Raw genomic sequence first — 230,686 nt, forward strand, 5'->3', positions numbered from 1 at the left:
CCGTTTGTAATATGAGTATCGAAATGGGGGCACGCGCAGGATTGATTGCTCCTGATGAAACCACATTTGCTTATTTAAATGGGAAAGAATGTGCACCGAAAGGCTCTGAATGGGAAGCCGCATTAACCGAGTGGAAAACACTTTCCAGCGATGAAGATGCTAGTTTCGATTTAGAGATTGATTTTGATGCAGAGCAAGTAACTCCCCAAGTCACATGGGGGACGAATCCTGGACAAGTCGTTGGGATCAATGAAAAGGTTCCAAACCCAGCAGAACTTCCTGAAGAACAAAAACGTTCAACTGAAAAAGCGCTCCGCTATATGGGACTTGCGCCGGAAACTCCGATCACTGAAGTTCAAGTGGATAAAGTGTTTATTGGTTCTTGTACGAACAGCCGCATTGAGGATTTGAGAAAAGCGGCTGCAATTGTGAGCGGGAATCAAGTGGCTGAAAGGGTAGAGGCACTTGTGGTCCCAGGATCTCAGCTTGTGAAACAGCAAGCGGAATCCGAAGGCCTTGATCAGATTTTTTTACAGGCAGGGTTCGAGTGGCGTGAAGCAGGCTGCAGCATGTGTCTAGGAATGAATGACGATCTTGTCGGTCCAGAGGAGCGATGTGCGTCGACTTCCAACCGAAACTTTGAAGGCCGTCAAGGAAGAAAGGCAAGAACACATTTAGTGAGTCCCGAAATGGCAGCAGCCGCTGCGATTGCTGGGCATTTTGTTGATGTTCGTAAATGGCCAACAAAGGAACTGAAAGGAGTGAATGTTTAATGCAATCCTTTACGACAGTGACAGGAGTGGTGGCTCCCTTAGATGCCGTGAATGTAGATACGGACGCGATTATTCCAAAGCAATTTCTAAAACGAATCGAAAGAACAGGGTTTGGTCAGTTTCTTTTCTACGATTGGCGTTATGAAAATGGTCAGGAAAAGCCTGACTTTGTATTAAACAAAGAGCCTTATCGGAATGCGCCGATTCTCCTAACGAGAAAGAACTTTGGCTGCGGTTCCTCAAGGGAGCACGCACCGTGGGCACTTTCAGAGTTTGGCATCCGTGTCATTCTTGCACCATCTTTTGCGGATATATTTCATAACAATTGCTTTAAAAATGGAATTTTACCAATTGTTCTTCCAGAGGAGGTTATTCAGTCTTTATTTCAACAAGCGGAAACCCAACCTGGATTCGAATTGACGGTGGATTTAGAGACTCAATCTGTAAAAGGCGCGAATGGGTTTGAAGCATCTTTCGATATTGCCCCTTATCGGAAGCAATTATTGCTTGAGGGACTAGATGAAGTTGGAGCTACTTTAAGAACAGAGAATCGTATCACGGAATTCGAAGAGCAACACAAAGTGTTTTATCAATTGACGTTTTAAGAATTGAATGGACACTATGGGTATAATTTACTGAATTTTTAAACATGGAGGTTGTCGCATGAACAAGGATGTGAAAGAACCGATTCGCAAAAAGTGGATTTGGATAGGACTTGTGCTCATTACGATAGGGAATGTACCTTGGTACTTTTCTGATTCAATGGTTGAGCCGTATATTTTCGGTTTCCCGTTATGGGGGTTCATCATTTTACTATTTTCAATCATTTTAAGTGCCTATTTAAGTTGGATTTGTTTGACACAGTGGAAAATTGTTGAAGACGAAGAAGAAGCGAACAAGTAGAGGGGGGATACCATGGGTGAATTAGCGTTTGCTGGGGTAGATGGAATTATTATTTTGTCCGCGTTTGCGATCATCATGCTTTTAATCGGTTATTTCTCAGGCCGGGGTGAAAAAAATATTCATGGAAGCTTATCAGGGTATTATTTAGCCGGGAAAAACTTAGGAATCATTGCTTTGTTTTTTACACTATTTGCGACGCAATATAGTGGGAATACGATTGTGGGCTATGCTCCGACAGCTTACCGGACAGGATTTTCCTGGTTGCAGTCAATCTCGTTTATGACAATTATTATTGGTGTTTATTTACTATTCGCACCTAGGTTATATGTGATTGCGAAAAAACGAAACTTTGTCACGCCTACAGACTGGCTTCAACACCGTTTCAACTCAAAAGGGGTCACCCTTCTAGCCATTTTCCTCATGCTTTGGGGATTAGGAAACTATTTGCTTGAACAATTGGTCGCCATCGGTCAGGCTGTATCAGGAATGACCGGAGGGACGATTCCATACCAAGTGGCTGTTTTAGTGTTTGTCTTCGTCATGTTAGCCTATGAGTGGATGGGTGGCATGAAGGCGGTTGCCTTCACGGATGTCATGCAGGGGATTATCCTATTGATTGGGATCATTGCCTTCGTGGCAGGCGGTATTTATTTAGCAGGTGGTAGTTTCGGATCCATTACTCAATTTATCGCAGAGAATGAGCCAGCTAAATTAGCGGTACCAGCAGCCGAAGTAAATATTAATTGGTTCAGTATGCTTATTCTTGTTGGACTAGGCGCAAGTATCTATCCACATGCCGTACAAAGGATCTATGCGGCAAAAAGTGAAAAAACATTGAAAAAGTCATTTGCACGGATGGCATGGATGCCGCTATTAACGACCGGACTTGTATTTCTAGTTGGGATTATTGGACTTAAACTATTCCCAGGTTTAGAAGGGGGTCAATCTGAACAGCTTGTTGGGTTAATGGCAAATGAAATCGCTTCAATTAATTCATTTTTATACTGGATTATGATCATCTTCTTTGGGGGGATTGTTGCAGCGATTGTTTCCACAGCCGACTCGGTTTTATTAAGTTTTTCATCCTTAATTTCGAATGATGTGTATGGGAAATTTATTAAGCCGAACGCTAGCGAACACCGAAAAGTAATGGTTGGGAAAATCGTTGGGATTATTGCCATCTTTGGCTTGCTATGGATTGCCTGGAATCCACCAGGAACTTTGTACGAAATCTTCGTATTGAAATTTGAATTACTCGTACAAGTATTCCCAGCATTTGTTCTAGGTTTGTATTGGAAACGTTTAGATGGGAAGGCAGTATTCTGGGGAATGGTCATTGGCGCAATTGTTGCAGGTATGCTTACATTTACCGGTAACAAAACCGTTTATGGAATTCACGGTGGAGTCATTGGATTGGCACTAAACTTTGTTATTTGTGTGGCCGGTTCATACCAGTCTTCTGCTTCTGCTAAGAAAGATCCTGTTCTGGAAGAAGATATGAATGCGGTGAATCTATAAGGTTAATAGATAAAGTGATACTTCCCTCAGTGGGGCGCCCCACTGAGGGTTTGTTGCTCAAGTGCAAAACAAAAAGAGGCGAACGAAATGTCAAATTTAATGGTGAAAAATAAGCCGGTATTTATCTCTGAGCCATGGCGGATGCTATTGTTTTTGTTATTGGCTCAGCTCTTGGTGGCCTTTGTTGGACGGAGCATTGGGCCGCTCGGAGTGCTGATTGGCGAGGATCTATCGTTAAATAAATCGCAAATTGGAATGTTGCCGGCGGCTCTCTTTTTAGGTCAGGCGTTTGCTTCCGTTCCGGCCGGGTTTTTAACAGACCGATTTGGTTCCCGGAAACTATTGGTCATCGCTGCTTTTTTCCTTGGTCTTGGTTTTTTGGTGATGACGTTCCTAGGACAATTTTGGGCTGTGCTTCTCCTTGTCATGCTAGGCGGCATCGGCTATGGTTCCATGCATCCGATTACCAACCGGGGGATTATCGTTTGGTTTCCTTTAAATCAGCGAGGAACCGCCATGGGAATTAAGCAAACGGGAGTAACAGCTGGCTCAGCTCTTGCTGGCTTAATTTTACTTCCACTTGGGGCTGTTTATGGCTGGCGCACAGTAGTATTAGGTGCCTGTATTCTTTTGCTCATAAGTGGCATTGTTTCATACATGTTATATCGCGATCCTCCTGGTCAAGCAAAATCTGACAATCGGGGCGGTCTCGTTTCCTTTTATAAATCCATGTTTAATATGGTAAAAAATAAATCGCTGATGCTCGTCAGTATTAGTGCCATGGGTTTAAACGGTTCACAAATGTGCTTAAATACCTACCTTGTTCTGTTTGTCTATGAAAAGTTTGGCATTTCATTGGTTCTTTCCGGGATTCTTTTTGTCATTTCGGAAGTGAGCGGGACATTTGGCCGAATTGCTTGGGGCATGATCAGTGATTTCTTATTTAAGGGAAACCGCATTGTGATTTTACTGATCATTACTGTACTAACAGCGATATCAAGCTTAACGATTGCTTTGATTCCAAGCGCCACCTTCTGGATGCTGGTTCCAATCGTCATTGTCTTTGGTTTTTCTGTGTCTGGTTTTAATGGCATTTGGATGAATCTTGCTAGTGAAATTGTTCCTCCGGAGCAGGCGGGGATATCGAGTGGTGTAAGTATTACTTTTGGTTCGATAGGGGTTATGCTTGTTCCACCGATTTTTGGTTTGATGGTCGATCAGACGGGCAGCTTTACATATGGTTGGCTGTTCATTACGATGCTGATGGTTGTGGTGTTTTTCATGCTTTCTTATTTAGCGATCATTAGTAAAAGGGAAAGTAAAATGGGATAGAAGATCAATTATAGAAGGGAGATTTCAGAAAATGGACTTTAATCCCGCAGAGTTAAGCGAAAAAGAGGTATATAAATTGTTAAGTGGCTCCGTTGTTCCCAGGCCGATTGCTTGGGTGTCAACCATTTCAGAATCCGGTGCCCTGAATTTGGCGCCTTTTAGTTTTTTTACGGTTGCATCGCGTAACCCGCCCATGCTTTGTATTTCGGTCGGGCCAGGGGTTGGCGAAAGAGAAGGGACGGAAAAGGATACATTGGTCAATATCCGTTCGCAAAAAGAGTTCGTCATCAATGTTGTAACCGTTGAGCTTGGAGATCCAATGCAAAAAAGCTCAGAAAATCTACCCGCGGAAATAAATGAGTTCCAAGCGGCAGGCTTGACACCCATTGACAGCCACATCGTTTCCGCTAAGCGGGTAAAAGAGGCCCCGATCCAAATGGAGTGCAAACTTGAACAAATCATCCAACTTGGAACCGATCACTTAATTATTGGCCGGATGGTCCATTATCATATTCAAAACGAGTATTATCTTGGGAATTATAAAATAAATCTGGAGAAACTGGACCCATTAGGGAGACTAGCCGGAAGTTTTAGCGAAATGAAGGGATTATTTCAGTTGCCTAGGTAGGTGTCACTGTGACGGCCGACCACCGGTATCTTTAAGTAAAAACGAGTTTAATTACGAAAAGATAAACACTCACAAATGTTGATGCTTCAATGTTTGTGGGTGTTTTTTGTTTTGTCGGAAAGAGGACGGTAAAGGAATGAGAAAGAGGGACAGGTACCTTGTCCCAGCTTGTCTTAGCAGATTCCGTCACTAGGAACGAATCATGGATTACGCTCTAAGTTACTCTATTAATGAGAGAAGAGCTGCCCACTAATTAGTAGGTGGCTTTATTATGGTGGTCATTTTTTAAATGTTACGGAGTGAGAACAGTTAGGGATTTATATGAGGGTACTGGGACAGTAAACCTGTCCCTATGTCCCACAACTGAAGAAAGCGCCATCTTTGAAAAAAAGGTGACAATTTGTGGTTTTCTTTATTTATTCACAGGATTGAAACATCAATTACGAGCAATCACACCTACAATTAAAAAAAGCGGATAATAGGGTAAATCTTTTATTAAATAAAATAAAGGAAGATTGCTAATGTTACGATCGAAAAGAAATCTCAAGCTACAGACAAAAGTCATAATTCTTGTATGCGGAGTATGTATTCTATGTCTATTGGTGACAAACTATTTTATACAAAAGAATGTGGAGGAAACCATTGTTGGAAACATTGAAGAAAAGGCACGGAATATGTCTAGAACGGCCGCTCTATCCCCAATTTTTAATTCTGGACTGAGTGGGGAAATATCAGAAGATAAAATCCAGCAATATGCAGAAGAGTTACGTAAAGCAACGAATGTTGCTTTCATCGTGGTCCTTGATATGGAGGGAATAAGAAAATCTCATCCACTACCAGAGAAGATTGGTCAAAAATACGCTGGTGGAGATGCAGGGAAGGTTTTCGAAGGGGAAGAGCATACGTCTATAGCTAAAGGGACATTGGGGATGTCACTACGGTATTTCACTCCTGTTTATAATGAAGAAGGGGAGCAAATTGGTGCTATTTTAGTAGGTTTTTTGCTAGATGAGGTACAGAAAAAAGTAAACGAAAGCCGTGCTGTCATTTTAGGAAGTATGCTCCTAGGAATGGTTGTTGGTCTAATAGGTGCCATTCTGATGGCGAAAAAAGTAAAGAAAATCTTATTTGGTATGGAACCAGACGAGATTTCTAAATTACTTGAACAGAGGAGCGCAATCCTTGATTACGCACGAGAAGGGGTGTTAGCTGTAGATCGTTCCTCACGAATTACCCTCTTAAATCAGGAAGGCTCAAGGTTAGTAAAAAACATTGGTATCACTAATCCAATGGAAAAAAAAGCAGAAGATATCCTCCCACAAATCCCTTTCATGTCAGTTATGAAGACAGGGGATAAGGAGCTTGACCAAGAATATTCATTAAATGGGTTGGATGTAGTCGCAAACATTTTGCCGATTTACGTAAATCAAGAAATCGTTGGTGCAGTGGCCACATTCAGAGATAAAACGGAAATCCGGCAGATGACTGAGCAACTAACTGGAGTAAAAGCCTATGCGGAAGCCCTTCGTTCTCAAACCCATGAGTTTATGAATAAACTCCATGTGATTCTAGGTATGGTGCAGTTAGAGTTTTATGATCAAATACCGGATTATGTAAAAGGGATAACGGATAGGTTTCAGTCTGAGGTCGGATATATTACCTCTAGAATTAAAGACCCAGTACTTGCGGGGTTTATTTTGGGGAAGGTGAGTTTTTCAAGAGAAAAGGGAGCGAAACTGAACTTTTCCGAAGACTCCTACCTGCCTAAGTCCCAAAACAAGGCTATGGTCCAGGATCTAGTTACCATCTTGGGGAACTTGATCGATAATTCGGTTGACGCCGTTCAAGGGAGCCAAGAGAAGAGAATCGAATTGGAGATTAAGCAAACAGAAGATGGCCTTTTGGCCATTAGGATATCCGATACCGGGAAAGGCATAGAACAGGATTATATAGAAAAAGTTTTTGTAAAAGGTTTTTCAACGAAAGGGGAAAACCGCGGGATTGGACTTCATCTCGTTCAAAATGTTATTAAAAAGTTAGGTGGACGATTATCCATTCATTCTGACGTAGATAATGGAACGGAAATATGTATTGATATTCCATATGAGGTACAGGGGGAATAAATCTTGATACGCACACTTATTGTGGAAGACGATCCAATGGTAGCAGAATTAAACCGACGATATCTTGAAAAAGTTCAGGGATTTGAATTAACAGGAGTCTTTTCGAATGTTGAATCAGCCCTACCGGTTATTGAAAGGGAACAAATCGATTTGATTCTTCTTGATGTATATATGCCCGGAGACAATGGCTGGAGTCTCTTGTCTAAAATTCGTTGGCTCGGGAAGGAAATCGATATCATTCTCATTACGGCAGCATGTGATAAAGAAAGTATCAAGAAAGGTCTTCGATTTGGGGCCGTCGACTATTTAATTAAGCCATTTGAGTTTAAGAGATTTGAAGAAGCGCTGGTTTCGTACCGGGAAGACCAGTTAAGAATGGATTATCAGGAGCGTTTAGACCAAAGTGTAGTCGACCAATTGCTACTTCATAAGGAACAGAAGCCAGTAGCAGTCACCGAACTTCCTAAGGGCGTTTCAAAGGATACGATGAAAAAAGTGTGGGATCATTTAACCGAAATAAAGAAAGGTAATTTTTCCACCGAAGAATTAGCCTGTAAAGTAGGGATTTCTAGGGTCTCGATGCGCAAATACGTAAACTTTTTAGTGGATATAAATATATTAGAAACTGAAGTAGCATATGGAACGGTAGGCAGACCGGTTTTAATGCACCGAATTGTTCATTTAAATCAAGAAATCATTCATAATTATATAGATGTATAACGGTAGGGCAGAGATTTTTTCTCTGTCTTTTTTTTGCTTTTTTGGAGGATTCACTCTAAAAGATGTACCTGTAATTACATAAATTACAAAACTCTTTAAGAATTTTCGAATACTATTTTTGATTGAAGTCATCTAGTATTCTACAAATGTAAAGAACGAAAGCTCAACTTTTAAACAAGAAACCTGATAGGGGGAGAGAAAGGAATATAGCTTAAAGGGAAATGAATACATTTGTTTCGAAGCTTCTAATTTAAAAATTAGCGGCAATTTTATTGATTATATTTGTGAATACATTCACAATGTGAACGTTTTGTGAACGAATGTGATTAAAATTATAACCTTAAAGGAGTGATAGAAATGGGAGCTGCACGAAAGCTTGAAAACTACAAAAGTGGAGCTGGGAAACAGGATCAAAAACCTCCACAAGTGAGAGAGAGCAAAGAAGTAAATTTTGTTGCCTTATTCATTACATTAGCGGTTGGTGTAATCATTTGGTTTATTGGTGCACCGGCAGGATTAGATGAAAAGGCTTGGCACTTATTCGCAATCTTTGTTGCAACGATTGTTGGATTAATTATTAAACCGATGCCAATGGGAGGGGTTGCAGTCCTTTCAATAACGGCGGTTGTGTTAACTGGAACCTTGGAATTGCAGGATGCACTAAGCGGTTTTCAAAATACAACCATTTGGTTGATCGTCATTGCATTCTTTATCTCTCGCGGATTTATTAAGACGGGTTTAGGAAACCGAGTAGCTTATATGTTTGTAAAAAAATTCGGGAAGAAAACGTTAGGACTTTCTTATTCCTTACTGGTAAGTGACTTACTTCTTTCACCAGCAATGCCAAGTAACACGGCACGTGGTGGTGGGATAATTTTCCCGATTATTCGATCGCTATCACAAACTTTTGGTTCAGATCCAGAAAATGGAACAGAAAAGAAGATTGGGTCATTTTTAACGAAGACTGCTTTCCAAGGGAATATGATTACTTCTGCCATGTTTATGACAGCAATGGCAGCAAATCCTCTAGCTGCATCAATAGCTGGTGATGCGGGTGTAAATATAACGTGGACTGGATGGGCAGTTGCTGCGCTCGTACCTGGACTAGTAAGTTTATTGGTTATTCCCTATTTCATCTATAAAGTCTATCCACCAGAAATTAAAGAAACACCTGCAGCCGCAGAAATTGCCACTCAAAAATTAAAGGAAATGGGACCGTTAAAGAAATCAGAGTGGAGCATGATTAGTGTATTCCTATTAATTTTAGGTCTCTGGATATTTGGAGAAAAGATTTCGATTAGTGCAACCACGACAGCATTAATTGGTTTATCCGTTTTATTATTAACATCCGTTTTATCTTGGAATGATATTAAAAAAGAAGAAGGCGCGTGGGATACATTAGTATGGTTTGCTGCTTTAGTAATGATGGCTTCTTTCTTAAACACACTTGGAATGATTCCTTGGTTTAGTGATTTAATGGGTGGAGCTGTAAGCGGAATGTCATGGGTTTGGGCTCTTGGAGCATTAGCTCTTATCTATTTCTATTCTCATTACTTCTTTGCAAGTAGTACAGCACATGTTAGTGCCATGTATGCAGCATTTTTAGCAGTAGCGATTGCAGCAGGAGCACCGCCAATGTTAACTGCTTTAATCCTTGGATTCTTCGGTAACTTATTTGGATGTATTACACATTATGGTAGTGGACCTGCCCCTGTATTTTTTGGATCAGGTTATGTTTCACAAAATAAATGGTGGGGAATAGGCTTTGCCATTTCAGTTCTTCACATCTTAATCTGGGGCATTGTTGGTGGACTTTGGTGGAAAGTACTTGGTTTATGGTAAACAAAAGTCACACTAAAACCTTTTCTGTAAGCCATTGGGTATGGTTGGCAGATTACTAGAATAATAGGAGGAATGAAGTTGAAATCTATTTGCTGTAATTCCGAACTAGTAAAAAGTACGGTTATTGATTATTTCCATGGTGCGGATGATGAATTTGAATTGAAAATCCCAGTTATGAAATGTAGTGGTTGTGGAGGCTATGATTTACCTACATTTAGTGGTGTAAAACAACATAAAGAGAGTTCTAAAGCTAGCTAGAGACTATTAGGAGGGTTATAGATGAGAGAGATATCAGTAGAACAAATTACCCAAGCTGTGAAAGGCTTAAGCATAGAAGCTGCATGTGATTTACCAAAGGATGTAGAAAAACTTATTAGACAAGCTGTTGATAAAGAAGAATCACAATTCGGTCGCTATAGCTTAGAGAAAATTGTGAAGAACGTTGAGTTGGCTCGTGCTGAACACGCGCCAATGTGTCAGGATACAGGAATCGTTGTCGTGTTTGCTGAAGTAGGTCAGGATGTTCACATTGTTGGTGGAAATCTGAATGATGCAATTAATGAAGGAATTCGCCAAGGCTATCAAGAGGGCTATCTTCGTAAATCAGTTGTTGAAGATCCAGTCCTGAATCGTAAAAATACCGGAGATAATACACCGGCTGTTATTTATACAGAGCTTGTTCCGGGGGATCAAATAAAAATTCAAGTTCTTCCTAAAGGGGCTGGAAGTGAAAACATGGGGGCATTAAAAATGCTCAAGCCAGCAGAAGGCTTAGAAGGCGTGAAAGACTTTATTATACAAGCCGTTACACAAGCGGGTGGAAACCCTTGCCCACCAGTTATCGTTGGTGTTGGAATTGGCGGTACGATGGATAAAAGTACTCTTCTTGCTAAAAAGGCACTTGCTCGTGAAGCGGGGTCACCACATCCTAATCCAGCCTATCAAGCACTTGAGGAAGAGCTTTTAGTTGAAATCAATAAATTAGGGATTGGACCTCAAGGGTTTGGCGGAAAAGTGACGGCGTTAGCGGTTCATATCGAAACTTACCCTACACATATTGCAACGTTGCCAGTGGCGGTTTGTCTGAACTGTCATGCGGCAAGACATAAGGAAGCAGTACTTTAAAAAGGAGTGGAGACCAATGTCAACGATTAAAAAACTAACAACCCCTTTAACGGACCAACAAGTAAAAGATTTAAAGGCAGGCGATCAAGTATCCATTTCTGGTGTTATTTATACAGCACGTGATGCCGCCCATAAACTTTTGACAGAATCGATTAAAAAAGGTGAAGAGTTACCGGTTGATTTTAAAAATCAAATTATTTACTATGCAGGACCAACACCTGCAAAACCAGGGAAAGTAATTGGTTCTTGTGGACCTACAACGAGTGGTCGTATGGATGCTTATTCGCCAACGATGATGGAACAAGGCTTAAAAGGAATGATTGGCAAGGGACCTCGTAGTAAAGAAGTTGTTGAATCCATGATTGCTAATAATGTTGTTTACTTTGCAGCGATTGGTGGTGCAGCGGCCTTGATTGCAGACTCAGTAAAAGAAGCAGAGGTTGTTGCATTTGATGAGCTAGGACCAGAAGCGATTCGCCGACTAGTAGTAGAGGATTATCCTTGTATCGTGGCGATAGATTCCGAAGGTAATAATTTATATGAGTTGGGTGTTCAACAATATAAAGTGGTCGATTGATACAGCATAGATTAGGAGGGAAATTCCCGATGTTGAAATTTGATGTAGTTGTAGTAGGGGCTGGTGGTGCAGGAATGATGGCTGCACTAAATGCCAGTGAAGGCAAGGATTTAAATGTTGCTGTGCTAAGTAAAATATTTCCGACTCGCTCACACACAGGGGCAGCGCAGGGTGGAATTAACGCAGCAATGGCTTACAGAGATGCTAACGATTCAACCGAAAGCCATTTTAGAGATACAGTAAAAGGCAGTGACTTTTTGGCAGACCAAGATGCAGTGGAGTTTTTTACATCGAATATGCCGTCGATTATTTCTGAACTAGATTATTATGGGGTGCCATTTTCAAGAGACGAAAATGGCCACGTTGCTCAACGTCCCTTTGGTGGAGCATCAAGCCCAAGAACATGTTACTCCGCTGATAAAACAGGGCACGTAATTTTACACGCATTATATGAACAATGCCTTAAAAATAAGGTTCAATTTTTAAATGAGTGGTTTTTACTTTCTGTTGTGGTGGACAACGGGAATTTTGAAGGCCTCGTCGCCATGGATATTCGTAGTGGGGAAATTCAATCGATTCAGGCAAAATCAGTTGTTATCGCATCGGGTGGTTTTGGAAGAATTTATTGGAGCAGAACGACGAATGCCATCAATATGACCGGTGATGGAACAGCAGCTTGTTTCGAAGCGGGCATTCCACTTAAGGACCCAGAATTTATTCAATTTCACCCAACCGGTTTAGCTCAAACGGGTGTACTGCTTTCGGAGGCATGCCGTGGTGAAGGTGGTTACTTGTTAAATAAAGATGGTGAGCGTTTTATGGCACGGTATGCTCCTGAAAAAATGGAGCTAGGCCCACGTGACTTAGTTTCTAGATCGATAGAAACCGAGATTAAAGAAGGCCGGGGATTTGGAGAAGGAATGACTTCTTATGTTCTGATGGATTTACGCCATCTGGGTGAAAAGAAGATCATAGAACGTCTTCCACAGGTACGTGAGTTAGCGATGGAATTTGAGGGAGTTGACCTTATCAAAGAACCTGTTCCCATTCGTCCAAGCTGCCACTATACAATGGGAGGCATCCATGTTTCAGACTTTAAGACATGTAGTACCCCGATTGATGGAATTCATGCTGCTGGAGAATGCTGTTCCGTTTCCATTCATGGTGCGAATCGCTTAGGTGGAAACTCAGTAGCAGATGTTGTGTTGTTTGGTAAATATGCTGGATTAGGAGCTAAGGAATCAGCAAAGCGACGCACATTTGGCAGTACTAAAAAGCTTGAACAAGTAGCGACAGATTGGATGGCCAAATTTAAAACCATTCGTGAGAAGAAGACAGGTATCAGTATGTTTGAGATTCGGAATCGATTGGCTGAAACGATGTGGTATAACGTCGGGATATTCCGTACAGAGTCAGAAATGGAAAAGGCTCTTGAAACGGTGGATGAACTACTTGAGCAATATAAAGATGCTTATGCAGGAGACCCTTCCGAAACATACAATATGGCATTCATCAATTATATCGAGATTGGCAATATTTTAAAGCTTGCTAGGGCAGTAACGATGGGCGCGCTGAACAGGCAGGAAAGCAGAGGCTCACATTCAAGGGCTGATTATCCGACTCGTAATGATGAAAAATTCCTTAAACACACGTTAATCTATAAAAATGGAGACAAGTATCGTTTAGAGTATGCACCGGTCACGATTACAAAATATCAACCGGAGGAGAGAAAGTACTAATGGAAAGATTACAATGTAAGATAAAAAGATTTGATGGCAAACATGAATATTACCAAAATTATGAAGTCCCCTATGAAGAGGGCAAAACGATTCTATGGCTTTTGACAAAGATTCGCGAGGAACAAGATCCAACGTTAAACTTTACCTCAGCATGCCGCCATGCTATTTGTGGAAGCTGTGCGGTCCAAATTAATGGAAGTGCATTTCTCGCATGTAATTCGTCTCTCGATGAGGTACTTGAGACGTTTAATACGATGAAGTTAACGTTTGAACCATTAAAGAACTTTGATGTTGTGAAGGATTTGGTTATCGTTTGGGAACCAAAAATGGAAAAAATGGAACAGGTCAAGCCATGGCTCATTCCTTCCGAAGAAGGAACGAAGGAAACTGGTTTTATCCAAAGCGAGGACGACTACCACCAAATTGCGGCGCCAACAGATTGTATTTTATGTGGTGTTTGTGCTTCAGAGTGTAATCAGCTAGCGGTTAATGATGGAACGTATCTCGATCCGTTTATTTTAAACAGGGCTTATCGTTTTACGGTTGATTCCCGCGATGGCTCACCTGAAGAGCATATTCGCCCCGTGTATGAAAATGAACTTTGGAAATGCCTACATTGTATGCAATGTGTAACGAAGTGTCCAAAAGGGATTCCACTAACCGACCAAATTGCCTACTTAAGGCAAGAATCGATTCGAATGGGAGAAGTGAAAAACCAAGGTGCGAAACACGCCTTTGCCTTCCATGACGATGTAAAAAACAAGGGGCGCCTAAACGAAGTGATGCTACCAATTAAAACAGACGGGTTAGTGAACACGGCGATGCGAAAGGTTCCTTTTGCTTTAAGAATGATTAAAAAAGGAAAAATTAATCCATTCCATATGCCAAAAGAAGTTGAAGGCATTAGAGGGGTAAGGGAGCTCTATAAATACGCACAGGAGGTTGGCAAGTAATGAGATATGCATTTTTCCCAGGGTGTACACTTGAATCGGCAGCTGAAGAATTGATGATTTCAACAAAGAAGGTGGCAGCGGCATTAGGGATTGAGTTAATTGAACTTGATGGTTGGACTTGTTGCGGCGCAAGCCATATTCAAGATGTCAGTGACTTGCTGGCCACTTCCATCAATGCTCGAAATATCTCCTTAGCTGAAGACCTTAAGGTGGATAAATTATTAACCGTGTGCAACACATGTACGTTAATGCTTCGAACAGCAAAGCTTAAGATGGATAAAAATGAAAAAATGAGAAACCAAGTAAACGAAGGACTGAATCGTGCTGGCCTTGAATACAAAGGCACCGTCGAAGTGACTCATTTGCTATGGGCTTTAATAGAAGACTATGGTCTTGAAAATCTTCGTAAATTGGTTCGTCGTCCGCTTACAGGGTTAAAAGTAGCCAATTTCTATGGGTGCCACATTTTAATGCCTCCTAATGTGATGGGGTTTGAAAATCATATGAATCCTCAGTCAATGGAAATGGTCGCGGAAGTATTAGGAGCAGAAAGTGTTGATTTCGATCAGCGCCTTGCTTGCTGTGGTTTCCATGCTGTTTTTCCAGCTGAAAAGGAAGTGCTAGATTTAACAGGGAAAAACTGCCTATCACCGAAAAACTCCGGTGCCGATTGTATCGTCACACCTTGTCCATTGTGTCAAATGCAATTGGATGCATATCAGCCGGATGCTCAGAAAGGGTTTAAGGAAGATATTACGATGCCTATTCTGCACTTGCCGCAGTTGATAGGGCTAGCCCTTGGCTTCTCCCCTGAGGAATTAGCCATTCAACGACATGTAGTAGACGCGATACCGGTCCTTAAGGAGAGTCTTGTAACGGTTTAAGAGGAGGCATACCATGCAGTATCTTTATGAGAAAAGAGCAAAAATGGTAGGGAATATTGACAAAGGTCTGCTGTGGCTTCTGAATGTACATGATGATTGGATTCACGACCAATATGGTGAAAGTCATATCTATTACGGAACCATCTATTCAAGTAAAGGGCCGTTTCACCCATTATCAACCACCATTACTGGCTATTTTCAGGATAGCGATTCATCAAGATGGCTGAAAGTAAAAAACGGAGTTGCAAGAATCCATGACGAAAACAACCAGACTGCTTGGAAAGGCCAAATCGACGACTTTCTAAAGGTGACCTTTAAAACAGGAGTTTATAAATCAATCACCAATCGCTCATTATTATTGAACACTCATCACTATTCATCAAAGACAGTTTCTAAGTGAACTGTCTTTTTTATTATCAGAAAATGGGGGGTATTTCCATTTTTTGGTTTGTGCTTTATCTTCACCTCATAAAAAAGTAGAAAAATATTTAATTGCAATATATACAGAGAGAGGCGAGGGCGCAATCCAGATTCTGGATGGTCCCTGTCGCCTTTGTTTGTTACTTTACGAGAAATACTGACAGATGGAAAGATTGAGCGCATTTTTCAGCTCTTTCACTCGGGGGATCTTGTTTCTGATTCCAGCGGCTTTATCGCGGTGGTCACTTTAAAAATGTTACGGAGTGAGAATGGATAGGAGTTATATGAGGGTACTGGGACAGTAAACCTGTCCCTATGTCCCCTTGAAGTATGTTAAATTAGAAATAGAAATGTAGTAGGAGGTGCTATTTTGACAGAAAAAAGTTTATTGGTTTGTGAAAAAGGACATACGTATTATAAAAGTAGTGATTGTCGTAGTTGCCCCACTTGTAATAAAGAGAATAAACCTGAAAGTGGCTTTCTATCGAAACTGAGTTCGCCTGCTCGAAATGCCTTAATTCATGAAGGCATTGATACTCTGGATAAACTCTCAAAGTACACCGAAAAAGAAATACTAAACCTTCATGGCATTGGACCTGCTTCCTTACCAACAATGAGGACTTCATTAGAAGAAGAAGGTTTATCATTTAAGGAATAATATTGTAGATTGTAAATAATGGACGAATAGTAAACCTGCTAATGTTTGTCAATCTTGTTCATTCAATAATCACCGGGCGTGCCAGGCACTAGAAAGTAAGGAGGATCAAATGATGAATACATATGGAACACTACATAAGACAAATGGTCGTTATGCTTTAAGGTTTGAACGCTTTTTCTCTTTTACCCCCGAAGATGTTTTCCAAGACATTACGAATCCTAGTTCCTTCTCGCAATGGTATCCTTTCGCAACAGGGGAGATGGAACTTAGAACGGGAGGAAAGATTTACTTTGATGACGGTGAAGGTTCAACCTATGAAGGGATTATAACTGAATTCATCAAACCCCATACCTTTGAATTCCGTGAGGTCAATGACCTGCTACAAATTTCATTACAAGAAGAGAATGAAGGATGCAGAATGGTGTTTACTCACACATTTGACGAAGTGGAAATGGCGATGTATGTGGCGGCAGGATGGCATAGATGTTTGGATGCACTTCAACAGTTAGTGAACGGACAACCAGTTAAATGGGAAGATAATGCAGCTGAGTTAAGGGCGTTTTATAAAGAAGCATTTGATTTGAAATAAAAAGAAAAATAAGGAAGGATGTAACATGACCAAACATAAGATTTATTCAATGAGTGTCGGAAAAGTCTATCCCCTTTATGTAACCAAGGCGGAGAAAAAAGGACGGACGAAGAAAGAAGTCGATGAAATCATCCGTTGGTTAACAGGTTATAGCCAGGAAGAGTTAGAAGCTCAACTGGAAAAACAGGCAGATTTTGAGACCTTCTTTGCAGAAGCTCCCCAACTAAATCCTTCGCGGGCATTAATCAAAGGTGTGATCTGCGGTGTCCGAGTGGAAGACATCGAAGAACCAACTATGCAGGAAATACGCTATTTGGATAAACTAATCGATGAGTTAGCTAAAGGAAAGGCGATGGAGAAGATTTTACGGACATCATCATAATAAAACAACGAAACACTGATTCATGCTGATTCCCGCATCTGGGATCGTGAGAGTCCGCTCTGATTGGTTGGGGGGCAGGTCAAGTTAAGCACCGTTCTGAAAAATAGAGGGAAAAATTTCTCTTAATTTGTAAATAGAACTGAAAATAGTTTAAATAGAGGGAGAAATTCCGCCTATTGACTTAAAAAAAGGTGAAAATAGCTAAATTGTTCTGTATAACCGGAAAAACTACCCTTATTTACCCCAGAACGAGCTTTATTCTGCAAATAACGGAAAAATCTCCGCTTATTTTACTATCACAGAACCACGTATGGTATCAAGGACGGCATTGAGGCTGAATATACACCGTGTATAGAAAGTGCCTGGAACCGTCCAGGTTTTCACGAAGAAAAAATGCCCGACCGATTTGGAAGGGCATCTTTGTTATTTTTGTTTTGCAATTTCTGCTCGATTAGGCGCAAGTGGAGGTTGTTCCAACCATTTATTTTTGACCATAATGTCAAACCAGTTTTTTGTTACCATAAGATTTTGTAAAATAATCGACTCATAAGTGGTCACAAGGTCTGTTCTCATGGATGAAGCAAGACCTGTCCCATGATAATTTTGTGCTGCTTGAAACAAAAATCCAATGTGATACATTAATAATCTGTCTGAAAATGGTGAGTCCGTTGATATTGAAACTTCTGTTTCTAAGGATTTAGGAACTGGTAAGTTATCAGCTTGCATTATTTTTGCTAAAGCTTTTATTTGTCCATCAGCCGTTTTCTCAGAATCCATTAAAAACTTTCTAACTTCTTTCGATTCTGCTATCTGGCTGAATGCAATGCAAAGGGTTTTAGTTAGAATATTTTTTTTGAGGTTAAAAGAAATACTAATGATTTCTGTCGCTGCAAGGGTTCTGACCTTACCAAAATAACCGTCTTTAAAATCTTTGCTTGAAATAAATTGAGGATGCTCATCTGCATAATATAATGGGTCTCTTTGAAAAAGTCCATTCTCTAGCAATAACTCAATCGTTTGATGATACATCTTTTTCGCATCATGATCGCATGAATCGTAAAAATCCCTTAAGTCTTTTCTTACCGAAATGCTGAAGGCGGTGATATGCCCTAATAGCCCATGTAAGGTGATGACGTGTAAATAATTCAAGCAGAAAGCATCTGTAAACAATCTCTGTTTTCCTAAATACAGGTCTGTTTCGTTAAATCCAATTGGAACAGGAAATCCCTCATTCTCCATAAAAGTCTTAATTTGTTGCTTTTGTTTTTCGAATGTCTGGATCGCATCATTAAAAGTAGCTTTTATTGCTTCATCCTCAATAATAGAGTACATATATTTAATGACTACGTCTGTTGCTGTTCCATTAACATATTCACCCCATAATGATCCTATTTCAGAAGATGTAAGTTTTAATTTTTCCATATCCTTCTCTTCACCTCCTCAGTATTATTTCCCGATTTCAATAGAGATATTAGTTTAAAGTAGAAGTGTCAGGCTACCTCCCAACCTGGATAGCGCCTGACACTTTTATTGTTCTATAATAAAAATGAATACAAAACGTGGAGGAATGACCCTTGATTATTGACAAACTCTCAAATGCTGCACTTTACAGCAACTTACATCCTAGATTGAAAAAAGGCTTTGATTTTTTACAAGAAAACGACTTAGCTGCATTAGAACAGGTACATACCAAATTGAAGACGACAACGTTTTTGTGATGATTCAGGAATATGATACGAAACGTCCTGAGCAATGTTTTTATGAAGCTCATTACCAATATACGGATATCCAATATATGATTCGTGGAGAAGAAAAGATGGGCTATACGAATGTAGCCAATAAGAAGGTCAAAAAAGCGGATAAGGAAAAAGACTTTATTGAGTTAACAGAAGTAAATGGAGACCTATTTCTTGTAACAGAAGGTTCGTTCGCTGTCTTTACACCGCAAGATGCCCATATGCCTGGGCATTGTGTTGATCAACCACGCGCGATTAAAAAGGCCGTTGTAAAGGTGTTAATGGATTAATGACCAAGGTTTACGATCAGACAATCGGACTGAGGTAAATCCCAATCTTCAGAAGTAAAAAAATAATAAAAAGTCTGTAGTTGTGACCAACTGCTGCAGCGATTGATTGGGCCAGAACAGGGTGTTCTGGCTTTTTTTTTTACAAAGGATGAGGAGTGGGGCATTAGTATCAAAAAATACTCAGCTATATTTGTTTGATTTAATTAACGATGAAAAACTATTCAAGAAGCGGAAAAAGTAAAAATGGAGATCACGGAGAATATTGCGAGCAAGCTCTTTTAACCCTATCTCCATTTGGGCTGAAAGGGTGGATCCTGATTGAATTCAATTTTAATGTTTTTATGCACCGTTTCCTATAAAGATCCGTCACTAGAAATTAGTTCATAGATTTACTCTCTAAATTATTATAATACGAGAGCAAAGCCGCTACTTATGAGTAAGCGGCTTTATTTTGGTGGTTATTTTTTAAAATTGGGATTTATATAAAAAACTATTCAAGAAGCGGAAAAAGTAAAAATGGAGATCACGGAGAATATTGCGAGCAAGCTCTTTTAACCCTATCTCCATTTGGGCTGATAGGCATACATAGGGTTCATGCTCTTTCCTCCAAAGTATGGTGCTGTTTTACCTTATCAATTTATGACAGTATAACTTGACACGTTCCGAGAGCCATAATCTGGATGGTACCTGACCTCTTTTTATTTCCAACAATTGCTGCCATTTGTGCTTGCGTTTAAAAGACATGATGAGAAAGAATGGCCAAAGGAAAACAACCTATGTTTCTTAGTGGAATATATCGTGGAACAAGATTCTTCGCGGCGTTCCTATGATAACTGGGATGGTAAAACCGTCCCCATGTATTCAATAGGACGTTGCAATAAATATCACATATAAAAGTATTAGTCCAAATCCAATTATATAAGCTAAAAAAACAGGGTTTAAAAGGACATGATGTCTTTGAATTTTTTCGTTAATTTCTTCGTCAAATTCACTTTGTCTAACATCAACCATTTTTCCTACTCTTAGAGTATAAATTAAACCGCCAACAATGATAAACAATATAAGGAATACAGACGTCATAATACTAAAACTAATCATAATAAACCACCTTTTTACTTTATTTTTTGGGAATATATCAATAAAAATTCATCAATTTTAATAAGCCCATTGCGAACAGTGCCTGGCACTGTTCGTAAAGAAATGTGAGGATGGTATAGATCCATTCCCATTTCTTTTTTTATGCTCTTTTTAAATAAATTCATAAATAATAAATGCGATTAAGATGTAAGAATAGTTCTGTTTACTTAATCAAAAACTTTACATAACTCTCTTTATTTAAAAAACCCCTATGCATACTGTTTATTTTACGCTGGTCCCACTGCTAGTTTCAGGAAAGGGTTTGTTATCATGGATTTTTTTAAGAGCCAGGAAACTCTTACCGCTATTGAATGGGCTCTCAGAGCTGTCGTAGCTTATTTCTTTTTGGTAGTTGTCGCAAGAGTGTTAGGACAGCGCGCCATCTCCCAGTTAAGGTTGCTTGATTTCGTCATGGCTTTAGTTATTGGAAATATCATTGCCCATCCTTTGTCAGACGAACAACTTGCACTGAAAGGTTCAGTCGTGACGACAACAGTATTGGTTTCCTTATATCTTTGCAGTCTATTTATGATTCTAAAATGGCCATTGGTTAGAAAACTCGTTAATTCTCAACCAATTCCTATTATTCAAGATGGAGAAATCATTTATAAAGGATTAAAAAAAGCCAGGATATCCATTGATGTTTTATTAGAAGAATTGCGAAAAGAAAAAGTTACAGGAATAGATAAAGTTGCATTGGCTTATTGGGAACCAGAAGGAAAAGTTTCATTTTTTCTGGACCCCAAGTACGAACCCATTACACCTGCAACCTATAAGATTGAAACCGAGCGCTTTGAATTGCCAAGGACAATCATTAAGGAAGGGAAAATTATTTTAAAAGAGTTGAATCAAACTCAAAAGAATGAAGGGTGGATTGTAAACATTTTAGAAAATGCTTATCAAACGGAGGTTAAAAACGTTCTGCTTGCCACTCTTGATAAGAAAGACAACTTAAAGGTTTTTATTTATAAGTAAAATCTCTAGGAAATCCTATTTAATAATCCTTTCTTGCACTCGTTTTATAAAACTTGAAAAAAGATTATAAAAAACACTATAAATGACACCTTTTATTGATAAAAAATCCCCTTAAAAAAGGGGATAACCAAATTTAAAATAAGCCTGCTTCCTTAGCAGCTTCAAAACTATCTCTAGCAAAATCAAAAGGGTCGCTCACTTTTTCCCAATGAATATACATTAACCGTGGTTCATCGAATAGCCAATGATTGTGAAGGGCAGTTACTATTATTCCTCGCTTTCTGAGTGCGGAGATAAAAGGATTTATTTCCTTTTGTAGGATAACAGTTTCACCTAAATTTAACGTTTTACCTCCTTGTGGATTTTCAAATGATAATGCAAATGGTAACGCCAATGGGGATACGGTTCTTCTATTTAAGATTTTTGCATCTATGTCTCTAAGGCGTGAAACTACGCATACTCCATTTGATACCTGAGCATTCCCACCTATTATTCTAGCTAATTTTTCACATCTTGATGCCATGTTTTTCACCTCCTTCCATCTAATTAATACATTATGTAAGAAGGTACAAGCTTGTTTAGATTTACACACACTTCGAACAAATTGTGCGTAATACCTGATGAGAGATTTGCTAGGGGTCTTATCCCTGGTTTGATCCTCTCTAACCACCGTTAATTTCAAATCATCACTCTATTTTTTAACTAAAATAAACACCCCAAAAGTTTAGAGTTTGACACTACTTAACAAACTTAAGAGCTGATAATTTGAAGGAATGTATTGTATTAATTTTTATGAAACGGAAATGAGAGACATCAAGATGATGAGACATAGTGAAGAACAACAAGAAAGAGCCTTGGATGCAATGCTCGATATTGAAGAGTTGAATCAACGGCGACATGATGAAGGCATGTATGAAAGAGCTTAAACCAACCAAATATTAAGGTATATTGAGAATAGAAAAAAAGTAAATGGATGATGGGACACAGCTCCACCATCCCATCTCCTTGTGTAAAGCCATTACCGAAATAAAGGTAATGGCTTCTTCTTTTGATATGTATCAATAATGTTCATAGTACACTGTTATTTTAGCTCCTTCTAGGACTAGAGGACATGCCTGTTGAACTGCACCCATCATTTGCTCATCCTGTTTTCCCCTATTTATTCCTACCGTCATTCTGGCGTCACTGTGAACGAACTCCGGAACCTGTCACTCCATCCCTTCGGAAGCACAAGAACCGTTCCCATGTTTCAAAAATAAATAACAGTTTGTTCATAGTTTGTTCATAGTTACCGACTAATCTTATACCTACCGACAACGCGTTGAAAATGGAAAAGGAGAAGAACTATGAATTTTATTAAACGTTCGTTTTTAAGTGTGAAAGCAAGGAAAGGGAAAAGCCTGCTGCAAGTTTTTGTTTTTTCCGTCATCTGTGTCCTAGTTCTGGCCGGACTATCCATCCAGACAGCGGCGGTAAAATCCGGTGACCTTGCTAGACAGAAGCTTGGAGCAGATGTCACCCTTCAGGTAGATATGGCAAAATTACGCGAGCAAATGCAGGCTGAGCAGGCATCTGGCGAGCGCCAGCGCTTCAAATCGGTCCCTATTCTTGAAGAGACAGCAAAGGAATTGACCACCTACGATCAAATTAAAGGGTATAATTTCTACTCATCCACCACTGGACTAGCCTCGGGTTTTGACCCAATCGAGAACGAGGAGACAGAAACAACGGAAGAGGGTACAAGTACTCAAGGTGAGGTACCAGGAGGCAGAATGGGTGGCGGAATGACCCAAGGCGATATCACCCTTCAAGGGGTAGCCTTTACAGATTCCACGACAGAATTTATGGACAGTACATCGACAATCGTAGATGGAGAGCATCTCACCGATGAGGATATCGGGAACAATGTTGCTCTTATTGAAAAGACTCTTGCCGAAGAAAATGACTTAAAGGTTGGTGACACCCTTACCGTCACGAACCCACAGGATGATTCTTTAACACTTGATCTTAAAATCAAGGGAATTTACGAAACAACCGCTACCGGCTCTGACCAAGCAATGAACTTTACAGCCATGATTCCTTATAACAAAATTTATGTCCCATATACATCTTCCTCTGTGTTAAAAGGCACTGATTATGAACGAACCATCGACAGTGCGACTTATTATATTGATGATCCTGCCGAAATGGAAAGCTTTGTCGCACAAGCGGAAAAAGAAAGCTCCATTGATTTTGACATCTTTACGCTTGATGCCAACGATCAGCTTTACCAGCAGATGGTCGGGCCCATCGAAAATGTAGCAAGCTTTTCGAATAATATCGTCTATCTCGTCTCGATTGCTGGTGCCATTATCCTTGGCCTGATTGTCATGATGTCAATCCGCGAACGAAAATATGAAATGGGCGTTTTATTAGCGCTCGGTGAACAGCGTTGGAAGCTAGCTGGACAATTTATCGTAGAAATCTTGCTAGTTGCAGTCCTCTCGCTCGGGATTGCAACCGTCAGTGGCAATGCCGTTGCTGATCAGGTCAGCAGCCAGCTCTTAAACCAGGAACTCGAGTCAGCTGAAACAACCGATACACCGGAATCATTTAGAGGCGGCCGATTTGGCGGCGGAATACAAGCGGCACAAACCCAGTCAGTTGAGGTAATCGAAGAGCTTGATGTTAGTGTAACTCCGGACGACCTGGGGCTGTTAGCGATGATTGGTCTGCTAATTGCCATCCTTTCCGCCCTTCTGCCGTCCTTGACTGTCCTTCGCCTTCAGCCTAAGACGATTCTTAGCAAGCAGGATTAATAGTAGAATAACAGGAGATGAGAAGATGAGCGCTTTACTTGAATTGCAAAATATCAGCTACTGGTACAAACACGAAAACAAGAAACACGACATTCTAAAAAAAATTAATGTAGGCTTTGAGCGAGGAACTTTTTATACAATTGTTGGCCCATCGGGATCAGGGAAGACCACCTTCCTTGCCCTTGCCAGCGCGTTGGATGTGCCAAAGGAAGGAGCGGTTTTATATGAAGGGAAGGATATCAAAAAAATCGGGCTGACAAAGTTCCGTAACAAGTATGTATCGATTGTGTTCCAGGCGTACAACCTGCTTCCCTACATGACCGCTTTGCAGAATGTGACAACGGCAATGGAAATTACAGGCGCAAGCTATAAAAACAAGAAGGAATTTGCCTTGCAGATGCTCGAGCGGGTAGGCATTTCAGCCGAACAGGCGCACCAGAAGGTCCTTACGCTGAGCGGCGGCCAGCAGCAGCGGGTCTCGATTGCACGTGCACTCTCCTGTGATGCCGAGCTCATCGTAGCAGATGAGCCTACCGGAAATCTGGACGAAAACACAGCCCAGGAGATCGTGAATCTCCTGCAGGCTCTGGCTCACAAGGAAGGAAAATGCGTAATTGTCGTTACCCATGACCAAAATATCGCCAGTATGTCCGATGTAACCGTCAAGCTGTCAAAAGGCAGCCTCACCGTCTCTTCACAAGGAGTGCCGGTAAAGATTTAATTAAGCACTTTTAAAGACTGAACTAACTCTTGAGCGGGGGTCTGCCCCCGCGATATAGCGACATAGTCCCTTCTTGCAAGGAGGGTTTTGCTATATAATGGATATATCCTAAAAAGAGAAGTGCGTTAACACTTCTCCCTACAAGCTCTATCGTCATGATGACGGTTGTCAAAACTTATTTAGGCTGAAGGGGTAGTGTGTGTGAAATAACAGCACATCTATTTCGGAGAAACATTCTAATCAAGAACACCACCCCATGCTGTAGGAAGCAAAAAGGGTGGTTCTCGTACTCATTCGATAATAGGTTCTTGAAAAAGCTTATTGCGCAAATCGTGAGCTCCCTTGGTATTGTTAACATATGGGCCCACCCATTTTTATCACTTGGATATTCACTTTTAGAATTGCCTAGCCATCCGATAAGAATCCTACGACCTTTCCCATCCTCATACGTTTGCGGAGCAGGAGGTGATAACCATGGAAACATTTATTGAATGATTCGTGAAGTTTGAAAGACCTAAGAACTTCCTCTCAAGCATTAGAAAAAGAGATTCAGCTTATTTCGGGTTCATTTGAGATAGAATGTAAGATTCAAAATAAATTTACAATCAAGTTACAAAATGATGAAGGAGCAAACATTACCTTCTCGTCGAATGGAGAGGAGTATTGTTTAGACCGTTCAAACATGTCTGAGCTATATGCAGAGAGATTTGGAACAAAGAGATATGCAATTAGAAGAATGAAACCGAGCCAGCATTAGGATTTTTGTTGACCAATCTAGTATTGAAATATTTTGTGACAATGGTGAAACTATTTTCACTAGTCGATTTTTTATAAAAGATTTATCTTGTATAACAGTAAATGGAGTGAATGGAAAGCTTCACTATTTAGCTGGCCTACAATTAATGAATCAAACTGATTTCGAGAAAACTTTGGAGGGATAACCGGTGAAAAAAGGTGTTACAGCTCTTGGAGAGGCACTAATTATCGGGTTGTGCCTGTGCACCACAAGTTGAATGAGAAAATAGGTGTAGAGCACTTCTTTACTGGGAGTGTTTGTACATGTCATGTTATTCGTTATTCATGATTTAGCAAAGGTATATTCCAAAGTTATAACCCAATAAGAAAAAAGGTGAGGCCATTCAGAACCTACCGCATCAGATGAAGGAGAGCGATTACTCGGAAAGGAAAATAATGTAGGGAATCCCGATTGGTGTTCAAGAAATGCGATGCGATGATTCAACATATGTCAGATTGATTCGAGAAAGACGTCTTATACAAAGTTCCCCAAACTTGTATAAAACGTCTTTTTCTTTTTGCATTTATTAATATAAATAGGGGTGGTCAAAGATGACGCCCCCTACTCGATTAGTGAGATCAGAGTAACGTATAATTATAATCAATGTTTTATTGATTCATAGTTATCTTTGACTTTTCTTCTGATTTTGACATTAAAATGAAAACATAGCTTTCCGAAACAAACGATTTAAAAATTCGGTATATGGACTTTATTCAATTCACGTACTTTATCATACGAACCTAGTAGTTCTTCGGGTACCAAAGATCTCCCATAATCCCATGCGTTCGTTTCTATTTGAGTTTTAAGCTGTTCAATTTCTTCCTCTTCGCCGTACATAAGAGTTCGTAAGTCATACTTGTTTTTCTTATAATCTAGATAATAACCAATCTCATGATAAAGAAGCACTTTAATTAGATTTTCAGGGGTTTCTTTAATTTTAATACGACTTAAAAATCCATTCACATGAAGATAATTGAATTTTATGGTATTGGTGGAAACGTTAAAACTCATTGGTGCTACGATGTCATGATTAAACTCATAACTTAAGTTTAAATTAAGCTCAAGTAATGTGTTTTTTATAATTTTTTCGATATCTCTAATATAAAGCATTTGAATATTCACACCCTATTATCTTATTCAGTATTATATAAGTTTTAATAACTTTTACTATTTTATGTAGAAAAACAACATTAACAAGTATAGTATACGGGAAAAGCTAGAGGCAAAAAAGGGTATTACCTCTTATTAATAGCGTATCCTTTTACCTAACTAAACGCATCACGGATCGTTTTTTATGATATTGAATAAATGAGGCAATATATTGTATAGTAGTCTATGCTTTACTACTATAAATACCAATACTCCGTCTAAAAATGGCCCGGCCATTATCAATGAATTAGGGAAGATAAAGTAAGATTCCAAACAAAAAGCTGGCCTTTATTACATTAAATTTAATGTAGGAGAATCGTCTCCATGTCTCCCAGGATGTGCTAGGCACCGTTTCTATCGGTCTAAGTACGCAAAGTGGATTGTCCTAATAACTAGACAATCCACTTTTGTTGTTAATTATTAAATTCTAACGTTTCATTAATGTCTGTCGATTCAGAACTTTGCCCTGTCATTCGCTTATAGTAAAAGCCCATTTTCTTTGTGAAATTTCCTTGTTCCCAATATTCGGCTGCTTCCACTTTTACTTTTATCAAAATAACGTTAGGGTCATCATAAGATGTTTGCATGATTTGTTCGTATATTTTGCTCCACAATTCCTTTTTCTTGCCTAAATCTTCCACAATTTCCGCTCTTCCACGGACGGAAACATAGGATTTACCTACATATGCTACATTAACATCTTGATTATGTAATATTTCATCATATTTATTCGTCTCTTTTTTAGTGAAAAACCATAAGTCACCATCAAACTCTACTTCTTGTGTTTTCATGGGACGCGAAACAAGCCCTTCTTCAGTAGCCGTAGTCAACATGGCCGTGTCTATCTCTTTAATTAACTCTCTCAAGGTTTCAATATCATCTTGTTTCATCATGTTAGACAATTCAACAACCTCCTTCAAGGTTATATCCTACCCTCTATATCAACTTTTATTCAGGAATAGGACATGGGGACAGGTACATTGTCCCGGTTCGTTTCTGGTTTGGGACAAGGTACCTGTCCCCGTGTCCCACTATTTGTTACTTTCCACTTATTTACATTAATAGAAGAGATTGATATATTCCTATTATTAAGTCCTAATAGGAGGTACTAAATGGGAAAATGGTTTAACAAATGGATGTTGTTTGCTACTGCACTTTTATTGACCGGTGGTTTGTATGTTGTTCCAACTGAGGCGACGGCTAATACAACGAACCCTGTCGTCGAACGAGTTTTATCTATTGACATTGAAGAGGCGACGATTTTTGAATTGCAGCACGAGTTGCAAAGGGGAAGTTTAACTTCTGAGGAATTGGTTCAATTTTACCTTGATAGAATGGAAGAGTACGATGATACCATTAACTCGATTATTACGGTGGATGATGATGTGTTAGAAGAAGCTAGACAACTCGATCAGGAACGAAAAGATGGGAAAGTACGCGGTGCCTTACACGGAATTCCCGTTATTTTAAAAGACAACTATGATACATACGATATGCCTACCACAGCAGGATCCCTCTCCCTTGAAGATTCTATCCCTCTAGACGATGCTTATCAAACGGAAAGATTAAGAGAAGAAGGAGCCATCATCTTAGGAAAAGCCAACCTTCATGAATTTGCCTTCGGTTTTCAAACGATTAGTTCCCTTGGTGGACAAACCTACAATCCATATGATGTAACAAGATACCCGGGTGGTTCAAGTGGCGGTACAGCTGCTGCTGTGGCTGCCAACTTCGTAACGGTCGGTTTAGGAACGGATACGGGTGGATCGATTCGCATTCCATCTTCTTTCAATAATTTAGTAGGAATTCGTCCGACAATCGGACTTGCCAGCCGTGACGGAATCATTCCATTAGCATTAACACAGGATGTCGGTGGCCCGATTGCACGCACAGTGGAAGATGCAGCGGTTGTCCTTGATGCGATTGCAGGCTATGACCCGGCAGATCCATCTACCGAAAACAGCATCGGGAAGGTTCCAAAAACATACACTCATTACCTAAAGAAAAATGGCTTAAAAAAAGCGCGTATCGGTGTGGTTCGTGATTTGTTTGGAAACGACCCCCAGATTAATGCGACGATGGATCAAGCCATTGCGGATATGGAAAGTCTCGGCGCGGAGGTATTTGAAGTAAACATAGCGAATCTAAATCAAATCCTATCTTACCCGAGCTTAAGTGGATATGAATTCAAATTTCAGTTAAATGATTACTTAGCTAGCCTAGGGCCAGATGCACCTGTACGAACTTTGACAGACATCATTGAAAGCGGCAAGTTTCATCCAAGTTTAGAATCGGGCTTGAAATCTCGTAATGAAAGAGAGTCATTAGAAGAGGATGAGCGGTACCAAGACATCATCACAAACCGTCCTAAACTTGCCAAGGAAAGTTTAATGTCAACTTTTAATGAACATAACCTTGATGCGATTCTTTATCCAACCTCGAACGCTTTGCCAGCTAAGGTAGGAGGCGGTCAAGGTGCAGGAAGCGCCAATCGCCTTAGCCCGTATTCAGGCTTCCCGGCCGTCTCAGTACCGGCTGGATTCAGTGAAGAAGGCCTTCCAATCGGGATGGAACTGTTAGGAAAAGAATTCGATGAGCCAACCTTAATCAAGCTCGCTTACGCTTATCAGGAAGGGACCAAGCATCGGAAGGCACCAGAATTAGAATAGAAAATTTTCCAAAAAGAAAGCCAGTCATTGCACATAAAATGATTGGCTTTCTTTTGTTTGGGATGCAGGGATAGGGTGAACCTTGAATGGCCTATTAAGTTTAGTTTGTATCCAAGCCCGAATCGGTGCCGGGATGATAATTCTATCGAAGTGGATATGCGAAGGAACATCGTTTTTGTATCCTTTCGCTTGGGCTACGAATCGATAAGACTGCTCAGTGTCTTGGAGGCCAAGGTCCCTGAAAAAGTAAGGTTGACACACTTCCGACATGATGATTTTAACAGGGACCTTTTCCCTGGGATTCCGTCACTAGTAAAAAGAGTCATAGATTGACTCCCTAAGTTGCTAAATAATGAGAATAAAGCCGCCTACTAATGAGTAGGCGGCTTTATTACGGTTGTCTTTTCAAACTGTTACCCAGGGAGAAAATGGCAAGGGCTACTTATGCAGGAGCTGGGACAGTGAACCTGTCCCTATGTCCCAAATTTGACAATCAAATGAACATGCCTAAAACAGTGAGAAATATCACATATACTTTTGGTGTTAGTTGTTAAAGTTTAGTCAGTGAATGATTGAACAAAATGATTAGAGGATAGGTGAAAGATAAATGAGTATGTTTTGTTATCAATGTCAAGAAACAGCAAATGGAACAGGTTGTACGATCGCTGGTATTTGTGGAAAAAAAGATGACTTAGCGAATATGCAGGATTTACTGATTTATGTAGCAAAGGGAATTGCTATTGTGAATACAGAAGCTAGAGAACTAGGTTTGAAGCATAGTAAAGCAGATGAGTTTATTGTAAATAGCCTCTTTATGACAATCACAAATGCAAACTGGGATAAAAATGACTTTTTTAATAAAGTGAGAACGGGTCTAACCATTCGTGAAGAAATCAAGTCATCGATTCAAGAAGCTGGCTCTGAAATTTTTAACAGCAGTGATTTCGTTACTTGGTATGGGGAGTCCGAGTTTGAGTTTGAAACGAAAGCAGCTTCCCAAGAGGTAAGCATTCTTGCAACTAGAGATGAAGATATTCGCTCATTAAGAGAGTTAATTACGTATGGGTTAAAAGGATTAGCTGCATACATGAAACATGCGGAACATTTAGGTTATACAGAGGACAGTCTTTATGCGTTTATGCAAAAAACCTTGGCGCAGATCACAGATGATAGTGTTACAATGGAAGACTTAATCGCCCTTTCGATGGAAGTTGGAAAATATGGTGTTCATGGAATGGAATTATTAGATACCGCAAATACTTCTACTTATGGACATCCGGAGGTAACAAAAGTAAACATCGGTGTTGGGAAAAACCCAGGAATTTTAATAAGCGGACATGACCTTAAAGATATTGAACAATTATTAAAGCAAACCGAGGGCACGGGTGTGGATGTTTATACACATAGTGAAATGCTCGTTGCCAATTATTATCCAGCATTTAAAAAATATGATCATTTCGTTGGTAACTATGGAAATGCTTGGTGGGAACAAAAACGTGAGTTTGAAAGCTTTAACGGCCCTATTTTAATGACAACAAACTGTATTGTGCCACCAAAAGCTTCTTACAAAGATCGCATGTACACAACTGGAGCAACAGGAGTAGAAGGGGTTACGTATATCGCGGAGAACGAGGATGGAACAAAAGACTTCTCAGTGATCATTGAGCATGCAAAACAATGTGAACCTCCTACTGAAATTGAGAACGGTGAAATCATTGGAGGATTTGCACATAATCAAGTTGCGCAAGTTGCCGACCAGGTAGTCGACGCTGTGAAGAATGGAGATATCAAACGATTCTTTGTTATGGCAGGGTGTGATGGTCGCCATAAAAGCAGAACGTATTATAAAGAGTTTGCAGAGGAGCTTTCTAATGATACCATCATTTTAACAGCTGGTTGTGCGAAATATAGATACAATAAGCTTGATTTAGGTGATATCAACGGTATTCCAAGAGTGCTTGATGCCGGTCAATGTAATGATTCTTATTCACTAGTGATGACCGCATTAAAACTAAAGGATGCCCTCGGCTTAGAAAGTATCAATGATCTGCCATTGTCTTATAATATCGCATGGTATGAGCAAAAGGCAGTCATTGTCTTCTTATCCCTACTCTATCTAGGTGTGAAAGACATTCATGTTGGTCCAACATTACCAGCATTCCTTTCACCAAATGTAACAAACTTCCTAGTAGAAAACTTTGGTGTAGGAAGCATTACCAATACAACAGATGATATTGATATGTTTATGGGTGCAGTAACAATCTAATTCTAATGGACTTATCGAAAAATTCACTTCGTTCTTCTTAGAAAAAAGAAGAGCGGGGTGTTTTTTTTGAGGGACAAGGGGACAGGCACCTTGTCCCAGGATTCCGTCACTAGAAACGAGTCATAGATTGACTCTCTAAGTTGCTATAATAATGAGAGAAAAGCCGCCAACTAATTAGGAAGGCATTTTTTGTTATTTTTGTTTTGCAATTTCTGCTCGATTAGGTGCAAGTGGAGGTTGTTCTAACCAGTTATTTTTGACCATAATGTCAAACCAGTTTTTTGTGACCTTAAGATTTTGTAAAATGATGTACTCATAACTGGTCACAAGGTCTGATCTCATGGATGAAGCAAGACCTGCCCCATTGTGCCCCTTTCAATTTTTATATCTTACTAGTATCAATATTCTGAACAATTTAGATATTTTTATTTCTTCATAAAAATACACTAAGTGAAATTAAAAAACACACGGTGCTATTATTTCTTTGGAATTATAAATTTATCATTTGATTACGGATCCAATTTACTAATATTACATCTACGAAGCTCCTGTTTTTATTAAAGGAGGTTCCAGGAAATTACGAATTTTATCAGACGTTTTCCGTCTTCAACATTAACCAGTTTTTCTTTGAACAAGGAGAAGACACTTTACAATGGTGGTTTTTGAGAGAAATGAAGTAATCGAATAATATCTATCATTATTATCTTAGATATAAAATAAGCTTAATCTTAATTTCCTTATCTGTAAGACTAACCTCAATGACTAAGCGCCATGTACCATCCACTATTTGAAGGTACAAGGTGCTTTTTAGGCTAAAAATAATCACGTAATGTTGTAGGAAATTGTGATAAACTAAACTGTCTAATGATACATTTCTCGGAGGTTAAAATGATCTATTTAGAAACATCTAGATTGCGATTACGCGATTGGATTGAATCAGATTTAAAACCGTTTAGTCGATTAAATGCGGATGAAGTGGTGATGAGATATTTTCCTAAAACCTTATCAAACGAAGAAACACTTGCGTTCTATCATTCCATTATTGCCGAGTTTAAGGAATGTGGATTTGGGTTATATGCCGTGGAAGAAAAGGAAAATAAAGAGTTCATTGGGTATATTGGGTTTCATCGTGCTTTATTTGAAGCTGAATTTACACCGTGTACTGAAATTGGTTGGCGTTTGAAAAAAGAGGCTTGGGGAAAAGGATATGCAACCGAGGGGGCGGCAGCCTGTTTACACTATGGATTCAAAGAATTGGGGTTTAGCGATATTTATAGTTTCACAGCCGAAATCAATCATTCTTCCAAAAACGTAATGAGAAAAATCGGGATGAATTTTATGAAAACGTTCAATCATCCGAAAGTGGAGAAAGATAGTCCTTTAAATAAACATGTTCTATATCACATTCATCGGAAATAAATGCATGATCAGGTGCGTTTCAACAATAGGAAAAAGATGCGATACTTTCATGAATCGCATCTTTTTCGGGGCGTTCCTAGCACTTGTTCGATGGGGAGCTATGAAAAAACAAAAGGTGCGCTCTAACTGAGTGCACATTTTTATTTTTATGAATTGTATATTTCTCTGTTTTTATTAACGATATCCTTATGTGAAAATTCGCCTTCCTTTTTTTCTGCAAAGAGCTCTGTAAACCGTTCCATCACCTTGTCACGTAGGAATGGTGCCTTTTCTTTATTTGCCTTTTCCAACGCTCTCGTAAGATCATCTTTTGTTAGCTCTGTGCAGTAGGCGGGAGTTCCTGGCTGTTGTCCCCAAGAGTCACTTAAAGAACCACTATCTACAACGTCGAAGCCTAGCTCGTTTACTACGTCCATGACTACTTGTTTTTGTGATGGAACATTACCAGCAACTGTCATCGCAATTCGTCCACTAGAATCTTCGGAATTTCCTTCATTTTCTAAAGTGTAGGCTAATAAATTGTTGAAAGCTTTAATGATAGGTCTGCCTAATTGAGTTGAAACCCAAACACTTTCAACCATCCCGTTCTCGATTTCCTCAATTTTACCTTGAAAGAAGGAATGGATGCCTTTGCCGAGGAGCTTCAAGCATACGATAGGTACTATATCTATGAAATAGAGGACATAATTTGGACAATATTTTTTTAAAAAAACTATTGAGTTGTCGGACCTCTTACCTTTATACTAGGTTAGTAGTAATTAGCTGAATGAAAGGGGTTGCATTAAACCGTATAGGATTCAAATCAATTTAAACACGATTTGATAGATACCGTCAAATGTTGTCAGACGTCTGATAACAAACGTCTAATATTGAGAAGTTTCATTAATTTTTTTAAAAGGTTAGTAAGCGTTGTCAATAATACACTATTCTTTAGATTTATATTCCATCTATGAGGTGAAAATCATGAATTTATTATGGGGAATTTTTGGAATCTCTGTTGTTTTAGGAATCGCATTTCTTTTATCTAGTAAAAAGAAAGCGATTAATTATAGAACCATTGTTGGTGGTTTAGCGATTCAGATTACGTTTGCGTTTATTGTATTAAAGTGGGAAGCTGGCCGTGCTGCGTTAGAATGGCTGACAATGAGAATTCAAGATGTAATCAATTATGCGAACGAAGGACTGTCATTTCTTTTTGGTCCTTTAGTCGGTGGTGAATTTGGATTTATCTTTGCATTCCAGGTGTTAACGATCATTATTTTCTTTTCATCCTTAATTTCCGTTTTATATTATCTTGGTATTATGCAGTGGTTTATTCGGATTATTGGTGGAGGTTTATCCAAAATATTAGGTACAAGTAAGGCAGAGTCAATGTCTGCAGCTGCAAACATTTTTGTCGGACAAACAGAAGCTCCACTAGTTGTTCGACCGTTTTTAGCAAAGATGACGAAGTCCGAGTTATTTGCTGTTATGACAGGGGGACTCGCTTCTGTTGCCGGTTCTGTCCTTGTAGGATACTCTTTATTAGGGGTTCCGATGGAATATTTATTAGCAGCTAGTTTCATGGCTGCCCCAGCAGGTTTAGTTATGGCAAAGTTGATGATGCCTGAAACAGAAGAATCAGAAACTGCTCATGAGCTAAAAATGGAAAAAGATACGGGATCCGTTAATGTCATTGATGCTGCTGCTCGTGGGGCTGGAGATGGTTTAACACTAGCTTTAAATGTAGGTGCGATGTTATTAGCGTTTATTGCATTAATTGCTTTAATCAACGGAATTTTAGGAGGCATTGGTGGATTATTTGGCTATGATGCTCTATCACTTGAGGTTATTCTTGGATTCCTATTCTCACCAATTGCATTTGCTGTTGGTGTACCATGGTCAGAAGCAGTAGCTGCAGGTAGTTTCATTGGTCAGAAGTTGGTTTTAAATGAATTTGTTGCTTATTCTTCATTTGCACCGATGATTGACCAACTTATGCCTAAAACAGTTATGGTTGTTAGCTTTGCACTATGTGGTTTTGCTAATTTAAGTTCCATGGCGATTCTATTAGGTGGTTTAGGAGGAATAGCTCCAAGCCGTCGACCGGATATTGCTAAGCTTGGTTTGCGTGCAGTTATAGCCGGAATGTTAGCTTCTTTGTTGAGTGCAGCAATTGCAGGAATGTTTATTTAAGTTAGAGGATTCTTCCACTTTTTATAAAAATAATACCCTGAAGTGACTAACCGAATGTATGATGCTGATAAATGTTGTTGAACATCATACAACTTAGTTTCGATGCCTAGTCACCACCCGAATTTTGTGGAGTTTTGTAGAATAATAAATGAATAAAACTCTGGGATATGTAAATAATCTCAGGGTTTTTACTTTTGGTGTGTGTTAATGACAGTGTCTGTCGTTTGAAATTTATCGAAGATTGATAGGGTTATAGATGATTGAAAATAAGCCTAATCTATAAAAAAAGCGTACCTTCCCGTTACGCATCACGAATAACCGTATATTAGGTTTTTTTCATCAAATATACTGCTTATTCTTTATCTACTACATTCTACCTGGATCAGTTTTGACCAGGGCGTGTCCTATAAGAATAATTTCAAAGTGTTATTGTGAAATAGTGATAAATTTATTTACATTCCTTTTTATTGGATTAAAATTACCTTGTGAGCGCTATAAATATGAAGATATAAAATGATAGGAGAATTTGTGTTGATTTTTATTCTTAGTATTTTACAATATTAATTGTTCATCAGAAGGAGGGAAAAATGGCTAGTATATTAGCAACGGGTTTGTTGTGTGGATTGTGGACCTTAATTTCTACGCCCCTTGGGTTATTGGGCTGGGCAGGGTTTGCTGGCTGTACCACGTATTTTACTCTCGGAGCAGGCGGCAGTAAAGATATGAGAAAAGCGATGCTTTGTAATATCGCGGGAGTAAGTTGTGGTATGTTAATCATAATTTTAACGAATATGACGGGAATACCTAATGGGGCTGCTATTTTCAGCGGGCTTGTTACCTGCCTCATGTGTATATTGGGTGCAAAAGTATTGCCGATTAATTACACGCCGGGAATCTTTATGGGTTGTTTTGCGACGTTTGCTGCGAATGGGGACTGGTTCACTCTTTTGCTATCTCTATTATGTGGGTCCGTACTCGGATTCTCATGTACTAAACTTGGAGAAATCTTTTCAATATGGGCTCAGAGGTTTTTACCAAAACATGACCAAATGGTAACGAATAAGATGAAGTAGAAGATGCCAGGCACCATCCAGAAATGTGGACGGTCCCTGGCATCTTTTTATCGGGTACTCTTCACTTCTAGTGTTTTTGTTTGTGAAACATTAATCTGAAACAAGAAATATCGGGTTTGTGACAGGAAATCTGACAAGAGGCTACTAAAATATAATTATATATTTTATAATAAATTTACAAGTCATTTTGAAAATTGTTGCGAACGATAAAAACAATAACACTTTTTAGAAAATTGTTGAAATTCAAAAATAACAACTGTATAATTCTAAATAACAGGAAACGTTTTTATACAGAAACCCCTTATGAAAAGGCTTACAAATGAATAAGTTCTAATGTGAATCAATTTGAATATCTTGAAAACAACCATATTTTTTTAAGTATATGTGGAAACGTTTCCTGAACAGATAAGATAAAACAATATATGAACATCCTCTGGGTGAAGCACATAGACTTTACTGGGTATCGGGAAGGTAATCATTATTGTTTTTAATAATATTAAAAGTGAATTTCGTTACACCATTCTCCGATTGGAGAATTAAGAGCCACATATAAATCATTCTGAGATTGAAAAATTTTGTTCAATTAGGGAGGGGAAAAGAAGTTATGATGAGAAAGGCTTCGAGTTTTGTAGTTGCAATGATTCCAGCTGGAATTGCCTTAAACTGGGTCGCGAACTCTATTGTTGAGATGTTGAAACTGCCATTGTTTTTAAACAACATCGGAACAGTATTGAACTCCATTGTACTTGGTCCAATTTGGGGTGGAATCACAGCATTAATGACGAATGTAATCTTAGCGCTGATTGTTCGTTGGACTTACCTACCATTTGCTTTAGTTGGAATCCTTGTCGCCTCTTTGGCTTATTTCTTCTTTAAGAAGGGATGGTTCAAGAAGATTTGGATGGTTGTTGTAGCAGGGGCAATTACAGGGTTAGTTTCTTCAGTTTTAGCAACGGTCATTTCGGTATATGTTTTTGGGGGTTTTTCAGGTCATACCGTCGATGTATTGACTGCCGGATTAATTGCTTCTGGCCAACAAATTTTTAATGCTACATTTATCGCGAATATCCCTGGAACAGTGGCTGATAAAGTATTAACCTTCTATATTGTTTGGATGATATTGAAGATCTTCCCAGTTCGCTTCCTGCCAAATGCTAAAGATATAAGAGAAAAAATTGGCGTTAGTAAAAAGGCAAGCAAGAATATTTCAGCGTAAGGAATCATTTAGTCTAGTAAAGTGATGTTGTTCATTAAAAAACTAACACTATAAGCTTGAGTGGCTGGAGTAAACTAAGCTCTAGCCTCCTTTCTAAAGATTTATATTGTAAAGGTGGGGGAAGAGAAATAATACTTCAGTCTTGATTATTGGTATAGGTATAGGAAAACAGTTAATAACAGCTTTCTCCATTTTATTTTGATATTCAGGGAAACGTTTCCACGATATTTCCATAGAATGATTTCTGTTCTTAGGGGCTCACTGTTGTAATTTTCAGAAATTTATTGCCTCTACTAATATTAGTAAGATATAATAATAGTTGTAAAGAAACCAATTACAAATTTTATTAATAATAATGGAAATTAATTTTTTTAAAAAACTAGGGAAACGTTTCCATGTTAAATAGGAGTGGGGAAAGTGACAACGATTAAAGATGTAGCGAAATTGGCGAGTGTTTCCATTTCAACCGTCTCAAGAGTACTAAACAATAGTGGATATACAAGCGAGGAAACGAAGAAAAAAGTATTTGAGGCAGTAGAAAATTTGAACTTCAGAAAAAACATAGTTGCAGCAGCAATGATCAACAAACAAACTTCTACTTTTGGATTGATTATTCCAGATATTAAAAACGTTTTTTATGCTGACTTGACTCGTGCTGTTGAAGATGCAGCCAATCAACATGGATTTAATGTCATTCTTTGTAACACAGATAATGATTTAAAAAAGGAAGCGGAGTATATTTCTTTTTTACTTCAAAAGGGAATTGATGGCATTATTTTTTCTACTCCAGAAATTAAGAATAGGAATATCAAGGAAGTCATTAAATCTAGGCCAGACCTTCCGATCGTTATTCTCGGAAGTAAAGTTGTTGGCGTTCAGGTGGATGAAGTATTAGTGGATAACTTTGAAGGAGCGTATAACGCTACGATTCATCTATTGGAACTAGGACATAAGAAGATTGGTTTTATTGCTGGTCAGCCTGATTCCTATGCAACAATCGAGCGTCAAAAGGGATATGAGGCCGCATTGGAAGAATATCAGCTATCTTTAGATTTAGAAAATATCATGTTAGATGAATTTAAAGTTGGTAGTGGTTACAACAAAGGGAAAGAAATGTTGTTAAGGAAGAACCGCCCAACGGCTATCTTTGCTGGAAACGATGCAATTGCTGTCGGGGTATATAAAGCAGCTAGAGAACTGGATATACAGATTCCAGAAGAATTATCGATTGTTGGTTTTGATGATTCTCAGTATGCTGAAATTGTTTATCCATCTCTGACCACGGTAAGAACTCCTGTTTTAGAGATGGGAGAAAAAGCAATTGAGATGGGAATTCTACTTTCGAAAAAGAATAAGAAATTTAAAGAAACAATTACTTTCCAGCCTGAATTAATTGTCCGATCATCAACCAGTGAACTTAAAGTGACGAAAAAAGATTAGTCATAGCCATTACTAGATCTAGTAGATTATACGAAAGGCAGAGGAGGATAACAGTGTGAACAGTCTGTATATGCAAAAGGATAGCTTGATTCATAGTTTAGACCCAAGAACAAAAATGCTCTTTGTCATATTTGTTGTGATCAGTTCATTCGTCCTAAATGATCCAGCGTTGCAATTTGTTTTGTTAGTAGCCATGTTTCCGTTAGTAGTCATTGCTAAGCTAGTAAAGCCTTATCTCATTTCCATTCAGTTTCTATTACTGTTTGCGGTTCTTATTATGACTGTCCATGGTATTTATAATCCAATTGGTGTTACTCCCGTTTTCGAGCTATTCGGACTTACCTTTAAATATGAATCAATGGTTTACGCATCGGTTATGTCTTTTAGAATTCTAGTGATTGGAACCGGAGCTGTGCTATTTGTCATGACAACTCACCCATCAGATATGGCATCTGCACTAGTAAAATGGAAGGTTCCACATGCCATTGCATTTATTTTATTATCAACATTTCAAATCATTCCAATTATTGCCCGCGAAGCAAAGATTGTAATGGAAGCACAGCAAGCGAGATGTTTGGATGTAAAGGGGAATCTGCTACAAAGGGTGAAAAACCTCGTTCCGATGTTTGCACCACTTTTTATCATTACATTTATGAAAGTTCATCAATTATCGTATGTTCTGGAATGTCGTGCCTTTAGTAGAAAGGGAAATAAAACAAGTTTGCACGAAACAAAAATTACATCCGTAGATTACGCGTTTTTACTAGGAATGGTAGTGGTTCTCCTGTTTGAAGTGTATCTCAAACTGTATATGATGGGATCGATTCAATTAACAACGGATTCATTCCTTATCATCTCTCTTGTGGCTACTTGGGCAATATGTGGCCTTCTATTAGTGAAATTTCTTCTTAAGAAAGTCCAAACTGCTCTAGGAGGGGTCAATTAATGTCAGTAGAGAAACCAGCCATCGCAGTCAAGGGGTTAGCATTTCAATATCCCGATACGGAAGAAAAGGTATTGAAAAACATCAACTTTACTTTAAACAATGGTGAAATTTTGGGGATTATTGGACCAACTGGAGCCGGAAAGTCAACACTTGCTATGTGCCTGAATGGGCTAATTCCTCAAATCATACCTGGGGAAATAGAAGGAGAAATAATTGTAAAAGGAATAGATGTCTCGCAAAGTACCGTATCTGATATGTCAGAGCACGTAGGATTTGTGTTCCAGGAACCTGAAAACCAATTAAGTCAAATGACGATTGAAGAAGAGATTGCATTTGGAATGGGAAATTTAGGTGTCCCAAGAGAGGAAATGGAAGACAGAATTATTGATGCACTTCGACAAGTAGGACTATCTGGATTTGAAAAACGAAGCCCACTCGCATTATCAGGCGGTCAGCAACAGCGTTTAGCGATAGCAGCGGTGATGGCGATGAGACCAACGATTATGATAATGGATGAACCGACCTCCATGCTGGATCCTAAAGGAAAAAATGAAGTGTATGGAGTTTTAAGAAACTTGAAGGAATACGGCATGACAGGAATCATTATTGACCATGAGGTGGAGCGAATTGCCACTTATTGTGATAAAATCCTCGTTTTAAATGAAGGAGAAATCCAATTATTTGGTACCCCAGAGGAAGTATTTACGAACATTGAATTTCTTCATCGATTGAAGCTAAATGGTCCACAGGTAACAGAATTTATTTACAAATATAATCAGTTATTCGATCGACAACTCAAACTACCAACCTCTTTAGAGGAAGCGGTAACTGTTTTCGAAAAAGAAAGTATTTAATTTTTATCTAATGAGGGAGGTGAAACGAATGGAGCCATATATCTCAGTGAAAAATGTATCACATGTCTATCCAAATGGGGTGACGGCCATTAAAGAGATAAATCTGGATATTTATGAGGGGGAAGTCGTAGCGATATTAGGTAGTAATGGTTCAGGAAAAACAACACTAGTAAAACACTTTAACGGATTATTAAAGCCGACAAAAGGGGAAATCATCGTTGGCGGACTTAAAACAAAAAAAGAACGAATCGCGAAATTATCCAGTCTAGTAGGGTATGTTTTCCAAAATCCTAACCATCAAACATTCTTACCAACCGTTAGCCAGGAGCTCGCTTATGGGTGTAAAAACTTAAAGATGGCGGAAGAGGAAATAGAGGAGCGTGTAGCAAAGGCAGTAGAATTGTTTGAGTTTCAAGATATTTTAGATGAGAATCCATTTGATTTAAATTCTAGCCAACGAAAAGAAGTGGCAATGGCCTCGATTATGGCGATATCACCGAAAGTAATTGTTCTTGACGAGCCTACTACTGGGCAAGATCACCAAGGATGTAAACGTATACTCGATCTAGTCAGAATGTTCAAAGAACAAGGGCGTATTGTAGTGCTTATTACACATGATATGAATTTAATCGGTGAATTAAATTGCCGCACGGTCGTAATGAACCAAAGCCAAAAAATTGCCGATGATCGAGCAGATCGAGTATTTGCAAATAAAGGCATAATGGATGAAGCGGGGCTTCAACCACCTCAGATCACTAGTTTTGCAAATGAGATTTCTAGTTTAGCTCATGATAGAACCTATTTAACAGTGGATCAAATTATCGATTGGATCCAAACAAAGGAGGATATTAAAATTGGCACAGGATCTTAAGTGGGAAGCAAAAGCAAGTAGACCGGAATCAGGGGATCAATCCCAATATCATATTCGTTGTCGTCCTGGGGATGTCGCAAAATATGTGTTGCTACCAGGAGACCCAGAACGAGTAGGACAAATGGCAAACTTATGGGATGAACAAAGACATATTGCCACCTATCGTGAGCATGTGACCTATACAGGGAAAGTAGGCGGTGTCGAGATCTCCGCTTGCTCCACAGGTGCGGGTGGTCCCTCTACTGCAAGTGCACTTGAAGAATTAGCGGAAATTGGTGCAGAAACATTTATCCGGGTTGGCACATGTGGGGCCATGCAAGAACATATTGAGCCTGGAGATTTGATTATCTGTACCGGAGCTGTTCGTTATGATGGCACAAGTGACCAGTATGTAGATGCAAAATATCCGGCGGTTGCCAATCAAGAAGTGGTCATGGCGTTGATTGAAGCAGCAGAAAATCTGGGCGTGAAGTATCATGTGGGCATCGGTTATACGGCTGCATCCTTCTTCTGTGGTCAAGGAAGACCTGGATTCAATAACTATAAGCAAAGCTTTATGGAAACGATTATGAGTGACATGCAAAAGGCAGGAGTCATGAATTTCGAAATGGAAGCAGCAACCGTTTTTACATTAAGTAGTTTGTTTGATTTACGTGCGGGTGCAATCTTTACGGCTGTAGCGAATCGTGTAAAAGATCAATTTGCTTATAAAGGTCGAGGGGTTGAACAATCGATTGAGGTGGCAACTGAAGCAACGAAAATCTTACATCGCTGGGACGAATTAAAGAAGCAGTCTGGGAAGCCTTATTTTTACCCTGGACTACTAAACTCATAGTCTATTAATACATTCAAAGAGGATATAAAACCGAGGAGGAAATGTTAATGAAAATAGGGATTGTTGGTGGAACTGGTTTTTACGATTTAGTTGAAGGCATGAAAGAAATCACGGTGTCAACGGAATATGGTGATGCGGTTGTATTTGAAGGTAAACATGCTGGGAAGGAAATCTATTTTCTTCCAAGACATGGGAGGAATCATGATAGCCTTGCTCATGAAATTAATTATCGCGCAAATATGAAAGCCCTTAAGAAGCTAGGAATTAATCATGTGATTGCCATGTGTGCGGTGGGGTCACTAAATCCAGATATTCCAGTGGGAGCGCTTGCGTTATTGGATCAGTTCATGGATGTCACAACCACTCGTATCAAAACATACGGCCAATACTCTGTTGAAATCACTCAACCCTATTGTCCAGATTTAAATCAAAGCTTTCTAGATGCGGCAAAAGAACTAGGTTTAGAGATTACACCAAAAGCGAACTATATATGTGTCGATGGTCCACGTTATGAAACGTCTTTAGAAATTAATGTATATAAGCAATGGGGAATGGATGTTGTTGGGATGACGAATGCGACAGAAGCCATTCTAGCAAGAGAGCAAGGGCTTGCCTATGCAGTTGTCACAATCTCAACGGACCTAGCTGCGGGAACAACAGATGTTCCACCAGATTTAGACACACATAAAAACGTTGTAAAAGATAATCATCAAAAGATTAGAGACTTGTTCTTAAAAACGATTGAACTTGTTTCTGATGAAAAGCCGTCGATTGCTCATGAAGCATATGAAAGAGCACTCGCGGCACGAAAAGAAAAGCTAGAAAAAATGGCCGCAGCAAAAGCTTAATAAGCGATGTCAACTCTCATTAAAAATGCTGAAATCATGACGATGTCACCTGAGTTTGGAACGGTGAAGGGAAGCATTTTCATTGAAAATGGCAAAATAGCAAAAATCATTCAGAATGAAGAGCCAAGTTTTCACTCAGATGAAGTGATTGATGCACAATCGCAATTGGTGATTCCAGGAATGACTAATGCACATTATCATTCCTATTCGAACCTCCTAAAAGGGACGGAAAATGAGTACCCCCTTGAAATTTGGTCCTTATACACAGTTGCTTACGGTCACTCCTTAACGGATGAAGATATTTATCTTTCGGTATTATTGGGTGCGGCCGAAATGATTCGAAGTGGGGTTACAGGATGTATCGATCATTTTCCACATTTGCCTAGAATAGAGGCGGCCTTAAAAGCTTATGATGAATCGGGAATGCATGTATCTTTTGGACCGATGATGCATGATGTACCTGATCATCAGTTTCTAGGTGTATCCTTGCCTGATTTTTTAATCAAAAAGCTTGAAGCAAAGGCACCCATTTCAGTAGTGAAGATGAGAGATTTATATGAAGAAATCATTCTGAGATGGCATGGGAAAGATGGGAGAATACACATTATCCTTGGCCCGAATGCTCCACAGCGTTGTAGCAGGGAAATGCTGGGCTTATGTAAAGATTTAAGTGATCAATATGATCTTAAAGTTCATACGCATCTTCTCGAAACGAAAATCCAGGAAGTAATCGGAAGGAAAACCTTTGAAAATGGAATCATCGGTCTAATAGAAGAAGTTGGGCTTTTAAACGACAAACTATCTGTTGCCCATGCGGTTTGGTTGGATGATCGAGAAATTGAGTTTTTGAAGGAAAGAAACGTTGCCTTTGTCCATAACCCTGCTAGTAATTTTATACTTGGCAGTGGGAGAGCGCCAGTTTCCACTTATGTAAAGAATCATATGCCTGTTGGGCTTGGGACAGATTCTTCTAATTGTGGAACATCTCATAATCAGTTTGAAACGATGCGTCTGGCGTCGATGATGCAGCGTATGAGTAATCCCGACTATACGGAGTGGATTACTGATGAATTAATTTTTAAAAGCGCTACCGTCACAGGAGCAAAAATAATGGAGTATTCCAATAAACGTGGCAAGATTGAAGTAGGCTATGATGCTGACCTTGTTTTTCTTAATAAGAATACATCCACCTGGGCAGCAACAAATGACGCGATTTCCCAGCTTGTTTTCCATGAAAATGGTCAATCAATTGACTCAGTTATGATCAAAGGTAACTGGGTGTTCCGAAAAGGGAAGATTCTTAGTTTTGATGAACATAGCGTTATTGCACGAGTTCAACAGCGTATGAAACAGGTGATGGAAAATACTTCTGATGCGTTGGAATTTGCCGAAGAGCTTAAACCGTATTTCGAGAAGTTTTACCACGATTTCTATAAATAGGAGGCAGAAAAATGTCAATTGATCTATTAAAAAAGGAATTACAATACGTTTCCCATAAAGTTTACCAAAAAGGATATACACAGGCGACTGGTGGAAATATCAGCGTTCGAATTCCAGGTACAGATCATGTATTGATTAAGCAAAGCGGAGTAAGCCTTGGAGAAGTTAGTCGCGAAGATGCACTAATTGTAAACATGGATGGGGAAGTGATTGAAGGACAGGGAAAACCATCAAAAGAAATTGGTTTTCATTTAGGCGTCTTTAAAGTTCGCCCCGATGTGAATGCAATCGTTCACTGCCACCCAAATTATGCAATCGGATATGCTTGTTTAGGAATGGAACTTCCACTCCCAACCGTTACTGCTAGAAAACTATTAGGTCATGTTCCAGTGGCGGATGTCGCTCCTTCCGGTTCAAAGGAATTAGCACAGTATGTAACCGAAGTATTCGAAAAGTATCCCGATATCAAAATCGCTTTAATGAAAGATCATGGCGTTTGTGCTGTTGGAGCAACTTTAGAAGCGGCCTATAATGTCGTTGACCTGGCAGAAGCGACAGCGAAACAAGCATTTATTGTTTCACAGCTTCAAGCTAACTTGAACATCCCTGTCACTAATTAATATTCTACTGATTCGTTGATGAAAAAAGTAAGCAAAAGCCTTCCATTTTGGAAGGCTTCATCAAAATGATTCTGAAACAGGGAGTGATTTTATGAGATTGATGGAAGAGGTAGTTCAAAGTTTTAAAGAAAAGAATCTAGCATTACCAATTTGGTACGAGAATGCTTCTCTGAAAGTATTGGACCAATTGAAACTTCCATTTAGTGAAGAAGTTTATACGGTGTCCGATGTCGAACAATTAGGTGAAATGATTCGCTCCATGATGATCCGTGGTTCAGGGGCAATCGGTATTTGTGGGGCATATGGGGTCTTCTTAGCAGCGTTAAATTCGAAGGGAAATGTAGACGCCATTAAAGAAGCGGGAGCCTTATTAAAAAGTACACGTCCAACAGCAGTTAATCTAATGAAAACCGTGGATGAAATGCTGTCAGCAATAGAAGGTTCTGGTGAGGAGCTTATTGAAAAGATCGAAACAAAAGCCGTGGAAATTCTTAAGCGACAATTAGAGTTTGAATATCAATTAGGTGAATACGGTGCCGCGTTAATCGAAGATGGAGAAACGATTATGACCCATTGTCATTCTGGTGCGTTAGGCGGATCAGGCTATGGTGGCAGGGCTTTATCTGTAATAAGGAGAGCTCATGAACAAGGGAAAAACATTCATGTTTATACGTGTGAAACACGTCCTTATTTACAGGGAGCTAGAATTACAGCGTATGAGTTAAAAAAATTCGGCATTCCCCATACATTGATTACGGATAATATGTCCGGCTTTTGTATGAGCACTGGTCGAATCCAAAAAATTGTCGTTGGATCTGACCGTGTATCTGCGAACGGAGATTTGGCAAACAAGGTTGGAACCTACATGCATGCTTTAGCGGCAAAAGAACACAATATTCCTTTTTATACAGCGACTTCAAGTCATACGATTGATTTTAACACTAAAAGTGGGGACTTAATCGAAGTGGAAATGCGTGATTCAAGCGAAGTGACCCAAATAAAAGGAGTCCAAATTGCTCCGGAAGGGACACATGCTCTCTATCCATCCTTTGATATTACGCCCAATCGATTAATCACTGGGATCATCACGGAAAAGGGAGTGATTTCAGCCCCTTATGAAACGAATTTGAAAAAAGTAGTAGAGAACATAAGCGTCCTTTCCAATTAATTTTAAAAATAAGTAAGGAGGCATTCCAAATGGTAAGAGAGGCTATCCTTGCATTAATTGCAGGAATGGTAATCGGAATTGTCTTTAAATTAATCAAACTTCCTTTACCCGCCCCGCCTGTTCTTGCTGGTGTACTTGGTGTTGCAGGAGTTTATCTTGGTGGGAAGTTCATCGAATTAGTCCTTTTAAAATTTTCATAAAGGAGAGCTTCTATATCAAGTTATCAAGGGTTACTTGGTAGGTGCGTTTATTGGTAAGCCTGTTTCCCTAGTCTTGAATAATCAAAAACAAACTTTACGTACACGGAAATCATAATCAATCTTAAAAAGGCATTTGATATCGCATTGAGATATTAAATGCCTTTTTCAACTTTTGTATGGTGTATTTGTGTTCTGCTCGATTGCCGCTCAAAAACTTTTTCTACGTCTGATATCCAGTACCTGTAGCCAAGGGGAAAACCAGCATTCTAGCTTATGTTCACATATGACGTTCAGTTGTAGCCGAAAAAAGAATATACTTAAATTATTGTAAGTTTCTTGTCCAATCCCAAATCATTTGGTGTCAAGTTCAGATATGACGTATTAAAAAACGATATAGATTGTGAACTAAAGGATATATTGTATTCTACTGCGACCAGATATGAATATGAAATAAAAGAAATGGAAATTATGCCAGACCGCATTCACTTGTTTAAATCTACAAAACCAGCAGTTTCCCTAGAGATGTTGCTCGTACTCATAAAAGCATTTCAGCTATCATGCTTAAAAGATTTCCGAACTTAAAGAGATTTTGCGAACAGTGCCTGGCACTGCTCGCGTGCAAGAAAAGCTGCTAAGGTAAGCTGAATGATGGAAGGAATCGGTTTTGCCTATCGGTATAGTGCCTGACCCCAATTCTAAAGTGTCTACTTGCAAGGGGGATGCTTACTAAACCCATTTTCTAGCCTTCTTACTGTGACAAACCTGCTTTGATTTGAGCAATGTTCCATTCCATCATTTTGATATACGTATCGCCATCTTCACGAGGTGCTCCTAAGGAGTCTGTAAATACTTTGCCCATAATCGGAACATCTGTTTCTGCTGATACTGTTTCCATACTTCGTGGGTCGATGCTTGTTTCTAAAAATAAGCCTTTAATTTCTTTTACGTTAATGATATCTACAATTCTTGTAATTTGATCGGGCGTTCCTTGATTTTCTTGGTTGATTTCCCAGATATATTCAGCTTGAAAACCATAGGCAGAACTAAAGTATTTAAAGGCACCTTCACTTGTTACAAGCACACGTTCTTCCTCAGCGATTTCATTAAATTGCTCGATGGCATTTTGATGAAGTTCTTTTAATTTCGCGATATATTCGTCAGTATTTTTTCTGTAAACATCTTCATTGTCTGGATCGACTTTAATGAGTCCATCACGAGCATTTTCGGCATATTTAATACCGTTCTGTATATCTAACCATGCATGAGGATCTTCTTCCCCCTCATTTCCTTCGGTTGTTAAATACATCGGTTCAACTCCATTACTCATAAGGAACACAGGCGCATCTTGACCGTCTTTTCCTGCCGTTTCCATCAGCCGGTCAAACCATGAATTTCCTGCCTCCAAATTTAACCCATTGTAAAAAACAGCGTCTGCATCTGTTGTCTTTTGGACATCCTTTGGCAGCGGATCATATTCATGCGGATTTGAACCAATGGGTGCTAGACTATGAATGTCAACTAAGTCACCACCAACATTTTTCACGATGTCATACACGATTGAGTAGGTCGTAACGACTTGAACTTTTTCTTCGCCTCCATCTGTAGGGGATGTACTCGTTTCTTCTTGGTTGGTGCATGCCGCCATCATGAAAAATATCAAAAGGGTTGAACACAACAAAACTAATTTTCTCTTAATCATTCTTCTTTCCTCCCAATCGAAAAATTATTAAGTTAACGAAGCTCTTTTTCTCTTTATTTTTAACGTTTTCCACACTAAACCATGTTTAGGAGATAGGAAGAAAACGAGAATAAAAATTGCTGTTGCTGCCAGAACAATGGTTGCCCCTGAAGCTAAGTTAAAGGTGAAACTAAAGTAAAGTCCGACAATGGATGAGATGACGCCGATTCCTGCGGCTAGAAAAATCATCACTGATAATCGATCCGTTAATAAATAAGCGGCGGCAGCGGGAGTAATTAACATCGCGACAACCAATACAATGCCAACCGTCTGCAAGGAGGCAACGGTGACCATCGTCAATAAGGTCATGAGAAAATAGTGAATCAGGCGTACTGGTAACCCGTAGGCCGCAGCCATTGTTTCATCAAAAGAGGTAACCAATAATTCTTTGTAAAAGAGATAGACGGCCCCAATTACAAACAAGCCGATTCCTAGAGTAATCCACATATCGGACAACCTTACTGCTAGCACGTTCCCAAATAAAATATGGTATAAATCGGTACTACTTTTTAGCATCGTGATAATAAGAATTCCTGAAGCAAATGCGGCTGTGAACATAATACCAATCGACGTATCGTGTTTAATTCGACTGTTTTGGCTAACAAAGCCAATCGCAATAGCCGTAATCACTCCACTTATAATGGCACCGAAAAAGAAATTGATCCCCAGCATATAGGAGATGGCAACCCCAGGAAGGACCGCATGTGAAATCGCGTCGCCCATTAAAGCCATTCCACGAAGAATGATGAAACAGCCGATGACCCCACAAATAATTCCGACCATAACCGATGTCAATAACGCTTTTTGTAAAAAACCATACTGCATAACCGCTTCGATAAAAGCCATTACGTCGACACTCCCGTCTCATTCAGAACTGCTAATTGTCCCTTATAGGCTTTTTCAATGATCTCAGGCTTAAATACCTGGCTAACACTTCCAAACCCAATTAACTCTTTATTGAGCAAAATAAGCTGATCGAAATAATCATTTGCTTTGCTTAAGTCATGGTGCACAACGATGACTGTTTTCCCCTGTCGGCAAAGCTCTTTTAAGATTTGGACAATGGTTTCTTCACTTGTTACATCAACACCAACAAAGGGCTCATCGAGGAAAAATATATCTGCATTTTGGGCGAGTGCTCTTGCAAGAAAGACGCGTTGCTGCTGTCCGCCAGAAAGCTCACCAATTTGCCTTTTCATGTAATCTTGCATTCCAACTCGCCCGAGACATTCAAGCGCCCACGCTTTTTCTTGTTTCTTTGGTCGTCGGAACAGTCTTAAATGCGGATACGTTCCAATTAACACGACATCAAGGACCGTGATTGGGAAATCCCAATCAATCGTATTTCGCTGCGGAACATAAGCAATCTTCTTTCTTGCCTCTTTAATGCTCCTTCCTAACACTTTCACTTCTCCTTTGTCCGATGGAATCAAATTCAACATTGCCTTGAGAATAGTCGATTTCCCCGCACCGTTTGGACCAATAATCCCCACTAAATTTCCTGGCTCAACGGCGAGGCTCACTCCTTTAATTGCTTCCGTTCCATAATAGGAAACATGAAGATCTTTTATCGAAATAGCGCTTACCATACACATTTTCCTTTCCATTTAAAAGTAAACAATCGCCTTTTTTCGTTCCAATAAAAACATGGATGTAGCCAATAAATGTTACTGTGTGCAATAAACATAGATATAACAAAGAGTTTTGCCTTAATGCAAATTATATGTCAATGATAACCAATGTCAACTGTTTATTTTAAAATACTTGCAATTTTTTAAATAACTGAGGTAATCAAAACGGAGGTGGACGGGTCTATGATCAGTGAAAGATATTCAAAAAAGGGGTCAGATTCCTTGGAGTAAAGCGTTACTTCAGTGGAGCTGGTCCCATTTTTGAATATACTAATGACACAATATTAGAAAAATAAAGGTTATACAGGGATAGCAATCCAGAGCGAAAGGGAGTAATCCTATGTATACAAGTATTAAAACCCAAATAGGAATCTCTTTACAAAGTTTTCAGATGAATATGAATAGTTCTTCAATTTGAGGGATGAGAACTAAATGGATACGATAGATAAGTAGACTTTTGATAAACAGCGGAAGAGGTGAACATTTCTTACTTTTATAAGGAAACGGAAAATAAGGGGAATATCTAATAAACAACTCTCTACATGCATAAGAACGAGACAAGAAAAATTTTATTAGAAACTTCTTCTACAGTAGGAGTAAATCAAGCTATGGTTGATAAGTGCTCCAAAATTAGTCGCAATCATGGGTCTATCGTGGAGTGGAAAGTCTACATGTGTTCAAATGTTAAATCGTTTGATTGAACCTACTGTAGTAGAATCTTTTATTTTTTGGGTAGAAGATAGTAGAGATACTTATTCAAAATAGGACTAAGGAGAATCAACATGATTAAAAAAATGATCGGTTTGACATCAACATTGGTTTTATCACTCGGCTTAACTGCATGTGGAGGTAGTAATACGGAAACCAGTAGTACACCCGAATCAGTAGGTGAACAGGTAGAATACGAGATTGTCGGAATTGACCCAGGATAAGGACTGATGGATTTAACCATTAACAAGGTTTTACCAGAGTATGGTCTCGAAGGAAAATGGGATGTGTTAGAAGGATCTGGTGCCGCTATGACAGCAGCATAAGCGGAATTGAAAATAGCGTATGTAGCTTGGTCAGATGTAATCGCTAGTTCTAACGTTATAAAATATGTGTTGGAAAACAAATTAGATTATAAAGTTAAATTAATTCAAGTTGACCCCGGAGCCATGTGGGCCGGCGTTGCAGACGGCAGTGTAGATGTTACGATAGGTGCGGCACTCCCAACTACACATGCTACTTACTACTCAAAATTTGAAGAAGAACTTGTTGATTTAGGTCCAAACATGTTGTTCCTGCCTATATGGACATTAATTCTATTGAAGATTTAAAAGAGGCAGAATAACATTTGATTATAAAGACACGAACTTTAATTGTATAGTGTACCTTTTTAAAGGATTTCAAAAAAGGGCTAGGCAGTCTTAAGAAGATGGTTTCTGTATTGAATAGAGGTCATCTTTTTTTCAAAATGGTAGAAAGCGCCAGGTGTGCCATCCATAATCTGGATGGTGCCTGGCACTTTTACTCATTACACTCTGGTACATCCTTATGAATAAAATGTCCTGCGTTTCTGAGTTTGCTAGGATGTGATTGGATGGCTATGACCTTGAAAATCTCAAGAAGTAGAAAGGTGCGAGAAACAATCAAGAATCTGGATGGTTCTGGCACCTTTTTATCGGGTACTCTGTGCTTCTACTTAGATCTACAGAAGCAATCGCTCGAGGAAATGTAGGTATATAAGGATACTGTTGAAAAATTACGAAGACGATTACACTTATTAAGTGGTTGTCTATTCACATTTGACTTTATACTGTGAAATAATAGCGTTTTTACAAAAAACCAGAAGTAAAGGGATATTACTTTACCAAAGTTTAAAGTAAGTTAGATGGGGAATAATGGATTACTATTAGCTTTATGGAGGCTTTCTAAATGGAATCGAACAGAGAATTGTTTGCTAAAAGTTGTTTCGTTTTTACTATGGTAAGAGGGCTAAATTTAACTATTGAAGAAGATATAAGGCTACGGTTAAAGGACTATGAAGTAGGATTTTCTAGTTTTCGTATTCTTTGGATACTATTTTTTGCTGAACAAATGACAATGAGTGATCTTTCAGAGATATCCCAAACGAATATTTCGAACGTATATAGACAACTTCTAAAACTAAAGGATAATGATTTAGTTGATATTAAAAGTGGGGAAGATGCACGTATCAAAGAAGTTTCCTTAACCAACAAAGGCCAAACACTTGTACATCATTTCATTGATGAAAAATCTACTTTTCCAGACTTTCAATTGTCCTCAATATTAGCAACGGTTCCGAGAGAAGATATAGATAAATTTATTCAAGTGGGCTCGATTTTAAGCTCTAAATTGATAGGGGGGAATTTCATAAATTTTGCGAAAAATATATCGCAAACAATTGTAAAAAATGATAACAGCATTTGATAAGGAATTTGTTCTCCCTATCAAATTTTTTTAATGAATTAGTTGTCATCGCAAATAATTTTTAAAGCTAGTAGGTAAGCTAATCAGTAATCTATAAAATTTAATTATTATCCGAATAAATATTGATTATATGGTTTTTATGGGTTGTTATATAGGAGGTTTTATTAATGAAGCATATGAAGTATTCCAAAACATTGTTATTAATAATGATGATACTTCCTTGGTTTACGTTTCCTTTGTTGGGAAAAGATGCATTTAAGCGATTTTTACCAGCTGCTTTATTTATTTCTTTAGTAGTACGGATTGTTAATTTTATTGCCAAAAAGCGAAGATGGTGGTGGTGGTATGAAAAACTCCATCCTAAGATTTCAGGCATTATTCCTTTTATATGGGGACCGTTTTTGGTAGGCTCACTCTGGATATTAAAATGGACTTATGGAAAATTTTTTAGGTATTTAATTTTGAATTTAATGGTAGATGGTGTGTTTACATATGGTGTAGTGTATTACTTACAAAAATTCGGAATCGCTTCTATGGTTCGAATGAAAAAAATCCAAATAATGTACATTTTTACTATTGAAGCATTACTATTATATGGATTTCAATTTGTAAAAGAAAAATTATTAATGAGGAGTGTATAAAGTCGTCACTTACTTTAAAATAGAGGCTGTAATTATGAGGTTATAGAAGGGCCGGATTCCATTAGGATCCGGCTTTTCCTATTATAAAACGGTGAAAATTAAATAGAGGGGAGGAATATGCAAGAGCTATCCACTAATAAGTGAAGTAAAGTTTCCAACGTTGTCACCTTATACTTGCTTCATAAAATTGAAGCCAAGCTCGACAATGTCGTCTAACCGATTCAGAACCGACCGCATCCGATGAAGGAATGCGATTACTTGGAAAGGAAAATTATGTAGAGAGAGCCTGAGCCTGATAGTGTTCAAGAAATGCTAGAAAGTGATTCCGAAAAGGGAGAGGTATTCTGACACCTAAAGTGACAAGTCACAGTGACTTGTCATAAATGATTCAATAACGAAACTGGATGTAGCATTATAGATTGATTCGAACATATAATTTGTGCGATGAATTCATTAAATAAATTTTCATTTAATTATTTTTTCTACGTACTTCTAGGGAATAGATGAGTTTATAGAACTATTCTCATCATCGTTTTATCTTTTTGGCACAATAAATGCATATTTAAAGTTAAAAGTAAAAAAAACATAGGGTATGGATGTTTTTCACAATAATGTTTAAAGAAATACGCAAAGAGCTTGATAGTACACTAAAAAAATGACAAAAATAGAAGAGAAACTTAACTAAATACTGTGCAACTACAGTCTACATTTGTAGGGGGAAATAGTTCCACAAATAACTTCAAACTTTACATAGGAAAATAGATATACAAAAAGGTGCACTAAAACTGAGTGCACCTTTTATTTTTATGAGTTGTATATTTCTCTGTTTATATTCACAATATCCTTATGTGATAATTCCCCTTCCTTTTTTTCTGCAAAGAGCTCTGTAAACCGTTCCATCACCTTATCTCGTAGTAATGGTGCTTTTTCTTTATTTGCCTTTTTCAACGCTTCCGTAAGATCATTTTTTGTTAACTCTGTGCAGTAAGCAGGAGTTCCTGGCTGTTGTCTCCAAGAGTCACTTAAAGAACCACTATCTACAGTGTCGAAGCCTAGCTCGTTTACTACTTCCATGACTATTTGTTTTTGTGATGGATTATTACCAGCAACTGCCATCGAAATTCGTCCACCAGAATCTTCGGATTTTCCTTTATGTTCTAAAGTATAGGCTAATAAGTTGTTGAAAGCTTTTATGATAGGTCTGCCTAATTGAGTTGAAACCCAAACACTTTCAACCATCCCGTTTTCAATTTCTTCAATTTTACCGTCTCTAAAAGGATAATAATTTGAAGTATCTACAATAATTACTTCCTCCCCGACTTGATCGATCATGTTCCGAATGCTTGGAAGTGCTTTTATTGGGAGAGATAGTATAAGAACTTCAATATTTTTAATTGCATCCTCTACAAGTACAGCTGTTCCAGCAAGCTCTTTTCCTTCTAGACGTTCAATTCCTCGTGCATCTGCAATTTTGACATCATGTCCATTCTTAACTAATTTTTTCGAAATAATGGACCCAATTGGTCCAGCACCGATAATTCCAAATCTCATGATTGTTCCTCCTATAGTATTTGTATATAAAAGAATTATTCAGCTTAAAGTTACATACTCAAATGTCTATCAAACGGTAAACATCTATCCAATAGATAGTAAAAACGTATTGAGTATTTCTATTACATATACTAGAATATAATCATTTCTCATCTTTTTGAAGTAGGCAATAAAAATGGATGTAGTACATTTTTTTGTACTTAACAGTAGAAAGCAGGTGAATAGGTGTCTAGGATATGTAAGGATGGATTTGACAAAGAGTGTATAAAGGAACAAAGAGAATTTTATGGCATTGCTTATACCCAAAACATCCTTTCTGGACGTTGGAAATATATCATTCTTTGGTATTTAAAGACCAAAGAGCGTCGTTATAGTGAAATTAAAGCCTTTTTATGGGATATTTCACAAGGTTCTCTTACAAAGCAACTTCGAGAACTGGAAACAGATGGTTTAATTAATCGCAAAGTTTATCCAGAGGTTCCTCCTCGTGTAGAGTATTCATTAACCTCAAAAGGAAAAGAATTCATTCCTATCATTGATTTAATGGAAGAGTTCGGGAAGAAGTTTGGAGAGCAGGTAGACTAACCAAAGCGCTCACATTCATCGTTTACCGTTTACCCAAGGTACAAAAACTAAATGGTGTATATAGGAAAAGTTGTGGGGAGAGAGATCGTTCTCGTGGTAGCTTTTTCTTTTATGATAAAAGTTTGTGAAGAAATGTTACGGGGGCAAGAGTTGAAGATCCGAAGCTGTCATTGTGGCAGCTTTTTTTACACTAACTAAGCTATTAGTACAAAAAAATGTACTACAGCAATTTTTATTGCCCTCTTTTAAAAAATGAGAATTGGTTTTATTCTAGTGTCTGTAACAAAATTACTCCATGCAACAAGTTGATAGGCAAACGGTATAATATGCAGATTCTGAACATTTCAGTATGAAATAGCTGATGTGGATGAACGGTTCAATCTTATTGTTGGATCCATACTTTTGACCTGCGTTCTAGATAAATTCAGCCCGATAAACTGAGTGGAGGTTCCTTAAGATAAATGGACACCTAAATTTTAACTGTGATATAGTTAGCTTGCTAAGTACATTTTTGTAGTGGAGGCATATCTATGAACGATAATAAGGTTGGATGCGATATTCGTGAGTCGTTAGATAAAATCTCATCTAAAATGCGTCGAGATTATAGCGAAAGTCTTAGAGAACTTAATCTTCATGTAGGCCAGGATAAACTACTCGCTCGTTTGTGGTTAGGCGATGGGGTAACACAAATGCAACTATGTGAACATTTAAAATGCGAACCGCCTACGGTAACAAATATGGTGAAATCGCTGGAGCTAAATGGGTTTATATACCGTAAACGTGATGAACAAGATGCAAGGGTTATGCGCATTTATCTAACCGAAATAGGCAAAGAATTAGAGAAACCGGTTGATTTCAAATGGAAACAGCAGCAAGAAAAATTACTCGATTCAATCTCACCGGAAGAACGGTTAATCTTAAGGGAACTTATGAAGCGAATGGAGAGAAACTTGTTCTAAGTTTTCTCTGTGTTGATATTTAGTAGGTTAAATAAATGTTTAGCAGCCTAAATATTAAATCGTTCTATATCGTTTTTTTACTAAGTAAAAGGGTAGGGGAATCCCCTGAAGAGGTGCCTCTAGCCGAAATAATGATATCTGTACTAGCTAAAATGTTTTAAATTAGTTAGCAAGCTAAATATTTTTTGTGTTTTTCAGATCTATGGAATTTAGTGCGGCTCTTTTGCTTACTTGGAGCCTATTTTAAATAAAGGAGAAAAAATACATGAAAGAAAGAAAAGAGATGCAATTAGCACTACAAATGGTTTCGGGATACGGAGCTGAATTTAGCGCTTGGAGAATGCCTGGTACCGACCCGGCAGCCTACACAAATACGGATGGTTATGTGGAGCGAGCTAAATTAGCTGAAAAAGGAAAATTTCAAATGATTTTTATCGCTGATACTCCAGCATTAACCGTCGACTTAGGCCCTCAGACTCCTAGTTTCCCTATGGACCCTATGTTAGCACTAATGGCTGTAGCCAGAGAAACGAAACATATTGGGCTTGTTGCTACACTATCCACGACATTCAATTATCCATATAACATAGCACGTCAGTTCAAAGCACTCGATGTGATAAGTAAAGGGCGTGTAGGTTGGAATGCGGTCACCACATCCGAGCCATTAGCCGCAGCAAATTTTGGTGCTCGGGTTGCCAACCGCAAAGAACGATATAGCATGGCTCATGAATCCATCCAAATTGTCCAGGCATTGTGGGGAAGTTGGGAACCAGACGCTTGGACGCTAGATGTAGACGGAGGAAAATTTGCCGACATGGACAAAATTAAGCCTATCAATCTTCAAGGGGGGTATTATGCATCTCGTGGTCCTTTGCCAATCCCCCCTTCTGAGCAAGGTCAGCCAGTAATTTTCCAGGCAGGCGGAGGGGATGAAGGATTGGAATTGGCGGGGAGGTACGCTTCTGGTGTCTATGCAAATCCTTATGATATAGAATCTGCTCGTGAACATAGGCAAGCGGTTCGACAAAGTGCTGCCCGTTTTGGCCGAAATCCCGATGACATTAAGATGTATGCAGGTTTTATGTTTTCCATCGGTTCAACGGAAGAAGAAGGTTTAGAACGACGAAGACAGCTTATGAGCTTTAATCCTGAGGAGATTCCTAGTAGGGTAAGTTACCTTGGTTCCATGGTTGGTTTACCACTATCGGTGAATTCAGTAGATATTGATCAACCATTATCAGCTGACTTGTTAAAAAAGGCATACGCCAACCCAATGGATCCACGTTCCGACAGAGCTTTAGAGCTTCTGAAACAAGGATTATCCATTCGAGATGTTCTTGCTCATGGAGTCATTAACTATCATCCAGTAGTTGCAGGCACCCCCGTACAAGTTGCCGACTTCTTGGAAGAATGGTTTTTGGCTGGTGCATGTGATGGCTTCTCGGTTGTTCCGGATATAGCCTATGATGGAGTTGCTGATTTTGTGGAACTGGTTGTTCCAATTTTGCAGGACCGCGGTTTGTTCCACAGAGAATATGAAGGAAAAACACTGCGCGAGAATATGGGAGTTCCTTATCAATACGGAAGGCTGAAAGATAATTAAAGCTTAAGTATCTAAACAACAAACAATGATTTGCTAAAAAATAAGCGATTATTAATTAAATGGGTTTAAAGGAGATATAAAATGAAGAATCAATACAATACGCGTGCCATTATGGCATCGCTGCTTATCTGCGGTTTCGTCGGCATGTTCAGCGAAACTGCCCTCAATATTGCTATGACTAATTTAATGGAAGTATTCCAAATTTCAGCAGCAACGGCACAGTGGTTAACAACTGGGTTCTTGTTGACACTAGGCATTTTAATGCCAATGAGCGGGTTATTGCTGCAGATGTTTACGACGAGGCAGCTGTTCACAGGTTCGCTTATCAGCCTAATCGTTGGTACATTGATTGCGGCGATCGCGTTCAATTTTGAAATGTTAATGTTCGCCCGTGTTTTACAAGCAGTAGGCATGGGCTTGTTGCTTCCACTTTTGTTCAATACCATTCTTGTCGTTTATCCGCCTGAAAAGCGGGGTGCGGCAATGGGGTTCGTCGGACTTGTGATCATGTTTGCTCCAGCGACAGGACCGACCATTGGTGGTCTATTAATCGAATATTTAACATGGCATTACATCTTCTGGCTATCACTTCCATTTTTAGTTATAGGGTTGTTGATAGGGCTAAAGTATTTGGAAAACGTTACGGATGTCACAAAGCCTAGGATCGATATTCTATCTGTCTTATTATCAACGGTTGGTTTTGGAGGTATTGTCTTTGGCTTCAGTAAGGCGGGCGAAGGAGCTGAGGGTTGGAGCAGCATGGTCGTAGTCACATCGATCGTCGTTGGGCTTGTTGCACTGGTCTTGTTCATAGTACGACAGAACTTAATGAATGATCCGATGTTGAATCTGAGCGTTTTCAAGTATCCGATGTACGTCGTTGGGCTACTTCTAGTCCTGTCATGTATGATGATTATTATGTCGAGCATGATTATTCTGCCGATGTTTCTCCAGACTGGTGCAGGACTGTCTGTTTTCATCGCCGGACTCATGCTTTTGCCAGGCAGCGCGTTGAACGGGATTCTATCACCACTAGTGGGGCGTTTATTTGATCGATTTGGACCGAAATGGCTCGTGACTCCCGGCCTCGTTCTCGTTGCAGTTATGTTATGGTTCTTTACCACCCTATCTCCTGCTTCTTCAGTGGCCTTTATCGTGGCGTTGCATATCGGGCTCATGGTAGGGGTATCCATGATTTGGATGCCTGCACAAACGAACGGACTAAATCAATTGCCGCCGGAATTATATCCGCACGGCACGGCGGTCTTAAACACACTGCAGCAGGTTGCAGGCGCAATTGGAATAGCGGTAGCAATCAGTATCCTTACGGGTGGTATGGAGAAATACTTGCACGGGTCCTCAGAGCCGACCAAGCTGACCGAAATAGCAAACGCGATGACGGCAGGGTCACAAAACGTGTTCTGGTTCACGATGATTATAGCATTGATTAGCTTGATCCTAGCATTCTTCATTCGGCGCGTAGTCAACCACGAGGAAAGGTATTCGGGGCATTGATGTTTTTATAAAAAACAACAGGGTCACTGAAAAAAATAATATATAAGTTGACCCTGTGTATTTAATTACGAAATCTTAGTGACATAGATGAAATTCTATGTCATTTTTTCATAATACTAATCCTTTTATTTGAAAAAGTGTTGTTAATGGAAAGCAGCGGTATTGCATAGTACAAATATACTGATTAGTAAAATGTTTATCGGCCTTATTCAACTATATGGTAGCGTATCTTTAATATAGATTGTTATAACAAATGCTTGGAGTTATGTGCTCCAAGCATTTTCTTTGTACGATTAATGGAACAATGGGGTCAGTCCCCGTTTGAGTAAAGCGTTACTTCGTAGGTATAGTAACCGCATTGAAGATGGCCTTAAAGAAAAGGATTGTGAAATTTTAATGTGAAACAAGAAATATCGGTTTGGGACAGGCACTCTAACTAATGGGGAGAGAAAGAAGGAACGATAGGAAAAGCCTATGGAAGATTGAGCCAAGCTGAAGAAGAAGCACTTGTGAAGGAACAATTTGGCGTTCAGCAATAATTTATAGGAAGTATGCCTTCATAGGTTCATATTTTCGCCTAGTTTTAAAAAAACAGAGGCTGACTTAGAAGGTTTAAACAAAACGTCCTTTTTTGTCAACCTCTGTTTTTATTGATGTTTTTAAAATTTCTTTAATGAAAATAACTTTAAAATTGGATGCTTATTTTTATCAGTTATTTGCAGTTCTTCCATAACGAGTTCATTTTTGCGTGCATCCAGCCACTGATTTAATTCCAATTTATCTTTACACTGGGTTAAGTAAATCTGTCCACTCTTCCCAACAGCATTAACGATAAATCGATGCGCGGATTTACCCATACGTATCACCTGTTTCTAATAGGATTATTATGAAGATACACTGAAATTTAACCCGACACTATCAGTCTAAAATGAACAGTATTGGTTTGGAAAAACGTAACGTGCCACAACAGTTCATTTACATCTCTGGTGTATATGAGAGCTATTCTAAACGCTCAACTTACTTTCCGTCAATAGGTTAAATAAACATTTTACAAAGAGTTTAATAAACTTAACAAATGAAAGAATAAAAGAGGGGCAGTCAACCATGGAGGATGAGTAGTCTGTCGAGAAATTATCGACAGCCTGAGTTATTCCGAAAAAAAGACAAACACATAGTTAGCATGTGTTTGTCATAATAAATATTACCAAGGTTGACTTGTTGGGCCGATTGTAAATTCGTTAATATTCGTATCTTCTGGTGGATCAATCGCAAACGCCACAATATTGGCCACCCTATCAGGTGTAATTCTTAAATTGCTCGTACAGCGCAGTCATACCTTCTGCCATATTCATATCGGTTATCGTATTTAACAATTCGGTGTTGATTGCCAGTAGAAGGTGTCAGGCACCATCCAGAATCTGGAGGGTGCCTGACACCTTTTTCGTTTTCTTTAGCCTTTCTATAGAACTACTTTTGAAACAAGATTCTTCGGGACGTGCCAGTGGAACACATATAATATTAAAATAAAAGAAAGCTTTTTCAACTAATGAACTAGTAAGGTGGAATAAGTATTGTCGTTCCTTCCTGCGTAGTAGACAATTACTGCGCAGCAAAAATCTTCATTTTTTGAATTTGAAAAAATGTACTTAAGTTAACGGAGCCATTTAGAGGGCAACGAATTACATCTATGAAAATTTGGTGAGGTGTTATAAATGACTAGAATCCCTGCTGTGGAAACTAAAAGGCTAATTCTTAGAGAACTTAGTGAAGATGATTTTGAAGATATTTATGAATTTAAGTTAGATCAAAAAGTTGTTGAATACTTAACTTGGGGGCCAACTAATAGAGAGCAAACATTACGTAGTCTTAGAAAGCAAATTGCTTTTCAAAACGAAGAAAACAGACAAATATTTGTTTTAGCGGTCGTATTAAAATACACAAATAAAGTTATAGGAAATGCATTGTTAATGATAAGAGATCAGGATTTTAAAACAGTAGAAATCGGATATTTTATTAACTCAAACTACTGGAAACAAGGTTATGGGATAGAAATTGTTAACGGATTATTATATTTAGGGTTTAATACTATGGATATCCATAGGATATATGCGGTCTGTGATGTAGAAAATGCTGGCTCAGTCAACCTCTTAAGCAAAATAGGTTTCCGACAAGAAGGCCATTTTATAAAAAACTTAAAGGTAAAAGGACAATGGAGAGATAACTACTTATTCGCTATGTTAAAAGAGGAATTTAAAGGTTTGTGAAATATCGGTACCGATTACAATCAAACTGCCCAATGAAGAACCACTGTTCATCTATCAAATGCTTTTTGAGACTTTCCTTGCTATGAAACCTCCATAAAAGGATTAAAAAATTTCTTACCCTGTCCTTTTCTCCTCCTGCTCACTATATAAACAGTGAAGGGAGGTGAGGAACAATGGCACAAGCTATGTTAAAAGATTCTCGTATGACGTTAGTTTTTGAAACGGGCTTAAATGAGAAAGGCGAGCCGATTTTCAAAGGGAAATCTTACGCGAACCTCAGAAAAGAGGCGACTCCGGATCAGCTGCATCAAGCAGCAACGGCACTAGGCGGACTAAGTGCGTATCCGCTTAGCTCGGTCGAACGTACTGATAATCACGACATTATTTAATCCCTCTTAATAGGGAAGGAAGGAGGTGAATAGGATGGCAAAGACATTGGAATTACAATTTGGAACGGATCTTGGCAAAGTCGCTCGATTGACGGTGGACAACCCCGTTGAGCCGGTGGATGTAGCTGCCTTAAAGCTGGCAATGGAATCGATTATTGCATCAAATGCATTTTTCTCAGCTTACGGGAATCTTGTTTCCGTTGGCGGTGCTCGCGTGGTCGAACGAAATGTTACAGAATACGAGATTATCTAATCATAAAAGGGCCGGATTCCATTAGGAACCGGCTTTTCCTATCATGAAACGGTGGAAAATCAATAGAAAGGAGGAAGGAACATGCAAGAGCTCATCCCGCTAATAAGTGAAGTAGGGTTTCCAATCATTGTCACCTGATACTTGCTTCATCGAATCGAAGCCAAGCTCGACAATGTTGTCCAATCGATTCAGAACCTACCGTACCAGATGAAGGAAAGCGATTACTCGGAAAGGAAAATTATGTAGAGAGATCTCAAATGGTGTCCAAGAAATGCAAGACAGTGATTCCCCATTTTGCAGACACCTCAAGTGACAAATCACAGTGATTTGTCACCTGGCACTGGTTTTTCTTGGGTCACTGACCCCTTTTGCCAGATATCTAAACTGGTTTTTTCGACAAAATCTATCAATCTTCGAGGCGTGCCAGGCACCACATAATTGAGGCTTATGCAAGTGTCAAGACATTTTATTTTGAATATAGCAATGAAATGAATATCATTTGGCGATGAATTATTTTACTAAGTTTTTATTGTTTTTACTGATATATGCAAAGTTAGCAGTACACTAATAAAGTAATAAGGTTTACTTCAGTAAAATAAGGTATATTATATTTGTTGAATAGATTCTCTTTAAAGACAAGAAAAGTAGGTGAACAAAGTGGGAAAATATCAATTGGATACCAAAGGTAAGGTAGCTGTGACAAAGTTTCATGAAAAACAGACGCCTGCCAAATTTGATAAAAAGCAGCATCTTGAAAAAATACGTGCGGAGTATTTGAAAAAGAAGCAAAAACAAACAGATAAATAATATGAATGAAAACATAGGAAGACGAAATCTCCCTATGTTTTTCTTATTCGAAGTTCTTTTTTTAATTGATGATAGATAGAGTTTATTATTCCCATAAATTTCAGATTCGATGACAAAAAACTCGTCATCAGATATCCATTCCTCACTAAAAATTTCAGTAGCAGAATCAATAGATTATCAAGAAATAAAATGTTGGAAGTTGCAAGGTCATTGAAATAATTTATAGAACTGACGGGAGCGATTGTTCAATAAGAGCAGTCGCTTTACCAGAAAAAGGAGTTGTCGACATGCCAGCCCATGATGATGGTGTGTCGGAAGAGTTTAAGAAGAAACTTTATAATAGACTTGGGACGAAAAATCAGAAAACAACGCTTTATGGCAGCTAGTTAGGGAAATATGCAGGTAAGATGTAAAGGATTAACCCCCTATCTCTTTTGAACTGTAGGCCGCTTATCTTTAAGAAGAACAACTAAATACAAAGTCATTTCATGCTGCGTAGTACAAGGGTACTGTGAATAGAATAGCTACCTAAGAGGACGATTGCATTCAAAGCGATCGTCTTTCTTATTTTACAATGATTGCGCAACAATAATGGTCTTTATGAAAGGCTGTTTTTTAAGGATTGTTGTTAAAATTGTAAAAATCTTAAAGCCGATTTTTACTACCTAAAGCCGATTTTAACGTAAGATAAGCTAATTTTGTACGTTTTAGTTTGATTGCAAGCTCTTTTCTCATATGTAAATCGCCATTCTGCTCTGTAACGATGCTTAAGTCGTTCTACTTAATATCCAAAAGTCACAAAGTTTAAGAAAAGAGCCTTATGAAAAGAAGTATCCTAATCCCTTAGCTAAACAACAAAATCCGAAGCAATGCTATTATTATTGAATAATTCACCGTTAGCGGACCTTCATCTCCCAGCCATAGTAGAAGTATTGACGGAATTAAATCCACTTTCATTCTCTACGGTGCACCGCCGTTCTTGCGCTGCATGATGGGATAATGGGCAGTTTGGAATAAATATAGAAAAACTATAGAATATTTACATTTTTATTGAAGAGAATAAAAAAATAAATTATGAACGTTTTACTAAATCCTTGATGGAGGAAAATAAATGACTGCTATAAAAAAATTAACACCTTCAGAAGTCACAAATTTATGGCAATCCTATTTAACCAATACAATGTCTTATCCAGTTACTCAATATTTTATTGCAAAGACACAAGATGAGGAACTACATGCGATTCTTGAGTATGCAGAAGAAATTGCGAAGATTGAAGTTGATATATCTAAAGCTTTTTTAGAAGAAGCCAATCATCCACTTCCGCAAAAATTTGATCAAAATGATGTGGATATAGATGCTCCAGCTATTTGTACGGATAATTTTACAGGTATCATAAAATACCAGTTATCTCAAGCTGCTCACATTGTTTATTCATTGTCTTTAAGTACCTCAACCCGTAAAGATATTCGTGAATTTTATCAAGAGTGTCTCAAAAATTCAGCTGAGCTCTCTAATCGTTTAGCGGACTTTATAATAAAAAAAGGACTTCACCACCCTGAAATTCATATTCCAACTCCCAATCACGCTGAAAAAGTTAGTAATCAACGTTTTTTAGCTGGATGGTTTGCTGAACGTCGTCCTATCAATACTGCTGAGATCAGTCAGCTTGTTTTTAATTTTAAGGCTACGGAATTACATAAAACCTTTATGAAAAAGTTTGCTCAGGTTACACCATCAAAAAAACTAAAGAAACATTATGAGCGCGGAGTAGAAATTCTACAAAAGCATTTAGACATATTTCAGTCTATATTAACTGAAAATGATTTACCAAAACTACCTACATGGGAGAGCGAACTCACAGATACGGCAGTATCCCCATTTTCAGACAGATTAATGCTATACAAAATGACCTTATTAACATCTGAAGCTTCAGGAAGATACGGAACTTCGCTTTCTTCCGTTCAAAGAAGAGATTTGGGAGTACATTATACTCGGTTAATGGCTGAGGTTTTAAAATATGGTGAGGACAGCGCCAATCTTATGATAGAACATGGCTTTATGGATCAACTTCCTTTGGCTAAAAAAGAATAAGTAAGACGAACTATTCTTCAAATATAGGGGAGCTTATTTTTAAGAAGAACACTAACAAAACAAAAGTTTGCTGCGCAGTACAAGGATACTGTTCATTAAATTGTTTATCGCCCTTATTCAACTATAGGGCCGCGTATCTTCAATAAAGATTGCTATAAAAATGTTTGGAGTTATGTACTCCAAGCATTTTCTCTGTTTTCATTTTAATGCAATAAAATATTTCGAGTGGTACCGAAAATGACTTAGACTGTAAGGGATATATATATACTGGAACTGGGACAGTGAATAACCTGTCCCAGTGTCCCGTTCCGATATCATTGCCTTATTATATCTTGACAATCATTACGATAGAAAAACCAAACGGAAAAATGTCATTCAGGTGATTTTTGCTTAGCAGCGGAATGGACCGATTGAGCTGTGAAGTTGGGGTTTGAGAAGGAGAATGGGTGGTTTTATGGTCGTTGTCGTGAGGCCTGGAAAATTAGATACTTAAAGACATTGAACTATGAAGATACAATGGATAGTTCAGTAAAAAGAGGAAAGCCCATTAGAAAATGGACTTCACTCAAATAATAATCTTCTTATACTTCTTGGGGTGTGTCAGGCACTGTTCGCCCGTTCTTTCTTTGAACAACGAAACAAAATCTTATGAGCATTTTGGCAATTTTAAAATGCATAAAAATAAATTAAAAAGTATATTTACAAGTCTATGCTAGTAGAGTAAACTAACACTATTATTCTCATAAAATAATAAAATTTCTGATGAAGAACGGTTGTGAAGGGGAAGGAACCTGATTTTTTTATGGAAAGATTGAAAATCAATTCTGCATGCTAGCTGCATTCTTCCTGTTACATCATGAACAACAATAGAAAGGAATGAGTGAAAATGGAACATATGGGAATTGTCTCTTTAATACCGCCGATTGTTGCGGTCATTTTAGCGATGATCACAAAAAATGTGATTGTATCTTTGTTTTCGGGTGTGTTTATCGGTGTTTTGATTTTAGCAGGAGGAAATCCACTTGAAGCAACGATGCAAACCATCGAAACGTATATTTATCCACGACTAGGCGATGGCTATAATACCGGTGTTCTCGTACTGCTGTTTTTTATCGGGGGCTTTGTGGCACTGATGGAAAATTCCGGTGGGGGTGCCGCTCTCGCACAGGCGTCGATTAAATACATAAAAAGTCGTGCTAAAGCGCAGATTGGAGCTTGGATTGGTGGAATCATCATCTTTTTCTCTGACTTGGGTACGCCTTTAATTGTTGGTCCGGTGTTTGAAAAAGTCTTTGATAAGCTAAAGGTTTCTAGAGAGAAACTTGCATGGATTATCGATTCTACCTCCTCTCCGGTAGCGGTCTTGATTCCGTTTATTGGTTGGGGAGTTTATATAATGGGATTGATTAAAAATGAGTTTGACTTGTTAAACATCACAGCTTCTGAATTTGATACCTTTGTACAAGTGATTCCTTTTCAATTTTACGCGATCTTAGCGGTGATCATGGTTCCTTTGGTCACGTTCACAAAGCTTGATTTCGGTCCGATGGCAAAGGCGGAAAGAAGAATTCAAGAAACAGGTGCTTTATACTGGCCAGACTCAAAACCACTAAGAAAGCCAGAGCAAACGGAGAAGTACACCAATAGTTCGAAAGCAATTTTGATCTGGTTGCCATTATTGGTTTTGTTCTTAACTTTATTTGGATTATTGATCTCATTTGGCTTCCCGTTTGAACAGGTTCCTGGAAATGAGTTTCGAGTATCCCTAACAACGGCCTACTTGTTTGCGGCTGTTACCATTATCATTTTAATGATTAGTTTCAAAATAAAGAAGTTTGGCGAAGCTTTTGAGATTTATACATCTGGGATGCAGAAAATGGCGTATGTTGCGGTCACCCTTGTACTGGCATGGGCGCTTGGTACGTTGTTAAGTGATATGGGAACGGCCATGTTTATTGTTGAAATGGTGCAAGGAAATATTCCTGTATTCATTATTCCGGCCATCTTGTTTGTAGTCGGGGCCATCATGTCATTAGCATCTGGAACGTCATGGGGAACGTTCGCGATCATGATTCCAATTGCGATTCCAATGGCGGTTGGGCTTGATGCGCATCTATTGGTTTGTATTGCGGCCGTTCTTTCTGGCGGAATGTTTGGTGACCATACTTCCCCAATTTCGGATACGACCTTGCTGTCATCAACTGGAGCTGGTGCTGATCATATTGATCACGTCAAAACACAATTGCCATATGCAATTTTAAATGCAACTGTGACTTTTATTGGATTTATTGTCGCGGGGATTACTGGGAGTGCTTGGACACTTCTTCTTGCCATCGCACTCCTAGTTATGGCGGTCCTTGTGTTATCGAAAATGGATAAAAAGCGCTTGTTAAGCAATCAGTAAATAGCCAGAGAAGAATGTTACAGGTGTCAGGCACCTTCCAGATAATTGGATTGTGCCTGACACCAATTACCCCCAATTACCCTTTATGGGCACATTGTTTCCGTTGGCGGTGCGCGCGTTGTTGAACGAAATGTCACAGAATACGAGATTATCTAATCATAAAAGGGCCGGATTCCATTAGGAACCGGCTTTTCCTATCTCGAAACGGTGTAATTTAATAGAGAGGAGGAAGGAACATGCAAGAGCTTATCCCACTAATAAGTGAAGTAAGGATTCAGATCGTTGGTTTTAGGGTCAGTAAGCATACCCTTTTTTGATCTCTAATTCTCAAGTGAGATACATTTTGCTTTTTACATAAGAGTGTTTTTAGAAGCTAACCACTTAGTCTCTGTAAGAAAATGGGGGTTTTCTATATAAACAAAAAAAGACCATGTAGGTTACCCCACACAGCCTATTCCGCATCCTGTCGTTTATGAATATTCAATTTCTCCGTCTTCTCGTTTACATAAGCATAAATAATATCTTTCACATACAAATCATTTTTCGTTAAATTTCCCATTAGCCACTCTTTTGATTTACCCAGCAATCGTAGATTCCTGCCTTGGATTCGTCCGTCAATAATCACAGCAATCGGCAGGCCTTCATCTTTAATAGGGATTTCTAAATGCTGAACGGTGACCGGCGTATTTTCCGCTTTAGAAATGATGCTGACTTCACCGATTGGCTCGAGTATCGCATAATCAATGTCTGAAAGCTTAGGGTAGCCTTTGCTTCGCAAAATGGAGAGAAGCTGTGCATAAGATAATCTTGATTTTTCCATATTATCTTCAACAATTTCACCGTGCTTAATTAAAATCGTCGGCTCACCTAAAAAGAAGCGATTGCCCCATTGCCATAAGGTCATCTTCGAGAACAAAATATGGAAAATCACAAGTATTGCTAAAGCCGACACAGTTGGATAAAAATCCGTACTAATAAGAGGTTCAGCCGCTACCGTACCAACGATAATAATCGCAACCAAATCATAGGGAGTCATTTGAATGATTGTTGATTTTCCCATGATTCTCATGATCGCGATCGTAATGAGATAGAGGACGAAAATCTTGAGGATCAATGTCATAAAGGTCACCTCAGGTATTTAATAAGGCTGTTTTCGTAAACATTGTTGTTAAAATTGTAAAAATCTTAATGCCGATTTTAACGCAAGGTAAGCTGTTTTGTACGTTATAGTAAGTTTGCAAGCTCGTTTCTCTATTTTGCAGTGAAACAAAGCTTCATCCATCCTATTTTGTATCCAAAAGCAACAAAGTTTGAGAAAAAAGCCCTTAATAAAATTAAAATGCCCTCAATGATTGGAATATATTCACAGCAGCTAATAAATGCCCCTTTATGCTCCAAGCATTTTCTTTTAAACGCAATCAATATTATATTTCGAGTGGTACCAGTCACCACAAATTCACCTGCCTTAATAAAATAATTAAGGCAAGGTTTCTTGTGGAATCTCTTAGCTTTACTTCATATGAGACTTTTTTATTTACTAATAATATAAAACATTTACTTTATTACACTTTATACATTTTTCATAATGTTGATTTCCTTTAAAATGATGATCACAATTTTGCTGGATCTCCTTTAAACTTTTCTCCAAAAAAGCAAGGTTAGTTCTGAGTTGATTAATTTTCTCTTCAATTTTTTCGACCTTCACCCTAATAACCCCCTAAGAAAGTTACTGATATATGTTACCACCAGATTGCTTAAACTGTTTAGCTTTTTCCTTCATACCTATTTCAATAGCTTCCTCCGTATCAAGTTCTTTTTCTTTTGCAAAATTACGAATATCTTGTGAGATTCTCATACTGCAAAATTTAGGTCCACACATAGAACAGAAATGTGCTGTTTTTGCACCTTCAGCAGGTAAAGTTTCATCATGATATTCAATTGCACGTTCAGGATCTAAAGATAAATTAAACTGATCCCTCCAACGGAATTCAAAACGAGCTTTTGATAAGGCATCATCTCTTTTACGTGCTCCTGGATGTCCTTTTGCCAAATCAGCAGCATGTGCAGCAATTTTATAAGTGACAACCCCTACACGAACATCCTCTCTATTCGGTAAGCCTAAATGTTCTTTTGGCGTTACATAACAAAGCATCGCAGTCCCATACCAACCAATCATTGCAGCTCCAATAGCAGATGTAATGTGATCATAACCAGGAGCAATATCAGTCGTAAGAGGTCCAAGTGTGTAGAATGGCGCCTCCTGACACACTTCCAGTTGTTTATCCATATTTTCTTTAATTAGGTGCATTGGTACATGCCCTGGTCCTTCAATCATCACCTGTACATCATGCTCCCAAGCAATTTTTGTTAGCTCTCCAAGAGTGTCTAATTCTGCAAACTGTGCTTCATCATTTGCGTCACGAATAGATCCAGGACGCAAACCATCCCCCAAAGAGAATGCAACATCATAGGATTTCATGATTTCACAGATTTCTTCAAAGTGAGTGTATAAAAAGCTTTCTTTGTGGTGGTATAGACACCATTGTGCCATGATAGATCCACCGCGAGAGACAATACCTGTTACACGCTTTGCTGTTAACGGGATATATCGTAAAAGAACACCAGCATGAATGGTGAAGTAATCAACACCTTGCTCTGCTTGTTCTATTAAAGTATCTCGGTAAACCTCCCATGTAAGATCTTCAGCAACACCATTTACTTTTTCAAGTGCCTGATAAATTGGGACAGTTCCTACAGGAACCGCTGAGTTACGAATAATCCATTCCCGTGTTGTATGAATGTTTTTCCCTGTAGATAAATCCATAATATTATCAGCACCCCAACGCGAGGCCCATGTCATTTTTTCAACCTCTTCTTCAATAGAAGAAGAAACAGCAGAGTTGCCAATATTCGCATTAATTTTAACGTGGAAATTACGGCCTATTATCATAGGCTCTGCTTCTGGATGGTTGATATTAGAAGGAATAATCGCTCGACCTTTTGCAATTTCATCCCGTACGAATTCAGGTTTCATATTTTCTCTAATTGCGATAAATTCCATTTCAGGCGTGATAATTCCTTTTCTTGCATAATGAAGTTGTGTAACACTTTTCCCTTTTTTTGCCCGTAACGGTTTCCGCTTTAAACCAGGAAACACGTTATGATTCGTGCGAGGATCGTTTTCATCTTTATATCCATTATCCTCAGGCTTGATTTCACGGCCATCATATTCCTCAACATCGCCACGTTCTTGAATCCATGAACTGCGAAGGGAAGGAAGACCTTTTGTAATATCGACAGAATAATCAGGGTCTGTATAAGGTCCGCTGGTGTCATACACACGTAATGGAGGATTTTCCTCTTCTCCAAACGTACCGGTTGTCGGGCTTAACTCGATTTCACGCATTGGAACTTTAATGTCAGGCCTAGAGCCTGTTACATATACTTTTTTGCTACCAGAAAAATTAGACATGATGGAAATATTTTGTTTGTTTAATGAAGATGTTGACTTTGACATAATAAATCTCTCCTTTTTTTGAATATAAGGACGAGATATAGAACACAACAAGGGGAAAGCTTATAAAAGCTTATGAAGTATATAAAAAAGCCGGTGTCCAATAAATGGCTGGACCCGGCTAATATGTATAAAGAAGTAGTATTACTCTAATGACGCTTCTAACTTCCCCACGCTGGTATGAACCAGATCAGGTCCCAAGAGTCAAGAAACTTCAACGTGTTTCTTTCTCAGCCCAACTTATTGGACTCCCCTAGTTATTTCTATTCAATTTGATTTTAGTATACATGAGACATGATTAAAATTAAAGTAAAATTTAGAAAATGAGGCTAAGGGATGAGGCTGGGATTTGATTTCCTTGTTAAGAGAGTTAAAATCGATATTGCTAAACAGGGTAAAGTACCGGTTGGGACGGTTGAGTTTTTGTTTGAGAGGGAGGTTGGGGGATTTAAGGAGGTTTTGTAAAGATAGGATACGTAGAATAAAACATAGGTCAAGCAACTGGCTATTGCAGAGAGGGTGGGAATCTAGTAAGGGGCAGGTTGATAGACCCACAAGTTAAAAGCCTAACAGTATTCTTCGACAAAATCTATCAATCTTCGGGTAGTGCCAGACACCGAAAATCTGGTTTATTAACCTGTCTATATTTATGACTGATAAAGAATGAGCATCACTCTTTTATTTTAATACAATAGGTTTATTCCTTTATTTAATCAGCAGGAGAAAAATAATAAAAGTCAAAATTATCTAAAAAATTATTGAGGTACCATTCTTTTGCAGGTATACTATGATTAGGTTTAACGTTAACATTTTTAAATCTGGTAGTGAATAAAGTGAGAGGAGCTGGAAAATGAAATCTTCAAAAGCAAAAAGGTGGTTCACCGTCGCCTTAGCCGCGACCATGTATTTTACGTCCTTTGGGGTCGCGCCGCTGATGGCACAAAATCCGTCCGTTTCCGCAACGTCAAATGAAAACGTTAACATTGAAGCGGGGATCTGGTTTGAAACGGCGTTTGCCGTCTGGACAGGCGACATCAACGCCAAGTACGAAGTTTATGTGAAGGGTGCCAACGTCATCGATTGGCGCGACGGCAGCCTGATTACCGACTTCCTGACAGACTGGACATTAGTCAATGACGAGGCCAACGCGCCATTGGTTCGTGTGGTGGACCCGGCAAGAAATACTTGGCGCGCCGATATCCCGGGGCTTCCGGAAGGTGATTACGAAATCCAGGTGAGATTGGACGGAAAAGTCGTACATAGCTTCTCAAACCTGCAGACAGAAGCTTTCCCGCGTAATGGGGCGGCTTTTGTTCCATCAAATGAAAATCCATACAAAGGGAATCATGATTTTGCTTTAGATGGCGCTATCGGCGGCTATTTACCGGACGGACGGGTAAATCCGGAAGCGAAGATTGTTTACATCACGCCTGAAACCGCTGCACGATATGCCAACAGCTTGTTCAGCGACAGCAGCCGCGGATCGACCGCGAATCGGAAACAGCCGCTTGTTGTCCGCTTCGTCGGGACCATTACCGAACGCGGCGCTACAATCGGAGAAGGCAACGGGAATGTCACCATCGAAGGAATCGGGCCAGATGCGACTCTTTCTCACGGTCCGACCTTGATTGGGACAGGCGGTGCCCACAACGTCGTCATCCGAAACATGAATTTCGATTATTGGACTGGCGATGCTATTGAGGTCAATGGCAGAAACACCACCATAAGAGCTTCAAATATTTGGGTACACAACAACACCTTCGGCTATGGCCAAAACCTTCACCTCGCCAATGCCGCCGATCCGGATCAGGCAAAAGGTGATGGCGCGTTGGACATCGTTAACCATGCGCGGAATTACACCATGGCTTATAACTACTTCGCTGGCAGCAGTAAAGTCATGCTGATTGGCGGAGGTGCCGGCTCTATTAGCGAACACTACGGAACGATCCATCACAACTGGTTCCAGGGAACAGAAGAACGGACTCCAAGGGTGCGTAATGGGCGTGTCCATATTTACAACAATTTATATGAAGATGTTCAAGGGCATCCTTACCATGATACCTTATTGGACAGAAACACTGGTTACGGAATCGGAGCCGCTCACAACGCTACCATTTGGGCGGAAGGGAATATTTTTGACAATGTCAACTTCCCGTTCTTAAGGAGCCGCCAAGGTCATGCCCGAGGATTCCAAGAAAATGGGTTTGGAACTGACTTGCCAAACGGTACGCCGAATGCAGGGTATAATCACTTCTTCGGTGACGCACCTGGATACATCGTCGCGCCGGAGGCAGTCTCTGAAGGGGACTTCCCTGAAACACTGGATGGTTTCAGATCGGCATCCGATGTGAAATCTGGCATGACCCAAGCTGATCTGGATGCCCTGATAGCAGAAGCTTCACAACTTGAGCCAAACGTTTTAGATGCGGGCTCGTCAAAAAATTTCAATGTAAAAGAAGACGTTGGAATTGTTGTTGCTGCCGATTCGACTACCCAGAACCCGAACATGACCACCAGCCCGGCTTCGCAATTGGATTGGGCGTTCCGTCCGAGCCGTCAAGGCGTATGGCCGACGGGTACAGCTGAACTGGCAGCGGCTTTGAGAACGGAAATCGAAACGAATACCGGATCCCAGTCCGATATCGCGCCTGTTTCTGCTCCGGCCGCGCCTGAAATCACTGACGTCCGGATCAATGAGGAAGTCCGTTCCGCATTTGGTACGTCTCATATTCCGGCCCCTGGAAAGATTATTGTTCACGAAGGTACTTTCACAATCGATTGGGCCAACAACGACGTGTTGACTGAAAGCTATGAAATCCAGTTGAACACAAATAAGGGTGATTGGGTCACCTTAGCAGAAATCGCTCATAATACAAGGGCGAAAAGTTTTATCACTCAGGATATCGATCAATTCGCCAACCTGAATGGCATTCTCGCTCAAGCTGAAAACGGTGGCATTTATCAATTCAGAATCCGCGCTTTGAACGCTGCCGGTGCCAGTGATTGGTCTGATGTGGTCACCGTGGATACGGTTGAAACAGCCGATGCTTCTGCAGTGGTCGATATGTTGAAAGGAAATCAAAATGAATTGACAATCACTATCGATGAAGTCTATGCAGACGGAACCGGAAGCGGGACGTTGACTGAGACCTTCCTCATCAATAACAATGCCGAGGGAACTTACCGAGTGGGACGTTACGATGTATTCGTCAACACTAAAGGCAATACCGAGGTCCGTGAAATCTATATCGTCGAATAACAAATAATAGGTTGGGGACGTACCCTGTGCTTCTTTCTTGGAGGGAGCTAAGGGTATGTCCTTTTACTAGTTTCCAAGTTTATAGTTTAATCGCTGCTGCTCCATTAAAAGTACATTGTATTTACTTTTGTTGGGCTATTTTTAATATTTGTTTTTCCTAGACTATTCACTTCTTTCTAAGCCTATATACTTTTTAATTAACGGGGTGCGTTACTTTAATAACCATCTTCCACAATCGTGCATTTGTTGTAAAAAATATAAGGTCATATAATATTAGTTAGTGAATATATTATATGACCTTTTTTTTGTTATTTATTTACAAAATAAAAATGAATGCAAGGAGGAGTGAAAAAAATGGCAGAACATCATTTTCATTTAAAGGCACATTGGCCAGGGCTACGTAATGATGTAGGGAAAATCGAAGCCAATCATTTAGTGACAAAAATTTCTATACCAAAAGAAATGAACGGTCCCGGTATTGGTACAAATCCTGACGAAATGCTCCTTGGGGCAGCATCGACATGTTACATTATTACACTAGCTGCGATGATGGAACGTAGTCAGATAGAGAAAGATGGATTAACGATGGAATCAGAAGCAATTGTTGATGTGACAAATGGTGTATTTACATATAAAAAAATTATCCATCGACCAGAAATAGTATTGAAACAAAATGCTTCCGTTCGAGACAAAAAAGTGGCACAAAAGCTTGCAGAAAAAGCTGAAAAATCTTGTATGATTAGCCGTGCAATTCAAGGCAATGTGGATATTCAATTAGAAGTAACTGTTAAAACTCCTTAATTGTACATTAAAATGAATTGGTGGAAAGCCCAAACTTTATTGTGATTTTATAAGGTATACCAGTTAATAAGAGCTATAGTTTATTCAAGTATAGGGTGCTTATTAGTTATAAAAAAGACCAAAACTTAAGAAATTAATTGCTGCGTAGTACAAAAATTCTGTTCAGTAAAGTGTTTATCATCTTAATTCAACATTCCGCAACTTTTCCAACAAAAAAGATTGCTATAAAAAATGCTTGGAGTCCAAGCATTTTTTTTGTTGATTTACCTGCCTAATTTTTCTTATTAACTCTAATTCAATTTTTATGCGATAGTCACCGTTAATTCCACTTAGCACTTATTTCCTAGGGTATTTAATTAAACAATCAAATCAATAATTTTAATAAACATAATGAATTAATTCAGAATTTTAAACTCTTTAACTCTAAAGTCATCTTGGCACCAAAGGTCGTCCAAAGAAGAGTATTTTGGATAAATATAAGATAAATAGCAGGGGAACTATGACCAGAGTGCACTTGTCATAAACTTTGTAAAATAGCAACGAATGAAGGATTTGGTAGAAAATGAAAGCTAGAACCAATAAAGGCTATTCTCCTTTTCTGAAAGTAAAGTAAGCAAGAGCTATGGCCACGCACCCATAGAATGCCCATGGTTGGACAAATCGAACATATTATAGACGCGACTGGTAATAATACCTAGAGGTAATAATCTTAATTTGATAGGGGAATACTGAACCTTTCTTTATACTGAGGAGAATATGAATGATGGAGCAAAAAATAAGTTCACTTCAACTTCTATACGCGATTGTTGGATACGTATTAGGGACAGCCATGATTTTGGGTTCGGGAGCGGAAGTGAAGCAAGATTCATGGGTATTTATTCTATTCGGCTTGTTCTGCGGGTTGATTTTAATGGGAATATATACTCAATTATCAACATATTATCCAAATCATTCATTGGTACAGATGATCCCGAAAATTATTGGCAGGTATCTGTCCTATCCAATCATTTTGCTTTATATTTTACATTTTATTTATTCGGCAGCAAGAGCTTGTCGAGAATTAGGAGACCTAATTGTTTCAACCATTTTAACAGAGACCCCTGTAATCGTTGTAATCGGAAGCTTTATGATCCTATTGATTTACTGCCTAAGCGGCGGGGTGGAGACCTTTTGTCGTACAGGAGAAATTGTGTTTCCCGTTTATGTTCTTGCTCTTTTAGTGATTTGGGTTCTATTATTTACTGTTGAAGGTTTTGATCTTAACCAGTTAGTCCCTATACTTGGTAATGGCGTCACACCAGTGATGAAACAGGTTCTTCCTTCTGTCGTGAATTTTCCATTTGGAGAAACAATCGTTTTTATGATGTTTTTCCCATTTTTGAACGATAAGAAATCTGTGAGAAAGATAGGGTTATTCGGTATTCTGTTTGGAGGAATCTTGTTAACGAGTAATTCCATCATGATGTTATCTGTTTTAGGTCCGGAGATTTATAGCCAAACTTATTTTCCTCTCCTGATAGCCACACAAATGGTGACAATTGCAGATTTTCTTGAACGTTTTGATGTCATCGTGATTTTACTAATGGTCACTGGCGTGTTTTTTAAGGCAGGGGGATTTGCGTTTGGAGCTGCTATTGGGATCACTCAATTATTTAAGTTAAAGCAATCCCGCTCTGTCATACTTGGAGTGGGGACGATTATCCCGCCCTTATCACTCATAAGCGCCTCAAGCTATGTAGAACATATTGAAATTGGATTTACTGTATTTGTTCCATATATCCATACCGTATTGCAAATTATCCTTCCTGTCTTATTGCTTTGTATCGCCATTGTTCGCAAGAAACTTGGTCACTCCTAGGTATTACAGGGAGCCCTTACAAGTATTTTAATCTACGATTGCAAGTTATTAAAAAGGTAAAATAGAATCCCATTAGACGCTGCTATTCGCATCGTCTTTTTTCATCTATCCTTCATTATTCAACCACTATAAGAAGATGAAAAACCCATTCTTACATAATAAAAATCATTATGGATAAAATTACATTAAACTCTAGTTTTTGTTTTAACTGGGTGCAGTGGGGATCGTTCCCATAACAAAAGGGGTTTAATATGGAAAAGGCAATTATTAGTTCGCTTCAACTTTTTTATATCCTCATTGGTTTTGAATTGGGGACAGCAATTATTCTAGGGTTAGGTTCCGGTGCCAAGCAGGATGCATGGCTTGTAATATTGGTTAGTACATTCGCTGGTGTAACTTTAATGGGAATCTATCTTAAATTAGCTAGGTTCTATCCAAATGATACCTTGGTCGAAATTATTCCTAAATTAATTGGCAAATTTTTTGGTTATCCAGTAATCGTTGCTTACATTCTTTATTTTATCTACATTGCTGGAAGAGTGTGTCGGGATTTAGGTGAATTGCTTGTGTCAACGATTTTAGTGGACACACCGATTGGGGTAATTATCGCGACATTTATGGTACTGGTGGTCTATTGTCTTCGTGGTGGAATTGAAACGTTGGGCCGAATGGGGGAGGTGGTATTTCCAATTTTCCTACTATCGTTAATGGCTATTTGGATTCTACTATTAACCGTTGAATCGTTTAATCCTGCTAATCTCACCCCAGTAATAGGAAATGGAATGAAACCAGTTTTAAAGGAAGCTCTTCCAAAGACACTTAGCTTTCCATTTGGGGAATCCGTCATCATTCTCATGTTACTTCCTTTCCTTAAGAATAAAAGGAAGGCAGCTTTCACCGGTTTTGCTGTCATCTTTATTAGTGGGATCGTTCTTTGTGTGAATTCAATGTTGATTTTATCTGTATTAGGTCCTGAGTTATATGAAAAAAAATTCTTCCCACTTCTTTCAGCTACTAGGTTAGTGAGTATTGCCGATTTTTTAGAAAGATTTGATGCCTTAATCATCTTAATGATGGTCGCAGGAGTCTTTTTTAAAGTTTGTGGGTTCACCTTTTGTGCAGCATTAGGGATTGCACAATTAGTTAAAGTAAAGAAGATAGATTCTTTACTGATTGGATTAGGGACAATCATAACGCCATTATCTCTATTAATCGGAGGCAACTTTATTATTTTTTTAAAGACGGGGTTGGAACTCATCACCAACTACGTAAGCCCCGTAATGCAAATTATTTTCCCTAGTTTACTTCTCTGTATGGCGTTGATTAAAAACAAAAATCAAACAAAGAAACTTAGTTAAAGGGGGTGACACTGTGAGATTTCTGAGATTATTAAAATACAAACCTGTTCAAACAAAGAAAGTGAATAAGAGGGAGAATGATCTATTAGCAGGTGTCATTGAAGAGGATTTTTATAAAATTAAACGGATGTTTGAGGGATCTTCAGATTTTTCTTATCGCAAGTTTAAGATCAATACGTGTAACGCGATTATTCTCTATGTTGACGGTCTTGTCGATATGAAAAGTATAGAAAATACAGTGATCACCCCCTTATTAAATCAAAGTGAAATGCTATTTAAAAAAGACTCTTTAACGATTGAAGATTTTGAACATGAAATTAGCTCTGGTAAGGTCACAAAGGGGGAGACAATCCAAGAAATAGAAGATCAGCTACTCGTTGGAGTGACGGTTTTATTAATTGATGGATTTAAACAATCGATTTTCATTAGTGAACAATCATGGGAGAAACGCTCGATTAAAGAACCCCCTTCAGAAGCCGTTGTTTTGGGACCCAGAGAGGGGTTTACTGAAAATCTCCGGACAAACACAAGTATGATCCGACGAAGAATTAAATCCCCGCAACTGAAATTCGAAAGCATGAGCCTAGGGACCCTTTCCAAAACAGAGGTGGTTATTACATACGTTGAAGGAATTGTTGAAACGTCACTGATTGAGGAAGTGCGATCGAGGTTAAAGAGAATTAAGATTGATTCAATCGAAGATAGTGGATATATTATCGAGTTCATTGAGGATAATCCATTCTCTGTGTTTCCACAGGTACTACAAACAGAACGACCTGATCGGGTGGTTGGCAGCCTCCTTGAAGGAAGAGCAGGAATTATTGTTGAAAATAGCCCATTTGCGCTTGTTGTTCCTGTTACTTTTTTTCAAATGATGAGTTCTCCTGAGGATTATTATGGAAGATTTATCATGTCAACATTTACTCGGTTGATTCGATATTTGTTTTTGCAGATTGCGTTATTATTTCCTTCTATCTATATAGCCGTGACAACCTTTCATCAAGAGTTATTACCAACGAATCTCTTGTTTAGTGTAGCCGCTTCCAGAGAAAAGGTGCCATTCCCCGCTTTAGTAGAGGCTTTTTTAATGGAAATTACCTTTGAAGCTTTACGGGAAGCAGGTTTACGACTTCCTAGGCCAATTGGATCAACCGTTAGTATTGTTGGTGCATTGGTGATTGGTCAAGCAGCGGTAGAGGCGGGGATTGTGTCTGCTCCATTGGTTATTGTCGTTGCGGTTACGGGGATTGCTTCGTTTATGTTTCCAAGTTATAGCATGACTGGTTCGATTCGACTACTACGTTTTGCTATCATGTTGTTAGCTGGGACGCTTGGATTTTATGGAATCTTGCTAGGAATATTTTTTATTTTGGTTCACCTTGTTCAGCTGCGTTCCTTTGGTATTCCCTATCTAGCACCTGTTGCTCCATTTAATTTTAATAATATGAAAGACGTATTGATCCGTGCACCATGGTGGAAGATGAACAAACGTCCTGTACAAACCGCAAAAAGAAATGAAAAAAGGTTAAGCAATCAAAAACAAAAATACTAAATGTTCATATCGAACAGGTAGGATGATACAAATGAAAGTCTTAAAAAGAGGATTTCTTATAGTCCTATCCATCTTCTTGCTATCGGGTTGTTGGAATCGAATTGAGATCAATGATATTGCGATTGTAACGGCTGTTGGATTGGACCTTTTTGAGGACAATCAATTGAGATTATCCCTTCAAGTTGCCGTTCCGTCGCAACTAGGTCCAGCTACTGGGACAACGAAAGGTGGCAAAAGTACCTTTATTATTTCTGAAATGGGTGGGACGATTTCTGAAGCATATCGGCAGCTTCAAGAAAAATTGTCAAGAAAAATCTTTTTCTCACATAGCAGGGTTCTGATCATAGGAGAGGACTTAGCCAAAAACGGTGTGACCCATATGCTTGATTTCTATGCACGGTATCAGGAACCTCGGATGCATAGTAGTATTATTGTGACAAAAGGAAGAGCAGTGGATATTCTTAAACAAGAACCGACGCTCGAAAATGTCTCTGCTGAAGTAGCAAATGAGATCATTAAACGGAAAGTAGGATTGAGGATCAGTATTAGGGATTTTCTGGATATGCTTCTTACGGAAGGAGTGGAACCAGTAGCTCCTCAATTTGTATTAGTGCCGTTAGAAGTGAAGAGTGACTCACAATCGAAAGAAAAACAGGCCATAAATGGAGCGGGCGTTTTTAAAGGGGATAAACTTGTTGGGTGGATGGACGACAGTGAGACAAGGGGGATTTTATGGCTGCGGAATGAGATGGAAGAGGGAGTTATTACGGTAAATATTGGTGAAGAGAGAGGAGGCGGGAAGATTAGTACGAATATCATTCGAACTGAATCTGACATTGTTCCTGAACTTAAAGACGGAAAGGTTACTATTACAATCAATACTCGCGCAGAGATGAATGTATTGGAAAATGCTTCAGAAGTAAATCTGGGTGATCCGGAAAATATTGATAAGTTAGAAAAAGAGATAGAAAAGGAAATTAAGGATAGGATGCGCATGACCTTAGACAAGGCACAAGGTGAGCTAGGATCTGATATATTTGGTTTTGGTGAAGCACTGTATAAAAAATACCCAAAGGAATGGAATAACACCTATAAGGAAAAATGGGATGATGAATTTTCAGAGGTTGAAGTGATAGTAAAACCAAAAGTATTTGTACGAAGAGTAGGGTTAATAAGACATTCATAACGTTTTTATTATAAAGGGGAAGGCGAAAAATGTTTAAAATGATACTGATTACGATTATTTTTATGATGATCTTTGCATGGGAGATTCCTAAGTTGAGAAGGGAAAAAGAAAGGAAAGAGTTCGTTCTGTTTTCCTTTCTTGGATTGATTGGGTACGTTTTAAGTATATTGGTGGTCATGGCCTCGTTCATTTAGTTGTTAAACCATAGTGAAAGTTGGGAGTTAGGCACCTACGTTGCAAAAGACCAAGAAAAAATCCATCGAATAAATGATAGTGTGAACTATATGGATTCACAATTGCCGGAGCTACAGCTTTATCATTTTCTCAATGATATTCTTAATGGAGTTGTTAATAAAAGGTTGTTTTCGTAAAGATTGTTGTTAAAATTGTAAAAATCTTAAAACCGATTTTACTACCTAAAGCCGATTTTAACGCATAGTAAGCTATTTCGTACGCTATATTAAGTTTGCAAGCTCTTTTCTCATAATTAAAAAGCGATTTTGTATCGAAAAGCAACAAAGTTTGAGAAAAGAGCCTAATAAAAAGACAAGCATGGGGCCATTACATTTTATTACAAATCCCCTGAGGTTTGGAATCTCGGATTCCGCAGCCTCAATATTTTCTTGAATTGTTGGGTGTATCCACGCCAAGTTCGACAATGTCGCTCAATCAATTCAGTTATCCTAAATGGGTAGAGGTATTCTCACACCTAACGTGACAAGTGACAGTGACTTGTCATAAATGATTCAAGAACGAAACTGGATGTACCATTATAGATTCATTCGAACATACTATTTGTACGATGAATTCATTAAATATATTTTCAGCTAATGTATTTTATCTACGTCCTTCTATGGAAGAGATGAATTTATAGAACTATTCTCATCAGCGTTTTATCTTTTTGGCACAATAAATGCATATTTAAAGTTAAAAGTAAAAAAACATAGGGTATGGTGTTTATTTACACAATAATGTAAGGGGTTACAAAAAATAGTGGAACAGGGGTGATGTTGATGGGAAGCTCAGTAAATCGGAAAATTTTATTGGCCAGCAGACCAAAGGGTATACCAGATGAAAGTAATTTTACGGTGATAAAAGAGAGTATACCAGAAATTAAAGAAGGAGAAGTTCTGATCCGTACCATTTATCTTTCAGTTGATCCATATATGCGTGGACGAATGTCAAATGCAATATCGTATGCTAAGCCATATGAACTTGGGGAGCCGTTTCTCGGAGGGGTAGTTGGAAGAGTAGTTGATTCTAAGAATTCAAGATTTCAAGTAGGGGATTATATTGAAGGTCGACTCGAGTGGGCTGATTACAATGTGTCCGATGGAAAGATGCTTCGCAAGGTCAATCCGGAATTGGCACCTGTTTCCACTGCGCTTCATGTATTGGGCATGCCTGGATTGACCGCTTACTTTGGATTATTGTACATAGGAGAGCCTAAGGATGGGGAAACAGTCGTCGTGTCCGGAGCTTCCGGAGCAGTCGGCATGCTTGTGGGCCAACTAGCTAAACTAAAAGGATGCAGAGTTGTCGGGATAGCCGGTACGGATGAAAAATGTTCATATATAACCGAAGAACTGGGCTTTGATGCCGCCGTTAATTATAAAACGACAGAAAACCTAGAAACTGCACTTAAAACCGCTTGTCCTGATGGGGTCGATGTTTATTTTGACAATGTAGGTGGAGAGGTGAGCGATAGCATTTTGTCATTAATCAATTTCCAGGCGCGGATCATCATTTGCGGTCAAATCTCCCAATACAATTTGGAAAACCCCTCGATGGGCCCAAGAGTTGGGGGACAGCTACTGAAAAACAGTGCCATGATGAAGGGATTCATCGTTTCTGATTATGAAGAACATAACGATGAAGGCTTAGCAAAACTTTCCCAGTGGCTTAGGGAAGGGAAAATCCAATATCGAGAAAATGTCGTTATAGGTTTTGAAAACACCATTAATGCCTTTTTGGGACTTTTCCGCGGTGATAATATCGGGAAACAGCTTGTAAAATTGACAGAGGAATAATCGTTTAGAGGCCCCCGCAATTTGCTACGATAAATGACTGACAGATTTCTTTATTCATAGGAAAGAGTTACCTTGTTCAAACAACAAAAACACCGGGAAGGTTCCGGTGTTTTTTGTTTATGGACTTATAAAGCGTTCATGGGTTTGGATGTTGTTAAGTGCGATTTTACTATATCCAGATGCTTGTTTTTTAGTAGTTATCCGCCATTTCCTTGGGCGAACTTTGTTCTGGGTTTATTCTAATAAGACAGATAATAATTTAACCTAAAATAGTACTATTCTTAAAGGCTGCCTTTAATAAATGGTTTAAATTCCACAACAGAAGATAATTTCATTAAGGTAGACGGTTCTCCGTAAGGTAAAGTAGCATCAATAAATTCCTCAAGTATTTTCACTGATTCCGTTACGACTTTTACTAAATAACTATACTGACCTGCTAATCGATGGCATTCTACTACTACGGGATGTTCCTTACAAAAATCCCTGAAGTTCTTTCCTTGTTTTGTGTCGAATAAAATAAAAGCTGTTACATTTTTATTGAGTTTTTCAGGATCAATGACCGCCCTATACCCTTTTATAACTTCTTTATCCTCAAGTTTTTTTACTCTTTCGTTTGTTGCAGGAGTTGAAAGTCCAATCTTCTTTCCTAATTCTGTCATTGATATTCGAGCGTTGTCTTGAAGTTGAATAAGAATGCTTTGATCAATTTCATCCAAGGGATCCGCCACCTTTACATTAAAAAATTAAGTATAGATATATTATTAACGTTAAAAATTAAGTAACTTATTAAAAGACCTTTAAATAGTTATGTAATTAAAATAAGATACCATATAAAATTGTAATCAATAAAGTTATAGAATTTTATCTAATAGGGAGAGGAATCAAATGGAAGTATATCAAGCTAAAATGGAAGATTTAGAGGGAGCATCAAATTTATTTAATTTGTATCGTATGTTTTATCAACAAACATCAGATTTAGAAGGTGCCAAGACTTACATAAAAAATCGTTTAGAAAGCAAAGATTCGATTATATTCGTTGTTAAAGATAAACAAGAGTATGTAGGATTTACTCAACTTTATCCCACGTTTTCATCAATATCCATGAAAAGAGCATGGATATTAAATGACTTGTATGTAGATGTTAAAACAAGAAACCAAGGAGTAGGAGAAATGCTTTTAAGTAAAGCAAAAGATTTCGCTATTGAAACAGGTGCTAAAAGTATTAGTTTGGAAACAGCACCAGATAATTTCGTTGCTCAAAGATTATATGAAAAAAATGGATACAAAAAAGACTCTCAATTTTATCATTATGAATTAGATTTAGTTGAATAGCCTTTAATGTTTATTCAACGGGTGCTTATTTGTAATAAGAAAGACTAAAAACAAGATAGTCACAACGATCCTGTGGTTTAAATCTGTTAGCATAATTGAAATGCGTGGTTCTGAATTTAACATGAATCTAAATCAATGGAATGAATAAATAACAAATCTACGAAAAATAATCATTAAGACAATAGAAAACTTTCCGACTTAATTTTCTACTGGGAAATCAAGTCGGTTTTTTTACGTTTACGTTATATAAGGACGATTATCAGCTAATACCCAAACATATTTTTAGAAAAATTTTTTGTGAAAACATACCCGCGAAACAAAATACCTAGAGTGTGCCTGGCAGATTTTATGCGCAAACCATGCTACTATGAAGTTTATAAGTTAGTTTAATATAATAAAGATTTTTCGGAAAAAACCTAAGGGAAGCAGCGTCCTTATAACAACAATAGTAGAACGAGGGATTCAATTGAAAAAAAGAGCAAAATCAAAACAGCAAAAAGCAACCGATTATTTTGAGCTAGATACAGATGACAACTTTTATTTTATAGCGGGTTACACAGATGGTGGTGCACCATATGGAATGACTTGGGAGGAAATCATTGCTGATGAATTGAAGATTAGAGGCGCTGTGAAGAAGGATGCCAACAAAGCTGTAGAACTTATTCATATCGCCATTACCGATATTGCTGAGCAACTGACTGGACAAACGAAGAAAGAAAATATCCAAAAAACACTGTCTCAATTCTTTCGCGAAGACAATAATCGTCTTAGCTATCAAAATATGATTGTAGCTGATATTTTAGGTAAAATAGCTGGGATTATCATTACCTATCCGGGAGAAAAAGCTACTCGATTAGATGAGCCAATCTTGAAACGATTAAGAAAGAAAAGAAGGAATGAGGAAATTCACTTTGATAAAGAAGCAAACGAAAACGATTTTTACATAGACACCTTATGTGTGAATGATCTGTTCAGGGGTTATGGAATCGGAACCATGCTTTTAAAAGAAGCAGAAAAAATGGCAATAGAAAAAGGATATTCTAGAGTTTCCTTAAATGTTGCGCAAGATAATCAAATGGCAAAAAAACTATACGAACGAGTTGGCTACTCGAAAGAGAAAGTCATTCAAATTAATAAACACCCCTATGATTATATGGTCAAGACTCTTAAAGAGGAAGAATAAATACTATTTTCTTTACAATTGCTAAAGATCAAATATCTTTTCTTATAATTTACAAAAACAACCTACAAAATCTCATGGATTTTGTAGGTTGTTTCTTGGTTAGGAATTTTGGGTTCAGTCCCCCGGTGGAGTAAAGCGATACTTCAGTGGAGGTCTGACCCCAGTTTTGTTCCAATTCTAATGAAAAATCTGGTTATATTCTCATTGTAAATAACAAATTTAATTTAAACTTACATGCGTAACTATTCCATTAACTATGTCTTGCTAGTATATAATAGCTACTAAAACAAAATTATTTTCATTCCCAAGGAGAGTAGATCATGCAATTCCAATATGAACAGATTAACTATTCAGCTGATCTGCCAGTAAATATATTCACCCAGACCGTTGAACGTTTCCCATATCATTGGCACGAAGATACAGAAATCCTTCTTATTTTGGATGGAGAACTGGAGATACGGATTGACCGAAATAGCCATAAACTTGAGAGTGGAGACATTTTTCTTGTAAATGGGAATGAGCTTCATTTTATTCATTCGCATACTAGCTATGGAAAAACTCAGGTATTAGCTATGCAGATGGATAGCAGGTATCTAAAAGAACATGGGCTTGATATGGAGCAAAAACGATTCTACCTGAACTCAAGAGATAAGGATAATGCACCTAAAGTGGTTATGGATGAGCTGAAATATATTCTTGCCAATATGATGGATTTGGTCATAAATAAAAAGAGTCTTTATCATCTAAAGATAAAGAAGTGGTTATTAGAGCTTGCAGTGATTCTCTTGGAGCATTTTGAGGTAAAGACCAAGGTAGATGATAAGCAACTAGATAATGACCAGAGACTACTAGATATTTTAAAGTTTATGAATAAGAACTGTATGAAGGCAGGTTTAAGCTTACAAGTTATTGCGAATGAGTTTAATCTGAATCCACAATATTTATCTCGATATTTTAAGGCAAAGGTTGGCGTGTCATTCAAAAAGAAATTAGATAATATGCGATTGAATAAGTCGTTACTAGCCTTGCAAATAGCGGATGAAACAGTCACTGAAATAGCATTGAAGTATGGTTTTCCTGATAGTAAAGCTTATTATCGGGTATTCAAAGAAGTTTTAGGGACTACACCTAGAGAATATCGAGATGCCTATAAGGTGGAAGTCGAGAACAACATTTCTAAGGATTATCTTAGTATTAATAGCAGTGAATCACTAGCCAATTTGTTTAAGTATCTCAAAAAGGGGGGGAATGACCAGGAGATACGGAAACGTGAGTCTCAGTCTGTTACTGTTGATCTAACTAAAACAAAAAGATCAATCAATCATACCTTTACCAATTTGCTGACTTTTGGCTATGCTCCACTTGCTCTGAGAAATGATTTTAAACAACAACTAAATCAAATTCAAAAGGAAATAGGCTTTAAGTATGTTCGATTTCATGGGATTTTTGCTGACCAGCTACTTGTATACAATACTAAATCAGATGGAACATACTTCTTTAATTTTAATAATGTCGATGCGATTTTAGATCACTTGCTCGAGGCAAAAATTAAACCTTTTATTGAAATAGGGTTTATGCCCAAGGACTTAGCCACGACTGAGCATACGATTTTTTTATGGGAAGCTTACGTGTCACCTCCAAAACAAATGGAGAGATGGAAAGAATTAATTGAAGCATTTGTTAGGCACTTGATTAATCGGTATGGATTAGATGAAGTTAGAACGTGGTATTTTGAGTTTTGGAACGAGCCGGAAGTTCCATTCTTCTGGAGGGGAACCAGGAAGGAGTTTTTGACCCTATTTGCCGAGACGTACAAATCAATCAAATCAATTGATCCCAAAATTAAACTAGGTGGATTTAGTAGTATTAATTTTGCAAATTACCAATCATGGATTGATGATTTTAATCATATTGCATCAAAAACAGATATAGATTTGGACTTTTTCACTTTTCATGTTTACAATCTTACTCGAAAACCAAACCTTGATCTACAAGTGAATAAAAAAACTTCCTATGAGGATATCAATAGTGTGACAGCTTTTAAGACCATCATGATTGGCGATGAACAAAATCTTAGGGTAAATATTGACTCAGTTGTTGAAAAGAGTAGAGGTTTCCACAAAGATACTAAAGAGATTTGGATCACTGAATGGAATGGAAATAGTGATAGCCAGGATTTACTGCATGATACGTGTTACATGGCAGCTTTTATTACAAAAAATGCCATTGAAAACTTCGAAAAAGTAAATGGAATGGGATACTGGACGTTTACCGATTTGTTTGAAGAATTCAGACAGAAAATGCACCTGTATCATGGAGGGTTCGGTCTCATGACCTACAACGGGATAAAAAAAGCTGGATACCATGCTTTCTATTTTCTAAGTAAACTCGGAGATGAGTTGGTAGTAAAAACCGAAGATATGATTGTTACTAAAAGGGGCGAGGATTATCAAATATTAATTTACAACTACAGTCATCCTAACTATTTATATCGCACCTTTGACTACTCGCAATTGTCTCCGACTAGTCGGTATTCTGTTTTCGATAATGAAAAAGTCCAGGCTTATCAAGTGACTTTAAATGGTATTCATGGCAACTATCGCATGAAAAAACAATATGTAAACCGGGAGCAAGGTTCATCCTACGATTCCTGGGTTCGTATTGGAGCACCCATAGATATTGACGATGAGACGGTTTGCTACTTAAAGGGAAAAGCAGAACCTGGAATGAAGATAGAGGATATAACCGCAAATGAAACATATTCACTGATAACAGAACTGCACCCCCATGAAATTCAATTAATAGAGTTCAAAAAACGATACTGAAAATGTGTGATCAAGCCATTCGCTAGAAGATAGAGCGAATGGCTTATTTATATACTTGAAGTTTTAATGGTTTAAAGAACTCACCTGCAAATCAGTTTCATGTCAAAAATCGTAACAATCACCCATATGATTCACTTCTATATTATGCCCGGTATTTTAAATGGTTTTAAAATAGGTCATTAATTGGAGTGCGAAATCTATTGTATTGGAATGAAGTATATCCTAGGTCTCTATATACTTGACTTACCTACTTCGATAGGTGGTGCAATCATTTGATAACGTTTTCTATTACCACTCTATGCTTAGAAATTGGCCGTTTAATTACGGTGGGACAAGTGGGCTTTAAAAGTCAAATGAAATATCACTTAGAACCAAGTGGGGATCTGTACGTTTTATATGAAAGTTTACAAGGGATTTTTCTTTGAATGAAAACAAGGGAAAAAGGTAGGAGGAGTTCATCATGATTGAATACTTTAAAAGGAGAAAAGCCTGGAAGCAAGAAATAGTTCAACGAGTGCGGGAGGATAAGGCAAAGCATAAAGAAAGAAAGCAAGAAATGGCTGGTTTGCCTAAATCAGAACGAAAAGAAGCGATTAAAAGCGATAAACTTTTGCAAAAGGAACAGAAACAACAAAGAAAAGATGAACTAAAATCATTGAGCCGTAAAGAAAGAAAAGCAGCGAAAAAAGAAACGAAAATGTACAAAAAAATAAAAAATCGACCAAGACGAATCACGGGCTGGTCTGTCGTTGCTCTACTGATACTAACTGCTGGAGTAACTGTAGGACCAACCGTTTCTAGCCTCGTTGGAAACATAACTGGAAAACATATTACAATTAACACAACAAGTGCAGGAGGTGTCAAAGCCAGAGAAGCAGCTGATGTTATCGCAGAAGAAATTGCTAATGAAGGAATCGTTTTATTAAAAAATGATAATAACTCACTTCCCCTTGCAGATAAAAAAATCAATGTATTTGGTTCTACTGCCTTTAGTTTTAAATATGGTGGGGGTGGTTCTGGTGCTTCAGACCAATCTCGTGCTGTAAATTTATTTGATGCACTTAAGAATGCGGGGATTGCTTATAATCAGGAATTATATGACTACTATACAGGATTGCCAGAGCTACAAGAGGTAACAGGTCAGTCTGATACTGGACTTGTTCAAGTCGTTAAAGGAATGTTAAGTGGTGAAGAGGTATCTGGAGAACCAGATGTAACAAAGGCTGCATTAAATCAAGCGAAAGAGTACTCTGAAAATGCGATGATTATTATACAAAGTGAAGCTGTGGAAGCATCAGATGTAAGTAGCGATCAATTAAAGTTATCAGATGAAATGCATGATTTAATTGAAAAAGTAGCTGAGAATTTTAGTAATGTGACAATCATTGTAAATGCCGGAAACACATTAGAGTTAGGGTTTGTGGATGAATATCCAAGTATTCAATCGGTTCTTTGGGTTGGAACCCCTGGGCCATTTGGAACGAATTCACTTGCAAAAATATTATCAGGTGAATTAAATCCTTCTGGCCGCATTACTGATACCTATGTCTATGATGTTGACTCCTCGCCAGCGAGTGAAAATTTCGGGGACTATAAATATGAGAATTTAGATAAAGCTTACCTTAATTATGAAGAAGGAATTTATGTAGGATATAGATTCTATGAGACGTATTATCAAGGAAATGAAGAAGGATACAAACAAACTGTTCAATATCCTTTCGGTTCTGGTCTGAGTTATACAACATTTGATTGGAATATAGTTCATTCAAAGTTAAATAATGAATCTATTGAATTACAAGTTGAAGTGAAAAATACTGGTGAAGTAGCTGGTAAGGATGTGGTTCAAGTGTACTACTCTGCTCCTTACACACCGGGTGGAATTGAAAAGTCTGCCATTAACTTAGCTGCATTTGCAAAAACGAAGTCACTAGAGCCAGGAGAGTCTGAGGTATTAACGATTAAGTATGATACAAGAGATATGGCTTCTTACGATATGGCAAATGAGAACTATATTTTAGAAAAAGGAACATACCAAATTAAACTTGGTAAAAATGTCCATGTAATGGACAGTACACTAAATTTGGATTTACCTGAAGATATTGTGTACAAAACAGATGCTGATACAGGGACAGAATACAAAAATCGTTTTACTCAATCAGAAAACGAATTAACCATTCTTTCTCGTAACGATTGGGAAGGAACATACCCATCAGATCAGGATGATTCAAAAGTTGCGACAGATAAAGTGATTGAAAGAGTTGAAGGACATGAATTCCATGACAAAGTGGAAATGCCAACAACAGGTACTGACAATGGACTCAAATTAGAAGATTTAAAAGGATTAGATTATGATGACCCTAAGTGGGATGAATTCTTAGACCAATTAACTGTTGATCAAATGATCGATTATGTAACAGAAGGTGCTTATCACACAAGAGAAATTGATGAACTTGGAATTCCGAATACAGTTTTATTGGATGGACCCGCAGGATTTAATTTCTTCTTTAAGAAGTTTGAAGCAGGTGCATACCCAACTGAAATCGTCATTGCATCCACTTGGAATAAAGATTTAGCCTACGAGATGGGTGAAGTGATTGGAAAAGAAGCAAAAGCATACGGAATTCACGGATGGTACGCTCCAGCTCTTAATATTCACCGTACAGCACAAGGCGGTAGAAACTTTGAGTATATGTCAGAAGACCCTGTATTAAACGGTAGCATTGGTGGGAATTTGTCGAAAGGTGCTCAGGACCAAGGTGTGATCGTATTCATGAAACACTTTATCATGAATGAGCAAGAAACAAATGCGCGCTCCGGGTTACTAGTATGGTCGAATGAACAAGCCATGCGAGAAATACACTTGCGTCCTTTCGAAATGACGGTAAAAGAGGCTGGAGTAACGGGTGCCATGTCTAGTTTCTCTTACATTGATGGAAAATGGGCAAATCCAGAATTATTAAATGGAATGCTAAGAGATGAGTGGGGATTTGAAGGAGTAGTATCTTCAGATGCGGTGTTCGGATTCATGGAACCACAAAAAGCCATCACATCTGGTAATGATTTAATGTTAGATATTTTATCGGTTACGAAGAACAAAAAACTTTTAGAAGAAGCATATGATGAGCATCCAGAAGCGATTACAGTCGGACTGCGAAATAGCATGCATAACTCACTATATGCAACTCTAAAAACGTACCTTTTTAACTAAACCTATTTTGATATATTGAGAGAAGGCGGTCTAAGTTCGCCTTCTTACTATTTTTTAAAAAAGAGTGGCGGTGTACTATGAAATATAAAGACTTAATTAAACAAATGACTTTAGAAGAGAAAGCTTCCCTCATGTCTGGACAAAACTTTTGGAATACAAAGGCAATAGAACGTCTTGGGATTCCTTCCATTATGCTAACCGATGGACCACATGGACTTCGTAAACAAGGCGGGAAGGCTGATCACCTTGGATTAAACAAAAGTTTACCAGCAACTTGTTACCCAACAGCAGCAACGCTAGCAAATAGTTGGGATAAGTCACTTGTATATAACGTAGGACAAGATATTGGTAAGGAAGCTCGCAGTGAAAAAGTAAGTGTCTTGCTTGGACCGGGTTTAAATATTAAACGGAATCCACTATGTGGGCGTAATTTCGAATATTTCTCTGAAGATCCCTACCTAACTGGTGAACTAGCTAGTGAAATGGTAAAGGGAATTCAGTCTAATGGGATTTCAGCTTGCCCTAAACATTACGCAGTCAATAGTCAAGAACATATGCGAATGACCATTGATGAAATTGTCGATGAACGGTCACTCAGAGAAATTTATTTAACAGGATTTGAAAAAGTTGTAAAAAAAAGTAATCCGTATACGATGATGTCTTCTTATAATAAGGTAAATGGTGAATTTGCAAATGAAAATCAACATTTGGCTAATGACATTTTGTATTCTGAATGGGGATTTGACGGCGTTGTTGTAACGGACTGGGGAGGAAATAATGACCGTGTTGCCGGGTTAAAAGCTCATAATCAGTTAGAAATGCCATCTACTAACGGAATTACAGATAAAGAAATTGTTGATGCAATCAATGCAGGAACACTAGATGAATCCATATTAGATGAAGCCGTAGAACAATTGCTGAGTCTTATCTATAAAGTGCGTTTAGATGATAAAGAATCAGTGCAAGTTGATTACGAAGACCATCACAACAAAGCAGTGGAAGCAGCGCTTCAATCGATCGTACTTCTTAAGAATGAAAATAGTATTCTTCCACTAAAAGCGGGAACTAATGTAGCGGTTATTGGTGATTTTGCTAAAAACCCAAGATATCAAGGTGCAGGGAGTTCATTAATTAATCCTTATAAATTAAGTAATTCTTTGGATCGTTTACAAAAGTCTTCTTTAAATATTGCAGGCTACGCACAAGGATTCAAACGTATGGGAACCAAGAGCAGCAAATTAGTGCAAGAAGCAACGAGTCTTGCCAAATCCGCTGAAGTAGTGCTTTTGTTTATTGGTCTTGATGAAAGCAAAGAAGCAGAAGGGGTAGATAGAGAAGATTTAACACTAGCTCAAAATCAGTTAGAACTTGTTGAATCTTTAGCTAAGGTAAATAAAAATATTATTGTTGTATTATCTGGTGGAGGAGCCCTTGAATTACCATTTGCAGATAAGGTACAAGCAATTCTACACACGTATCTTTCTGGACAAGGCGGGGGTGAAGCTGTCGTTGATCTATTGCTTGGAAAATCCAATCCAAGTGGTAAATTAAGTGAAACATTCCCTTTTTCGTACACCGATGTTCCATCCTCCACGTACTACCCTGGACATCAAGCAACTAGTGAACATAGAGAAGGGCTATTCATAGGTTATAGATATTATGAAACGGCAAATGTACCTGTGCGTTATCCATTTGGATATGGGCTATCTTATACTACATTTAAGTACAGTGATATGGTGATAGACGGCTTAAATGTAAGTTTTCATTTGACAAATACAGGTGAAATTGCTGGGGCAGAGATTGCTCAATTGTATATTGAAAAGGTAGATTCGGTCATTTTCCGTTCTAAAAAAGAATTGAAAGGTTTTCATAAAGTCTACTTGGAACCAGGTGAAACGAAGCAAGTGACTTTAGCATTGACAGAACGAGATTTCTCTTACTATAATCCTGAAATCAAGAATTGGGAGGTTGAATCAGGGAATTACAAGATTCAAATAGGCAGTTCCATTCAAAAGATTCATTTAGAGGAAACTCTTAAGATGGACGGTGTTTCTCCGTCTATATTCTTAAAAAGTGAATATCCACACTATGCATTGGCTAACGTAAAGCAAATCCCTGATTTAGAATTTGAAAAGATTTTAGGGAGAAAACTTCCCCCTAAAAACTGGGATCGTCATAAAGATTTAGGAATGAATGACACGATTAATCAAGCGCAGTATAAAAACTGGATAGGAAAATTGCTCTATCGTTCGATTATGTTCTTCCATTTCTACTTTAAAAAGATTGGAAAACCATTAACGGCTAACAACGTGTACTTTGTTATTAACATGCCATTTAGGCAGATTGACCGCTTTACAGGTGGGAAAGTAAGTAAAAAGAATGTTGAGAGATTGCTAAGGTGGATCAATCAATAGGGCTGTTTTGGGGTCATTCCCCCGTTGGAGTAAAGCGTTACTTCAGTGGGGGAATGACCATTTTTTAGGATTCCGTCACTAGAAAAGAGTCACAAAACATGGGGACGATCTGTCCACATAAATACATATTTTTCATCGCTACCAGCCTATTAAAAAATTATAAGATAAAGAAATGCTGTCAATGCCATGACATTTAAATCATCAGCCACAGTGAATCATTTATATTAAAATCAACAAGTATTAAAAAATTGCGTAAAGCCACATTCTTTCTCTCCCTTACTTCGACTCCCGAATGGGACCTGAGAACCGTCCCCATGTCTTCTGTGGTCAAGACTCTTAAAGAGGGAGAATAAGTACTATTTTTTGATACAATTGACTAAAGATCCAATATTTTTCCTAATAAATACAACAAGAACCTACAAAAGCTCATGGGTTTTGTAGGTATTTACTTGGTTCGTAATTTAATTTTTCTTCTAGTTTAAAGAGAATAAATTAAAATTAATAGTAATAATATGGAAAACCTACACGTACACCGGTTTATTTTCATGAGAAAATTTTACAAATAGAAAGTGCCAGACACCATCCATAATCTGGATGGCGCCTGGCACTTTTTTGATTTACATCTCTGGTGTTTATGAGACCTATGCTAATGGATCAACGTACCTTTTATGAGACATGAGAACCATCCCCATGTCATCATGAGCAACTTAATTTTTTTAATTTGTTAAATATTCTAACATTTACATTGTATTTATATTAGTTACTTCATATAATAAAAGAGTGAACAGTCACTCTCTTTTAAGAAACACTATAAAAATAATTAACAGGAGGTCAATATGGGGAAACAAAGAGTTGCGGTAATAGGAGTTGGATCGGTTGGGAGTATGACATTATGGCAATTGGCAAAAAGAGGGATTGAAGTAGTTGGGTTTGAACAATTTGGAATTGCACATGATCGTTCAGCGGTTGGCGGAGAATCAAGGATGTTCAGAACGGCTTATATGGAAGGTGCCGATTACGTCCCATTGCTTAAAAAGTCGCGTGAATTATATAAGCAGTTAGAGTCCGAAACAGGGCAGGACTTACTGAATCTTAATGGTGGGCTCATGATTGGACCAGAGGATTCTTATAAAATGAAGAACGTTGTCAAAAGTGTAATCGACTTTGATATTGGTCATGAGATTTTAGATAGTACTCAAGCCACCCACCGCTACCCACAGCACAAGTTTTTTGACAATGAAATCATCGTTCTTGATAAGGAAGCTGGAGCTATTCGACCGGAGTTGGCCGTTTTTTCTGCAGCGGAACGGGCCGAAGCACTAGGTGCAACCATACACCGTCATACAGAGGTCGATAATATACGGGAATTAGATGACAAAGTTCAAGTAACAGCAAATGGTCAAGTCTATGACTTTGACCAAGTTATTATCACGGCAGGTCCGTGGACCACCAAGTTTTATCCTCAACTTAAGAATCATTTAACCCCAAGAAAAATTGTAATGACATGGTACCCAACCCATCAATTAGAAAATTATAAACCTGAAAAATTCCCGGTATTCGGAAGAATCTGTGAAGGTATTAGTATCTTTGGTGTCCCTACCTTAGAAGGGAGTATGGTGAAGATTGGAAGTATTGATACATTTGGAGATATAGAAGATCCAAGTCTTCTGCACCGTGATATTTCCCTTTCGGAACTAAAAGGGATTAATGGAGCGGTAGCTAAGTATTTTACCGAATTGAAACCAGACCCTGTAAGAATTAGTGTCCACATGGATGGGTATACAACAGACGAACATCCTGTGGTTGGAGCAGTTCCCAATTTAAATAGAACGTACATCATGGGAGGCTATTCTGGTCACGGATTCAAGCTTGCTCCAGTGATGGGGAAAATTGCGGCAGACCTTTTAGTGGATGGAAAAACAGACTTTTCGATTGACCACTTTAATCCAAATCGTTTTAGTCAATCTCAGATTTTATCAAATTAGTAAAGTAAAAATTTATCAGAATTGAGGGATATGGATGAAAAAAGGATTATTATTCATTTCACTGCTAATAATGGCCTTGTTTTTAGGGGCATGTGGAAATAATGACCAAGCCTCTGGGGAAGGCGGAGAAAAGACATATGAATTGAAGTTTGGAGGCATTATGCCCGAAGATCACCCTACAACGATTGCGATGAAAAAAATAGCAAAAGATGTGGAAGAGCAAACCGATGGCCGAATCAAAATCAAGGTTTTTCCAGCAAGTCAATTAGGGGATTATACCTTAATGTATGAGGAAATCAGTAAAGGAACTTTAGATATGGGGTTAATGTCTAACCCATCTCATCTAGATAGCCGTCAGGAAATGGTTCTCTTACCCTACCTTTTCAAAGATTATGCCCAAGCGGAAGAACAATTTAAATTGGACTCTTTTGTTGGGAAAACACTACAAGAAATTGATAACGAACAGAATATTCAATTACTAGGATTTTATGCTCAAGGCTTTGGAGGTCTAGGATCAAAAAATGAAGTAAAGGATCCATTGAACTTCAGCACTAATAAAGGGGTATTGCTTCGTGTTCCTGGAATGGATACGTTTATTAAAAACGCGGAGGATCTAGGATTTAATACCGTGCCACTGCCATATGCAGACCTGTACACAGCCCTTCAAGCAGGAACGGTAGAGGGGTGGGTTGGCGGACACCCACAAGTGAACTATATGCAATTTAGGGATGTTATTAATTATTACTATCAATATAATAACTTCTTTGAGGCACACAACTTGTATATCAATAAAGACCTGTGGAATAGTTTTACAGAAGAAGACCGTGAATTATTCCAAACATTAGCGGATGAAATGACAGCCTATAGCTTTGAGACTGCTGAACAACTTGAAGTGGAGTACAGGGCAAAGCTTAAGGAAGAAGGAATTGAAGTCATTGAGTTCACGGATGAAGAATTACAGACACTTGCTGAATATTCACGTGAAAACTCTTGGTCAGTTGCTGAAGAGACGATTGGGAAGGACTTATTAGAGGAATTGTTATCAGCGTTAGATGAATAATCGATGAAGGGGGGAAGCGTATGAATATCGTCCATACTATTTGGAGTTCCCTCCTAGTAATCCAGAGGGGAATCATGATTCTCTCAAGCTCCTTAATCTTACTAGGACTTGGAGTTACCGTTGTTTTACGATATGTCTTCCAAACCGGTTTACACGGTTTGGAAGAGTTAATCATCATTCCTGCCTTTTGGATGTACTTTATAGGGGCTGCTTATGGAACATATAAAAAAGAGCATATTACTGCAGATATTTTAAGTGTGTATCTAAAAGGTGAGAAAAAAAGGTTATGGCTGAAAGTAATCATCTCACTCATTAATTGCTCACTCATTTCAATTTTTGCCTTTTGGAGTATAGAGTATATCATCTGGAGCATAAACAGCGGAGCCCATTCGAATGTGTGGAAGTATCCAATGTATATTCCTCAGAGCTCCATCCTCGTAGGATTTGGATTAATGACACTATATACTTTCGTTGATTTAGTGAAGGGTATTGTTAACCTCTATCGCTACAAAACTTAATGAAAATGAGGAGAATTGTATGGCCATAAATTTATTGATTGCTTTAACTATATTGATCGTTTTATTACTAATCGGTGTTCCTGTTGTCTTTACTTTTTTGGCATCAACCGTGTATCTCATTTTCTCCTTAGACTATGATCCTAGTTTTCTAGTGCCTTATGGTTTTGGAGAATTGAATGCACCTGTCTTATTAGCGATTCCGTTGTTTATTATTGCAGGAAGTTTAATGGAAAAAGGCGGTATAGGGAAAGTCATCATTGAATGGACGGAACAATTTGTCGGAAGAATCAAAGGAGGACTTGGGGTCGTAGCCGTCGTCTCATGTGCCATTTTTGGAGCAGTCTCCGGCAGTGCCTTAGCAGCCCTGAGTACAATTGGTTCGATAATGTTTAAACGGCTTGATGAACAAGGGTATCCACGGGGGTATGTTGCTGCGCTCATCTCTAACTCTTCGATTCTGGGGTTATTGATTCCACCGAGCGGCATCATGATTTTATATGCATGGATAGGAAATCAATCTGTATTGGCTAGTTTCCTCTCTACCGTCATCCCTGGAATTATCATGATTATTTTACTTAGTATTATTAATCTTTTTTATATGAGAAACAAGCCGCTTAAAATGTCCGATGCTTCCGTCAATATGACACTTGTCCAAAAAACAAAGCGCTTTGGAATCAAAACCTATGTTGCGATTCCTGGATTGATTATGCCTATCATTGTCTTGGGTGGAATTTATGGAGGGATCATGACCGTGACGGAAGCAGCTGCAGTTGCTGCTTTATACGCCATTCCAGTTGGATTCTGGGTCTATAAAGGGTTAAGTGTTTCGAATATTAAAGAAGTATTAATTAAAGCGGCAACGACAACCGGTGTCATCATGGTCATGCTGTATGCCATTACCATTTTAAGCAGGATGTATGTGATGGAAGATGTACCTGGAATCATGACCGACCTTTTATTTTCGGTATCTGAGAATCCTTTAATCTTACTAATCATGATCAATGTCTTCATGTTGATTATTGGGATGCTGATGGATGATATCAGTGGGGTCTTGTTGGTTACCCCAATCTTGCTGCCAGTTGTCATGAATATGGGGATTGATCCTATCCACTTTGCTGCCATACTGGCCGTCAACCTTGGGATGGGCAATGTAACACCACCAACTGCTCCATTATTGTATTTTGGAGGGAACTTAGCGAAGGCGCCAATCAATGAAATGTTGAAACCTACTTTTATCATTTTATTATTTGCATGGCTTCCAACTTTAATTATCACCACTTACGTACCCGAAGTTTCCCTATTCTTGCCTCAATTGATTTTAGGTAAATAAAGAATCTAGGAAAAGGGGGTTATTAAATGGATGCAGAAGTAGCTGTCATTGGCGTAGGTACAATGGGGAGCATGGCGATGTGGCAATTAGCACGGAGAGGAGTTTCGGTTGTCGGTTTTGAACAATTCGGTATCGGACATGATCGATCTGCTGCTGGTGGGGAATCGCGAGCCTTTAGGACAGCTTACCTAGAGGGTTCCGAATATGTTCCTCTTCTGCAAGAAGCAAAGAATCAGTGGGTAGAATTGGAAAAGGATTCAGGCAGTCATTTATTGACTTTGAATGGCGGTTTAATGATTGGCAATGAAACCAACCCTTCGATGAGAAATATCCTTCAATGCATAAAAGAATTTAAGCTTGACCACGAAGTTTTAGAAGGAGAATCGGCTCGTAAACGATATCCACAGCACCCTTTGCGCTCAGGAGAGTTGATGGTTCTCGATAAACAAGCGGGTTTTATAAAGCCTGAGCTGTCCGTACTTGCTGCAGCTAGAAAAGCAGAGGAGCTAGGGAGTAAGATTTACAGATATTCGAGGGTAGAGTCGGTAAGTACCCATGCAGGTGGGGTTACGGTCGTAGCCAACAATCAAACGTATTTATTTGAGAAAGTTGTCATTACCGCCGGGCCGTGGCTGGATTATGTATTACCCAACTATAAAGAGAACTTTGAGGTTAACAGATTGCTATTGGCCTGGTTTGCAGCGAAAGATATTAATCTGTTTACTCCTGAACGTTTTCCAATCTTCGTAAGATTAAATGATGAAATTAACCTTTTCGGTGTCCCGACATTGGATGGAAATATGGTGAAACTTGCTCCTGTCACAGGACATGGAGACGGGTTGATACAGGACCCGGACAACGTAGACCGGAATGTAAGAGTTGAGGATCTTAAAAGCCTGATAGACGGGGTTGCCAAGTACCTTCCAGACATAATCCCAGAACCGATTCGGGTGTCTGCCTATATGGATGGGTTTACGACCGACCATCATCCCGTTGTCGGCTTTGCTCCTGAACATGAAAATGTAGTTGTCTTAGGAGGATTTTCGGGCCATGGTTTTAAAATGGCACCTGTTATGGGGAAAATCGCTGCGGACCTGGTTATCAATGGACGTACACAACATCATATTCAGCATTTGAACCCGAATCGATTTACCAGTGCAAAGATTTAAGAATTTTTATATGAATTGGGTTTACTCTATCAGAAAAATAAATCATTAACTAAATGAATAAGCAGGAAAATTATCCCTTTGGCACGAAAATAAAAACCGTCAAAGGGATAAATTGCTATAGGAGATGACTACACTGTTAAACACGTTTGAAAAATTACCTAGGGAAAAGCAAATAAAAATTCTAGACGCAGCAGCAGAGGCTTTTGCAAGTAAAGGGTACTATGGTTCAGGAATTAAGGAAATTTGCGAGAGAGCGAATATCTCCAATGGTGCGTTGTATAAATACTTTTTAAATAAGGAAGAGCTGTTTATGGCTGTTTTGGATCGGTGTCAACAAATCATGGTGGAATACTTGTATGAAAAGCATACGAAAATTGAAAGTTCGATCTTACATACAATAGAAGAATATTTAAAAGAAATCGCTGATATTTGCGAAAAATTTCCATCCTACCTTACTGTTTATGCAAATTTGGGGGCACCCCACATGGAAAAGTTTTCAGAGCGGTTCTCAGAACGGTTTAAGGAATCGGGGAAGTATATCTATGATATGGTGAGTGAAGCAAAAAACAGAGGCGAAGTAATTGAGGAAGTTGATGAAAGAGCTTTAGGATTTTTAATTGATAATCAATTTATCCTTTTTCTCTACTCGATGTTATCTGATTACCACGAAAAACGATTTCGGTCGTTTATGACAATCGAAGATGAAATCGAACTGACTACTGAAATGAAAATCGCTTTTATCCTGGATTCTTTAAAGGCTTTTTTTAAATAAACTTAGCAGTTTCTAAAAAGGAGAGCGTTTGCCAGGTGGTAGTGTCTTGAGACAATTTTAGGCTGAGGAAACCTCTAAAAGAAGACAGATATTTTGAGGGAGTGAGCTTATGCATTATGATGTCATCATCATTGGTGCCGGTTCCATGGGAATGGCGGCTGGCTATTATTTATCTAAAAGCGGAAAAAAGGTTTTATTACTCGATTCACATCATCCTCCGCATACGGAAGGGTCTCACCATGGTGAAACAAGAATTATTCGTCACGCATACGGGGAAGGGGAACATTATGCCGCATTGTCCTTAAGGGCTCAAGAGTTATGGGATGAGTTGCAAAAATTAACGGACAAAAAAATGTTTTTACAAACGGGTGTCTTAACTGTAGGGGCAAGTGAATCTGATTTTATCCACAATATCTTGAAGAGTGCTGAGAATCATTCGTTGCCTGTTGAAAAACTAAGCTCATCTGAAATCAATCATAGATGGGAAGGTTTTTCTGTACCTAAGGAGCTGATGGGGTGTTACGAGAAAAACTCAGGCGTCTTATTTACTGATGCTAGCATTGAGGTTTACCGAGATTTAGCTATTGAAAATGGTGCGAATCTAAAGGTAAGTACGAAGGTACAATTCGTAACGCCAGAAGATGATATCGTCTATGTTGAGACCGAAAAGGGTTCTTATTCAGCTGATTCATTAATTGTCACGGCTGGGAAAGGAACGCCCAAGATTCTGCCTTCCTTAGAGATGGAACTACCATTGCAATTGGTGAGAAAAACATACTCTTGGTTTGAATCGGAAGAAGGTCTATATCATTCCAATTATTTTCCGGCTTTTGCCTTTGAACTTGAAAACGAATTATTTTACGGTTTCCCAAGTATCGATGGAGCTGGAGTCAAAATTGGGCGCCATGATGGAGGTCAGCCGTTAACCTTAGATGATAGTTTGAAAGATTTCGGAGACTATCCAGAAGATAAAGGAGATGTAGCAAGGTTTGCAGCTACGTACTTTTCAGCGGACTTAGAACATAAAGTAGGAAAGACATGTACCTATACAAACACTCCAGATGGCGATTTTATTATCGATCATCATCCGCAGCATCAGAATGTCATCCTAGCATGTGGATTTTCAGGGCATGGATTTAAGTTTAGTAGTGTTGTAGGAGAAATCCTTTGTCAACTCATCACAGAGGGGAAAACGGAGTATGATTTGAATCGATTTTCAATGGATCGGTTTTCTAAAGCAAATGTCGAAAAATAACAGTGCACCGGTTATTGTTGAAAATCAAAATATTTATGCTTTTTCGAAAAAAATTCTATACTATATTGCTAGAATATTTGGTGCCAGGAACCTTGCAGAATATGGGAGGTTCCTGGCACTATTTTTCTTTTAACTACCATCAGTGTAAGAACTCACAGTGGCTTGTTACAAGTAAGCTCCAACCGTCCCTATGTGTTCCTATTCATTGTACTGATCTTCAGGAAGAATGCCATTTTTATACGAATGAACTGGACGCCCAGTTTCATACGAATGTTTAGGACGACTGTTTTCATAGGAATGAGGAGGGCGGTTGGCTTTCTTATACTCCAGAGCAGGTGCAAATTCTGTAACTTGCTGTCCCTTCGTTTTTTGCTCTAATGCGAAGCCCATTCCAAGAATTTTGGCATCATCCCAAGCGCGTCCGACCAGCTGCATGGAGACAGTGTATCCGTGGGTATTCGTTCCCACTGGTAAAACCACAGTTGGTAGACCAACACTGGAAGTTAAAACACCGGTGGCCCTGTCTGCTGTCAATTGGTTAATCGAACTGTCATTGTTGTACATATCGCTGATGAATCCAGGGTATACGACAGCATCAACATCATATTCATCCATCCATTCAGCAATGATTTCTTTATAATTAGCACGATAGGCGAACCAAGCATCCACTTGCTCTTCGGTCATTCGATCCGTATATCTAAGTGTACGCTGATTGTATGGCAAGACAAGTGGGGAAGCTAGCAGCTCATCTCCATCGGCATACGGGAAATCTTCGTGAAGTTCAATGTAGCGTGCCCAGCCTTCTTCGTTTTTGCTTCCTCCTGGAGAATTCCCACCACCAGGTGGTTTGGACATTTCCACCATCGTTCCGCCGGCGGCCTCGATATCAGCAAAATGGCTTTTCACGGCTTCTCCTGTATCATCATCGGCATAGCTAGAAACAAACGAGCTAGAGATATACCCGATTCTTTTTCCTTCTAGTGAATTTTCATCCAAATAATCTCTCCAATCATCGGGACGATATTTGTCAGCATCCTTTGTCGTTTCATCAAGTGGATCTGTTCCGGTTGTTACATTGAGTAAATACGCAAGATCGGTTACTGTACGGGCGATTGGCCCAGCATAGTCTTGGCCCCAAGTTAAAGGCATTACACCGGTTGAGCTGGCCATTCCATCCGTTCCTCGGAACGTGGTTAAGCTAGCCCCCACAGTTGGAGCATAAAGGGATACCCCTGTTTGACTTCCCATTCCTCCAGCTGCCATACTCGTTGCAACAGCGACTGCAGAACCTCCACTGGAACCAAACGATGTTTTCGAAGGGAATAGCGCGTTCCAAACTTGTCCCCAACCACTCTCGCTGTATCCGCCTGAATTCGCAAACTCAGACATATTGGCCTTTCCAATCAGAACAGCACCGGCCTCTCTTAATTTTTGGACCTGGAATGCATCGGTTTTAGGTTGCCAATTTTCAAGGGCAAGTGTTCCATTTGTGGTTGGCATGTCCTTTGTATCAAAAAGATCTTTTATGGCCATTGGGATGCCGAGAAGTTCACCACTAGCCCCTTTTTTTCGTGCTTTGTCTGCAGCTTTAGCTTGCTTCATAGCATCGTCGGCTACATGAATAAATGCATTAAACCCAAAAGGTCCATTATCGTACACCGCTATTCGGTCAAGGTAAGCTCGTGTAATCTCTTCTGAAGTCGTGATTCCAGCTTCCATATCTGCTTGCAATTCGGCAATGGTTTTATTTGTTACGTCATAGCTTGAAGTTGTATAGGGTTCCACCGATTTTGCAGGAGCTGGAATATGCAAACTCGCCACACTTGCACAATCACTTGATTTAAAGCCTAGTAGATTTTCAACATCCCAGTTTTCTAGTGTACAAATCTCTTCTTTAGACAAATCAGAGAAATCTGGATTGGTGTTGAAGTCTTCAAGTTTTTCAACTGTAGAAGAGATCGATTCCGTACCAGTATCACCGACAAAAACAAACCGTGCAAGAGACTCTGTCTCACCAGGTTCGATAGTTAAAGAATTTATATATCCATGGAAATTCGCTTCATGTCCTGCAGTAGCCATTGGGGTTTCGAATGGATTCCGTTCTTGGTTACCAGTTCCTGTTATTGCTCCCTTGAATGGAGCCGGAGTTCCTAAAATTACACCTACTGGTCGGTCCCTTTGATCAGGAGTTGCTATCAATGTCCACGCATCTTCCGGAGTGATGAGATCGTCTCCATCCGAGGTAGCCTTAATCGTCCCTTGTTCTGTTCCTGAACCATATCCAAGCGCCCCACCAAACGAAACATCAAGTGTAATTGGTTTCTTTGTGGTGTTTGTAAAAGTATCGAAGAATCTTGTAAAGTTTTCATCTTCTTCGACCTTCACTTCTCGTGTAACAAGTACGCCACCGAGATCAACTGATTGAGTGGTTTCGAACGTATCCTCGCCATCAAACTCTAGACCAAAACCGCGCATCATCTGTCCGTTAAAAAGGGGTTCAGGGGTTGTTGAAACTTGAACAAAGATGTTTCCAAACCCTTGAATGGGGGACTGACTAACCGTTCTTAAGCTCCCCGTGTCTAGTCCTGGAGCTGCAGCGTCATGAATTTCCCAAGTTGCGTTATTTTCAGAAGGGAGATTGGTGAGGGCTGAAACAGAACCAAGTGGCATAATCCCGCCGACCAACGATCCTAGCACAACGACTCCTGAAAGGAATATTTTCTTTCTTCGTGAGTTTTTGCTATTACTTTTTTGAATAAATTGTTGTAACCGTTTGGCCAATTATTTTTTTCCTCCTTTAAAATCAGTTCAATATAAAACGATGCTATGGATATCCTTAGGTGAGTACTAGAGTTAACAAACCGGTGCAAAAAGGCACCTTCAAAAACCTTAGGAAAACTACTAATTTATATCCCATCACTCCTTATCCTTTCTTGTGTAATTACGTTGATTATGTATCTATATAGCTGTAAATCTACTTTCATAATATCTAGAAGAATTACTAGAAACCTTCTTTTTGGAACTAAATCTTACAAGGTTTTCGCTACTTTTATTATCTGTCTACAATATCGGATTGCTGAGAGTTACAGAGAGAGGGGCGGCCATTGTGCTGGAATGAGGGGATTGACTTCAGGTTTTTTTGGGGGGGGGCTGGAGTAATAGGGTAAATTTGGATAAATAAAACAACCTTTACCCTGTCCTCCCTTTTCTCTATCTAAAGAGTGAAGGGAGGTGAGGAACAAATGGCACAAGCAATGTTGAAGGATATTCCTTATATACGAGAGTTACAAAAATGAAAGAAGCGACATAATAATCGATATTAGTTATTGTAAACAGTTTCTGGCACCCTGCTCTAATGGAAGAGTTTCATTAAAAAAAGTAAACAACTTTATGTTGCTTACTTTTTTTAATGTTAAAACAAATATTATAAATTTCAAAAACTATTTTTTTGAAAGCGTTACAACTATTATGTAGAAACAGAAGTAGTAAAGGAGGAAACTTTCATGGAACCAGCAAGAAAATTGGAAACGCTTCAACATGAAGAGGAAAAAAAGGGGTTTCTTACAAAATTCAAACAATTAAAGGTAGGGGTCATCCCGTTACCACTATATTTAGTATTAGCGGCAATTGTTTATGGTGCATCTGTTTATAATCAACTACCTCCAGACATGATTGGAGGATTTGCGGTTATTATGGTACTTGGGATTTTACTAGGGGACCTGGGGATGAAGATTCCTATACTAAAAGATATTGGCGGCCCTGCAATATTAGCTCTATTAGTTCCATCTGTTCTTGTATTTTATAACATCTTTAATCCGGCTTCGATGGAAGCGGTGACAACATTAATGAAAACGTCTAACTTTCTCTATTTGTATATTTCTGTTTTAGTAGCTGGGAGTATCCTGGGAATGAATCGCAGAGTCTTGATTCAAGGTTTTTCAAAAATGTTTATTCCACTTGTTCTCGGAACGATCGCATCGATTGTTGTTGGTATATCAGTTGGAGCACTTTTTGGATATGAAATGAAGCACACTTTCTTCTATATCATTGTTCCGATTATTGGCGGAGGAGTGGGTGAAGGAATTCTACCATTATCACTAGCATTCGGGGGGTGACAGGCACTCAACTTAAAATGGGCCAGTACGCTAATGGCCCGGATATCGGTCAAACGTTGTGACAAGTCACACAGTGACTTGTCACATCATTTGAATTAACACAGTTTTGTCTTTGCTTTTATTTTACTAAAACCACTTTACCATCTGGCGATTGTAGTCACATCATTATTACCTGGCCCTGGTATTCTAAGGGTTTTTCCCAGGTATCTTACTTCAAAACGGTAATATAAATCCCTTCGACTTGGTTCTGAACCGATAATAAGTTTCCAAACTACTCTTGTTGGAACTCCATAAATAGGTATTGTATATTCACCTGGGAATACGAGTTGGCCAGCAGGCATAGGAATCGTTGTATTTAATACTTCGTTTCCGAATACAAGTGCCCGAATTTTCAATTCCGTACCTCCTGGCAGAATTTCACCACGTAGTACGATTCCCTCTTCGACCCCCGGAATAACAGGAATGTTCACATCAAATGGTGTCGGTGTTGTAGCGTCATCTACAACATCGGTATCTGTTTGCCAAAGAGCTCTTCCATTAGGATCATAAATTACCACATTTCTATCATCCTGTACGACCATCCAGGCTACTCTTTTCCCATCTGTTCCAGTGTTAAATAGCGCGTTACCTTCCCCATAAATGACAAAATTTCCATCATCTTGGAGTATTGCCGAATCGACGTTTCTCCCGTAAGTTCCGCTTGACCAAAATGCTCGATTATCTGATAGTCGATAAAGAACCAGGTTTCCGTCTTCCTGCATTATAAATTTATACCTTCCGTTTGGCGACATGAGATATTCTCCTGGAAAAAGCCTATCTCCCGGACGTAATCTATCACCCTTGTTTGTTTGCCTTAATGTCCACTGTTCGCCTGCTTGATACCCAATGTGTTGCCCCGTTAATTGTCTTATTTGATGTATATCATACATATTAAATTGTGGGAATTGCTGGCAATAGATAGGATTCACGGATAGACTGTTAAATCCATTTTGGTTATAGTAGTTCCGATTATCAAAGCTACTATTGCAATAAGGACACCGCTGAAAATACTGATTATGGTAATTATACATACTTTTTATTCTCCTCCCCCAGATCAAACCGAACCAATTCGTATTTATGCTATGACAAAATTCCATGGATGGAGTTTGTACGATTTAAATCAACGAGAAAAGGGACGGGTTTCGAATATGTTAATTCAATACCGAACCCTGTTAGCAAATTAGCCATTGTGAAAAGGGTGGTTAAATCTTAAAGCTGATTTTAATGCAGAAAAACTGTTTCATACGATTAAACAGCTAAGGAATTCTGCATCAATCTCACCCACAAAGCCCCTGGAATTTTGGGGTCAATCCCACTAGTCTTGCACGGTAGTAATTAATTTGAATTTATTCAAATATTTTACATTCAATTTTCTCTTCGTGAAGAAAAAAGGAGAATGGGGTCTTATTATGACCTTGTTCCCTTTTTCTTTTCTAATAGTTACCTAATTTTCTTGGGTTTTTTCTTTCTTCTTTTTTCTTAACTTCTTTTACTAGGGCGACGTTACCAAATGCTGGTGCCTTTTTTTCGGTTGAAATGGGAATTTTTTGTCTTCCTTTAGATTTTCTCTTCTTTTTTGGTCGTAACCCCTTCTTAAAAGAGCTAACAGATTTATAAAGATAGGTTTGTAAAAGCCGAAAGAATTCCCAGGGTGTCTTTTCGGACTTGGTTTGTAATTTAACAATAAGGGACAGCCCGTAGGCGATTAGAGCTAAAAACATTTGATTCCAGATACCTTGGGGTTTCGTACTCCAGATCTTTGTTAATTTTAAATGCTGTTTAATCCATTTGAAGAACAATTCGATAATCCAGCGATTACGGTAAATTTCCATTACTTGTTGGTCGGTTAGATCGAACCTAGTTGTTAATATCCTATAGCTTCGCTCTTCTTTATCTACAAACTCAACGCATCTGAGAGGTATTTTAGATATGCCGTATAATACTTTGGCATCTTTAATGACCGAGGGGTATGTAGGTTCGTATTCTTCCAATGTATATAATCGAAGAGCCTTCGTTATCCGAACCACAAATGAAATCTCCTTCTCTTGCCAATCCATGAGATTCTTCTTAGAAGGATAACCGCGGTCCATTACGTAAGTAGAATCTGTTTCTTCAACTAAAATATCTGAGCTCTCAAAATCACTCACCGTTCCAGTTGAAGGCACTATTTTGTCCGGATATGCGATATCTGGCGAAACAACAACCAATCTAGTATGTATTTTAACCGCATTATGGCCTTTTGAAATAAAAGCCCAATCACACAATTGTTCGGGTAATCTAATCTCAGTGGAATCAACAATTTTTAAGCGTCCTATCCCATTTGGCAATCCTTTTTTATATTGTGTTAGTCTATTAATCTTCTGAACAACTTTCACAAAAAGCTTTTGAACCCATTCTGTTGGTAAATCATTGATACGGCGGCTTAACTGAGAACCGCTTATATCAGTAATACCAATCTCCTTACATAGTTTTGGATAAGCATCTAGCTTTTCTGTCATATGAGAATATGAGCTCCATTGATCTAGTTGAGCAGCGACAAATATCTTGAGTAAAGATTTCGAAGAAAGCTTATACTTCCCGTAATCAATTAAAGGACAGTCAAAGTCCTCTGTCGGAAGCAGAGACAAGCATTGACAAATAAGTAGTTCACGGCCTATACTTTTATTACTCAATTGGAAAAACTCCTTTGTAGAAGACTTGTTTGTTTAGGGAACAAAACAAGGTCAACAACTTCTACAATAGGAGTTTTTTTATTGTGCATAAATACATTTTATTGAAAATATGTGAATATTTTCAAACAATGCAACGCCAGTGGGACTGACCCCATTTTTGTTTCATCACTCAAATGAAGTCAGTCGAAGAAAGTGTAGACAAGCTGCAGGAGCAAGGGGATTTAATTACTTGGCGGAACAATCATCAATGGCAAAACTGCATGTCTTATCGATGAATTGTTGTAAAAAGGGCGGATTCTTGGAGATTTCATTTACAATGTTTCAATGCTCAAGTTTATAAACAAGCAAGAAATGAAGGAACATGAATCTAACTCAGGGAATGGCTAAACTATATTTTAAGTAACTCTTCCAAAATGCACTATGTGGAAATAAAATGATATAATTATAGATTGAAGAATATGCAGTTAGTTTTTATAAAATTTATAAAATTATTTCTGATTATTTGATTTAAAGGGATGCTGTAGGGGGAAATTGATGAATGAAAGCAAATAGAAGCCGTTGTGATCAAAGCTTGGAAGCTAGGGGATTTCAGGGAATGGCTCAAAGAGCTTTTAACACCATCGTACAAAAATACTTAGATAATGGAACATTAGTGCTTGGGGATAAAGAGTGTAAAAAGCTTATCGATGGAAATCTTGGGTATGCTGAATATAAGCTAAATAATCCAAATACAATTAAAGAAGAATTCCGTGAGAAATATGGCAGACACGAATTTTTTGTTGCGCATAGTAGAGTTTCTAGCGGTCACTTTATGGAAAGTGATTTTGTAATAGAGGGCCAGGGTAAGTACGCTATACAGGTAAATGATCGACGAGAAATAGGTAAGGGAAGCATGGAGAGGTGGAGGGACACTGAGTCAAAGATTCTAGAGCATTTAATTACGATATTTGATTCTCAATACACTGATAACGAAGGTTGGATTAAATTGTACACGGATAGAGAACCTTGTTTAAGTTGTGACCATCACATTATTGAGTTTACCCGCCTGTTTCCGCGTATAGAACTTACAATTTATTATGAATATCCGTATAATATAGTCTAAAGGGGTGATTTTTTTATGGATTATAAGGGCAACTTTATTTCCACTATGAAAGAAGACAAGGAAAACCACAAACGCCCACTTCATCATAAGAAAAAGAAAACGATTCCGCCAAGGGTAGAAAGTATTTTAGAACCTAAACCCCAAGAGATACCGCCTAGAACACCAGGGATTCTTGATGATTTCCTTTACACTCGCTCACGTGAATCTGTAGATAAAGACATAAGAGAAAGTTGGGAAAACCTTCAAGCCAAGTATGGTGACCCTTCTGTTTCAACTGATATGATTTTAGAAGACTTATTTAAATGGATGAATGTAAGCAAAGCAAACAGGCGCTTTGTTTATAACAAACTGTTAGAGTTAACTAACTCTGCAAAAGAATCTAGAGGAAAGATCGAAACGATAGAGTATCTGAGTAATCAAATTGAACGGATTAAAGAAATGTAGAAGGCTTGTGGGGAAAACGGATTTCCCTACAAGCTTTTTTGTTGTGTTCCTAATGGCAAACACAATTAAGATTTATTAAATAGGACAAAATATGTTCATTCTATTAATGAATCTAAAGTCCAATAGAATAAATTTACTTTTAAAATACGTTCCAATTACATTGAAAAGATGGCCTAGGAGTGGTTAAATGGGATCTGAATTTAGTAAGGAGTTTGATTATTCAAGAGAGGCTAGTGACCTTCTTGAAAGTCTTTTGGTTCAAAGAAAAGAAAGATTCCTTGAGGTATATGAGAAAGCACTCGATTTTGTAAAGCAAGATAGAAGAATCTATTTAGATGAGAAGAGGAGCAAGCTTCAGCAAGGAAAGGGTATACGTATGAATAGAAAACAGCTTTTAGAAAAGTGGGACAGACAAAAGCTTTCCTTTTTTCAAAGGTCCATAGATATTGACATGCATCCTTCACAGTCAGAATTCCTCTTTTATATTGTTGAAAGGGACATTAGAAAACAAATAAAGAATCTATATGAGGAGAAGGGGCGCCCTTTTGATCAGAAACTAGCACATGAATTTTTCCGGCAAAAGCCGCTAATGCCTTCTGAGAATGATCCTGATTTTCTGGAATACAAATACATAAGCAATCCAGAATATTCATTGTATATTGATTCAGACCCCTATCTAGTTTGGATGGGAAAAGACGAAATATATATCCGTGATGATAAAGGCAAACTTGTTAGAACTGAGGATGGAACTGATATATTAACTAGAAATACAGACACCTATGTTGTCGTACAGCGATTTTACAACGGTTTCTATTGGACGGTGTCCACTTATGAAGCCATCGATGATAGAGATGAGAGAAAGAACCAAGTTATTAAAGAAATGATCGATGTTATCGCCCAAAAAGAAGGGGCAAAGACGATTGAGCAAATAAGCAAGGAATTGTATGAATATATGTGGTTAACTCCTTTAGAGGTAAAGTCTCTTCTGACTGCAGCCGCTTTACAATATGTAGATGGGTATAGTAACCAAATTGAAGAAGCACTTAAAGAAAAGGATTATGAAAAATCCCGTAGTGGTAGTGTTCAGGAAGAATTTTCAAACCCTTTTTATAGATTCTATTTATAAGCTGGTATTAGAAAGACGCCAGACTAAGCACGTTGTACTTAGGATGAGACCACCCTTTTCTAGCTACTTGTTGTCATCATACATTGTAGAAAAGCAGGGGGACGTACTCTGCTTTTCTACATAGATTTACAGAAGCTATGGCTTGCGAGGAAGCGTAGGGATGTAGCTACGCTTCAATTATTTTTGCTTGTGAAACATTAATGTGAAACGAGATTATTCGGGTAGTGCACAGGCACCGAATCTTAATTTTTCATAGCTAAATACCTAAAGTCGTATTCTTGAATAAAATCTACCGTTCCTAGGGTTGCGCTAGGCACCCATACCTAAGAGGGTGTTTTCGAGCCCGACTATCGGTATCTTTAGGTAAAATCGAGTTAAATTAAGAAACGATAGAACACTCACAAATGTTGATTTATCAATGTTTGCGAGTGTTTTTTGTTTTGTGGGAAAAAGGATGAAAAGGGTGGGATTTGAAATGATTTTACACATTTTTTACACAAGAAAATACCTGAAACACATAATGCTTTTGTGAACTGTTATGTTAGGAAAGGAAAACTTAATTATAACTTCTAAGAAATGTAACATTGATTTCTTAGAAAGAGGATAGGTAAATAATAAAAAATGATGGATTTATTCAGTTAATTCGATATTATGATATTAGGAAGTGCTTGTCGCTTGGTGTTGTTTTACCTTTCATTATTCTTATTTTCCGATTAACATTTGAAATATATTTTCATATCACTAATTTTCATGGGGAGTCCGTTTATGAAAACTATCTATCATTGGATTGCTGTAGTTATTTTACCTTTATTTGGTTTGGCTGCAAGTTTATTTACACAATTTTTTGCTGGAACTATAGAAGATATTTCTATTGGATTAATCGCTTTCATATTATTTGTATTTTTAGAGATAATTGCACTTATAATACTTTTCCATAATGAAAAATTTGAACGAGTCGAATTGTTACATGTAAAGGACTTAGAACAAAAAAAAGATCAAATAAATGAAATAAAGCTTGAACTTGCTAAAAGAGAACAGGATTTACGAGAACACACTCGAGGATTGTGGCGTGAATTTGGGGTTCTTAATCGAATTAAGCAAAGTGAGATGATTTATGAAACGTTGGAAAATTTCACAAAAGCAAATTCCTCGGTAATTGCTGTTCAAAGATATAGTTACTTCATTCAACGTAATAAAGATGTAACTAGAATAAAAATTCAGCATCAAGAAGGATATGCAATGGAGGGCATTAATCAGAATGCTTTGTTGCAGCAATATTTTGAATTACCATCTGATTTATTGAAAAGATATGAAAAAGCAGTCTTATTATATAGAAAAACTACTGATGATGACTCAGACGAAGAAATTGTTAAGTTATCTATTGAATTATTACAAAAACTCAGTAAAATCCCACCGGGGAATGCATCAGTAGAAAACGCAATTGAGTTTGCGTTTTACCAAATATTGTTAGACCTGACAAACTTACAAGCACAACTAAGAATGAGTAGTTTGGAAAGAATAATTGATGAGTTAAATTCCTTGTCTCGAACAGGTATATTGAGAGGGATCATTTACGACAAACCTCTTTATGAATTTAATTACTCAAGTAAAAGCGATGTAAAAAATGGCAAAGAAGAAAGGAAGTACTTAACAATTAAGTTAAAGTTGTCAGACGGAACTCAGAGTATTTTTGTTCTCACTTTAGAGAACAGGGGCATAGAGACTGAAGTTGGTAACTTGTCTGCGGAGTTAATTAATATTCTGACCAGTAAGCAAATAGCTGTTGAAGAAGGTTTACAAAGGGTTTATAATTAAGTTATGTAAGGAGGTTGTATCATGGAGAAGACTGTTGTAGTTAAAGAATCGCGTGGTAAAACAACCCTCGAGAAGTTTATGGAGCTAAGTAAAAGTTTAGGGCTTGATGTTGAATTGAGAAAGGCCCCCCTTTCACCTAATGATCCTCATTATTCAAGAGCAATCCCACTTAATTGGGAAGATATTGCTGGTAAGAGATACAATAGTAGATAAATATAAGATATGTATTTTTTACAATAAGAAAAAGAAAAGAAAGGATAAGTACATACTTCCTTTTTTCGTATTTCTAAAAATAATTACTAATAAAGTAGGTCTTCTTAAACCAATTCAGGTTGTAAATAAAATATGGTAATAATGAATTTAATTAGCTACTACATTGTTAGGAATACTATGAAAGATGCCAGTGTTACCGCACCGACACCTTTCATATATCATAAACCTCATCAATTTCGAATTCAACTGAGCTTATATATTCTCAAAAGTTTCAATCGTCTGTTTCTCCTCTTCCTCCCGCGGTTCCTAGAGCACGGGAGAAACATGGGGAGAAACATGGGGACGGTTCGTCTGTCCCACATAAATACATATTTTTCATCACTAACCAGAAAATAAGAAATACTACCAATTCCATGACATTTAAATCATTAGCCACAGTGAATCATTTATATTAGAAGTAATAAGTATTAAAAAAATGCTTAAAGCCACACTCTTTCTCCCCCCCCTTTACTTCGACTCCCAAATAGGACCTGAGAACCGTCCCACATAAATACATATTTTTCATCGCTATCCAGCCAACAAAAAATTTATAAAGTAAAGAAATGATACCAATGCCATGACTTTTAAAATCATTAGCCACAGTGAATTATTTATATTAAAAGTAATAAGTATTAAAAAAATGAGTAAAGCCTCACTCATTCTCCTCCTTTACTTCGACCCCAGAATGGGACCTGAGAACCGTCCCCATGTTTCACATCGCTACAAAAAAATATAAAATAAAGAAATGCTACCAATGCCATGACATTTAATCATCAGCCACAGTGAATCATTTATATTAAAAATAATAAGTATTAAAAAAATGCGTAAAGCCACACTCCTTCTCCCACTTTACTTCGACTCCCGTATGGGGACCTGAGAACCGTCCCCGTGTCTCAATAAACGTAGAAAAGAAATTTTAAGTTTTCTTTCATATGCAGCTTTAAGTATAGGTAACAATCCCTTATCAAAAATAAAGTTTGGGAATGGGGGGTTAATAATAAAATTAAATGAATTTTGGAATCAAGATTCACTTAGTCCAAAACAAATTTATGAAGCCTGATTTCTCTAGAGTGTCGATTTTAAATAAAGATAAAGTATGGCGAACAGTGCCTAGTCACTGTTCGCCATTTAATTAGAAAACGGGATAATTTTCTCAAGTTCCTTACCTTATGTTTCCCTTCACATCCATCTAAATAAAAATCAATTAATACGGCAATTAACATTTTTGAGAAATAAACATTACATCCAGTCATTTCTTTAAGAATAGTAGTTTTTAGTAGAGAACATATCGTTTGATTAAATGATTGATTTAATTATTCGCAAGTTTGTTGTATTTGTCAATCGAAAAATCCCCCACTTAAGCATTTAAAATTCCTCCACCTAATTTTTCCAAATAGGCAGAGGAACCTACTTTTTAAAAGGGTAGAACACCCAACGATTCTTCTAATGCAGCTTTTTCCTTTTCCAATTTCTCTATTTCCTTTTTGAGTTCAATAACTTCTTCAAAAAGGCGGTCCATTTTTGTTTGATCATCAATTCCATCTTCATAAGCAGTTCCTTTCCATCTGCACCAATCATTGAAAGTATAGAGGTAATCTTCGTTAATCTGTTCATTGAAGATGGTTGTATTTGATTTGTTTTTTTCCTCGTCTAGCCAGGTTTTAACCAGTTCTTCATCACATTTCAACCCGTATGATTGAAAGTAAAGGGTTACTTCCTCGACCGAAACAATATTCATCTAGTAATCTCCTTTTCCATTTTGCATCTATCTCTTCGAGATGAATCTACATTAATTTTTGCGTCTCAAGCCATTCTTTCGTTTGCTTCATACGATACGAATTACCATTCATATTGACAAGATAGGCCTGATGAGTCAGTCGGTCAATCATAGCTGCTGTCATAACTGGATCTTGAAAGATTTCTTCCCATCTTTCAAACGATAAATTTGTTGTGATAATAGTTGATTTTTGACCTGCCCGAAGGGAAAGATGAGTAAACAATAATTCAGCTCCCTCTTTATCAAACGATATGTAACCCATCTCATCAGCGATCACCAAATCATACTTCTCAAAACGATTTTGGAATGCTCTTAGAGTCTTTTCTGAACGACATTCCTTTAGTTGATTAATTAATAAGGGGACGGTTGTAAACCAAACCTTGTAGCCCTCCTCACAGGCTTTCATACCTAAACCAATTGCCATGTGCGATTTTCCGGTGCCTGGACTTCCTGCTAAAATTAGATTTCTGCCTTCCTTTATAAATTCTAGCGTCCTAAGCTGTTTATATTTTTTTTGAGCATCTTCCGGTAATTCGTATATCAATAAATCTTCCAAGTGCTTTTTATAAGGAAATTCTGCCCGACGGATACGATTATATTGGGCAGTTTCTTGCCGATAGTCCCACTCTTTTTGTAATAATAAAGCCAAAAATTCTTCATAACTGGCATCTTTTTGAGAAGCCTCTTTTATTTGCTCTTGAACGCATTGACGAATAATAGGCAGCTTCAAATCCTTACTAAAGTTAAATATATCTTCTATCCAATCCTTTGGCTTACTCATGCGATGGCCTCCTCTTTTCCTACTGCTTCTGTCTGAAATAACTCATCATACAATTTGAGATTCGACTTGGCATAATCTTTAATATCCTTTGTTTCTTTTGATTTAGGAACAGAGGAGAGCACTTTATTCTTGTTTTTAGCACATAAGATTTTGATTTTATCGGTTGTCACATGGCTTGGATGTATCTTTCTAAGTTCTTCAATACACTGCTCAATTTCACTAAGCGTAGTTTCATCTTTTAAATACTGCATTAACTCTATAAATTCTTTTGTGTGACTGTTATAATAGGTTTCATAAATTGTTTTTATTTTTTTGTCTGCCTGTTGTAATGCTGTGCTACCAGCTAATGCACCAGGCTTTTTCTTTAGCGTTTCTATGTAATGTTCTAGTTGTAAGCTCCATTCATGACAGCCGGTTAGACGAATATGCTCAGCTACTTTTTTCTCTTCATAGAAACATAGAATACGATTTGAGTAGATTTTCACCTTTATAATTTCGCCAACCAAATGATCTGGGACCGAGTAGTGGCTTTGATCAATGACTACCGTTGAATACTTGTCGACTCGCACGTTTTGGATTCGTGCTGCATCAAACGGATGGGGAAGATGGAGGAAGTTTTTGTGTTCCTGTTTTAAACACTCCTCGGCAGTCTGGTTTTGTTGGGATGGCTGTGGTTTTCGGTTACGCTTCTTACAAATCTCAAGCAAGTATTGGTTTGCTTCCTCTAAAGTTTCAAATGTATCACGAAAAGCGAATGCTTTTCTACGAATCACTTCCACGCTACGCTCTACATGGCCTTTTTCATTTCCACGACGTACATTACAGAAACGGTATCCAAATCCATAGTATATAGAAAGCTTTAATAAACCTTCTGTAGGTTCCTTTTCTGTACCAACAAATCGTTTAACAGCTACTTTCATATTGTCATAGACCATTGTTTTATACACACCACCAACCTCATTAAAAAACAAAGCGTGTGCCTCTTGAAAACATTCCATTTTCTGTTTGTTAAATAAAAATGCCATTCTGTAATTTCCAAAAGCTGAAGTAAATAATGCCATTTGGAGTTTTGTCCACTTTCCGTTTATCTTAAGTTTCACTTCACCCCAATCAAACTCGCATATGTCCCCAGGATCGTATGATCCTTTTACATAAGCCTCTTTGGTTGTTTTTTCAATTTTCCTAATGGTCCGTAGGACTGTACTGTAACTGACTTCCACACCTTCTGCTTCTAAAGCTTCAAAAATATCAATTGGTTTCTTTAGCTGTTTTCGGAGACCTTTCCTACGCTTTTCATCATTGGCCTGAAGATGACCGATAACCTTTAATTCTATTTCCTTTGTCATTACTCGCTTTGGTCGAATGCCAACTTTATATTTAGGCGCTTCTACGAGTTCTTGAATTAGTTCCCCTGTAAGTACACTATCATTGGATTGTTCAATTTCTTGCTGCTTACTTTCATATTCTTTGATATATTTACTTACTGTTTTCCGATCAATTCCAGTTACTCTTGCTATCTCTCTTTGAGATTTCCCCTCCCTTAGGTACATTAGTAATACATCTTGTTTCTTATTCAAATCTATCATCGCCCCAGTCTCCCCACGTTGAAATAACAGTATTTCGTCATGGGTTATTATAAACCAGGTGGGGGAGTTTTCAATGACTACGGTGGCCCACTTTTAGATTATCAAATACATTTGTTAAATTTGACAAAAATTTTCATGAAAAACGTCGTATAATAAATACATAAGGTCCGTAATTCGACATTTATAGAAAAATTTGGAGTGCAGGTCAAAAATGGTAATTAATTACAAGAAGGTAGGAGCCGCATATGGAAGTGGAGAAGGAGAGGGTTGTATCTAACAAGAAACAGGTATTTCAAAGTTATTTGTTTCCAATTACAATTATTTCCTCAATGTTAATTTCAGGTTCAATCGGATATACAGCTAGTCAAATAGCTGTCAACAATAGTGTTAGTGACCCAACAGAGATAAATACTATGAAGAACCAAGTAAATGAAGCTAGAAATAATTCGTTAAAAGTAATAGAAACTGAACTACCTAAAATAATTAGCGATCTAGATAATTACAATCAGGATATAAATTTATTAGTTGAAAATGCTGAGTGGCTAAAAGGAAATTTAGCCCCTATAAGGGATGCAATAGGCAAATTTGGTACAGCAATTACCGTTGTTAGAGGGGTCAACACTTTTGTTGGCCAGCCTGCTGTAAGTAAGATAGGTACTGATTTAGCTTTTCTACAGATTCAACTTGATGAAATTGATAGCATACTATTTCGTTTGGAGAACTTAACAGTTATTAAACAGGAGATAAGTGATTCTCATCAAAAGTTAAATTTATTATATGAAGAATATCAAAAGGAAAAAAACATTGAACAGTTATTCCAAATTGAACAAGAGTTAAACTCAAACTTGATTTATCATATTGAAGATTTAAGAAATTCTACTGTAGAAGCTCATAAAGTTCTTGAACTATCTTCAAGTGTTTTAACTACAGTAAATAAAACTAGATCCCTTTTTATTTCAATACAGGAAATGGGTAAAAATACGCTAGATGCAATTCAGTTTTGGAAAGAAAATGAAGGAAGTTCTGAAATTGGGGCAGATATAAATGAAAGTTTAGAAAAGGATTTAGTTGCTTCTATAGATAAGATTGAAAAGCTACCTAGTGAATTAACTCAACGATCCAAGAGTAGTATTACGTCAATAAGCATTGTTCAAAAAGAGTTACAGACTATGAAGATTGCACAAATGATCAGTAGTGAGTAAAGGGGGGGGGGCTAACCCTCTTTTTATTTTTTTCGTATTTAGATAGGTGTGAACTGGAACAAATAGAGGTAAAACAGCGAGTGAAATTGGAGATCAAAAGAGAATGGTTGGACAAATTTTAAACGTTAGTTTTCAAAAAAATAACAGGGGAATACAGAGGTATTTCCCTGTTACTTCTTTTTTATTTTAATTTGTACTGGAATAGAGTTTATCTTTTAGAATTGCTGTAGCAATTTCTGCACAATCATTACAATAACTCTTGCTGGCTGCAAAGGTTACAATAAAAGATGTAGTGGCTGAAATACCTTGACCAATTAGTGGTATCCTCTTTCCAATCTGCTTTAGAGTTGTTTTTACTGCTTGTTGCTCAAGTTGGTCTTTAGCAACTTTTTCGAGTAATTTAGTGATTGCTGTCTTAGTAGAATATTTTAAGACATTATTTACAATAGAAAGTAACCTTTCATTATATAAAGGTTTATTATCTTCAATTATTTCTTTACTTAAACCAAAAGATTTTCTTATGCGATCAAAAATTCCTGTAAGTATAGAGAGATCCACAGTGATATCGACCAATGGAATAGGGTTTATTCCATTTGCAGCAGCAAGAGATGAGCCTAAATAAATAAACTTATAGCATGCTTTTTTCTTTTTTTCTAAAAAATCCTCAGAATATGCTTTTGCATCTAATGAAAATTTTATCTGCTTAACACTATTTAAGTTTTCATAAATCGCTTGGGTTAAATCATCTAGTCCTTCTTCAGTTCGACAACTAGTGAAGTATACTTTTACATCTTTTCCTACCTGTTCTCTAACATCGTTTGTAACATTTTCCTTTAGTTGCTCTATTGTTTTCCCTTTCTCAAACATACTGTCTACTGAATTTCTAACAAAAATGCACTTTTTATTTTCTTTATGAAGTCTCCTGAAAAATTCTGTATCTTCTTGTTTAAATTTACCTGAAAATACACAAATAAAGATGTCATAACTAAGCACATCAAATCTTTCAAAAAAAGAATCAGCAGGAAAATTTTTGGTGCCATAACCCGGTAAGTCGGTTAGGATTAAATCCTCCCATTTATATGGATCTTCACTTATTGTAGTATCAGTTTCTTGAGAAACTCTTGCTACATCTTCACCAATTAGCGCATTAATTAATGATGATTTTCCAGAGCCCGGTTGTCCGAATAATGCTATTCTAACCTGAGTTTGATTTAACTTTTCTAACTCTTCTTTTATTGCGTCAATAGATTCATAGATATTATTATCGTCCAAAAAAAAACCTCCCATTTTTCCCACTAATATTAGTATTTTCCTAATTATAATATACCATTATATAGGAGGTTGAGGAATGTAATTGGGAAATTTAATAAATAATACTAGTAGTCTAGAAAGGTTTAAAGGGGTAGGTAAAAAGATTGCACATTTTGTTATATAATGGAATAAATGCTGTGATTATTAGTAGAAGGAGGGCTAAAAATGAAGAAGTATGCTGAATTTTATAAGTGTGCATTGCAAGTAAACCCCTATAGTTATGTTGCCTATAGAGGTGGGAAGCATGATACAAGTGAGGAAGAATATAACCAATTAATTCTAGAAAATTGTATATCAAAAGATATTAAAGTAGTAGGATTAGCCGATCATGGAAACATTGAAACAGCAGAGAGACTAAGAGATTTATTAAATGAGAATGGTATTACTGTTTTTCCGGGGTTTGAAATAGCCACTGCTGAGAAAATTCATATTGTTTGTCTATTCTCAGAAGATACTAAGCCAGAACAGTTAAACAGATATTTAGGTAGATTAGGGCTTACAGATGTAGAAAATGGTGTATTACCAGTCAGTTATCATGTCTTCAAATTGCCCAATTAGTTGAAGATGAACTTGGTGGCTTTTGGTATGCTGCACATATAACGAGTGACAACGGGATTTTGAGATTGGGTCAAATGAATCATGTCTGGAAAGATGTTCGACTTAGAGCAGCGCAAATACCGCATAGCCTAGAAGAGGTAGACCCTAGATATATAAATATAAATATTATAAAAAATAAGGAACCAATGTATAAAAAGGATACTCCTTTTGCCTTTATTAATGCTAAGGATGTTTGTAAACCCGAAGACTTACTTGAAAAAAATTCATATTCTTTAGTAAAGATGTCCGAGTTAAATTTCTCGTGTTTTAAAGAGGCATTTAGAGACCCTTCTGCACGAGTAAAACTTTCATATGATCAGAATGAACACTATCATAGTAGTCTTGACAAGATAGAGATTTTTGGAGGATATCTCGATGGATTATCAATTGATTTATCTAAAAATTTAAATACTACTATAGGTGGTAGAGGAACTGGTAAGTCTACTTTACTAGAACTCATTAGATATGCTTTAGATTGTGAACCAAAGAGTGCTGATTCAATAAAATATTTTAAGGAATTAGTAAAAGCAAACTTAGGATTAGATAATGGAAGAATTGAGTTGCACGTTACTTCAAATCAAAGATACGGGGAAAAATATAAGATTATAAAAAGATACGAGGATCCATGTGTTATAGAGAATGTCGATGGAACCGTTTCCAACTTAAGTGTAAAGGATATATTACCTCATGTTGAAATATTTGGTCAAAATGAAATTATTGAGTTAGTTTCAAATGAAGAGGCTAAATTAAGTATTTTACATAGATTTCTTCCAAATCAAACAGATAAACATTTAGAAAGAGAAGCAATTATAAAAGAACTAAAACAAAATGCCGTAAGTCTTCTAGATAAAATGGAAAGGAAGGACGAGGTATCCAATAAGGTCTCTAAATTACCTAAACTTGAGGAAAAGGTAAAGTTTTTTAAGGATACTGGTATTTCTGCTAAATTGAGTGCAATAGAACATTTATCTACAGAAGAAGAATACCTAAAGAAATCTTTAGAGGTAATTACTGAACACAAAGTAGAAATTTTTGAGGTAAATACACCTTTTACTGACGATTTTATAAAAGAGACACCTAACTCAGAAAAATTTATTACTATTAACGAGATAATAAATGGCTTTAACTTGGAGTTAAACAAATTGAAAGATTATTATGAAAAATTAGTCAAAGAAACTGCTAGGAAGATTGATGAAATTAACGAACAATGGCAAGAAATAAAAAATGGATCCGAAGGTGAAATTAAGTTATCAATCAAATCGTTAGAGGGATTTAATGGGAAGACTGGGCCTGAAATAGCCATGGAGTATCGAGAGACTGTTTCGGAAATTGCTCGTATTAATCCAAGTAAAAACGAATCAACAAGAATTGAGGAAGAATTAGAAAAGGTTATTCAAGGTAGGAAGACCTTGTTAGAAAAGTTGAAAAAAAATGAAGATGATTCTTTTGACGCTTTAAGAAAAGCAGTAAAGAAAATTAATAAAGGAAAACTCAAAGGAAAAGTCCAAGTTGAAGTACATCCAAAACAAAATAGAGAAGAATTAATTGAAAAGTTATCTGATATTGATGGATTAGGATCAAAGAGTTTAAATTGGATAAGAGAGCAAGAAGAATTCTCTTTACCATCCTTTATTGAACATATTAATCAAGGTAGCAATAAACTAATGAGCGAGTATAATATTACTAAATCAAAGGCAGATATAATTGCGCAGTTGCCTTTAGAAAAAAAGTTAGAACTTGAACTAGTACAATTGTTAGATATCATAGATGTTAAGTTAAATACTGCAGGAGGGGTTTCCGATGGGGAAAATTTTAAATCACTTAATAAACTTTCTAAGGGACAACAATGTACTGCAATTCTAAACATCTTAATGTTAGATAATAATGATCCTTTAATAATAGACCAGCCAGAAGATAACTTGGATAATGCATATATAGCAAATAACTTTGTTGATGGATTAAGAGATTATAAGTTAAATAGACAATTTATTTTTGCTAGTCATAATGCAAATATCCCGGTATTTGGAGATGCAGAGTTAATTATTGTAATGCAAGAAATTGATGGAATTGGCTCAATAGTTGATGATTGTATAGGTTCTGTTGATAATCCTTCTGTTAAAAAGTCAGTGATAAACACATTAGAGGGAGGAAATACAGCCTTTCAAATGAGAAAAGTAAAATACAATCTATGATTTATTAAATAACAAAAGGAACAAAAAACTATTTTTGTTCCTTTGTGTACTGATTATAAATGATTTTTCAAGGTTAAAAACACCAATAATCGGCCCATTTATATCTCTTGTTACTTCTAAGATTAATAGCCTATACTTACCTGATAAAATCTCCTACGAGAAAAAGATAAACTCTGGCGCCAAAAACATTTCGAAAAGTACGAACTTACTTGCTTTATTAGTGGTGTTAAGGGTACTAAATTACAAGTTCATCATGGTGTCCTCTTTCATGAAATAAGGGATAACATATTAAAGGATAATTTTGGGGTCAGTCCCCCGGTGGAGTAAAGAGTTACTTCGAGGGGGGCTACCCCATTTTTTCTTAAATCGACTTAGATTTAAGAAAAGTGGTAAAATTAAATAGGATAAATTTACTGAATGAGTAGGATGGATAGAGCGAGTGATTTGGATAAGGTGCGGCAAACGATACTTGACTTTCGAGATCAACGGGGTTGGAAAGAATACCATAATGAAAAGGACTTAGCGCTTTCTATTTCACTTGAAGCAAATGAGTTACTAGAGAACTTCCAATGGAAAAGTAGTGCTGAAGCTGTTCGTGACTCAGAACAGAATATAAAAGAGGAAATGGCTGATGTGTTAATATATCTTATCCAATTAGCTGATAAAATGGACGTGAATCTTGAAGAAGAAGTGTTGAAAAAGATGAAGAAAAATGAAGTGAAATATCCTGTTCAGATAAAGTGAGGAATGGCCGATGATTATATACAATGAAAAGTCTTCTAGCTTTTTGAGTCATATATATGAAAAGAAAATTGGTTATGTCCTGAAAGAAAATGTTTTCACTAAGATGAACAAGGTTGTTTCTGATAGTGAATTGCGGTCTTGGGAAAATTCTTTACCCCAGATGGCTCGTGTACTCCGGGATGCAAATATAAAAGAAGATACTCATGTACTGCTTGAATATAAACTTCCATCCACGGAGAAACGAATTGATTTTTTAATTGCTGGGAAGGATGCCAAAGGCAATAAAAATGCAGTGATTATTGAACTTAAGCAATGGCAGAAAGCAAAAGTAGCTGAGGGGGACGGAATTGTTAGGACTTTTCTAGGTAAAAGGGAAAGGGAGACAGTACACCCTTCTTATCAGGCAAGTTCTTATAAAAAGTATCTTCAGAACTTTAATGAATCTCTGTATGATGATTCAACAATTTCTTTGAAGTCATATGCATTTTTACATAACTATATCAAGGATACATTAGCCGAACCCCTGTTAGATAATCGATATAAAAAGTATTTAGACGAATCTCCAATTTATTTTCAGTTCAATGATAGAGATTTGGCGAAAAATATTAAAGAGTTAGTTTCAGAGGGAAATGGGAAGGAAATTGCAGAAGCAATTGAAAATGGGAATATCCGGCCATCAAAAAAATTGGTTGATACGGTTGCTTCCCTCATCGATGGCAATCAAGAATTTGTACTCTTAGACGAGCAAAAAGTCGCTTATGAAAAAGTAATGAGCAAGTATAACCAAATAAGGACGCAAACGGACCAAAAGCATGTAATTATCATTCAAGGCGGACCTGGTACTGGGAAATCGGTGATTGGCCTTAATCTGATGAGCAGTATCCTGCAAACGAGTGCCTATGTGGAGTACATTACCCCAAATCAATCGTTCAGGGAAATTTTACGAAAAAAATTAATAGGGGCATCAGGGCACGTCGAAGTAAGAGACCTATTCAAAAGTTCAGCTTCCTATGTAGAAACTCCGAATGATTATTTGGATGTGTTAATTTGTGATGAAGCTCATCGGCTGAAAGTGCATGGTCATATGAAAAAGAAAATTGAGGGCGAAAATCAAGCGACGCAAATCATCCGTGCTTCTAAAATAAGTGTTTTCTTTGTTGATGACCTTCAAATGATTTCGAAAAAGGATATTGGCAATGTAGCGCTCATCAAAGAAGAAGCCCAAAAGCAAGGGGCCGAGGTTCATATGGTCGAGCTTGAGTCACAGTACCGTTGCTCAGGGTCGGGTAACTACATTTCATGGCTAGATAGTATTTTTGGGAATGAAGAGACTGATGAAAAGCTTGAAGGAGATTTTGATTTCAAACTTGTATCAAGCCCCCATGACCTTGTAGAGGAAATCGTAAACAAACGAAATGGAAGGCTATTAGCGGGATATGCATGGAAATGGAATGTAAACAAAAAGGCAGTAGATCTCTCTAAGGATGTCATCATTGATGAACATGATTTCGCTTATCCTTGGAACGATCCAAATCGAATCGACTGGGCCATTCATCCGGAATGCTCCTACCAAATAGGCTGCATCCATACAGTCCAAGGCCTTGAGATGGATTACGTCGGGGTAATTATAGGAAAAGATTTGGGCTACGACAAAAAAACACAATCCTTAGTTGTCCGGCGTGATGAATTTAAAGACACAGGTGCAAGACCAGCAAAACCTAAAAAAGGACAACCTGACCCGCTTGAAACTCTTGTGAAAAATACGTATAAAACATTGATGACCCGTGGGATGAAGGGGTGTTATGTGTATTGTTGTGATAAGGGACTTCAGGAGTATTTGGAAAGGAGAGTTTGAGGTTTTGCTGAACAAATAGTATTTTTTATAACGGACAAGTCCATCTATACATTGAACTAAAACTTAGGTTATACAGAAATACTATTGTATCCGTGTGATAGTATAGTTCTTAATAGAAGAGGGGTACTGAGCTCAATAGTCCCTGTATTGAAACAAAGTAGTTCTTGGGGGAGTAACAGTGCATCTCAATTTAGTAACTCATATTGTGTGTAAGGGAAAAAGTGGAGAAGAATTTGGCTATACCGTTAAAGCTATTAACAATTGAAGAGTAGATGAAAAACGAATGGGTGGCCTCATTCGTTTTTTGTTTACGATAAAGTTTATTGGAATTAATGAGGACCTTGAAATAAAAGAAATTCATATAACCCATTACTTTTTGTTTTATTTATTTTGTCATCCCTAGCTTTGTACTAATCCCACTTTTTATCTAGAAATTTCTACTGGCTTATGAATTAGCTCCCTGTATGTACATTAGGGTTGGATTTTTCGATTTCTATCTGTTTACTTCATATTTTTATATTTACTTACGGTCAGTTGCTGTTATTCTTGGTTTCTCTCTTTGAGATTAACCCTCCTAAAATACATTAGTAGACAATTTGTTCCTTATTTGGATCTATCATTGAGACAGTGCCTCCATAATTTATAATATATAAATTTTCAAGCTAGGTGATGACTTCTCAATTACTACGGATAATCGATTTTGTACAACTAAATACAACAAATATATTATACATATTATAAATATAGTAATTTTTTTAGAAAAATAATTGAATAAATTTGTGCGCACTGTTATAATATAAATATATTAAATGCTCGATATATATTAAGATTGTTGGCTAGGGGTGAAAAATAATATGATAGAAAATAAGAAAAGAGAGAAGTTTGAAGAGTTGGCTGAAAAGAGAGTTACCGAAATAATAAAGAAAATACGATTAATTGGTAACTTAGCTAATCGTAATAATTATGATTATACCGATGAGCATGTAAGGCAAATATTATCTAAGTTAGATGAAGAGTTACGTTTATTAAAAGCTAAATTTAATGATGGAGAAAAAGACAAAGCTACGGCATTTAAATTTCGTAAATAATTAAAGAGGTGTATGAAATGATAGAGAATAAAATTGGCTGGAGTTCTGCTGAAAATGCAGACAATTCAAGAAGCGGACTGAATCATGCAGGAATTGAAAACTTTAAAGATAACCCTTTATATCATGTTCCAAGAGAATTGACACAAGATGCACTTGATGCTAAAGATCCTCAAAAAGATGGACCAGTTCTATTAGAGTTTAAAAAGTTCACATTGAAAAAAGAAGAAAATTTCCTTGACTTAGAGGGGTTTTCTGGAATTGTTGGAGCAATTAGAGATACATGGGCAAAGGACCCGAAAACTTATAAACACTACGAAAAAATGTATCATTCGATAGATCATGAAGAGGAATTAGCTATTTTAGGAGTTCGAGATTTTAATACAATTGGCTTAAGTGATGTTACTAGTGATGACGAAGGTACCTGGAATTCCTTAGTGAAAAGTAGCGGACACTCTGATAAGCCAGCCGGGTCTAATGGTTCACGCGGGTTGGGGAAGCACGCTCCCTTCTTAGCCTCGAAATATAATATGGTTTTGTATGGAACTCTTAACAAACAAGGGGAAACTGGATTTCAAGGAGTAGCAAAACTTGCTACTTATAAAAAAGAAGGAAAAAAGTATCGCGAAAATATCTACTTTGGAATAAAAGAAGGATATAAACCAATTACAAATTTATCTTCCCTACCGGATGAGTTTAAACGGGAAAAAGTTGGTACAGATAAGTTTATTTTTGGATTCAACTTTGATGAAAAGTGGAAAGATAATTTTGTTAAAGTTATTGTTGAAAACTTTCTTTTAGCATTTCATGAAGAAAAGCTTATAGTCAATGTAGATGGAAGAGAAATTTCTAAAGAAACTCTCCCTGGCATTATTGATGAAATTTGTCGGGATGAACCTTCTGGACAACATATTATTAAAGAGTTTTACACAGCATTAACTAAGGGGAAGGATTATACTCTTGATATAAATATTAATGGTGTAGTTGAAAAACAGCCTGTGTTACTTTATTTAGCTAAAGGAGACGAGTTCAGTAACACTATTTCTATGAACCGATCTTCGGGTATGAAAATCTTCAACAAAGACAACTTTAGAAAACCACCAGTGCGGTTTGCAGGTTTCTTAACTATAAAAGGTCCAGATTTAAATGAAAAATTATCTGAGACCGAAACAGCTACACATAAAGGTTGGCATGTGAATATTAATGAAAACTCAGAGGATGAAGAATTGCAAAAAAATAAAGAAATCAAAAAGATCATTGAAAAAATCGATAAATGGATTTCGAAAAATGTTCATGAGCTTGCTCCTAAAATTAAAAAGGAATCAATCGATTTAATAGGTGTAGAACAAATTTTGCCTAAAAAGAGTGATAAATCAGAACCTTTGGCTGAGATTAGCGATGAGGCACTAAAAGAAAAAATTAAGTCTATTAAAATTGTACCACTTTCATTTTCCCAACGGGAAATATTAAAAACTAAGAAAAAGAAACGCAATAAAAATCCAAACCCAAATCCAACCCCACCAAACCCAAATCCAAAACCGCCCAAAGAGAGGAAAGGTGATGTTTCAACGGTACGCTCGATTTATGATGAGATTAATGGGTTCTATAAAGTAGTAATTACCCCGAAAGTTGCTGGAAGTGTTAAGTTGCAAATTCAAGCAAAGGGTGAAAATGGGAGATTTGTAGATATTTCATTGAAAAACGTAAAGCTTAGAAAGGGTAATCAATTAATGTCAGTTTCATTGACAGACAATCTGATTGGCCCACTTGAGCTTGTAAAAGAAGACCGTTGTGAATTACAAGTGACACTGAATGAATTAGCACCTTATTCCTTGGAGGTAAAGACAGTATGAAAATAAAACAGACAGCGTATCCTCATCCTGTGTTAGCAGAATTTAATGATGATTATACAAATAGCACATTTAAAGCCACGCTGATTGAGGTAACTCCTCAAAATGAGGGGATTGTTGAGTTCAAAGTAAAATTTGAACTCAACAACTCTCGATTACAGGGGTTAATTGATAATCATGAAGCAATATTTGTTACTCATATAGAATGTACGGCTAGTATGTATCGTGAAGCATTCTCTACAACAAGTAGAGAATTCAGTTTTTGTATTCCTCAAAAAAAACTAAGTAAACTAGTAGATGTTAGTTTTATGGTAGTTGCTAATTCAACTATCTTCGATTATAAAAATGAATTGTTACATGAGGATTATAACGGAGTAACATTAACTTTCAAAAAAGGAATGTACTTAGCAGTAGCACCCGGTGTAGCTTTACCAATAGAAAAAGACCCAATTGTTCCTACTAAATCAATTTTTAACCTTCGTGCTTCGGAAGGGGAGAATCCAGAACCATATGAAATATCTTTTGGTAGTGGAACCATTGATATCTACTTACAGCCAAATGTGTTTGAACAAATATCTTATATTCAGCGCTATGAGCAAGTAAACGCATTATTAATTACGATGTATTATTTACCAGCGTTAATAGATGCTTTAACTTATATATGCGAAGTTGAACAAGGGAACAGTGACGATCCAGTACAAGATAGTGAATGGTATAACTCAATATTATTTCAACTAAACCAATTTCAGATTGATCCAAAAACAATTAATGAAACTGGCGCATCTGTAATTGCTCATAAAATCTTAGGAAATGTTGTAAATGAAGCCCTTAATTCGTTAAGTGCTTTACTAGATAGCGAATAAATTAACCTGATTGGATGGATGATAGAATGACAAAGTTATATTTGGACCATACCAAACTACTAGAGTTAAAAGGCAATATTCAAAGCAATTTGGATCTGTATAAATCGGATGTATCTTGGTTAGGGCGGGAATTAAATGTCCAGTCTTCCAATTCTGCTCAAGTAAAAGTTACAGATTTAAAAGTACGAAGTGCCGATGATTTAGATAATGCTATTCGTATATACACATACTATAAAGATTTACCATATACTTTAGCTTCAGACCAAAACTATTGGACTTTGTTAACGCATACGGAATATTGGCAGTATATGCGTGAACGTTGGCCTGTTGAGGAAGCTCAGGGAGATCCAATAGAATTCATCAAAACACGATATTACTTTGGACAAAAAGCAATGTATCGTAATGGTTTATCACGACTATGGTGGTATGTCGAGTTAACTTATGATGAATCATTAGAGGACCCTTACAAATATACAAAATTATTATTAGAAGATCAAGATTTAGCTGGACAAACAATCGAAAACAAATATCTATCTCGTAACAAAGTGGCCATGAAGGCGTTATTTGAAATGCTAGATTACGTTGGTAAACTGGAGCAGGATGAGATAATTCAAAATTTAACTGCAAAACAGCGTCGTAATCTTGTGCGAGATACCGCTCAGTACTTTAATTTAACTGGAGCTGTTGAAATGTGGGATATACTATTACCGATAGAGGCAAAAGAAAAATTGATTTTATGGGTTAATACTTACCTTAAGGATATGGGTGTCTTTGTTCCACATTTATCTAAAAATTAGCTATAATTTATTCCAAAAAGTATGCGGAATATCCTTTATATAACAAAGTAAGTAACCAAGTCAAATTTTATTTTTATACGAGTACAATAAACGATGATGTAAGTATGTGGAAAGCACTATAGTTCTTATACCTTTTTCGTAAATAGGATAATCATTTCTCCATTATATTTCAGGGTACTTTCGATGAAATGAAATCAGCGATAAATCGCTGATTTCATTTCATTTACTCAGGGTAATGTAGGTACTTTTTACAAATCAGTACTTAAAGTAGTGAGTTTCAATATCTCGGCATTCGCCACTACTCCTGATAGGCCACTTTGTCTAGTGAGGGGTTAACCTTTACTGTTATTCAAGGTGTAATACCATTGGAGTCTGGTTCTGTCCTAACTATCGAAGAAGATTCGTACTATGATCCTTGTTAGCATGGATTGTCAGGCGCAATGCAATCTGCTATTCCTATTTGTTTTTATCAGTCACCCCCTCTTTAAAATATAGCATTTTCCAATCAGCTTATAATCAACTTTTCATTCACATCCATTTTTCTCTAAATTACATAATTGAGTCCAAAGATAATATGAGGGAACCTTTACGGTTTTCTGTACCACCAAATTAATTATTCGAATTTTAAGCAAAAAATCACTTAGTAAGAATCTTACAGAAAAAGTTTTTTTAATGTAGATTATCCCTGCTTCTATTTATTTAATTAATTATTATGTATTACTCGTGTTTCGAAGAGTATATTAACCATACTCGATTGCTTATTAATTAATAGTAATTATTCTATACCCTTATTTTTATTTCATTATAAAAAAACGAGAGTGTCGGGTTTGCAAAATTATGTATTTTATTTGATACAATTACTATGAAAAAATGAAAGACGCTTTATTATGATTTTATGCTTATAGGAATTTTTTTATTTTTGTTTTTGCTCTTAATTACCTGATTGAGGATAAGTGATATTCTTCTACTTAAAGTGGAGGAGGTACCGGAATAAAAATGAGTGATAAGGAGTGGTTATTTCCTTCTAGATAGGGACAGGACATATTACACCCACCCAAGCTTATAGAGCTCTTCAAACGGCTGCTGAAATACCTAAAATACCTAAAATACCTAAAATACCTAAAATAACTAATGTAGGGACTCATACAATGAGGATAACATTGGGTATTCATTATTATATTAAGATAAGACTAATGAACATATTTAGTCATGTACCCCCTACTGTAACGCGACGTTAACTAGAGTTAAAACAAGAAAATAATTATGAGTTTATAAAGAATTAAAATCTATAGAATATCTAGTTGGATTCACCTGTACTGATTTTAAAGAGATTTGTTTTATCACAAAGGTTGAGAAACGAAGATATTATTAAAGTGCATTTGAGTGTAGTGTTGTGGTAAAATATTGTTTTCTTAACCATATCGATATGGGGCGTGTTAAAACTGGTAAATAACCAAAATTGCCATTTGCGTTTGAGCTAGAAATTCTTTTTATTAAGTTATTGGAGGTTTTAAAATATGCCTATATATAGAAAAGGGGAATTGTTTAACGGTCCCGGTGGTTTAGCTTGGGGAGCCAGCAATGCTAGATTTGTTGATGAAAATGGAGAAGAATTCAGGGTTAGACATGAATGGGCCAATGATTTTGATGAGACTTCATGTGAAACATATAGGAGGAATATTTGTCCTGAACGACCTGAAACAGTAATTTGTGGTCCCGTTCAAGATTTGGATATTACTACATTACCTCCTATTGATGCCTTTGCATTTGGGTTCCCATGTAATGACTTTTCAGTAGTTGGTGAGCATCGAGGAATGGACGGTAACTTTGGGGGATTATACTGGCATGGTGTGCAAGTTTTAAGGCATCATCGTCCGCAATGGTTTATTGCTGAAAATGTTGGTGGTTTACAAAGTGCAAATCAGGGGCGTGCTTTTTTACAAATCATGAAAGACTTAATTGAATCTGGTTATAGGATTTATCCTCATTTATACAAATTTGAAGAATATGGTGTTCCTCAGACTAGAAAACGTATTATTATAGTTGGAATTAGAAATGATATTGAGCGTGTGTTTCGAATACCAGCACCAACTCATTTAAATAATTTTATTACTGCTGAACATGCTTTAATGAATATTCCGGAAGATGCAGTTAATCACGAAATTCCAGTTCATAATGAACGTGTAACAACCATGCTAAGGTATATTCCAGAAGGAGAAAATGCCTGGTCAGAAGAGATCCCAGAAGAACACCGTTTAAATGTTAGGGGAGCAAGGTTAAGTAATATTTATAGAAGGCTTGATAGAAATCAGCCTTCATATACAGTTACTGGTAGTGGTGGTGGGGGAACCCATGTTTATCATTGGGAAGAACATAGGGCGCTGAGTAATCGAGAAAGAGCGAGGTTACAAACTTTCCCAGATGATTTTGTGTTTGAGGGAAGTAGAGAAAAGGTGAGAAGACAAGTTGGAATGGCAGTTCCACCGAAAGCTGCCCAAGTTATAGTAGAGGCTATTTTAAAAACAATGGCTGGCGTAGATTATCCGGTCGATCCTCGTGGCCCAAAATGGACACAATCAGAAATAGAAGAAATGATAATTAACCATTTTGGACAAATGACAATTGTATAATATATAGTGGAAAAGAGAGGATTAACTTTCTTCAGTCGTTTTCTTTGTTAACCGGTTGTGGATAATCATATAAAACTGCACTGGGATATATATGACATTAAGGAAGCTGGGGCTTTATTTTTACTCCGAATTTAATCAATTTAATTTTATATTATCAAATAATTTGTTCCAACAAAATTTCAAGGAGGGAGTTCTTTAATAATGATGCCTCGAACTGGTCGATATTTTAATGTCACTTTAAAATCAGCACATTTAAATTGGGGAACAGAAGGTAATTCTAGAATTGTAAGAAAAAGAAATCCTTTTGAGGTTTATTTGCCTATTAGCATAGAGAATGCAAGGGATTTTAATATTAAAACAGGAGAGGTATTTGCTTGTTCTTCTTCCGATGGTTTTTTTGATGGTCCTTTAAAGGCAACTGGAACACAAGGACCTTCAAAAGAATTTGCTAAGAATTTTTACAAAGATGGGGACATGAGAGCGTTGGGGTATTGGTTAAAGGATAGGATGGAAGCAAAAGTGGGAGATAAAATAAGGATAGAGTTTACTGATGAAGATGCTATAAGACTCACTTATCTAGGATGAAATAAAAACTGTCATATTTATTAATAACTCAAATAAGACTTTTGTAGTTGATTTCTTTCCGTAGTGTATCATTGGACAATCAAAATCCTCAGCCAGAAGAATAGTAAGGCATTGACAAACTAGTTTTTCACGGCCTATATTTTCCATTTCAAAAGTGAAAACTCCTTTGTAGAAGAATTGTTTGTTATGGGAACTAAACAAAGTCAACAACTCTACAATAGGAGTTTATTTTTTTGTGTAAATACATTTTTTTGAATCACGAATATTATATATGATGTTCTAGTTAAAAACGATGATTTATTTGTAACTGTACCTTAGACCCCTCTGATTATTTTCACACAGAAATGTTTCAAGTCTTAACCCAGAACAAGGAACTGCACTAAACGACTGAATTGTTTCTAGTCTATATTAACCGCACGGTGAATTCACTTGTGCGGTTTTATGTCGTTAATGACCAATGTGCTTTTGGCATGATGAACTTTTATAGGCACAAGATTTTCTAGCTAGGTCCTACTCCACCTTGTCATAAAATCTTCACAACTTCATAAAAACCATCCTGTCCGGTATTGCCCATTAACCCCTATATCAACATTGAAAGCAATTTTCATAATGGAAAGGACCGTGGTCAAGAATGGCAAAATACCGTATGGTGCAGACTGAGTTTTGGAGGAATCCGATTTTATCGGAGGCGATGACTCCAGAGGATAAATATTTTTATCTTTATCTGCTTACGAATCCCTATACGACTCAAATCGGAATCTATAAAATTACCAAAAGACAAATGGCGTTTGATTTGGGCTATTCGATTGAGAGTGTTCATTCGTTAATGGAGCGTTTCATTCAGCATCACAAGTTGATTCGTTACAATTCTGAAACTAGAGAACTCGCGATTAAAAACTGGGGAAAGGATAATCTCCATAAAGGTGGGAAACCAATTATGGATTGTATTCTTTCTGAATTAAAAGAGGTTGAGGATCTTTCGCTTATCCAGTTTGTTGCGGAGTCGATACATAAACAGGAAATTCACGAGCTATATGAATCTTTTTATAAAAGAGAAGAGATGATTTCTGACAAGGATCAACGAGACGAAGGGGAAAATCATCCATCTATACCTGCTGGTGAAGAAGTGGGTGACGATACGTTGCCGAGTCGTTTTACGATACGTGGGCAAAAAGAAAATGAAAATGAAAATGAAAAAGAAAAAGAAAAAGAAAAAGAAAAACAACAACAAGTCTTTATTCAAAATATAGAGAAGAATCCAGACAAGGTGGATCTCGATCGGGTTGATGAAAAGATCGCTGACGTTCAAGAGATTATTGAGTTTTGGGACCAGAATGGATTCGGGTTCTCGAACATGAACGGCAAACAGCAGCTGTTGGCTTGGTTAGAGGATTCTAGCTTTTTACAGCCGAAAGTAGTGATTTTAAAAGCGATGGAGATTGCCTGTGCCAATAACAAGCGAAGGTTGAACTATGTGGTTGGGATTCTGAAAAACTGGGAAAATGAATCATTGCTGACGGTAGAGGAAATTGACTTTTATCAGGAGAACCAAAAGCCTGTGCATCAATCAAGGCCATCTACGCAATCGTTTCCTACGGGAAGAGCAATCCCGGGTGAATTTGTCCTCGATCTAACAGCAGGGGAAGAATGATGAGTATCGCTGAAAAAACGTTTTTAGGAAGCTTGATGAAGGCGGAGTACTTATTCAAGGATACGGTGAATCAACCTGAATATCTTGAAAATGCACGACATAAAGAATTAATGCGAAGAATGGTGGGGTTCACTCAAAACGGCAAGCATATTGATTTGATTCACTTAACCACCTTACTTAACCTCGAGTCATCCGGGAAAATTTCATATCTTTCTGAGCTGTTATCGTTTGCGGATGTGGGGAAATTTGACGGAACGGAGAAGCTCCTGCTTGATTTGTGGAAGGAGCGGGAAAAGCGGAATATTTTGACTGTGGCTGCCCACCTTTTATATCGGGCCGTGCAAAAAACAGGATTCCAAAATGGAACGGACTGATACTGGTAGGGTGGGCAATTTACATAGGATGATGCAATAAATTACATAAAGTTTAAACTAGCTTAATATGGTTCAAAACTCTCTCCTTTACAATAAAATAAGGGTATTTTTCCTATGAAAGTTAAGGGGAGTGTTGTAGATGAGGATTGGCCTTTTTACCGATACCTATTTTCCACAGATAAATGGGGTGGTTTCATCGGTCTGTATGTTAAAAGAGAATCTTGAAAAGCTTGGACATCAAGTTTTTGTTTTTACAATCGCCGACCCTAGGGCGAAGAAGGATGAGCCAAATGTCTTTCGTGTTCCTAGTATGCCCTTCGCGAAGGACTGGCGTATAGGAGTGTTCTATCATCCAGGCTTGGCGAGAAAGATTAAGAGGTTACAGTTGGACGTGATCCATACACATACTGAATTTTCACTAGGTATTTTTGGCAGAGCCATTGCTCGAGAATTACAAATTCCACTTCTCCATACGTACCATACCATTTTTGAAGAGTATACACACTATATCGTCAAGTTTTCGCCACTCAATCCAATTGCTAAAACGGCGGTTAGAATCTTCAGTGCGAACTTCTGCAATGCGGTTGAGCAAGTCATTGTCCCCACCGAAAAAGTGAAGAATTTGCTTTTAACTTATCAGGTCAAGCAACAGATTACTGTGATTCCTACTGGGATTACATTGAGTAAATTTTCTAAAACCAATTACAAACCGACTACCATTATAAAACGAAGAGCGGAAATAGGAATACGACCAGATGATCGAGTTCTTCTATATGTTGGTAGATTAGCGAAAGAGAAGAATATTGAAGAGTTATTGCATTCATTGACTTCCTATTTGCATCGAAGGCAGGATGTGAAGTTTGTTCTTATTGGCGATGGACCAGCTAAAGTGGATTTAGAAGAGATGACCAGGAGTCTGGGAATTCAGGAACAAATCCTCTTTGTTGGTGAAAAGCCATGGGCTGAGATTGGGGAATACTATCAATTAGGAGATGTTTTTATTAGCGCTTCTCAAAGTGAAACACAAGGTCTCACTTATATTGAGGCATTGGCTTCTGGTTTACCTGTTGTGGCAAAGGCGGACAGCTGTTTAGACGGTGTGCTTGAAAACAATGTAAACGGGTTCTCTTTTCATGACAAACAGGAGCTTCAATCAGCTTTGGATAGTATTTTATCCAATGACCTTGAAAAAGAAAGATTGTCCCATGGAGCGGTCAAGTCAGTTGAAAAATTTTCTGATGTCTATTTTGCGGAAACAATTGAATCGATTTATCAAAATCTGCGGAATGTTTATGTCAGAAATAAAAAAGTTTCATAACTTGGGGACGGTTCCCGTTTATATCAATATTGCGTTAAGGCTATGCTGCCACCAACCGTGTGGTGACGAAGTTTGTAGAAAGGAATCGCGTATTATCAATCCTTAACCGCACGGGGACGTTTACTCGTGCGGTTTTTACTAGATGACTCAGTGACACTCCCAATTGTCTACTTTCGCGACAGGGTGTAAGCTGCCTGTTCATATAGGTCTTTTGACCTCGTTCTTAATAGGTCTTTTTTACTGAATTTTCATAATTTACGAATATTAACACCCCCTTAATATTCACTTCATGATTCCTTGTCATAATGTGACATATGAAAACGAGAAAATGTAGGAGGTTTTTTTATGTCAGTTAACAGGAAACAAAGAAGAAGGGTTTATCCGCTTGTTTTAACGAGTGTAATGGCAATTGGAATCAGCTCTTTTCCGTCAGGGATCAGTACGCCTGTTCAGGCAAATGGATTGGAAAATGTATTAGTAGAGCAAAATTTTGATCAATTAACAGGACAAGCCTTACCAAATGGTTGGAAACTTGTCGAGGGGCAAGCAAGTATTATAGATGGGAAATTGCAGTTAACTTCTCCTGCCACTTCAAAGCCTAGTCGTGTGATTATCCCACTTGAAGAAGAGACTGGGGATTATGTTTTTGAAGCGGATATGACTTTTTTAGCTGCTGTTGAGGATACACGTTGGGCTTCGATGATGTATCGTGTTCAAGGTGAAAATTATCCTTATTATCAATTTGCGATAAGAAGAGGAGCAAACGCTTTAAATGGATTAGAATTTGCGATACGCAATGAAGGAAATCGATGGGAAGTGCCTGTAAAAACATTCTATCCAGAGCCATTTGAGTTTAATAAGAGCTACCACTTGAAAATCGTTGCCAAAGGAAACCGGGTCCAGCAATTTGTCAACGGACAACTTGTCATCGATACTGACTTAGCTTCCCAATGGACAAAGGGGGATATTGGATTTCAAGCGGCAGGTTCAACGGTTCAATTTGATAATGTGAAGGTATCAACAAATGTAGGGGAATTGCCGCCGATTGAGAGTACAAAAGCTTTTCTTGCGGACCAGCCAGAAACAACGATTGTGAATGCACCAACAGTCCTTACAAATTTTGATACGGTGGAGGAAATAAAGAATGTAGAGGGTGTTTCCTCTGCCATTCTCCCAGTTCATGCAAACGACCAGGGAGAATTGGTTGTAAACGAAACACCACTAGCCGAAGTGATTGACACGATGAAAGGAAAAATGATTCCAGTTTTCCAGGTCGAAAATGAGAATATCCTTTCTGACCTTCAAGAATTTATTAAGGAGAAGGCTCTTCAGGATCTACATATTTTATCTTCAAACGCTAAGATGATTGCGCAAGTGAAAGAAGGGATCCCTTCTGCACGGGGAGCTGTTTTATACACGAAAAATTCCTTAAATAAACATGATCTTGAGGAACTAGCATTAAGCATCCATGAAAACAATGGCAAGGTAGCGGTCATTCCACAAAAGCTGCTTACACCAGAGATTGTCCATTATCTCCATAGCCGCACCATTTCAGTATGGGGGATGGGTGGAGAAACAGAAAGTGATGCTCATCGCTTAATTCATTTAGGGGTAGATGGGATTATTGCTGAGGACGAACAGGCTACAGTCCAGGCATATAGCCAATATCCAGAAAATACGATTGTCCAGCGTCCAATTGTGGCTGCACACCGAGGAGTACCCTCTTTAGCGCCTGAAAATACAATGGCTGGATACCAATTAGCCTATGACCTTGGGGCCGACTTAATTGAAACCGATGTACATGAAACAAAAGATGGACACCTTGTCATCATGCATGATTATACGGTGGATCGAACAACAAACGGAACAGGTTCAGTATCTAACATGACATTGGAACAAATTCGCCAATTAGATGCGGGAATCAAATTTGGGCCAGAGTTTGCAGGCGAGAAAGTTCCAACGTTCCGGGAGTTTTTACAAGGCTTTAAAGGAAAAGATGTCGTCCTGCTCGTTGAAATTAAACAGGCCGGAATCGCTGAAAAAGTTTTAAAGGAAATTGAAGAGGAAGGCGTCAAAAATCAAGTTCTTGTGCAAAGCTTCCACCTCGGTGATGTGGTGAAATCTCATGAACTTAATCCTGAGATTGGGGTTGGCTATTTGTATTCTTCGGGAATTTCTGCAACATCGGAGGGAAGGGTAACCGATGCGCAAAAAATGCTTAATTATGCTTCACGGATGAATGCGAACTTAAATGCTAGCTATGGAAGTTTGTCTGAAGAATTTATCACTTACATGCGCCAGCGTGGCATGGTCAATCTTCATTGGACGTTTAGAAACGAACAGCATCTTGGAGATCAACTAGAAAAAGGGGTCATTGGGCCAATCACAGATTATACTCAATGGCTGACAGATGTCCCAATTCGGCTTGAAACTCCGATTAAAAAACGCAACCTCAAGGTCGGCGATTCGGCAACCATACAAGCAAAAGCATTTATGAACTATCGCGAGGATAGAAAGGATAACATTGAAACGAACTTATTTGTTTCAGGCGACCAAAATACGGTTGCTGTTCAAGGAAATACAATCACTGCCCTGAATCCAGGAAAAGCAAATGTATTTGTCACTCATACTTTCAGCATACTTGGGAAAGAGTGGAACCTAGTCGGAGAACCAATTGAAGTAGAAGTTCAATAAAGCAGTACACATGGGGAGGGTTCCTGTCGTTCTATATTTTACGTATATGGAGAAGGAAAATAGGATTACGGTGCCAATTTTTGTGGTGGTGATGGGATCAACACCACAGTTGTGTCGCGATAATTTGTCAATGTGACACTGTCGAATTCTCCTGTTTGTTTTACAGGAATTTTTCACGACTCTATCAAGAACGAGGAACTGAACAAGTCGAAACGTTCTACCCCATATTTAACCGCACGGTGAATTTTCACTCGTGCGGTTTTTTAGCGTTTATTCTGCTATTTTCCGCCAGCGGAACCTTTACGGTAAACATTGATATACTTCCTAATTTCCAATTACCTATCCTGCACCACTTCACAAAATATCCACAAATACATAGTAACCCCCCTGTCCGTTTTTGCCCATTAACCCCTATATCAACAATGAAAGCAATTTTCATAATGGAAGGGAAAGTGGTCAAGAATGGCTAAATATCGTATGGTTCGTACTGAGTTTTGGAAGAACCCAATTTTATCGGAGGCGATGACTCCAGAGGATAAATATTTTTATCTATATCTGCTTACGAATCCCTATACGACTCAAATTGGAATCTATAAAATTACCAAAAGACAAATGGCGTTTGATTTGGGTTATTCGATTGAGAGTGTTCAATCGTTAATGGAGCGGTTTATTCAGCATCACAAGTTGATTCGGTACAATCCGGAAACTAGGGAACTCGCGATAAAAAACTGGGGGAAGGATAATCTCCATAAAGGTGGGAAACCGATTATCGATTGTATTCTTTCTGAATTAAGAGAGGTTGAGGATCTTTCGCTTATCCAGTTTGTTGCGGAGTCGATACATAAACAGGAAATTCACGATCTATATGAATCTTTTTATAAAAGAGAAGAGATTCTTTCTGACAAGAATCATCGAGTCGAAGAAGAAAATCATCCAACTATAACGGCTGGTGAAGAAGTGAGTGACGATACGTTGCCGATTCGTTCTACGATACGTGGGCAAAAAGAAAATGAAAAAGAAAAAGAAAAACAACAACAAGTCTTTAATCCAAATATAGAGAAGAATCCAGGCAAGGTGGATCTCAATCGGGTTGATGAAAAGAGCGCTGACGTTCAAGAGGTTATTGAGTTTTGGGATAATAATGGATTTGGGTTCTCGAACATGAACGGCAAACAGCAGCTGTTAGGTTGGTTAGATGATTCTAGCTTTCTACAGCCGAAAGATGTGATTTTAAAAGCGATGGAGATTGCCTGTGCGAATAACAAGCGAAGATTGAACTATGTGGTTGGGATTCTGAAAAACTGGGAAAATGAATCGGTGCTGACGGTAGAGGAAATTGATTTCTATCAGGAGAACCAAAAGCCTGTGCATCAATCAAGGCCAACTACTAAACCGGTTTCTTCCGGAAGAGCAATCCCAGGTGAGTTTATCCTTGACCTTACAGCGGGGGAAGAGCTATGAGTATCGCTGAAAAAACGTTCTTAGGAAGCTTGATGAAGGCGGAGTATTTGCTCAAGGATACGGTCATTCAACCTGAATATCTGGAAAATGTAAGGCATAAAGAATTGATGCGAAGAATGGTGGAGTTCACTCAAAACGGCAAGCATATTGATTTGATTCACTTAACCACCTTGCCAGACCTCGAGTCATACGGGGGAATGTCGTACCTTTCTGAGCTGTTATCGTTTGCGGATGTGGAGAAATTTGACGGAACGGAGAAGCTCCTTCTTGATTTGTGGAAGGAGCGGGAAAAGCGCAATATCTTGACGATTGCGGCCATGAATGATTGGGAGATTGCCAAGGTCATTACCGAATTGGATAAAATTAACAAGGGAAAATGGAGGATCATTCGTCTATCCAACAGGTGTTGGCAGATGTCTATGAGGCACCTTGGGAAGAGCAAGCAGCCTTGAAAAGTGCGACAACGGGGATTAAAAAGCTCGATGAAGTGACAGGAGGGTTTCAGGACGGGGAAGTGACGATTCTTGCGGCAAGACCTTCAATGGGGAAAACCGATGTCATGCTGCATTTTGCCAAAATGGCGGGGTGGGCAGGGTACCTTCCGCTCGTGTTTTCCTTGGAAATGCCTAAGAAACTGATTACATCCCGTTTAATTGCTTCGACAGGGGGCTATAACCGCGCAAAAATGCGTGATCCGAAAAGAATGCTGACTCCTGATCAAAAGAATCAATGGGCGGATGTGCTTGGGAGTCTCACGGAAACCCATATTCAAATTTTTGATGGAGCAGGCCAAAGTGTGGCGGAAATGAGAGCGAAAACGAGAAAGCTGATGCATCAATTTCCAGGGAAGAAACCGATTCTTTTTATCGATTACCTAACGTTAATTCATTCTGGTCAATTTTATGGCGGGAATACGCATTTGCAGGTAACGGAGATCTCCAAATCCCTGAAAACGATGGCGAAGGAGTTTGATTGCCCTGTCGTTTGTTTGGCGCAGCTGAATCGCTCGGTGGAGTCTAGAGCCAACAAACGACCGATGATGTCTGATATTCGGGAATCAGGTAGCGTGGAACAGGATGCGGATGTGATTTTGTTCTTGTATCGGGATAAGTATTATGACAAGGATACTGAGGATGATTCCCTTGAAATCATTATCTCGAAAAATCGAAATGGTGCGGTTGGATATATAAAGGTGGATTATAACGAGCATACAGGGAGGATTGAGGACCATAAGGAACAAAGTTTTGCCCTTGCATAACCTGATAAGTAGGAAGGAAAAGACCGATAAATTTGAACTCGAGGTGTGCTCATATGCTTGTGGGAGAACTTTATCTGGAATCCATTCGGTTAGATCAATGCTCTTTGGTCCACTATCTCTACCATCTATTAGCTGAGCGAAAAATTTCATTGAATGACCATATTGATCAAATAGACTTAGAACAAGCTGATCATCAGAAAGTAGTGGAAATGATTCAAAATAATCACCTTGGGATCCGTAAGCTGGGCATCTACTCACTGAAAAGAAATGCGAAGGACTTTGTTTTTATTTATGCTTATAGTGACCAAGAGGCTATTGAATTCTTTACTGAAACCTTTTGGGAAAGACCATTGAACTGTCATGAGTATCCGCTAGATTTCGAGCTTGCGAGAGGAAATGGTGTGATTACATTTCGGGAGATGAAGAAGGAGTTTGGGAGTTTTCCGGTTGTTGCGGGGTATTTTACGAGGGGAGAGTGAAAAATGGTGGAAGGGATAGTAGCCTCTTCTCCTATTCTTAATGAACAATTTCTATTTCTTTCTTTTGAATACGGAAAAGGCGGCATGTTTGGTGCCTTTAGTTGAATATTAATACGATTTCAAAAATTTACTGTATACATTGTTGCAAGGGGAGTTTGGTCTCATGGAAAACATGGGGAGGTTCGTGCGTTTCGTTGCTAATTCACTCGAGAGAAACACTGGATTCATCTGGATTTTCCAGTGATTTTTTACTTGAAGATTTCGTGATATCGTTGTAGGTAACATCTCATGATATAATAAGATTAAACTACTCATGCAAGAGGTGAACGCAATATGAATACAGCCAAAGAGCGTTTACTTAAAATTATTGATGAAATACCTGAACAAGAAGTGAATAAAATCCTGGATTTTGCAGAGTACCTCAAAATAAAGCGGGAAAAAAGCTTATCTGAGGACTTAGCAAAGGCTAGTGAAAGTAGTCTGGATTTTTGGGATAATGAAATTGATGATGAGGTTTGGAATGATGTATAAACAGGGTGACATTGTTTTATTACCTGTTCCATTCTGTGATTTAACAAATAGAAAGCAGCGTCCTGTTCTCGTAATTTCAAGAGATAGGTATAATGATGTAACTGACGATTCGTTGTTGTTGCTATTACTTCACAATTAAAAAATCTTGATTATTCAGTTGTAATTGAATCAAAAGATTTGAAAGACGGTAAACTTAAAGTGGCTCAGCGATTAGAGCTGACAAGGTCTATACATTATCTAAGAATATTGTTAGAAAGAAATTTGGACAAGTTAATACCGAGGTTCTAGAGAATGTTCGTAAAAAAGTTAATGAATTAATTAAGTGAATGCAAAAGTATGGTCTGTAATTTGCAGTACTCTTTTTAATAAATGGGGATGCTTGTACAGATGGGGAAAAGTGCCTGTGACAGCCCGGATTAGAACCCACCTCCTTGGTCTAATATCTCTTTTGTGGAAGGTGCCTGGCACCTTTTTGCTTTAATAAATGTTTAATCTCGGATGGGAAATCCTCTGGCCATTTCGACGATTAATCGTTGGCAAAATGCTTTTCGCAGTCTTTATGCATCAATCATTATATGTATTTTAAACGAAATATAAAAATAAGCGTACCTTTTCGGTACGCTTATTTTTATATTTCGGGCTTACCATCTATCCTTATGCTACGTTAATTTTATTATTTTCTACTGATACAGTGATCGCAGTTACGTTTTTGCCATTAATAATTAAAGAAGTGATTTTATCTTCAATTTGCTCTTGGATGACGCGTCGAAGGGGTCGAGCACCGAATACGCTGCTATAGCCTAGTTCCGCAATCTTTTCTTTTGCTTCCTGCTCGATTTCAATCGAAATTCCTTGTTCTTCTAATGTTTCTTTAAGCTCTATAATCAGAATATCGATAATTTCCACAAGGTTCTCTTTCTGTAGGTGGTTAAACTCAATAATCGAATCGATACGGTTTAAGAATTCAGGCTTAAAGTCATTTCTGATTTTGTCGACAATATTTGACTCTGCCGCTTCCTGTTCGTTGCTACCAAAACCAATTGACCCTAATGTTTTGCTGCCGACACCAGCATTAGAAGTCATGATAATAATCGTTTCAGTAAAGCTCACGACTCTTCCTTGGCTATCCGTTAATCTGCCATCTTCCATGATTTGAAGAAACACATTCATGACATCGGGGTGTGCTTTTTCGATTTCATCTAGCAGAATAATGGAATAGGGATTTCTACGAACTTGTTCCGTTAACTGACCTGCTTCCTCATATCCGACATAGCCAGGAGGTGAACCAATGAGCTTAGAAACAGAATGCTTTTCCATATATTCACTCATATCCAAGCGAATCATCGAATCTTTTTTGCCGAATAATTCCGATGCAAGAGTTTTCGTTAACTCGGTTTTACCTGTACCCGTTGGCCCTAAGAATAAGAAGGAAGCGGTTGGACGTGTTTTAGATTTTAATCCTACACTTGCCCTTAAAATTGCATTGGCTACTTTTTCAATCGCTTTATCCTGACCAATTATTTTCCTTCCTAGTCTCTCTTTCAAATCTTTCATTTTTTGCTGCTCTGCTTTTTGTAGCTTTTGTACAGGGATTCCCGTACTTTTTTCAATAATATCTTGGATCATCTCTATGGTAATTTCTTTCGTTATGTTACCGGAATATTCAGATAATGTTTGTTTCATCTCTCTCTCTTCATCACGAAGAATCACCGCTTTTTCGTAATGCTCCAATTTCAATGCTTGTTGTTTTTCTTCAGCAATTTCCTTTAAGCGCTGTTTTAAATAGTTCACATCAAGCTCTCCATGTGCAAGGTTTAGCTTTGCACCGGCCTCATCCATTAAATCAATGGCCTTATCTGGTAAGAAGCGATCCTGAATGTAGCGTTTTGATAGTGTGACACATGCTTTTAGGACATCATCCGAATACGTCACATCGTGATACTGTTCATAAGCTGGCCGAATTCCTTTTAGAATATTAAACGCTTCATTAACAGACGGCTCTTTAACAATCACCGATTGAAAGCGACGCTCAAGTGCCGGATCTTTTTCAATCATGCGATACTCTTTCATCGTTGTGGCTCCAACCACTTGTATATCACCACGCGCTAACGCTGGTTTTAATATATTCCCTGCATCCATTGAATCGTTAGACCCACCTCCAGCACCAACCAACATGTGCAATTCATCAATGAACAAAATGACGTTCTCACGTCGTTGTAATTCAGTAACAAGTTTTTTCATTTTTTCTTCAAATTGTCCTCTGTAAGATGTACCTGCTACAAGTGAACTAATGTCTAGCAAATACACTTCTTTTGTTTTTAGTTTCGCAGGTACTTTGCCTTTGACGATTTGAAGGGCAAGGCCTTCAACAATGGCTGTTTTTCCTACACCTGCTTCTCCAATTAAGACCGGGTTATTTTTTGTGCGACGGTTTAATATCTGAAGAACACGTTCAATTTCTTGATCCCTACCGATCACGCTATCAATTCGCCCTTTTTTTGCTTCATTCGTCAAGTTCCGTCCATGTTGATCAAGGAAGCTATTTTTTTTACGCTTCTTTAGCCGGGTTCTATTAACATTTTGCTCAGACTGACTGTCATTTGTGTCCATTTGATTGAACATTTGGTCATCAAAATCAATGGAGCCGCTTTCAAGTTTTTGCTTTGCAATTTCATAACAATCTGTACATAAACTAATTTGGCTTTGACTATTATTGGATGAAATATTTAACCGATAACTTGCCTGCGTTGTTTGACAGTTCTCACAAAGCATCTTTCATTCCTCCTTTTGACTTTGACTATTTTTGACTATGAATATATGAAAAAAGGAGCCACTTACAGTAGACTCGGTGAATATTATTAAGTTTCTCTCTATTATATTGTACTTCTTATACCATTTCTATAGGTAATGGTTGGATGTATACCCAACCTACTAACGTTTTTCCAACAATGATCGAAAACTACAATTTACCAAATAAAAGATTAACCCCACATATGTTTCGCCATACGTTTTGCAAATGGATGTTAAAAGCAAAAAATAATGATATTGAAAAAGTAGGACGATTGGCTGGTCAAAGCAACATTGCAACAACAAGTAAATACTTGAAGGATTCATAAAGTGACTTGGCTAATGCAGTGGATGCATTGCCAAAGTTTTAGATGATAGTAGAGCATCCTAACCTTAAATAGCCTTTAGACTATAACTTTTTTCTTCAGGACCTCCCGATTGGGACCTGAGAACCATCCCCATGTCTTCGGTGACGAAGAGGCAATTGAGTTCTTTACCGAAACCTTTCAGCAACCCCCAATGAATTGTCACGAGTATCCACTAGATTTTGAGCTTTCTAGAGGGAATGGTGTGATTACGTTTCGGGAGATGAAGAAGGAGTTTGAGAGTTTTCCGGCTGTTGCGGGGTATTTTACAAGGATTGGGTGAGAGGTGGGGGAATGGAATGGCTAAAGGGTCTGACAATGTGGGCTTGTCGTTCATTTACTGTGGGTCGTAGTGAACAGGCCATCCGGGGATTTTCCAACTACTCACGTTTGATTTGTTGATTTCGAGACGTGCATGGAAAAAAATAAATAGGTGACTAGTAATTATAAATAAAAGTACCACCTATGGATTTCAACTAATTCACTTGCATTTTCAATAATAGAGTTTTACAATTTAATAAAAAATAACTTTGATTGGGAGTCCGTGGAATCGGGCTGAGAGTATGGTTAATCCGCCATAGACCGTTTGAACCTGTTGGGTAATGCCAGTGTAGGGAGAGAAATGATAAGGGAATATTTAGGGAATCCTTTATTTGTCCATTGAAAACACTTTGCTTTGCGCAGAGTGTTTTTTTTATTTTCATGGAAAGGAAGATCGGAATTGTACAGTCAGCATGACATGATTAATGACTTAGTAAAAATAATCGGAAGTGAGACATTTTCAAATGAGGATTTTGATGCGTTTGCTTTAAAGTTATTTCGTTATCAATATACGAATAATAAACCCTTTCAACGATATTGTATGCAAAAAGGAAAAACCCCACGTACGGTCAAGACTTGGAAGGAGATTCCTCCCGTTCCGATTAATGCTTTTAAAGAATTGCCGCTCAGCTCATCAAATCCTGAGGAAGCGGAAAGGGTCTTTATGACGAGTGGAACAACTAAAGGGATCAAAGGAAAACATTATCATCCCACGGTTGAGGTATTTGATGTTTCGATGAAAACATCTTTTAAACAGTACTTTATGAAAGAAGCGGGCCGGATTCGAATGGGCATTCTTTTTCCAACAGAAAAAGAGTTGCCGAACTCATCACTGGCACATTATTTGGCCATGGTACTCAAGGAATTTGGAACAGATAAAAGTGTTTATCTAATTCAAGATCAATCAGTTGCTATAGAATTACTCATTCAAGAGCTTGAGGATGCTGAAAAAACCGGTGAACCGTATGCGCTGTTAGGGGCAACATTTAGCTTTGTTCATGTTTTTGACGAACTTGAAAAGCGCAATAAATCTTTTTCCTTGCCTGCTGGTAGTCGAATTTTTGATACGGGTGGTTTTAAAAATCAATCAAAAGAAATGGGCTTGGACGAATTTTATGACCGTCTTTCCTCCACATTCGGGGTGGGCCGGGAAGAGTGCATTAACATGTATGGGATGACGGAATTAAGCACCCAGTTTTATGATCATGGAAATGTGGAAGTCCCGTCTGTAAAATCTGGACCACATTGGATTAGGACAAGAGTGGTCAATCCGCTAACAGGGGAGGATGTACCACCAGGTGAAAAAGGGGTGCTGGTTCACTGCGATCTTGCCAACTTTAATTCCGTTACGACGATTTTGACAGAAGACCTAGGAGTGGAGACTTACAACGGATTTCTCTTACTAGGAAGGGTTCAAGGGACAGAAGCAAAAGGATGCTCCCTCGCAGTGGAGGAATTCATTCGTGCTTCGAAGGGGACGAGATGATTAGAGAATTTGCCGGATACATACCTGATATAGGAGAAACGATTGAAACGAAAGTGCTGAGCTTTGAAGGCAGAACAGGAAAACTTGAGGTTGAAGTTCCCCATCTGTCACCGGAGCAGCTTAAAAAGGTGATGACAAAGGTAAAAAAGGCCAGCTCAGAAAAGTTAAAGACCTATTCTGTCGCAGAAATTATCGACATCATTGCAAAAGCCATTGACCAGCTTCTCAACCGACATTCTGTTTATCGTAAAAAGGCGGAGGAGCTGCTCCCGATTGTGACAGGCTATGATGCGGAAATGATTCGACTGGGATTAACTACTTTTTTTAAAACATTCCGGAAACCGCAATTGCAGCGATTTCTTGTAGAGGATTTTGGAAATCCTATACTGCTTGATGATTTCCAGCCACGCGTAAAAGGTGGATTTTCAAAGGCATTTGGCCCTGAATTAATTGGACATGTGTGGGCTGGAAATGTACCTGGATTGCCGTTATGGAGTTTTATTTCTGGCTTGTTGGTTAAGTCAGGAACGATTGGAAAGGTCTCAAGTGCCGAGCCACTGATGGCAGGATGGTTTGCCCGTCAATTGGCAGAAGTTGAGCCTGATTTAGCAGATTGTTTTGCAGTCGTTTGGTGGAAGGGCGGCGATGAAGAGCGGGAGAAATGTGTGTTTGAAACAGCGGATGCAGTCGTTGGTTATGGGGGCAATTCATCTTTGGAGGCAATGAAGAGCCGGATTCCATTGACAACGCGTTTTTTGCCCTTTGGTCACAAGGTTAGCTTTGGAGTTGTGATGAATTCAAGCCTGGACCCCCGAAAAGCTTGGGATACCGCACATCAAGCAGCTCTTGATATTGTGCGTTTTGATCAACAGGGCTGCTATTCGCCTCATCTGTTTTATGTTCAAACTGGAGGGAGCGTTTCCCCTTTGGAATTTGCGCGGTCCATTGCATACGAACTCGATTGCTTTGAAAAAAGGTATCCACTTAGGCAGCTTGGATTGGAAGAGAAACATTCGATCGCAGCATGGCGTAACCAAGAGGAGTTACAGCTTTTTTCCTCTTCCGGGAAGGAAATCATCAGCAATGCTGCCGCCAATTGGACGGTCGTGTTTGAGGGCGATGCTCTTAGTTTTCGACCTTCTTGCTTAAACCGGACAGTCAGGGTTCTCGCTTTTGACCAACCAGATCAAGTATTCAATCAAATTTCCCCATACCGAAACCTATTGCAAACAATCGGTGTTGCAGGGTCTCCGAATGAGTTATTTAAGCTTGCGGAGATGTTTGGGAAAGCCGGTGGGACGCGGATTACCGCTCTCGGAAACATGACCACTCCTGAAGCCGGATGGCATCATGATGGTCGTTTTAACTTATTAGACCTCGTGCAAATCGTCGATATTGAACAAGCTGCAGAGGAATATGCGGAAAAATTTGCACCTTATGCGGATTAGGATGTGATACTCATGAGCTTTTTGACGATTGAAGATATACGTTACGGTTACGGAACAGGGCGATTTGTCCTTGATCACTTAAGTTTTAAGATGGAAAAAGGGAAGTTTCATAGCTTGCTTGGGAAAAGTGGATGCGGGAAAACGACACTATTGAAACTAGCATGCGGCCTGATTCAGCCGGAACAAGGGAGCATCCGGCTGAATGGAAAGGAAGTAACCAAGCCCCTGTCTGAGAGTGGTTTTGTATTCCAGTCTCCTACCTTGCTTGAATGGAAAACCGTTATCGATAATGTTTTGCTTCCTGTGTCACTAAAACGAAAAATAACGAACGAGGACAGGGAATATGCCGAAATGCTCCTGTCTTTAATGGGGATTGAAAGTTATATGTCATCCTTTCCCGGCGAGTTATCTGGGGGACAGCAAAGTCGGGTTGCCGTTGCTCGTGGTCTGATTCAAAAGCCTGCGCTTCTGTTTATGGATGAACCGTTTGCAGCCCTTGATGCGATAACGAGGGAAGATCTCCAAGAAGATCTTCTTCGGTTATGTGAGATGCAGCAGACAACCGTGCTGTTTATTACTCATGACATTGCCGAGGCAGTGTTCTTATCTGACTTTATCTCAGTGATGGACGAGGGGGAAATCATCCTTGAACAAAGGATTGATCTCGCCAAGCCGCGAAATGCTGAAACAAGGTATGGTCACCCATTAAATGAAATTTCTCTAAAAATAAGACGGGCGATTAGCGGAGGTTTGCGATGAGAAAAATCCCAATCTATTCCTTCCTCCTTTTCTTAATATTGCTTCTGTTGTGGGAATGGACAGCGCGGGGAATGTCAGAATTGGTTTTACCTGCACCTTCCGTCATTGGTGAAACGCTTTATTCCGGTTTAATCAGTGGTTACTTTAATGCACATATCGTCCAAACAAGTGTGGAAGTACTTATAGGGCTTCTACTTGGCAGTTTGCTAGGAATCTTGTTTGGAATCTTGATGGGGGAATTTGAATCTTTAAGGAAATTACTTTTTCCTTATGTGATTGCAAGCCAAGCGGTTCCAAAGCTGGCCCTTGCTCCATTGTTTATTCTTTGGTTTGGTTTTGGCATGACATCCAAAATCATTATCACAACATTGATTTGTTTTTTTCCACTGCTGGAAAATACGGTAACGGCCATTCAGTATACCGACCATAAAAAATTAGAGCTCTTCCGTGTCCTTGGCGCAAGCAGATGGCAAACGCTTCTACAACTGAAACTTCCTGCGGGTTTGCCTGGGATCATGGCGGGCTTTCGCGTCGCTTCTGTATTGGCGGTTGTTGGCGCAGTGGTGGGTGAGTTTATCGGTGGAAGTCAAGGTTTGGGAGCTTTGATTATTGCTTCGCAGGGTATGATGGATACGCCCTTAATGTTTTCTGTGCTCATTTTATTAACTGCTTTGGGGACTTTTCTTTATTTTATTATTGAGTTGATTGAAAAGAGAGTGTTAAAACCGTATGTAAAGGAGAAGAAACGATGAAAAAAAGAATGCTCAGTTTCCTTATCATTGCTATTTTTTTGATGGGAACCGGATGCGCGGGTACCAATCAAGAACAGCAAACGAGCGAACCACAGGAAGAGAAAGAACCAACACAAGAGACAATCCGTGTCGCCAGCTGGAGTCAGCCGATCACAGAACAAACCAACCTCCTTGTTGATGAGGATAAAAAGTTTTTTAGCGAACACGGACTTGATATGGAATTTATCCCTGGGGCCGGCGGCGGGGATGCGATTAAAAATATTCTTTCAGGTCAGGCGGATATTGCTTTTACCGATCCAGGTTCGCTCTTGTTTGCACTAGATAAAGGGGAAAAGCTAAAAGTCATCTATAATATTTACCCGCAAAATGTCTTTAATGTCGTGTCTTTAAAAGAAAAGAATATGACGAAACCAGAGGATTTAAAAGGGAAAACGATTGGGGTTTATAGCTTATCAAGCGGTACACGCCAGAACCTTTTGGTATTGCTCCACCAGGCAGGTCTAACGGAAAACGATGTCGAGATTGTGGAAACTGGCTTGCTGAACTTTGCACCGTTAATGCAGGGGCAGGTGGATGCAACAGCGGCAACTGATACCGGTCTTTTGATGGCAAAAGAAAAAGGACTTGGGGACGTGAATGTCATAAACGTGAAGGATGCCTTAAATATACCAAGCGATGTGTTTGTCGTAACAGAAGAAGTTTTCAACGAAAAAAAGGACGTTCTTCAAACATTTTTACAAGCCTATCAAAACAGTGCCGAGTGGATGATCAACGAGCCTGAAGAGGCAGCCTCTCTTGCAGTAGAGTATGCAATTGATGGAAAGGAAGAAAAACGGAATTTCGAGATTATTCGATTGCGTAATCTGTCCAGTCAATCCGAGCTGACGAAAGAAAAGGGTCTAGGAGCGCTTGATGCAGAAATTTTCCAACAAGCAGCGGATACCTACCATAGTCTTGGACTGATTGAAAATACATTGAACATGTCCGAAGTAGTAGAAGAAGACTTTGTTCCTAACAAGCAATAGGAGGAATATTCGTGGGTAAATTCACAGGGAAAACCGTTCTGATTACGGGCTCTAGCCGGGGAATTGGAGCATGTATTGCTAAGGCCTTTGGAAAAGAAGGCGCAACAGTCGTCGTCAATTACCTCCAAAATGACAGCGCTGCTGAAGAAGTGGCCGCCGAATGTACAGAACTAGGTGGGGATGCGTGGACAATAAAGGCAGATGTGACATCTGAAGATGCGGTTAATAGCATGATGGAAGAAATTTTACTTGAAACCGGGAAAATAGATGTCGTCGTCAACAATGCCTTTAAACCATATTCCTTCAATCCAGATAAGCGGAAGCTTTCTTGGGAACTGAAATGGGAGGATTACCAATCCCAGCTTGATGGGGCGTTACGTTCCACTTATTATGTGTGCCAGGCTGTCACTCCGGTCATGAAAAAGCAAGCCGATGGAAGCATTGTTAATATGGTGACAGATTTAATCGAACGTCCAACCGTTCCTTACCTTGACTACGCAACGGCAAAGTCGGCGATCGTGGGCTTTAGCCGAAACCTGGCCGCAGAGCTTGGTCCGTTTGGGATTAGAGTCAACTGTGTCGCACCTGGGCTTATCTATCCAACTGCTGCAAGTTATGATACGAAAGAAGAAGTCAAAGAAATGATTATCACGCAAACACCATTACGCAGAATAGGATCACCAGAAGATGTCGCGGGTCCTGTGCTCTTTTTAGCCTCGGATTGGAGCAAGTTTATGACAGGACAAACTTTGTTTGCAGATGGTGGACTGGTGATGAAATAAAATTGGATTCCTTTTCTAAGGAAGGAATAGTGGAGAATGTCTAATTAAAGAAAAATAGCTGAAGGGAATGTGAAAGATGGAATTAACTCAAATTGCGAAACGCCTAGAACAGGTGAGGAAAACGAACCCGCTTGTACATAATATTACAAATGTAGTTGTCACGAATTTTACAGCCAATGGTCTATATGCCTTAGGTGCGTCCCCGGTGATGGCCTATGCAAAGGAAGAAGTCGCAGAAATGGCGAAGATCGCCGGTGCTCTTGTACTTAATATTGGAACGCTCAATCCCAAAGAGGTTGAAGCGATGCTGATTGCAGCAGAGTCTGCAAACGCGAATGATGTTCCTGTCATTTTTGACCCGGTCGGTGCGGGAGCCACGACCTTTCGAACGGAAACAGCAAGGAAAATCGTAAAGAGTGCAAAGATTTCGGTTGTGAGAGGAAATGCAGCTGAAATCGCTAATATCATTGGAGAAGATTGGACCATTAGAGGGGTCGATGCCGGGGAAGGAAACGGGGATGTGGCTTCTCTAGCGAAAAAAGCAGCACAAGAGATTGGTTGTATTGTGGCGATTACAGGGAAAGAAGATTTTATTTCTGATGGTGAAAAAACGTATGTTGTTCGCAACGGTCATTCCATTTTAACAAAAGTAACAGGAACAGGTTGTCTTTTATCGTCTGTCGTTGGTGCTTTTGCAGCGGTGGAAAAGGATACAATCCAAGCTTGCGTATCTGCGCTTGTTTCCTACGGGGTTGCGGCTGAAATGGCTGCTGCCCAAACGGAGGCGAACGGGCCGGGAAGCTTCCAAATTGAATTTTTAAATCAATTAGCAAAAGTTTCTTCCGAAGACATTGTTAAATACGGTTCTGTGGGAACGCTTGGAGAGGAGAAACAGGGATGAAAAAGGTGTTTAAAGCCTTGACGATTGCTGGATCTGATTCAGGAGGTGGTGCTGGAATTCAGGCGGATTTAAAAACATTCCAAGAGCTTGGGGTTTTTGGAATGTCGGCTCTAACAGCGGTTACGGCACAAAATACATTAGGTGTCCAGGGAGTTTATCCGTTGTCGGTTGAAGCGGTGAACGAGCAAATTGATTCTGTTGCTACAGACCTTAAACCGAATGCTGTCAAAACAGGGATGCTGTTTAGCAGTGAGATCATTCATGCGGTATCAGAGAAAATGGCTATGCATCAATTAGAAAATATTGTCGTTGATCCAGTTATGATTGCTAAGGGAGGAGCCCCATTGCTGCAACAGGAAGCGGTAAGTGCCCTTAGAACGCACTTACTTCCGCTTGCAACGGTCGTAACGCCTAATATTCCTGAGGCTGAAGTCATTGCTGATATGAAGATTCACAATCTAGCCGACAGAGAGACTGCCGCAAGAAAAATCTTCGCTTTAGGGGTAAAAAATGTCGTCATTAAAGGCGGACATGGAGAAGAAGAACAAGCGGTCGATTTATTGTATGATGGTTCGGATTTCTCCTTTTTTAAAAGCAAACGGTTCGAAACAAGGCATACCCATGGCACAGGCTGTACATTCGCCGCTGCCATCACAGCGGAACTAGCAGCGGGAAAAGAGGTAAAGGAAGCCGTTCGAACGGCAAAAACCTTTATTGAAGCAGCGATTCAAGATGAGCTTGGAATTGGCCAAGGACATGGACCAACCAATCATTGGGCATATCGTCAGAAATTATAAAGAAAAGAGAAGGTGAGTCGTCTTGAGTAGAATCTCAGCAGATGAAATGAGACAGCTTTTAAAAGTGTATTTCATTATGGGTAGCAATAATTGCAAAGAAAACCCGCTTAAAATTGCAGAGGAAGCATTTAAAGCAGGGGTGACGTTGTTCCAATTCCGTGAAAAAGGGAATGGGGCTTTAACGGGAGAGGCGAAATATCATTTTGCGAAAGAGTTGCAGCATCTATGTAAACAGTACGATGTGCCCTTTATCGTGAACGATGATGTAGAATTAGCACTTGAATTGGATGCAGACGGTGTCCATATTGGTCAAGATGATGAAGCAGCCGAGCAAGTCCGAAAGAAACTCAGAGATAAAATTCTCGGTGTTTCGGCACATAACTTGGAGGAAGCGCAACAGGCGATTGAAAATGGAGCAGATTATATAGGGATTGGCCCTGTTTTCCCAACGTCAACAAAAGAGGATGCAAAAGAAGTGCAGGGTACATCTGTAATTCGAGTCCTTAAAGAAAATGGCATCACCATTCCTATCGTTGGAATCGGAGGGATCACACCAGAAAATGCCGAGAGTATTTGTGAAGCAGGCAGCGATGGCGTCTCCGTCATTACAGCAATAAGCCATGCAAGTTCCCCATCTGGGCGTGTGCAGATGTTGAAGCAGGCGGTAGAGCGAGGAATTGCAAATCAAGCTTAAGGGAAAGAAGTAGTGTCTTGATTGTGCAAGGCTGAATTTCCCAACATCCAATAATAAGAGTTTTGGGATCCTCCAAGTTTCATTTTTTAAAGGATGATCTTGGGGGAAATTTTGGATCTAAAAGAAGCGTAGGGGTACGTCCCTATGCTTCGATCGATTACGCTTATGAAAATCAAATTGTTTATAAGCTTTTCTCCATAGACTGTTGACCACCTTTATCAAATTTTATATAATTCTATTAATACTACATAAAGCAAGCACAAAATGGGGAGCACCACCGAAAGGGTGTTTCTTCGTTTTGTGCTTTTTTTATGGAAAAATTTAGAAAGGGTGAAAAGAATGAAAGTAAATGGAAATTTGGTTGAATTAGAAAAACAGCAATCGTTGTATGAATTTTTAATGGGAAAAAGTTTTAAGTTAACGATGATTGCCGTTGAACGAAATGGTGAAATTGTCCCGAAAGCAAACTATAAAGAAGTCCTGCTTGAAGAGGAAGACACCTTGGAAATTGTGCAATTTGTTGGAGGTGGTTGATCATGAAGCTTACCGTTAACGGGAATGAAATGGAGCTGGCTTGTCAGTCCGCCTTTGAAGTGCGCGAACAAATTGGCCATCCAACGGATATTGTTATTTTAAATGGTTTTCAGATTGATAAAGATTGTCAGCTTTCCGAGAATGATGTCCTATCTGTCATCCAGAAAGGCGTAATGCCAAAAGAAGAAGAGTTAGAAAGCATGATGATGGCAAGGCATACTCCACACGTACATAACCAGCTAAAAGAGGGGCGGGTCGCCATTGCTGGTTTAGGCGGACTTGGTTCAAACATTGCGGTCATGCTCGCTAGGATTGGTGTCGGCCAGTTGCTTTTAGTAGATTTTGATATTGTCGAGCCTAGTAATCTAAATCGACAAAGCTATTACATTCGTCATTTAGGTCTGCCGAAAACATTGGCTCTTAAAGAACAACTCGAAGAGATTAATCCTTTTATCACAATCAACACGGAAACGATGAAAATAACAGAAGAAAATGTAAAACAGCTGTTTAGCGGCTATGACATCGTTTGTGAGGCCTTTGATAAGCCCGACCAAAAGTCGATGCTTATTAATACAGCATTGGAGCAGCTCCCTGCTGTCAAAATTGTTTCTGCATCAGGAATGGCCGGCTACGAAAGTTCAAATCTAATCCAAACGACACGACCAATGAAACGCCTGTATTTATGTGGAGATTTGGAAACTGGCGCTCGAGTTGGCAGAGGGTTGATGGCTCCAAGGGTTCAAATTTGTGCTGGACATCAAGCAAATATGATTCTCCGTTTATTAATCGGACAAGAGGAAATATAGAAAGGGTTGGGAGATATGAACGATACACTAAATATTGGTGGACATGAGTTTCAATCGAGATTTATTTTAGGATCAGGAAAATTTTCACTGAATTTGATGAAAGCGGTTATTGAGTATGGCGAAGCGGAGATTGTAACCCTTGCTTTACGCCGGGCCAACGCTGGTGGCGAAGAAAATATCTTGGATTATATTCCGCCAAACATTACCTTATTGCCAAACACATCAGGGGCGAGAACAGCGGAGGAAGCAGTAAGAATTGCCCGTCTTTCCAGAGAATTAGGATGTGGCGATTTCGTTAAGCTCGAGGTCATCCAAGATTCAAAATATCTACTTCCAGATAACCATGAAACAATCAAAGCAACCGAAACGCTTGCAAAAGAAGGGTTTATTGTCATGCCTTATATGTATCCGGATTTATACGCGGCAAGATCACTCGTTGATGCTGGGGCTGCTGCCGTTATGCCTTTAGGAGCTCCAATCGGCAGCAACAAAGGACTATCTACAAAGGATTTTATTCAAATTTTAGTTGATGAAATCAACTTGCCGATTATTGTTGATGCTGGGATTGGCCGTCCTTCCCAGGCATGTGAAGCGATGGAAATGGGCGTGGATGCCGTTATGTGCAATACGGCAATTGCAACAGCAAATGACGTCGCAGTCATGTCAAAAGCTTTTAAACAAGCGATTGAAGCGGGCCGTGCTGCTTATCTTGCAGGTCTTGGGCGGGTTTTGGATTTTCAGGCAGAAGCATCTAGTCCGTTAACAGGATTTTTGGAGGATTGATGATGGGAGTAAAAAGAAGAGTCGACCATATGCAGTATATGGAAGGGATGGAAGTCATCGAATCAGATTTTATGGAAAGAGTCCTAACCGCGGCAAAATCTTATGATTATGAACCATACACGAGTCGTGATGTTGAAAAAGCCTTAAGTAAAGACCACCTATCGATTGAAGATTTTGGCGTCATCCTTTCCCCGGCAGCTATGCCCTATCTAGAAGTGATGGCAAGAAAAGCAAAGCTTGCGACAAGAAAACATTTTGGTAATTCTATTTCTCTATTTACACCATTATACATCGCAAATTATTGTGAAAATGAATGTACGTATTGTGGATTTAGTGCGACCAATAAAATCAAACGAGCGACACTTACAAGGGAAGAAGCGGAAGCAGAGCTTAAAGCCATTGCCGCAACTGGATTAAAAGAAATTCTCTTTCTTACTGGGGAATCTCGATATAAATCAAACGTCGAGTATATTGGCGAGACGATTAAATTGGCCACTAAGTATTTCTCGACAATTGGAATTGAAATCTATCCATTAAACACGGATGAATATGCCTATATCCGTAGCTGTGGTGCTGATTTTGTATCTGTTTACCAAGAAACGTATAATCCTGCTACCTATGAAAAAGTTCATTTATGGGGGTCAAAACGAATTTTTCCATACCGCTTCCATGCCCAAGAACGTGCTTTACTAGGTGGTTTCCGCGGTGTAGCGTTCGGTGCGCTGCTTGGTTTAGATGATTTCCGCAAAGATGCATTTGCCACAGGCTTGCATGCCACTTTGATCCAACAAAAGTATCCGCATGCAGAGATTTCTTTTTCGACACCACGTTTAAGACCGTATATTAATAATGCAGAAAACAATTCGAAAGACGTACATGAGAAACAGCTTTTACAAGTGATGCTTGCTTATCGCTTATTAATGCCTTATGCCGGAATTACAATTTCAACGAGAGAAAGAGCAGGGTTCCGCGACAATGTCATCGGCTTGGCAGCAACGAAAATGTCGGCTGGAGTGAATGTTGGCGTCGGCGGTCATGATGAGGAACAAAAAGGCGATGAACAGTTTGAAATTTCCGATGAACGTAGTGTAGATGAAGTTCATCAGGTGATTGTCAGTAAAGGCCTGCAGCCTGTTTATCAAGACTATATTCGCGTATAGGAGAACACCATGCTTATAGTTGTAACAAACCGTAACCTTTGTCGGGATGATTTCTTGGAAAGAATTCAGTTGCTTGCTAAAGGGAACCCCCACGGAATCATGTTAAGGGAGAAAGATTTAAGTATCAGTGAATTTGAGGCTCTAACTAGTAAGGTGAAAACAATATGTGAAGAGAACAAAGTTCCGCTTATTATTAATCAAAATATCTTTATTGCGGAAAAATTAGGGCTGCCAAATATTCATTTGTCGATCAATGATTTAAGGCAAAATAATAATAAACTACGGCTTTTCTCGAACATTGGGGCTTCTGTTCATTCCATTGATGAGGCAAAAGAAGCTGAAAAATTGGGAGCTTCCTACTTAGTTGCTGGGCATATTTTTTCAACCAATAGTAAAAAGGGAGTTCCCCCAAGAGGTTTGGAATTTCTTAACAAAGTCTGTAATTCTGTTAAGATACCGGTATTTGCAATTGGTGGAATTTCTGAGGATAAGATGCAACCTATATCCACTACAGGAGCAAAAGGAGTTTGTATCATGTCGGAAGCGATGCTATGTGAAGATCCAATAGGAATCACTGACCGATTCAACATCTTTGGTTAAATTTCGTAAAAACGAACTTAGGGGTGGGGTTCCCTAGAAACCCACCCTTGTTTCTTTCGCACTTTACCACAAATTGACCAGTTGGACGGACCACTGACCTTGGGTAGATGTAATTAAAATGAATTTACAAAAAAATTTACCAAACCACTTTGCTTAGGAAAGAGTCAGGAACTGTAAAAAGACAATTTTTTTTACTGGTCTCTGGCTCCACTTATTTTTACTATGTGTGAGCATCTAAAAAAAATGCTCCCCTTCAGCAGCGATCTGAAAGGGAGCATAGAATAAGCAATGTAACTGAATCTAGACAATCTTATTTTTCATCTCAGGATAGCGATTCGAAGTTTTGATCACTCTGTCAAAACTACCGAATTTCTCCTGGACGAGTAGAAGGGAGAGTCCGCCGAAAACATGGGGACGGTTCCGACGTTTCGTTGCACCGTTATTATATAATATCAGGTAGGAGGTGAGAGAGGCGTGAATGAGGAAAAAATTGAAAGCGTGTTATTACAGTTAATTAAGATGGTAGGTAACATTCATACTGAACAGCAAGAAATGAGACAAGATCTACAAGAAATGAAGCAAGACCAAAAAACTATGCAAGAAAATCTTCAAGAATTAGAGAAAAAGGCAAAAGAACGGCATAAAGAAAGACTAGTACGCTTTACGGCAATTGAAACGGATCAAGACTTTATTTGGGCGAAAACAGCAAGGAATGAAAGAGAGATCGCTCACATTAAAGGAAGATTAAGTTAACTTCTATTAAATCTCCAACCATTTACTTCAAGGTTTCTATCCTCACCAAGGGAAGACGCAGGTTCGAGTACTCCCATTAGTTCCTTTAACGGTACTAGGCACCATCCAGAAATATGGAAGGGGAACAGTGCCCGTGATCGCCCGGAAAATTTGTCACAAGGTGTTCCATGGCAAAGCTCCGAAGCATTGAAAAAACGACTGAGAACTCACATCTGTGACTTTTTCAGTCGTTTTTTTCATTGAATAATAAAGAGTCTTAAAAACTTAAGTTATTTAAGTACACTGACCTTAACCGACCAAACCAATCGATAGTTGACAATGATACCTATCCCAATCTTTTTGAATCTATTGCAAAAAACCACGCATTTCATAATGCTAATATCCGAACGGCCCTTGCTTCTCTAATTGTATTCTTGAAAACTAACCACAATGGGAATAAAAGAATAAGACTTTACAGTTGATGGTGTAAATCATAAATACACGTTTAAAGAAATGGTTTCAACATAGATGAACTGTAAAATCCAAGCTCCTATGAGATATTAGCATATGTATAAAAAAGTGGTTTGGCAGCGGAATCATCCCCCATTTAACAGTGCAAATACATAATTGCTCGGGGCTAAAATCAAGTTCGGCACCCATGTTTTTGGTTTCAAGAATGAGAATGTACTTATGCGTAAGAATAGGAGTGTTGATTTGGAAGGAATGCTGTTCTTGAGGGAGACGTAAACCGCCTTTTTGCCACGATACCCTGGCATATAGCTGCTGATTTCTCTTTCTAGTTAAGGTATTTTATAGTGGTAGGGTCTCAGTATGAGCAAAAATAGGCCCTTTTAGAGAGAGTTTGCGAGGTTTTATGTACAAATTAGTTCCTCCTAATTAGGTTTGATAAGAAATTAGGGCACTACTGGGGCGGTTTCCTTCATTAAATTGCAAGATATTGTGAAGGATTTGTGAATTTATAGGGATGGGGGTAAATTATATTACCCTTAGGGAGAATATAATAAAAGGATGCAAAATTATATTCCCTCTGAGAGACGTTATATTCCCTAAAATGGCCCGGATATTCCCTCAAGGAGAATATCAAACTTAGTTTATTCCCTCAAGGGGAATATCGAACCTAATATATTCCCCTCAGAGGGAATAAACGGACGGGATATTCCCCTAGAGAGAATAAAAACACACCACCCGCTCAGCAAACTTCCTCCACCAATCCCCTGAACCCACCGGACGGTTCTGTCCCATTGGTGTATCCACTTCGAGGAGGGACACAAGAACCGTCCCCGGATTCCCCAAAAGATTGAAAAAGACGAAAAAACCCGATGAAAGACAAGAATGGCGTGTATCCTTTCATCGGGTTTGTTTTTTTATTTTATTTAAGAAACGTAAAGACTTTGCTAATACATCTCTCTCAACATCTTCTTTGCCCGAAAAAGCCTCGTTTTGATCGTCGAGAGATTTACTTTTAAGTGATTTTCGATTTCTTTCAAGGATTGGTCTTTAAAGTAGTAGAGCGTAAGGACTTCCTCATACATCGAAGGGAGTAGACTTAATTTGTTTCTGAGTTCTTCCTTCTCGCAAATGTTTAACACCTCAGATTCAGGTGTAGGGACCAGATCAACATGAAGCTGTCCGATATCGTCATGAGGCAAAACTTGCTGACGGGATCTCTTTCGTAAAAAATCAATACAATGATTGACCGCGATTCGATACATCCACGAATAAAGAGAACAATCGCCGTTAAATTTTTTGCGAGATAGATAGCATTTGACTAGGATTTCATGTGAGAGGTCTTCCGCCAAATAGCTATCTTTCACAAAAGAAAATGCGAGGCCATACATCTTCTTTTGATATTCCTTATAAAGCTCATTCACTTTTTGTTCATTCATTCCTTGGTCAAAGATGGCTAGATTCATGGCTTTATCTGAGTTTGTGTTCACCACAGCCTCCTCTATAACTTCTATTCTATCAGGCATGGTTTTCCCGCTCCTTCTATAACCGTTTGCTAGAAGGAAAGAACCATTCTCTCTCCGCTCAAAACAAGGGAAAGCACCCTACGTTTTCCTGAGGGGCGGGACAAGAGACTCCTTGTCTGCCCGGGTAGGGACCTTTGTCCGCTTTTATTCCACAAGCATTTCATGCAGGTATAATTCGTATTGGTTCTTTGCTTCAGAATCGTCTAAAGTGATTTGTCCTTTAAAAAGGATGTCCCCGGTTTTCACGTCTGCAACGAATACATCTGCTGCATTTATGTTTAATTTTGGATTTAATTCCGGGAAAGAGATATAGAGTTTCCCGTTCTTTATCGTTGTCATTGGTTTAGGCCCATATCCATCTCCATCTTCACCTGATCGTTGGAGCCTATACTCTTCACCAGCTTGGCTGTCTGCTAAATGATACGGAGTGACTACGATTTCTTGACCCTCTAATCCGATGAAATAAACGCTAGAGCCGTCAAAGAAGCTAAGTTCGCTATTAAATGGCAAGTCTGACACAGAGATGCTTTCTTTCTCTTTTGTTGCTAAATTGTAGGAAATGACCTCTTGTTTCACCAATTCTTCTCTGTAAGATTCAGAATCGTGAATGACTTTTATTTCCTTTTGTAAAAGAATCATGTGGTCATAGGCTTCTGTAGGACTTGTTCGAATGACTTGTGCTACGATACGGTTCCCTTCTTGCCCTTCTGGAATTTGGGAAAAGGTCTCATCATTCCTTATTGTCTGATTAGCTAAATCGATGGTATAGAGATGTTTTTCATCAAACGAGCCTTCAGGATTTCGAATCATGTTATTCGTGATGAGGTATAATTCATCCTCAATCATTTGTACATCTTCCATAAAAGCATAGTCCGTATTTTCACTATCTGGAATATCCACTGTAAAGGACTGCACGCTGCCATCTTTTTTGTTTAAAATCGAGATAGGGAATTTGAAATCATGTGAATGGAACGAATCGGTTGTATAATCCACATCCGCGTATGCCAGAAACTGATCGTTCTCAAAAAAGGAGTTTATGTTTAACCCTTTGCCACGCATAAATGTACGATAGTTTTCCTGATATTCCTTAATCACAGTTGGCGGCTCTCCGATGATCTGGTCGAGAAAGCTACGACGCTCATATGTAGATCCTTCCGAACTGATTTTTAAATCCGTAATTGTATAATTCATCGAGGAAGTATCTGAATAATACCCCACCAACTTCAAGGGTTCGATCTCTTTTGCATCACCGCTTTGTTTTTCAATCACAAACTCTGGATGATTTTCTTCTGACGTAGCGGATTTCACATAGAAAGTCCCAATACTTAGCATAATAACAACGATGATGGTTATAAACTTCCAGTATTTTCTCATTTTAAACACTCCTTATACGGTGACCTTATTCTTTAATAAGAATCCACTCACCCAAATAGATGCCGCGAATACAATTAAGCCCATGACGATTTCAAGGACAAATAATTCAATTGGATAAAAATAACTATCTAGAACGAACTCGTGTAAAAGTAGTGGCAAAATCAACACAACCACAGCGATGGCACCATATAGAAGGCCCGCAAGGATTCCTTTCCACTTGAAACTTCTTTCAAATAAGATCCCGGTAAAGAGAACAGAGACAGCCAACAATCCTAATCCATAATGGAAGATAAATTGCATAATGCTACTTGGATAAATGAGCGTTAATTCAGGCATGCTCGTTAGAACTTCTATCACACCCATATCCAATCTGAATTCATTCGGAACCATGGCTTTCAATACCATCATCTCAAATGGAATCATAATGAGTTGAACAGCAACAAACCCAAATGTCATGATAAGAATCGTTGTAATCTTTGCAAAGAAAATATTCAATCTTGACGTTGGGAGCATTAACAGTCGGTAAATAAACGTGTTTTTCCCAATCCAATCACGATACCAAATAAAAAAGATATAAAACGCTACTCCGGCAACACACAACGCGATGGGACCGAAGAACCAGGAGCTTCTTGCGATTTGTAAAAAGCTCATTTGACCGAAATTTTCAAGAAACTCCGCCTGTGGCATCATTTCTTTATACATTTTTTCATTTGCCATGTTAAGATAACTTCTTGATTGCACCATCACGCCGATCATTTGTGCAACAAATGTGATACCGAGTAAAACGGTAAAGAGCTTCGCAATCCGGTTAAATTCAAAATTAACGAGCTGCAAGTAATTTTTCATTTTTGATACACCTCTCTCATCACGTCAATGACAGACTTTCCTTCATTTTCACGTGCTGCTTCTGCGCTAAATTCCTTTGTCACCATGCCGTCATCTAGGAGAACAACCTTATCAAGCAAATGCTCAATATCTCCGATTTCATGTGTCGTGATGATCACGCCGCGATTCTCGATCAAATGGCTGGTGAAAACATTCGCAATTTCCTCCCGGCTAAACATATCAATTCCCGAGAACGGCTCGTCCATTAAGACATAGTCGACATCAAGTGCTAAACCTAGTAAAAGATTCACCTTTGCGGTATTTCCTTTTGATAGGGATGAGATTCTATTGCTTGGATCTAATCGAAAGAAACCGAGCAACTCGTTGGCGCGCTTCTGATTCCAGCAAGTATAGAAGTCTTTCATAAACTCCATGGCCTCATTGATGGTCATGTGTGGAAGCATCGTAAGGCTATCTGGGATAAAGGTGATTTTTTCAAATGAATGTTTATCAATCTGTTTTCCGTCGATTAAAATCTGTCCTTTATGAAAGGGGGTAAGTGCCATGATTGCCTTTAAAATCGTTGTCTTCCCAACGCCATTTATTCCAATTAAACAAGTGATTTCACCCTTATTTGCCGTAAAAGAAACGCCTTTTAAAATTTTCTTCCGACCGTATCTCTTTTCAATCTCTTTTACTTCAATCATGTTTAAACCTCCTTATCACTGTTTTCTGTGTACTTTTCCTTTACCAAGTCAAGTAGCTCCTCGACTGGAACATTAATGGAACGAACAGATGTCACAAACTGATCAACTGCTTCGACTAGTAGCTCGGTTCTCACCTGACCTAATATCTCGTTATCTGTCGTGATTTTACTTGGGTGATTCTTCTCTGTATATATCAAACCTTGTTCCTCCATTTCCTTGTACGCTCGTTGCGCGGTGTTAGGATTCACTTTCATTCTATTTGCCAGCTCTCGTCTGGACGGGATTTCCTCGCCCGGCTCAATTTCACCAATTGCAATCTTTTCCTTAAAATAACGAACAATCTGCAAATAAACCGGATCACGATTATTAAAATTCACATTCATGGATACAACTCCTATCCTCATCGATACCTCTCAAGTGTGTGTATTAAGTAGTTCATACACTTGCTATAGGTGTATTATATGGTTAATACACTTGAGGTGTCAAGGGGGGGGATGGACACAAAATACTCCTTCTGATAAGAGAAGGGATCTTTGTTGTGGTGGCATTATAGTAAAAAAGAAGGTTATGAAGTTGGAACAGGGGATTTTTTTATGAGAAGTTGTGTCTACTATTCCCTATTATCAGATGTAAATGTTCTATATTAGGTAAACACGGGGACGGTTCCTGTGTCTCAAAAAGGTTTTAAAGGTGCCAGGTGCTATCCAGAATGTGGAAGGTGTCTGGCCCCTTTTTGTTGGTTACCACTTCATCCGTTTACGAAGACCAGTTATGTGCGCAAGATGATGGCGGCTGTGCCATGCGTATAAGTTAATATTCATGGCTATCGTCACGGGGCCCGATTCAGGGTGATAGAAAGTCTTTTCCAAATCCGCAGGCTGCAAGGATCTTAATAAATACACCCATCGTCCATGCAGTCCTTCTAATAGAGACAAAGATACTTCGACTGGTTGACTGGAATCAGGTAATTCTGCCCATTTCTCTTCAAAATAGGGTTTAATCGTTGGGTTTTCCTCGGTAAGAGCTAATTTCATACGAATAAAGCTATTCATATGACTATCCGCAAGATGGTGAATCACTTGACGGATCGTCCATCCCCCTGGTCGATAGGGAGTGTCGATTTGTTGGTCACTTAAATCTTTAACGGATTTTCTAAGCAAAGACGGAGCCTCTTCGATTTCTTTTATACAATTGTCAATAACTGTACTTGTCATTTCCTGTTCTGGCTTAAATGGTCCAATCGGGTATTGCCATTCCTTCATCTTTCATTCCCCCCACATATCATCTATAAAAAAACAACCATCCATAGCATAAATATATTCCTCCTCTTGCAGGGGAAATCCTTCTTTTGTATGTGTTTGGTTCACACAAGCCTTGGGATATAAAATAAACTGAAACAAACGAGAGTGTTGTTCGACGAATAGGTAGCTTAATAAAACGGAGAAACAAATCATGTCTACTAGCAGGATCAGTGAGTGGTTTCACCCATCCAAACTTAGGTTAGCATCAAGTCGCCTTAAAGGACCTTTATGTAGAAATTCCATTTCCAAAAGCTAATGTTGAATTGATTAAGAGAACAATCGACGAATTTGTCATGCTCGACATCGTCGACAAGGAAACAGAAGAAGTCCTTTACACCTATGGTGAAGCATTAAGTGACGGCAAGGAAAAGCTCGTTTTCCGAGAAATTCATACCGATAAAACTTTGGTACGGTTACACGCTCTTGTTGAAATAGATGAAGAAACCCACAAGATAACAAAAGTGTTGAACGAATACGCCAACTACGACCCTCAACCAGAACGAGAAACTGTAGAAACCATCTCAAGAACAGAGAAATTTCCAGCTGAAAAGGTTGAGATACTTGCTTATATTGACCTTGACTGGGGAAATGAAATTCAAAATTTATACGAAGGATATTTAATAGGCGTTATTGGAAAGTAAAAAACATTTTTGGAACACCGGAACCGTCCTGGTGTTTCCTGGCGGGGAGGAAGTGGATCGAAGCTGGAATGAAGGAATTGAACAAGATTATTATCGTCGTTCGCGAAATACATAGATAGAGACTGTGTCCGGATATTTGACATAGAACCATACCTAATGTCCACCTAGAATGAGGCAGAGTATTGCGAAGCAAAGAACAATGAAGCAGATCCTTCTTTAAACCAACTCATTCACTTATATGAAGAGCTATATAAGAAAATATAAGAGATAAAGAGAGTGAGTATGTACTAAGTTTGAAACCGAAAAAAAGAAGATAATCTCGCATTTAATCCGGTGTTAAATCAAGATGTTTTTTACAGTTTGCAACTGAATATTGCGAATTATTAGACGTAGTGTGTAGTGCTAAGTAAGCTAATTTTATGTAGGATATGAATAACAACCGATTTTTGTTAAGAGATATATAATAGCGTTAACGCAAACAAAAAGTGTCCAAACAATGTATAAGTAACCAATTAGAATGAATATAAAGGAGTGAAACTTAGTGAAATTAGTGATGAGCTGGAATGAATGGTCTAACCTTGATGCCATTGGCCTCGCCGAATTGGTACGGGAGGGTAAGATTACCCCGCGAGAGGTGGCCGAACAGGCTGCCTTCGCCATCGACGCCTTAAATCCTGCGATCAACTCCGTCATTGAGGTCTTCGGTGATGCGGTCAATGACCCAATGAAAGACGGAACGAACTCTGGTGGAGTCTTTGCAGGAGTACCATTTCTGATGAAGGACTTAGGTCCCACTCTGAAAGGGAGGTTACAGGAGATGGGTTCCCTGCTAATGCGGGGAAATCGTTCTTCAGCCGACAGCTTCCTAACCAGTCGTATCCGCCAAGCAGGTCTTAATATCATCGGGCGGTCGACCACACCGGAGTTTGGGCTCTGCAGTTCAGCGGAGAACCCAGAAGTCTATGTTACAAGAAATCCATGGAATCTTGACTATACAACCTGCGGCTCATCTGCAGGCACCGCAGCTTCAGTTGCGGCCGGAATCATTCCAATTTCACATGCGACTGATGGTGGTGGCTCGATTCGAATTCCTGCTGGTGTGAACGGTAACATCGGTTTAAAGCCGTCCCGGGGCGTCTTTTCTGTAGCGCCCCACGGTTCGGACTTGATGGGTTTGGTCTCTGCTCAAGGTTGCCAATCACGTACCATACGTGACACCGCTGCTTTTGTGGACAATTGTAGAGGGGGAGCACCTGGCGAGTTCATGCCCTATTGGATGCCGCCTCATCCTTACTCTGAACTGATACTTCGGGATCCTAAAAAACTTCGAATTGCCGTTTCACATGAGTGGGGTGATTACCGGGCTACCCCCCAGATTGTTGCTGAATTGGAGCGGGCGGCTGGTTTCCTCGAGGCACTTGGCCATCACGTCGAGTGGGTTATCCCGGACATTGACTTTCATGCTGCCTATGGGGCACAAACCGAGTGCTATATCATGAATTTTACACAAACAATTTCGGGTTTATTGGAGCAAAAGGGCTTGGAACAGCCACCTAGTGACCTTATTGAACCGATGTGCATTCGGGTCTGGGAAGAAGGTCGTTTCGCCTCCTATACGAAACGGGCAAAGATGCAGGCGACGTTCAACGACACTTCCCGTAGGCTAGCCGCCTTCTTTGAAGATTGGGATATCATTCTAACCCCAACGATGGCCTTACCCACGCCACTGGTTGGAACGAAAGAGTATCTAACAACCAGCGACAATCCTTCCGTCTACGACTGGTTCGAGAATCTCTGGCGTATTTTCTCTTATACACCGATCGCCAATCTTTGCGGTCTGCCCGGCATCTCTTTGCCGATGGCTGAGCTTGAGAACGGGCTACCACTAGGAATTCACGCTCTTACGCGACAAGGAGAAGATGGATTACTACTGCAACTGGGAGCTCAAATCGAGCGTGCCCTAAATGGAAAATGGAACCATGGACGGAGACCTCCTATCCATGTAACGACGATTTAACTTGTGCATGGAAACGTGCAGGCGGAGAATCGGCGCTGCTCGTTTTGTAAGGCGATTCAGAAGACGATAGTAGGTATGACCAAAATAGAGACGAGGTAAAGAGCTACTCCTATTAGTGGGGGTAGCTATCTTTATCATTAATTGTAATAACCGACTTGATTTTGATTTGTATCTTATAGAACCATAGGAACCGCCTCTATGCTTAGCAGGAAAAAGGCACAACTTGGGGATAGTTGTGCCTTTTTGTATTCTATTTTCGCTTTGTTTTGGACTAGCAGAGATTTATGATTAATCTACCTTAGAGATGGCCTCGATTACTGTTCTAATTATAAAGTCGATGTCTCCATCTGTTGAAGATAATGGTGGCGAAAGAGTAAGGATGTTATTATATCCTGCTACGGTGGCTCCATTTTTTCCGATAATTAACCCATTTGCTTTGCAGTCAGCAATAATAGAGTCTATTGTTGAAGGAGCTACCGGTTCTTTCGATTCCTTATCTTCGACTAATTCGATCCCCATTAAAAGACCGAAGCTTCGAAGGTCCCCAACGAGTGGGTGATCTTTGAGCACCTGTAATTCTTGATATAGGCGTTCACCCAAAACTTTTGCCTGTTCTACAAGGTTTTCATTTTCATAGATTTCCAGATTTTTTAGCGCTAAAGCACACGCAGCAGGATTTCCGCCAAAGGTATTAACATGGCGGAGATAACCATATTCATCTGAATGTTTGAATTTTTCATAGATATCCTTTCTTACGGCTGTTGCCGAAAGAGGGAGGTAGCCGCTAGTTAAGCCTTTTGCCATAGTGACGATGTTGGGTTTCATGCCAAAGTGCATATGACCAAATTTCTTCCCTGTGCGACCAAATCCACAAATGACTTCGTCCATGATCAATAATACTCCATATTGATGACAGATTTCCTGAACCTTCTCCATATATATAGGATGGGGGACAAAAATTCCGCCTCCAGTAATGGCTGGTTCCATAATAATTGCTGCGATTGTTTCTTGGCCTTCCCAAACAATGGTCTTTTCAATTTCTAACGCACATTGCAAGTTAAACTCTTCCACTGTTTGTTCTTTTGGACGCCTGTAGCTATCGGGAGGACTGACATGGAGGAAGCCTGCTGCCAGTGGTTCATATTTATATTTTCGGACAGCCTGCCCGGTAGCTGCTAGTGCTCCCATGGAGTTGCCATGATAAGCCCGGTAGCGAGAAATAAATTTAGATCGGCTCGGTTCACCGTTTTGCTGGTGATACTGGCGAACGATTTTAAAAGCTGTTTCATTTGCCTCCGACCCACTATTTGAAAAAAATATGACATAATCATCTTCCAACCACTCATTCAATTTCTTCGATAATTCAATCGCAGGAACATGGCTTTGCGAGAGAGGGAAGTAGGGCATTGTCTTCAACTGTTCATAGGCGGCCTCTGCGAGCTCTTCACGACCGTAGCCGACGTTCACGCACCATAAACCTGACATTCCATCTAAATATTTTGATCCATTGATATCTGTGATCCACGAACCGGAGCCTTTAACGGCAACGGTAGGAGGAACGTTTTCTTTATAGGGAGACATATGATGCCATAAATATTGGCGATCATTTTCAATCAATTCATCTGTTTTATTTTTTGTGATAGACATCTTAAACCACTCCTCTTTTTAGTATTCATAACGTGCCGTCAGCATTTTTTTTCGTGTATAGAATTCAACCCCATCCATCCCATTTGCATGTAAATCTCCGTAAAAGGAATCCTTATAGCCAGAGAATGGGAAGAAAGCCATTGGGGCTGGGACACCCACATTTACACCCAGCATCCCTGCTTCAATTGTTTGGCGAAACTGTCGTACAGCTGAAGCGCTGTCGGTGTAAAGGCAAGCACCATTTGCCAATTTTGATGCATTCGCTAACTCAATTCCGTCCGTTAAATTTTTCACTCGTACGATTGAAAGAACAGGGGCAAAGACTTCATCCTGCCAAATTTTCATTTCCTGTGTCACTTCATCAAAAATTGTAGGTCCGACAAAGTAGCCGCTACCATTGACAGCTTCATCTTTACGTCCATCACGAATGAGCTTGGCACCTTGTGCAACACCTGATTCAATATAATTTAATGTCCTAAACTTGTGCTCCTCACGAATCACTGGACCAAGGAAAACATTTTCATCAAGACCATTCCCAATTGTCATATGATTCGCAGCTTCAACTAATTTTTCAATCAGTTTATCCGCTATCTTTTCTTCGACTGCCACAACGGAAGCCGCCATACAACGTTCACCTGCTGATCCAAAGGCAGCATTGGTAATTTCTTTGACAGCCAGTTCGAGCTTGGCATCACTTAAAACAATAGAATGATTTTTTGCACCAGAAAGCGCTTGGACTCGTTTAAGGTTTTCGGAGCCTTTTTTATATACATATTCGGCCACTGGTTGGGAACCAACAAACGAAATGGCTTTAATTTCCTTGTGTTCTAGCAAACCATTTACTACCTCATGGGCGCCGTTCACGATATTAAGAACGCCATTTGGTAGCCCAGCCTCTGCCAATAATTCAGCCAATCTTCCAGCTAAAAGAGGGGTGCGTTCTGAAGGTTTCAGCACGAACGTATTTCCGCAAGCGATGGCCATTGGGAACATCCAACAAGGAACCATCATTGGGAAATTGAATGGAGAAATCCCGGCAACAACCCCAAGTGGATATCGATACATTCCCGATTCTAAATTTGTGGCAATGTCAGGAAGCTGTTTTCCCATCATATGCGATGGAGCACCAGTTGCAAATTCAACACACTCTATTCCGCGCTGAACTTCTCCCATAGCTTCTGAAAGATTTTTCCCATTTTCGATTGTGATTAGTTTTGCTAGCTCTTCTCGTTGTTCGTCAAGGAGCTGTTGATACTTAAATAAGATTCTTGCCCGCTTTGGCACAGCTGTCTCTGACCAGGCTGGAAAAGCCTTCGCAGCAGCTTTAACAGCAGTATCTACATCATCTTTTGTCGAGATTGGGACTTTTGCGATTTCTTCACCTGTCGCAGGGTTGACGACGACCTCGGTAAGAGTAGAATTAGATTCCACCCATGTACCGTCAATATAATTTCTTAATTGCTTTACCTCATTCGTAATTGTTGTCAATCCATTCACCTCTTGTGAAAATTAGTAAATTGCCTAGACTGAAACTTTATGATAGTCATTTAATATTTGCTGAATGTCTGAATAAGGGACACCATGGGCTTCAGCAACTGCTTTGAACGTGACTTTTCCATCAATAACATTGATTCCCTTTGCTAATTCTTGATGGATGATAGAAGATTTTTTCACGCCAAGACTGGCTATTTTCAGAGCATATGGGACGGTCACATTGGTTAATGCAATAGTCGAGGTTCTCGGTACCGCTCCTGGCATATTGGCAACGGCATAATGAACAACGCCATGTTTTTCATAGGTTGGTTTACTATGAGTGGTGATCCGATCAATCGTTTCAATAGATCCACCTTGGTCGATCGCTACATCGACGACAACAGAACCAGGTTGCATATTTGCAATCATTTCCTCTGTTACGAGACGGGGGGCACGTGCTCCGGGGATAAGGACGGCTCCAACTAGTAAGTCGGCTCTTTTAACCGCTTCAGCAATGGTGTAGGGATTGGACATAATCGTGTTCAGTCTACCTTGGAATTGGTCATCTAATTCACGTAGTCTAGCAGCATTGATGTCAAGAAGTGTCACCCTTGCCCCTAAGCCAATCGCCATTTTTGCTGCATTTGTTCCGACAACTCCACCACCGACAATCACGACTTCTGCGGGAGAAACACCAGGTACGCCGCCGAGGAGGATTCCTTTTCCTCCCTTAGGTTTTTCTAAAAACTGAGCACCAACCTGTATGGCCATCCTTCCAGCCACTTCGCTCATAGGGGTTAACAATGGAAGAGCCCCATTTTCCAATTGAATGGTTTCATACGCAATGGCTATGACTTTTTTCTCAACTAATGCTCTTGTCAGTTCATATTCTGGGGCGAGGTGTAGATACGTAAATAAAATCAATCCTTCGCTAAAATATTGGTACTCTTCGGGCATAGGTTCTTTTACCTTGATTACCATTTCTGTAGACCACGCCTCTTTGGCTGAGGAGACAATCTTTGCCCCTGCCGCAAGATATTCTTCATTTTGAAAGCCACTCCCAATCCCTGCATCTTGTTCTATCCAAATTTCATGTCCAACAGATATAAGGGTTGAAGCGCCTGCAGGTGTCATGCCAACTCGGTTTTCGTTGTTTTTGACTTCCTTTGGAACACCAATAATCATTTTTATCTCTCCTTTTCATCTTTTTGAAGCTTAATTCCACTTTATAAAAGATTCGAAATAATTGCGTTAGACAAAGTGTAAAAAAGAAGGAGGTTGTTGTTTGCCGTCTCGTATGCTCGTAATGGAACTGATTTCTGTTTAACTGAGTTTGATCGCTTTGACGATGTAGTTTCAAAATAACCCGTAATCCAGAGAACTCCTGAAATAGATAGGAAACGCTAGAAATATTGATATATAAGCGTTTTCTTGGGTTTCCATTTGATCACTTCAGTTTTTTTTTATGTCAATAAGAGTGACAGAATGATAGATAAACCCCAATTCTTGATTTTATAATGAGACATCAATTTGTTTAGATGAAAGAGGGTAGGTACGATGGAATCTTATTTAACGATTGAAGAAATCATGGGACGAAAATATTTTAAGGATAGCCAGATAATCGGAGGGGAGCATGTTTACAAACGAATTGTCAAATGGGTCCATGTTGTGGAAATTCCACAATTCAACCATTTACTAAAGGGAGCCGAATTAATATTAACGACTGGAATCGTTTGGAAGGATGATGAAAGTCATTTTCTTTCTTTTATCAAACAATTGATTCAAGCAAATGCAGCCGGTCTTTGTATTGAAATGGGGACACATATTACGTCGATACCTCAAAAAGGGATTGAGTTTGCTAAAGAGAATGATTTCCCCCTTATCCTCTTTCAAAAGGAAGTCCCGTTTGTTGAAATCACTCAAGATATCCATTCGGTTATCATCAATAAGCAATATGCGGTACTTGCTAGTATTGAAAAATATTCCCAAGAGCTTAATACAAAACTATTGGAGGTGAACCATTATGAGCAAATATTAAAATTCATCCAGCGGTTTTTAAATGTTCAAGTGTTAACCCTTTTTCATCATAACGAGGTGAAAGCGTACCCTTCAATGAAGAAAGAGGAAATCGAAAACTTAATACATAAAGTCGAAAGCATGAATCGCCCCTCCTTCTTAACCCAAACTATTCAAATACTCGGTGAGAACTATGCTGACCTTGTCATCCATTCAAATGACCGGGATTTAACAGATTTTGACTCTATTATATTAGACAGGACAGCTACCTCTCTTGCACAGTATTTTTTACGAGACTTTTATGTAGAAGAGAAAAAGTCTACCAAAGATGATGAATGGATTAAAACCTGGTTGGATGGGGAGCACACCGATAAGGAAATCAACAGTCAGCTTTCGTATTCTTATCCTGATTTAAAATTAAATGGTGCAACCGTATGTATTTGTAAATTCCCTCCAACTCTCACTAAGACAAGAGCCATCGACCCCACCTATTTTATTTTATTGTTCCGCAACATCATGGAACAGAGTGGGTTTCAAGTGATTTCCACAGAGAGACAACACAACCAAATCTTTATTTTGGGTGATAAAAGATCACCGGATACTTGGAAAGAAAGAATCTCTAGTGCTTTTGACCGTTTAAATACCTCAGAAAGGAATGGTAAGAAACGATTTAACGGTGTGTCGTATGGTGTTGGACGATATGTGACTCATGTAGAAGATGTCCACGTAAGCTACCAAACGGCAAAAGAAGTATTGGTACTAAGAGAAGGGTTAGAAGATGATGAGTATCAGAGTTGTTTTTATCAAGATTATCATATTCATAGAATTCTTAACTTGGTACATGACCACAATCAATTAGAGGAAATACTTTATGAATATCTACAACCACTTATTGAACACGACCAAAAATTTAATGGAGAGTTACTAACCACACTGAGAACCTACCTACACAGCAATGGTTCAAAACAAGAAACCGCAAAAAAATTATTTATTGTAAGACAAACCCTTTATCATCGTTTAGACAAAATTGAAAGAATCCTAGGGAAGGATTTCTTGAATCCTGAAAAACGTTTGGCCATTGAATTCTTAGTTATGGCCTATGACTATTCGTTGCATAAGAAGAAAAATTCTCCTATTCGACAACAGCTTTAACATTAAGGCCTTTGTGGTTCGCACCAAGAAGGTCGTGGTTCTAAACACACCATTGCCGACTCGTTAGTATGACAGGTTTGTTAGATTTAGTTACGAAGGTTTGATTTTTATTGATAAAGAAAAATGGATTAAAGGGTTGGAAATTAAATGTCTCGCATTCAAGTAATAAAATGTAACGTTAGAGCTTTGTATGATTAGACATACTGTAAGATGATTGTGAATTTTAAAAATATTATGATTTAAATATAGACAGTGGAGGGTGCTGAAGCTAATTAGGAAGGGGATAAGATTATTTCCCATTGGTTGGAATGAAACGACTTAGAACTAAATGGGATCACTGAAAGAAAATACAATTAAATAACTAGAAAAAATTATGTTCAGAATGTATTTACTTGCGGCTTTGAATTTCAAAAATCAATGATCATTTTTTTGTAAGTCGATAGTGCAATACAGGATCATGGTAGTAGCTAAAGATTTGATAGGGGGGAAAAGTATGAAGAAGAAAATAAAATTTTTATCGGTTCTGTTTTCTATTATGACGTTATTGGCAGCATGTTCATCAAGCAGTACTCCAACTAATGAAACATCTGATGGTGATGGTGGATCGGGATCGGGATCGGGTGGTACTATTCATGCAGCGATACCTTCCCAGCCAGCAACTCTTGATCCCCATATGAATACAGCGGTTATTACCTCAACCGTGGCGAGAAATGTTTATGAGCAATTGTTAACATTAAATTCCAATTACGAACCGGTGCCTATGTTAGCAGAATCGGTTGACATTAGTGAAGATGGCAAAACCTACACTTTCCTTTTAAGACAGGGAGTGAAATTTCATAATGGAGAGGAAATGGTAGCTGAGGATGTCGTGGCTTCTTTAGAAAAATGGATTGAAATTAACTCAAAAGCAAATTTATTTAAAGATGCAGAATTTGCTATTAAAGATGAGTACACTGTCGTTTTAAATCTTCCACAACGTGTTTTTGGAATTTTAGAAGCTATTGCGGATAAAGGGCAATTCTCAGGAATTATGCCAAAGGAAATTGCTGAATCTGCAGGTCCAACTGGTGCTGAGGAGTACATTGGGACAGGGCCTTTCAAATTTGAAGAATGGAAACAAGATCAATATATTCACCTTACCAAGTTTGAAGACTATAGTCCTTTAGATACCGCACCTGATGGATTGGCTGGTAAGAAGGAAGCATTAGTCGATGAAATCTATTTTGAGATTACTGCGGATGCTTCTACTAGACTTGCAGGTATACAAACCGGCGAATTTGATGTGTCTGAAGGGCTTCTCATTGATAATTATGAGCAGCTAAAAGCAAATCCTGACTTGGAGTTTAAACAAGGTGCATCGAATCTATGGCTAGTATTTAACAAGAAACAAGGAGTATTTACTGATAATAATATGCGAAAAGCGGTAAATGCAGCTTTAAATAAAGAGGAAATCCTAATTGGCGTTCAATCCTTCGAAGAGTTTTACCGTATGGACTCTAGCTATATGTATGAAGAGCAAAAGAATTGGCACAGCCAAGCAGGAAGTGAAAATTACGATGTTAACGATGTAGCGGTAACTAAAGAATTGTTGGACGCAGCAAATTACAATGAGGAAGAAATCAGAATCTTAACGACACGAGATTATGATCATTTGTATAACACTGCTGTTATTGCGAAAGAACAGCTTGAAAAAGCAGGCATGAAAGTCAAATTGGATGTCTATGACTGGTCCACTTTGTTAGAAATTCGATCCACCCCAGAGGAATGGGATATCTTCATCACAGGTTTTCCACCAGTGCTAGCACCAACACAAATGCTAATCTTAAGTCCAGATTGGCCTGGTTGGACAAATGATGAACAATTATCCAATTATTTAACAGAGATTAAAAACTCAACATCAAATGAAGAGGCTCAACAAATTTGGGATGAAGCACAAGGGTACCTATGGGACTACCTTCCTGGAGTGAAAGTTGGAGATATGTTTGAATATGTAGCCCATAAGAAGGAGATAGAAGGATTAACCTTTTTTGAAGGCATGGTTCTCTGGAATGTAAAGAAAACCCAATAATAAATGTTTCCTAACCGCTAGTTTGCTAATATGAATTCCACCTGAGTATGGTAATGCTTGTTATTAAAAATTTTGTAGAGTCTACAATCCATCAGTTTGGCGGAAGACTTCTCTCCTCCAAACTGATGGTATTTCCATACTCTTAGAAGAAGGAGGGATCTTTGTGCAAGGCTATTTAATCAAAAGGCTGTTATCGATTATTCCTGTACTATTCATTGTGTCAATGGTGATCTTTTTAATCATTCACATCACACCAGGGGATCCTGCGTCCACTATGCTAGGGGACCAGGCTACAGAGGAAGAAGTGAATAAACTCAGGGAACAAATGGGACTTAATCTGCCAATCTATCAACAATACATCACTTGGTTTTTAAATATTTTTCAAGGTGATTTTGGTTATTCCTATTTTATGGATCAACCCGTGCTTACGGCCATCATCGAGCGTCTTGGCCCGACGGTCTCTCTTGCCCTTTTGTCTGAAGTGATTGCCATTGTGATTGCCATTCCAATTGGAATTGTCGCTGCAACACGCAGGGGGACAGCTACCGATCAGTCAATCATGGGAATTTCTTTATTAGGGTTATCCGTGCCGAATTTTCTACTAGGTTTGTTCTTGATCATTATTTTCGCTATAAATCTAGGTTGGTTTCCTGTTGCTGGATATAAGCCTCTTAGTGAAGGATTATGGCCTTTCTTAAGTCACTTAATATTACCCGCTACAGCATTAGGTGTTATTCAAGTCGCATTAATTGCCCGAATGACAAGAAGTGCCATGATTGATGTTTTAAATACGAATTTCATTAAAGCCTCACGTGCAAAGGGAGTAAAAGAAAGGAAAGTGATTTACAAGTATGCCTTACGTAATGCTTTTATTCCCATTTTAACCATTATCGGCCAATCCTTTGGTTCGTTAATTGCTGGTGCAGTTGTAACGGAAACGGTATTCAACATTCCTGGGATCGGACAATTAATCATTAATTCAATTGAACGTCGAGACTATACAATTATTCAAGGCGGTGTACTATTTATTACCATTTCTTATGTATTCATTAACTTAGTTACAGATTTATTATATGGCGTCATTGATCCTCGAGTTCGCCTTAATAAAAATTAGGAGGGAGGAAGGATAGATGGAGGCTAAGCCGATAATCAATCCAATTGAATTTGAGGCAAAAAAGAAGGTATTGCGGAAGGAGCAGAATAAGCTTTTTGTCCGAAAAATTTTTACAAATAAGATGCTTGTTTCAGGGGGAAGCATCTTCCTGTTTCTAACTTTAATCTCTATTTTCGGTCCATTTATAGCCTCCTATGGACCTTATGAAATGACGGTTGTTGAACGGTTAAAAGGTCCGAGTGCGGATCATTGGTTTGGGACAGATAATTTAGGGAGAGATTTATTTAGCAGGGTAGTAAATGGAGCAAAGGTATCGATGGGGATAGGTTTAGCCGTTGCTGTTATCACAGCGGTCGTCGGCTCTATTATCGGTTTGTTTTCTGCTTATTATAAAGCCTTGGATAACCTCCTGATGAGAATTTGCGATGCTCTAATGGCTTTTCCCGCTATCTTACTTGCCATAGCCATTATGGCAGCCCTTGGACCGAATACGACAAATGTCATTATTTCCTTAAGCATCGTGTTCACTCCTTCTGTTGCACGTATTGTAAGAGCTTCTGCACTAGTTATAAGGGAGCAAACTTATATAGAAGCGATTAAATCACAGGGAGCTAAATCTTGGCGAATAATATGGTTGCATATTGCACCCAATACATTATCACCATTAATCACTCAGGCAACTTTTATTTTTGCTGAGAGTATCATTGTTGAAGCTGCTTTAAGCTTTTTGGGAGTTGGGGTTCCAGCACCTGATCCGAGTTGGGGCAATATTCTTTTTGATGGGAAATTAGTCATTTTTAATGCATGGTGGATGATTATGTTTCCTGGAATATTTATTGTGTTGGCTGTATTAGGCTTGAATTTATTTGGAGATGGGCTTCGTGATTTATTAGATCCACATTCAGCATAATCTAAAAAATAATGCTCATTGGGGGTGAATCCTTGGAAAACAGTAAATTGTTAGAGGTTGATCATCTTTCTGTTCACTTTCATACGGAAAGGGGGGAGGTTACAGCGGTGCAAGACATCTCCTTCCACGTTGAAAAAGGAGAAATTCTTGGGGTTGTTGGTGAGTCAGGTTGTGGGAAAAGTGTAACCTCCCAGGCAGTACTTAGGCTATTTGATGAGAAAGATCTTGTTCGTTATGACGGAGAGATACGATTACAAGGTAGAGACTTGCTTAAGAATCCTATGTCAGAAATGAATCATATTAGAGGAAATGAAATTTCAATGATTTTCCAGGACCCTTCGAGTTCGATTAATCCCCTTTATACCATCGGCTATCAAGTAGCAGAAGCACTGATTTTACATCAAAACGTATCGAAAAAAGAGGCGATGGAAAGGGCGGTAGAATTGCTGCGGTTAACAGGGATTCCTTCTCCTGAAAAGCGGATCCATGAGTATCCACATGAAATTTCTGGTGGAATGAAACAGCGGGTCATGATTGCCATTGCCTTGGCGTGTGAACCAAAACTTCTCATTGCGGACGAACCAACCACCGCCTTAGATGTAACGATTCAGGCACAAATTCTTGATTTGATGCTGAAGCTAAACAAGAAAATGGATATGGGTATTATGATGATTACTCATGATTTAGGTGTGGTTGCAGAAATATGTACAAGAGTAGTGGTCATGTATTTAGGTCAAATTGTGGAGGAGGCGGATGTCGAAAGTCTGTTTAATCGACCGTTACACCCTTATACGAGGGGGTTAATGAAATCTATTCCACATATGGAAGGAGAAAAAAAGGAAGAATTATACGTCATCTCAGGCTCTGTCCCTTCATTGAATAATGTCCCTAAAGGGTGTAGATTTACTCCCCGTTGTCCTTATGCTGATAGTACATGCCATTCGAAAAACCCTGAGCTTTTGGCAGATAATCAAACACAAAAAGTTCGATGCTGGCACTATAAAGATATTAGTGAAGAAGAGGGGGAATTGGTCTATGGCAATCGCTAAACTAGATGAAAAAAAACCCATTCTAGAAGTCAAAAACCTCCAAAAATATTTCCCAGTGAAAAGCCCCTTAGGTCGTACAAAAGGGCAAGTGAAGGCAGTAAATGATGTTTCTTTTGAGTTATTTGAAGGAGAGACATTTGGATTGGTAGGGGAATCAGGGTGTGGAAAGAGTACAACCGGGCGAAGCATTCTCCGCTTAATTGAACCAACGGGGGGGAAGGTCCTTTTTAATAATCAGGACATACTTGGAATATCAAGCAACCAGCTTAGAAAAATTAGAAGTGAAATGCAAATGGTCTTTCAAGACCCCAATAACTCTTTGAATCCTAAAAAAAGAATCGGCCAGATACTAGAAGAAACGCTCCTTATCCACAACATAGGAACTAAACAGGAAAGGACCGACATCGTTCTAGATATTTTAAAAAAGGTAGGTTTAAATGAGGACCGTTATTACCATTATCCACATGAGTTTTCAGGTGGACAACGACAAAGAATCGGTTTGGCCAGAGCCCTTATAGTAAACCCGAAAATCATTATTTGTGATGAATCCGTCTCTGCTTTAGATGTTTCAGTCCAATCTCAAATTCTGAATCTATTAAAAAAACTCCAAGCTGAATATAAAGTAACCTATTTGTTTATCGCTCATGATATAAGTGTTGTCCGGCATATTTCGGATCGCGTGGGGGTCATGTATTTAGGGAAAATGGTCGAAGAGGGACCGACAGAACAACTTATATCAGCCCCAAAACACCCGTATACAAAAGCATTATTATCATCCGTTCCGATTGCTAAACCAGGGATGAAAAAGGAGCGAATTATTCTTGAGGGAGAAATTCCTTCACCATTGAATCCACCTCTAGGCTGCAACTTTCATACTCGTTGTCCTTACGCTGAAGAGATATGCAGGACGAAAGTTCCAGAGCGGACAGAGGTGAGCCCTCGTCATTTTACAGCTTGTCATTTAGTAAATGAACTATAGAAAGAATCATATATAGCAAAGTAAAAGAATAGAGGAGATGTTAATAGTGGTAGATTTAGTTTTTAAAAATGGGCAGGTTATTACCGTCAATAGTACAGATGAGGTTGTAGAAGCTGTGGCGATTAAAAGCAATAAAATCGTTGCTCTAGGATCAAATGACGAGATTGAGTCTCTCATCTCAAGTACAACAAAGGTAATAGATTTAAAGGGGAAAAGCTTACTTCCAGGTTTTGTTGATGCCCATTGTCATATCACGATGTATGGTACATCACAACTGTCTTTTAATTGTAGAGAAATTGATTCAATTGAAGACTTGATCATCGGCTTGAAAGAAAGCGCAAAAAGAACTTCGAGTGGGCAGTGGATTCGAGCCGTTGGATTTAATGAAACGAAGGTTAAGGAAAAGCGTTATCCTACTCGATGGGAATTGGATGACATTTCGACTGAACACCCGATTATGGTTACTCGTGCTTGTGGTCATATCTGCATTGTCAATAGTCAGGCATTAGAAATGGTAGGATACGGTAAAAGTACTCCAGACCCAAAAGGGGGAGAAATTAGAAGGGATAAGCAAGGAATCCCGACCGGGGTATTAGTAGAGGAAGCCAATATGGCGATGTCAGTCGTTGCCTCTTTTAGTAAGAAAGAGTTGGAGAAGGCATTAGAAATTGCTTCAAAGGATTACATTGAAGCTGGGATAACAAGTCTTCATGATGCTGGCGGTATGGGGCCTGAAAATTTTCAAATCTTACAAAAATCCGTTGAATCGGGGATTGTGAAGCAAAGAGTTTATACAATGCTTTGTTCCGTACATGAAGCAAAAACATCTCTTGGAAATTTATTACAATCCGGGGTTGTAACAGGATTAGGAAATGAAAAATACAAAATAGGTCCAGCGAAACTCTTCATTGATGGTAGTAGCAGTGGTCCTACTGTTTCCACACGAAAGCCTTATTCTAGTGATTATGAAAATTTTGGAATTTTATACTTGACGCAGGAAGAATTAGATGAAGCCCTCATTCCTGCACATGAACAAGGTTTTCAAATTACGGCACACGCCCAAGGGGACCGGGCGATTGAAATGTTATTGAATACAATTGAAAAAGCTCTTGAATTGTATCCTCGGGAAAACCATCGCCATCGAATTGAACATGCAGGTATTTCGATGCCAGACCTAGTTGAGCGTATGAAAGAATTAAATGTCATTCCAATTCCAAATCCACCATTTCCATATGAGTATGGAGATATTTATATGAACCATTATGGGGACCGGGTGAACTATATGTATCCGTTAAGAGATTTTATCGATAATGGAGTGATTGCTGCCGGAGCCTCTGATAGTCCCGTTACCGATTATAAACCGTTATTAGGAATTCATGTTGCTGTCAATAGAAAAAATCAAATTGGTGAACCAGTTGGTTTGAATCAAAGAGTAACTGTGCTCGAGGCAATTAGAGCATACACGTATAACGGAGCCTATGCTAGTTTTGAAGAAGATATCAAGGGAAGTATTGAGATTGGAAAGTTGGCCGACTTTGTGATAATCGGTGGAAATTTATTGGATACTCCTAAAGACCAAATCAAGGATCTGGATGTTGATATGACCGTAGTGGATGGAGAAATCGTATATGAAAAAAAGAGTGTTTCAGAGCTTGTTTAAGAACGCGATCTTATGATTAAAGCATTCCTAGGATGTTTCATCATGGCTATAGGAGTCAATGCTGGGTTTATCCCAGTCCAGTTATTTAGTGTTGGTTTCCAAGGGATTGGAGTGTTGGCTCTTTACACTTTCCAAGTAAGCACAGGGCTGGTTGTTTTTTTATTAAATGTTCCTTTATTTGTACTCGCGGGAAAGCAATTCGGGAAACTGTTTCTTGGTAAAAATATAGCCGTTACAGGGATGTTATCCATCTTCCTTGACATTCTTTATCCCATCCATCAGCACGTGCACATCCCTGTATGGCTGGGCATTTTAATCGGAGGCTCATTTTTAGGTTTAGGTGCAGGTATCATTTTTGGTCAAGGCTTAACAAGTGGTGGAGTAGGCTTATTGGCTCGCTTAATTCAAATGAAATTCCCGAGTGTCAAGATGGGAACTTTCCATATTGTATTTGATTTTATTGTTTTGTTTATGGGCGCACTGTTGACGGATTTGATGACCGCTGTTTATACATTCCTAGCTTCTTTTATTAGTGGGAGGGTCATTGATCTAATGAAAGCCTATCCTCATTCTTTAAACGCAAGTAGAAAGTTAGGAATAAGCATGAAGTCAAAGTGACAGAGCAATTGGATGTAACAATCACCAAAAAGGAGTTTGAGGAAATGAGAATTGCGATTGGCCAGCTTGTACATGAAACCAATACGTTTTCAAGTGTAAAAACGACTATTGACTTATTTAAGCTTTGGGAATGGGAGTATGGATCACACATTATTCAAAAACATAAAGGCGTTAAAGATTATCTAGGTGGAATGATTGACCGTGGTATTGAATTGAATGTTGAAATTGTACCCACTTTTGCGACATTTGCAAATCCTTCTGGTACGATATCGAAAGAGACCTATAAAACTGTAAAAGATGAACTCTTATCTTCTATCAAGGCGGCAGGTCAGCTGGATGGGATTTGTCTTTACCTGCATGGAGCTGGGGTGGCTGAAGGGATTGACGATATAGAAGGAGACCTTTTAAGTGCTTTAAGGAACCTTGTTGACGATGATATCCCCATTGTGGTTGCTTTAGATTTACATGCTAATATCACTCAAACAATGGTCGAAAAAGCCGATGCTCTACTTGGAAATATTGATTATCCTCATACGGATTCCTATGAAAGAGGGGTAGAAGCCATCGATTTAACAGTTGGTATTATTTCAGGTGAAGTAAAGGTGAATATGGCTTTCTCAAAATTGCCCTTACTTATCCCCACCTCAACCTCCTATCATTCTCCTGTTAAAGAGATTAATGACTGGTGCCAAGAGTGGGAAAACCATCCTGAAGTGTTAGATTGCACATTGTTTCACGGCTTTCCTTATTCCGATATCCCTGAGGCTGGGTTATCTGTTGTAACAATCACGAATCAGAATGCTAGATTAGCAAGGGAAGTTTGTGAAACAGTTGCCAATCAAGTTTGGGAGATTAAGGAGAGATTCTTTCCGGTTTTACCTTCTCCTAGAGAGGCAATGGAATATGCAGCTGGAAAAGTAGATTATCCGATTATCATTAACGAAGCATCCGATAATCCTGGGGCCGGTACACCTGGAGATGGGACCTATTTATTAGAAGAAATGATTAAGTCCAATATTCCAAATAGCTGCTTCGGTTTTATTTACGACCCGGAGGTGGCGGAACAGGCTCATAGTGCGGGGATTGGTACCAAGATTGAGATTGAATTAGGAGGAAAAACCGACCGATTACATGGGAAGCCTATAATGATTTCTGCATATGTGAAGTGTTTGACGGATGGGAGCTTCCTCCTATCATCACCAATGTGGACAGGAAAGGAAATGCATTTAGGCAGGAGCGCTAGGCTTCAGGTGGGAAATGTTAACATTATTGTCTGTTCCGTAAGTTCTCAAACATTTGATGAGCAGGTTTTTCTTTTGCATGGGATTGATGTCCGCAAAGCTAGTGTAGTCGGCTTAAAGTCATCCCATCATTTCCGTGCTGCCTATGAGTCTATAGCAAAGGAAATTATCTCAGTCGATTCGCCAGGCTTAAGTACTCGTAATTTATCGTCATTTAAATATAATAAAATTACTAGACCAATTTACCCATTTGACCCAGTGGTATTGAAGCAAAAGGTATAAAGATATCTTATTGAAGAGAATACGGAGCAACTAGTGCTAGGTCCTTTTGTACTGGGATTAATAGGGAATAAGTAAAAACTTGTTGGAAATCATTATTTTAAAGGCAAACTCTTAAAGGCGAGTTTGCCTTTAAAATTTCCATTCGGATTTCCCAGTTTAAAAAAACCACTTAAGCTTTCAAACACCCTTATCTTACTGGTTATTATAAGTCCCCATGAAAACTAATTTCCAGAAAACTGGATGGCGCCTGGTGCCATCCAGTTGGGATGGACGCACCGCTGGTGTACCAGTTGTCTTGCCGAAGGCATCGCTGGGTAGCTATGTGCGGACGGGATAAGTGCTGAAACATCTAAGCATTATATTGAAATATATGAGTCAGTCCTCCGGTGAGTAACCCATTACTTCAATAGAGGGCTGACCATTTAAGGATTTTTAAAGAAGGTAAATATAAATTGTTGGAAACGTTTTGCTACGGGGGATAGGTACCTTTCTTTATTCCAAGCCAGACCAATAGAGCGTTCACATTTAAAGTCGGTAATTTTTAAGTTTAAATAGCTTTGGCTCATCTGTAACGTTTATGAGTTCTGCTGAACAGTATTTAGCTTTGCAAACAGGTACCGTTGATGGAGTCTCAACAACCTACTCTTCATACATGGCAAATAATTTGCATGAAGTGGCTCCTTATTGGTTAAATGTTACAGCTGCTCCGTGCTCCTTATCTTTTAATGGTAAATCAACAAAAATGGGATTCCCTTACGTCAGAACAACAACAAGTGTTAGAAGAATCTATTACTGAAACAATGGATTGGGTAAAAGAAAACTTTTCAACTGAAGAGCAAGGGTTACTAGAAGAAATGGAAAAAGCGGCCGAGGAAAGATACGTCCTTCCCGAAGAGGAATGGAACCGTTGGTATGATAAAATTAAGCATCTAGAGGACGAATATTTATCTAAATCAGGTGAGAATGGTAAGAAATTATATTTGAAATCCGTGATAAACTTCAAAAATAAGTTCCGGTGTATGGGACGTTTTATAACGATTTTGAACTGACATGATTAATATCGTTAGTTAATAACATAAAGAAAACTGAAATTTGGTGGATTAAGTTTGCGAAGAGCGACCACCAAATTTCGGTTTTTTTTTGTATTTATAAAATTAAATTTTTACAATTGTAAAAGCAGCCAATTTGCCGTTTTTCTCCCAGAGAAAATCGCGTGAGGTATGCATGACTACGGAGACGGAGGGACAGCCCTGACCGGAGTTTGTCTAGGCCAATCTTGTGTTTCGATGGTTGATTAAGAAGACAGTTGTATACGTTCGCTGTGAGGTCTCGAAACTCTTTCTTTTTATTGGAAAATTCATCCTACTAAACTATTATTAATATATACGGATACTAATGATTCAGGACTATAAGCCTGGTTGTCTTTATTTTTAAAAATAGCTGTTTTCGTATGTATTTGTTATTAGTGAATTACTCGTAAAAATTAAATCTAGGAGAAAGCCAAATGAAGATGTTTGTAGAAGCATGGAACGCAAAATACGATGCAGATAAATATCCAATAGACTATTATTTTTATTATTTAGATGAAATTCAGAAGGCGACAACTCCTGCACAATTAGGAGAATCCATTATTGCTTTGCTTTATTGGAAGGATGGGAAAGTGGTAAAAGACTCAAAAGGGAATGTTGCCGTTGGGGAGGAAAGATATCTCCTATTCCCTACTAAACCCAATACCTATGACGAATCCAAACATAAACGGACATTAATATCTCTTTCGTTTTACCAGTGGGCGAAAGAAGTTATGGCTCAAAATTCATTTGATGCTAGTAAGATTGGTGACCTTGCTAGGCGGTTTCATTTATATGGAGGCAATGCGGTTGTGATTCCGGCATTTATTCTTCATACTTTATCACCGCGTATTTACCCGCTTTATGATCAGCATGTCGAGCGGGCAAAAAGGGTGCTTTTAGCGCAGGATGCACATTTCACCCCTAGAGATATTACAATATTCTCCTACCAAGAATATCAGCAATTATTTACTGGGATAGTAGAGGAAGGCCATCTTAATCAGTACAGAGTTGAAATAAAACAGCTGGATAATGCGCTTTGGAGTTTTGGGAAATGTATGAAACCTAAAACTGGCAAAGATCAAGGGATAAAGAAAAGGTTGGTACCCTCCTCAAGTCATCCAGGTTTAACGGAAGAGATACGAGAGTATGCTCGGTCAATTTTACATAAATCGAAGGAAGACGGGAAGGAATACATGGACCTTAGGTCAGGTGACCTCCATAAACAGATGAATTTGCAAAATCGAATGCCGGCAGTGTGCAATGCTATGGTTTCGCTCGGAGTATTCCGTCCTGAGATTATACATGATACCCCTAGTGGGAAAAGCTCAACTAAGGTTGTTCGGTATTATTTTAAAGATTAGCGATCAGTGCCAGTCACTATTCGCCTTTTTTATCTAGCGTATTGCCCTGTTTGTACTGCTTCATTTGATTTTTTATACAGTTGGTATTGGGGAATCCTGTGAGCGTAAGCGCATATGGTATAGATAAAAGAGTCGGATCTTTTTTTGAGAAAATAATAGAGCGAAAGAGGACTAATATGAAACTAGTAAAACCAACACCACAGCATAGTGAACAAATAATGGCGTATCGAACAGCATTTTTAACAGTAGGAGAACATCCTTATGGTGGTTCGTCCTTACAAAATATTGATGATTATACTAAATGGCTTAAGAACGTCATAGCTCAGGAAAAAGGTGATCAATTACCCCCTAACCGAGTTCCTGCTACTCAATTTTTAAGTATAGAAAATGGAAAGGTAATCGGTTTACTTAATATTCGCCACAGATTAACACCTGAATTATTGTGGGAGAGCGGGCATATCGGATATAGCATCCACCCTGATGATCGCCGGAAGGGATATGCGACTGAGCAGCTTCGACTTGGCTTAGGTGAGGCAAAAAGATTAGGTTTAGAAAAAGTATTGGTTACTTGTGATAAAGCGAATCTTGCATCGGCTAAAACGATTCAAAAAGTTGGCGGAGTTTTAGAAAATGAGGTTGTTTCTTCAGACACCAATGAAATTGTTCAGCGGTACTGGATCGAAATTTGATGGCTAAATGAACTTATTTTAAGGAGCTTTTCAATGGGGTATATCATGGATTTGAGGAAAATTGTTGGTAGTCGCCCTCTTGTTTTGACAGGAGCGAGTGTGATTCTTTTGGATCAAAACAATAGGCTCTTATTGCAATTAAGAAGTGATAATAATTGTTGGGGCTTGGCTGGAGGTTCCCTGGAGCCTGGGGAGACATTAGAAGAAGTAGCAAAGAGGGAATTATATGAAGAAACAGGCTTGATTGCGAATAAACTAAAATTGTTTAATGTTTTCTCTGGAGAAGAATTTTATTATAAATATCCACACGGTGATGAGGTGTACAATGTCTTTACTACTTATATTTGCACCGACTATTGCGGAGAACTGAAAATCGATAACGAAGAAGTGATTGATTTACGGTTATTTGATGTTCATCAAATCCCTTCAAATATAAATCCTCCGGACCTAATCGTGATTAGGGAATTTTTAAAAGCTAATAGGTTGCAGAAGGGTTGAATAAGAAAAAGATTTTAAGGGGATCTTTATATGTTTGGGTTAATCGCTTTATTTGATGAAAAAACTGAAGAACTGATAAAGGATATTTGGAGGGAATTAACAGAAAGGTCTATTTCGGCTTATGCCGGTGAAGTGGTAGACAGGAAACCCCATATTACATTTGCGAGTTATAACAACTTAAATCTATCAGATTTTATAGAACAAATGGATGTGACCTATAACAATCAGTCAGTAATAGATATAAAGTTTAGTACAATTGGCTCTTTTCTTAGCTCTGGTGCATTGTTCTTTGCTCCAACGGTTACAAAGGATTTGCGTGAACTTCATTCAAACCATCATAGAGACTTTGAACGTTTTAACGATCATCCTCATTCATTGTACTTACCTGATAATTGGATTCCACATTGTACGATTGCAAATCGGTTATCAGCTGAAAAACTAAATGAAGCATTTAATTATTGTTCAAAAAGAACTAGTGCGATATTCGGAAAAATAGTGGAAGTTGCTTTAATTGATGTATCCGAAATAGGAAAAGCACCAATTATTTATTCAAAGGAATTAAAAAAATAAGACAAGGGGACTAGGCACCTTGTCTTAAACCAATGGAGATGTTGGTGCCTTGAGACAGTGAACCTGTCCCTGTGTCCCTGCCTGTGTCGGACAATTAGATCCATTTCGCGACGAGACCCTTGATTATGTCACACGCCTTAGCCATGCCGGAGTAGATGTTGAGTTTCATTTATATCCAGGATGCTACCATGGGTTTGAAGGGTAAGTCCAAAATCCCAACATCAGCAGGCGAGCACTCAACGAATATGTCGGGGCTGTAAAACATGTGCTTCATCGTGAGGTGCTTGCGAAAAACTAGTGTTTCTTAATTGTATAGCATATTATGTAGGTGTCAGGCATCATCCAGAAATATGGAAATGCTTGGCACCTTATCTTAGTTAAAACATCGAGAAAGTTACGTTTGAAAATGCTGTTTTCGTCAAGGTATTAAAAATTAGGTGGGGGTAGTTTCAGTAACAACTGTTGCTCACTATTTAGTCGCTCAAAAGACATAAGGGGATTAACATGACTACATCACTTCTATGATCCGTTTCAACAGTTGAACATTTTAAAAATGTTCCTCTTTAAATGTTTAATGAAGGAACGGGAGGTTTGTGTTTAACAAAGGGGTTGCTTCGGCAGCTCTTTTTTTCTTGTTCCATTCACTACTTACATTTCGTTTATAAAGGACTTTGTGTTAACTATCAAGAAGCTATGAGTATCTTGGAATTTGGGAGAGTGTATTCAAAATTGATTAAAGCTGTTTTATTTGATTTGGATGGAACTTTATTAAATAGAGATGAGTCAGTGAAAATCTTCATTGAGAGGCAATATGACAGGTTAAGAAAACTAGTAGGTGATGTTCCTAAAGAGGAGTATGTGTCACGATTTATAGAGTTAGATAACCGGGGGTATGTATGGAAAGATAAAGTATATCAGCAACTAGTTAATGAATTTAATATTGTGGATATCACTTGGGAAGAATTACTCCAAGACTACATTCGTGAATTTAAGAATAACTGTGTTCCTTTTCCTAATCTTATTAGAATGTTGGAAGAATTGAAAAGGAAGCAGCTGGTTTTAGGAATGATTACAAACGGCTATGGACAATTTCAGATGGATAATATTAAGGCTTTGGGTATAGATAAGTACTTTGATACGATTTTAGTATCTGAATGGGAAGGAATTAAAAAACCTGACCCTCAAACATTTATCAGAGCATTAGAGAATCTTAATATGTTACCAAATGAAACCATATTTATGGGAGATCATCCTGAGAATGATGTAAAAGCTGCTCAAAATGTAGGCATGAAAGGAATTTGGAAAAGAGATTTTCAATGGAGGAATGTTGAAGCAGACTCCATAGTTAATGATCTGTCGGAATTACCTTTAGTCATAGAAAATTTAAGCAAATAAAATAGTGAGTCTTGGTAAACTAAACCAGCTTTTATTAAACAAGATAGTTGTAATGGGGCAGGATAAGTTAGAAGGTGATTAGATAAAAAAATTCAAAACAAACATTCTCTCTACCTATCATATTGATTATTATCCTCGTTAGGGCTGTCAAAATCTACGGATATACCCCTCCATTGTATTTGTTATTACCTAGATGATGAAAACTATAAAACACAAATCTATCCGGATACTGTAAAAAAGACGGTGAAACTAAAAAACGAACATTTATATAAAATATGATATGTTTGTTTGGTTGTTTTAGTGATTTAGGGTGGAAAAATGACCTTATTGAGCAGTTAATATAGTAAAACGCAAAAAAGTTGTTTACTTATCAGACAAGTTGATGTTACTATTCATATATAAATTTTCAAGACTATGAATGGAAAACATGGAGGGGTTAGATGGAAGGGTATCGTTCAATTTCAGAGAGGTTTAAGAAAGAATACAGGATTTATATCGTTGCTTTTCTTATTTTGTTGCTTGCTGACTCGATAGGATCATTTGAAATTCCAATGGGTCCTGGTATGGTTTTACTCTTACCTATTTTTTACGGAATTATCATTGGGATGATATTAGGTCCTGATATTTTAGGGTTTTTTAAGAAAGAAGAGGTTAAGGCAGCTTCTCCATTAGTGTTAATCGCAATCGCGCCCTTTATTGTGAAACTTGGTATTCTTGGTGGAGGAAATCTTCCGAAACTTCTTGAAGTTGGACCGGCTTTATTGCTTCAGGAGTTAGGAAACGTTGCAACTGTTCTTATCGCTTTACCATTGGCCCTTCTGCTCGGATTAAAGAGGGAAGCGGTAGGTGCCGCACATTCAATTGACAGAGAAACGAATCTAGGTTTAATCAGCAATCTGTACGGTCCTTCTTCTCCTGAAATGAGAGGTACCTTATCTGTCTATATCATTGGCGGATTAATTGGAACCATTTATATCGGATTTTTAGCCACTTTAATAGCATCTACGGATTTATTTCATCCATATGCACTAGCAATGGCAGCAGGTGTTGGGTCGGGAATCATGATGGCGTCAGCTACTGCGAGTTTGGCTCATATGTATCCGGCTTTTGCTGAGGATATTTTTATGCTCGGTGGAGCAAGTGATATGCTGACTGGACTAACCGGTATTTACGCGGCATTATTCATCGCTTTGCCTCTAGCAAATAAGCTTTATAGCGTATTGGAACCGAAGATTGGGAGACTTCGAAAATCTAACTCTACATCTACATCTAAAATTTCGAACAGCGAAGAGGAGAAAGTACTATGAAGTTTAAAGAATGGGTTATCTTATTAGGTTTAGTTGCCATTGCCATTATCACGTCTAATTTAATTGGTTACGATATTTCTGTCTTCGACTCATTCAATGGAGTACTTATTTTATGTGGAATCGCCTTAATCGCTGTTTTACTGTCAAAAGTCATTCCGTTGAAACTCCCAATTATTCTTTATTGTTCTTTACTAGGGTTATTGTTTGCAGCACCAATGTCCCCTGTAGCCGATGTTGTGACAGAAGCAACAGGCAAAATTGAATTTAAAGCTCCCCTTACCGTTGTAGGAGCATTAGCTGGAATTTCGATTGGGGCTAGTTTCCACCAATTTAGAAAACAAGGATGGAAAATGATTGTCATTGCTTTGGTCGTGATGACTAGTACGTATTTAGGATCTGTGATGATCTCACAATTCGTTCTGAAACTGACAAATGCGATTTAATTGTGTGGATACAAATAAATGAACCTGAGGTCATAAAAATGCAAACATTAACGGAAAGTGATTTGATTATTAAAGATTGTTCAATTTTAACAGCTAATTATGAAATCAAACACAATCAGTCCATTGTTATCAAAGATGATAAAATTCTAGCGATTGATGAAGCCAGGGTTATTCATGAAGGCTACAAAGCATTGTCATGGATAGATGGAAAAGGAAAGTTGTTCATGCCAGGGTTTGTAGATGCACATATGCATACATGCCAGCAATTATTAAAAGGGAGAATCGCAGACGAGTATCCTATGATTTGGACTCGCATCATGGTCCCCTTTGAGAGCAATCTAAGAGAACAAGATGTTCAAATAAGTGCTCAATTAAGTTGTTTAGACATGATAAAAAATGGAACCACTGCCTTTATTGATGCTGGAGGCACTTATATGCATAAAGTAGCGGAATCTGCCGTTCAATCGGGACTAAGAGCCGCAATTACCTGCTCAACGATGAATTCCGGTCATCGAATTCCCGACAACATGAAATCAACAAGTGAAGAGTTATTAAAAAGAAATACTCAATTATTTGAAGAGTTTAATGGTTCGGGAGATGGGCGACTAAATGTTTGGTTTTCCCTTCGTTCAATTATTTCCTGTACGCCAGACTTAATTACGAAAGTATTTGAAAAGGCTAAGGAACTAAATACTGGTGTTCAAGCACATATGAATGAATATCCTAATGAGATTAGCTTTTGCTTAGAGAATTTCCAAAAAAGACCATTAGAGGTCCTTGAATCCTTAGGTGTCCTTGACTCCAATTTCTTGAGCGCGCATAGTATCTTACTATCCGAGAATGAAATGGACATCCTAAAGGAATACGGGGTAAAAGTGGTTCACTGTCCAATCAGCAATGCAGGGAAGGGCATACCGAAAACCCCAAGCCTGTTGCAAAAAGGGGTTAGTGTAGGCATCGGGACAGATGGGGCCGCACACTCGGGATTAAGCGTATTGGATGAAATGAAAACGATGAAGTCGTTAATGCGGGCATCTTGGGGAACACCTATTTTCGATCCGTTGGTCATGCCTGCTAAGAAATTAGTCGAAATGGCGACAATAGGGGGCGCCAAGGCCATGATGCAGGAAAAACGGTTCGGCAGTTTAGAAGTAGGGAAAAAAGCGGACATGATTGGCATTCATATCGATCAGCCTCATATTCAACCAACGCATAATCTGGTCAATAGTTTAGTGGAATCAGTAAATAGCACGGATGTTTCAGATGTGATTGTGAATGGAAAGGTCATTATGAAAAATCGAGAAGTGTTAACACTCGATGAAGAAAAAATTATGTTCGAAAGCAAGTTGGCTATGGAAAGCATGTCACTACGAGCAGGAATTTAGACAGCAAAGAGACCCCTAATAAATAGAAGAATTATAAATAGAAGTGAGGGTTTACATGCTGACATATTTGTTATTGATTATTTTAGTTTCAAATCTTTTTGTAGGTATTCTACTAGGAATCTCCAGTATTGGGGGATTCCTTCTTCCTTTGATTTTTGTTGGTTTTTTAGAGTTTCCACTAAGAGATTCACTAGCTTTAAGTTTTGTTTCCTTTGCGATCGCAGGGGTGTTTGGGGCTTATTATTATTGGAAATCAGGGAACATGGATGTAAAGCTTGCGACGTTCCTTAGTATTGGGAGTATCCCTGGAGCTCTTATCGGAGTAAAGCTGAATGTGATTATTCCTGAAGATATAGCGAAACTGCTACTGTATCTCTTTGTCCTAGGAGCGGGTGTATCACTTCTAATAAAAAGGAAAAAGGGCAATCAAAATGTGGAGGGGCTATCACAAAAATCAAAGTTATTGGAGAATAAAACATCGATCCTAATTATTGGATTTATCTCGGCAGCAATCTGTTCTTTAACTGGTGCCGGTGGTCCTATCTTATTAGTCCCATTGCTTTCAAATTTAGGCGTAAGCATTAGAGTGGCAGTGGGCGTGTGCTTATTAAATTCTGTCGTTATTGCCATCCCATCGGTATTTGGTTATTTCCAATATTCGAATATGGAGAATATAACACTATTATTAGCGGCAAGTGTCCTCGGGCAGATTTTTGGAACATTAATAGGTTCTTTCTTTTCAAACAAAGTAAAGGTAAGTCATTTAAGTATTTCCATTGCTACACTGACGGTGGTATCATCAACATATATGATATTCAGGTTATTCATATAAGCCTTGTGCCTAGTTCCAGAAAACAAAAGTTAGGATGGTAAACCTTGTCGATACGAAATATACCAAAAGTTCATAAACAAACGGCAACTAAACAAGCCATTGAATATTTAAAAAAATATATCTTAGAATCCAATGATCATGAAAAAAACAAGCTCCCCTCTGAAACACATTTAGCTGCGGAGCTTGGGATAAGTAGGCTGACGGTTAGGGAAGCTCTTACTGTCCTTGAAAATGAAGGTTTTATTACCCGAAGTCAAGGAAGCAGTAGTACGATTACGACCTTCGCAAGAAAGCTTACCGAAAAAATTGACCACGCAGGCGAACTCAAAAAGTTTATTAAGGATTGTGGGTACGAAGTGTTGGTTGATCATATTACTTATTCCTGGGAGAAGTCAACGAAAGAACAAGCAGAAGCGTTAAAAATAACGCCCGATGATGAATTATTTATCGTGAAAAAAAGGTTTTGTGCAGACACCAATCCAGCTGTTTACTGTATTAACAGAATACCTCGAATCTATATGAACAAAGGACCGTTTTCAGATAATGATTTAGGGGAAGACATCTTTTCATTCATTGAGCATAAGAACAATTTCTACTTTACCCATGATTTTATGGAACTAGTCCCAAGTGTAGCAAGTGGTGAAATTGGTAAAATGCTCAATTTAGCTGAAAACACTCCTTTGTTGCGTCTCGACATTACAAAGTATACAGATAAAGGAATTCCAGTTATGTATAACACGGAGTATTATGTTCATGACTTGATAAAATTTACTGCGAGTAGAACAATTACCCATCATTAAACCAATTAGGTGCTAGTAAATTTCAACGTTTAGTCGGGCTACTACATATGGTAGCCCACTTTTTTTAAAAATGATCTAATGATTCATTTTTCTTCATACATCCCAAACAATTGGATGGTGCCTGACACCAGAGTTCCGTATCTAGGCTATGATCTGTTTTCCTTTCGGGTTGTCAATCACACCGTCTTCAAGACTAAAGATGACTTCTCCTTGTAATATTGTTTTTGTAACACGTGCCTCTATTTTCATCCCTATATAGGGACTATTAGTTGGGTTCTTATAGTAAAGGTCTTCGGACCGAACGGTATAAGATCTATTAGGATCGATAAAGATAAGGTCTGCATCGTATCCTACGGCAATTTCCCCCTTGTTTTTTAACGAAAAGCGTCTTGCCGCGTTAGTGGACATTCTTTCAGCGAAGTCTACGATACTCATCCCCTTCTTCTTAACCGCCAAATCAAACATCAAATCCAAATTGTTTTGACACCCTGTGATTCCACCCATTGCCTCAAAAATCGTCCCCCGTTTTTCTCCAGGGGTGCATGGTGAGTGATCAGAGCTGATCCAATCAATCTTTCCTGTTAAAAAACATTCCCAAAGTTCTTTTTGTTCTACAGGATAGCGTAAAGGCGGCTGACATTTTGCAGTCGTGCCTAATCGTGCCAAGTCATCGGCGTTTAATGCAAAGTAATGGGGGCAGGATTCAAGGGTGATATCCACTCCTTCATTTTTAGCCTTGGTAATAAGTTCAACTGCTCTTGCTGAACTGACATGAACAATATGCACAGGGCATTTCGTTTCTTTCGCAAAAAGAATCACACGAGAAACGGCTTCTACTTCAGCGAGAATCGGACGTGAATCAACAAAATCATAGGTGCTTAATTTACCTTCCTTCACTTTTTGTTCCGCTAACCGATCTGTGATGACTGCGTTTTCACAGTGAATCAGCAATATCTTTCCTAGGGCTTTGATCCTTTTCATCCCTTCAAGCAATGTGTAGTCATCGATGCTTTTAAAATCATCAGGGACCTCTGTTTCGTAGGTTGATAGAAAACATTTAAAGGCAATCGCACCGGTATCGGCAAGTTCTTCTAGATTTTCAAGATTATCAGGAGTAAGGGCTCCATAAAACGCGTAATCAACATAATTTTTTTCAGAAGCGATTTTCATCTTTAATTCGAGAGCTTCTTTTGATGTGGTAGCTGGTAAAGCATTAAGGGGCATGTCTATATAGGTCGTGGTTCCACCCGCAGCAAGTGCTCTCGTACCAGTTTCAAATCCTTCCCAATCGGTCCGTCCAGGTTCGTTTATATGTACATGAGTATCGACCATGCCTGGAAGGATAAACTGGCTATTTGCATCAATCACGTTTTCGTTTCCAAGTCTAGGGATATTCAGGCCGATAGTAGAAATTTTCCCATCTTCAATCAAGATTTCCCCTTCTATAACGCTGGATCTGGTTACGATTTTTCCATTTGTAACGATAGTTGCTTTCGTCATGACAACAATCACCTCGTTTTGAAGATTTTGAATTTATCATATCAGCAGATTAATAGGTATGGCAAGAATCAATGTTATAAAATGTAACATAAAAAGTTGGAAATCTAGTATTTTCAGGATGGTGATTTGATTTTTAAAAATATTAAGTGAGGTAACCTAACAATCTTGTTGTGGAAATATAGGTGTTCGTTCATATTTTAAATTAAATCTTGTAATAGGAAGGATGGTTGAATGGAATCTCAAGTGCTAAATAAATTAAAATGGCTTGCGAATTATGGCAAAGACAATCAAGAAGGGATAACAAGGTTTGTTTATACACATGAATGGCATGAAGCGCAGCAGGCATTAAAAGCATGGCTTGAAGAAGAGGGTTTTATTGTTGAGATTGATTGTGTTGGAAATTTACTTGCATCTATAAAAGGAGAGAGCATTCCGAATGAGGTTGTGATGACAGGGTCTCATCTTGATTCAGTTGTCCATGGGGGAATCTATGATGGGCAATACGGAATTATTGGTGGTGCACTTTCAATCTTAAGGACCATAAAGAAATATGGATTGCCAAGGAGAACCTTGCAGTTAGTTTCATTTGCAGAGGAAGAAGGCAGTCGTTTTCCTTTTGCTATGTGGGGAAGCAAAAACATGTTTGGGAAATCTGCGATGGAAGAGATTGAAGGAATCACTGATGCAGATGGTATTACTATGAAAGAAGCCATGAAACGATTAGGGTATTCTGGTATACAGCAACCGAAGACTGATGTGAGGGCCTTTATTGAAATGCATATTGAGCAAGGGAATGTACTTGAGAAGGAAGAGCTAGACATTGGAATTGTTCATAGTATCGTTGGACAGCGTCGATATCGTGTAACGGTTCAAGGTGAATCCAACCATGCTGGAACAACGCCGATGGGATACCGACGTGATGCGATGAAGGCAGCGAGTGCAATGGTAAGTCGCGTATTGGAAATAGCAGATGAGGGCGGTGATCCCCTTGTGGCAACGGTTGGGAGTTTTGAACTTAAACCAAATATTTCAAACGTTGTTCCTGGGATGGCGATATTTACCTTAGATGTCCGTCACATCGATGAAGCTGTTTTAGCCCATACGACAGAGTTGATGACATCGGAAATTGAAAAAATTGCTGAACATCAAAATGTAAAAGTAGAGATGGAACCCTGGTTTGAATCAAGTCCTGTTGCGATGGATGAAGAAATCATCCAAATCCTAACAGAAAGTTGTAAAGAAAAAGAAGTGTTATACAAACTGATGCATAGTGGGGCTGCTCATGATGCACAAGTTGTCGCAACTTCCGTTCCCACATCCATGATCTTCGTGCCTAGTCAATCCGGTATCAGTCATTCTCCTTTAGAGTTTACGAGTGAACATAATTTAGAAAAAGGAATCGAAGTACTTTCGGAGGCATTGCGAAAACTAGCATATTAGTAAAAAAAGGATAATGATCATAAACTATGTGAGATAAAGTAACGTGATGCTTGTAGAATTATCTAAATAAAACGAATATATAGTTAAATCACTAGAAAACAGTGTAATAAATGTTTTCTTGAAAGGGGAATGTTATGAAAACGAAAAAGAGAAAAATTTGGATTGGTTTGGTTGCATTCATTCTTTTGGTTCTTAGTGCTTGTGGAGGAGGGGCTTCTAATTCTTCTAAAGTGTCGACAGAAGACGATGGACAGCAGACAACAGAAGGGAAAGGTAAGCTTACACTCGGGTATGCAACGTGTGCTCATTGCTTACCGATGTCATTAATTCCGGACTATGTTGAAAATGTCGATGTTGAAGCAACAAATTTTGCATCAGGCAATGATGTGTTAACAGCTCTTATTTCAGGTAGTTTGGATGTTGCCCAAGTAACATATCTGCACTACATAACAGCACTAGATAAAGGATTTGATGTAGTGGCGATATCCGGTCAAATTAATGGAGGGTCTGAAATTCTTGTTGGTAATGATGTTCCTCTTGAGGAGAATGACTGGGATGGATTCAAGAAGTTGATTGAGTCCGGAGAAAAACTAAAAGTTGCCGCTTCACGTGGAAATGCGCAAGATATTCACATGAGAGGAGAGTTTTTACTGAATGGGATTGACCCTGTAAAGGACGTAGAAATTATAAATATTGCCAATCCTGCTGACCATGCAAGTGCACTGGAAAGTGGAGAAGTAGATATGATTTCAACGGTAGAACCATTTGCTTCTCAAATTCGTCTCAGTGGCGTAGGTAAACATTTCGCTTATCCTTATGAACAAGCAGCAGGCAATTTAACAAACCTCATTGTGACTCGTTCTGAAGTGATAGAGGAAAATGAAGAGGAATTGAATGACGTTGTGAGTGGGATTGTCAAAATGGTTGGTGATTTAGAACAGGATAAAGATCTGTGGTTAAAAGTACTAAGTGAACATACTTCCTTAAGTGAAGAAGTGGCAAAAGAAGCACTCAAGAATTCTTCCCCAGACTATAAAATGCATCAAGATGAGACTCTAGCCATTGCGAAAATGATGACCGAGCTAAATTATATTCAAACAGACGTAACGGAAAAAACCGTTGAAAATATGGATTACCGGTTCTTAATGAATGCTACTGGGTTATCAGAGGAAGAGCTAGGTAAGTAAAGAAAAAGCTTCAAAAACGATTAAAATAGTGGGGCTTCATTTTAGCCCCCACTTTTAATCGTTCAAAATTCAATGGTGAGGAGGAAAGCAAGTGAAAATTACTTCTAATATAAAATCTCTATCAACGAAATTGGTTGTTCCGGTTACGATTCTTCTCGTTTGGGAACTGTTTTCTAGGGCAGGTATCGTTTCTAGTTCCTTATTACCTGCTCCAACAAGGATTATTGAGTCATTATCGGACTGGATCTTTGGAATATCAGGGGTAGCAGAGGCAAATAGTGGGCAATGGATAAAGGATGCCGGTAGCAGTGCAATGAGGGTGATTGTCGGGTATAGCTTAGCAGTTGTAAGTGCAGTCATTATTGGTATTTTCATAGGTTGGTGGAAATTCGCTGAAAAATTAATAGAGCCGACGATCCAGTTGCTTCGCCCGATTCCACCTGTTGCTTGGATTCCCTTGGCAATCATCTGGTTTGGAATTGCCGATAAACCAGCCATATTTCTAGTTTTCCTAGCCTCGTTTTTCCCAATATTAATCAACACGATTCATGGAGTAAAAACGGTAGACAAAAATCTAGTTCGGGCAGGAGGCATGATGGGAGCAAAACAATGGCACACACTGCTTTATGTCATTCTCCCAGCCGCACTTCCCAACATACTAGCTGGAATGAGAATTGGTGTGGGGTCCGCTTGGATGTTAACGGTAACGGCAGAAATGGTGGCCGTTAATAGTGGTCTAGGATATGTACTTTGGGATTCATACTATTTCCTTAGATATGATTTAGTTATTGCCAGTATGGTGAGTATTGGAATACTGGGATTTTTCACAGATTTTCTTATTAAGAAACTGATGCATATAGCATTACCTTGGCAGCGTGGATCTTCGATTGAAAGTATTCAATGATAAGGAGAGTGGAATTAAATGGCGTTTTTAGAAGTGAAGAATGTTGAAAAAGTATTCAAAGACGAGAAGCGTGGGACGGAACTGAAAGCACTGGATAATATTAATTTTTCCATTATGGAAAATGAGTTTGTTTGCTTGCTTGGCGGAAGTGGCTGCGGAAAATCAACCCTGTTAAACATGATTGCGGGATTTGATAAACCTACATCAGGGGAAATTTTAATGAACGGTAAGAAAATTGAACGAATGGGTGCTGACCGTGGGATGGTTTTTCAACAGCCAACTCTCATGCCATGGTTAACAGTTTCCAAGAATATCTCCTTCCATTTAAAACTGAAGGGAGCTAATAAGAAGAAGCAGAAAGAAGAAGCTCAAAAATATATTGATATGGTTGGGTTAACGGGATTCGAAAAGCATTATCCTCATGAATTGTCCGGTGGGATGAACCAACGGGTAGGGATCGCTAGAGCTCTTTTGCTCAATCCCTCTTTAATATTAATGGATGAACCTTTCGCAGCCCTTGATCCATTTACAAAATCAGACATGCAGGAAGAATTGGTTCGAATCTGGCAGGAACATAAACGTACGATCATATTTGTTACCCATTCCGTGGAAGAAGCCTTGATTCTAGGTACTAAGATCATTGTGCTAAGTAAACGGCCAGGTAGAGTCAATAAAATCATTGATCTCGACATGGATCGGCCACGTGATACAACATCCACTATTTTTAATCAGCACAAGCGTGAGATTCTAGGTCTCATTCATGAAAACAAAGATCCAGAGGCAGGAAGGCCAATACACCAAGTCATATAGGAGGGACTCACGTGTGCACGTTGGTGATGAAACGGGATAAGATAAGCGACATGTTGGTTGCAGCTAAAACAGTCGATACACCGAAAACACTTCTGACCTTTAATCGGAAATTAAGGAGTTCTACTACCTATGAATATATATTCTTTAAAATGGGGTGGCAAAAAGGGATTAACTCTGGAATCAATGAAGAAGGTTTAACGATCCTTTCTTCATTTGCAAGCACGACCTTACAGGAATTTAAGACAAATCTTCAAGATACAAGGGGTATTGCGAATGAGTACATTCTTAGCCATTACAGCTATGTGAATGATGCATTGGAGGAGCTGGAAGTGTTTTTCTCTAAACAGCCGAGCGATGTAGGAGGAATCCATTTTCTAATGGATGCAACGGGCTCCATGGGAATCCTTGAGCACGAACCTACCAATAAAGTAAAGACGCAAATGGTAGAGTTGGACTGTGCTGTGCGAGCCAATGGACCACTATTACTGCAAAACACGAAAGAAAGATTACTACTAGATTGGGAAGATCGTAGGTTGCGTTATGACCAAGCTAAATCAGGATTAATAAACGTTACTGGAGAATCTTGGTTAGATTCAATGAAAGAGCTTTTAAGTTCGCATTTTTCAAAAGATCAACTTCAAACCGGCCAATTATGCATCCATGATTTTGAAAATACAGGTTCACGAAGTAAAGACTTGACTACTCATTGTACAGAGACCGCGCTGATCTTTGATGTAAATAGAAAAAAGCTTATTTACTCGGATGGGTCACCTTGTAAAGGACATTGGTTGGAACTCAAAATATGAAGAGGTGCTGAAATGCTGTTTTTAATAAAGGGGGATATCCTTACATTAAATAAACATTCCGAAATACTGTATCAATCGGCTGTTGTGATTAAAGATGGTTATATTGAAGCCATTGGTTCGTACCCTGATATGATCAATGGATATCCAGAAGCAGAGGTTATAGATTGTTCATCCATGATGATTGCACCTGGTTTTGTTAATTCTCACTATCATGGAGCTCTCGTGGTAAACCGTGGTGTTGGAGCCGATACAGGAGTTCCACCTCTATACTCTCGTAATGTTCCTCAGGGAGTATTGTTAACAGAGGAAGAATGCGATTTATTTAATATCCTCGGCTATGTTGAAGCACTGAGGGCAGGGAATACATGCATCGGGGCAAATTATATTCATTCCAATAGGAGTCTTAAAGCTCTTGAAAATCTAGGTCTTCGTGCTGTTATAAGTGAACGGATACACAATATTGATTTTTTTCGTGTACCTGAAAATCTGTATTTAATCGATGAAAAAGCACAATATGAGACCCTTTCGAAAAATATTTACCTTCTGGAAAATTGGCATGGAAAAGCTAACGGAAGAATCACTTGTCATTTTGGTCCTCATGCCCCAGACACTTGCACCACTTCTTTTTTAGAGGAAATCATTTCTTTGGCCCATAAATATGATGTTGGAATTACTACCCACCTTGCTCAAAGCAAAATGGAGCTAGAAGAAATTAAACGCAGAGATGGCATGACCCCTGTTCAATTGTATGACAGCCTAGGGATTCTTGGACCAAAAACAGTGGCCGGTCATTGTATTCATTTAACAGAAGAAGATGAAGAATTACTAGCTAAGACGAATACTAGTGTTGCTCATATTCCAGAGGGAAATTTAAAAAAGGGAGATGTAGCTCCTATAGCATCCTTGGAAGGAAAAGGAGTTAACGTTACGATTTGTACTGATTCCATGTCTGGCAGCATGTTTGAGTCGATGCGTTTTGGATTAGCGGTTCATAGGCTTTCTAGTGAGAAGAGAACTGAGCCAAAGCCACAACATATTTTAGAGATGGCGACGTTAAATGGTGCAAAAGCCTTAGGAATGGAGGAAGAAATAGGTTCGATTGAAGTTGGAAAGAAAGCAGATCTGATTGCGGTTAAGAAGAATAAATTTCACTTAGCTCCTATTGTTTCTCCTTATGGAACTCTTGTTCATTCTGCGCAGGCAACTGATGTAGAGCATGTTTGGATAGATGGTGAGTGGAGAGTAAAGCATGGGCAGGTAGTTGGCGTAGATGAAGAGGCATTATGTGCAGAAGTTCAAGCCTTATCAGATCAGTGTTGGAGCCGATATGCTAAGAGTTACTAATAGAGTCCATAAGGAGGGACAAAATGGCACAATTTTCAATAGAAAAACCCAAACCATTCTATGATCAGATTTATCAGAAGATTAGAGAAATGATTCTTTTTATGAAACTGACCCCTGGAGAACGGTTGTATGAAGCGCAATTGGCACGATTATTTGAAACCAGCCGCAGCCCTGTTCGGGAAGCAGTCAAGGCCCTCATTAAAGAGGGATTACTCATAACTGATGAAAAATCACGTATTTTCGTGTTTAAACCAACCTTTAAAGATATTATTGAAATCTATCAATGTCGAATGGCATTGGAATCCTTTGCTACAAGGTTAACCACCGAAAATGCAACGGACGCTCAAATTGAAGTGATTGGGAAGATTATTGAGGAAACAGAACATTATCTCGAGAATGAAGAAGAATATCGCGAGCAATTGATTCAATTAAATACAAAGTTTCATGAAACCATTATTAAATTCAGTAACAATGGTTTGCTTAAGAAACAGTTACACGAAATTAATTCTTTAGCTTACTATTTTCGTGTTATTAACTTTAAAGGGAAAAATCGCGGAAGAGAATTATATGAAGAGCATAAGGAGATTTACCATTATATAAAACTACGAGACATACAGCATGCTGAGGGTTCAATGATGAACCATATTGGGAATGATTTGAGTCATTTTCAAGAATTAAATAATGAAGGATTATTAGATAGATTATTAGAAACCACTATAGGAGGAAAAGAATATGAGAAAAGAGCCTAAAAAGATTGGAATGCTAACCCCTTCATCGAATACAGTACTTGAACCAATTTGTATGGAAATTGTGAGACAATTAGATCATGTTACGGTTCACTTTGCACGCTTTGAAGTAACAAAAATATCCCTGGAAGAAGATGCCCTAAGTCAGTTTGACTTTGAACCGATGCTAAAGGCCGCTGAAATGCTTGCTCATGCTGAAGTCGATCTTATAGCATGGAATGGAACATCTGGAGGATGGCTTGGGTTTGATATGGATCATGAACTTTGCCGGATGATAACGGAACGTACTGGCATTCCAGCCACTACCTCGATGCTCGCTCAAGTAGAAGCTTTTAAAGAAATGAATGTTAAGACGGTGCACCTTGTCACTCCGTATATTCCGGAAATTAACGAGCTGATTACCAAACAATATGAAAAGTATTGTGGCATTCAAACAATCCAGAAACAAGGGTTGGCCCAGACTGTCAATCGATCTTTTAGCCAGGTCTCAGATGTTAGAATTGAAGATATGATAAAAGAGGTTTCAACTGAACAGGCAGATGGAATTAGTATTGTTTGTACGAACTTCCCTGCTGTTACTAAGGCTGATTATTATGAAAAAAATTATGGACTTACCATCTATGATACGATTAACACTCTTATGTGGCAGTGCTTCCGTATGATCGGTGTAGATCCCTCAGTTGTGAAAGGATGGGGAGACGTTTTTAATAGTGGTCAAGCTGTTGTGAGCAATAAATAAATTTGGGCTTTTCAGCATATGTGTAGGGGCCTGACATCAGAATTAAGTGATACCAAAAACAAACCTTAATCCTAAAGGAAAAAGGTTTGTTTTTTTTGCTCGTCCCGACTGATTTCTTCAACAGGGGTTATCACCGTGCAAAAATGCGGAATCCGAAAAAACTTCTTAATCCTAAGCAGTGTTACTGGTGTCAGGCACCTTCCAGATAATTGGATGGTGCCTGACATTTTCTCATTTCTATAAAAAATAAAGTAAATTTTTAGTACCGTTATTATATAATATCAGGTAGGAGGTGAGAGAGACGTGAATGAGGAAAAAATTGAAGGCATGTTATCACAGTTAATTAAAATGGTAGGTAATATTCATATTGAACAGCAAGAAATGAAGCAAGACCAAAAAACTATGCAACAAAAGCTTCAAGAATTTGAGAAAAAGGCAGAAGAACGACATAAAGAAATACTAGAACGCTTTACGGCAATTGAAACGGATCAAGACTTTATTTGGGCGAAAACAGCAAGGAATGAAAGAGAAATCGCACATATTAAAGGACGATTAAGTTAACTTCATTAAATCTCCGAAAATTTACTTCAAATTTTCTATCCTCACCAAGGGAAGACCCAGATTGGAATACTCTCATTAGTTTTCCTTTAATATGTTTTTCGGAACTTACCAACCTAAGCTACTTTGTGAATCTACTGCCACTTTCCCATTGTTCCTGTTTCGATGCGTATGGAGTATATGTGAATAACTCTCTCGGCAATGAAAACAATTCTTCCGTAGAAACAAGTGAAAAAAATCAGTGTCATTGGTTCGTGAGCAACAGGCCTCCGGAACATGACCACCTTGTGACAAGTCACATTTTTCATACAATAAAATAGGCTAAAATTGAAAGAAAGATAGAGGTAACCCACATCGCGATTAACGGTTTTAATGCTTTGTTACGGAGATCTCTAATACTTACATTTAATCCGAGTCCGACCATTGCTGCTGTTAAACACCATGTGGTAAGCTCAGAGATGCTATTTATAAAGTCACTTGATACTGAAATCGTTGTGCCCATTCCATAACTTCCAATCATGCTCATGATCATGAACCCAAGTAAAAACCATGGAAATTCAACCTTCGTATCCGAACTTTTGTCTCCAGAGTCTTTTCTTTTCATCATGTACATGAAAAGAAGGCAGAGTGGAACTAGCAGAAATACCCTGCCTAATTTTGCAAGCAATGCGATGGCTAGCGCATCTTGTCCCCCTGGTGCTGCTGCTAAGGCTACGTGAGCAATTTCATGTAAGCTAATTCCTGACCAAATCCCATAATCAATCTCTGATAATGGTAAGAAAGGTCGTAATAGTGTATAAGTAATGGCAAAAATTGTCCCGACTAATGCAATGATCCCAACACTGATGGCGGTATCTTCATCCTTTGATTTTATAATTGGTGCTACTGCGGCAATGGCTGCTGCACCACACACCCCTGTCCCTATTCCAAGAAGAAGGGATATATTTTTATCTGCTTTTACTAGTCGAGCTAGCCCTACTGTCACTGAGATAGCAAAGATTATAACCCCAATATCTCGCACTATTAATCCTAAGCCATCCTGTAAAACCGTACCTATATCGAGCTTGAGTCCATACAAAATAATCGCAAAGCGTAATAATCCTTTCGTAGAAAATGCTATCCCTAAGCGTAGAGGTTCGGGGTAACCAAAAAATTGTCGATACAAGACTGCGATCATCATCGCGGATGCTAACTGACCAACATGATCAAATCCAGGCGTTTTTGCCAATAAGTAGCCAAGTAAAGCGATCAAAAATGTAAAGCCAATGCCACCAATCCATTTGCCAAAAGATGAGGTTCTTTTTTGAGGTTGGATAGGTTCTTTATTTACCATAGTGTAATCTGCTTCCATCTCTACACCACCTTTAACTCAGACTACACCTTTCCTAGCTATAAGGAAAATAATGATTTATTATACTTATCATAAGTAAAACAATATAATAAAAAGTAAATGAAAAAAGGGTTGATAAAATGGATCAACAGTTACATGTCTTTGTAACAGTAGCAGAGATGGAAAACTTTTCACGTGCGGCAGAAGAATTACATATGACTCAACCTGCAGTAAGCCAATATATTCAATCTTTTGAGCGTACGATGGGGACAAAATTATTGGAGCGCAGTAATAAATTTGTACGCTTAAATAAAGCTGGGGAAATTGTCTATCATCACGCGAAGGAGATATTAGGTCTCTATACAAAAATGCATTACTTAATCGATGATCTAACCAACAAGACGAGTGGACCTCTTTCAATTGGTGCCAGTTATACATTTGGGGAATATGTTTTGCCACATGTTCTTGCAAAAATGCATAAGAAATACCCATTGATTATTCCGACTATTACGATCGGGAACACAAGAGAAATAGCAAACTTGGTTTTAGGGCACCAATTAGATGTGGGGATTGTAGAAGGGGAATTTAAAGATAAACATTTAGTCATTGAACCTTTTGCAGAGGATCCCATGTATCTTGTGGCTTCACCAAAGCATAGATTCGCTCAAAAAAATGGTGAAATTAGCCTATCAGAATTAGAGGAAGAAACGTGGATTGTCAGGGAAAATGGATCTGGAACGAGAGAAGCAACGGAGAAAATGTTCAGATTATGTGAAATGATTCCGAAACATACATTAGAGTTTGGAAGTACACAATTAATTAAGGAATCGGTAGAAGCAGGTATTGGAATTAGTCTGCTTTCTTACTGGGCGATTCGTAAGGAATGTTCAATGGGCGCTTTAAAGATCATAAACGTAAATCAACTCCCAATTCTACGTAAATTTTCCGTTGTTTTACGATCGCCATTTCAGACTAAAGCATTAACCGTATTTTTAGAACTATTAAGAGAAAATAAACAAGCACCTTAAGAGTATGAGATACTTCAAAGCTCTTACGAAAAGATTTGCCTTTATCTTTGAAATCAAATCTTTTTTATTTTCAGATTTGACCTAATTTGCGTAGGAATTTAAGTTGATTTCTAAGCAGTAATTCTTTGGTACTCATATATAAAATAGTCTAGTTCCTGACTAGCTTGTATGGTTCGATTATCTTGAAAACCATAGGTTAATCCCATATTGATCATCTGTTTTCTCAAAAATTCAATATATCTTAAAAGCTCACGGCAATTTAACACTGATTGAACCGCAGTTCCCATTAATCTCCTCTCCTTGCAAAAAAATACAAACATAAATGATAGTTTACCAAATTTTTAGGAGAGTTAAAAGGGGTTTTTTGAACAAAATGTGACATCTTTTCTCCATTTTCTAGCATCTGCCTAGTGATGGAGATTTTTTTTCGTCCTCAAAAAAATCGTGTTTTTTCAGTGGTCTTGCACGGGTACTCTATGCTGGGACAAGGTGCCTGTCCCCTTGTCCCAGTGTAAGTAAATGTGAAGGTAGTGATGCTAATAGTTACTTTTTATTATTTGAAACTAGTATTATAATGATTACAAATATTTAGAATTTTATAAAAAGAAATGGTTGGGTTAAAACTCACAATGAAGGAAGCAGGGATTTTTTCAGAAACCAAACTTATTTCAAAATTGAAAATTGGAGGTCTATATGAATCACTCATTTCAACTGAATTTAAAAACCTTTTTAGAGCGATCGACTTCGTATTTCCCAAACAAAGAGATTGTTTCCCGTGAGCCGGATGATCGCATATTCCGTTATACATATGCTGAGTTTTATTCTAGAACCAAAAAGCTCGCAAATGTTTTAAAAACATTCGGAATCCAAAAAGGGGATCGGATTGCCTCGCTTGCGTGGAATCACCATCGTCATCTGGAATTATATTTAGCGGGACCATGTTATGGGGCGGTACTGCATACGGTAAATCTTCGGTATGGAGAACCTGAAATTATTTATACCATTAATCATGCCAAAGATCGGATTTTATTTTTTGATGAAGATCAGTTGCCAATTGTGGAAGCGATTGCAAACCAATTGGATTTTATTGAAGCTTATGTCGTTCTTGGGAAAGATGTCCCAGAGACCACGCTTTCTCCCATTTATAGTTATGAACAGCTTTTAGGGCAGGTGGATGATCAATTTTCATTTGAAATGATGGACGAATATTCTCCTGCGACGATTTGCTATACCTCGGCGACGACAGGACTTCCAAAAGGAGTAACGTATACTCATAGGAGCCTATATTTATATAGCTCTGCTCTATTGTTTAAAGATGTGACAGCTATTTCGGAGACTGACAGTATTATGCCGATGGTGCCAATGTTCCATGTAAACGCATGGGGATTGCCATATGCAGCGATTGCTACGGGTGCCAAATTGGTGCTGCCAGGCTATCGGCCGAAGGTGCATCAGCTACTATCATTCATTGAATCAGAAGAAGTAACCATAACCGCTGGTGCTGTAACACTCGGTGTTGAAATGGTCAATCTATTAGAAGAACATGAGTATAACGTATCTAGTTTACGAGTGCTTTGGCTTGGTGGTCAGGCCATTCCTAAGGCAATTATCGACACGCTCTATTATAAATACGGGGTTCCAGTTGTCCAAGGATATGGTGCAACAGAGACATCACCATTAATAACATTTTTACATGTTCGAAAAGAACAGCAGCAAATGGATGAAAGGGGTCACATTGATCTCCGGACAAGGCAAGGAACCTTAATACCTGGAACCGAAATGAAAATCATCGATGAATCAGGAAAGGAAGTTGCCTGGGACGACAAGGAGATGGGCGAGATTTACGCTCGAGGACCATGGGCAGCAGATGAATATCTAAATGATGAACGATCCGCTGACTCATTCATCGATGGCTGGTGGAAAAGCGGGGATATTGCCACGATTGACGAACATGGGTCGATTCAGATTGTTGATCGGAATAAAGATATGATCAAAAGTGGTGGGGAATGGATCTCATCCGTTCAACTTGAAAATGAACTGATTGCCCACCCAGATGTACTAGAAGCGTGTGTCGTCGCAATCCCTGATGAGAAGTGGCTCGAACGTCCATTAGCATGTATTGTCCTGAAACAACCGATGAATGAAGCAGAAGTAGAAGCAGAGCTAATCCAATGGTTAATACCAAAGTTTCCTAAGTGGTGGCTTCCAAGTCAATTTACATTTTTAAAAGAAATCCCGAAAAACGCCACAGGAAAATACAATAAAAAACAATTGCGGGAAGTGGTAGCCAAAAAAGAGGCAAGTGAAATATGAATGTAACTAGGTTTGAAAATGCTTTTCCCACTCAGTGCCAGATAGCAATGAGCGGGAATGGGGAGGCAGTTTTTTAACTATTCTTGAAATGGGGGATACAAATGAAAATCAATGATAAAGTTCGAAAAAAACAAATGAAAAAGGTAGCACTTGCTAGTATCATTGGCACATCCATCGAGTGGTATGATTTCTTCCTTTATGGAACGATGGCCGCATTGGTTTTTCCACAACTCTTTTTCCCAGAGTCTAGCTCTTTCATGGGAGTTTTACAGGCGTTTATCACTTTATTTATCGGATTTTTAGCCCGCCCAATCGGGGCCATCATCTTTAGTTCGTATGGGGATAAAATTGGAAGGAAAGCTGCATTGGTCACATCCCTGCTATTGATGGGAATTAGTAGTACACTTATGGGATTGCTTCCTACGTTTGACACGGTTGGCATTTTGGCTCCAATCTTATTGGTGATCCTTCGTTTTATCCAAGGAATCGGTGTTGGCGGAGAATGGGGAGGTTCCGTTACGCTTTCTGTTGAATGGAGTTCGGAAAAGTCCCGTGGGCTAATGGGAAGCATGACGCAATTAGGTGTACCGATTGGAATGTTGTTTTCAACTGCTGTCGTTTCCCTATGTATCTTCTTGACTGGCGATAGTTTTGCCGTGTGGGGTTGGAGAATCCCGTTCTTATTAAGTTTCGTTCTTATCATTATCGGACTTGCAATTCGTTTAGGGATTGAAGAATCACCTGAATTTACTAAAATGAAAGAAGAGAACCGGACCGCAAAAAATCCAATCATCGAATCAATCAAAGGACATCCGAAAGAGATTGTCTTTGCTGCACTTACGCGTCTTGCTGATAATGTACCTTTCTATATTTATACGACCTTTCTAATTTATTATGCGACACAACATCTTCAAATCGACCGGCAATTTATCACGAATGCTGTGTTGCTTGTGTCTGTTACCTTCTTATTTGTCGTACCGTTGTCCGCTTATCTATCAGACCTGTATGGAAGAAGGAATATTACTTTGGCAGGGATGATTCTTACCTTAGTTTTTTCCTATCCGTATTTTGCTATGGTCAATACCGGAGAAACGAGCCTAATCATTACCGCAATCATTATTTCAAGCATCGGCCCGGCCATTGTTTATGGCCCACAAGCTGCCCTGATTGCTGAAATTTTCCCTGTTCATTTACGGTTTAGCGGTGCTTCGATTGCTTATCAGTTCGCATCGATTATCGCCGGAGGTCTTGCACCTATGATCTCGTTAGCATTATTGGATAGATTTGGTTCAACGTCATCCATTAGCCTATATGTGGTCATTTGCTGTACAATCTCCATCATCGCTTTATTCCTTCTAAAGCCAGTTGATCAGTTAAACATGGCAGAAAATAAACCGAATGTAGTTTAGCCGGTTTTTAAAATAGGATTGTTAACGAAAAAACACTCTAGTAAAATGATAGGAAAATAGACCCTATTCTTTACCGGGAGTGTTTTTTCTTTCATAGAAGATTACGAATCCATTGTTTTTACTAGGTAGTTTTCTAAGGTCTCCATCGTACATTGGATGAATTCTTTTTCTAACACGGAGGAATATTTATTTTTCGTTTGGATGCAAATGAGATAGTAATTAGGCATGTGAATGGGGTCATCGTAAGGGATTAAGCAAATATCGCCTCGGGTGACTAAGGGATCGTTCTTCATTAAATCGGTAAAAAAGCCAATGGCTAAATTATTGGCAATCACATTTTTGGTTACATCATCAATGTTCGTATAAAAAAGGACTTGCCCAGGACCATATTTTGCAAAGATGTCATTCCAGGTTTTTCGAGAAGCCCGCTCATTGCGGATGACTAAAGGGTATCTCAACATGTCCTGAGGCTTGACCACATCCATTTTTGCTAAAGGAGAGTGCTTACTTACTGTCACCATCAATTTTATTTTATACAGGATGTGAGTATTTACGGTACCAGTGATTTCTTTTAGTGTTTCGTCAGATCCAAGAATAAAGCCAATATCTGTTACCGAATTTTTGACTTTCTCGATAATCGAATCGGTAACACTGGCATCAATTTCTATTTGGACATATGGATGCTTTTTTCTAAACGTGTGTAAAGCTTCGGGTAAAAAAGTAGAAAAGAATAAAGGAGCCCCTGAAATCGATAGGTTCCCTTCTATCTCTGAGGAAAGTTTCCCAAGTTCCTTTAACTCAGTTATTTTGTTGATGATTTCATGAGATAATTGTAAAACCTTTTCTCCTTGCCTCGTACACTTTGTCCCTGAACGAGAACGAATAAAGATTGGAATCCCCAGTTCCGCCTCAAGATTCGAAATGGCCTGACTCACTCCGGAATGGGAGACATGTAAACTCTCTGCCGCTTTTGTTATATTTCCTCTTTTTGCTATTTCAATTACATACTCCAGTTGTTCAATATTCATGGTCAAACCCACCTATACAGTCACATTCAAATTGAAGTTACTTTAAAGGGTACATAATTTTTTGATTTTTTACAAGGTTAAAAATTCACATGTGGGACAAAGGCGCCAAACAGCACAGAGGCTCCTAATATAATGGAAGCGGCCAGAGAAGCAATGGGAACAAGAATGGATGGCACCAACCAATTGTCATTTTACTGTCCCGTCCCTTTACTGGTCGATTGATGGATGTGAAGGGTGCCAACTATGTGATGTATCCGGTCTTCTTTCTTTTTACGGCTGGGATGGTTGGAAAGCATTCATTTCGCCTGAGGACAACCTCCATCACATAGACTTTAACCCAGCCGATCATCAGAAGGAAGCAAGCGAAAATGATTCAAAACCATCACCTAGGTTTTCATAAGCTGGGCATCTACTCACTAGTAAGAAATGCGAAACACTTTATTTTTAACTAATACTATAGGATCGTATTTTGCATAATAAGGTATCAAAATGAATCTTATTTGTAACGATAAGGAATATAAATCCATTTGCTACTCTATATAAAGGAGAATTTATGGGGGATTATTCATTTGATAATGGTCTGAGCAGTGAAGAAGATAGTACATTAAATAACGAAAAAATCCCATTTCTATTTCGAATTGGTTATTTCACTATGTATTGGATTCCCAATCTTATTAGAATATTTTCTACGTTCACAAACACCGGCAACCATTTTTCTGCTTTTATTAGTCCCAGTTGTCATTTTTACCTTTTATCAAAGTATAAAAAGAGTGGTATTGTGTACATTTCTCCTTAACTTATTTCATATTGCATGGGGAATGTTCTACCAACTTGTAATAGGTGGTAGTGTTCATCATCGTATCTATAACCATTTGGATTAACTCTTATTTCTTTTGCCCTTGGAATTTTATTGGGAATATTAAATAAGGAATTAAAAGAAATTGCCCACCGATACAGAAGTATCGTAGATCATTCCCATCAAATGATTGTCATTCATAAGAACGGCAAAATCATGTACGGTAATCCTACTGCTGTTCAACTTGCAGGAGTAAAACAAGCATCCGACTTAATAGGTAAATCCATCTTTGATTTTGTCCATATCTCGAACAAAGAAAAAAAAGCAATGAATCGAAATCGAAAAGTGATTGAAAATCAACGAGGAGAGGCCTTTATTGAATATAAAATGGTTTTAACAGAGTCAATTGCTTTTTAGTAGTCCCCAGATCCACTCTCCTGGAGGATTAGTTATTATATGCTACCCATCTCATATTTTATAATTCTTCACAAAAACTGGGTGGTCCCTATGACGGAACCTGATTTCTTCCTCGTTTTCATCAAGAGAAGCTTCTATTGCCCAAAACAGCTTGGATCAAATAAAACAGGAAAAAATCTATCCAAAAAAAGAATTTTTAAAAATAGGAAAATGCCTTTTTCTTGTTTTAACCCCTAGTTTAAATGGTAAAATAACCACATCCCCTTAGAGGGTGTTTTTTCATTAGACTCTACATAGAAAGTTGGAATGAAGAATGACCGAACGCAGCATTATCTTTTTTGATATCGACGGTACACTCCTTAACCACGATAAAAAGCTACCTAGCTCTACAAAAGAGGCGATTTTTAAATTGAAGGAACTTGGTCATGAAGTTGCGATTGCAACAGGTCGGGCACCTTTTATGTATCGGGATTTACGGGAAGAATTAGAGATTGATACTTTTGTCAGTTATAACGGCCAGTATGTTGTTGTTAATGGGAAAGTTTTATATACCAATTCTCTAAACACTACATCCTTAGAAAAATTAACAGAGGTTGCCCTTCGCAATGAACACCCTGTTGTTTTTATGGATCACGAGGATATGAAAGCAAATGTACCAGAACATCATTATATTAATGAAAGTATCGATACTTTAAAAATTGAGCATTTTCCTACGCATGACCCACATTATTACAAAAAACGCGATCTCTACCAAACTTTGCTGTTTTGTCGCGAAGGTGAGGAAAAACAATACGAGCAGGAATTCCAAGACTTTGATTTCATTCGCTGGCATCCTGTTTCTGTCGATATTCTCCCAAAAGGTGGTTCAAAAGCCAAAGGCATTCAAGCGGTTGTAGAGAAATTAGGGTTTCCTAAGGAAAATCAGTATGCCTTTGGGGATGGGTTGAATGATATTGCCATGCTTTCAAGTGTGACGAACAGTGTTGCCATGGGGAATGGAGAAGAAGAAGTGAAGCGCGCGGCGAAATATGTAACGAAATCAGTAGAAGACGATGGCATTTTACATGGACTTCAAATGGTTGGGTTGTTGTAAGCTTACGGACTTATAGGTGTCAGGCACCATCCAGAATATGGAAGGTGCCTGGTGTCCCAGCCCTGTATAGGGACGAGGTGCACTCTGTCTCACTTTCTATAAGGTTTCGCCATTTGTGGCAATGACGTTTTTATACCAGTCGAAGCTTTTCTTCTTTATCCTGTTATTCGTACCTTTTCCTTCACTGTCCCTGTCAACGTAAATATACCCATACCGTTTTTTCAATTCAGCTGTTGAAGCACTAACAAGGTCAATGGGTCCCCACGAGGTATAGCCCATTATTTCGACGCCATCCCCAATCGCGTTTTTCATCTCCTTAATATGTTCACGTAAATATTCAATACGGTAATCGTCTTGGATTGACCCGTCTTCTTCTACTTTGTCCACCGCTCCAAGGCCATTTTCGACGATAAATAGGGGTTTTTGGTACCGGTCGTATAATTGATTGCACACTGTTCTTAATCCTACTGGGTCGATTTGCCATCCCCAATCGGAAGATTTTAAGTATGGGTTTTTTATTCCTTCTAACAAATTGCCAGCTGTTTTTGCTTCTTCATGTTCAGGGGCGGTGCTAGCAACAAAGGACATATAATAACTGAAACCAATATAATCAACCGTATAATCCTGTAAAAGCTCTAAATCCCCATTTTCCATTTGGATTTTGATGTTATTTTCTTGAAAATAATTCATCATATAGGTTGGATAATAGCCTCGCGATTGGACATCCGAAAAGAATAACGTTTTTCGGTCCTGTGTTAACGCAGCAAACATATCCTCTGGCCTGGAACTATATGGATAAGTAATCATCGAAGCAATCATAAGACCGATTTGAGACTCCGGAATGATTTCATGACCTGCTTTCACCGCAAGGGCACTCGCTACAAACTGGTGATGCGCTGCCTGGTAAATATCTTGTTCATCCTTTTGGCCATTTTCAAAGAGGAGGCCACCGCCCGTAAACGGTGCATGGAGAAGGACATTGATTTCATTAAATGTCATCCAGTACTTCACCTTGTCCTTGTACCGATTAAAAATCGTTTTTGCAAACTTTTCAAAGAATTGACATCCGTGTTTGCCTTGGCCTCATCCTTTAATTTGAAGCGAAGCCGGGTAATACAATGAACAACACTGCTGACGTTGTCTTTTCCGCCGACATTTTCAATAATGTCTTTTGCTAATTGCTCATACTTCATCCTTAAGCACCTTCTTTCAACTCTTCAAATTATAGAAAACCTTAACTACTTAAACAGATATAAAAATAGTATGTTTCAAAACAAAGAGGTTATCCGAAAGTACAATGTCAATGTGGCTGGGAAATTGATATAGTTCGTTCGTTTGCCTTAAACTTACTCAACCCAGTGAACCAACTTTATAAGGAACGAAGATTTTTCATGTAGGCAATGGTAAGGAGCTTACGCTTTATCATAAAACATTCACAACTTCATAATAACCATCCTGTCCATTCTACCCCTTTAACCTTTATATCAACATTGATAGCTATGTTCATAATGGAAAGGACAGTGGTTAGGATGGCAAAATATCGAATGGTGCGTACTGAGTTTTGGAAGATTGGAGGCGATGACTCCAGAGGACAAATATTTTTATCTGTATCTGCTTACGAATCCCTATACGACTCAAATTGGAATCTATAAAATGACCAAAAGACAAATGGCGTTTGATTTGGGCTATTCGATTGAGAGTGTTTATTCGTTGATGGAGCGATTCATTCAGCATCATAAGTTGATTCGTTACAATCCGGAAACTATCAGGAGAACCAAAAGCCTGTGTCTAAAAACTAAGCCCGCAACTCTATCGTTTCCTAGCGGAAGAGCAATCCCAGGTGAGTTTATCCTCGACCTAACAGCGGGGGAAGAATCATGAGTGTCGTTGGAAAAACGTTTTTAGGAAGCATGATGAAAGCGGAGTACTTACTCAAAGACACCGTGATAACCCTAACAACTAGAAAGTGCACGGCATAAAGAATAAAATGCGAAGAATGGTGGAGTTCACACAAGCTGGCAAGCATATCGATTTGCTTGAGTACAAAAGGCAGCTGTACTCAACTGTGAGGACGGCTGTCTTTTGTATTCAGACGTTTATTATTAATGACAAGAAAGAGGGAAAATTAACTCGATTTTAGCTTAGAGTAGAGATGAAGGTCAACAAACTTTCCTTTCGATTCCTCCGATTGTTTAAGCGTTCCTTCAAACGTAAAGTTTAATTTTTGTAAAACTCGAATGGAGTTTATGTTTCCTTGTTCCACTTTAGCTTCCACCCGATTCATATTAAGAGTGTCAAAGGCGGTCTTTATTAGTGCTGCGATTGCTTCAGATGCATAACCGTTTCCCCAATAAACTTTGGCGATATCATATCCTATTTCCGTTTTGTTATTTTCAAAGTCCAACGTATTAAATCCACAGGAACCAATTAATTCGTTTGTATCTTGGTGAAAGATGGAAAAACGAATGGCCTTTTGCTCCTGAGCTAGTTGATCTAGAAATTCAATCATCTCTTTAGCCTGTTTTTCATGAGTGAAAGGAGAGATGTTCATAAATTTCGTTACATCAGGATCTGACCAGATTTTAAATAATTTTGGAGCATCGGTAACGGACATCTTTTTTAAATGTAATCGACTCGTATATAAATCCTTAATCATTAAATCCCCTCCTGCTTGGAATCTATAAATATTATATATGATTAGAAGGTCTAAAACTTTGTAAAAAATCCAATATTCAACACCCAAAGTGAAAATCCTCTGGGTGTTTTTAGGTGTTAGCCTCTTTTTTTTCTTTAGACACATTAAATGGTTCAAAAGTCATTTAAGGTTGTAGCAGTCGCCAATACGATGAAAAAACAGCGATTATGCAACGTATATGAAGGATCAGCATTTGTTATTAGCTAGAAAATGACCACCAATCTATCTATATACCTTAATGATAAAAAACGAACATTTATAAAGATATCAATGTTTTCGTTAAGTTTTATTGTAGTTAGTGGTGAAAAAACGACCTTATTTATCAGAAAACACATTAAAAATATAAAAAAGTTGTTTACTTATCAGACAAGTTGATGTTACTATTCATATATAAATTTTAAGACTATGAATGGAATACATGGAGGGGTTAGATGGAAGGGTATCGTTCAGTTTCAGAGAGGTTTAAGAAAGAATACAGGATTTATATCGTTGCTTTTCTTATTTTGTTGCTTGCTGACTCGATTGGATCATTTGAAATTCCGATGGGTCCTGGTATGGTATTGCTCTTACCCATTTTCTACGGGATTATTATTGGGATGATATTAGGCCCTGATATTTTAGGATTTTTTAAGAAAGAAGAGGTTAAGGCAGCTTCTCCATTAGTGTTAATCGCAATCGCGCCTTTTATTGTAAAACTTGGCATACTTGGTGGAGGGAATCTTCCGAAACTTCTTGAAGTTGGACCGGCTTTATTGCTTCAAGAGTTAGGAAACATTGCAACTGTTCTTATCGCTTTACCATTGGCCCTTTTGCTCGGATTAAAAAGGGAAGCGGTAGGTGCCGCACATTCAATTGACAGAGAAACGAATCTAGGTTTAATTAGCAATCTATACGGGCCTTCTTCTCCTGAAATGAGAGGTACATTATCTGTCTATATCATTGGCGGATTAATTGGAACTATTTATATCGGATTTTTAGCGACTTTAATCGCATCTACGGATTTATTTCATCCATATGCACTAGCAATGGCAGCGGGTGTTGGGTCGGGAATCATGATGGCGTCAGCTACTGCGAGTTTGGCTCATATGTATCCGGCTTTTGCTGAGGATATTTTTATGCTCGGTGGAGCAAGTGATATGCTGACTGGATTAACCGGTATTTACGCGGCATTATTCATCGCTTTGCCTCTAGCAAATAAGCTCTATAGCGTATTGGAACCGAAGATTGGGAGACTTCGAAAATCTAACTCTACATCTACATCTAAAATTTCGAACAGCGAAGAGGAGAAAGTACTATGAAGTTTAAAGAATGGGTTATCTTATTAGGTTTAGTTGCCATTGCCATTATCACGTCTAATTTAATAGGTTACGATATTCCTGTCTTCGACTCATTCAATGGAGTACTTATTTTATGTGGAATCGCCTTAATCGCTGTTTTACTGTCAAAAGTCATTCCGTTGAAACTCCCAATTATTCTTTATTGTTCTTTACTAGGGTTATTGTTTGCAGCACCAATGTCCCCTGTAGCCGATGTTGTGACAGAAGCAACAGGCAAAATTGAATTTAAAGCTCCCCTTACCGTTGTAGGAGCATTAGCTGGAATTTCGATTGGGGCTAGTTTCCACCAATTTAGAAAACAAGGATGGAAAATGATTGTCATTGCTTTGGTCGTGATGACTAGTACGTATTTAGGATCTGTGATGATCTCACAATTCGTTCTGAAACTGACAAATGCGATTTAATTGTGTGGATACAAATAAATGAACCTGAGGTCATAAAAATGCAAACATTAACGGAAAGTGATTTGATTATTAAAGATTGTTCAATTTTAACAGCTAATTATGAAATCAAACACAATCAGTCCATTGTTATCAAAGATGATAAAATTCTAGCGATTGATGAAGCCAGGGTTATTCATGAAGGCTACAAAGCATTGTCATGGATAGATGGAAAAGGAAAGTTGTTCATGCCAGGGTTTGTAGATGCACATATGCATACATGCCAGCAATTATTAAAAGGGAGAATCGCAGACGAGTATCCTATGATTTGGACTCGCATCATGGTCCCCTTTGAGAGCAATCTAAGAGAACAAGATGTTCAAATAAGTGCTCAATTAAGTTGTTTAGACATGATAAAAAATGGAACCACTGCCTTTATTGATGCTGGAGGCACTTATATGCATAAAGTAGCGGAATCTGCCGTTCAATCGGGACTAAGAGCCGCAATTACCTGCTCAACGATGAATTCCGGTCATCGAATTCCCGACAACATGAAATCAACAAGTGAAGAGTTATTAAAAAGAAATACTCAATTATTTGAAGAGTTTAATGGTTCGGGAGATGGGCGACTAAATGTTTGGTTTTCCCTTCGTTCAATTATTTCCTGTACGCCAGACTTAATTACGAAAGTATTTGAAAAGGCTAAGGAACTAAATACTGGTGTTCAAGCACATATGAATGAATATCCTAATGAGATTAGCTTTTGCTTAGAGAATTTCCAAAAAAGACCATTAGAGGTCCTTGAATCCTTAGGTGTCCTTGACTCCAATTTCTTGAGCGCGCATAGTATCTTACTATCCGAGAATGAAATGGACATCCTAAAGGAATACGGGGTAAAAGTGGTTCACTGTCCAATCAGCAATGCAGGGAAGGGCATACCGAAAACCCCAAGCCTGTTGCAAAAAGGGGTTAGTGTAGGCATCGGGACAGATGGGGCCGCACACTCGGGATTAAGCGTATTGGATGAAATGAAAACGATGAAGTCGTTAATGCGGGCATCTTGGGGAACACCTATTTTCGATCCGTTGGTCATGCCTGCTAAGAAATTAGTCGAAATGGCGACAATAGGGGGCGCCAAGGCCATGATGCAGGAAAAACGGTTCGGCAGTTTAGAAGTAGGGAAAAAAGCGGACATGATTGGCATTCATATCGATCAGCCTCATATTCAACCAACGCATAATCTGGTCAATAGTTTAGTGGAATCAGTAAATAGCACGGATGTTTCAGATGTGATTGTGAATGGAAAGGTCATTATGAAAAATCGAGAAGTGTTAACACTCGATGAAGAAAAAATTATGTTCGAAAGCAAGTTGGCTATGGAAAGCATGTCACTACGAGCAGGAATTTAGACAGCAAAGAGACCCCTAATAAATAGAAGAATTATAAATAGAAGTGAGGGTTTACATGCTGACATATTTGTTATTGATTATTTTAGTTTCAAATCTTTTTGTAGGTATTCTACTAGGAATCTCCAGTATTGGGGGATTCCTTCTTCCTTTGATTTTTGTTGGTTTTTTAGAGTTTCCACTAAGAGATTCACTAGCTTTAAGTTTTGTTTCCTTTGCGATCGCAGGGGTGTTTGGGGCTTATTATTATTGGAAATCAGGGAACATGGATGTAAAGCTTGCGACGTTCCTTAGTATTGGGAGTATCCCTGGAGCTCTTATCGGAGTAAAGCTGAATGTGATTATTCCTGAAGATATAGCGAAACTGCTACTGTATCTCTTTGTCCTAGGAGCGGGTGTATCACTTCTAATAAAAAGGAAAAAGGGCAATCAAAATGTGGAGGGGCTATCACAAAAATCAAAGTTATTGGAGAATAAAACATCGATCCTAATTATTGGATTTATCTCGGCAGCAATCTGTTCTTTAACTGGTGCCGGTGGTCCTATCTTATTAGTCCCATTGCTTTCAAATTTAGGCGTAAGCATTAGAGTGGCAGTGGGCGTGTGCTTATTAAATTCTGTCGTTATTGCCATCCCATCGGTATTTGGTTATTTCCAATATTCGAATATGGAGAATATAACACTATTATTAGCGGCAAGTGTCCTCGGGCAGATTTTTGGAACATTAATAGGTTCTTTCTTTTCAAACAAAGTAAAGGTAAGTCATTTAAGTATTTCCATTGCTACACTGACGGTGGTATCATCAACATATATGATATTCAGGTTATTCATATAAGCCTTGTGCCTAGTTCCAGAAAACAAAAGTTAGGATGGTAAACCTTGTCGATACGAAATATACCAAAAGTTCATAAACAAACGGCAACTAAACAAGCCATTGAATATTTAAAAAAATATATCTTAGAATCCAATGATCATGAAAAAAACAAGCTCCCCTCTGAAACACATTTAGCTGCGGAGCTTGGGATAAGTAGGCTGACGGTTAGGGAAGCTCTTACTGTCCTTGAAAATGAAGGTTTTATTACCCGAAGTCAAGGAAGCAGTAGTACGATTACGACCTTCGCAAGAAAGCTTACCGAAAAAATTGACCACGCAGGCGAACTCAAAAAGTTTATTAAGGATTGTGGGTACGAAGTGTTGGTTGATCATATTACTTATTCCTGGGAGAAGTCAACGAAAGAACAAGCAGAAGCGTTAAAAATAACGCCCGATGATGAATTATTTATCGTGAAAAAAAGGTTTTGTGCAGACACCAATCCAGCTGTTTACTGTATTAACAGAATACCTCGAATCTATATGAACAAAGGACCGTTTTCAGATAATGATTTAGGGGAAGACATCTTTTCATTCATTGAGCATAAGAACAATTTCTACTTTACCCATGATTTTATGGAACTAGTCCCAAGTGTAGCAAGTGGTGAAATTGGTAAAATGCTCAATTTAGCTGAAAACACTCCTTTGTTGCGTCTCGACATTACAAAGTATACAGATAAAGGAATTCCAGTTATGTATAACACGGAGTATTATGTTCATGACTTGATAAAATTTACCGCGAGTAGAACAATCACCCATCATTAAACCAATTTGGTGCTAGTAAATTTCAACGTTTAGTCGGGCTACTACATATGGTAGCCCACTTTTTTTAAAAATGATCTAATGATTCATTTTTCTTCATACATCCCAAACAATTGGATGGTGTCTGACACCTGAATTCCCTAGCTAATTTATCAAAAGGATAGAGTAAAGAATAGATTGATTAATTTATAATATTTACTGAAATTTTCACCAAATATTTTTCCATACCTGTAACTGATAACTCATCTAGTAGGATATCCTCATAAAAATGCCTATGTTTACCGGGGTATCGATATTGAGAATAACCAGGTGCCAGGCACCATCCAATAAATTGATGTGCCTGGCACCTGCCAAATTTGGGGCTCTAGCATAGTTCGGTTTTATTATGTGCACCATAGTATTGGAGTAGTGACTACTCAAATAATTAGTTATGGAGGCTGTAAAATGAACGAACAAAATCAGCAAAATCAACAAGACCAGCAATTACAGCAAGAAATCCAATCTCTCGAACAGGCAGAAAACACTATAAAATCACAAACAAATGCAAATTTAAAGGAAGTAGCAGAGATGGAACAAGTTTTGCAACAAGTAGAACAACAGATGCAAACCTCTAACACTAACACGATGAATTTGCAAGGTAGTCAGCCACTACAACAGGTTCAAACAATCAATCTACAAGGACAAACAAGTGCAGGTTTTCAAGACATGCAACAAGCGCAACAAGAGTTACAAACTTTTCAGGCAGCAGATGTTTCTCAAGGCAATCAACAATTACAACAAGCACAACTAGAAGTTCAAAAAGCTCATATCCAGTTACAATTGGAAAACCAACAATTATTACACGCTCAGCAGCAGGTGCAGACAGAAATTCAAAAATTACATACTGCACAACAACAAGTTAAAAAGGAGCAACAGGATGTTCAAAATGCCCAACAAAAACTTCAACAGGCACAATCTACAGCAATGATGTATCAAAACGAAATGGAATAAGCAAAAGGGTAGCCATATGAAAGTTTTTAATAGGGGATTGTTTCCGGCTGGTACATCCCCATTTTTCTTATTTAACCATGGAATAAATTTCAAGAACCTCAGAATACTTAGTTCTCGGCATAAATCTTTATAAATATTGACATTATCCTTGATTTGGACTAGTTTTCCCTCCTCAAATTATCCACTAGGCAAGCACTTCATGATGATAAAAATAGGATAACAGTTACTAAAAAAAAGATTAATAATCTGTTTTAAACTGGATGGTGCCAGGCGCCATCCAGAATTTGTTAAATTTCGAGGTGATTTTTGCGTTTGTAGCTTTTTATATTAAATAGTAATCTTTTAGAAGATTTGATCGGATAGACTAGGTATCGGTCGTTATGTCCCTTTGTTATAATAGGAGGATACTCTATACTAGATACTTTGAGATACAGGAATGAATAAAACGATTGGGATTTTAGCACATGTTGATGCCGGTAAAACGACTTTTTCTGAGCAACTTCTATATCATACAAACAGCATTCGCCTAAGAGGTCGTGTTGATCATAAAGATACTTTTTTAGATAGCCATGAAATTGAGAGACAACGAGGAATAACATAGCAAGGGGCTAGATCTGTTTATGACTCTTTTCTTAAGGGGCAACAGTATTCAAATGGTCCGGTTGAATGTCTGGTAATTGCACTATTTTAGGCTTAGGTGGACGTTTGTTCTACCTAATGTCAAAAAGCCTAAATCTACTCTAATCCATAATTAACCGCACGGTGAATTCACTCGTGTGGTTTTTAGATTTCTTACATTTACTTTGCTGTTTTGTAGTGAATCTTTACGAGATACAAAGATTCTCAGGTAGGCAACGGGGCTTGGCCCCAGCTACCTGTTAGGTCAATACCCATAGCAGGCCAAGCGGGGAATAATAGGTTATGCTCTGTCTAGATATGCTAGGAACTGAAACCAATTAACCCGGATATAAAAATTAACATTATTGTTTCATTAGTACAAAATGAATTTATGCAAGTTAAACGTTGGGTTTAGGAATTTATCGTTTTGTTTTCAGAATCTACCCATTCATCAACCAAGTTAAGAAAATTCCTTACAATTGGTTCATTTTCGTCACTCTTCATCCATACTAAATAGAGTTCCATTTTTGGTATTTCACCTGTTAAATCCCTGTATACAACATCTGGAATCGTTCGTTCCTTTGCCATCGTCGTGACAAGGGAGACTCCCATATTTGCAGCAACAAAAGTGAGAACATTATAAATTCCCTCTGCTTCTTGAGAAACTTTTGGGGTAAATCCAGATTTATGGCACATGGATAAAATGGTATCGTAATAACCTGGTTCGATGTTTCGAGGAGGTAAGACGAAGGGTTCGTTCTTCAATTCTTTGATATCTAATGGAGAAGAATCGTTGGCTAATGGATGATTTCTTGGCAGAGCAGCAATGAACCGTGCATCTCCAATAAGTCGAAAATTTAAGATTTCCGTGTCAATAGGTGGACAAATGAATCCAATTTGGATTTTCTTTTCTTGAAGGGACTCAACCTGTTTATTTGATGATAAATGGTGTAATACCAATTCGTTTTGGGATTGTTTAGACCGATAATATTGATAAAGTCTAATTAATATGCTATTAAGTATTCCCGTAAAGCCAACTTTCAATTGACCAAACTCTCCTATATGAACCCTACGTGTATCTTCAATACCTTTCTCGAGTAAGTTCATTATTTCATAAGATCTTTCTAAAAAAAGTTTTCCGGCTTCTGTTAGTTCTACATGACGTTTTGACCTTTTCAATAAGATTACATCCATTTCTTTTTCCAACTGGCTTATTTGCTGACTTAGTGGTGGCTGACTAATATTTAGTCGGTTAGCGGCTCTGCCAAAATGTAACTCTTCTGCAACTGCTATAAAATATCTTATGTGCCTGATTTCCATTCTTTCGCCCCCCTAGCAATAGCAATATATCCAACTTTTAATATTTTATAAATATTAAAACAACTTTATTATATATTAGACCAATCTACATGTGGTTGCTAGTATAAGATTATAGAGTTTATTTTCAGAATAATCACAACAATTAGGGGGATTAAATGATTCAATCAATAGAAACATTAAATAACTTAATACAAAATTCCTTTTATCATCCCAGCAAAAAAATGCACTCCATATTGTTGAAGGCTTGCCAATAACACAGGATGGAAGAGTCGATAAGAAAGCACTCAGAGCTCCGTTCTGGGAACTGACTGAAATGAAAATATAAAATGGAGGGAAATATGACAAAAGATTATGAGACCTTATTAATTGAAAGCGAGAAACCTATTCTCAAAATTACTTTCAATAGGCCAAATAAAGCAAATGCGATGAATAGTAAGATGAACGATGAATTAAATGATGTCCTTACTTTTCTTCAAAGCAACTCTGATTACAAGTTTGTCCTTTTTACTGGTAGTGGGAACGCTTTTTCGAGTGGCGCAGACATGAAAGAATTGTTGATAAACTTTGAAAATAATAAAATGAACTCCTCGGAAATAAGGCTAGATCAGATTCAAAGACAAGAGTTTTTAAGGAAATTTGATGCCTTGGATCAGATTACAATAGCTGCCATTAACGGACCTATGTACGGGGCAGGATTTGCATTAGCTATGGCCTGTGACTTTCGGATAATGGCGGAGGATGCCACGGCTTGTTTACCTGAAGTGGAACGTGGTTTGTTTTTCTCTGGAGGAGGGACCCCACGTTTAGTTAATTTAGTTGGTCCAGCGAAAGCAAAGGAAATAATCATGCTATGTGAAGTGATTGATGCTAAAGAGTCACTCCATATCGGACTAGTGAACAAAGTTGCTCCAAAAGGCCAACTATTTGAAGTTACAAATGAATTCGTTTCTAAGTTGAGGAAAAGCCCATTTTCGCCAATTAGGATGACGAAAAAGATTGTGAATGCATCCGTTCCTAGATTTGAAAACCTATTATTATATGAACCAGAATTACAAAGTTATATGATGCTTTATGGTGAGGCACGAGAAGAGATTAATAAATATATTCATCAAAAAAGTAATACAGCTAATTAAAAACCTTGGGAGGGAAAGAAATAATGAATAATGGTTGCTTGTATCAAAAATCAAATTTTAATCGTCTAAGTGAATTTAATGATCTTGTCCCTGATGCTTTTAAAGCATTTATTAACTTCGACCAACAAGCATTAAAAAGTGGGAAGCTATCAGGTAAGTTAAAAGAGTTAATCGCAGTTGCTATTGCACATACTACCGGATGTCCATATTGTATTGATTTGCATGTTAACCAGGCTAAACGTTTAGGAATGTCAAAGGAAGAACTAGGTGAAGTGGTTATGGTGGCAACAGCATTGAAAGCAGGTTCCGCTCTCGCTCACGGTGTTAATGCATTGAATGCCTATGATCAAAATGGTGAAGAAGAGTTATATAAAGCTTCCTATTTTAATCGTTTAAAAGAGTTTTCGGAATTAAATAAAGATATATTTCAGTCCTTTGTAAAATTTGATCAGCAAGCGTTAAAGCCAGGCTTACTTACACGCAAAGAAAAAGAATTGATTGCTGTAGCGGTTGCACATGTCACAGGTTGTCCTTATTGTATTGATGTACATACAAAAGGGGCTAAGAATGCCCAAGCTGATAAAGTGGAAATAGGTGAGGCAATCATGGTCGCAACAGCATTAAAAGCAGGATCAGCATTGGCACATGGAGTGAATGCACTAAATTCTTTCGATTAAAAAATATAAGAGAATACCATCTTTATAGAATTGGTATTCTCTTTCTTTTCCTAAAGTGTGACTGGGTTTAACAAATTTTAAAATATAAAATGGAGGGTATCAATGGGGCAGTCTGTATTGACCTTAAATAATTTATTGCAAAACACATTGGACACCAACCAAAAGAAGATTGCACTACATTTTGGTGATAAGAGTATGACATATGAAGAGTTGCGAGTTTCTGCCAACCAGGTGGCACATGCACTCCAGTCTCTTGGTGTAGGTAGAAACACAAGAGTTGCTCTGTTTATGTCAAATACAGAAGAGTATGTTGTTTCTGAACTTGCTATTTACCTCGCAGGTGGAACAAAGATTGCCTTAAACAGTATGTTAACTGAATTGGATGTAAGCTTTATTTTAAAAGATTCCAAGTCTGAAATTTTAATCGTAGAAGAAAAGTTTTTTTCTATCATTAATCATATTGTAGATCAGCTACCAGACTTAAAGACAGTCGTTTTAGTGGGCGCTGAAAGGGATTATGGTAGTAATTACGTTCTATGGGATGACTTTATTAGAAACCAACCTAAAGATAATGTGGAAGTCCATTCACACCCTAAAGACCAATCTTTCATTCTCTATACTGGCGGAACGACAGGAAACCCAAAGGGGGTTGTTCATAACCGTGAAACAACGAGTCTGACCTTCTTATCCCAGATGATAGAAACAAACATGCAACATGATGAAAAAATACTATTAACAACTCCTCTTCCTCATGCAGCTGGTCTTTATTTATATGCAGGGTTATTAAAAGGGGCTGAAATATTTATTGAAGATAAATTCGACCCGCAAACCATGCTTGAAAAAATCGAGCAGCACAAGATCACATTTTTAAGCTTGGTCCCAACTACTCTTTATCGATTACTAGATTATATGGAAGAAAAAATTTACGATGTAAGCTCGATTCGTACCATTCAATATGGAACAGCCCCTATTACATTAACACGGTTAACCCAAGCAATTGATATTTTTGGTCACGTTTTCCTTCAAGCCTATGGTCTTACTGAAACCCAAAGTGTTGTATCGTGGCTACGAAAAAATGACCACAAGAAAGGGAAAGACCAACCTTCTCTTTTAAAAAGCTGTGGAAGACCCTCGATGTTTAGCAGAATCAAAATTGTTGATGAAAATAGGGATGAAGTTCAACCAGGAATCGAAGGAGAAATTGTCGTCCATTGTTTAACTAACATGATTGAGTATCTTGGTCTTCCTGAAAAGACCTCTGATACTCTAACAGATGGTTGGGTATTTACGGGAGATTTGGGGGTTATCGACGAGAATGGCTATCTTTATGTGTTAGATCGCAAAAAGGACATGATCATTAGTGGAGGAATGAATGTATATTCTACCGAGGTAGAAAATGTCATTCAAAAACATCCAAGTGTACGGCAAGTGGCGGTAATTGGAATACCAGATGACGATTGGGGAGAAGCAGTAAATGCATTTGTTATTTTAAAAGAGGACACAGCACTAACAGAATTAAAGGAATATTGTAAGAGGTTTCTTTCAAAATACAAAGTGCCAAAGGCTATTCATATTGTCGAATCGTTTCCATTAACTACCTACGGGAAAATTGACAAAAAGACATTGAGAAGTCCATTTTGGAAGCAAAAAGAAAGACAAATATAATACCTGCACGGAAATGAAAGGGATTACATTTTTTGGGTGAATCATGGCCATATTCTTCAATTTCGAATTGTGAAAATCAATCCGGTTGTGATTATTTACGTCTATAGAAGCCTGAACTGCAGGAATCTATCATGATGTCTCACGAAATACGCCAAGAAATAGATTACTATTTAATAAGTAAGGAAAACTAAACTAAGTGAGGGTGTTGATGTTATGGGCAAAGTAAGAATAAAGGTATTATTTTTCGTTTTAAGTGTAATGGTTGTTTTGATAGGATGTTCAGGAAATTCAACAGGTTCTAATGAGTATGTTTACGAGCTTAACTTTAATATTCAGTCCAACACAACACATCCTTTTTACACAGAAGCAATTGAGCCGTGGGCAAAGTTTGTTGAAGAAGAAACAGATGGAAAAGTGAAAATTACTGTTTATAGTAGTTCTGCTTTAGGTACTTTAGATACAGCCTATGAAGATATTAAAGGGGGAGTCTATGATATTGGTTATGTAAGCCCAATGACAAATATTGATACAGATTTGTTTCCCCTTTCAATTGGTGACCTACCTTTTGCTTTTACAGACAGTTTAGATGTTATGAAGGTAATGGAGAAATATAGAGATAATTTCTTAACAGAAATGTCCGACCAAGCAGTCTGGATGACCATTTCATCTACTGATGCATACCAAATCTATAGTAATGAGCCGATTAAAACGATTGAAGATCTTAAGAATAAGAAGTTTCGAACAGAAGGTCCATATAATATTGACTTAGTTAAACATTGGAATTCAGTGCCTGTTTCGATCAATTATGTCGAAATGTATGAAGCGATGGAAAAAGGTACGGTGGATCTAACAGAGTATACATCAATTGGTGCATTAGGCTTTAAATTAGAGGAAGTATCGAAGCACTTAACGAAGATTGATAAAAATGTGGCCCAATTACTGTTCTTAATGAACGGAAGTGCATTTAACAATTTACCAGAAGATATTCAAAAGAAATTCGAGGAAGTACTAAACCCTAAATTAGGTGAATTAATTGGACAGCTTTATCATACGCAATCAGCAGATTCAATTAAGACATTTGAAGAAAAAGTAAAGGACAAAGGTGGGTCAGTCATTATTCCATCAGAAGAAGAACTAAAAGAATTTAAAAAACCATCAAAGGAAATTTGGGATAAATGGGTAGAAGAAGCCGATAAGAGGGGATACCAAGGTCAGGAAATGATGGATTACTTTTTAGAGACTTCTGAGGAAGAGGGAATTTCCAAACCGTTTTAAAATTAGATAAACTTGGAAGGGTTCTTTTATCCTTCCAAGTTAGCTTACTATAAAAGTTATGAAAGGATGTGTTTTCTATAGAAAAGCTCATTTCATATATTACTTTAGTGAATAAATGGGTTGCGTTTGCAACATTGGTTTTTATGATGGTTTCGGTCAGTTATTTTGCAATCGGAAGAAGCATGGGGCATCCAGTCCTAGGTGACGTAGAGCTTGTCCAATTTAGTATGGTAATTGTTATTATGTGTGCTATGCCATTTACAGAGAAAACAAATTCCCACATCGCAATTGGCATCATTGTGGATAAGTTGCCCCATCGTGTTCAGACCATTCTAGATATTTTGTCACATTTATTGACCCTTATCTTTTCTATTCTTGTAGCTTTGTTTTTTGTAATGAAATTAGATGTTCAACAATCTTCGGATTTATTAAGAATCTCCTATACTCCATTTAAGCTCATTATCGTTTGCGGTTTTACTGGTTGGGCGCTTG

Annotated in this window: 200 protein-coding genes, 15 pseudogenes, 2 riboswitches and 1 other annotated feature (2 of these 218 only partly in view); of the genes and pseudogenes, 174 read left to right on the top strand and 41 right to left on the bottom strand. The window is 38.4% G+C overall.

The genetic code is table 11. The features are described from left to right. From leuC to LG336_RS07790, 19 genes are all read left to right on the top strand, one after another. Nucleotides 1–773, top strand: partial view of a 3-isopropylmalate dehydratase large subunit gene (gene leuC / locus LG336_RS07700; RefSeq protein WP_404331991.1) — the 3' portion only. 652 nt of this gene lie to the left of the window's left edge; the window shows 773 of its 1,425 coding nt (coding positions 653–1,425); its start codon lies off the left edge, out of view; its stop codon occupies nt 771–773. Continuing rightward, nucleotides 773–1,378: a 3-isopropylmalate dehydratase small subunit gene (gene leuD, locus LG336_RS07705; RefSeq protein ID WP_404331992.1), complete on the top strand. Its 606-nt coding sequence runs from the start codon at nt 773–775 to the stop codon at nt 1,376–1,378. Before leuC ends, leuD begins: the two co-directional genes overlap by 1 nt. 58 nt (nt 1,379–1,436) lie before the next feature. Continuing rightward, nucleotides 1,437–1,676, top strand: coding sequence for a hypothetical protein (locus tag LG336_RS07710; protein ID WP_404331993.1), 240 nt, complete (start codon nt 1,437–1,439; stop codon nt 1,674–1,676). Between the two features lie 12 nt (nt 1,677–1,688). Then, nucleotides 1,689–3,194 (top strand): sodium:solute symporter, encoded by a 1,506-nt coding sequence (locus tag LG336_RS07715; protein ID WP_404331994.1) that lies wholly within the window; start codon nt 1,689–1,691, stop codon nt 3,192–3,194. 87 nt (nt 3,195–3,281) lie between these two features. Next, nucleotides 3,282–4,526: an MFS transporter gene (locus LG336_RS07720; protein WP_404331995.1), complete on the top strand. Its 1,245-nt coding sequence runs from the start codon at nt 3,282–3,284 to the stop codon at nt 4,524–4,526. Between the two features lie 31 nt (nt 4,527–4,557). After that, nucleotides 4,558–5,154: a flavin reductase family protein gene (locus tag LG336_RS07725; RefSeq protein WP_404331996.1), complete on the top strand. Its 597-nt coding sequence runs from the start codon at nt 4,558–4,560 to the stop codon at nt 5,152–5,154. A 521-nt stretch (nt 5,155–5,675) separates the two neighbouring features. Beyond that, nucleotides 5,676–7,277, top strand: coding sequence for a DcuS/MalK family sensor histidine kinase (gene dcuS / locus LG336_RS07730; RefSeq protein WP_404331997.1), 1,602 nt, complete (start codon nt 5,676–5,678; stop codon nt 7,275–7,277). 3 nt (nt 7,278–7,280) lie between these two features. Further along, nucleotides 7,281–7,997 carry a response regulator gene (locus LG336_RS07735; protein ID WP_404331998.1) on the top strand — a complete coding sequence of 239 codons (717 nt, stop codon included), beginning with the start codon at nt 7,281–7,283 and terminating at the stop codon, nt 7,995–7,997. A gap of 357 nt (nt 7,998–8,354) precedes the next feature. Continuing rightward, a complete protein-coding gene (locus tag LG336_RS07740) occupies nt 8,355–9,839 on the top strand; it encodes an anion permease (RefSeq protein ID WP_404331999.1) in 1,485 nt (494 codons plus the stop codon). A 78-nt stretch (nt 9,840–9,917) separates the two neighbouring features. Then, on the top strand, nt 9,918–10,097 hold the full coding sequence (locus LG336_RS07745) for a hypothetical protein (RefSeq protein WP_404332000.1): 180 nt from the start codon (nt 9,918–9,920) through the stop codon (nt 10,095–10,097). A gap of 21 nt (nt 10,098–10,118) precedes the next feature. Further along, a complete protein-coding gene (locus LG336_RS07750; protein WP_404332001.1) occupies nt 10,119–10,964 on the top strand; it encodes a fumarate hydratase in 846 nt (281 codons plus the stop codon). Between the two features lie 16 nt (nt 10,965–10,980). Further along, nucleotides 10,981–11,541 (top strand): Fe-S-containing hydro-lyase, encoded by a 561-nt coding sequence (locus tag LG336_RS07755; RefSeq protein WP_404332002.1) that lies wholly within the window; start codon nt 10,981–10,983, stop codon nt 11,539–11,541. Between the two features lie 29 nt (nt 11,542–11,570). Beyond that, entirely contained in the window at nt 11,571–13,280 is a 1,710-nt protein-coding gene (locus tag LG336_RS07760) for an FAD-binding protein (RefSeq protein ID WP_404332003.1), read from the top strand. After that, complete coding sequence (locus tag LG336_RS07765; RefSeq protein ID WP_404332004.1) at nt 13,280–14,233, top strand: succinate dehydrogenase/fumarate reductase iron-sulfur subunit; 954 nt, start codon at nt 13,280–13,282, stop codon at nt 14,231–14,233. The genes LG336_RS07760 and LG336_RS07765 overlap by 1 nt, the downstream gene beginning before the upstream one ends. Further along, nucleotides 14,233–15,117, top strand: a complete 885-nt coding sequence (locus LG336_RS07770; protein WP_404332006.1) for a CoB--CoM heterodisulfide reductase iron-sulfur subunit B family protein — start codon at nt 14,233–14,235, stop codon at nt 15,115–15,117. The genes LG336_RS07765 and LG336_RS07770 overlap by 1 nt, the downstream gene beginning before the upstream one ends. 13 nt (nt 15,118–15,130) lie before the next feature. Further along, nucleotides 15,131–15,517, top strand: coding sequence for a molecular chaperone GrpE (locus tag LG336_RS07775; RefSeq protein WP_404332007.1), 387 nt, complete (start codon nt 15,131–15,133; stop codon nt 15,515–15,517). Nucleotides 15,518–15,904: 387 nt separating this feature from the next. Then, the gene (locus LG336_RS07780) at nt 15,905–16,195 is read left to right on the top strand and encodes an RNA polymerase alpha subunit C-terminal domain-containing protein (protein WP_404333114.1); all 291 of its coding nucleotides are present in this window, start codon (nt 15,905–15,907) and stop codon (nt 16,193–16,195) included. Nucleotides 16,196–16,304: 109 nt separating this feature from the next. Beyond that, entirely contained in the window at nt 16,305–16,784 is a 480-nt protein-coding gene (locus LG336_RS07785) for an SRPBCC family protein (protein WP_404332008.1), read from the top strand. Between the two features lie 25 nt (nt 16,785–16,809). Then, nucleotides 16,810–17,166: a DUF2200 domain-containing protein gene (locus LG336_RS07790; protein WP_404332009.1), complete on the top strand. Its 357-nt coding sequence runs from the start codon at nt 16,810–16,812 to the stop codon at nt 17,164–17,166. A gap of 423 nt (nt 17,167–17,589) precedes the next feature. On the opposite strand, the gene LG336_RS07795 is transcribed toward LG336_RS07790, so the two are convergent. Beyond that, nucleotides 17,590–18,588: a DUF3231 family protein gene (locus LG336_RS07795; protein WP_404332010.1), complete on the bottom strand. Its 999-nt coding sequence runs from the start codon at nt 18,586–18,588 to the stop codon at nt 17,590–17,592. Between the two features lie 244 nt (nt 18,589–18,832). On the opposite strand from LG336_RS07795, the pseudogene LG336_RS07800 reads away from it, so the two are divergent. Beyond that, nucleotides 18,833–19,192 (top strand): annotated as a pseudogene (locus LG336_RS07800) (YhcH/YjgK/YiaL family protein); the annotation flags it as partial. Nucleotides 19,193–20,599: 1,407 nt separating this feature from the next. Continuing rightward, the gene (locus tag LG336_RS07805; RefSeq protein WP_404332011.1) at nt 20,600–21,304 is read left to right on the top strand and encodes a DUF421 domain-containing protein; all 705 of its coding nucleotides are present in this window, start codon (nt 20,600–20,602) and stop codon (nt 21,302–21,304) included. Nucleotides 21,305–21,437: 133 nt separating this feature from the next. Here LG336_RS07805 and LG336_RS07810 read toward each other — a convergent pair whose 3' ends face one another. Next, complete coding sequence (locus tag LG336_RS07810; protein WP_404332012.1) at nt 21,438–21,827, bottom strand: DUF1259 domain-containing protein; 390 nt, start codon at nt 21,825–21,827, stop codon at nt 21,438–21,440. An 823-nt stretch (nt 21,828–22,650) separates the two neighbouring features. Between LG336_RS07810 and LG336_RS07815 the strand changes: the two genes are divergently transcribed. Together LG336_RS07815 and LG336_RS07820 are read left to right on the top strand one after the other, a co-directional pair. Beyond that, nucleotides 22,651–24,102 carry an ABC transporter permease gene (locus LG336_RS07815; protein WP_404332013.1) on the top strand — a complete coding sequence of 484 codons (1,452 nt, stop codon included), beginning with the start codon at nt 22,651–22,653 and terminating at the stop codon, nt 24,100–24,102. 25 nt (nt 24,103–24,127) lie between these two features. Continuing rightward, nucleotides 24,128–24,823, top strand: coding sequence for an ABC transporter ATP-binding protein (locus tag LG336_RS07820; RefSeq protein ID WP_404332014.1), 696 nt, complete (start codon nt 24,128–24,130; stop codon nt 24,821–24,823). Between the two features lie 328 nt (nt 24,824–25,151). Here LG336_RS07820 and LG336_RS07825 read toward each other — a convergent pair. Next, nucleotides 25,152–25,324, bottom strand: a pseudogene (locus LG336_RS07825) (sucrose-6-phosphate hydrolase); the annotation flags it as partial. A gap of 4 nt (nt 25,325–25,328) precedes the next feature. Here LG336_RS07825 and LG336_RS07830 point away from each other — a divergent pair. Both LG336_RS07830 and LG336_RS07835 read left to right on the top strand, forming a co-directional pair. Continuing rightward, nucleotides 25,329–25,580, top strand: coding sequence for a hypothetical protein (locus LG336_RS07830; RefSeq protein ID WP_404332015.1), 252 nt, complete (start codon nt 25,329–25,331; stop codon nt 25,578–25,580). Nucleotides 25,581–25,608: 28 nt separating this feature from the next. Beyond that, the gene (locus LG336_RS07835; protein ID WP_404333115.1) at nt 25,609–25,764 is read left to right on the top strand and encodes a hypothetical protein; all 156 of its coding nucleotides are present in this window, start codon (nt 25,609–25,611) and stop codon (nt 25,762–25,764) included. 542 nt (nt 25,765–26,306) lie between these two features. On the opposite strand, the gene LG336_RS07840 is transcribed toward LG336_RS07835, so the two are convergent. Then, nucleotides 26,307–26,729 carry a hypothetical protein gene (locus LG336_RS07840; protein ID WP_404332016.1) on the bottom strand — a complete coding sequence of 141 codons (423 nt, stop codon included), beginning with the start codon at nt 26,727–26,729 and terminating at the stop codon, nt 26,307–26,309. A gap of 452 nt (nt 26,730–27,181) precedes the next feature. After that, nucleotides 27,182–27,670: a pyridoxamine 5'-phosphate oxidase family protein gene (locus tag LG336_RS07845; RefSeq protein WP_404332017.1), complete on the bottom strand. Its 489-nt coding sequence runs from the start codon at nt 27,668–27,670 to the stop codon at nt 27,182–27,184. Nucleotides 27,671–27,880: 210 nt separating this feature from the next. Between LG336_RS07845 and LG336_RS07850 the strand changes: the two genes are divergently transcribed. Beyond that, a complete protein-coding gene (locus tag LG336_RS07850) occupies nt 27,881–29,437 on the top strand; it encodes an amidase family protein (protein WP_404332018.1) in 1,557 nt (518 codons plus the stop codon). Between the two features lie 613 nt (nt 29,438–30,050). Further along, nucleotides 30,051–31,703, top strand: coding sequence for a hydroxylamine reductase (gene hcp / locus LG336_RS07855; RefSeq protein WP_404333116.1), 1,653 nt, complete (start codon nt 30,051–30,053; stop codon nt 31,701–31,703). A 192-nt stretch (nt 31,704–31,895) separates the two neighbouring features. Here hcp and LG336_RS07860 read toward each other — a convergent pair. Further along, nucleotides 31,896–32,072 (bottom strand): annotated as a pseudogene (locus LG336_RS07860) (DUF3231 family protein); the annotation flags it as partial. Nucleotides 32,073–32,591: 519 nt separating this feature from the next. Between LG336_RS07860 and LG336_RS07865 the strand changes: the two are divergent. After that, nucleotides 32,592–33,122, top strand: a complete 531-nt coding sequence (locus LG336_RS07865; RefSeq protein WP_404332019.1) for a GNAT family N-acetyltransferase — start codon at nt 32,592–32,594, stop codon at nt 33,120–33,122. Between the two features lie 146 nt (nt 33,123–33,268). Here LG336_RS07865 and LG336_RS07870 read toward each other — a convergent pair. Next, nucleotides 33,269–33,733, bottom strand: a pseudogene (locus LG336_RS07870) (NADPH-dependent F420 reductase); the annotation flags it as partial. Nucleotides 33,734–34,085: 352 nt separating this feature from the next. Between LG336_RS07870 and LG336_RS07875 the strand changes: the two are divergent. From LG336_RS07875 to LG336_RS07940, 14 genes are all read left to right on the top strand, one after another. Next, entirely contained in the window at nt 34,086–35,297 is a 1,212-nt protein-coding gene (locus LG336_RS07875; protein ID WP_404332020.1) for a NupC/NupG family nucleoside CNT transporter, read from the top strand. A gap of 587 nt (nt 35,298–35,884) precedes the next feature. After that, nucleotides 35,885–36,370 carry a DUF1097 domain-containing protein gene (locus LG336_RS07880; protein WP_404332021.1) on the top strand — a complete coding sequence of 162 codons (486 nt, stop codon included), beginning with the start codon at nt 35,885–35,887 and terminating at the stop codon, nt 36,368–36,370. A gap of 604 nt (nt 36,371–36,974) precedes the next feature. Continuing rightward, nucleotides 36,975–37,586, top strand: a complete 612-nt coding sequence (locus LG336_RS07885; RefSeq protein WP_404332022.1) for a hypothetical protein — start codon at nt 36,975–36,977, stop codon at nt 37,584–37,586. Nucleotides 37,587–38,003: 417 nt separating this feature from the next. Beyond that, nucleotides 38,004–39,026: a LacI family DNA-binding transcriptional regulator gene (locus LG336_RS07890; RefSeq protein ID WP_404332023.1), complete on the top strand. Its 1,023-nt coding sequence runs from the start codon at nt 38,004–38,006 to the stop codon at nt 39,024–39,026. A 55-nt stretch (nt 39,027–39,081) separates the two neighbouring features. Continuing rightward, nucleotides 39,082–39,972 carry an energy-coupling factor transporter transmembrane component T family protein gene (locus tag LG336_RS07895; RefSeq protein ID WP_404332024.1) on the top strand — a complete coding sequence of 297 codons (891 nt, stop codon included), beginning with the start codon at nt 39,082–39,084 and terminating at the stop codon, nt 39,970–39,972. After that, entirely contained in the window at nt 39,972–40,826 is an 855-nt protein-coding gene (locus LG336_RS07900; protein WP_404332025.1) for an energy-coupling factor ABC transporter ATP-binding protein, read from the top strand. The genes LG336_RS07895 and LG336_RS07900 overlap by 1 nt, the downstream gene beginning before the upstream one ends. 28 nt (nt 40,827–40,854) lie before the next feature. Next, entirely contained in the window at nt 40,855–41,697 is an 843-nt protein-coding gene (locus tag LG336_RS07905) for an energy-coupling factor ABC transporter ATP-binding protein (protein WP_404332026.1), read from the top strand. After that, nucleotides 41,681–42,532 carry a nucleoside phosphorylase gene (locus LG336_RS07910; protein WP_404332027.1) on the top strand — a complete coding sequence of 284 codons (852 nt, stop codon included), beginning with the start codon at nt 41,681–41,683 and terminating at the stop codon, nt 42,530–42,532. The genes LG336_RS07905 and LG336_RS07910 overlap by 17 nt, the downstream gene beginning before the upstream one ends. A gap of 47 nt (nt 42,533–42,579) precedes the next feature. Beyond that, nucleotides 42,580–43,380, top strand: a complete 801-nt coding sequence (locus tag LG336_RS07915; RefSeq protein WP_404332028.1) for an MTAP family purine nucleoside phosphorylase — start codon at nt 42,580–42,582, stop codon at nt 43,378–43,380. Nucleotides 43,381–43,386: 6 nt separating this feature from the next. Then, nucleotides 43,387–44,820, top strand: coding sequence for an amidohydrolase family protein (locus tag LG336_RS07920; protein ID WP_404332029.1), 1,434 nt, complete (start codon nt 43,387–43,389; stop codon nt 44,818–44,820). Nucleotides 44,821–44,831: 11 nt separating this feature from the next. Then, entirely contained in the window at nt 44,832–45,440 is a 609-nt protein-coding gene (locus LG336_RS07925) for a class II aldolase/adducin family protein (RefSeq protein WP_404332030.1), read from the top strand. Between the two features lie 91 nt (nt 45,441–45,531). Next, a complete protein-coding gene (mtnA, locus tag LG336_RS07930) occupies nt 45,532–46,608 on the top strand; it encodes an S-methyl-5-thioribose-1-phosphate isomerase (RefSeq protein ID WP_404332031.1) in 1,077 nt (358 codons plus the stop codon). 29 nt (nt 46,609–46,637) lie between these two features. Beyond that, entirely contained in the window at nt 46,638–46,808 is a 171-nt protein-coding gene (locus tag LG336_RS07935) for a XapX domain-containing protein (RefSeq protein ID WP_404332032.1), read from the top strand. A gap of 336 nt (nt 46,809–47,144) precedes the next feature. Beyond that, nucleotides 47,145–47,390 carry a transposase gene (locus tag LG336_RS07940; protein ID WP_404332033.1) on the top strand — a complete coding sequence of 82 codons (246 nt, stop codon included), beginning with the start codon at nt 47,145–47,147 and terminating at the stop codon, nt 47,388–47,390. 166 nt (nt 47,391–47,556) lie between these two features. Here LG336_RS07940 and LG336_RS07945 read toward each other — a convergent pair whose 3' ends face one another. Genes LG336_RS07945 through LG336_RS07955 form a run of 3 tightly spaced genes read right to left on the bottom strand, consistent with a single transcriptional unit; the run spans nt 47,557 to nt 50,135 of the window. Then, entirely contained in the window at nt 47,557–48,507 is a 951-nt protein-coding gene (locus LG336_RS07945) for a metal ABC transporter solute-binding protein, Zn/Mn family (RefSeq protein ID WP_404332034.1), read from the bottom strand. A 27-nt stretch (nt 48,508–48,534) separates the two neighbouring features. Next, on the bottom strand, nt 48,535–49,392 hold the full coding sequence (locus LG336_RS07950) for a metal ABC transporter permease (protein ID WP_404332035.1): 858 nt from the start codon (nt 49,390–49,392) through the stop codon (nt 48,535–48,537). Then, nucleotides 49,392–50,135 (bottom strand): metal ABC transporter ATP-binding protein, encoded by a 744-nt coding sequence (locus tag LG336_RS07955; RefSeq protein WP_404332036.1) that lies wholly within the window; start codon nt 50,133–50,135, stop codon nt 49,392–49,394. Before LG336_RS07955 ends, LG336_RS07950 begins: the two co-directional genes overlap by 1 nt. An 824-nt stretch (nt 50,136–50,959) precedes the next feature. On the opposite strand from LG336_RS07955, the gene LG336_RS07960 reads away from it, so the two are divergent. From LG336_RS07960 to LG336_RS07975, 4 genes are all read left to right on the top strand, one after another. After that, nucleotides 50,960–51,109, top strand: coding sequence for a hypothetical protein (locus LG336_RS07960; protein WP_404332037.1), 150 nt, complete (start codon nt 50,960–50,962; stop codon nt 51,107–51,109). 108 nt (nt 51,110–51,217) lie between these two features. Then, nucleotides 51,218–51,496 carry a glycine betaine ABC transporter substrate-binding protein gene (locus tag LG336_RS07965; RefSeq protein ID WP_404332038.1) on the top strand — a complete coding sequence of 93 codons (279 nt, stop codon included), beginning with the start codon at nt 51,218–51,220 and terminating at the stop codon, nt 51,494–51,496. A 598-nt stretch (nt 51,497–52,094) separates the two neighbouring features. Beyond that, nucleotides 52,095–52,610 carry a MarR family winged helix-turn-helix transcriptional regulator gene (locus LG336_RS07970; RefSeq protein WP_404332040.1) on the top strand — a complete coding sequence of 172 codons (516 nt, stop codon included), beginning with the start codon at nt 52,095–52,097 and terminating at the stop codon, nt 52,608–52,610. A gap of 167 nt (nt 52,611–52,777) precedes the next feature. Beyond that, a complete protein-coding gene (locus LG336_RS07975; RefSeq protein ID WP_404332041.1) occupies nt 52,778–53,251 on the top strand; it encodes a hypothetical protein in 474 nt (157 codons plus the stop codon). 804 nt (nt 53,252–54,055) lie between these two features. Here the strand turns inward: LG336_RS07975 and LG336_RS07980 are convergent. After that, nucleotides 54,056–54,802, bottom strand: coding sequence for an NADPH-dependent F420 reductase (locus LG336_RS07980; protein WP_404332042.1), 747 nt, complete (start codon nt 54,800–54,802; stop codon nt 54,056–54,058). 225 nt (nt 54,803–55,027) lie between these two features. Between LG336_RS07980 and LG336_RS07985 the strand changes: the two genes are divergently transcribed. The 4 genes from LG336_RS07985 to LG336_RS08000 all read left to right on the top strand — a co-directional run bounded on the left by LG336_RS07985 (nt 55,028) and on the right by LG336_RS08000 (nt 59,464). Next, nucleotides 55,028–55,387 (top strand): winged helix-turn-helix transcriptional regulator, encoded by a 360-nt coding sequence (locus LG336_RS07985; RefSeq protein WP_404332043.1) that lies wholly within the window; start codon nt 55,028–55,030, stop codon nt 55,385–55,387. A 530-nt stretch (nt 55,388–55,917) separates the two neighbouring features. Then, a complete protein-coding gene (locus tag LG336_RS07990) occupies nt 55,918–56,346 on the top strand; it encodes a MarR family winged helix-turn-helix transcriptional regulator (RefSeq protein WP_404332044.1) in 429 nt (142 codons plus the stop codon). A 265-nt stretch (nt 56,347–56,611) separates the two neighbouring features. Continuing rightward, nucleotides 56,612–57,949 (top strand): NtaA/DmoA family FMN-dependent monooxygenase, encoded by a 1,338-nt coding sequence (locus LG336_RS07995; RefSeq protein ID WP_404332045.1) that lies wholly within the window; start codon nt 56,612–56,614, stop codon nt 57,947–57,949. 81 nt (nt 57,950–58,030) lie between these two features. Further along, nucleotides 58,031–59,464, top strand: a complete 1,434-nt coding sequence (locus LG336_RS08000) for a DHA2 family efflux MFS transporter permease subunit (RefSeq protein ID WP_404332046.1) — start codon at nt 58,031–58,033, stop codon at nt 59,462–59,464. A 659-nt stretch (nt 59,465–60,123) separates the two neighbouring features. Here the strand turns inward: LG336_RS08000 and LG336_RS08005 are convergent. Then, a complete protein-coding gene (locus LG336_RS08005; protein ID WP_404332047.1) occupies nt 60,124–60,321 on the bottom strand; it encodes a hypothetical protein in 198 nt (65 codons plus the stop codon). A 344-nt stretch (nt 60,322–60,665) separates the two neighbouring features. Then, nucleotides 60,666–60,852 (bottom strand): annotated as a pseudogene (locus tag LG336_RS08010) (oxidoreductase); the annotation flags it as partial. Nucleotides 60,853–61,176: 324 nt separating this feature from the next. Between LG336_RS08010 and LG336_RS08015 the strand changes: the two are divergent. From LG336_RS08015 to LG336_RS08045, 7 genes and pseudogenes are all read left to right on the top strand, one after another. Continuing rightward, the gene (locus LG336_RS08015; protein WP_404332048.1) at nt 61,177–61,728 is read left to right on the top strand and encodes a GNAT family N-acetyltransferase; all 552 of its coding nucleotides are present in this window, start codon (nt 61,177–61,179) and stop codon (nt 61,726–61,728) included. A gap of 173 nt (nt 61,729–61,901) precedes the next feature. After that, a complete protein-coding gene (locus tag LG336_RS08020) occupies nt 61,902–62,117 on the top strand; it encodes a DUF1659 domain-containing protein (RefSeq protein WP_404332049.1) in 216 nt (71 codons plus the stop codon). Between the two features lie 34 nt (nt 62,118–62,151). Continuing rightward, complete coding sequence (locus LG336_RS08025; RefSeq protein ID WP_404332050.1) at nt 62,152–62,370, top strand: DUF2922 domain-containing protein; 219 nt, start codon at nt 62,152–62,154, stop codon at nt 62,368–62,370. An 81-nt stretch (nt 62,371–62,451) separates the two neighbouring features. Then, nucleotides 62,452–62,616: pseudogene (locus LG336_RS08030) on the top strand (YvrJ family protein). A 411-nt stretch (nt 62,617–63,027) separates the two neighbouring features. After that, on the top strand, nt 63,028–63,177 hold the full coding sequence (locus LG336_RS08035; RefSeq protein ID WP_094246623.1) for a hypothetical protein: 150 nt from the start codon (nt 63,028–63,030) through the stop codon (nt 63,175–63,177). A 1,111-nt stretch (nt 63,178–64,288) separates the two neighbouring features. Continuing rightward, a complete protein-coding gene (locus tag LG336_RS08040; protein WP_404332051.1) occupies nt 64,289–65,269 on the top strand; it encodes a DUF3231 family protein in 981 nt (326 codons plus the stop codon). 886 nt (nt 65,270–66,155) lie between these two features. Continuing rightward, nucleotides 66,156–67,673: a Na+/H+ antiporter NhaC family protein gene (locus LG336_RS08045; protein WP_404332052.1), complete on the top strand. Its 1,518-nt coding sequence runs from the start codon at nt 66,156–66,158 to the stop codon at nt 67,671–67,673. Nucleotides 67,674–68,124: 451 nt separating this feature from the next. Here the strand turns inward: LG336_RS08045 and LG336_RS08050 are convergent, their stop codons facing one another. Both LG336_RS08050 and thiC read right to left on the bottom strand, forming a co-directional pair. After that, nucleotides 68,125–68,793, bottom strand: a complete 669-nt coding sequence (locus tag LG336_RS08050; RefSeq protein WP_404332053.1) for a DUF421 domain-containing protein — start codon at nt 68,791–68,793, stop codon at nt 68,125–68,127. Nucleotides 68,794–69,399: 606 nt separating this feature from the next. Continuing rightward, entirely contained in the window at nt 69,400–71,190 is a 1,791-nt protein-coding gene (thiC, locus tag LG336_RS08055; RefSeq protein ID WP_404332054.1) for a phosphomethylpyrimidine synthase ThiC, read from the bottom strand. A gap of 147 nt (nt 71,191–71,337) precedes the next feature. Beyond that, nucleotides 71,338–71,452: riboswitch (TPP riboswitch) on the bottom strand. 71 nt (nt 71,453–71,523) lie between these two features. Between thiC and LG336_RS08060 the strand changes: the two genes are divergently transcribed. From LG336_RS08060 to LG336_RS08100, 9 genes are all read left to right on the top strand, one after another. Then, nucleotides 71,524–71,652: a hypothetical protein gene (locus tag LG336_RS08060; protein ID WP_404332055.1), complete on the top strand. Its 129-nt coding sequence runs from the start codon at nt 71,524–71,526 to the stop codon at nt 71,650–71,652. 385 nt (nt 71,653–72,037) lie between these two features. Continuing rightward, complete coding sequence (locus LG336_RS08065; RefSeq protein WP_404332056.1) at nt 72,038–74,446, top strand: hypothetical protein; 2,409 nt, start codon at nt 72,038–72,040, stop codon at nt 74,444–74,446. 354 nt (nt 74,447–74,800) lie between these two features. Then, the gene (locus LG336_RS08070) at nt 74,801–75,247 is read left to right on the top strand and encodes an OsmC family protein (RefSeq protein ID WP_404332057.1); all 447 of its coding nucleotides are present in this window, start codon (nt 74,801–74,803) and stop codon (nt 75,245–75,247) included. A 760-nt stretch (nt 75,248–76,007) separates the two neighbouring features. Then, nucleotides 76,008–77,105 carry an endospore germination permease gene (locus LG336_RS08075; RefSeq protein ID WP_404332058.1) on the top strand — a complete coding sequence of 366 codons (1,098 nt, stop codon included), beginning with the start codon at nt 76,008–76,010 and terminating at the stop codon, nt 77,103–77,105. Nucleotides 77,106–77,356: 251 nt separating this feature from the next. Then, nucleotides 77,357–78,463 carry a GerAB/ArcD/ProY family transporter gene (locus tag LG336_RS08080; RefSeq protein WP_404332059.1) on the top strand — a complete coding sequence of 369 codons (1,107 nt, stop codon included), beginning with the start codon at nt 77,357–77,359 and terminating at the stop codon, nt 78,461–78,463. Nucleotides 78,464–78,476: 13 nt separating this feature from the next. Continuing rightward, nucleotides 78,477–80,015: a spore germination protein gene (locus LG336_RS08085; RefSeq protein WP_404332060.1), complete on the top strand. Its 1,539-nt coding sequence runs from the start codon at nt 78,477–78,479 to the stop codon at nt 80,013–80,015. A gap of 31 nt (nt 80,016–80,046) precedes the next feature. After that, the gene (locus LG336_RS08090) at nt 80,047–81,201 is read left to right on the top strand and encodes a Ger(x)C family spore germination protein (RefSeq protein ID WP_404332061.1); all 1,155 of its coding nucleotides are present in this window, start codon (nt 80,047–80,049) and stop codon (nt 81,199–81,201) included. Nucleotides 81,202–81,230: 29 nt separating this feature from the next. After that, on the top strand, nt 81,231–81,395 hold the full coding sequence (locus tag LG336_RS08095) for a hypothetical protein (protein WP_404332062.1): 165 nt from the start codon (nt 81,231–81,233) through the stop codon (nt 81,393–81,395). Between the two features lie 819 nt (nt 81,396–82,214). Continuing rightward, the gene (locus LG336_RS08100; protein WP_404332063.1) at nt 82,215–83,231 is read left to right on the top strand and encodes an NADP-dependent oxidoreductase; all 1,017 of its coding nucleotides are present in this window, start codon (nt 82,215–82,217) and stop codon (nt 83,229–83,231) included. Nucleotides 83,232–83,512: 281 nt separating this feature from the next. On the opposite strand, the gene LG336_RS08105 is transcribed toward LG336_RS08100, so the two are convergent. Next, on the bottom strand, nt 83,513–83,947 hold the full coding sequence (locus LG336_RS08105; protein WP_404332064.1) for an Lrp/AsnC family transcriptional regulator: 435 nt from the start codon (nt 83,945–83,947) through the stop codon (nt 83,513–83,515). A 169-nt stretch (nt 83,948–84,116) separates the two neighbouring features. Here LG336_RS08105 and LG336_RS08110 point away from each other — a divergent pair, with 169 nt between their 5' ends. The 12 genes from LG336_RS08110 to solA (LG336_RS08165) all read left to right on the top strand — a co-directional run bounded on the left by LG336_RS08110 (nt 84,117) and on the right by solA (LG336_RS08165) (nt 102,282). Further along, a complete protein-coding gene (locus LG336_RS08110) occupies nt 84,117–84,563 on the top strand; it encodes a GNAT family N-acetyltransferase (protein WP_404332065.1) in 447 nt (148 codons plus the stop codon). A gap of 466 nt (nt 84,564–85,029) precedes the next feature. Beyond that, on the top strand, nt 85,030–85,746 hold the full coding sequence (locus tag LG336_RS08115) for a GNAT family N-acetyltransferase (RefSeq protein ID WP_404332066.1): 717 nt from the start codon (nt 85,030–85,032) through the stop codon (nt 85,744–85,746). A 320-nt stretch (nt 85,747–86,066) separates the two neighbouring features. Further along, complete coding sequence (locus tag LG336_RS08120; protein WP_404332068.1) at nt 86,067–88,571, top strand: helix-turn-helix domain-containing protein; 2,505 nt, start codon at nt 86,067–86,069, stop codon at nt 88,569–88,571. A 460-nt stretch (nt 88,572–89,031) separates the two neighbouring features. Then, entirely contained in the window at nt 89,032–91,779 is a 2,748-nt protein-coding gene (locus tag LG336_RS08125; RefSeq protein ID WP_404332069.1) for a glycoside hydrolase family 3 N-terminal domain-containing protein, read from the top strand. Nucleotides 91,780–91,856: 77 nt separating this feature from the next. Then, nucleotides 91,857–94,193 carry a glycoside hydrolase family 3 C-terminal domain-containing protein gene (locus LG336_RS08130; RefSeq protein ID WP_404332070.1) on the top strand — a complete coding sequence of 779 codons (2,337 nt, stop codon included), beginning with the start codon at nt 91,857–91,859 and terminating at the stop codon, nt 94,191–94,193. An 836-nt stretch (nt 94,194–95,029) separates the two neighbouring features. Continuing rightward, nucleotides 95,030–96,178 carry an N-methyl-L-tryptophan oxidase gene (solA, locus tag LG336_RS08135; RefSeq protein ID WP_404332071.1) on the top strand — a complete coding sequence of 383 codons (1,149 nt, stop codon included), beginning with the start codon at nt 95,030–95,032 and terminating at the stop codon, nt 96,176–96,178. A gap of 34 nt (nt 96,179–96,212) precedes the next feature. Beyond that, on the top strand, nt 96,213–97,238 hold the full coding sequence (gene dctP / locus LG336_RS08140) for a TRAP transporter substrate-binding protein DctP (protein ID WP_404332072.1): 1,026 nt from the start codon (nt 96,213–96,215) through the stop codon (nt 97,236–97,238). A 20-nt stretch (nt 97,239–97,258) separates the two neighbouring features. After that, nucleotides 97,259–97,756 (top strand): TRAP transporter small permease, encoded by a 498-nt coding sequence (locus tag LG336_RS08145; protein WP_404332073.1) that lies wholly within the window; start codon nt 97,259–97,261, stop codon nt 97,754–97,756. 19 nt (nt 97,757–97,775) lie between these two features. Beyond that, nucleotides 97,776–99,086: a TRAP transporter large permease gene (locus LG336_RS08150; RefSeq protein ID WP_404332074.1), complete on the top strand. Its 1,311-nt coding sequence runs from the start codon at nt 97,776–97,778 to the stop codon at nt 99,084–99,086. Between the two features lie 26 nt (nt 99,087–99,112). After that, entirely contained in the window at nt 99,113–100,255 is a 1,143-nt protein-coding gene (gene solA, locus LG336_RS08155; RefSeq protein WP_404332075.1) for an N-methyl-L-tryptophan oxidase, read from the top strand. Between the two features lie 124 nt (nt 100,256–100,379). Further along, nucleotides 100,380–101,027 (top strand): TetR/AcrR family transcriptional regulator, encoded by a 648-nt coding sequence (locus LG336_RS08160; protein WP_404332076.1) that lies wholly within the window; start codon nt 100,380–100,382, stop codon nt 101,025–101,027. A gap of 109 nt (nt 101,028–101,136) precedes the next feature. Then, entirely contained in the window at nt 101,137–102,282 is a 1,146-nt protein-coding gene (gene solA / locus LG336_RS08165; RefSeq protein ID WP_404332077.1) for an N-methyl-L-tryptophan oxidase, read from the top strand. Nucleotides 102,283–102,480: 198 nt separating this feature from the next. Here the strand turns inward: solA (LG336_RS08165) and LG336_RS08170 are convergent, their stop codons facing one another. Beyond that, entirely contained in the window at nt 102,481–105,063 is a 2,583-nt protein-coding gene (locus LG336_RS08170) for an amidase (RefSeq protein ID WP_404332078.1), read from the bottom strand. A 722-nt stretch (nt 105,064–105,785) separates the two neighbouring features. On the opposite strand from LG336_RS08170, the pseudogene LG336_RS08175 reads away from it, so the two are divergent. After that, nucleotides 105,786–106,388 (top strand): annotated as a pseudogene (locus LG336_RS08175) (2-hydroxycarboxylate transporter family protein); the annotation flags it as partial. 146 nt (nt 106,389–106,534) lie between these two features. Here LG336_RS08175 and LG336_RS08180 read toward each other — a convergent pair. Then, nucleotides 106,535–107,467: a hypothetical protein gene (locus LG336_RS08180; protein ID WP_404332079.1), complete on the bottom strand. Its 933-nt coding sequence runs from the start codon at nt 107,465–107,467 to the stop codon at nt 106,535–106,537. A gap of 402 nt (nt 107,468–107,869) precedes the next feature. Continuing rightward, nucleotides 107,870–109,108 (bottom strand): IS4 family transposase, encoded by a 1,239-nt coding sequence (locus LG336_RS08185; protein ID WP_404332080.1) that lies wholly within the window; start codon nt 109,106–109,108, stop codon nt 107,870–107,872. A gap of 538 nt (nt 109,109–109,646) precedes the next feature. Here LG336_RS08185 and LG336_RS08190 point away from each other — a divergent pair. The 5 genes from LG336_RS08190 to LG336_RS08210 all read left to right on the top strand — a co-directional run bounded on the left by LG336_RS08190 (nt 109,647) and on the right by LG336_RS08210 (nt 113,808). After that, a complete protein-coding gene (locus LG336_RS08190; RefSeq protein WP_404332082.1) occupies nt 109,647–110,210 on the top strand; it encodes a deaminase domain-containing protein in 564 nt (187 codons plus the stop codon). A gap of 15 nt (nt 110,211–110,225) precedes the next feature. Beyond that, nucleotides 110,226–110,654, top strand: a complete 429-nt coding sequence (locus LG336_RS08195) for a hypothetical protein (RefSeq protein WP_404332083.1) — start codon at nt 110,226–110,228, stop codon at nt 110,652–110,654. Between the two features lie 187 nt (nt 110,655–110,841). Further along, a complete protein-coding gene (locus tag LG336_RS08200; protein WP_404332084.1) occupies nt 110,842–111,780 on the top strand; it encodes a hypothetical protein in 939 nt (312 codons plus the stop codon). A gap of 765 nt (nt 111,781–112,545) precedes the next feature. Then, nucleotides 112,546–113,595 carry a hypothetical protein gene (locus LG336_RS08205; RefSeq protein WP_404332085.1) on the top strand — a complete coding sequence of 350 codons (1,050 nt, stop codon included), beginning with the start codon at nt 112,546–112,548 and terminating at the stop codon, nt 113,593–113,595. Nucleotides 113,596–113,616: 21 nt separating this feature from the next. Further along, nucleotides 113,617–113,808, top strand: a complete 192-nt coding sequence (locus LG336_RS08210; protein WP_404332086.1) for a hypothetical protein — start codon at nt 113,617–113,619, stop codon at nt 113,806–113,808. 1,453 nt (nt 113,809–115,261) lie between these two features. Here LG336_RS08210 and LG336_RS08215 read toward each other — a convergent pair. From LG336_RS08215 to istA, 3 genes are read right to left on the bottom strand one after another with little or no spacing between them, the layout of a single operon-like run. Further along, entirely contained in the window at nt 115,262–115,585 is a 324-nt protein-coding gene (locus LG336_RS08215) for a hypothetical protein (protein ID WP_404332087.1), read from the bottom strand. Between the two features lie 46 nt (nt 115,586–115,631). After that, nucleotides 115,632–116,405 (bottom strand): IS21-like element helper ATPase IstB, encoded by a 774-nt coding sequence (gene istB / locus LG336_RS08220; protein ID WP_404329940.1) that lies wholly within the window; start codon nt 116,403–116,405, stop codon nt 115,632–115,634. Continuing rightward, on the bottom strand, nt 116,402–117,991 hold the full coding sequence (istA, locus tag LG336_RS08225) for an IS21 family transposase (protein WP_404332088.1): 1,590 nt from the start codon (nt 117,989–117,991) through the stop codon (nt 116,402–116,404). The genes istB and istA overlap by 4 nt, the downstream gene beginning before the upstream one ends. 245 nt (nt 117,992–118,236) lie before the next feature. Here istA and LG336_RS08230 point away from each other — a divergent pair, with 245 nt between their 5' ends. Continuing rightward, entirely contained in the window at nt 118,237–119,193 is a 957-nt protein-coding gene (locus LG336_RS08230; RefSeq protein ID WP_404332089.1) for a hypothetical protein, read from the top strand. 186 nt (nt 119,194–119,379) lie between these two features. On the opposite strand, the gene LG336_RS08235 is transcribed toward LG336_RS08230, so the two are convergent. After that, nucleotides 119,380–120,465 (bottom strand): GTPase, encoded by a 1,086-nt coding sequence (locus LG336_RS08235; protein WP_404332090.1) that lies wholly within the window; start codon nt 120,463–120,465, stop codon nt 119,380–119,382. A 204-nt stretch (nt 120,466–120,669) separates the two neighbouring features. On the opposite strand from LG336_RS08235, the pseudogene LG336_RS08240 reads away from it, so the two are divergent. The 20 genes and pseudogenes from LG336_RS08240 to LG336_RS08335 all read left to right on the top strand — a co-directional run bounded on the left by LG336_RS08240 (nt 120,670) and on the right by LG336_RS08335 (nt 143,794). After that, nucleotides 120,670–123,293: pseudogene (locus tag LG336_RS08240) on the top strand (TrlF family AAA-like ATPase). A gap of 426 nt (nt 123,294–123,719) precedes the next feature. Further along, nucleotides 123,720–124,037: a nucleotide pyrophosphohydrolase gene (locus tag LG336_RS08245; protein WP_404333117.1), complete on the top strand. Its 318-nt coding sequence runs from the start codon at nt 123,720–123,722 to the stop codon at nt 124,035–124,037. A 10-nt stretch (nt 124,038–124,047) separates the two neighbouring features. Further along, entirely contained in the window at nt 124,048–125,892 is a 1,845-nt protein-coding gene (locus tag LG336_RS08250; RefSeq protein WP_404332092.1) for a DNA/RNA helicase domain-containing protein, read from the top strand. An 854-nt stretch (nt 125,893–126,746) separates the two neighbouring features. Continuing rightward, nucleotides 126,747–126,980, top strand: coding sequence for a hypothetical protein (locus tag LG336_RS08255; protein WP_404332093.1), 234 nt, complete (start codon nt 126,747–126,749; stop codon nt 126,978–126,980). A gap of 17 nt (nt 126,981–126,997) precedes the next feature. After that, complete coding sequence (locus LG336_RS08260) at nt 126,998–128,830, top strand: hypothetical protein (protein WP_404332094.1); 1,833 nt, start codon at nt 126,998–127,000, stop codon at nt 128,828–128,830. Further along, nucleotides 128,827–129,690, top strand: a complete 864-nt coding sequence (locus tag LG336_RS08265; RefSeq protein WP_404332095.1) for a hypothetical protein — start codon at nt 128,827–128,829, stop codon at nt 129,688–129,690. The genes LG336_RS08260 and LG336_RS08265 overlap by 4 nt, the downstream gene beginning before the upstream one ends. Nucleotides 129,691–129,716: 26 nt before the next feature. Beyond that, entirely contained in the window at nt 129,717–130,487 is a 771-nt protein-coding gene (locus LG336_RS08270) for a DUF6339 family protein (protein ID WP_404332096.1), read from the top strand. A gap of 1,517 nt (nt 130,488–132,004) precedes the next feature. Beyond that, nucleotides 132,005–133,117: a DNA cytosine methyltransferase gene (locus LG336_RS08275; RefSeq protein WP_404332097.1), complete on the top strand. Its 1,113-nt coding sequence runs from the start codon at nt 132,005–132,007 to the stop codon at nt 133,115–133,117. A 201-nt stretch (nt 133,118–133,318) separates the two neighbouring features. Beyond that, the gene (locus LG336_RS08280; protein ID WP_404332098.1) at nt 133,319–133,702 is read left to right on the top strand and encodes a hypothetical protein; all 384 of its coding nucleotides are present in this window, start codon (nt 133,319–133,321) and stop codon (nt 133,700–133,702) included. Between the two features lie 631 nt (nt 133,703–134,333). Then, nucleotides 134,334–135,353 (top strand): DnaD domain protein, encoded by a 1,020-nt coding sequence (locus LG336_RS08285; protein ID WP_404332099.1) that lies wholly within the window; start codon nt 134,334–134,336, stop codon nt 135,351–135,353. Beyond that, on the top strand, nt 135,350–135,727 hold the full coding sequence (locus LG336_RS08290) for a hypothetical protein (protein ID WP_404332101.1): 378 nt from the start codon (nt 135,350–135,352) through the stop codon (nt 135,725–135,727). Before LG336_RS08285 ends, LG336_RS08290 begins: the two co-directional genes overlap by 4 nt. A gap of 139 nt (nt 135,728–135,866) precedes the next feature. Beyond that, a complete protein-coding gene (locus tag LG336_RS08295) occupies nt 135,867–137,045 on the top strand; it encodes a glycosyltransferase family 4 protein (RefSeq protein ID WP_404332102.1) in 1,179 nt (392 codons plus the stop codon). 345 nt (nt 137,046–137,390) lie between these two features. Continuing rightward, nucleotides 137,391–139,739 (top strand): glycerophosphodiester phosphodiesterase family protein, encoded by a 2,349-nt coding sequence (locus LG336_RS08300; RefSeq protein ID WP_404332103.1) that lies wholly within the window; start codon nt 137,391–137,393, stop codon nt 139,737–139,739. A 462-nt stretch (nt 139,740–140,201) separates the two neighbouring features. Then, entirely contained in the window at nt 140,202–141,200 is a 999-nt protein-coding gene (locus LG336_RS08305; protein WP_404332104.1) for a DnaD domain protein, read from the top strand. Next, nucleotides 141,197–141,652, top strand: coding sequence for a DnaB-like helicase N-terminal domain-containing protein (locus LG336_RS08310; RefSeq protein WP_404332105.1), 456 nt, complete (start codon nt 141,197–141,199; stop codon nt 141,650–141,652). Before LG336_RS08305 ends, LG336_RS08310 begins: the two co-directional genes overlap by 4 nt. Continuing rightward, nucleotides 141,577–142,458 carry a DnaB-like helicase C-terminal domain-containing protein gene (locus LG336_RS08315; protein ID WP_404332106.1) on the top strand — a complete coding sequence of 294 codons (882 nt, stop codon included), beginning with the start codon at nt 141,577–141,579 and terminating at the stop codon, nt 142,456–142,458. Before LG336_RS08310 ends, LG336_RS08315 begins: the two co-directional genes overlap by 76 nt. Nucleotides 142,459–142,511: 53 nt before the next feature. Then, entirely contained in the window at nt 142,512–142,937 is a 426-nt protein-coding gene (locus tag LG336_RS08320) for a hypothetical protein (protein ID WP_404332107.1), read from the top strand. Between the two features lie 333 nt (nt 142,938–143,270). Then, entirely contained in the window at nt 143,271–143,468 is a 198-nt protein-coding gene (locus LG336_RS08325) for a DUF2281 domain-containing protein (protein WP_404332108.1), read from the top strand. Next, a complete protein-coding gene (locus LG336_RS08330; RefSeq protein ID WP_404332109.1) occupies nt 143,458–143,607 on the top strand; it encodes a type II toxin-antitoxin system PemK/MazF family toxin in 150 nt (49 codons plus the stop codon). Before LG336_RS08325 ends, LG336_RS08330 begins: the two co-directional genes overlap by 11 nt. Nucleotides 143,608–143,677: 70 nt before the next feature. Continuing rightward, the gene (locus LG336_RS08335) at nt 143,678–143,794 is read left to right on the top strand and encodes a hypothetical protein (protein ID WP_404333118.1); all 117 of its coding nucleotides are present in this window, start codon (nt 143,678–143,680) and stop codon (nt 143,792–143,794) included. A gap of 328 nt (nt 143,795–144,122) precedes the next feature. On the opposite strand, the gene LG336_RS08340 is transcribed toward LG336_RS08335, so the two are convergent. Then, nucleotides 144,123–146,240 carry an ATP-dependent Clp protease ATP-binding subunit gene (locus tag LG336_RS08340; RefSeq protein WP_404332110.1) on the bottom strand — a complete coding sequence of 706 codons (2,118 nt, stop codon included), beginning with the start codon at nt 146,238–146,240 and terminating at the stop codon, nt 144,123–144,125. Nucleotides 146,241–146,383: 143 nt separating this feature from the next. Here LG336_RS08340 and LG336_RS08345 point away from each other — a divergent pair. From LG336_RS08345 to LG336_RS08425, 17 genes and pseudogenes are all read left to right on the top strand, one after another. Next, nucleotides 146,384–146,584: pseudogene (locus LG336_RS08345) on the top strand (site-specific integrase); the annotation flags it as partial. Between the two features lie 109 nt (nt 146,585–146,693). Next, nucleotides 146,694–146,903 (top strand): hypothetical protein, encoded by a 210-nt coding sequence (locus LG336_RS08350; RefSeq protein ID WP_404332111.1) that lies wholly within the window; start codon nt 146,694–146,696, stop codon nt 146,901–146,903. Nucleotides 146,904–147,144: 241 nt separating this feature from the next. Next, nucleotides 147,145–147,255, top strand: a riboswitch (TPP riboswitch). Between the two features lie 86 nt (nt 147,256–147,341). Further along, nucleotides 147,342–148,427, top strand: coding sequence for a long-chain fatty acid--CoA ligase (locus LG336_RS08355; protein ID WP_404332112.1), 1,086 nt, complete (start codon nt 147,342–147,344; stop codon nt 148,425–148,427). Next, on the top strand, nt 148,424–149,875 hold the full coding sequence (locus LG336_RS08360) for an acyl-CoA reductase (RefSeq protein ID WP_404332113.1): 1,452 nt from the start codon (nt 148,424–148,426) through the stop codon (nt 149,873–149,875). Before LG336_RS08355 ends, LG336_RS08360 begins: the two co-directional genes overlap by 4 nt. A 12-nt stretch (nt 149,876–149,887) precedes the next feature. Then, nucleotides 149,888–150,634, top strand: coding sequence for an ABC transporter ATP-binding protein (locus LG336_RS08365; RefSeq protein WP_404332114.1), 747 nt, complete (start codon nt 149,888–149,890; stop codon nt 150,632–150,634). Continuing rightward, on the top strand, nt 150,631–151,386 hold the full coding sequence (locus LG336_RS08370) for an ABC transporter permease (RefSeq protein ID WP_404332115.1): 756 nt from the start codon (nt 150,631–150,633) through the stop codon (nt 151,384–151,386). The genes LG336_RS08365 and LG336_RS08370 overlap by 4 nt, the downstream gene beginning before the upstream one ends. Then, nucleotides 151,383–152,411, top strand: coding sequence for an ABC transporter substrate-binding protein (locus LG336_RS08375; protein ID WP_404332116.1), 1,029 nt, complete (start codon nt 151,383–151,385; stop codon nt 152,409–152,411). Before LG336_RS08370 ends, LG336_RS08375 begins: the two co-directional genes overlap by 4 nt. Before the next feature lie 11 nt (nt 152,412–152,422). Further along, nucleotides 152,423–153,193 carry an SDR family oxidoreductase gene (locus LG336_RS08380; RefSeq protein ID WP_404332117.1) on the top strand — a complete coding sequence of 257 codons (771 nt, stop codon included), beginning with the start codon at nt 152,423–152,425 and terminating at the stop codon, nt 153,191–153,193. A 76-nt stretch (nt 153,194–153,269) separates the two neighbouring features. Beyond that, on the top strand, nt 153,270–154,094 hold the full coding sequence (thiM, locus tag LG336_RS08385) for a hydroxyethylthiazole kinase (protein ID WP_404332118.1): 825 nt from the start codon (nt 153,270–153,272) through the stop codon (nt 154,092–154,094). Continuing rightward, nucleotides 154,091–154,891: a bifunctional hydroxymethylpyrimidine kinase/phosphomethylpyrimidine kinase gene (gene thiD, locus LG336_RS08390; RefSeq protein ID WP_404332119.1), complete on the top strand. Its 801-nt coding sequence runs from the start codon at nt 154,091–154,093 to the stop codon at nt 154,889–154,891. Before thiM ends, thiD begins: the two co-directional genes overlap by 4 nt. Before the next feature lie 22 nt (nt 154,892–154,913). Continuing rightward, on the top strand, nt 154,914–155,585 hold the full coding sequence (gene thiE / locus LG336_RS08395) for a thiamine phosphate synthase (RefSeq protein WP_404332121.1): 672 nt from the start codon (nt 154,914–154,916) through the stop codon (nt 155,583–155,585). A gap of 339 nt (nt 155,586–155,924) precedes the next feature. Continuing rightward, nucleotides 155,925–156,119: a sulfur carrier protein ThiS gene (gene thiS / locus LG336_RS08400; RefSeq protein WP_404332122.1), complete on the top strand. Its 195-nt coding sequence runs from the start codon at nt 155,925–155,927 to the stop codon at nt 156,117–156,119. A 2-nt stretch (nt 156,120–156,121) separates the two neighbouring features. Continuing rightward, nucleotides 156,122–156,925, top strand: coding sequence for a sulfur carrier protein ThiS adenylyltransferase ThiF (gene thiF, locus LG336_RS08405; RefSeq protein ID WP_404332124.1), 804 nt, complete (start codon nt 156,122–156,124; stop codon nt 156,923–156,925). A 15-nt stretch (nt 156,926–156,940) separates the two neighbouring features. Beyond that, nucleotides 156,941–157,708, top strand: coding sequence for a thiazole synthase (locus LG336_RS08410; RefSeq protein WP_404332125.1), 768 nt, complete (start codon nt 156,941–156,943; stop codon nt 157,706–157,708). Beyond that, on the top strand, nt 157,708–158,868 hold the full coding sequence (gene thiH / locus LG336_RS08415; RefSeq protein ID WP_404332126.1) for a 2-iminoacetate synthase ThiH: 1,161 nt from the start codon (nt 157,708–157,710) through the stop codon (nt 158,866–158,868). The genes LG336_RS08410 and thiH overlap by 1 nt, the downstream gene beginning before the upstream one ends. Nucleotides 158,869–158,877: 9 nt before the next feature. Further along, on the top strand, nt 158,878–159,468 hold the full coding sequence (locus LG336_RS08420; RefSeq protein WP_404332127.1) for a thiamine phosphate synthase: 591 nt from the start codon (nt 158,878–158,880) through the stop codon (nt 159,466–159,468). Nucleotides 159,469–159,942: 474 nt separating this feature from the next. Beyond that, nucleotides 159,943–160,221: a hypothetical protein gene (locus tag LG336_RS08425; RefSeq protein WP_404332128.1), complete on the top strand. Its 279-nt coding sequence runs from the start codon at nt 159,943–159,945 to the stop codon at nt 160,219–160,221. Between the two features lie 1,394 nt (nt 160,222–161,615). Here the strand turns inward: LG336_RS08425 and LG336_RS08430 are convergent. From LG336_RS08430 to LG336_RS08455, 6 genes are all read right to left on the bottom strand, one after another. Further along, nucleotides 161,616–162,194: a sigma-70 family RNA polymerase sigma factor gene (locus tag LG336_RS08430; RefSeq protein WP_404332129.1), complete on the bottom strand. Its 579-nt coding sequence runs from the start codon at nt 162,192–162,194 to the stop codon at nt 161,616–161,618. Nucleotides 162,195–162,338: 144 nt separating this feature from the next. After that, entirely contained in the window at nt 162,339–163,568 is a 1,230-nt protein-coding gene (locus LG336_RS08435; RefSeq protein ID WP_404332130.1) for a hypothetical protein, read from the bottom strand. 12 nt (nt 163,569–163,580) lie between these two features. After that, complete coding sequence (locus LG336_RS08440; RefSeq protein WP_404332131.1) at nt 163,581–164,414, bottom strand: hypothetical protein; 834 nt, start codon at nt 164,412–164,414, stop codon at nt 163,581–163,583. Then, nucleotides 164,411–165,100 carry an ATP-binding cassette domain-containing protein gene (locus tag LG336_RS08445; RefSeq protein ID WP_404332132.1) on the bottom strand — a complete coding sequence of 230 codons (690 nt, stop codon included), beginning with the start codon at nt 165,098–165,100 and terminating at the stop codon, nt 164,411–164,413. Before LG336_RS08445 ends, LG336_RS08440 begins: the two co-directional genes overlap by 4 nt. A 2-nt stretch (nt 165,101–165,102) precedes the next feature. Beyond that, nucleotides 165,103–165,483 carry a GntR family transcriptional regulator gene (locus LG336_RS08450; protein ID WP_404332133.1) on the bottom strand — a complete coding sequence of 127 codons (381 nt, stop codon included), beginning with the start codon at nt 165,481–165,483 and terminating at the stop codon, nt 165,103–165,105. Between the two features lie 357 nt (nt 165,484–165,840). Next, entirely contained in the window at nt 165,841–166,362 is a 522-nt protein-coding gene (locus LG336_RS08455; RefSeq protein ID WP_404332134.1) for a YfiT family bacillithiol transferase, read from the bottom strand. A gap of 302 nt (nt 166,363–166,664) precedes the next feature. On the opposite strand from LG336_RS08455, the gene LG336_RS08460 reads away from it, so the two are divergent. Both LG336_RS08460 and LG336_RS08465 read left to right on the top strand, forming a co-directional pair. Then, on the top strand, nt 166,665–167,042 hold the full coding sequence (locus tag LG336_RS08460; RefSeq protein ID WP_404332135.1) for a hypothetical protein: 378 nt from the start codon (nt 166,665–166,667) through the stop codon (nt 167,040–167,042). Between the two features lie 541 nt (nt 167,043–167,583). After that, nucleotides 167,584–169,059 carry an amidase gene (locus LG336_RS08465; protein WP_404332137.1) on the top strand — a complete coding sequence of 492 codons (1,476 nt, stop codon included), beginning with the start codon at nt 167,584–167,586 and terminating at the stop codon, nt 169,057–169,059. Between the two features lie 288 nt (nt 169,060–169,347). On the opposite strand, the gene LG336_RS08470 is transcribed toward LG336_RS08465, so the two are convergent. The 3 genes from LG336_RS08470 to ald are packed head-to-tail and all read right to left on the bottom strand — an operon-like array spanning nt 169,348 to nt 173,364. Continuing rightward, on the bottom strand, nt 169,348–170,706 hold the full coding sequence (locus LG336_RS08470) for an aspartate aminotransferase family protein (protein ID WP_404332138.1): 1,359 nt from the start codon (nt 170,704–170,706) through the stop codon (nt 169,348–169,350). An 18-nt stretch (nt 170,707–170,724) separates the two neighbouring features. Beyond that, complete coding sequence (locus tag LG336_RS08475; protein WP_404332139.1) at nt 170,725–172,194, bottom strand: CoA-acylating methylmalonate-semialdehyde dehydrogenase; 1,470 nt, start codon at nt 172,192–172,194, stop codon at nt 170,725–170,727. A gap of 33 nt (nt 172,195–172,227) precedes the next feature. Next, entirely contained in the window at nt 172,228–173,364 is a 1,137-nt protein-coding gene (gene ald, locus LG336_RS08480; protein WP_404332140.1) for an alanine dehydrogenase, read from the bottom strand. Between the two features lie 372 nt (nt 173,365–173,736). Between ald and LG336_RS08485 the strand changes: the two genes are divergently transcribed. From LG336_RS08485 to LG336_RS08590, 22 genes and pseudogenes are all read left to right on the top strand, one after another. Further along, nucleotides 173,737–175,347, top strand: a complete 1,611-nt coding sequence (locus LG336_RS08485; protein ID WP_404332141.1) for a PucR family transcriptional regulator — start codon at nt 173,737–173,739, stop codon at nt 175,345–175,347. Between the two features lie 493 nt (nt 175,348–175,840). Beyond that, a complete protein-coding gene (locus LG336_RS08490) occupies nt 175,841–177,415 on the top strand; it encodes an ABC transporter substrate-binding protein (RefSeq protein ID WP_404332142.1) in 1,575 nt (524 codons plus the stop codon). Between the two features lie 163 nt (nt 177,416–177,578). Further along, nucleotides 177,579–178,529 carry an ABC transporter permease gene (locus tag LG336_RS08495; RefSeq protein ID WP_404332144.1) on the top strand — a complete coding sequence of 317 codons (951 nt, stop codon included), beginning with the start codon at nt 177,579–177,581 and terminating at the stop codon, nt 178,527–178,529. A gap of 16 nt (nt 178,530–178,545) precedes the next feature. Then, nucleotides 178,546–179,439, top strand: coding sequence for an ABC transporter permease (locus tag LG336_RS08500; protein WP_404332145.1), 894 nt, complete (start codon nt 178,546–178,548; stop codon nt 179,437–179,439). A 32-nt stretch (nt 179,440–179,471) separates the two neighbouring features. Next, entirely contained in the window at nt 179,472–180,488 is a 1,017-nt protein-coding gene (locus tag LG336_RS08505; protein ID WP_404332146.1) for an ABC transporter ATP-binding protein, read from the top strand. Beyond that, nucleotides 180,475–181,467, top strand: a complete 993-nt coding sequence (locus tag LG336_RS08510; protein WP_404332147.1) for an ABC transporter ATP-binding protein — start codon at nt 180,475–180,477, stop codon at nt 181,465–181,467. The genes LG336_RS08505 and LG336_RS08510 overlap by 14 nt, the downstream gene beginning before the upstream one ends. A 43-nt stretch (nt 181,468–181,510) precedes the next feature. Next, on the top strand, nt 181,511–183,127 hold the full coding sequence (locus LG336_RS08515) for an amidohydrolase (RefSeq protein ID WP_404333119.1): 1,617 nt from the start codon (nt 181,511–181,513) through the stop codon (nt 183,125–183,127). Between the two features lie 12 nt (nt 183,128–183,139). Next, nucleotides 183,140–183,745 carry a YitT family protein gene (locus tag LG336_RS08520; protein WP_404332148.1) on the top strand — a complete coding sequence of 202 codons (606 nt, stop codon included), beginning with the start codon at nt 183,140–183,142 and terminating at the stop codon, nt 183,743–183,745. A gap of 44 nt (nt 183,746–183,789) precedes the next feature. After that, nucleotides 183,790–185,268 carry a M81 family metallopeptidase gene (locus LG336_RS08525; RefSeq protein ID WP_404332149.1) on the top strand — a complete coding sequence of 493 codons (1,479 nt, stop codon included), beginning with the start codon at nt 183,790–183,792 and terminating at the stop codon, nt 185,266–185,268. A 252-nt stretch (nt 185,269–185,520) separates the two neighbouring features. Further along, nucleotides 185,521–185,633, top strand: a sequence feature (23S ribosomal RNA rRNA prediction is too short). A gap of 197 nt (nt 185,634–185,830) precedes the next feature. Further along, a pseudogene (locus LG336_RS08530) lies at nt 185,831–186,064 on the top strand (hypothetical protein); the annotation flags it as partial. Beyond that, the gene (locus LG336_RS08535) at nt 185,961–186,317 is read left to right on the top strand and encodes a hypothetical protein (protein ID WP_404332150.1); all 357 of its coding nucleotides are present in this window, start codon (nt 185,961–185,963) and stop codon (nt 186,315–186,317) included. The pseudogene LG336_RS08530 and the gene LG336_RS08535, both read left to right, overlap by 104 nt. A 455-nt stretch (nt 186,318–186,772) precedes the next feature. After that, complete coding sequence (locus LG336_RS08540; RefSeq protein WP_404332151.1) at nt 186,773–187,699, top strand: hypothetical protein; 927 nt, start codon at nt 186,773–186,775, stop codon at nt 187,697–187,699. A gap of 176 nt (nt 187,700–187,875) precedes the next feature. Continuing rightward, nucleotides 187,876–188,388 (top strand): GNAT family N-acetyltransferase, encoded by a 513-nt coding sequence (locus LG336_RS08545; RefSeq protein WP_404332152.1) that lies wholly within the window; start codon nt 187,876–187,878, stop codon nt 188,386–188,388. A 33-nt stretch (nt 188,389–188,421) separates the two neighbouring features. Beyond that, entirely contained in the window at nt 188,422–188,886 is a 465-nt protein-coding gene (locus LG336_RS08550) for an NUDIX hydrolase (protein WP_404332153.1), read from the top strand. Between the two features lie 30 nt (nt 188,887–188,916). After that, nucleotides 188,917–189,456, top strand: a complete 540-nt coding sequence (locus tag LG336_RS08555; protein ID WP_404332155.1) for a 2'-5' RNA ligase family protein — start codon at nt 188,917–188,919, stop codon at nt 189,454–189,456. A gap of 67 nt (nt 189,457–189,523) precedes the next feature. Then, nucleotides 189,524–189,754 (top strand): annotated as a pseudogene (locus tag LG336_RS08560) (alpha/beta hydrolase); the annotation flags it as partial. 431 nt (nt 189,755–190,185) lie between these two features. Then, nucleotides 190,186–190,851 (top strand): HAD family hydrolase, encoded by a 666-nt coding sequence (locus LG336_RS08565; protein WP_404332156.1) that lies wholly within the window; start codon nt 190,186–190,188, stop codon nt 190,849–190,851. 440 nt (nt 190,852–191,291) lie between these two features. Further along, entirely contained in the window at nt 191,292–192,158 is an 867-nt protein-coding gene (locus LG336_RS08570) for a DUF3100 domain-containing protein (protein ID WP_404332157.1), read from the top strand. After that, nucleotides 192,155–192,601, top strand: coding sequence for a hypothetical protein (locus tag LG336_RS08575; RefSeq protein WP_404332158.1), 447 nt, complete (start codon nt 192,155–192,157; stop codon nt 192,599–192,601). The genes LG336_RS08570 and LG336_RS08575 overlap by 4 nt, the downstream gene beginning before the upstream one ends. A gap of 38 nt (nt 192,602–192,639) precedes the next feature. Then, nucleotides 192,640–193,986, top strand: coding sequence for an amidohydrolase family protein (locus LG336_RS08580; protein ID WP_404332159.1), 1,347 nt, complete (start codon nt 192,640–192,642; stop codon nt 193,984–193,986). Between the two features lie 55 nt (nt 193,987–194,041). Then, nucleotides 194,042–194,818 carry a sulfite exporter TauE/SafE family protein gene (locus tag LG336_RS08585; RefSeq protein ID WP_404332160.1) on the top strand — a complete coding sequence of 259 codons (777 nt, stop codon included), beginning with the start codon at nt 194,042–194,044 and terminating at the stop codon, nt 194,816–194,818. A gap of 44 nt (nt 194,819–194,862) precedes the next feature. Beyond that, nucleotides 194,863–195,618: a GntR family transcriptional regulator gene (locus LG336_RS08590; protein WP_404332161.1), complete on the top strand. Its 756-nt coding sequence runs from the start codon at nt 194,863–194,865 to the stop codon at nt 195,616–195,618. A 141-nt stretch (nt 195,619–195,759) separates the two neighbouring features. Here the strand turns inward: LG336_RS08590 and allB are convergent, their stop codons facing one another. After that, nucleotides 195,760–197,118 carry an allantoinase AllB gene (allB, locus tag LG336_RS08595; protein WP_404332162.1) on the bottom strand — a complete coding sequence of 453 codons (1,359 nt, stop codon included), beginning with the start codon at nt 197,116–197,118 and terminating at the stop codon, nt 195,760–195,762. A 231-nt stretch (nt 197,119–197,349) separates the two neighbouring features. Between allB and LG336_RS08600 the strand changes: the two genes are divergently transcribed. The 9 genes from LG336_RS08600 to LG336_RS08640 all read left to right on the top strand — a co-directional run bounded on the left by LG336_RS08600 (nt 197,350) and on the right by LG336_RS08640 (nt 205,655). Continuing rightward, nucleotides 197,350–198,558, top strand: a complete 1,209-nt coding sequence (locus LG336_RS08600; protein WP_404332163.1) for a Zn-dependent hydrolase — start codon at nt 197,350–197,352, stop codon at nt 198,556–198,558. A gap of 134 nt (nt 198,559–198,692) precedes the next feature. Next, entirely contained in the window at nt 198,693–199,745 is a 1,053-nt protein-coding gene (locus tag LG336_RS08605; RefSeq protein WP_404332164.1) for an ABC transporter substrate-binding protein, read from the top strand. 91 nt (nt 199,746–199,836) lie between these two features. Further along, nucleotides 199,837–200,649: an ABC transporter permease gene (locus LG336_RS08610; protein ID WP_404332165.1), complete on the top strand. Its 813-nt coding sequence runs from the start codon at nt 199,837–199,839 to the stop codon at nt 200,647–200,649. Between the two features lie 18 nt (nt 200,650–200,667). Then, complete coding sequence (locus LG336_RS08615; protein WP_404332166.1) at nt 200,668–201,459, top strand: ABC transporter ATP-binding protein; 792 nt, start codon at nt 200,668–200,670, stop codon at nt 201,457–201,459. 11 nt (nt 201,460–201,470) lie between these two features. After that, nucleotides 201,471–202,265 carry a hypothetical protein gene (locus LG336_RS08620; protein ID WP_404332167.1) on the top strand — a complete coding sequence of 265 codons (795 nt, stop codon included), beginning with the start codon at nt 201,471–201,473 and terminating at the stop codon, nt 202,263–202,265. Nucleotides 202,266–202,277: 12 nt separating this feature from the next. Further along, entirely contained in the window at nt 202,278–203,609 is a 1,332-nt protein-coding gene (locus LG336_RS08625) for an amidohydrolase family protein (RefSeq protein WP_404332168.1), read from the top strand. Nucleotides 203,610–203,632: 23 nt separating this feature from the next. Continuing rightward, nucleotides 203,633–204,358: a GntR family transcriptional regulator gene (locus LG336_RS08630; RefSeq protein WP_404332169.1), complete on the top strand. Its 726-nt coding sequence runs from the start codon at nt 203,633–203,635 to the stop codon at nt 204,356–204,358. Continuing rightward, complete coding sequence (locus LG336_RS08635; protein ID WP_404332170.1) at nt 204,342–205,094, top strand: aspartate/glutamate racemase family protein; 753 nt, start codon at nt 204,342–204,344, stop codon at nt 205,092–205,094. The genes LG336_RS08630 and LG336_RS08635 overlap by 17 nt, the downstream gene beginning before the upstream one ends. Nucleotides 205,095–205,397: 303 nt before the next feature. Then, nucleotides 205,398–205,655: a hypothetical protein gene (locus LG336_RS08640; protein ID WP_404332172.1), complete on the top strand. Its 258-nt coding sequence runs from the start codon at nt 205,398–205,400 to the stop codon at nt 205,653–205,655. 301 nt (nt 205,656–205,956) lie between these two features. Here LG336_RS08640 and LG336_RS08645 read toward each other — a convergent pair whose 3' ends face one another. Beyond that, nucleotides 205,957–207,003: a YeiH family protein gene (locus LG336_RS08645; protein WP_404332174.1), complete on the bottom strand. Its 1,047-nt coding sequence runs from the start codon at nt 207,001–207,003 to the stop codon at nt 205,957–205,959. Between the two features lie 119 nt (nt 207,004–207,122). Between LG336_RS08645 and LG336_RS08650 the strand changes: the two genes are divergently transcribed. Continuing rightward, on the top strand, nt 207,123–208,010 hold the full coding sequence (locus tag LG336_RS08650; protein WP_404332175.1) for a LysR family transcriptional regulator: 888 nt from the start codon (nt 207,123–207,125) through the stop codon (nt 208,008–208,010). Between the two features lie 110 nt (nt 208,011–208,120). Here the strand turns inward: LG336_RS08650 and LG336_RS08655 are convergent, their stop codons facing one another. Beyond that, a complete protein-coding gene (locus tag LG336_RS08655; protein WP_404332176.1) occupies nt 208,121–208,297 on the bottom strand; it encodes a Spo0E family sporulation regulatory protein-aspartic acid phosphatase in 177 nt (58 codons plus the stop codon). A gap of 406 nt (nt 208,298–208,703) precedes the next feature. On the opposite strand from LG336_RS08655, the gene LG336_RS08660 reads away from it, so the two are divergent. Next, nucleotides 208,704–210,323 (top strand): long-chain fatty acid--CoA ligase, encoded by a 1,620-nt coding sequence (locus LG336_RS08660; protein WP_404332177.1) that lies wholly within the window; start codon nt 208,704–208,706, stop codon nt 210,321–210,323. A gap of 101 nt (nt 210,324–210,424) precedes the next feature. Then, nucleotides 210,425–211,732 (top strand): MFS transporter, encoded by a 1,308-nt coding sequence (locus tag LG336_RS08665; RefSeq protein ID WP_404332178.1) that lies wholly within the window; start codon nt 210,425–210,427, stop codon nt 211,730–211,732. A 101-nt stretch (nt 211,733–211,833) separates the two neighbouring features. Here LG336_RS08665 and LG336_RS08670 read toward each other — a convergent pair whose 3' ends face one another. After that, entirely contained in the window at nt 211,834–212,760 is a 927-nt protein-coding gene (locus LG336_RS08670; protein WP_404332179.1) for a LysR substrate-binding domain-containing protein, read from the bottom strand. Between the two features lie 169 nt (nt 212,761–212,929). On the opposite strand from LG336_RS08670, the gene LG336_RS08675 reads away from it, so the two are divergent. The 3 genes from LG336_RS08675 (at nt 212,930) to LG336_RS08685 (ending at nt 215,066) form a co-directional block, all read left to right on the top strand. Continuing rightward, nucleotides 212,930–213,160, top strand: a complete 231-nt coding sequence (locus LG336_RS08675) for a hypothetical protein (protein ID WP_404332180.1) — start codon at nt 212,930–212,932, stop codon at nt 213,158–213,160. A 510-nt stretch (nt 213,161–213,670) separates the two neighbouring features. After that, nucleotides 213,671–213,973, top strand: coding sequence for a PAS domain-containing protein (locus tag LG336_RS08680; protein ID WP_404332181.1), 303 nt, complete (start codon nt 213,671–213,673; stop codon nt 213,971–213,973). Between the two features lie 313 nt (nt 213,974–214,286). After that, on the top strand, nt 214,287–215,066 hold the full coding sequence (locus LG336_RS08685; RefSeq protein WP_404332182.1) for a Cof-type HAD-IIB family hydrolase: 780 nt from the start codon (nt 214,287–214,289) through the stop codon (nt 215,064–215,066). 96 nt (nt 215,067–215,162) lie between these two features. Here the strand turns inward: LG336_RS08685 and LG336_RS08690 are convergent. Together LG336_RS08690 and LG336_RS08695 are read right to left on the bottom strand one after the other, a co-directional pair. Further along, nucleotides 215,163–216,128 (bottom strand): annotated as a pseudogene (locus tag LG336_RS08690) (family 1 glycosylhydrolase); the annotation flags it as partial. Continuing rightward, nucleotides 216,128–216,259, bottom strand: a pseudogene (locus LG336_RS08695) (PTS transporter subunit EIIB); the annotation flags it as partial. The pseudogenes LG336_RS08690 and LG336_RS08695, both read right to left, overlap by 1 nt. A 336-nt stretch (nt 216,260–216,595) precedes the next feature. Here LG336_RS08695 and LG336_RS08700 point away from each other — a divergent pair. Then, a pseudogene (locus LG336_RS08700) lies at nt 216,596–216,830 on the top strand (DNA replication protein DnaD); the annotation flags it as partial. 361 nt (nt 216,831–217,191) lie between these two features. Here LG336_RS08700 and LG336_RS08705 read toward each other — a convergent pair. Beyond that, nucleotides 217,192–217,722 (bottom strand): GNAT family N-acetyltransferase, encoded by a 531-nt coding sequence (locus LG336_RS08705; protein WP_404332183.1) that lies wholly within the window; start codon nt 217,720–217,722, stop codon nt 217,192–217,194. A 470-nt stretch (nt 217,723–218,192) separates the two neighbouring features. Between LG336_RS08705 and LG336_RS08710 the strand changes: the two genes are divergently transcribed. From LG336_RS08710 to LG336_RS08740, 7 genes and pseudogenes are all read left to right on the top strand, one after another. Continuing rightward, on the top strand, nt 218,193–219,059 hold the full coding sequence (locus LG336_RS08710; protein ID WP_404332184.1) for a DUF3100 domain-containing protein: 867 nt from the start codon (nt 218,193–218,195) through the stop codon (nt 219,057–219,059). Then, a complete protein-coding gene (locus LG336_RS08715) occupies nt 219,056–219,502 on the top strand; it encodes a hypothetical protein (RefSeq protein ID WP_404332185.1) in 447 nt (148 codons plus the stop codon). The genes LG336_RS08710 and LG336_RS08715 overlap by 4 nt, the downstream gene beginning before the upstream one ends. A gap of 38 nt (nt 219,503–219,540) precedes the next feature. Next, nucleotides 219,541–220,887: an amidohydrolase family protein gene (locus LG336_RS08720; RefSeq protein ID WP_404332159.1), complete on the top strand. Its 1,347-nt coding sequence runs from the start codon at nt 219,541–219,543 to the stop codon at nt 220,885–220,887. Between the two features lie 55 nt (nt 220,888–220,942). Beyond that, complete coding sequence (locus LG336_RS08725; RefSeq protein WP_404332160.1) at nt 220,943–221,719, top strand: sulfite exporter TauE/SafE family protein; 777 nt, start codon at nt 220,943–220,945, stop codon at nt 221,717–221,719. A gap of 44 nt (nt 221,720–221,763) precedes the next feature. Next, entirely contained in the window at nt 221,764–222,519 is a 756-nt protein-coding gene (locus LG336_RS08730; RefSeq protein ID WP_404332161.1) for a GntR family transcriptional regulator, read from the top strand. 441 nt (nt 222,520–222,960) lie between these two features. Next, on the top strand, nt 222,961–223,506 hold the full coding sequence (locus tag LG336_RS08735; protein WP_404332186.1) for a hypothetical protein: 546 nt from the start codon (nt 222,961–222,963) through the stop codon (nt 223,504–223,506). Between the two features lie 436 nt (nt 223,507–223,942). Further along, a pseudogene (locus LG336_RS08740) lies at nt 223,943–224,104 on the top strand (GTP-binding protein); the annotation flags it as partial. 431 nt (nt 224,105–224,535) lie between these two features. On the opposite strand, the gene LG336_RS08745 reads toward LG336_RS08740, so the two are convergent. After that, a complete protein-coding gene (locus LG336_RS08745; protein ID WP_404332188.1) occupies nt 224,536–225,444 on the bottom strand; it encodes a LysR family transcriptional regulator in 909 nt (302 codons plus the stop codon). Nucleotides 225,445–225,782: 338 nt separating this feature from the next. Between LG336_RS08745 and LG336_RS08750 the strand changes: the two genes are divergently transcribed. The 5 genes from LG336_RS08750 to LG336_RS08770 all read left to right on the top strand — a co-directional run. Continuing rightward, nucleotides 225,783–226,577, top strand: a complete 795-nt coding sequence (locus tag LG336_RS08750; protein WP_404332189.1) for an enoyl-CoA hydratase/isomerase family protein — start codon at nt 225,783–225,785, stop codon at nt 226,575–226,577. A 23-nt stretch (nt 226,578–226,600) separates the two neighbouring features. Next, on the top strand, nt 226,601–227,254 hold the full coding sequence (locus LG336_RS08755; protein WP_404332190.1) for a carboxymuconolactone decarboxylase family protein: 654 nt from the start codon (nt 226,601–226,603) through the stop codon (nt 227,252–227,254). Between the two features lie 102 nt (nt 227,255–227,356). Then, nucleotides 227,357–228,919 carry an AMP-binding protein gene (locus tag LG336_RS08760; protein ID WP_404332192.1) on the top strand — a complete coding sequence of 521 codons (1,563 nt, stop codon included), beginning with the start codon at nt 227,357–227,359 and terminating at the stop codon, nt 228,917–228,919. Between the two features lie 213 nt (nt 228,920–229,132). Then, entirely contained in the window at nt 229,133–230,194 is a 1,062-nt protein-coding gene (locus LG336_RS08765; protein WP_404332193.1) for a TRAP transporter substrate-binding protein, read from the top strand. Nucleotides 230,195–230,262: 68 nt separating this feature from the next. Beyond that, on the top strand, nt 230,263–230,686 hold the 5' portion of the coding sequence (locus LG336_RS08770) for a TRAP transporter small permease (protein WP_404332195.1). 95 nt of this gene lie beyond the right edge of the window; only the first 424 of its 519 coding nucleotides appear in the window; the start codon lies at nt 230,263–230,265; its stop codon lies off the right edge, out of view.

It is taken from the genome of Mesobacillus maritimus, from assembly GCF_044803185.1.
Classification (GTDB): Bacteria; Bacillota; Bacilli; order Bacillales; family Cytobacillaceae; genus Mesobacillus_B; species Mesobacillus_B maritimus_B.

Bases quoted from the DNA above. Each gene is read 5' to 3' on its own strand.
- LG336_RS08630 (WP_404332169.1), top strand. From the start codon at position 203,633: ATGGCACAATTTTCAATAGAAAAACCCAAACCATTCTATGATCAGATT.
- LG336_RS08090 (WP_404332061.1), top strand. From the start codon at position 80,047: ATGAAAGTCTTAAAAAGAGGATTTCTTATAGTCCTATCCATCTTCTTG.
- LG336_RS08670 (WP_404332179.1), bottom strand. From the start codon at position 212,760: ATGAATATTGAACAACTGGAGTATGTAATTGAAATAGCAAAAAGAGGA.
- LG336_RS08255 (WP_404332093.1), top strand. From the start codon at position 126,747: ATGATAGAAAATAAGAAAAGAGAGAAGTTTGAAGAGTTGGCTGAAAAG.
- LG336_RS08600 (WP_404332163.1), top strand. From the start codon at position 197,350: ATGGAATCTCAAGTGCTAAATAAATTAAAATGGCTTGCGAATTATGGC.
- LG336_RS07815 (WP_404332013.1), top strand. From the start codon at position 22,651: ATGAATTTTATTAAACGTTCGTTTTTAAGTGTGAAAGCAAGGAAAGGG.
- LG336_RS07850 (WP_404332018.1), top strand. From the start codon at position 27,881: ATGGGAAAATGGTTTAACAAATGGATGTTGTTTGCTACTGCACTTTTA.
- LG336_RS08025 (WP_404332050.1), top strand. From the start codon at position 62,152: ATGGCAAAGACATTGGAATTACAATTTGGAACGGATCTTGGCAAAGTC.
- LG336_RS08585 (WP_404332160.1), top strand. From the start codon at position 194,042: ATGCTGACATATTTGTTATTGATTATTTTAGTTTCAAATCTTTTTGTA.
- LG336_RS08320 (WP_404332107.1), top strand. From the start codon at position 142,512: ATGCTTGTGGGAGAACTTTATCTGGAATCCATTCGGTTAGATCAATGC.
- LG336_RS08180 (WP_404332079.1), bottom strand. From the start codon at position 107,467: ATGTATAATTACCATAATCAGTATTTTCAGCGGTGTCCTTATTGCAAT.
- LG336_RS08720 (WP_404332159.1), top strand. From the start codon at position 219,541: ATGCAAACATTAACGGAAAGTGATTTGATTATTAAAGATTGTTCAATT.
- LG336_RS08675 (WP_404332180.1), top strand. From the start codon at position 212,930: ATGGCACCAACCAATTGTCATTTTACTGTCCCGTCCCTTTACTGGTCG.
- LG336_RS08375 (WP_404332116.1), top strand. From the start codon at position 151,383: ATGAAAAAAAGAATGCTCAGTTTCCTTATCATTGCTATTTTTTTGATG.
- LG336_RS08710 (WP_404332184.1), top strand. From the start codon at position 218,193: ATGGAAGGGTATCGTTCAGTTTCAGAGAGGTTTAAGAAAGAATACAGG.
- LG336_RS08305 (WP_404332104.1), top strand. From the start codon at position 140,202: ATGGCTAAATATCGTATGGTTCGTACTGAGTTTTGGAAGAACCCAATT.
- LG336_RS08765 (WP_404332193.1), top strand. From the start codon at position 229,133: ATGGGCAAAGTAAGAATAAAGGTATTATTTTTCGTTTTAAGTGTAATG.
- LG336_RS08575 (WP_404332158.1), top strand. From the start codon at position 192,155: ATGAAGTTTAAAGAATGGGTTATCTTATTAGGTTTAGTTGCCATTGCC.
- istB (WP_404329940.1), bottom strand. From the start codon at position 116,405: ATGAGTAAGCCAAAGGATTGGATAGAAGATATATTTAACTTTAGTAAG.
- LG336_RS07765 (WP_404332004.1), top strand. From the start codon at position 13,280: ATGGAAAGATTACAATGTAAGATAAAAAGATTTGATGGCAAACATGAA.
- LG336_RS08195 (WP_404332083.1), top strand. From the start codon at position 110,226: ATGGATTATAAGGGCAACTTTATTTCCACTATGAAAGAAGACAAGGAA.
- thiF (WP_404332124.1), top strand. From the start codon at position 156,122: ATGAAGCTTACCGTTAACGGGAATGAAATGGAGCTGGCTTGTCAGTCC.
- LG336_RS08555 (WP_404332155.1), top strand. From the start codon at position 188,917: ATGTTTGGGTTAATCGCTTTATTTGATGAAAAAACTGAAGAACTGATA.
- LG336_RS08280 (WP_404332098.1), top strand. From the start codon at position 133,319: ATGATGCCTCGAACTGGTCGATATTTTAATGTCACTTTAAAATCAGCA.
- LG336_RS07945 (WP_404332034.1), bottom strand. From the start codon at position 48,507: ATGATTAAGAGAAAATTAGTTTTGTTGTGTTCAACCCTTTTGATATTT.
- LG336_RS08205 (WP_404332085.1), top strand. From the start codon at position 112,546: ATGAAAACTATCTATCATTGGATTGCTGTAGTTATTTTACCTTTATTT.
- LG336_RS08300 (WP_404332103.1), top strand. From the start codon at position 137,391: ATGTCAGTTAACAGGAAACAAAGAAGAAGGGTTTATCCGCTTGTTTTA.
- ald (WP_404332140.1), bottom strand. From the start codon at position 173,364: ATGATTATTGGTGTTCCAAAGGAAGTCAAAAACAACGAAAACCGAGTT.
- LG336_RS08635 (WP_404332170.1), top strand. From the start codon at position 204,342: ATGAGAAAAGAGCCTAAAAAGATTGGAATGCTAACCCCTTCATCGAAT.
- thiS (WP_404332122.1), top strand. From the start codon at position 155,925: ATGAAAGTAAATGGAAATTTGGTTGAATTAGAAAAACAGCAATCGTTG.
- LG336_RS07970 (WP_404332040.1), top strand. From the start codon at position 52,095: ATGGAATCGAACAGAGAATTGTTTGCTAAAAGTTGTTTCGTTTTTACT.
- LG336_RS08520 (WP_404332148.1), top strand. From the start codon at position 183,140: ATGATTAAAGCATTCCTAGGATGTTTCATCATGGCTATAGGAGTCAAT.
- LG336_RS08260 (WP_404332094.1), top strand. From the start codon at position 126,998: ATGATAGAGAATAAAATTGGCTGGAGTTCTGCTGAAAATGCAGACAAT.
- leuD (WP_404331992.1), top strand. From the start codon at position 773: ATGCAATCCTTTACGACAGTGACAGGAGTGGTGGCTCCCTTAGATGCC.
- LG336_RS07790 (WP_404332009.1), top strand. From the start codon at position 16,810: ATGACCAAACATAAGATTTATTCAATGAGTGTCGGAAAAGTCTATCCC.
- LG336_RS07990 (WP_404332044.1), top strand. From the start codon at position 55,918: ATGAACGATAATAAGGTTGGATGCGATATTCGTGAGTCGTTAGATAAA.
- LG336_RS08360 (WP_404332113.1), top strand. From the start codon at position 148,424: ATGATTAGAGAATTTGCCGGATACATACCTGATATAGGAGAAACGATT.
- LG336_RS08605 (WP_404332164.1), top strand. From the start codon at position 198,693: ATGAAAACGAAAAAGAGAAAAATTTGGATTGGTTTGGTTGCATTCATT.
- LG336_RS08430 (WP_404332129.1), bottom strand. From the start codon at position 162,194: ATGCCTGATAGAATAGAAGTTATAGAGGAGGCTGTGGTGAACACAAAC.
- LG336_RS07770 (WP_404332006.1), top strand. From the start codon at position 14,233: ATGAGATATGCATTTTTCCCAGGGTGTACACTTGAATCGGCAGCTGAA.
- LG336_RS08020 (WP_404332049.1), top strand. From the start codon at position 61,902: ATGGCACAAGCTATGTTAAAAGATTCTCGTATGACGTTAGTTTTTGAA.
- LG336_RS08215 (WP_404332087.1), bottom strand. From the start codon at position 115,585: ATGAATATTGTTTCGGTCGAGGAAGTAACCCTTTACTTTCAATCATAC.
- istA (WP_404332088.1), bottom strand. From the start codon at position 117,991: ATGATAGATTTGAATAAGAAACAAGATGTATTACTAATGTACCTAAGG.
- LG336_RS08745 (WP_404332188.1), bottom strand. From the start codon at position 225,444: ATGGAAATCAGGCACATAAGATATTTTATAGCAGTTGCAGAAGAGTTA.
- LG336_RS07885 (WP_404332022.1), top strand. From the start codon at position 36,975: ATGATGAGAAAGGCTTCGAGTTTTGTAGTTGCAATGATTCCAGCTGGA.
- LG336_RS08645 (WP_404332174.1), bottom strand. From the start codon at position 207,003: ATGGAAGCAGATTACACTATGGTAAATAAAGAACCTATCCAACCTCAA.
- LG336_RS08550 (WP_404332153.1), top strand. From the start codon at position 188,422: ATGGGGTATATCATGGATTTGAGGAAAATTGTTGGTAGTCGCCCTCTT.
- LG336_RS08265 (WP_404332095.1), top strand. From the start codon at position 128,827: ATGAAAATAAAACAGACAGCGTATCCTCATCCTGTGTTAGCAGAATTT.
- LG336_RS08650 (WP_404332175.1), top strand. From the start codon at position 207,123: ATGGATCAACAGTTACATGTCTTTGTAACAGTAGCAGAGATGGAAAAC.
- LG336_RS07820 (WP_404332014.1), top strand. From the start codon at position 24,128: ATGAGCGCTTTACTTGAATTGCAAAATATCAGCTACTGGTACAAACAC.
- thiD (WP_404332119.1), top strand. From the start codon at position 154,091: ATGAAAAAGGTGTTTAAAGCCTTGACGATTGCTGGATCTGATTCAGGA.
- LG336_RS08130 (WP_404332070.1), top strand. From the start codon at position 91,857: ATGAAATATAAAGACTTAATTAAACAAATGACTTTAGAAGAGAAAGCT.
- LG336_RS07840 (WP_404332016.1), bottom strand. From the start codon at position 26,729: ATGCTTTATATTAGAGATATCGAAAAAATTATAAAAAACACATTACTT.
- LG336_RS08715 (WP_404332185.1), top strand. From the start codon at position 219,056: ATGAAGTTTAAAGAATGGGTTATCTTATTAGGTTTAGTTGCCATTGCC.
- LG336_RS08580 (WP_404332159.1), top strand. From the start codon at position 192,640: ATGCAAACATTAACGGAAAGTGATTTGATTATTAAAGATTGTTCAATT.
- LG336_RS07955 (WP_404332036.1), bottom strand. From the start codon at position 50,135: ATGGTAAGCGCTATTTCGATAAAAGATCTTCATGTTTCCTATTATGGA.
- LG336_RS08445 (WP_404332132.1), bottom strand. From the start codon at position 165,100: ATGATTGAAGTAAAAGAGATTGAAAAGAGATACGGTCGGAAGAAAATT.
- LG336_RS08315 (WP_404332106.1), top strand. From the start codon at position 141,577: ATGGAGGATCATTCGTCTATCCAACAGGTGTTGGCAGATGTCTATGAG.
- LG336_RS08110 (WP_404332065.1), top strand. From the start codon at position 84,117: ATGGAAGTATATCAAGCTAAAATGGAAGATTTAGAGGGAGCATCAAAT.
- LG336_RS08485 (WP_404332141.1), top strand. From the start codon at position 173,737: ATGGAATCTTATTTAACGATTGAAGAAATCATGGGACGAAAATATTTT.
- LG336_RS08450 (WP_404332133.1), bottom strand. From the start codon at position 165,483: ATGAATGTGAATTTTAATAATCGTGATCCGGTTTATTTGCAGATTGTT.
- LG336_RS08310 (WP_404332105.1), top strand. From the start codon at position 141,197: ATGAGTATCGCTGAAAAAACGTTCTTAGGAAGCTTGATGAAGGCGGAG.
- LG336_RS08060 (WP_404332055.1), top strand. From the start codon at position 71,524: ATGAGGCTGGGATTTGATTTCCTTGTTAAGAGAGTTAAAATCGATATT.
- LG336_RS07740 (WP_404331999.1), top strand. From the start codon at position 8,355: ATGGGAGCTGCACGAAAGCTTGAAAACTACAAAAGTGGAGCTGGGAAA.
- LG336_RS08095 (WP_404332062.1), top strand. From the start codon at position 81,231: ATGTTTAAAATGATACTGATTACGATTATTTTTATGATGATCTTTGCA.
- LG336_RS08685 (WP_404332182.1), top strand. From the start codon at position 214,287: ATGACCGAACGCAGCATTATCTTTTTTGATATCGACGGTACACTCCTT.
- LG336_RS08065 (WP_404332056.1), top strand. From the start codon at position 72,038: ATGAAATCTTCAAAAGCAAAAAGGTGGTTCACCGTCGCCTTAGCCGCG.
- LG336_RS07925 (WP_404332030.1), top strand. From the start codon at position 44,832: ATGTCAATTGATCTATTAAAAAAGGAATTACAATACGTTTCCCATAAA.
- LG336_RS08230 (WP_404332089.1), top strand. From the start codon at position 118,237: ATGGAAGTGGAGAAGGAGAGGGTTGTATCTAACAAGAAACAGGTATTT.
- LG336_RS08525 (WP_404332149.1), top strand. From the start codon at position 183,790: ATGAGAATTGCGATTGGCCAGCTTGTACATGAAACCAATACGTTTTCA.
- LG336_RS08050 (WP_404332053.1), bottom strand. From the start codon at position 68,793: ATGACATTGATCCTCAAGATTTTCGTCCTCTATCTCATTACGATCGCG.
- LG336_RS08660 (WP_404332177.1), top strand. From the start codon at position 208,704: ATGAATCACTCATTTCAACTGAATTTAAAAACCTTTTTAGAGCGATCG.
- hcp (WP_404333116.1), top strand. From the start codon at position 30,051: ATGTTTTGTTATCAATGTCAAGAAACAGCAAATGGAACAGGTTGTACG.
- LG336_RS07995 (WP_404332045.1), top strand. From the start codon at position 56,612: ATGAAAGAAAGAAAAGAGATGCAATTAGCACTACAAATGGTTTCGGGA.
- LG336_RS07980 (WP_404332042.1), bottom strand. From the start codon at position 54,802: ATGAGATTTGGAATTATCGGTGCTGGACCAATTGGGTCCATTATTTCG.
- LG336_RS08760 (WP_404332192.1), top strand. From the start codon at position 227,357: ATGGGGCAGTCTGTATTGACCTTAAATAATTTATTGCAAAACACATTG.
- dcuS (WP_404331997.1), top strand. From the start codon at position 5,676: ATGTTACGATCGAAAAGAAATCTCAAGCTACAGACAAAAGTCATAATT.
- LG336_RS08455 (WP_404332134.1), bottom strand. From the start codon at position 166,362: ATGAAGGAATGGCAATACCCGATTGGACCATTTAAGCCAGAACAGGAA.
- LG336_RS08420 (WP_404332127.1), top strand. From the start codon at position 158,878: ATGCTTATAGTTGTAACAAACCGTAACCTTTGTCGGGATGATTTCTTG.
- solA (WP_404332077.1), top strand. From the start codon at position 101,137: ATGCATTATGATGTCATCATCATTGGTGCCGGTTCCATGGGAATGGCG.
- LG336_RS08705 (WP_404332183.1), bottom strand. From the start codon at position 217,722: ATGATTAAGGATTTATATACGAGTCGATTACATTTAAAAAAGATGTCC.
- thiM (WP_404332118.1), top strand. From the start codon at position 153,270: ATGGAATTAACTCAAATTGCGAAACGCCTAGAACAGGTGAGGAAAACG.
- LG336_RS08150 (WP_404332074.1), top strand. From the start codon at position 97,776: ATGGCCATAAATTTATTGATTGCTTTAACTATATTGATCGTTTTATTA.
- LG336_RS07920 (WP_404332029.1), top strand. From the start codon at position 43,387: ATGTCAACTCTCATTAAAAATGCTGAAATCATGACGATGTCACCTGAG.
- LG336_RS08435 (WP_404332130.1), bottom strand. From the start codon at position 163,568: ATGAGAAAATACTGGAAGTTTATAACCATCATCGTTGTTATTATGCTA.
- LG336_RS07865 (WP_404332019.1), top strand. From the start codon at position 32,592: ATGATCTATTTAGAAACATCTAGATTGCGATTACGCGATTGGATTGAA.
- LG336_RS07915 (WP_404332028.1), top strand. From the start codon at position 42,580: ATGAAAATAGGGATTGTTGGTGGAACTGGTTTTTACGATTTAGTTGAA.
- LG336_RS07750 (WP_404332001.1), top strand. From the start codon at position 10,119: ATGAGAGAGATATCAGTAGAACAAATTACCCAAGCTGTGAAAGGCTTA.
- LG336_RS08275 (WP_404332097.1), top strand. From the start codon at position 132,005: ATGCCTATATATAGAAAAGGGGAATTGTTTAACGGTCCCGGTGGTTTA.
- LG336_RS08325 (WP_404332108.1), top strand. From the start codon at position 143,271: ATGAATACAGCCAAAGAGCGTTTACTTAAAATTATTGATGAAATACCT.
- LG336_RS08535 (WP_404332150.1), top strand. From the start codon at position 185,961: ATGTTACAGCTGCTCCGTGCTCCTTATCTTTTAATGGTAAATCAACAA.
- LG336_RS08080 (WP_404332059.1), top strand. From the start codon at position 77,357: ATGGAAAAGGCAATTATTAGTTCGCTTCAACTTTTTTATATCCTCATT.
- LG336_RS07880 (WP_404332021.1), top strand. From the start codon at position 35,885: ATGGCTAGTATATTAGCAACGGGTTTGTTGTGTGGATTGTGGACCTTA.
- LG336_RS08625 (WP_404332168.1), top strand. From the start codon at position 202,278: ATGCTGTTTTTAATAAAGGGGGATATCCTTACATTAAATAAACATTCC.
- LG336_RS08040 (WP_404332051.1), top strand. From the start codon at position 64,289: ATGACTGCTATAAAAAAATTAACACCTTCAGAAGTCACAAATTTATGG.
- LG336_RS07710 (WP_404331993.1), top strand. From the start codon at position 1,437: ATGAACAAGGATGTGAAAGAACCGATTCGCAAAAAGTGGATTTGGATA.
- LG336_RS08285 (WP_404332099.1), top strand. From the start codon at position 134,334: ATGGCAAAATACCGTATGGTGCAGACTGAGTTTTGGAGGAATCCGATT.
- LG336_RS08120 (WP_404332068.1), top strand. From the start codon at position 86,067: ATGCAATTCCAATATGAACAGATTAACTATTCAGCTGATCTGCCAGTA.
- LG336_RS08005 (WP_404332047.1), bottom strand. From the start codon at position 60,321: ATGGGTAAATCCGCGCATCGATTTATCGTTAATGCTGTTGGGAAGAGT.
- LG336_RS07775 (WP_404332007.1), top strand. From the start codon at position 15,131: ATGCAGTATCTTTATGAGAAAAGAGCAAAAATGGTAGGGAATATTGAC.
- LG336_RS08410 (WP_404332125.1), top strand. From the start codon at position 156,941: ATGAACGATACACTAAATATTGGTGGACATGAGTTTCAATCGAGATTT.
- LG336_RS08270 (WP_404332096.1), top strand. From the start codon at position 129,717: ATGACAAAGTTATATTTGGACCATACCAAACTACTAGAGTTAAAAGGC.
- LG336_RS08470 (WP_404332138.1), bottom strand. From the start codon at position 170,706: ATGTCTATCACAAAAAATAAAACAGATGAATTGATTGAAAATGATCGC.
- LG336_RS08365 (WP_404332114.1), top strand. From the start codon at position 149,888: ATGAGCTTTTTGACGATTGAAGATATACGTTACGGTTACGGAACAGGG.
- LG336_RS08200 (WP_404332084.1), top strand. From the start codon at position 110,842: ATGGGATCTGAATTTAGTAAGGAGTTTGATTATTCAAGAGAGGCTAGT.
- LG336_RS08190 (WP_404332082.1), top strand. From the start codon at position 109,647: ATGAAAGCAAATAGAAGCCGTTGTGATCAAAGCTTGGAAGCTAGGGGA.
- LG336_RS08615 (WP_404332166.1), top strand. From the start codon at position 200,668: ATGGCGTTTTTAGAAGTGAAGAATGTTGAAAAAGTATTCAAAGACGAG.
- dctP (WP_404332072.1), top strand. From the start codon at position 96,213: ATGAAAAAAGGATTATTATTCATTTCACTGCTAATAATGGCCTTGTTT.
- LG336_RS08045 (WP_404332052.1), top strand. From the start codon at position 66,156: ATGGAACATATGGGAATTGTCTCTTTAATACCGCCGATTGTTGCGGTC.
- LG336_RS08570 (WP_404332157.1), top strand. From the start codon at position 191,292: ATGGAAGGGTATCGTTCAATTTCAGAGAGGTTTAAGAAAGAATACAGG.
- LG336_RS08100 (WP_404332063.1), top strand. From the start codon at position 82,215: ATGGGAAGCTCAGTAAATCGGAAAATTTTATTGGCCAGCAGACCAAAG.
- LG336_RS08545 (WP_404332152.1), top strand. From the start codon at position 187,876: ATGAAACTAGTAAAACCAACACCACAGCATAGTGAACAAATAATGGCG.
- LG336_RS08440 (WP_404332131.1), bottom strand. From the start codon at position 164,414: ATGAAAAATTACTTGCAGCTCGTTAATTTTGAATTTAACCGGATTGCG.
- LG336_RS07810 (WP_404332012.1), bottom strand. From the start codon at position 21,827: ATGGCATCAAGATGTGAAAAATTAGCTAGAATAATAGGTGGGAATGCT.
- LG336_RS08725 (WP_404332160.1), top strand. From the start codon at position 220,943: ATGCTGACATATTTGTTATTGATTATTTTAGTTTCAAATCTTTTTGTA.
- LG336_RS08075 (WP_404332058.1), top strand. From the start codon at position 76,008: ATGATGGAGCAAAAAATAAGTTCACTTCAACTTCTATACGCGATTGTT.
- LG336_RS08655 (WP_404332176.1), bottom strand. From the start codon at position 208,297: ATGGGAACTGCGGTTCAATCAGTGTTAAATTGCCGTGAGCTTTTAAGA.
- LG336_RS08160 (WP_404332076.1), top strand. From the start codon at position 100,380: ATGACTACACTGTTAAACACGTTTGAAAAATTACCTAGGGAAAAGCAA.
- LG336_RS07950 (WP_404332035.1), bottom strand. From the start codon at position 49,392: ATGGCTTTTATCGAAGCGGTTATGCAGTATGGTTTTTTACAAAAAGCG.
- LG336_RS07960 (WP_404332037.1), top strand. From the start codon at position 50,960: ATGATTAAAAAAATGATCGGTTTGACATCAACATTGGTTTTATCACTC.
- LG336_RS07935 (WP_404332032.1), top strand. From the start codon at position 46,638: ATGGTAAGAGAGGCTATCCTTGCATTAATTGCAGGAATGGTAATCGGA.
- thiC (WP_404332054.1), bottom strand. From the start codon at position 71,190: ATGTCAAAGTCAACATCTTCATTAAACAAACAAAATATTTCCATCATG.
- thiH (WP_404332126.1), top strand. From the start codon at position 157,708: ATGATGGGAGTAAAAAGAAGAGTCGACCATATGCAGTATATGGAAGGG.
- LG336_RS07875 (WP_404332020.1), top strand. From the start codon at position 34,086: ATGAATTTATTATGGGGAATTTTTGGAATCTCTGTTGTTTTAGGAATC.
- LG336_RS08540 (WP_404332151.1), top strand. From the start codon at position 186,773: ATGAAGATGTTTGTAGAAGCATGGAACGCAAAATACGATGCAGATAAA.
- LG336_RS07785 (WP_404332008.1), top strand. From the start codon at position 16,305: ATGATGAATACATATGGAACACTACATAAGACAAATGGTCGTTATGCT.
- LG336_RS08755 (WP_404332190.1), top strand. From the start codon at position 226,601: ATGAATAATGGTTGCTTGTATCAAAAATCAAATTTTAATCGTCTAAGT.
- allB (WP_404332162.1), bottom strand. From the start codon at position 197,118: ATGACGAAAGCAACTATCGTTACAAATGGAAAAATCGTAACCAGATCC.
- LG336_RS08125 (WP_404332069.1), top strand. From the start codon at position 89,032: ATGATTGAATACTTTAAAAGGAGAAAAGCCTGGAAGCAAGAAATAGTT.
- LG336_RS07760 (WP_404332003.1), top strand. From the start codon at position 11,571: ATGTTGAAATTTGATGTAGTTGTAGTAGGGGCTGGTGGTGCAGGAATG.
- LG336_RS07805 (WP_404332011.1), top strand. From the start codon at position 20,600: ATGGATTTTTTTAAGAGCCAGGAAACTCTTACCGCTATTGAATGGGCT.
- LG336_RS08245 (WP_404333117.1), top strand. From the start codon at position 123,720: ATGGATAGAGCGAGTGATTTGGATAAGGTGCGGCAAACGATACTTGAC.
- LG336_RS08015 (WP_404332048.1), top strand. From the start codon at position 61,177: ATGACTAGAATCCCTGCTGTGGAAACTAAAAGGCTAATTCTTAGAGAA.
- LG336_RS08750 (WP_404332189.1), top strand. From the start codon at position 225,783: ATGACAAAAGATTATGAGACCTTATTAATTGAAAGCGAGAAACCTATT.
- LG336_RS08510 (WP_404332147.1), top strand. From the start codon at position 180,475: ATGGCAATCGCTAAACTAGATGAAAAAAAACCCATTCTAGAAGTCAAA.
- LG336_RS08370 (WP_404332115.1), top strand. From the start codon at position 150,631: ATGAGAAAAATCCCAATCTATTCCTTCCTCCTTTTCTTAATATTGCTT.
- LG336_RS07900 (WP_404332025.1), top strand. From the start codon at position 39,972: ATGTCAGTAGAGAAACCAGCCATCGCAGTCAAGGGGTTAGCATTTCAA.
- LG336_RS08295 (WP_404332102.1), top strand. From the start codon at position 135,867: ATGAGGATTGGCCTTTTTACCGATACCTATTTTCCACAGATAAATGGG.
- LG336_RS07905 (WP_404332026.1), top strand. From the start codon at position 40,855: ATGGAGCCATATATCTCAGTGAAAAATGTATCACATGTCTATCCAAAT.
- LG336_RS08500 (WP_404332145.1), top strand. From the start codon at position 178,546: ATGGAGGCTAAGCCGATAATCAATCCAATTGAATTTGAGGCAAAAAAG.
- LG336_RS07725 (WP_404331996.1), top strand. From the start codon at position 4,558: ATGGACTTTAATCCCGCAGAGTTAAGCGAAAAAGAGGTATATAAATTG.
- LG336_RS08665 (WP_404332178.1), top strand. From the start codon at position 210,425: ATGAAAATCAATGATAAAGTTCGAAAAAAACAAATGAAAAAGGTAGCA.
- solA (WP_404332075.1), top strand. From the start codon at position 99,113: ATGGATGCAGAAGTAGCTGTCATTGGCGTAGGTACAATGGGGAGCATG.
- LG336_RS07755 (WP_404332002.1), top strand. From the start codon at position 10,981: ATGTCAACGATTAAAAAACTAACAACCCCTTTAACGGACCAACAAGTA.
- LG336_RS08340 (WP_404332110.1), bottom strand. From the start codon at position 146,240: ATGCTTTGTGAGAACTGTCAAACAACGCAGGCAAGTTATCGGTTAAAT.
- LG336_RS08490 (WP_404332142.1), top strand. From the start codon at position 175,841: ATGAAGAAGAAAATAAAATTTTTATCGGTTCTGTTTTCTATTATGACG.
- mtnA (WP_404332031.1), top strand. From the start codon at position 45,532: ATGAGATTGATGGAAGAGGTAGTTCAAAGTTTTAAAGAAAAGAATCTA.
- LG336_RS08000 (WP_404332046.1), top strand. From the start codon at position 58,031: ATGAAGAATCAATACAATACGCGTGCCATTATGGCATCGCTGCTTATC.
- LG336_RS08145 (WP_404332073.1), top strand. From the start codon at position 97,259: ATGAATATCGTCCATACTATTTGGAGTTCCCTCCTAGTAATCCAGAGG.
- LG336_RS07975 (WP_404332041.1), top strand. From the start codon at position 52,778: ATGAAGCATATGAAGTATTCCAAAACATTGTTATTAATAATGATGATA.
- LG336_RS08250 (WP_404332092.1), top strand. From the start codon at position 124,048: ATGATTATATACAATGAAAAGTCTTCTAGCTTTTTGAGTCATATATAT.
- LG336_RS07715 (WP_404331994.1), top strand. From the start codon at position 1,689: ATGGGTGAATTAGCGTTTGCTGGGGTAGATGGAATTATTATTTTGTCC.
- solA (WP_404332071.1), top strand. From the start codon at position 95,030: ATGGGGAAACAAAGAGTTGCGGTAATAGGAGTTGGATCGGTTGGGAGT.
- LG336_RS07720 (WP_404331995.1), top strand. From the start codon at position 3,282: ATGTCAAATTTAATGGTGAAAAATAAGCCGGTATTTATCTCTGAGCCA.
- LG336_RS08330 (WP_404332109.1), top strand. From the start codon at position 143,458: ATGATGTATAAACAGGGTGACATTGTTTTATTACCTGTTCCATTCTGT.
- LG336_RS08210 (WP_404332086.1), top strand. From the start codon at position 113,617: ATGGAGAAGACTGTTGTAGTTAAAGAATCGCGTGGTAAAACAACCCTC.
- LG336_RS08290 (WP_404332101.1), top strand. From the start codon at position 135,350: ATGATGAGTATCGCTGAAAAAACGTTTTTAGGAAGCTTGATGAAGGCG.
- LG336_RS08735 (WP_404332186.1), top strand. From the start codon at position 222,961: ATGAACGAACAAAATCAGCAAAATCAACAAGACCAGCAATTACAGCAA.
- LG336_RS07795 (WP_404332010.1), bottom strand. From the start codon at position 18,588: ATGGAAAAATTAAAACTTACATCTTCTGAAATAGGATCATTATGGGGT.
- LG336_RS08070 (WP_404332057.1), top strand. From the start codon at position 74,801: ATGGCAGAACATCATTTTCATTTAAAGGCACATTGGCCAGGGCTACGT.